The sequence below is a fragment of the Stenotrophomonas sp. 82F1 genome (assembly GCF_056861525.1).
Window position 1 is genome coordinate 1 of record NZ_JBSPUD010000005.1, and the last position, 211,576, is coordinate 211,576.

Sequence of the window (211,576 nt, forward strand, 5' to 3'; positions counted from 1 at the left end):
CGCGATAGAGGCGTGCCGACCAACGGTCGGCACCCACCCCCACAGCACCCGTGCCGGCCGCCGGCCGGCAATCGGAGCACAGTAGATCCACGCCATGCGTGGATGCCCCAGATGCTCAGGGCACCGGCTGGGCCAGGATCCTGCGCAGCGAGCGGCCGCTGTTGGTGAGAATGTCATCGACCTGCCAGCAGCCCCCGCCCTTGCGCACCATCGGCAACCGCGTCACGTAGGCCTTGTTCCATACCGCATAGCCCATCTCGACCTGGCCCACCGTGGCGGAAGCCTGCTTCCAGCTGTAGCGCACGGCGCCGTCGATGTCCCCGTCCTGCGCGTCCAGCCACGGATCGGAATCGATCGTGCAGATGCCCTCTTCGCGTACCTGGCAGGCACGCTCGGCGTGCAGCGCCTTGGCGAATACCGCGCTGACCAGCGCCTGCGGCGGCTGCAGCAGGTCGCCCTTGCCGGTGGTCGCTTCGAAGAAGGCACGTGCCACCTCGGCCGGTTCCCGGCAGGCAGGCGCAGCCTGCACGGTGGGGGCCAACAGCAGGCTGACGATCGCCAACATCCCTGTCTTTCGCATATCCAGTTCCTTGATGGTGGAGAGACGCCGGGCATGGCCCGGCATTACCGGCAACACGTATGGGTAACGCCGGGCCATGCCCGGCGAGCGCGCAGCGCGACGGAGATTACAACCCGTACCGCTCGATCGCATCCAGGTGCGGCTGGCGATCCTGGTCACAGGCCTCGGCCAGGCGCAGCCAGCAGTGCGGGTGCGCCCAATCCGCCGTCGCCTGCTGCAGGAAGCGATGCAGCGCCAGCGGCGCGTGATCCTGCGGCTGGGCGACAGTGAACAGCAGACCCGGCAGCGTGCCGTCTTCCGCGTCCGGATCGGTCACGGTGTAGTCCGCACGGCTGTGCGACCACACCTTCCAGCCCTGTGCCTCGGCGGCTTCCACGAAGGCGTTCCATGCATCTTCACCGGGGTGCGCGCCGTCGACCAGCCAGCTGCGAGCGAAACCACCCCGCTCCAGCACATGCACCTGCGCATAGGTCGGAATGAAGTGCTCGCGCTCCGCCTCGTCTTCTGGTGCCGGGTGCACCAGGCCGGCGTCGAACACCACCCAGTCACCCACCTGCTGCGCACGGTTGGCCGGTGCGTTCTCGACGATGCGCGCGGTCACCGGGCCGCTGCGGCGGGCGTAGTACTCCATCGGCTCGCCGCCTTCTTCGCTGCGGATGATCACCCAGCCCCAGGGCTCTTCGACCACGCCCTGCTGGCTGGACAGTTCCATGCCGATCGCTGCTGCCGAGCGGCGCACCGCATCCCAGTCGCGCGCCGCGCTGGCCGCACTCATGTGGTCCCAGTGCGCGGCGTTGGGCTCTTCCAGCAGTTCCACCAGCTGCGCATAGCAGGCCTGTGCCTCGCTGAAGCGGCCGGTCTCCATGTACATGCGGGCAAGCGTGCCCCGTGCACCGTTCGATCCCGGCGACAACGCCAGCAATGCCTGCGCCGCCTGCTCCAGCGCCGGCCAATCCGACGCGCGCCGTGCACGCTGCACCTCGCACCAGTGCGCGAACACCGGCACGCTGTCGCGGTAGGTCGCAGCCAGCCTGCGCAGGCCGTCATCATCGCCCTGCTCGACCAGCCAACGCATCAGCGTGTACGCCGCTGCGCCATCTTCCTGCGCGTGGCAGCGCACGAAGTCCCACAGCAGTGCCTGCGCTTCGGTCCTGGCGCCACAGGCGTGCAGCGCCGAGGCGGCCACCTCAGCCAGCGCGCCGTCGTCCGGCCGCTCGGCGTGCGCCTGCAGCAGCCACTGCGCTTCGCGCTCGGGATCACGTGACTGGTTCTGTTCGCCCTGCGCCTGCAGCCACGCCAGCAGTTCATCGGCAGGCACCGGCAGCGGTGCCGTCTCCGGCAGCGCCTCGATTCGTGCCGCCAAACCAGCCACCAGCGCGGCAGCGCCGCGGTCCTGCCGCAGTTGCCCCAGATGGGTGCGGGCCAGGCCGAGCTGGCGCTGTGCCACCCAGCGCGCACCGCGCTGCAGGGCCAGCTCCAGGCTCAATGCAGCGATCTCGATCACCAGGCGATGCGCGCCAACGGTGGCGAAGTGCTCGATGATGGTGTTGAAGCGCGTACCCAGATCCCAGGTATTGCGTTCGCCATCACGACTGCACAGGGTCGAGGCGGTATTGGCCCACAGCCGCCAGTGGTTTGGTGTCAACTCGCTCCAGGGCACAAGCTGCTGCAGCGCCTCTTCATCACGCCCAAGCTGGGCCAGCGCCCAGGCCTTGGACAGCCGGCGCGGCACCGTGCAGTTGGCCGGCTCGTATTCGCCTGCGGCGGCTACTTCGGCCTCACGCTGCTCGATCAGTGCCAGGGCCTCCGCCGCGCGGCCGCTGGCCAGCAGGATCTTGATCTGCATTTCCGGGAAGCTGTCGAACACTTCCTTGCCGCGCGCCTGGATCGCCGCCGCCTGCACCTGCAGGTAATCCAGCGCGTCCTGGCCACGGCCGTCGTCCAGCAGCGCGTCGGCCTTCTCGCAGCTCAGGCACTGGAAGCAGGCCCAGCTCGGGTCGATGCGGCCGAGCGTCTCGTCGCAGACCTCGATGCGCTCGGGCACCCAGCCCGGACCATCGATGTTGCCGTAGCAGGCGGCAAGATCCTGGGTGACGCAGATCGACTGCGGGCAGTCCAGGGCATCGGCACGGTGTGCGCGCTCGAACAGCGCTACCGACTCGCCCAGCGCGCTTTCACCTTCCACGCGGTTGCCGACGCGATTGCGCAGCGCCCAATGGCCGACATAGACGTCGACCCAGGGGTTGTCCAGCGCCTTGCCCAACGCGCGTGCTTCGGGCAGCAGTGCATCGACGCGGTCGACCTGCAGTTCACTGACTTCATCGGCAAGGCGGGTCAGCAGGTGGGCGTTCTGTGCCTGCCCGGCCTGGCGCAGGTCTTCCTGCAGTTTTTCGACCCAGTTCCAGATATCCATGGGGGTAATGCTCCTGTCTAGCGAAGGCTGGATGAGAGGGGGCGGTGCTCAGCGCAGCATCTGCTGCAGGGCACCGGCAATATCGGTAAATGCACCATTGAGATCGGGGCCCGGCGTCGCCGCAGTGCGCTGCAACGGCCGGCCCTGCGCGGACACGATGATCTTCAGCGAGCGCAGCAGGCGCGCGGCCGACGCGGCCTGCGGGTGGCCATCGCGCTGGGCCTGCAGCAAGGCCTGCACCGCCGGATTGTCCAGGTTGAGGTAGAGCCGCGACGGTGCACGCGCCTCGATGCGCGCGGTGAACTGGCGCGCCAGCCGCAATGCGGCCATCGAGACGCGCTTGTCGTTCTCGTCGTCTTCCAGGCGTTGCTTCAGTTCGGCTTCGCGGTCGGGCACCACCACCACCGGCAGCGCCTCGGGACTGAACCGCGCCGGCAGCAATTGTTCGCCGTCGCCCAGGTGTTCGCGCAGCCAGGCCAGCTGCGTATCGTCAAGGCTGTCGTCGGTGCGGAACAGTGCGCGATTGCCCTGCTCGGTACCGAGTTCGACCAGGCGCAGGCCCTTGGCCTGGGCCCAGCGGCGCAGGAAAGGCACCACGGCATAGCGATGGCCATGCGCGACCGGCACGCCCATCGCACGGAACAGCATTTCCTCGAAGCCGCCACCGTTGTCGAGGATCACATGCACCGCGCCGCGCGCTGGCAACGCGCTGGCCGGCAGGTCACCCTGCGAGGTCGGCACGCGCACGTGTTCCAGCAGCAGGTCGAACAGGCGCTCATCGCACAGCGCCGCACCCAGCAGGGCCTCGTTGTGGCGGCTGAGCACCCGCCGCCAGGCTTCGGGCTGCTGCCGCGCGACGTCGGCCAGGCCATCGATCAGCGCTTCCAGCAGGGCGTGCTGCACGGCGCGATAGTGGTCATCGCGCTGCAGGTCCTCGCGGCTGGCGGTCGGGGTCAGCTTCGACGATTCGATCACCCCGCCGATGAAACCGGCCCACGGCGGCAGCAGATCGCGCGCGTCGTCGTCCAGCAGCATGCCGCGCACGAACACCGACAGGTTGCGGTTGTCGCTGGTGCCGTAGGTGGCACCATCCTGCACCCAGAGCATGCCGACGGCATCACTGCTGCCATCGGACCGTAGCGGCATCGTCACGATGGGCTCGAAATCATGTTCGAAGCGGGCCGCGAACTGCTGCGCCTGGCGGCGTGCCTGCACCGGATGCAGCGCGACGTCACCCTGCCCGCGCCACGGCGGCGGTTCGGGATTGATCGCGGCGGTCGCCGCACCGATGAAGATCGGCTCGGACAGCAGCGCGCAGTAGCGGCCCAGCACCTCGTGCAAGCGCGCTTCGTTGGCCAGCGGCAGGAAGTCCGGATGCAGCTCCAGCTCCACCTCGGTGCCGATCGCCCGTGCCGGCACTTCGCTGACGGTGTACTGCTCGGCGTTGCTGGACACGTACAGGTGGCCCAGCTCTGGTGACTGGTAGGAGGTGGTACGCACGCTGACACGGCGCGCCAGCACGAAGGCCGACAGGAAGCCGAGGCCGAACATGCCGATCAGGCCTTCATCGTCCTCGCCGTCCTGGCGCAGGCCGCGGGTGTAACCGACCCCGACCGTGGCCAGGTAATCGTGGATTTCCTGCCGGGTCAGGCCGGCACCGGTATCGGTGATGCGCAGCACGCCGGCGGCGACATCGACCTGCACGTCGATGCGCGACACACTCTGGATGCCGGGCTGCTCGATACGGCGACGGATGATCGAATCGTGCGCGTTCTGCACCAGCTCACGCAGCGCCACCATTGGGGTGGAATACAGGTGCTTGCCCAGCACCGTCATCAGTCCATTGAGATCGACCCCGGCGCGGCGGATTTCGGCGGCGGGGGTGCTGAACATCGGGTCCTGCATGTAATCGATTACTCCTTGCCACGGAAAGGCGCCAGGGGGCGCCTTCGTCGAGCCGGGAAAACTAGCACAGGCAGGCTGACCGTTGCCGCATGTGACGTTTGTAGAGCCGAGCCCACGCTCGGCTGCTTTTCCGGCAAAGGGCAGCGGAGCGTGGGCTCGGCTCTACAGTACCGGCATCACGCCGCGTCGATGGCCTCGGACAGGCGTTCGACCGCGATCACTTCCATCCCCTTCACCGAGCCGCCCTTGGGCGCATTGGCCTTGGGCACGATGGCGCGCTTGAAGCCGTGGGTCGCCGCCTCGCGCAGGCGGTCCTCGCCGTTGGGTACCGGCCGGATCTCACCGGACAGGCCGACTTCACCGAACGCGATGGTCTTCTCGGCCAGCGGACGGTCCTGCAGCGAGGACAGCACCGCCAGCAGCACCGGCAGGTCGGCGGCGGTCTCCTGCACGCGGATGCCACCGACGACGTTCACGAATACGTCCTGGTCGCCGACCAGCACGCCGCCATGCCGATGCAGCACTGCCAGCAGCATGGCCAGGCGGTTCTGCTCCAGGCCCACCGCCACGCGGCGCGGATTGGACAGCGGCGAGGCGTCGACCAGCGCCTGCACTTCCACCAGCAACGGCCGGGTGCCCTCGCGGGTGACCATCACGCAGCTGCCCGGCTGGTGCGTGCTGGCACCGGACAGGAAGATCGCCGACGGATTGGAGACTTCCTTCAGGCCCTTGTCGCCCATCGCGAACACGCCCAGCTCGTTGACCGCGCCGAAGCGGTTCTTGAAGGCCCGCAGCAGGCGGAAGCGGCTGCCGCTCTCGCCTTCGAAATACAGCACGGCATCGACCATGTGTTCCAGCACGCGCGGGCCGGCGATGCCGCCTTCCTTGGTCACGTGGCCGACCAGGAACACCGCGGTTCCGGTTTCCTTGGCGAAGCGCACCAGCCGCGCAGCGCTCTCGCGCACCTGGCTGACCGAACCGGGCGCGGCGGTCAGCGTCTCGGTCCACAGCGTCTGCACCGAGTCGGCCACGATCAACCGCGGCCCGCTCTTGGTGGCGTGCTGCAGGATGGATTCGACACCGGTCTCGGCGAGCGCGTTGACGCCCTCCAGCGGCAGCTCCAGCCGGTGCGCCCGACCGGCCACCTGGGCCAGTGATTCTTCACCGGTGACGTAGAGCACCGGCAGCACCGCGGCCATCTTCGCCACCGCCTGCAGCAGCAGGGTGGATTTGCCGATGCCCGGATCACCACCGACCAGCACCACCGCGCCCTCGACCAGGCCGCCGCCGAGCACGCGGTCGAATTCACCGATGCCGGTGCTGACCCGGTTGTGCTCGGTCTGCGCCACGTCCTTCAGTGCGGTGATCTTTGGCGGGTCGATCTTGCCCGCCCAGCCGGCACGCCGTGAGGCGGGCGCCTTGGCCGCCGTCGCGCTCTCAAGGACGATTTCCGACAGCGCGTTCCAGGCGTTGCACTCGGTGCACTGGCCTTGCCACTTGCTGTATTCGGCGCCGCATTCATTGCAGACATACGCGGTGCGGGCTTTGGCCATCGGAGATTTCCTGCAGGGGCAACGAGCGTGGCAGGATAGCCGAGCCGGGTCGCACGTGCTGCGACCACTCAAGTCCCACCCGCCGGTGCCGATAGCGGTGGCGGGCGTGCGCCTTGCGGGCGCCCCTCCCTTCTCCTCTGGATTCAACATGACTGGTAGTTACAGTCAGGGCCTGGTCGCCATCTCGCTGCTGGTGGCCATGCTGGCATCGTATACCGCGCTCGACATGGCCGGCCGCCTGGCCACGGCCGAGGGCCGGGTCGCCCGCTGGTGGCTGGCCGGTGGTGCCGCCGCGATGGGCCTGGGCATCTGGTCGATGCACTTCATCGCGATGCTGGCGTTCAAGCTGCCGATTCCAGTCGGTTACGACCTGGCGATCACCCTGTATTCGCTGGCCGTGTCGATCGGCGCATCGGCCTATGCGCTGTGGCTGGTGTCGCGGCCCAGCCTGCCACTGCAGCGGCTGGCCGCCGGTGCGGTGCTGATGGGACTGGGTATCGCGGCCATGCACTACCTGGGCATGGCCGCGATGCGGATGCAGCCGGGCATCGATTACCACCCCGGCTGGTTTGCCGCGTCGATCGCGGTGGCCATCGGCGCCGCCGGTGCAGCGCTGTGGATCGCCTTCCGGCTGCGCGTCGAGCAACGCAACACGGTGCGCCTGCGGATACTGGCATCACTGGTGATGGGCCTGGCCATCGTCGGCATGCACTACACCGGCATGGCCGCCGCACGCTTCCCGGCAGGCAGCGTCTGCGGCGCGGTCGGCAGCGGCGGCATCGATCCCCGCTGGCTGGCCGTGCTGGTGATCGTGACCACGCTGGCCACGCTGGGCATCGCCCTGGTTGCCTCGTTGTTCGACCGCCAGATGCGCGTGCGCACCGGTCTGCTGGCCGACTCGCTGGCCCACGCCAATGACAAGCTGATCCAGGCGGCACTGCACGATCCACTGACCCAGCTGCCGAACCGCATGCTGCTGCAGGATCGCATCGAGCAGGCCATCGAGAAGGCGCAACGCCGCCAGCAGTCGGTGGCGGTGATGTTCTGCGACCTGGACGGTTTCAAGGCCGTCAACGATGCCTATGGCCACCAGCTGGGCGATCGCCTGCTGGTCGCGGTGGCCCAGCGCGTGGGGGCGCAGCTGCGGCCGCAGGACACCCTCGCCCGCCTCGGTGGCGACGAGTTCGTGATCGTGCTGGCCATTGATGCGCCTGACGATGCGGCGGTGGTCGCCGAACGGGTGATCGCGGCGGCCAGCGAACCGTTCGTGCTGGATGCGGCGGAACTGCAGGTCACCGCCAGCCTGGGCATTGCCCTGTATCCGGACGATGCCGGCGACGAACGCGAGTTGATGGCGCATGCCGATGCGGCGATGTACCACACCAAGGAAACCGGCCGGAACGGCTACACCTTCTTCATCCCTTCGATGCAGCTCAGTGCCAACCGCCAGCTGCGGCTGCTGCAGGACCTGCGCAAGGCGATCGCGCGCAACGAACTGCTGCTGCACTACCAGCCGAAATTTCCGGCGGCCGACGCGCCCGCCACCGGCGCCGAGGCGCTGCTGCGCTGGCAGCATCCGGAGCTGGGCCTGCTGGCACCGGACGTGTTCATTCCCATCGCCGAGCGCAGCGGCCTGATCCTGCCGATCGGCGACTGGGTGCTGGACCAGGCCTGCGCGCAGCTGCGCGCCTGGCATGACGGCGGGCACAGCCACTGGACGATGGCGGTGAACCTGTCGCCGCTGCAGTTCGCCTCCCCGGCCCTGCTGGACAGCGTGCGGTCGGTGCTGGAACGGCATCGCATCGACCCGGCGCGGCTGACCTTGGAGATCACCGAAACCACGGCGATGAAGGATGTCGAGGCCAGCCTGGCGATCCTCAACGATCTGACTGCGATGGGCGTGCACATCGCCATCGACGACTTCGGCACCGGCTATTCCAGCCTGCTGTACCTCAAGCGCATGCCGGCCACCGAGCTGAAGATCGACCGGGCGTTCGTGCATGACCTCGAACGCAATGACGAGGATGCGGCCATCGTGTCGTCGATCATCGCGCTGGGCCGCACCCTGCAGCTACAGGTGGTGGCCGAGGGCGTGGAGACCCAGGCGCAGCGCGAGTACCTGAGTGAGCTGGGCTGCGACCAGCTGCAGGGTTATCACCTGGGGCGGCCGATGGAGGCCGAGGAGTTCCTGCGCAAGGTGGGGTGAGAGGCAACCGCATCCACGCATGGCGTGGATCTACTGCATCCTCCGGATGCATTGAACGGCAACCGCATCCACGCATGGCGTGGATCTACTGTGCGGGGACTTCGCGGTGACGGGTAGATCCACGCCATGCGTGGATGCGTTCCCCGCGATCGCGCGGCAAACAGAAAGGCCGCCCGAAGGCGGCCTTTCTGCGTGGCAACGTCGCGAAGACGTCAGTGCATCATGTGCACGTTCATGTTGTGCATGACCCACAGGGTACCGACCACGATGATGCCGATCACCACCACGGTGAAGGCCGCAGCGTTGACGTTCCAGCGGCTCTCCGACGAGCGGTCCAGGTGCAGGAAGAACACCAGGTGGACCAGCATCTGCAGCACCGCGGTGATGGCGATCACCACACCGTTGACGGTGCGCGAGAAATCGCCCGACATCACCATGTAGAACGGGATGACGGTCAGCACCACCGCCAGCACGAAGCCGATCAGGTACGACTTCACGGTGCCGTGGCTTTCGCCGCCGGCGGCGTGGTCGTGTGCATGGTTGTCATGTGCCATTACAGCGCTCCATTGAGGTAGACGACGGAGAACACGCCGATCCAGATCAGGTCCAGGAAGTGCCAGAACAGGCTCAGGCACGCCATGCGGGTCTTGTTGGTCGGGGTCAGGCCGTACTTCTTCAGCTGCACGAACATCACCAGCAGCCACAGCAGGCCGGCGCTGACGTGCAGGCCGTGGGTGCCGACCAGGGCGAAGAACGCCGACAGGAAGGCACTGCGGTCCGGACCGTAACCCTGATGGATCAGGTGCTGGAACTCATAGACTTCCATGCACATGAAGCCAAAGCCCAGCAGCCAGGTGATGCCCAGCCACAGGAACATCTGACCGACCTGCTTGCGGTGCATGGCGATCATGCCCAGGCCGAAGGTCAGCGACGAGGTCAGCAGCAGCGCGGTTTCCCACGCCACGAACGGCAGCTCGAACAGGTCCTTCGCGCCGGGGCCACCATCGGTGCCGCCGGCCAGCACCACGTAGGTGGCAAACAGCGAGGCGAAGATGAGGCAGTCGCTCATCAGGTACACCCAGAAACCGAAGACGGTGTTGCCGCCGGTGTCGTGGTGCTCGTGGTCGTCATGGCCATGGGCCGCCGCGTGTGCGGCGTGCCCGTGGTTCACGGTGGAGGTATTGGTGCTCATGCCTTCAGCTCCGACTTCACCAGGCCCTGGGCTTCCAGGTGCTTGCGGTGTTCGTTCTCGATGCGTTCCACCTCGGCAGCCGGGACCCAGTAGTCCACGTCCTGGTCGAAGGTGCGGTAGATGAACGTGGCGATCATGCCGACGAAGCCGATGATGGCCAGCCACCAGATGTGCCAGATCATCGCAAAGCCGAACACCATGCTGAAGGCGCCGATGACAACGCCGGTGCCGGTGTTGCGCGGCATGTGGATGTCGGTGTACTTGGCCGGCTTCGGCCAGGCTTCACCACGCTGCTTGCGCTCCCAGAAATCGTCCAGCTCGGTGACTTCCGGCAAGGTGCCGAAGTTGTAGAAAGCCGGCGGCGAAGAGGTTTCCCACTCCAGCGTACGGGCATCCCACGGGTCGCCGGTGAGGTCGGCAGTCTTCTTGCGGTCGCGGATCGACACGGCCACCTGGATGATCTGGCACAGGATGCCGGCACCCACGATGAAGGCGCCCACAGCGGCCACCAGCAGGAACGGCTCGTAGGCCGGGTTGACGGTGCTCTGCAGACGACGGGTCATGCCCATGAAGCCCAGCACGTACATCGGCATGAAGGTCACATAGAAGCCGATGAACCAGCACCAGAACGCGCACTTGCCCCAGAACTCGTTGAGGCGGAAGCCGAACATCTTCGGCCACCAGTAGGTGATGCCGGCGAACATGCCGAACACCACGCCGCCGATGATGACGTTGTGGAAGTGGGCGATCAGGAACAGGCTGTTGTGCAGCACGAAGTCGATGGCCGGGATCGCCAGCATCACGCCGGTCATGCCGCCGATGGTGAAGGTGACCATGAAGCCGATGGTCCACAGCACGGGCGTGGTGAACTGCACGCGACCGCGGAACATGGTGAACAGCCAGTTGAAGATCTTCACGCCGGTGGGGATGGAGATGATCATCGTCGTGATGCCGAAGAAGGCATTGACGTTGGCACCCGAGCCCATGGTGAAGAAGTGGTGCAGCCACACGATGAACGACAGCACGCCGATGCAGGCGGTGGCGTAGACCATGCCCTTGTAACCGAACAGGGCCTTGCGCGAGAAGGTCGCGATGACCTCGGAGAACACGCCGAAGGCCGGCAGCACCAGGATATAGACTTCCGGGTGACCCCAGATCCAGATCAGGTTGATGTACAGCATGGCGTTGCCGCCACCGTCATTGGTGAAGAAGTGCGTACCCAGGTAACGGTCCAGGGTCAGCAGCACCAGGGTGATGGTCAGCACCGGGAAGGCGGCGACGATCAGCACGTTGGTCACCAGCGCGGTCCAGGTGAAGACCGGCATCTGCATGAGCTTCATGCTCGGGGTGCGCATCTTGAGGATGGTGATGAAGAAGTTGATACCACTCAACGTGGTACCCAGACCCGCCACCTGTAGTCCCCATATGTAGTAGTCCATACCTACATTGTTGCTGTACTCGATGCCCGACAATGGCGGGAAGGCCAGCCAGCCGGTGGCGGCGAATTCACCGATCCACAGCGACAGCATGATCAGCACCGCACCGGACACGAACAGCCAGAAGCTGAGCGAGTTGACGAACGGGAACGCGACGTCGCGCGCACCGATCTGCAGCGGCACGGCCAGGTTCATCAGGCCGGTGATCAGCGGCATCGCCACGAAGAAGATCATGATCACGCCGTGGGCGGTGAAGATCTGGTCGTAGTGGTGCGGCGGCAGGTAACCCTCGGACCCGCCGACGGCGATGGCCTGCTGGGTACGCATCATGATCGCGTCGGAGAAACCGCGCAGCAGCATGACGAAGGCGACGATGATGTACATCACGCCGATCTTCTTGTGGTCCACCGAGGTGAACCACTCCTTCCACAGATAGCCCCACAGCTTGAACTTGGTGATCAGGGCCATGACGCCCAGGCCACCCAGCACCGCACCGACCAGGGTGGTCAGCACGATTGGATCGTGGGGGATCGACTCAAGAGAGAGTTTTCCCAACATGTTCATTCTCCCGAACCCATGTGGCCTTCATGGCCAGCGTGTTCGTGTTCTTCGGTGGCATCCAGGTTCTTCCCGGATTCCTTGGCATCATGCGCGTCGCTCGGGGCGTGCCCCTCGTGCGCTTCATGGCTGGACGCATCGGCAGCAGCCGCACCCGCATGGGCATGCTTCATGCCGTAGTGCTTGTTGTCGCCCATGTGCTTGGCGATGACCCAGTCGAACAGGCTGTCTTCAACCTTGCCGAAGTAGGTGACCGGGTACCACTCGGAATTCTTCGCTTCGCCCAGCGCCTTGAACGAGGTCTTGTCCAGGGTCTGCTCGCCGGCACGGACCTGGTCCAGCCACTGGCGGTACTGCGCATCGGTGACCGAGTAGGCAGTGAAATGCATCTTGGCGAAGCCTGCACCGCTGTAGTGCGAGGACATGCCCGGGAATTCACCCAGTTCGTTGGCGATCAGGTGGAGCTTGGTCTCCATCGCCGCCATCGAGTAGATCATGCTGCCCAGGTGCGGGATGAAGAACGCATTCATCACCGTATCGGAGGTGATCTCGAAGTTCAGCGGGGTGTTGACCGGGAACTTGATCTCGTTGACGACCGCGACCTTCTCTTCCGGATAGATGAACAGCCACTTCCAGTCCAGCGAGATCGCCTGGATGGTGACCGGCTTGACGTCCGATTCCAGGGGCTTGTACGGATCCAGCGCGTGCGAGGACCGCCAGGTCAGCACCGCCAGGACCAGCACGATCATGCAGGGGATCGACCACACCACCACCTCGATCGCCGTCGAGTGGGACCACTTCGGCTCGTAACGGGCCTTGGTGTTGGAGGCGCGATACTTCCACGCGAAGGTCAGGGTCATGATGATGACCGGGATGACGACCAGCAGCATGAGCACGGTGGCCGTGATCAGCAGTGTCTTTTCATCCTGGCCGATCTGGCCCTTCGGACTGAGGATGGCCACGGCATCGCAGCCGGTGAGCATCACCAGCAATGCGAGCAGCAAGCCCGGGCGCAACCAGCGCCCAAGGGTTTTCAACGGAATCATCGGTCGATCCAATTGCGAGGGAATGCCGTTCCCCGTCCTGCCCGCACCGGCCAAAGCCGGGCCCACCCGTCCAGAAGACAGGCAGGTAAGGTGGGGTCGAGTCAGCCCTTCAATTTTAGGCCGTCACCCACCATTTAAGAAAGGCATTGACAATGATCAGGCGCAGGAAAGGCCCGGATCTGGCTGCGACACGTTGTCGCACCGCGCGATTGTGGCGGGCAGAACGCGCGGGGACGGCAGCGTAGCATCGGCCACGGCGACAACGAGGCGCCTCGTTCGGCACAGTCGACTGAACAGGTTCAGCAAGTCTTGAGCTCCCTTTCTTCGAGGAACCCGGCATGGACAGACCCTTCAGCGTTGAACGCATCGACCATGTGGTGCTGCGGGTGCGCGAGCTGGCCCGCAGCGAAGCCTTCTATGCCCAGGTGTTGGGGTGCGTGGCGGTACGGCGGCGCGAGCACCTGGGCCTGGTGCACCTGCGTGCGGGTGCGTCGATGATCGATCTGATCAGTCTGGACGGCACGCTCGGTCGCCACGGCGGTAGCGGGCCGGGCAGCGAAGGTCGCAACGTCGACCACCTGTGCCTGCGCGTCGAACCCTTCGACGAAACCGCGCTGGTCGCCCACCTGGCCGCCCACGGCGTGCCGGTGCTGGCGCCGGCCGAGGTCAACTTCGGCGCCGAGGGAGATGGCTTGTCGTTGTACTTCAAGGATCCGGACGGCAACACGGTGGAACTGAAGGGGCCTGCCAACGGAGCCGCGCAATGACCCGGTCTGCCGCGGCGCCGGCAAAGATCGACTTCAAGACGCAGGACAAGGCGCTGTACCGGCCATCGGTCGGCTCGTTCGTGCGGATCGAGGTGCCGCCGATGTCCTTCGTGATGGTCGATGGCCAGGGTGATCCGAACCAGGCGCCGGCCTATCGCAATGCGGTCGAGTGGCTGTACTCGGTCAGCTACGCACTGAAGTTTGCGATGAAGGCCGAAGGACGGGATTACGTGGTGCCGCCGCTGGAGGGACTGTGGTGGGCCGACGACCCGTCCAGCTTCGTGGCACGGCGCAAGCACGCGTGGCGCTGGACGATGATGATCCGCACGCCGCTGGACGTCGGCGTTCCGCGTTTCAACGAAGCGGTGGCCAAGGCATCGAACAAGCGCGGTACCGCGCCGCAAAGCCTGCGCCTGGCACTTTACGAGGAAGGCCTGTGCCTGCAGACGCTGCATGTAGGCGCCTACGATGACGAGGGCCCGACACTGGCCGAACTGCATGAACGGATCATGCCGGCACAGGGGCTGACCTTCGCCGGGCCGCATCATGAGATCTACCTGGGCGACCCACGCAAGGTAGAGCCTGCTCGCCTGAAAACGGTGCTGCGGCAACCGGTGCGGGCGCTGTGACGGCCGGGCCTCGGGCTGCTCCGTCAGCCGCCCTGGAACTGCACCGGGAGACGCAGGGTGATCTGCTTGACCGTGGTCACCGGCCGCCGGGGGGTGACGTGCCATTGGAGTGCAGCCTCACGGGCGGCGCGATCCAGCGCAGGATGTCCGCTGCTGCGGTCCACGGTCACATCGAGTACGCGCCCCTCGGCTGACAGGGTGATCAGCAGCTCGACGCTGCCTTCCAGCACCGTCTCCCCGTCACCACGCGGATAACGCGGGGGATGCCGGCGCGTCATCGCCGCCAACTGCGCGCCCAGCGCCTGCTCGGGATCCAGCTGCTGCGGCGGCGGGTCCATGGCCGTCGGCGAAGGTGCGTCCACGGTCACCGCCGGCGGTGTGCCGGCGACAGGCGCTTTGAACACGACCGTCACCTGCCTGCGCTCGCCGCCTGTGGGCACCTTCGACGCGCTGAGCCAGGTGCGTGCGCCCCGGCGCGCGGCCTCATCCAGCACGGCGTTGCCACTACTGCTTTCAATCAGCACCGAGGTAACCACGCCGCTCTGCCAGACATCCACCTGCAGGGTCACCATGCTGTCGGCCTGCACAGGCGCGCGCAGCGGGATGCCGTGGCGCAGGTCCTTGAACCCGGCAGCAGGCAGGTCGACCAGCACCTGCCCATACTCGGCCGGTGGCGACGACGGCGGCAGCGGTGGCGACGTACGCAGCGCCAGGCCCTTGCGATCGACCAGCATCCCCGCTGGCGGCATCGCGCGTTGCGCCTGCCTGACGGTGTCCGCTTTCGAGGTTGCCGGCGGTGAAGGCTCCGAGACTACCGGGCCCGCCGGGTCTGCAGCGGTGCCGGTGGTGTCCTGCGCCTCGCCTTTGCCCGCCTTCGCCTGCCGATCATCATCGCCCAGCAGCAGCGTCGCGCGCGCCTTCAGGATCTCCATGCGGTCTTCGGAGGCGCTGGCCAGCAGCGTCGAGAGCATGAACACGTCGCTGCCAAGCAACAGAGTATTCACGTCGAACCGGGCCGGATCCGCCGAGGCGGTCTTGTCGCTGCGGTCAATCAGTCCCGCAATCACCAGCGCGCCCAGCGCGAGCTCTTCGTCCGTGTCGACCATCGTCGACGCGTAGGCATTCCACAGGCGTTCCTCCAGCGGCGCATAGGCGAACAACACCTCCTGCGTGCCGTGGACGCGCCACAGGCGCTCTTCCAGTGCCGCGTCGCCTTCTCGGTCGAATGGCTTGCGTGGCGACCACCGTGAGCGGATCGCCAGTTCCTGCAGATCCGTCGCCAGCAGGCGCATTGCAACCGACGTACTCGACGGCGAGAGTTTCCACATCTGCTGCAGCAGCTCGATCTGCTTCAGTTCCACCTCACGCGCTTCCTCCGCAGTGAGCCGCTCCACCATCGCGCCCGCGTCGCTGGCCAGGCCCGCCGTCCTCTGCGTGCGGCGTCCGGAGCGGGCGGCAAGCGTCTCGATCGTCTCGTTGTACGCCGCGCGCAGGCGCTCGTACTCCGTGCGGTCTTCGCGCAGCGCCGGGCCATTGCGCGCCCACAGATCCAGCTCCTGCATCAGCGCCTGCGTGCGCGGCAGATCGCCGCGGGCAGCGGCACGCGCGGTTTCGTGCACCTTGTTGAGCATTTCCCGCTCGAAATGACCGCGCGAATACCAGCGCGGAACTGTAGTGCGATCCTCGCCGACCAGTACCGAACTCGGCCCTTGTTGACCGCTTCCTGCGCCCGTAGCGCCATCCCCGGAAATGCCGGTGACAATAAAGACGACGAATGAGAGGAAGCCGAACATCACCGACGCGATCAGATAATCCACGGCCCGGTCCTGCACCGCTACGCGCAGGAATGACAGTACCGACACCGCTCCGCCGATCAGCAGCGCAGCACGCAGTGCCGCCCTGCCATCACTCAACGCGCCGCTCGACAGCACTCGTCCCAGCCAGCCGATCGAGCTGTAGACCAGCACGCCGAGGTCGCCCCAGAACGGCGCCAACCCGATCAGCGCCAGCAGCAGCACGGCCAGTACACCCAGCAGCTTCATGGGCGCTTGCTCATGATCAGCATCGGCACGAACAGGATGAACAGCAGGATCGCGATCGCCAGCATGGCCATCTGCACGGCCAGCCCCACGCCATCCCAGATGCCCGGGTCCACCAGCGCGCTGTAGCGGCGGTAGGCCGGCATGCCCCAGCCCATCACCCAGCCCAGCAGCAGCGTGCCGATCACCGCCATCGTCACCCGCGACATCACCCCGGGAACACCGCTTGCCGCCGACGCCTGCGCACCGACCGGCTGCGCCTGGGCGACGCGCGCGGCGGTGCGTGCGCGCTGCTTGCGGGCCTTGGCCGGTTTCTGCCGCGAGCGAGTCTGCGCCGCGCGTGCGCTGCCGGCCAGCAGTTCAACGCGGGCGCAGGCGGCACAGGGCATGCCGACAAAATGCTGATGGGCGGCATCCTTGCCACACGTCACCAGTTGCCCGGCGTTGCGCCGCGCGTAGTCCAGCAGCAGCGTGGCCCATTCCTGCGCCGAAGGCCGCCGTCGCGCCTGCGTCGAGAACGCACGATCAAACATGTCGCGCACTGCCGGGGGGAACATCTCATGCCCACTGACCGGCGAGGGCAGCATCCGCGGATGCGGCTTGCCGCGCGCATACGGGTACAGGTTGGCGGCGATACGCGCCGGCAGGTCACTGGGCACCGTCGCCCCCTGCGGCCGGCCCGCATACGGATGCAGGCCGGAATTGAGCAGCTGGAACACCATCACCGCCAACGCGAAGCGATCCTGCGCCTCCTCCTGGCCCGGTTTCACCCCTGGCTGCTGGAACTCAGGCGCCAGATAATCGGTGGTGACCTGCCCGGCCGGGAAGCGCTCGCCCTTGCCCTGGATGCTGAAACCATCGCAATCGAGCATCGCGATGAACAAGGTGCTGCGATAGAACCGCACGTTCAGCGGCTTCAGGTCGACCACATAGTGCTGCCGCCGGTGCAGCGCAGCCAGCATCACCGCCAGGTTGGCAGCCAGGGTCATCTTCGCGCCCAGGCCGGTGGGCAGGCCCTCGGCGCGCGCCTGCCGCTCCTGCAGCACATGCTCCAGGTCGCTGGTGGCCGACAGATCCAGGATCGGCATGGTGAAGCCGATGAAACGCCCACCGCCGTCCCGCAGCAGGGTCAGCGGCCAGGCAATCTGTACCTGGTCGGCGCCCTGCCCCTCCATCGGCGGCAGGTCCGGCTGCAGCTCCAGCATCGCCTGCAGCTTGCGCTCGTAGACGCGCGCATCCTTGTCCGAGTGGTAGAGCTTGGCCACTTCGCGCGGCCGCTCATTGAGGGTGAACACACTGCCCGCACCGCCACTCTTGAGCAGCCGCTCCAGGGTCAGCGGCCTGCGCTGTGCGTCGTAGACCTTTTCGCCGCTGCGCCCGGGCATGTGCTCAGGCCGGCAGCGCAACCAGCAACGTTTTGTCGTCGCCGGTGATCTGATCGGTGCGCGGGTCGGCCAGCGTCGCGTGCAACGCCTGGCTGCCGTGGGTCTCATCGACGCCGGCCAGATAACGGATCACCGGTGCGATGAACGGTTGGAACAGGCTGTCGCCCGCGCGCGACATCGCAAACGGCTGCACGCCATCGGACATCAGCACCAGCGCGTCGATCGCCCCTTCGAAGCGGGTCAGCCGCAGCTGCTCGCGCCAGTTGCCACCGGTCACGAACCACGTTTCGTTGGCGTACTCGCCGTTGGCGGGCAGTGACACGGCATCGGGCGATTCATTGCTGAAGGCGCAGGCGGCGACGCCGTCGCCGACATGGAAGAACCAGCCGCCATCACGTGTAGCGACCGCCCCAACCAGCGTGCAGGCATGGTCGGAGAGCTTCAGGCCCTGGCTCAGCGCAAGCATCGCCAGCTGACCGCGCGCATCGTCGACAGCGGTTTCGATGATGGTGCGCAACGCATCCACCGGTAGTGCCAATGGATCTGCCCCGAGCTGGGCAGATCCGGTAACCGACGCCGCCACGCTGCTGGATACATGCCGGGCGCCCACATCGCTGTGCGATGCGGAGCCTGCACCATCGCAGACCACCGCGACCAATGTCTGCCCCACCTGCACCGACGCATAGGCGTCCTGGCAGGGCTGCCCGCGGTCCAGATGGGACCGTCCCGTGGCCGATGCGGCCATCACGCGCCAGGCCATGGTCAGACCGGCACTTGCGACCAGCTGTCGGTGGCCGGCAGCTGCACCTGGCCACCGGGCGTCGAATTGGAGACCACCCGCATGCTCGCGCTCAGCCACAGGAACAGTTCCTTGAACTGCAGGCCCTGCAAGCGCTTCACGCCGCGCTCGCCATTGCGGCTGAACTGGCCCAGCACGCTCATGTCGGCATTGCCGACGGCGATCGGGAACACCGCCACCTTGTTCTGCTGCTCGGCCTCGCGGCACTGCTCAGCCACCGCTTCCCAGGCGTCCGTGGGCTGGCCGTCGGACATCAGGAACAACCACGGCCGCGTGTAGGCGACGCCAGCCTGGCGGAAGCGCGCCTTCTCGTCTTCGATTTCCTGCAGCGCCAGTTCCACCGCCGCACCGGTCGGCGTGGTGCCGTTGGCCGACAGCGTGGGCGCGGTGAAATCCATCGCGTCGCACCAATCACCACTGATGGCCGCGTTGTCCATGCCACCGTATTCAACCAGCAGCACACGCACGCGCTTGGCCGCGATCACATCGGCCTTCAGCTCCTGCTCCAACAGTTTCAGGCCCGCGTTCAACTGCTCGATGGGGCCACCGCTCATGCTGCCGGAGCAGTCCAGCACCAGGATCAGCGGCGTGCGCTGTTCACTGTTGTCGACCAGGGAAACATCGGGAATTGCGGCAATGGACATGATGGGAAGCCTCCGTGCGGGTGAACCGGTGCAGGTGACCTGCGGGGACGATTATAGGGGGAGCTGGAGGCCCAGGGGACGAGGTCTCACGGGGAGCCGTGCCGGCCAGACAAAAAGCTCCGACCTGGGCCGGGGCTTGTCATGCAACTGGTGCCGGAAACAGAAGTCGAACCTGCGAGCTGCTCTTCGCAAGTCGCCAGACACCACCGATCGCCAGAATGGAATCAGGCGGTGCAACACATGGATGTCGCAATCGATTCATTCGAAGTGGGGGCAGCAGTGCAATTTGGACCAGATTGTGAATTTAATGAAGATGGCAAGCAACAACAGAAAAATACACCGAAAAATTCGAAAACCTAGCCATCACCACTTCTTTCATCATGTTGAATCGAGGATTCCTCATAGTCCAGCCCCCCTCTCTCCGCATACATATCCAGAAGATCAACGATATTCCAATAATTCACTCTCGGCGGCACGTCGATCGAAAAAAAAGTTGCAACATGACTCAACTCCGTAGAGCACCCAAGCCCTTCAACTCTACTCCGCACTTCGGATACCAACTCACTCAAGTATGATATTACGCGAATCGTTGAATGCCCACCGGGAGTTTTTACACTATCAAATACTAGATCGCCATTGATCTCAGTCGCACAAACAACATCGCCGCAACTAATAAGCCGAGCATAAAATGGCACGCTATCGATGAGGTACCCTTCAGGCTGAGGAAGAGCCCACAGACCCTCCCACTCAGCAGGGGGATATCCATCCTGCTGCAGCAATCAAAACGCAATTTTTACGTACTCGTCTTTGGTCATGGCGTTCGATCTTTAGGAGGAACCCAGTCAACTTTATTGCTCTTGTCAATATGTGACGCTGCCTACCGGACTTGGCGTTCTCCGCCTGGATCGTCAGCATCTTTGCTTCCCAGTTGATGTCAGCCCAGCTCATCGACAACAGCTCACCACGTCTCATACCGGTATTAATGGCTGTAAGAACCACCGGGGTCAGGTGATCGACGTACCCGTCCATCGGCAAATCAGGCAGGACCGCTTGCCGATACCTGCGGCGAGCCGCATTGACATTTGCCCTCCCCTCAACCCCGGCCAGGTCGCGCGCTGCCAGTGCAGTCCGGAGCATCGCTTCTTCATCTGGCGACAGGAACCGAACCACCTTGCGGCTAGCTGCTGATCGCTGACGCATGCCCATCAGGGGGTTCGTCTCGATCAGCTTCCACTCAACGGCCCGGGACAAGGCAGACCGCAGGCAAGCAAAGTCGCGCGCTGCGGTAGCCTTTGTGACGGCGTCAGGGCCAGTGACACGACCGCGCCACCATCGCTCCATTGTGGGCACGTCAATCTCTATGATCTGACGGCGCAACAACCACGGGAACACTGATCGGATGCGGTCCGGGTACTGACGACCGCCCTTGAGCTCAGCTATCGCCCACGGCTCGAAATGCTCGTTGAGCAGTGTTTCGAGCGTGCAAGTAGTGGGCTTGGACTTTGCGAGCGCAGGCAATCCCGACTGAACGTATTCAGCGACCGCTTGCCGGGCTTGGACGCGGGCTTGATCAAGTGACAGATGTTCCACCGAACCCAAGGTACGACGCTTACCGTGCGCCCAGGTCACGATCCAAGCTTTATGACCGGAGGGCTGCACTCGCAAGATCAGGCCGCGAACCTGAGCATCCCGGAGCTCGTAGGGGCGATCCTTGCGTTCAGCTGTAAGAACAATGCGTTTGGTAAGGGTGGATGACATCAGGCATCCTGTCCGTAAGTGGCGATAAGGCCAACTTAGGACAGGATGCGAGGCGGTGTTTGGATAAGGATCGTCCGCAGTGAATAGCCCCGCCACATGTAGCCGCCAATTCAGTCACCAATTGATTTGAAAATCGATTAAATTCGAACAGACCTACAGGTTTTACGGTACGTATACCAAAACCACCTCGTATCGATATCCATCACCAACTTCGTACACGTGAGCCTGAAGCACTAGATCACTTCGCCCCTCCTCTTCTGTGTAAAGATCAACCAGAACATTCCAAAAATCTCCATACCAGATGCAGACGGAAGAGTTCCAGGACTCATCTGGCAGCCTTTTCAAGTGTGCGCCATACGCGCGAATGCTCTCTAGCGCGCTTGCCCACACATCTGGGGCCTGAAGGGTCACCTGCGGTAGCGATGGTTCGCCCCCTTGAATCAGAGCATCGACGATGGCTGCGAGCGTGGGCCGCCAAGCTTGCGGCACCGCAATCTCGTTCTCACCATCTTTAGCTATGGTCGTCTCATTCATTGTTAATCTCTCCCGTGCAATTGCTTGTGGCAGTCCAAACAGACCTCGGCATGATTGGAGGATGTTGTAGGACCACCGTCGGCGTGTCGCTCGACATGATGCCCGGCGGAATTGCTCCGATCAATTGACGTCCCGCAACCCGTCGCGCACTTTCCACCTTGTTCAGCTCGCTTGGATTCTCGTGCGGAATCAGTGAACAACCGCTGTGGGTCTCGTTGTGCTACTGGAACTGCCCCCGGCCCCGTGGGTGGTTTTGGAAGATCTCCAACCATCTTGCCCGCGTCGCCAAGCTTTTCAGCTGTGCGCGCACCGTCAACAGCCTTATCAAGTCCCCTGGCGGCCTTGATTGCCGTACCCGCGCCTCCGGGAACAAAGGGCACTGCAGCTGCCGTCGCATCAATCGCCACACCGATTGAGTCGACAATACCCGCCCCCACATTACCTTGGCTAAAGTTCGAGTAGGCACTCGTCGCGCCCATCGCAATGTTCGCAACGTCCCATACGGTCTCGACAATGCGTCCATCAGGATCTTTGAACTTGTACGGATTTCCATTTGCATACCGGTACCGATTGAACTGTTCAACCGGTTTCTGATACGCAGTCACCGGATCCACAGACAGAAACACACCCAGCTGCGGATCCATGTACCGCTGCTGCATGTAACTCAGCCCGGTAGCCGAGTCGCTCACATGCCCGGTATACCCCGGCCCGTCCGTGACCTGACCTCCAACTACGGCTCCGTAGGGCTCGTAGTCATAGCGCTTGATCACGTTGCCATTGGCATCGCTCTCGGCAACAACCGAACCGAGGGCATCGGTATGGATGTATGTGACAGTCGTCTGGGCCTGAACCTGCCCAGTGAGCAGCAGGGCGGCAATCATGAGTTGCTGCCATGTCCCTCGGATCAACCCGACAACCCTTGACGCAGAATTCATGGAAATGCGCCCTGCCAACCCACCAGCGCATTGGCTTGCCCGTACCATTACAGCCATGGGTCGCCCCCCTCCGGTTGTACAGTTTTCCCTTGGCTGCAGTGGCCATCCAAGCAATTACGCACCGTGTACGCCCACGAGCACGTTGCAAAAACCATTTCGTTCCCAGCCACGCGCACGCCGAAGTCATCCTCGATCGTGGAATAGCTAGCCCCCTCAGAACCATTCCAGGTGACTCTGCAACCACCCTTTATATACTCGGCATAGGCCCAGGAAGGAGGGTCGGGAAGAGCAAATGTGTTGGCCTCCGTAGACCAGGGGCCACACGCCCCTCCGTTGCAGGCCTGAACACGGAACGTATGTGCTCCCGGATACACCGACAATTCGACCCTATTCATTGCCCCTCGGGCGACTTCCTGCCAGCCACCACCGTTGAAGCGGCGTTGCAGACGATACTCATTGGCAAGGTGAACCTGGGTCCAACTGGGATAGGCGACCCGCCAACCGCTCTCCGCCTCCACGCTCAGCACCGGTGCGGATTGCGGGGTCAACACAACCACGACGGAGATCTCAGCCGACCATCCGCCACAACCCGACGTATTGCACGCACGCGCACGATAGCGATACGTGCCGTTGGGACGTCCAGTCAGATCGACCGAAGTACTGGTGCCACTGGAAACGCTGGACCAACCACCTCCCGCAGACTGCTCCACGTCATAGCTTATGGCAGTTGCCACGGTCGACCAGGACACACGATAGGCACCGGAGTCGGACGATGGAGGCGCCTGCAACGAAGGTGAAGGCGGAGGCAACAGAACCTGGGTGCTTACAGCCGTTGAATATGTGCCACATCCACTGGCATTGCATGCAACGGCGCGATAGGACCAGGTACCAGTGCTTCGTCCTCCAACGGTAAAACTGGATCCCGAGCCTGCATACACCTCGGTCCAAGCAGCACCGCTGTACTGCTCGAGCCTATAGGTCGTTGCGGTCGGCACAGATGTCCAGGTGACAGCAAAACTACCGGTCGCGGAAGAGCCAGGGGCACTAACTGCGGGCGCCCCCGGTGGCAACAGAACCTCGGTGGCAGACACGACCGAGAACGGACCACAACCCGCTGCGTTACAGGCCTGCGTGCGATACGACCAAGTGCCGTTTCCCTTGCCACTGACTGCAAAGCTCCGAGCTTCACCAGTGTATGCGACGGCCCAGCTACCGCCGGCCGATTGCTCCTGCAACGTGTAGGTTGCCGCATCGGCAATCGCCGACCAACTCACGCTGTAGGTGCCGCTGGCTTGTGTAGAGGACAACGCAATGACCGGTGCGACAGCAGGCACGCGCACCATGGTCGTGACCGCCTCAGCAGACCAGGCACTACAGCCGGCCGCATTGCAGGTTCGCACTCGATAGCGATGGATACCGGATGCCAGTCCCTGTTCATTGAATGACAGGGCAGCGCCACTGTAGATCTGCGCCCAGCCTTCGGCAGCAGCGCGTTCAAGCTCGTACCTGGCAGTGCCGGCGATACCCGACCACTGAACTGCCACTACACCATTGATGCTTGTGGTCGGCACGCTGAGCACCGGGGATGATCCCGACGGATGCACCACAGCAACTTTGGCCGGAGCAGACCAAGGACTGCACCCCGCAACATTGCAGGCTTGAATCCTGTAGAAGTGGTCACCCGCCGGGCGCGAAGTGACAGCGAAACTCAGCAGCCCCGCATCGTATATCACCGTATAGGGGCCGGCTGCGGAGCCGGCCTCTTCCAGCGCATAGCGCGTTGCCGCAGCCACAGCACTCCATTCGATGTTGAACGTACCAGACAGGCCAATACCTGGTGCAACCAGCACCGGCGCCGTGGCCGGCTTGAAGATGACATCCGTCTTCACGACGGAACTCCAGGCAGCGCAGGTACTACCATCGCATGCGCGCACGCGATACAGATAGGACCCGGCGGCGCCTACCTGAACGTTTGCGGTGCGGGAGCCGCCACGGTAGACCTGCGCCCAAGTCGCTCCTGCATTGATGGACGCCTGCAGCTCATAGGACACAGCGCCCACGTCCGACCAACCCACACTGAAAGTGCCTGTAGAGTCCATCACAGGAGCAACCAGTACAGGAACCCCCATCATTGCAGGCTGCTCAACCTGTGCGACCAGGCGGCCGCCCACGTACAGATACTCCAGGATCTTTCCATCACGCTGGTTGTATTGCCAACGCAGGACGCCATCATTGCCATAGAGCGAGCGGATTCCACGCTCCTCGGTGTCGATGGCTTGGACACGACGTCCAAAGCCATCATAGTCATAGCGCTCCTTGCCTGCAGCAGCACGCAAGCGATTACCCGCATCGAAGACAAAGGCCTGCCCGTTTCGCGTGCTCAGATTGCCCTGGACGTCGTAGTTCAGCCCTATCACCGTGGCGCCGGCCGCGTTGCGGACATTGGTCAGGCGATTTGACGCGTCGTAAAGATAAGAGTGGTCCGTCACCCCACCACGACTGACCCGGGTCAAGTTGTCGAGCGCGTCATAGCCATACTCAAAGACCCCCGTACCCTCGAATGACGGCGATTGAACTCGTGTCAAGCGATCCAGGCCGTCATAACTCATCGTGCGATTGCGCACAGCGTCGACTGCATCATTGATTGCGTTGACGTTGCCGTTCTGATCGTACTGATACTGCAGACCCTGCACACCTGCGTCATTGATCTGCAGAGGCAGCTGCCGTGCATTCTGTGGCGACGAATGCGCGATGCCATTGGCATAGGTGAAGGACGCCACACTTCCATTGGCGTGATACCTGATCTGCGTTACCTGGTCACCCACTTGGGTGGGCCTTCCCAGCGCATCGGGCGCGTAGTGTACATAGCTGCCGCTCGGATACCGCACGCCTGCAATGTTTCCCATACTGTCGTAGGCGTAGCCAAGGGTCTGCGTCGACCCATTCAGAATTCGCGATTCTTCGCCAACGAGCAGTCGCCGGCGGTTGTACTCGAACATGCTTGTCGCATTCGTTGCTCCCAGTTGATTCTGGGTGGTTACGGACGCCGTCTTTCCGTCAGGCGTATACGTCCAGGACTGGCTGCCATTGTTGTCAGGGAATGCCAGCGTCTTCAGTCGATTACGTGCATCGTAGGTGCGTGTAGCGAGGCGCCCTGATGCCCTTGCTGCCGGCTCGTCACACGCATCGGAAAGGCTAGCCAGACCGGATGCAGACCATGCCAGATTGCCTGCAGCGTCATAACCCATAGCCGTCGCGCCGGTTTCCGGCTCGATGCTCTTGCACAGACGCTGGTCGCCGGAATAGATGAACTTCCGCAGCAGAGAGGTCGCCCCATCGATGCTGTACCGCATTATGCTCAGCGGCTTTCCAAGAACATCCCGACTGATTGCTGTGCGCGCCCCTTCGGGGTGCTCGATCAGCACAGGGTTGTCTTGGGCAGGTGCATCGAAGCTTTCGTATCGCGTGACTGTCACTTGGCCACGGGGGTTCTGGATACGGACGGAGTTGCCACCGCTGTAGCTGACGTAGCTTGTAAGCAAACCGAGCTCACTATCCTGCGACGTGGCCACCAGACGGCCTAACGCATCGAACTCCTGCCACGTACCTGTTGCTGCTGGCAGCGACGCGTGCGGATAGGAAGTGAACAGCGTTCGTCCCTCATGATCAAGGACAGAGCGGACAAATGATTGTGTGCCGGCTACATTACGAGCATCAAAAGCATGGGTCAGCACCGGCCGGAACAACGCATCCAGATAGGTCTCCGACCGGGCGTCACCGGTGGTTACGCTCCGCCGCCAGTGACCTGCAGGAATACCGTTCTCAGCCGCCTGCATGTACTCCAGCGAAATGTTCGTTGGACTCCAGGCAACACTGTCGCCGGATGGCTGGTTGATGCCACTGATGCGCCCCATGATGTCGTAGTCATAGGACGTGGTGAATCCGTTCTCATCAGTAACCGAGCGCAACCAGCCGTGGTCGTCAACTGTGGCCTGCACACTCGCACCGTCCGCGAATTGGATAAGCTGGGGAGAGCCGCGCTTCCACGAGGAGAGACGCGTAGCATTGCCATTGGCGTCGACGTAACGCGACACGGTGCCATCAACATCGTATTCAGTGGTTGAATCAAGGCGACCAAAGGACCAGCTCTGGGACGGGCGCGCAAACGCATCAAAGTCAGTGCGGGAGATCTCCAGACCGGAGTCGACGCTGGTCACCTTGGCAACCTGCCCAAGAATCCAACGGATCCGCTCATCGCGGAATTCAGTCGCGGTGGTACGCGACTCTCCCAGCGAATTGTGGCGTTTCTCGCGCAGGGGACGCGTCAGCGTGTCGAACTGCTCGACGGTGGAGGAAAACACCGTTCCGCCCTCGGTGATCCGCCGCTCACGAAGGGGGCGCCAGGTTTCACTGGCGAACGTATCCTGCCGCCCTTGCGAGCTGATCCCGACCCGGGCCGGAAATGGCTGCGACACAACCTCAGCATTGCTCACATAGATGTCATCAGTGGTTCGCAACGTGCCGCCGTTCTGGCGCACTTCGGTACGCAGCAGCTTTCCCTCGTTTTCCTGAAAATAGATGCCATAGGTCAAGACCGTGGTTGACTGGTCAGGTGCAGTCACCGTGCTGGTCTTGGTTGTCTGGCAGTTTCCGGGCCTGCAGTCAGTGATGGCTTGGGCGCTGGGCGGAGCGTAGTCATAGCGCCAGGTGAGATCCACACCGCTACCAACAATGCGTTTCGCCCTCAACGCCAAGGTATCGAAGCGAATCGGCAACGTACTTGAAATGGTGTCGCCGGGTGGATCAGGTATGAAGTCATTCAGTCCGATCATCGGGAAGAGGCAATCTGATGCAACGCCCGTACGGCCATTGCGGACGGTGCCCAAGGTGAACTCACCTGTGACGCCGGTTGGGTGCGTCATTCGAAGGACGCTCGGCGTGTCCTTCAACACTCGCATCCAAGCACATATCACTCCTTGATCCTGGACAAAGCGCCGCCGCTGCCCCAACGCGTCAGCAACGGACTCTTCTCTAGGGTCATAGATGATCCCCGCCACCTGTGAGTGGTCGTACTTCCATTGGCGACCATCTGGACGCGTAACCTGCAGGAGAATTCCCCACGGGTTGTATTCGTAGTGCCAGGTACGGGTACCCGTTCTGACCTGCGATATCCGGCCTGACGTCCAAGTGATATCGATCCGCCGACCATCGCTTGCTTCGATAAGCGTCAATTGAGAGCCGGACCAGTGATATCTGACCCAGTTTCCCTGACGATCCTCGACGAGGGATGGATACAGGCGTATGCGGTCACGCAGGAACACGTGATCGACCACGACTCCGCCCTGGATCTTCGGCTTGGCGAAGGGCTCCACAGGCGTAACGACCATCCAATCGAAGTGGTACTTGGTTCCGTCTGGGGCGTGTGCAAGAAACCCCTCGCCCGCATGGCCGCTTTTTAGTGTGGGCAAGCACGACAGCGTCCAGTTCTGGGCCGTCAGCCACGGGTACACTCGCCCGTCACTTGGGCCCGCGGGCGAACCGGCTACGCGGAACAGCAGTTCCTGCGGACCCGTAGTAGATGTAAAGAGCTGATTGCCGTGCCACATCTCCCACGAGTCCACGGTTGACATGCCCTGGACACCCACCACCAGAGGTGCGCCCTCCCACGCTTCCACTGGCGAGGAGCAGCGAGCCCAGGGTTGCGCGGTTGTCACGTTCCAGCCCGAGTCATGCTCAAACGTGCCGCCGACGAAGGGGATATCGATGTCCCAATCGCCCATGGGGTGATTGGGGATGCCCTCTCCGGGAACCACGTACTTCCTGCCCAGCGCCACGGGCAAGGCATTGTTTCCGGGGATTGAAACCTCGCTCACCGCAAAGCTGAGCTCGCCGGTATACAGATTCACTGAATCACCGAACAGTTGCGGGCCTTCAGATGTGATCTGTTCGCGAGATTTGATGAGCTTGGAGTATTCCTGCCATGGCTGCGCGGCCATCGCTGGCCCAGCAAGAAGTACGAGCAGGCACAACAACGAACGGCGCGCCGTTCCTTGGAAACGCTTCATATGGTGGATTTCCCTTCGTCCATGACGCGGCCTGCACCACCTGTCACTGCAGGTTGGAGCAGTCTTCAACGCATACCCGCTAGTGCTGATCAACTCCCCAGTTGACCCGCGCGACATGTGTAACACGATTCACAATTCATTCACAAGTGACGGCGATCACGTGCTCACCGAATGAAATTTCAGTCCGGCAAGAACGTTGCTACATGTAGCGTAGGCCAGTGGCCGAGTCACTCACATGCCCGGTATATCCCGGGCCATCCTTAACCTGACCACCTACCACTGCACCGTAGGGCTCATAGTCATATCGCCTAATCGCATTGCCATGGGCATTCGTCTGAGCCACCACCGCCCCCAAAGCGTCGGTGTAGATGTACGTGACCGTCGTCTGGGCAATTGCGGAGGGTGCCAGGCCGAATCCAATCAGCAGCACGCAGCGCGGCCAAGTGCCTAAAGCACCCAGCTTCCGAATTCGACCTTCGATTCCCCTGAAGCGGGTGGACACGCCGCCTGCAGTTCCCCCGAAACTCCCCATCCTTCCAATCCCTGAAAGAGCCTTGAAGCAAGGCCGGGTATTCAGAGCACAGGAAATGGGGATCGAGGAATTTGACGGCCCATTGGGGCCGAATGCGGCCTACAGGTCAGCTATAGCACGAAGAACTAAGTGCCTGGGAAGCCGGAGGGACGAGCGAGCCGCAGGCTCGAAATTCTGGGCTGCCAGCCATGGGCTGGCACTACTGAAGCAGCCGGCCAGCGGCCGGCACTACCAATGGCCGTGCCGGCCAAACAAAAAGCCCCGACCGAGGCCGGGGCTTTTCATTACAACTGGTGCCGGAAATAGGAATCGAACCTACGACCTACGCATTACGAATGCGCCGCTCTACCAACTGAGCTATTCCGGCTGAGCAGGCGATTTTACGGTCGCCCCACCCCTGCGGTCAATCCGGTCGTGACGATTGCCGTCAAACGCCCACCCGCCCGGGCTCTCAACCCGCCGCCACCCGGTTGCCACACTCCCGCCCTGCCGCGAAATCGGCCAGGTTGCCCAGCGTGATCGCCGAGATCTCCTGCAGCGCCTCCACGGTGAAGAAGCCCTGGTGGCCGGTCACCAGCACGTTGGGGAAGGTCATCAACCGCTGGAAGGCCTCATCGTCGATGATCTCGCCGGACAGGTCCTGGAAGAACAGCGCGCTTTCCTGCTCGTAGACGTCGATGGCCAGGTGGCCGAGCCGGCGCGACTTCAGCGCGCGGATCACCGCATGGGTATCGACCAGGCCGCCACGCGAGGTGTTGACCAGCATCGCGCCGGGCTTCATCCGCGCCAGCGAGGCGTCGTCGATCAGGTGCTGGGTATCGGGGGTCAACGGGCAATGCAGCGAGACGATATCCGAGCGCGAGAGCAGCTCCTCCAGCTCCACCATCGCGCCGATCTCGGCGAACGCCGGCGAAGGATACGGATCGTGCCCCAGCACGGTGCAGCCCATGCCGCGGAAGATGCGCGCGGTGGCCAGCCCGATCTTGCCGGTACCGACGATGCCCACGGTTTTGCCATGCAGGGTGCGGCCGAGCAGGCCATCAAGCATGAAGTTGCCCTCGCGCACGCGGTTGTAGGCGCGATGGGTCTGCCGGTTGAGGGTCATCACCAGCGCCAGTGCGTGTTCGGCCACGGCTTCCGGCGAGTAGGCCGGCACGCGGGCGACGAACAGGCCGAGCGCGTTCGCAGCGGCCAGATCCACATTGTTGAAGCCGGCGCAGCGCAGCAGTACCGCGCGCACGCCCAGTGCATGCAGGGCCTGCAGCACCGGCGCATCGAGCCGGTCATTGACGAACACGCAGACGGCAGCGCAGTCCTGTGCCAGTGCGGCGGTGTGCACGTCCAGCGCGGCGTCGAAGTACACGAACTGGAACGGCTGCTCTGCCGCTTCGCGCGCGTTGGCTTCCTCGAGAAAGCGGCGATCGTAGGGACGGGCACTGAATACGGCGATGTGCATGGCAAGGTCTGCGCGGAAATCCGCCACGACCATAGCGCACCCGCAGACCGATGGGGATGGCACCGGCGGCGCGAAGGCCGCCGGTGCCGCTACTGCCTTAGAACGTATAGCCCAGGCCCAGCATCACGCCGTTCTGCAGCTGGCCGTCGCGACGCTCGCCCACGTAGTCGACCATCACCGACAGGCGATCACTGGCGCGGCTGGTCACGCCCAGGTTCCAGGCCAGCACCTGCTCGCCCACGGTCTGGCTGCTGGCACCGAACACCAGGTCCGGCGCAGCGGCGAAGCCGGTGCTGTAACGGGCCTGGGTGTCGCCCAGTTCCTTCTGCCAGACCACGCGCGCGCGCGGGGTGATGCGCTCGCCGTTGTTGCCTTCGAAGGTCTTGAACAACTGCAGGCCCGCGCCGACCCGGATGCTCTCCAGGCTGTCACCACGCCCCACCAGCGCGCCAGCACCCTGCCCTTCATTGAAACGGGTGGCCGAGGTGCGCGCGTAATCGACCACCGGCAGCAGCGGCTGGATCACCACACCCTTGGCGGTGGTGAACGAGAAGCCGTGCTCCAGGCGGGCCGAGATCGCATCGTTGTTGTACTTGGCACGCAGCGGGCCCTGCAGGCCGTCGATGCCCTCGATGCTGCGGCGGGTGTCGTGGCGCAGGTCGGTGTAGCGCACCGAGGCCGAGAGGTAGCCACGCGAGTAGGTGGCATCCAGGTAACCGCCCACATCCAGCGCGCGCACGTCGCCGGTGAAGCCGGAACCATCGCGGCCCTTGGTCGACATGTCCGCCGCGGCAACGCTGACGCCCAGCGTCACGCGGTCATCGGCCAGCTGCGTATCGGCACCCAGCACGATGCCGCCGACGGTATGGCTCAGGCCGGCCACGCCGCCTTCACCGTCGATGCGGCCGTGGCTGCCGAAGCCGCGGCCCCAGAGGCCGTAGTTGCGAGGTGCTTCGCCGCCGAAGTCGGTGTTGCCACCGCCCGCCCCCGCTGGCTCCACCAGGTGTATCGCCAGCTGGTTGAACAGGCTGCCATTGGCCATGCCGGGCTGTGCCGACGCCGCCTGCGCGGCCTGTGCCGCGAGGCCACCGGCGTCACCACTGCCGCTGCGTCGTGCGGCCTGGTGCTGCTGCACCACGCTGCCGATGCTGCCGACCAGCGCGTTGTCGGCCAGGCGCAGGCTGGCATGGCCATCACCGCGCAGTGCACCGGCCTGCTGTGCGATCACATCACGGTCCGCGAACTGCAGTGCACCCAGCAGCGGCTTCAGGCCGGCATCCTGGCGCTGGCCGGCCGTGGCCAGCGCACGGCCGAGACCGTCGTTGCCGTTGCTGCCGGTGAGCTGCGCGAGCTGGTCGAAACCGGGGTTCGCCGTCAGCGACAGGCCCTCGGCGGTCTGCTTGATGTTGAAGCTCAGCAACGAGTTGTGGCGTGGCCGGAACACCTCGCCATTGGTGATGCTGGCGGTATAGCCGGTGTCGCCCAGGCGCACCGCATCGGTGAAACCGCCCTGGTAGATCGGGCCGCTCACCAGTTCGCGCTGGTAGTTGCCGGCGTAGAAGCCCTGCGCCACGTTCAGTTCCAGGTGCGCGCCCGGCGAAATGACCAGTGCACCCTCGTTGGTGCCGCTGTCGTAGAAGTCGCCCACACGCAGGCGGCCACTGTTGGTGCCGCCCGCCTCGGTGACGTCGAACAGTACCTTGCCGCCCGGCATGATGTTGACGTAGCCGTGAGTGACCAGGTCACCACCACGCGGCATCAGGGCGCCGTACACGCGCAGGCGGTTGAAGCCATCCTCGCGGAACGAGGGGCCGGTGCCATCGAGCAGTGCGTTCGAGTCGGTGGCAACCGAGGCGATGTCGCCGTGGCCGACCACCATGCCGGCCGCCAGCACGCGCAGCTCCGGGGTGCGCAGGGCACCGCCTTCCAGGGCGATGGTGCCGTTCTCCACCAGCATGAAATCGGCGCCGGTGGTTTCGGCAGTGCGCCAGGTGCCGCCCTTGGCGACGCGGATCACGCCGGCCGAGTTGCCCAGCGTGGAGGCATCCAGCTCATCCAGGCGCAACTGGCCCAGCAGGAGCTGCCGTGTGCCCGGGTCGTTGAGGTAATCCTGCACTGACGCCGGGCCGATGCCGTTCGGGCCGGCGCTGGAGCGGTTGTAGATGTTCACCGCATAGTTGATGTACGTGGTGGCGAAGTCGGTATCGTTCCAGCGCGCGAAGTCGTCATCGACGAACGCCTGCAGCTGGCGAGCGGTGCGCAGGTAGCCCGGGTTGATGTCGCCGCTGACATTGCCGGTGACGGTCAGGGTGTCGCCCGGGTCGCGGTAGCCGGCGGCGGTGATGATGTTGTTGCTGTAGATGTCCTGCCCGGGGAAGGTTTCCAGCTTGCGGCCACTGCCATCGGGATCGAAGCTGACCGACGGGCCGGTGGTCCGGGCCGGATCGCGGAACACCAGCAGGCCGTTGGGCTGCACCACCTCGTACATGGCCTTGTGCAGCAGGCCGGCATCCATGCCGCCGCCGTAGTTGCCGGTGTAGATCTCGGTCATCCGCGGCGACGGCGTATAGATCACCTTGCCACTGTTGCTGGCGGCGTGGATCTGCACCGAGTCGACCAGCGGCAGGTCGCCGGCCAGGTAACGTTCGACGCCACCGGACTGCATGATCGAGCAGGACGAGATGCAGTGGCCGGACACGATGGTGTTCAGGCCGTTGCTGCGGATCACCCCCTGCAGCCACTCACCCGCGATCAGCGCGCCACCATTGGAGGTGCGCAGCACGACTTCGCGGATCGGACGGCCTTCGGCCTGCGCCTTGGCCAGCAACGCCGGCAATGCGACCACGTCGGCGACGGTGACACCGCCGCTGAGTACGACGCGATCGCCCTGCACGTGATAATTCATTGCCATGACGTCATCCATCTGGCCCAGGGTCGCGATACCCACCAGGCCTGCCAGGGCGATGCTCAACTTCGAATGCTTCATTGCGTTCTCTCTCTCCGCCCGCACCACGCGGGTCGAAAGCAGAACGCAGCAGCAGGGCGGACGCCCCCAGTCGGCGACGAGGAAAAAGATGAATGCATTCACAATGGAAATGCAGAAGAAACGTGGGCTTCCCCATCCGGTCACCGTCGCGTAAAACTCGATGACGCGTCCGTCATCGTCGTTCGAGGCCCTCCCCTGTCCGTGCCCTCCCCTTTGCTCCGTCCTGCGCCGGAACTGCCCGGGGTTCCGGATGTCTTCATCGCATTCGTACGCGAGGAACGCGCGCCGCTGTGTGCTTTCCTGCGCGCCCGCGGTGTCGGCCCCGAGGATGCCGAGGACATCGCCCAGGACTGCATGGAGCGCCTGATCCGCTACCGCGCGCACGACACCGAGGAGCTGCGGCTGCTGCTGTATCGCATTGCCCGCAACCGCCTGGCAGACCGCGGGCGCTCGCCGCAATCGCGTAACCACCTGTCGCTGACCGAGCGCGACGGCAACGAAGAAGCCGCCAGTGCTTCTCCTGATCCGCTGCGTCAGGCAGAATCCGGGCAGATGCTCGCCCTGTTGCGCCAGGCACTGTTCAAGCTTCCCGAACGTGCCCGCGAGGTGTACCTGCTCAACCGCATCACCGGGATGAGCTATACACAGATCGCCCGGCATTGCGGCATCACCGCCAAGACCGTGGAAAAACACATTGCCCGTGCATTGCAGGGCCTGCGCAAGGAGCTGGGCCCCGATCCTCTCCACAATGATGGAGACACCGAATGATCCGCAACGACAACAGGGATGACACGTTGCTTTTTGAACACGCAAGCGCCTGGGTAGCCCGGCTGGACGCCCCCGACTGCAGCCCCGAAGAGCGTCAATCCTTTGAGGACTGGCTGGCCGAGGATCCCGCGCATGTCAGCGCCTGGGTGCAGGCCGAGAAGCTGCACCAGCGCAGTGCCGGCCTGGCCGGCGACCCGTGGTTGCGCACCGCGGCTGCACGCACAGCACGCAGGCCGCAGCGGCGTTGGCTGCCGAGTGTCGCCGCCGCTGCCGGCGTCTGCCTCGCCGTTGGCCTGGGCTGGATGCTGTACACCGATGGCAACCCCACACCGCTGACCTATGCCAACGCCAGCCTGCTGCCGCAGCAGCGAACGCTGGCCGATGGCAGCATCGCCACGCTCGATGCCGGCACCACGCTCACCGCGCGCTTCGGCTGGCGCAAGCGCGAACTGGCGCTGGAACACGGTCGCATCCAGCTGCAGGTCGAACCATCATCGCGCTCGCTGCGGGTGCAGGCCGGCGGCAGTTCGATCCGCGATATCGGCACCACCTTCCAGGTGGAACGGCTGACTGACGGCCGGGTCGAGGTCGCGCTACTGGAAGGCGTGGTGGAAGTCACCAGTGGCAGCGCGCAGCACACGCTCTCGCCGGGCCAGCAGCTGCAGGTCCTGGCCTCCGGCAAGATCCAACCGGGCCCGCAGCTATCCTCGACCGCTGCCGCCGAGGCCTGGCCACAGGGCAAGCTGGTGTTCGACGGCACGCCCCTGGCCACCGTGGTCGAACGCATGAACCGCTATGGCAGCACGCCACTGGTGGTCGCCGACCCGGACATCGCCGACCTCGCGGTCAGCGGCACCTTCCGTGCAGGCGACGCGCACGAACTGCTTTCCGCCCTGGAACTGGGGTGGTCCATTGCTGGCCAGCCGCGCTCGGATGGCGCGCTGGAACTGCGCCGCACCTACTGAGGCGGCGGCCGATGCCGGCGCCGGGTGTGCTTCGTTGGGACGCGCTTCGGTGGGGCCTGCTGCAGGCCCTGCTGTGCGTTGTGCTGGTGCCGGGCGTGACGGCAACGGCGGCGTCAGCAGAAGCCGTCAGGCAGGTCGACTACCGGATCGCTCCCGGCGCCCTGCCGCCGGCCCTGCAGCAATGGGCGCGCCAGAGCGGCATCGCCCTGGTATTCGACGCGCGTGAGCTGACCGACCTGCGCAGCGGCGGCGTCGCCGGCTCGCTGGCGCCGGCCGCTGCGCTGAAGCAGCTCGTCGCCGGCATGCCGGTGAACATCCTGCAGACACCCAGCGGCGGATTCGTGGTGCGCCGGCATGCTGCGCCAGCCGACGTGGTCGCGCAGCCGGTACAGCGGCCACCGCCGCCGGCGCCACCGAAGCCGGTGCAGGTGGAGCTGGCGCCGATCCATGTCACCGGCAGCCGGTTGCCGCGCACCTCCGTGCAGACCACGCTCCCAGTAACGGTGATCGACCGCGAAGACATCCTGCGCAGCGGCTACGGCACGTTGTTCGACCTGTTGCGCCACCTGCCCGGCATGAACGGCCACCCGCCCCTGAGCACCTCGCGCAGTGGCGATTCGCTGTACCTGCCGGTCGGCGCAGCGGCCACCACCAGCCTGGATGGCATGGGCCCGCGCGCGACCCTGTTCCTGGTCAATGGCCGGCGCCTGCCGCGCTATCCAATGGTCTCGCTGGAAGAAGGCGGGCTGACCGATCTGGGTGGCATTCCGCTCAGCTTCGTCGAGCGCATCGAACTGGTGCGTGGCGGCGCGTCGGCCATCTACGGCGCCGATGCGATGTCCGGCGTGGTCAACATCATCCTGCGTGACCAGGCCGAGGGGCCGGAAGCTACGCTGCAGTCGGGTGTCAGCAGCCGTGGCGACGGCGATCAGTACCGGCTGCAGGCGGCAACGGGTGGCGTGCGCGAAGGTGGCGACCGCTGGTTCGCCGGCGTCGACCTGCATCGCCTGCAGCATGTGGCCGGTGACCAGCGCGACTGGCATGCGGAAACCTCGCTGTACCCGATCGGGCTGATCCTGGGCAACGGCGATTACTACCCGGCCACGCAGTGCCATCCGCCGCTGCAGCGCGAAGACGACGGCTGCTGGTTCGACAACGCCCGCCCGCGCTCGCTGCAGCCGGCATCGGAAACGCTGTCCGGCTACCTGCGCTATCGCCACGAGCGCGGTGACGGACGCTACGCCTATGTGGAAGCACGCGCCAGCCACAACCGCCAGCGTTTTGAACTGGGCCCGACCGCCGTCGCCCTCAATTTCAGCCGTGGCGCGATCCTCAATGTGGTCCTGCAGGAAGGCGGCGAAGTGCGCCCGCGCGTGCATGCCACTGAAGGCGACGTCAGTTTCGGCATGGGCCGCGAGCGCACCGGCCGCAGCTGGGATGCCGGCCTCAGCGCGCAGCGCAGCCAGGTGGACCTGCGCACCGAAGGCACCGTGCGCAGCGAGCGCCTGCTGGAGGCCGCACGCACGCTGGATTTCCTGCCCGGTTTTTCCACCCTGCCGCCGGGGCTGGCAGACGAGCTGTTTCCGGCCATCCACAACCGCGGTCGTACCGAACAGTGGCAGGGCTGGTGGGGCATGCAGCGCACCCTGATGACACTGCCAGGCGGTGCGGCACAGCTGGCCACCGGTATCGACCTGCGCCGCGAGCGCTGGACGTCGCTGCCCGATCCGCTGCTGGGCAAGGGTGAGCTGGCCCTGGGCCTGCCGCTGGAGCAGCGCCGGCTGACCCGGCAAAGCAACGCCGCCTACGCCGAACTGGGCCTGCCGTTGGCGCCGACGCTGCGCCTGGACGTGGCTGCGCGGCTGGACCGCGATGGCAGTGACACCGCATTCTCGCCGCGTGCCGGCCTGCGCTGGAGTCCGAGCCCGCACTGGTCGTTCCTGCTGGCCAGTGGCCGCGGCTACCGCGCGCCCAGCATCTTCGAGCGGCGGCGACCGCCGGGCTACTTCGGCCTGTATCCCCTGCCCGCATCGGCTTCCCTGCCGCCGTGCGCGCGCCCGCTGCGCGGTGGCGGCTGCGCGGTGGAAGTAGAGGTGGTGGAGAACGATGCACTGAAAGCGGAGACCTCGCGCAGCCACTCGCTGGCTGCCAGCTGGACACCGAGCGATGCGTTCTCGCTGTCACTGACCCACAACATCGTCGAACTGCGCAACGAGATCCTTGCCCTGCAACCCAGCGATGCGCTGTGGAATCCCGGTACCTGGGAGCTGGATGAGCAGGGCCGCCTGCGTGATCTTCGCCTGTCATTCGACAACATCGGCCGCACCACCTCACGCAACTGGGTACTGCGTGGCGAGTACCGGGTGGATGCCGGCCGCAACGGGCAATGGCTGTTCTCGCTGGATGCGTTGAAGCAGCAGGAACTGCGTCGTGATCGCAGCCATGGCGAATCGGTGGACCTGCGCGGGCATGCCACGCCGGCGAACGCGGGCATTCTCAACGTGCAGTGGCAGAACCCTTCCTGGGACATCGCCCTGCGTGGCAACCGCGTCGGCCGCACCCGCGCATGGCTGGCCGGTGAAGCATGCACGCAGGAGCAGCATGACCAGCGCCGCTGCATGAACCCCGCGCAGCTGCGCTGGAACCTGCACCTGGCGCGCCGGCTGAGCCCACGCGTGATTGCCGCTCTGGACGTGCACAACCTGCTCGATACGCGGCCGGTGAACTACCTTGTCGGCAGCGGCGGGCAGATGGCCGGACTGGACGATCCGCTGGGGCGCTACTTCCTGCTGACCCTGCAATTCCGCTGAGCGTAGTACCCTACGCCGCCTGTTCCACGGCGTCGAAGGCGAGTCATGAAAGCCTACCTCTGGTTCCTGGGCGCGCTCATGTTGTTCTTCGCGCTGCCCTTCCCCTGCCTGCTCTATTACGGCACCAGCTGGCCGATGGACCTGGGCGACCGCAGCGCGCCATGGTTGGCGCTTGGCCTGCTGGCGACGTCGCTGGCGCTGTGGCTGGTGCTGCTGTACGCCTTCCTGCATTACCTGCTGCTGGCGCCACCGCGCGCACTGCAACGCGTACGCAGCATCCTCGCCAACGGCGAGCCACGCAGCGCGCGCATCGAGCAGGCCGAACAGACTGGCGTGCAGGTGCGCGGCTTCGCGCAGTGGCGGCTGCAACTGGCCTTCGACAACCTGTCCGGCACGCCGATCACCGAAACGCTGGTCGTGGTCGACAGCAAGCCACAGCTGCAGCGTTTTGCCGTGGACAGACAGCTGGATGTGCTGCTCAGCCGCACGCCGGGCACCCCACCCAACCTGATGCTGGAAGGAGCGCAGCCGGAACTGGACCGCGCCAGCCTGTGGCGCCGCGCGATCGGCGGCCTGGTCGGCATCGTCGTGGTCGCTGCTGCGTACGTCATGGCCTACCGCCTGCAGAGCGATGGCATGGGTTGGACGTTCCTCGGATTCGGTCACCCACTGCTGATCTGCCCACTGGTCCTGTGCAGCTACCTGATCGGCCTGCGCCTGCTGGCGCGCCTGCTGGCCGGCACGCTGCAGATCGACGCGCGCGGCGAAGCGCTCAAGTACCGCGGTATCGCTGCCGAAGCGCGGGTACTCGATGTGCGCCAGACCGGTACCTACGTCAACGAACAACCGCAGGTGGAGTTCCAGCTGGAATATCTCGACCGCGAGGGCAACGTGCAGCAGGCCAGCGTGCGCCGCTTCGTTGCGCTGCTTGACCTGGCCAACATTCCTCGCGGGCAGGTCGACATTCTGTACGACCCGGATGATCGCCGCAGCGTGCGCATGGAGGACGCGTGAAGCGGCCCGTGTCCACACCGCTGGTGTTCGCCGGCGTGGTGCTGGCCCTGGCCGGCGTCGCCACGGCGGGCGGTGCACTACAGACCGTTGATGCGACCCTGCGCGGCGCCGCATCGACCGCGCCTGCGGATGCAACTCAGCAACATCCTTGGGAACAACCGTTGCGTACGGCGGCCATCGCCACGCCACGGGCAGCTTTCGAACCGATGCGCGTGCCCGGGCGGGCACGGCCCAACCTGCTGCTCGACAGCGAGCGCCTGCAGGCTGCAAGGCAGGCGCTGGAAGCGATGCCCGGACTGGCCGGCGAACGCCTGGTCGTTTTCCACAGCATCCACTTCCATGACGACGGTCGCATCGACATCGACCTGGTCGACCCACAGCAGCCGGGCCATGTGGATGCTTACCACTACCAACGCGGGCAGTGGCGCAAGGGCGACGCGGTGAATCCGCAGCAGTTCGCACCCACCATCACCCTGCGCCGCAGCAGCACCGCACTGGCCAACATCGATTTCGATGCCGTGCCACGGGTGACGCAGGCCCTGCAGGAGCAGCGCAATGCCCTGATGCGTACGCCGGCCCAGGTCGGCCATGTGTATGTGGTCATCCGCAAGGGCGGCAAGCTGGTGTGGTTGCCGGATGAAGTGGCGGGCGACCGCCAGACCGTGCGCCTGCGCTACGACGCCAAGGGCAACCTGCAGTAGAAAAAGGGGACGGAGGGGATCAGGTCGCAAGTGGCGCGACGATGGCCAAAGCGACTTGATCCCCTCCGTCCCCTTTTCTGCTATCGCACCGAGCGGGCGATGGCGTACTGCGCGGCGTAGTACGTGGACAGCACCAGCAGGCTGGCCAACGGCAGGCCACCGCCAAAACGATCCCACGCCAGCAACGAATCGCTGGCCACGAACAGCAATGCGCCGGAGGCGGCCCAACGCGCGCTGCCTGCTTCCAACGCATCGGCGTGCGGCCGCTTCCAGTAACGCGCCAGCGCCAGCACTGCCATGGCAGCCAGTACCACGACGTAGGCCAGCACCGGAAGGCGCATCGGCAGCGGCAGATGCGGCCACAGGCCGGCGACGTTGATCGAAGCGAATGCGGCAAGCAGCACGAACGCTGCGAGCAATCCGCGACCTGCGCGCAGGCCGGCACGGAACGCAGCGATGTAGCACAGATGCGCCAGCAGGAAGGCAACCAGCCCCGGCACGAACGCGTCGATCGGCAGCATCAGCGCGATATCGCCCACGCAGGACAACAGCATGCCGGCCAGCACCGCGCGCCGGTAGAACGCATCCGCTACCGGCCGCGCCTGCCAGGCGATGGCGGCGATCAGCAGCGTGGTCGCCGGCTTGGCCAACCAGTGCAGCCAACGCCCGTCGCCGTCCAGGTAGGCGCCGACGATGGCCAGCACGGCCACCACCAGGATCAGCCCATCGCGCGTACGCAGGCTCATCGCGCCTTCCACAGCTCTGCAAGGCGATCCGGGCGGCCGCTGATGCGTTCCAGCACCGGATACTGCAGGCCGCCGTGGTAGTCGATCTTCATCGTATCGATGCGGTCGAACTGTTTGACCAGCAGTGTGATCGGCGCCTTGTCAGTGGCCGCCGCAGCCACCGCGTCCTTCAAGCGCTGGCTGCTGTATTCGCGACCACCAACGGCGATCACCTTCATGCCCGGCGCCAGGCCGGCATTGAACGCCGGGCTGTCCCAGACCACATCACCGACCACGCCGCTGTCGAGTACCGTCGCTCCCAGCGAATAGGCCAGCAGCGCCGCCTTCGCGCGCTTTTCCTGTGCCTTGTAGGCCTCGTTTGGCGCATCGCGGTAGACCAGCTTCCAGCCCGCCAGTTCCAGGCCGCCGGTCAGCGATCCGTGCCCGTCCAGGCGCTGGCGCAGAAAGCTGGCCCAGTCGTACGGCGCGATGCCGTTCAAGGTCGCCACCACGTCGTCGAAGGTGTACGGATTGACGTCCCAATCGCCGTTGCCGACGCCAAAAAACGCACGCGCGAAATCATCCAGGCTGCGACGGTTGCCGGTCAGCCCCCGCAGCTTGCCCTCTACCTCCAGCCACAGCATCTGCCCGCCGGAGTAGTAGTCCTCGCTCATCTGGTAGTTGCGGTACGGCAACGTGCGGCGCTGGGCGATGGTCGGGTCGTTGGTGGTGTCCTGCAGCGGACGCCAAGCCAGGCCCGGGCGCCCGCGGTCATAGGTTGCCGCCACGTTCGCGAGCATGTCGCGCGCCTGCTCGATGGTCCACAGCCCGGAACGCGCGGCCAGCACCTGGCCCCAGAACTGGGTCTGGCCTTCGTACACCCACAGCAGGCTGTCGCCCATCGGCGTGTTGAAGTTGGCCGTGGCCAGATCGGCACCGCGACGGTACTTGCCGTTCCACGAGTGGGTGTACTCATGCGGCAGCAGGTCGCGCATCCACGCGTTGCTGTCCCACTCCGTGAAATAGCCCGGGTCGGCGCTGTTTTCGCTGGAGCGATGGTGCTCCAGCCCGATGCCGCCGAGGCGATCAGTCAGGGCAAGCAGGAATTCGTAGTGATCGTAGTGACGCGCGCCGTACAGTTTGTCGGCCTGCTGCACCAGCGCACGATGCACCTTCAGCTGCGCATCGGTTGGCTTCAGTGATTTGGCATCGTCGGCGAACACGTTCAGGTGCACCGGTGCCTTCGCGCCGGGATCGAGGTCGATGCGCTGGTGATGCTCGCCGGCAAACAGCGGCGAGTCGACCAGGTGGTCATAGGAAATCGGCTTGAACACCACGGTGTCGCCATCGCGGCGCGCGGTCTCCAGCGCGGTGGCATAGGCCCAGCCCTTGGGCAGCGTCACGCTGGCCTGCGCCTGCAGGTTGCGCGCGTCCACGCCGGCCGGATACAGCGAATTGGCATTCCACTGCAGGTTGAGCATTTCCGGGGTCATCACCACCCGGCCCTGGCTTCCACCCTGCGAAGACAGGAAATCGAAGTGGGCGACGATCTCGCTCACACCCGCCGGCACCTCCACCTTGAACGCGTATACGTTGAACTGGTCGCGCTGCCAGGCCAACGGCTTGCCGTTGGCGGTCACCCGCAGGCCGGCGAGCTTGTCGATGGGGCCAGTGGGCGAATGGTTGCCGGGAATCCACTGCGGGTACAGCAGGGTCAGCGGACCGGGCTTGGCTGGCACGGTGGCGGTGACCTTGAAGATGCGCCGGGCCAGGTCGCGCGCGTCGACATCGATGCGCAGCAGGCCCGGGGCGGCGGCATCACCCGGTGGCGGGGTCTGCGCCAGCGCGGGCGTGGCCGCCAGCGCGAACAGCACGGACATCACCAGGGCACGGGTTTTCATCGGCAGGTTCCAGCAGCAGAGGATTCCTCGATGCTAGGCCTGTGAGGTGCCGAGCCCCATGGCCGAAGGTCATGGTTGCCAGTGCACCGACCTGATGCGGCAAAGCCTGATCGGAGCATTGGCGAAGACTGACAGCATCCACGCATGGCGTGGATCTACTGGAAAGCGGAGGAGTACCGGGTAGATCCACGCCATGCGTGGATGACCTGCATCCCGAAGCCGTGCGAACCAAGGTTCGCACCCACCAGATGCGCCATCGCAATAAACCGGGAGACCCATTGGTAGATCCACGCCATGCGTGGATGACCTGCATCCCGAAGCCGTGCGAACCAAGGTTCACACCCACCAGATGCGCCATCGCAATAAACCGGCAGGCCCATCGGTAGATCCACGCCATGCGTGGATGAAGCTCTTCCCGGTCAGTCGACCAGGCGCAGGCGCAGTTCCTTCGGCAGCGCGAACACCATCGATTCCGGCTCGCCGTCCAGCTCACCGATACCGGAAGCCCCCAGCTCGGCCAGACGCGCCAGCACGCCATCGACCAGCACCTGCGGTGCCGAGGCACCAGCGGTCACGCCAATGTGCTGCTTGCCCACCACCCAGGCCGGGTCGATCTCGTGCGCACCGTCGATCAGGTAGCTCTCCACGCCTTCACGGCGGGCCAGCTCACTCAGTCGGTTGGAATTGGAGCTGTTCGGCGAACCGACCACCAGCACCAGGTCGCAGCGCTTGGCCAGGTCGCGCACAGCGTCCTGGCGGTTCTGCGTGGCGTAGCAGATGTCGTCGTTCTTCGGCCCCTGCATCGCCGGGAAGCGCTCGCGCAGCGCATCGATGATGCCACGCGTGTCGTCCACCGACAGCGTGGTCTGGGTGGTGTACGCGAAGTTTTCCGGCTGGTTGATCTGCAGCGTGGCCACCTGCTCCACGTCCTCGACCAGGTAGATCTGGCCGGTGCCCGCTTCGCGGTTCCACTGGCCCATCGTGCCCTCCACTTCCGGGTGACCGGCATGGCCGATCAGCACCACGTCACGGCCGGCGCGGCAGTGGCGGGCGACTTCGAAATGGACCTTGGTCACCAGCGGACAGGTGGCGTCGAACACCTTGAGGCCACGACGCTCGGCTTCCTGGCGCACGGCCTGGGAAACGCCATGGGCGCTGAAGATGACGGTGTTGTTGTCCGGCACTTCGTCGAGTTCTTCGACGAAGATCGCGCCGCGCTGCTTCAGGTCGTCGACCACGAAGCGGTTGTGCACCACTTCATGGCGGACATAGATGGGCGCGCCGAGCGTTTCGATCGCGCGCTTGACGATCTCGATCGCACGATCGACACCGGCACAGAAACCACGCGGGTTGGCGAGCAGCACATCCATCAGTTCAGTCTCCCGGCAGCGGCCGGCTTACGGTTTCGGGTTGGCATTATCCGCCTTTTTGGCGGACTTGCCGTCGAACAGGCCAAACAGGGCGATGCCGATGGCACCCACCACGATGGCCGAATCGGCAATGTTGAACGACGGCCAGACATGCTCGCCGACGTACCACTGGATGAAATCCACCACGTGACCATGCACCTGGCGGTCGATCACGTTGCCGATCGCACCGCCGATGATCAGCGCGTACGGCACGGCAGCCTTCCAGTTGCCACGGGCAGTCGCACGCAGCCACCAGGCCATCAGGCCGCTGATGGCGATCGCCAGCACGGTGAAGAAGTGCTTCTGCCAGCCACCGGCATCGCTCAGGAAGCTGAACGCTGCACCGGTGTTGTAGGTGCGGTACCAGTTCCAGAAGCCGTCGATGACCACCACCGGCTGGAACTCCGGCAGGCTCGACAGCACCCAGGCCTTCGACCACTGGTCCAGGCCGATGATGACTGCCGACAGCAGCAGCCAGACCAGTGCGTTCGGATGCGGGCGCGGGGCGGCCATCAGAACCAGCTCCGCACTTCGCCGGCACCGGCGATGTTGGTCACGCAGCGGCCACACAGTTCCGGGTGGTCGGCATTGCTGCCAACGTCGGCACGGTGGTGCCAGCAGCGCACGCACTTGGACTTCTGCGTCGGCTGGGCGCTGACGAACACCTCGTCGGTGGTCGCCGGGCGCACCTGCACGTCACCGCTGATGAACAGGAAACGCAGTTCATCGGCCAGCGGCTGCCAGCGCGCGGCCTGCTCTTCGCTGGCGGCGATGGTGATTTCCGCTTCCAGCGCGGCACCGATCGCACCATTGGCGCGCATCGGCTCCAGCACCTTGGCCACCTGTTCGCGCACGGCCAGCAGCTGGTCGAAGTCAGCGGCGTTGAGCTGGGCATCATCCGGCAGCGGTGCCAGGCCCTCGTACCAGGTGGTGAACAGCACGTGGCCGGCACGGTCGCCCGGTAGGTAACCCCACAGCTCGTCGGCGGTGAAGGTCAGGATCGGCGCCACCCAGCGGGTGAACGCTTCGGCGATGTGGTACATCGCGCTCTGCGCCGAACGACGACCATCCGAATCGGTCGGCATCGTGTACAGGCGGTCCTTGGTCACGTCCAGGTACAGCGAGCCCAGGTCCACGCTGCAGAAGTTCAGCAGCAGCTGCACGATCTCGGCCATGTCGTAGTTGTCATACGCCGCCTTGATCTTCTCCTGCAGCTCCCAGGCGCGGTGCACGATCCAGCGGTCCAGCGCGACCATCTCGTTGAGCGGGCGCAGGTGCTGGGCCGGATCGAAACCATCCAGGTTGCCCAGCAGGAAGCGGGCGGTGTTGCGCAGGCGGCGGTAGGCGTCGGCGGTGCGCTTGAGGATTTCCTGCGACAGCGACATCTCGTTGCTGTAGTCGGCCGACGCAATCCACAGGCGCAGGATGTCTGCGCCCAGCTTGTTCATGATTTCCTGCGGCTCGATGCCGTTGCCCAGCGACTTGGACATCTTGCGGCCGTGCTCGTCCACGGTGAAACCGTGGGTGAGGCACTGCTTGTACGGCGCGCGCTTGTCGATGGCCACGCCGGTCAGCAGCGAGGACTGGAACCAGCCGCGATGCTGGTCGGAGCCTTCCAGGTACAGGTCGGCCGGCTTGCCGAAGCCACGCGCGGCCAACACCGCTTCATGGGTCACACCGGAATCGAACCAGACATCGAGGATGTCGGTGACCTTCTCGTAGTCGGCCGCTTCAGCGCCCAGCAGTTCAGCCGCATCCAGCGAGTACCACACGTCGATGCCTTCGGCTTCAACGCGGTCGGCCACCTGCTGCATCAGCTCCACCGAACGCGGGTGGATCTCGCCGGTCTGGCGGTGGGTGAACAGTGCGATCGGCACGCCCCAGGTGCGCTGGCGCGAGATCGTCCAGTCCGGGCGGCCGTCGACCATGCTCTGGATGCGCGCCTTGCCCCAGCTCGGGAACCAGCCGACGGTGTCGATGGCGGCCAGCGCATCGTTGCGCAGGTTGGCCTTGTCCATCGAGATGAACCACTGCGGGGTGGCGCGGAACACCACCGGCGTCTTGTGCCGCCAGCAGTGCGGGTAGCTGTGGCGGATCTCGACGAAGGCCAGCAGTGCGCCGCTGTCGCGCAGCACCTGCACGATCGCCTCCTGCGCCTTCCACAGGTGCTGGCCCGCCAGCACCACGTCGCCGGCCGGCGGGGTCGATTCCAGGTACACGCCACGGCCGTCGATCGGCGTGATCTGACCGGCGTTGTACTTGTCCAGCAGGCCGTATTTCTGGCTGACAACGTAGTCTTCCTGGCCGTGGCCGGGCGCGGTGTGCACCGCACCGGTACCGTCCTCGTCGGACACGTGTTCGCCGTTGAGCACGAGAATCTCGCGCTCCGGGTAGAACGGGTGCGCCAGCAGCTGGTTTTCCAGCGCCGAACCTTCGGCTTCACCGTGCAGCACCACCGCGTCCACGCCGTAGCGCTGCAGCGAGCGCTCGGCCAGCGCAGCAGCCAGCACCAGCCAACGGCGCTTGCCGTTGTGCGCCGGGCCTTCGGCCAGCACGTAGCGGATGTCCGCGCCCAGCGACACCGCCAGCGAAGCCGGCAGCGTCCACGGGGTGGTGGTCCAGATCGGCACCGCCACTTCGACATCGGCCGGCAGGCTGACGCCGAACGCCTGCGCCACCGCCTGCGCATCACGCGCGGTGTAGGCCACGTCGATCGCCGGCGAGGTCTTCTCGTGGTACTCGATCTCGGCCTCGGCCAGTGCCGAGCCGCAGTCGAAGCACCAGTAGACCGGCTTGGCGCCACGCAACAGATGGCCGTTGGCCACGATCTTGGACAGCGCACGGATCTCATTGGCCTCGAAATCGAAGCTCAGGGTCTTGTACGGGTTGTCCCAGTCGCCGGTGACGCCCAGGCGCTTGAAGTCGGCACGCTGGATGTCGATCTGTTCTTCGGCGAACTCGCGGCACTTCTGCCGGAACTCGACCGCATCGAGCTTCACCCCGACCTTGCCCCACTTCTTTTCCACCGCGATTTCGATCGGCAGGCCATGGCAGTCCCAGCCCGGCACGTAGGGCGCATCGAAGCCAGCCAGGTAGCGCGACTTGACGATGACGTCCTTGAGGATCTTGTTGACCGCGTGGCCCAGGTGGATGCGCGCATTGGCGTACGGCGGACCGTCATGCAGCACGAACAGCGGGCGGCCGGCGGCGTTGTCGCGCAGCTGCTGGTAGAGCCCCTGCTCTTCCCAGCGCGCCAGAATGCCCGGCTCGCGCTTGGGCAGGTCGCCGCGCATCGGGAATTCGGTGGCCGGCAGGTTGAGGGTGGTCTTGTAGTCCTGGCTCACGCAGTGGCTCGCAATCTATGTTCGGAAAGGATGGCACGCGCCTGTTCGGCGTCGCGGTGCATCTGGTCGGTCAGCGCCGCCAGATCATTGAATTTCTCTTCATCGCGCAGCTTGGCGACGAATTCCACTTCGATGTGACGCCCGTACAGGTCGCCCTGGAAATCGAACAGGTGCGCTTCCAGCAGCGGCTCCACGCCGTCCACGGTCGGCCGGGTACCGAAACTGGACACCGACGGCCACGGCTGGTCGAACACCCCGTGCACCCAGGTCGCGTAGATGCCCGACAACGCCGGGGTCTTCGGGAACCGCAGGTTGGCGGTGGGGAAGCCCAGCGTACGGCCGAGCTGACGCCCGCGCACCACCCGCCCGCTGATCGAGTAGGGACGCCCCAGCAGGTCGCCGACGCGGGCGAAGTCGCCTTCCTGCAGCAGCTGGCGGATCCGGGTGCTGGAGATGCGATCACCGTGCAGGTCGACCGCTTCGATTTCGCCGGCGCTGAAACCGAGCTCGGCACCCAGCGCCTGCAGCAGGGCCAGATCGCCACGGCGGCGGTTGCCGAAACAGAACTCCGGCCCGATCCAGACCTCGCGGGCGTTCAGGCGCTGGGCCAGCAGCTGGCGCACGAAGGTTTCGGCCGGCATCGCCGCCATCGCCGCGTCGAAGCGCAGCAGGCCGATCGCATCGACGCCCAGTTCGTGCAGGATCTCGACCTTGCTGCGGGCCAGGGTCAGCCGCGGCGGCGGCGTGCCCTGGGCAAAGAACTCACGCGGCAGGGGCTCGAAGGCCACCGCCACCGCAGCCACACCCAAGGCGCGCGCACGCGCGACCGCGTGCCGCACCAGCGCACGATGGCCCAGGTGGAGGCCGTCGAATGCACCGATGCAGACCACGCTTCCGTTGGGGAACAGCTCCCCGCCCTCGACGCTTCTGAACAGCCTGCTCATCAACTCTCGTTCCGGCCGGCCCAAGCCCGCCGTTTCAATGGTGTAACCCTGAAGTATAGCCGCCGGGAGCCACGATCAATGCCCGCGCAGGTCGCGCGGACGGAAGCCCATCGCCACCATTGCCAGCAGATAGGTCAGCCCGCCACCGCCGACCAGCAGGCCGAGGGCACCGATCCGTTCCCACACGCCCATCGACGAGAAGCCCGGCAGCCAGTACAGCAGGGCCAGCAGCACGCCGACCATCGCCGTGCACGCCACCAGCAGCCGCAGCAGGTAACCGCCCCAGCCCGGCCGGCGCTGGTAGACATCGGTCTTGCCCAGCCAGTACCAGAGCAGGCCCAGGTTCAGGTAACTGGACAGCGCGCTGGCAATGCCCAGCGCCAGGTGCAGGCCGGGTTGCTTGCCGATGGCGGCCATCACGCCCTGCGCCTTCAGCTCGTCCGGCACCATCACCTGGTACAGCACCGCCAGCAGGGCGAAGTTGAACACCATGTTGGCCACCAGCGCGGCCACACCGGCACGCACCGGGGTCTTGGTGTCCTGACGGGCGTAGAAGGCCGGCAGCACCACCTTCAGCAGGGCGAACGCCGGCAGGCCGAAACTCAGGCCGTACACCGACAGTGCGGTCATGCGGGTATCGAAGGCGCTGAACTGGCCGTGCTGGAAGATGGTCGCGATCAGCGGTTCGGCCAGCAGCAGCAGGCCCAGCATGGCCGGCACCGAAATCAGCAGGGTCATGCGCAGCCCCCAGTCCAGCGAGCGCGAGAAACCCTCGCGATCGGTGCTCACGTGGTGGCGGGCCAGTGCCGGCAGGATCACCGTGCCCAGCGCCACGCCGAACACACCCAGCGGCAGCTCCAGGAAGCGATCGGCCAGCGACAGCCAGGACTGCGAACCATCGGTCAGCTTGGCGGCGATGACGGTATCCAGCAGCAGGTTGATCTGCGCCACTGACGAGCCAAACAGGGTCGGCACCATCAGCGTCATCACCTTGCGCACGCCCGGATGGTTCCAGCCCCAGCGCGGCAGGGTCAGCAGGTCGATACCCTTCAACGAAGGCAACTGGAACAGCAGCTGCAACAGGCCGGCGGCCAGCACGGCCCAGCCGAGGGCGAGGATCTGCTTTTCCGGTGTGCCCCCCAGCCGCGGCGCCAGCCACAGCGCGCCGGCGATCATGCACAGGTTGAGGATGACCGGGGTCAGCGCCGGCATCGCGAAGCGCTGGAAACTGTTCAGCGCGCCGCCGGCCAGGGCGGTCAGCGAGACGAACAGCAGGAACGGGAAGGTCAGGCGGAACAGGTCGATCAGCAGGCCCTGCTTGGCAGGGTCGGTGTCGACGCCACTGGCGAAGACCGACGCCAGTTGCGGCGCGAAGATCAGCGCCAGTGCGGTGACCAGCATCAGCACGCCGCCCAGGGTGCCGGCGGTGCGGGCCATCAATTCACGCAGCTCGGCGTGGCTGCGGGTCTCCTTCACCTCGGTGAACACCGGCACGAATGCGGTGGCAAAGGAGCCCTCGGCGAACAGCCGGCGCAGGAAATTGGGTATCCTGAAGGCGACCCAGAAAGCATCGGTGATGGCGTTGGTGCCGAAGGTCGAGGTCACCACCTGGTCCCGGACCAGGCCGAGAACCCGCGAGACCATGGTCATGCTGCTGAACGACAGCAGGCCCCGCAACATCTTGGGTGAACTCACTCAACGTCCCTCTTGACAATCGACTTGACGTACATTTCTTACGCCATCATACTAGCTAGCTTGCTGTTCCCATAACACCGATTTTTCAGGAAACCACCACCGTGGCCAATATCAAGTCCGCCAAGAAGCGCGCCAAGCAGACCGTCGTGCGCAACGCGCGCAACGTGGCTCAGCGCTCGATGCTGCGCACCGCTGTCAAGAAAGTGATCAAGGCGCTGGACGCCAACGATGCCGCCGGCGCTCAAGCCGCCTTCGCCGTTGCCCAGCCGATCCTGGATCGTTTCAGCGCGCGTGGCCTGATCCACAAGAACAAGGCTGCTCGCCACAAGAGCCGCCTGAACGACCGCATCAAGGCCCTCCAGGCCGCCTGATCCGGTTGGTTGCTGGAGCCCCGGCTCCGGCAGCACGCAAAAGCCCGGCTTCGGCCGGGTTTTTTGTTGCCTGCAGTTTCCGCTTCTGTAGAGCCAAGCCCATGCTCGGCTGGCCGCGCGAACAGCAGCCGAGCATGGGCTCGGCTTTACAGAAGAGCGGCACCCACAAAAAACCCGGCCGAAGCCGGGTTTTTTCGCGGGAACCACAACAGGCATTACTGCGCGTTGCGGGCCGCCTCGAGCTCGTCTTCCTTCTGGCGATCGAAGAACGCCATGATCCGGCTCATGATCGGGAACGTGCCCTCACGACCCAGTGCGGACACCAGGAACCACGGCTCCTTCCAGCCCAGCTCGGCCACGATCTTCTCGGCGGCGGCCTTGGCCTCGTCCTCGAACATCAGGTCAGCCTTGTTCAGCACCAGCCAGCGCGGCTTGGCCAGCAGCTCCGGATCGTGCTTTTCCAGTTCGCGCTCGATGGCACGCACCTGCTCGACCGGGGAAACCCCTTCCACACCACCCTCCATCGGCGAGATGTCGACGAGGTGCAGCAGCAGGCGGGTGCGCTGCAGATGGCGCAGGAACTGCGCGCCCAGGCCGGCACCGTCGGCCGCACCTTCGATCAGGCCCGGAATGTCGGCGATCACGAAGCTGCGGTAGTTTTCCACCTTCACCACACCCAGGTTCGGGTACAGCGTGGTGAACGGGTAATCGGCCACCTTCGGCGTCGCCGCCGAGACGGCGCGGATCAGGGTGCTCTTGCCGGCATTGGGGAAGCCCAGCAGACCGACGTCGGCCAGCAGCTTCAACTCCAGCTTCAGCGTGCGCTCTTCACCCGGCTCGCCCGGCAGCGCCTGGCGCGGCGAGCGGTTGGTGGAGCTCTTGAAATGCATGTTGCCGAGGCCGCCGCGGCCACCCTTGGCCACCAGCAGGCGGTCGCCATGCTGGGTCAGGTCGCCGATGATTTCATCGGTGGCCACGTTGATGATCACGGTGCCGACCGGCACGGTGATGACCATGTCTTCGCCACCCTTGCCATAGGCCTGGCGGCCCATGCCGTTCTCGCCGCGCTGCGCCTTGAAGATGCGGTCATGGCGGAAGTCGACCAGGGTGTTGAGGTTTTCGTCGGCGCGGATCCACACGCTGCCGCCCGCACCGCCGTCGCCGCCGTCCGGGCCGCCGAGCGGAATGAACTTCTCGCGACGGAAGCCAATGCAGCCGTTGCCGCCGTTGCCGGCGAACACTTCGATTTCTGCTTCGTCTACCAGTTTCATTGTTTCGATGCCTGCGATGGGCGCGGCATGCACGCCGCCACCTTGATGTAGTGCCGGCCGCTGGCCGACAACCGGGCGATGCCCGTTTTACCATTGATTCCAACGAAAAGCCCCGCCGAAGCGGGGCTCTTCATGCAGCGAGCTCTTCATCCAGCACGGCCATGCCGAGGCATGGGCGCCGGACGCAGCCTTATCAGGCTTCGACCGAGACGACGCTGACGGTGCGACGCTTCTTCGGGCCCTTCACGGTGAACTCCACCTTGCCGTCCGTCAGGGCGAACAGGGTGTGGTCACGACCGAGGCCGACGCCGGAACCCGGGTGGAACTGGGTGCCGCGCTGACGCACGATGATGTTGCCGGCTTCGATGGCCTGGCCACCGAAGATCTTGACGCCGAGGTACTTCGGGTTGGAGTCGCGACCGTTGCGCGAAGAGCCTACGCCTTTTTTATGTGCCATGACCTATCTCCTTACTTGCTGCCACCGGCAATGCCGGTGATCTCGATTTCGGTGTAGTACTGACGGTGACCCTGGCGCTTCATGTGGTGCTTACGGCGACGGAACTTGATGATCCGGACCTTGTCGGCACGCCCCTGGGACAGGACGGTGGCAGTGACCGCAGCGCCGCTCAGGGCGTCGCCGATCTTGATGCCATCGCTGTCGCCGAGCAGCAGGATGTTGTCGAACTTGATCTCGCTGCCGACTTCGACTTCGAGCTTTTCAATGCGGAGCTTTTCGCCCTGCGCCACGCGGTATTGCTTACCGCCGGTGACCAGTACTGCGTACATGACCAGACTTCCTCTGTAGTTATTGTGGTCTATGGACTGCCGCCGTCGAGGGCGGACAGGAGCGGAATTGTACGTGGACCACCGCGGACGGGTCAAGTCAACCCCTGGGCGGGGCCTGCGGGGACCTGTCCCCCGCCCTCAGTAGAGCCGAGCCATGCTCGGCTGAACGGTTCGGGGTCCGGCCAGCCGAGCGTGGCTCGGCTCTACTGGCCGTCTCACGAGGTGAGACACCGGGCTGGCATTGTCGCCCATTGCCCCCATCTGGTCACCTCGGTAGGCTGACCGATTGCCGCCCTATCGCTGGCCCGGCGGCCCAGCCACGCCCCCACAACCGGATTCCCCATGGCGATGGATTTCATCCGCATCCGCGGCGCGCGGACGCACAACCTCAAGAACATCGACCTCGACCTGCCCCGCGACAAACTGATCGTGATCACCGGCCTGTCCGGCTCGGGCAAGTCGTCGCTGGCGTTCGACACCATCTATGCCGAGGGCCAGCGGCGTTACGTCGAGTCCCTGTCGGCGTATGCGCGGCAGTTCCTGAGCGTGATGGAAAAGCCGGACCTGGACCATATCGAAGGCCTGTCCCCGGCGATCTCGATCGAGCAGAAGTCGACCTCGCACAACCCGCGCTCGACGGTCGGCACGATCACCGAGATCTACGACTACCTGCGCCTGCTGTACGCACGTGTCGGCACGCCGCGCTGCCCCGACCACGGCTATCCGCTGGAAGCGCAGACGGTCAGCCAGATGGTCGACCACATGCTGACGCTGGACCCGGAACAGCGCTACATGCTGCTGGCGCCGGTGATCCGCGACCGCAAGGGCGAGCACGCACAGGTATTCGACCAGCTGCGCGCGCAGGGTTTCGTGCGTGTGCGCGTCGATGGCGAGCTGTACGAAATCGATGCGGTGCCGCCGCTGGCGCTGCGCCAGAAGCACACCATCGAGGCGGTGATCGATCGCTTCCGCCCGCGCGAAGACATCAAGCAGCGCCTGGCCGAGAGCTTCGAAACGGCCTTGAAGCTGGGTGATGGCATGGCGTCGGTGCAGTCGCTGGACGACGCCGGTGCGACCCCTACCCTGTTCTCGTCCAAGTATTCCTGCCCGGTCTGCGACTACTCGCTGCCCGAACTGGAGCCGCGCCTGTTCTCGTTCAACGCACCGATGGGCGCCTGCCCCGGTTGCGATGGGCTGGGCATGGCCGAGTTCTTCGATCCCTCGCGCGTGGTGGTGCATCCCGAGCTGTCGCTGGCTGCCGGTGCCGTGCGCGGCTGGGATCGCCGCAATGCCTATTACTTCCAGCTGATCGCCTCGCTGGCCAAGCACTACAAGTTCGACACCGACGCGGCGTGGAACTCGCTGCCGGCCAAGGTGCAGCAGGCCGTGCTGTATGGCAGCGGCGAGGAAGCGATCACCTTCACCTACTTCACCGAGGCCGGTGGCCGCACCCAGCGCAAGCATCGCTTCGAAGGCATCATTCCCAACCTCGAACGCCGCTACAAGGAAACCGAGTCGGCGGCGGTGCAGGAAGAGCTTGGCAAGTACATCAGCGAGCATGCCTGTCCCGAGTGCAACGGCGCACGCCTGAACAAGGCCGCGCGCAAAGTGTTCGTGGCCGATCGCCCGCTGCCGGAACTGGTGGTGCTGCCGATCGATGAAGCGCTGAAGTTCTTCAGCGAACTGAGCCTGCCGGGCTGGCGCGGCGAGATCGCTGCGAAGATCGTCAAGGAGATCGGTGAGCGTCTCGGCTTCCTGGTCGATGTGGGCCTGGATTACCTGACCCTGGAGCGCAAGGCCGACACCCTGTCCGGTGGCGAGGCGCAGCGCATCCGCCTGGCCAGCCAGATCGGTGCCGGCCTGGTGGGCGTGATGTACGTGCTCGATGAGCCGTCCATCGGCCTGCACCAGCGCGACAACGAGCGCCTGCTGGGCACCCTCACCCGCCTGCGCGACCTCGGCAACACGGTGATCGTGGTTGAGCATGACGAAGATGCGATCCGCCTGGCCGACTACGTGCTGGACATCGGGCCGGGCGCGGGCGTGCATGGCGGCGAGATCGTCGGCCAGGGCAGCCTGCAGGACCTCCTTGATGCACCGCGTTCGCTGACCGGCCAGTACCTGTCGGGCAAGCGCGCGATCAAGATCCCGGCGCGCCGGCACAAGCCGAACCCGAAGATGACCCTGCATCTGCGTGGTGCCACCGGCAACAACCTGAAGGGCGTGGACCTGGCCATTCCGGCGGGGCTGCTGACCTGCGTGACCGGCGTGTCCGGTTCGGGCAAGTCGACCCTGATCAACGACACCCTGTTCTCGCTGGCTGCCAACGAGATCAACGGCGCCTCGCACCCGATCGCGCCGTACAAGGAGATCGATGGCCTGGACCTGTTCGACAAGGTGGTGGACATCGACCAGTCGCCGATCGGCCGCACCCCGCGTTCGAACCCGGCCACCTATACCGGCCTGTTCACTCCCCTGCGCGAACTGTTCGCACAGGTGCCCGAATCGCGTGCGCGCGGGTATTCGCCGGGCCGCTTCAGTTTCAACGTGCGTGGTGGCCGCTGCGAGGCCTGCCAGGGCGATGGCCTGATCAAGGTCGAGATGCACTTCCTGCCGGACGTGTACGTGCCCTGCGACGTCTGCCATGGCAAGCGCTACAACCGCGAAACGCTGGAGATCCTGTACAAGGGCTTCAACATCAACGACGTGCTGGAAATGACCGTCGAAGATGCGTTGAAGCTGTTCGAGCCGGTACCGTCCATCGCCCGCAAGCTGGAAACCCTGGTCGATGTCGGCCTGAGCTACATCAAGCTGGGCCAGAGCGCGACCACGCTGTCCGGTGGTGAAGCGCAGCGCGTGAAGCTGTCCAAGGAGCTGTCGCGCCGCGATACCGGCCGCACCCTGTACATCCTCGACGAGCCGACCACCGGCCTGCACTTCCACGACATCGAGGCACTGCTCGGCGTGCTGCACAAGCTGCGCGACGAGGGCAACACGGTGGTGGTGATCGAGCACAACCTGGACGTGATCAAGACTGCCGACTGGATCGTCGATCTGGGTCCGGAAGGCGGTCATCGCGGTGGCACCATCCTGGTGACCGGCACGCCGGAAGACGTGGCCGCATGCCCGGATTCGTACACCGGCCAGTTCCTCGCCCGGATGCTGCCGTCCACTGCTGCGCGACCGGACCAGCCCGCCGCCGTGGCCAACAAGCCCGATGCGCGCCCGCCGCGCAAGGTGAAGCCCGAGAAGCCGGCCAAGAAGGCCGCCGCCGCCAAGAGCACCGGCAAGGCCAGCAAGACCGCCACGGCCGGCACCAAGAAGAAGAAGGACGCCTGATGAGCAGCGAACACAAGATCCTGGCCCGCATTCCGATCAGCGTGCGCTGGCGTGACATGGACAGCATGGGCCACGTCAACAACGCCAAGTACATCTCCTACCTGGAAGAGGCGCGCGTGCGCTGGATGCTGGGCGTGGAAGGCGTGTCGATGACCGACCGCATCGCACCGGTGGTGGCTGCCACCAACGTCAACTACCGGTTGCCGATCGTGTGGCCCAACGACATCCTGGTCGAGCTGTTCGTCGAGCGCCTGGGCAACAGCAGCGTGACCATCGGTCATCGCATCGTCGACCAGCAGGATGAGTCGAAGCTGTATTCGGACGGCAACGTGGTGGTGGTGTGGATGGACACGCAGACCGGCAAGAGCGCGCCACTGCCTGAGGCGATCCGCAACGCGTCGAGCTGACACATCTGGTAGATGCCGACCTTGGTCGGCACCGGCCCGCCGGGCATGGCTCGGCGCTACCGTTCCACATCAAAGGACTGACATGATCCACCAGACTGAACTGCGCGACCTGCTGCCCGGCATGGTCCCCTTCCCCGCCGACGTATTCCCCGATGACCAGGCCTGGCTTGGTCAGCACCTGCTGCCGCTGCTGAAGATCGACCTCGGCGTGCTGCGCCCGGAACTGGCCGGCCAGGCCGCCACCCTGCTGTGTCCGATCGAGCCCTATGAAGGCTGCATCGGCGAAGCCACCGAAGAACACCACAACGCGTTCACCGGCACCAACTGGATCGCCTTTGAATTGACCGCCGACAACCGCATGCGTTTCCTCGGTGAGGAGGGCTATTTCATCGGCGACCAGGTGCAGGACAACGACGCGCTGGAGCACATCACGGAGATGCGTGAGAGCTACAGCAAGGCACACGCGTACTTCCAGCAGCATGGACGCCTGGCCAGCTATTCGCGCTATGGCGATGGCGAGCCCGGCGAGCAGGCCTACCTTGATGTGCTGGGCGGGCAGATCTCGACCGGCAACTGGATTGAAACCGCGGAGATTCCCGCCGCCTTCGCGCTGGCGTTCACCGAGGCGGCCGACGACCGCCATGCGCCGGACGATGCCGAGTGCGCGATCATCACCCGCGATGGCAGGAAATTCTTCGCCGTGGCCGAAGTGGCCGGCTACAACTGGTGCGCCACTGGTGCCGATGCGATCGTGATGCTGTACGAGCCGGAAAGCCGCACGGTGCTGTTCTCGTACGACTGGTCGTAAGCCCACCGCGCTGCGCGCTCGCCGGGCATGGCCCGGCGGAACGAGCGCCGCGTTAAGGCGCGGCCTTGCGCGCTATCAACGCCGTGCTGACTTCGGTGCCATCTTCCAGCTGCAGCTGCAGCCACACAGGCTGCCCCTCCTCCAGGGTGCGGTAGCCGTCCATCAGCATCAGGTGCAGGCCACCGGGCTTCAGTACGGCGCGTGCGCCGGGCGCCAATGGCAGGCGCCGGACCTCACGCATGCGGCTGACCCCATCGACGATCGTGGTCTCGTGCAGCGACACATCGCCGAAGGTCGCACTGCGTGCACCGGTGATCGCCACCGCGTTGGCGCAGCCGTTGCGGATCACCGCATAACCGGCAGTCATTGCCATCTTCGGGTTGGGCAACAACCGTACCCAGCCCTGCTCGACGGTGACGCACTTCGTCTCGGCGGCGGAGGCCGATGCTGCGGCCGCACACAGAGCCAACAGTACGCCAACGAATGGTTTGGTTATCATCGTCTCAGTTCCCTCTTCGCAACGAGACCCGCAGCATGACGACGCTCATCGAGGTGATCAACCATGGCCCCATCCGCGAACTGCGGCTGGCGCGGCCGCCGGTCAATGCCCTGGACACCGAGCTGTGCCGGCAGTTGATCCATGCCATCGAACTGGCGATGGCCGAGGACGCGCACGGCATCGTGCTGTCCGGCAGCGAGCGCATCTTCACCGGCGGCATGGACGTGCCGCACCTGCTCTCGCATGGCGATGACAAGCACAAGCTGCTGGACACCTGGAACGCGTTCTTCGGCGCGGTACGCACGCTTGCCGAGAGCCGCATCCCGGTGGTTGCGGCGATCACCGGCCATGCACCGGCTGGCGGCTGCGTGCTGGCCCTGTGCTGCGACTACCGGGTGATGGCGCGCAGTGCCGATCCGGCGCGCCCGTACGCCATCGGCCTGAACGAGGTGCAGGTCGGCCTGATTGCACCGGAGGGCATCCAGCGCCTGCTGCGCCGTGCGGTGGGCGCACACCGCTCCAGCGTCCTGCTGGCCACCGGCGCACTGGTCCCCGCCGAACAGGCACTACAGATCGGCCTGGTCGATGAACTGGTTGATGGCGAGCTGGTGGTGGCCCGTGCGGTAGCCTGGCTGCAGGACCTGCTGAAGCAGCCGCGGCAGCCGATGCTGCTGACCCGGGCCATCGCCCGCGCCGAACTGCACGACGCCCTGCACCCGGACCTGATCCAGCTCGACCGCTTCGTCGAGGCCTGGTTCGCCCCGGATGCGCAGAACGCGCTGCAGGCGCTGGTCGCCCGGCTGGGGAAGTAAGGCGGCCGGGCTGCCGCCCGGCACCCGCAGAGGCAACGTCCACGTCAAATGCCGCTTTCCGTAGAGAGGCCAGGCGGGGCCGATTGCGGGGGGCGCTGCAAGTACGTCCATGTAAGCTCGGTCGCGCCATCCATGGCGCTCACGCCCCCGCAACCGGCCCCGCCCGGCCTTCGACAGTTGACCGCAAGCGTCTTGTCGAGCCGAGAGGCGCTTGGCTGGAGGGTGGGGCCATGTGGAAAACGGGAAGGAGGGGGCCGTGCGCACCGGTATAATCGAGCCCTCTTTCATCGCTGTGGCCGCCCCCTTGAACGACACGCCCGAACCCGTCGTCTCCGAGCTGATCGACCTGCTCACCTTGGAGCGGCTGGAGGACAACCTGTTCCGCGGCCAGAGCCGCGACATCGGCACCAAGTACGTGTTCGGCGGGCAGGTTCTGGGCCAGGCCCTGGCGGCCGCCCAGGCCACGGTCGACAACGGTCGCCATGTGCACTCGCTGCACGCCTATTTCCTGCGCGCCGGCAACATCGACCATCCGATCGTCTACGACGTCGACCGTACCCGCGACGGCGGCAGCTTCTCGGTACGCCGGGTGACCGCGATCCAGCACGGCAAGGTGATCTTCTTCTGCGCGGCCTCGTTCCAGCAGGCCGAATCCGGTGCCGAGCACCAGCACAAGATGCCTGAAGTGCCGCAGCCGGAAGACATCGAACCGAACCGCCCGCTGCCGGCGGAAGTGCTTGAACGCCTGCCGATCAAGGTGCAGCGCTGGTTGTCGCGCGGTGGTCCGTTCGAGTTCCGCCATGTCTATCCGCGCGATGAACTGAACCCGCCAAAGCGCCCGCCCTACCACCAGGTCTGGCTGCGCCTGAGCGAGCGTGTTGGCGATGCTCCCGAGCTGCACCAGGCGCTGCTGGCCTACGCGTCGGACTTCCACCTGCTGGGCACGGCGACCTTCCCGCACGGCATCAGCTACTACCATCCGCACGTGCAGATGGCCTCGCTGGACCACGCGATCTGGTTCCACCGCCCGTTCCGCGCCGACGACTGGCTGCTGTACTCGCTGGACAGCCCCAGCGCGCAGGACTCGCGCGGCCTGGCCCGTGGCCAGTTCTTCACCCGTGATGGCGTGCTGGTTGCCAGCACCGCCCAGGAAGGCTTGATCCGCGTGGTTCCGGACCAGGCAGCAGCGGCCGCCGTGCCGGCCAAGGATTGATCCGATGCGTCAGATTTTCAGCAGCCAGCGCGTGGAAACCGTGGAAGGCGTGGCCGAGCTCCTGCGCAGTCACGACATCCAGGTGAAGGTCACCAACGGGCGTTCGTACAAGACGCGCCGCCGCGGCCAGTTCAGCTATACCGACCTGGGCAATGCCGGTGCCTACCCGGCGGTCTGGGTCGTGCGTGCCGACGACCAGCCGCGTGCGCGCGAAATCCTGCGCGACGCCCGCCTGCTCGACACCACCCGCCGTGACCATCCGACCGCCGAATTCGCCTTCCGCGATGACGTGCAGGAAAGCACCGGTGGTCGCAGCTGGGCCTGGCGCATCCGCATCGCCCTGCTGGTGGTGATCGCCGGCGTGGCGCTGGTGATCGGCCTGCGCCATCGCGGCGCCCCTGCCCCCGCGGCCCCGGTGCCCGCCCCGCAGGCCCAGCCGCAACCGCAGCAAGCCCAACCGGCCGCGCCGGCACCGCCGGAAGAAGAGGAAGTGCGGGTCCGCATCCAGCCGGCGAAGTAGTGCCGGCCGCTGGCCGGCAACCGCAGGTAGCGCCGGGCCATGCCCGGCGAGCGCAGCGGCCTGCATCAGCGGCCACAATGCCTGACAGGACAGGCGCCGGGCGCGGCCCGGCGCTACCGGAAAAGGGCAGGTCACATTCCGCACGCGCCTCCGTCATGGGACACAATCCCTGCAGGAGCCCGCCGCCATGACGACCTTCGCCGCAAGCATCGACGACACACTGCACCGCGAACTGCCGGCCGCCAGCGGCGGCTGCCAGCATGCCTATGGGCGCATCGTGCTGGCCTGCCAGAACACGGTCACCGCCATTGCCCTGGCCATCACCGGCGACCGCCAGGCCAGCGAGGACATCGCCCAGGAAGCGTTCGTGAAGGGCTGGCAGCAGCTGCACCAGCTGCGCAGCGCGAGCAGCTTCCTGCCCTGGCTGCGGCAGATCACCCGCAACCTCGCCCGTGACTGGCTGCGCGCGCAACGTGGCCGACCGCTGAGCGGCGAGGCTGCCGAAGTGGCATTGACCATGGCAGCGGATCCGGCCCCCGGCGCGGCCGATCGCCTGCAACGGCTGGAAGAGGAAATCGCTGCCGAAGACATCATCTCCGCCCTGCCCGCCGATAGCCGCGAAGTACTGCTGCTGTATTACCGCGAGGGCCAGCATTCGCAGCAGGTCGCTGACCTGCTCGGGCTGAGCGACGCGGCGGTACGCAAGCGCCTGTCACGCGCCCGTGCGCAGGTGCGCGAGGGCCTGCTGCAGCGCTTCGGCGAATTCGCACGCAGCAGTGCACCCAGTGCAGCGTTCGCAACGGCGGTGGTGTCGATGCTGATGATCGCCGCGCCCGGCACCGCCAGCGCGGCGATCCTGCTGGGAACCGGCGTCGGCATCGGCGGCAGCAAGCTCGGACTCGGTGGCGCCAGCGCCGCCGGCGGTACCGCGATGGGCACGTTGACCGCTACGCTGGGCCAGCTGCAGATGCTGCCTGCGTCAAGCTGGGCCGCGATCATCGGCGGCGTCGTCGGTGGTGCGCTCGGCAGCTATCTCGGCGGCCGTTTCCTGCTGTCGTACGCCGAGACCGGCGCCGAGCAGGTGCAGGTTCGCCGCTTCGTCAATGTCAGCACGGGCACGAGCCTGGGCTGGTGCCTGGCCATCCTGTTTACCGTGCTGCTGCAGGCGCCGATGTGGGCGCAGCTGCTGGTGCTGGCACTGGGCCTGGTCGTGGTCAACTACCAGTGCCTGGTGACACTGCGGCGCATCATGGCGCCGCTGCTCGCGCGTGATGCAGCTCGGCGTGGGCGTCACGGGATCAACTGGAAGTACGAATCCATGTACGGCCTGACCGGCATGATGGCGGTGAACCTGATGGTCATCGGTGCCCTGGCCTACACGATGACGCACAGCGGCCGCCTGTAACGGACAACGCCGGCATTACGCCGGCGTTGTCGTCGATCACTGCAGTGAAAATCAGCGCTGCGGCTTCGGCGCGGCGCCGTCACGCAGGCCGCCATGGCGCGGGCCACCGTGCATCGGGCCCTTGGCGGCGTCGAACTCGGCCTTGCTCAGCTGCCCATCCTTGTTGGTATCGGCGGCGGCGAACCAGGCGTCACGATGCTGCTTCATGCGCAGCTCGCGGTCGGCCTTGTCCAGGTAACCGTCCTTGTTGAGATCGAGCTGGTCGAAACGCTCGGCCAGGCGCGGATCGGCCTTGGCTTCCTCACGGCTGATGCGGCCATCCTTGTTCGCGTCCAGCTTGGCCCAGCGCTCGCCGCCGCGACCACCATGACGGCCGTGCTTCCAGCGCGGCAGCTCATCACGGGAGAGCTTGCCATCCTTGTTCTTGTCCAGCTCATCGAACTTCGCGGCCAGGCGCGGGTTGGCCGCCGCTTCGCTGCGGTCGATGACGCCATCGCCATTGACATCCAGCTTGGCCGGGCGCGGTGCCGGAGCGGTCGGGGCGTCGGCGGCCAAGGCGATACCGGTCGCGGAGGTGCCGAGCAGCAGGGCCAGCAGCAGGGGGGTACGGATCATGGGGTCACTCCTGGGAATGGGATTGGCATCGGGGTGAACACCTCACCCTCGGAGGACAACAACGCCTGACCACGACCTCGGTTGACGCAGCCGCCGGTTCCATTCATCCGGCGGACAGTCGCCGCCATTGCGACAGGCTGGAGCTATGCTGTGTCCATGGCGAGACACGGCGACAGAGACGACGAACTGCGACTGTTCCAGACCGGTGAGCACCCCTGCGGGTACTGGCCAGACCGGGTCGCGCGCGATCTGGTGCTGGACCCGCAGGACCGTCGCCTTGGCGGGCTGTATCCGCTGGCCCTGAGCTGGGGCTTCCGCCGCAGCGGTGATCTGGTCTATCGCCCGCACTGTGCGAACTGCCACGCCTGCGTCGCCGTGCGCATCCCGGTGGCCCGCTTCGCCCCGGACCGCAGCCAGCGCCGCTGCGCCGCCCGCAATGCCGACCTGGAAGTGCGCATCACCGCAGCCATGCCGCGTGAGGATCTGTTCGAGCTGTACCACCGCTACCTGGTGCATCGTCATGCCAAGGGCGGCATGGACGACCACGGCCCGCACGAGTTCGAGCAGTTCCTGATCGGCAGCTGGTCGCACACGCGCTTCATGGAAATGCGCCTGCCCGGCCACGACGGCCAGCCCAGCCAGCTGCTGGGTGTGGCGGTGACCGATGTGACCGAGCACGGGCTGTCGGCGGTCTATACCTTCTTCGACCCCGCCCATGCCGCGCGCGGGCTGGGTACCTTCGCGATCCTGCAGCAACTGGAGTGGGCCCGCCGCGAGGGCCTGCCACACCTGTACCTGGGCTACTGGATTCGTGAGCACCAGAAGATGGATTACAAGCGACGCTACCGCCCGCTGGAGGCCTACGACGGCCGCCGCTGGCATGATTTCGATGACGATCTGGACGGACGCTGACAAACCACTGACACCGGGCCGGGTGCACAATACGGCCATGAACGCCAAACCCCTGATCCTCGGCCTGGCCCTGCTCTGTGGCGCCACCGCTCCCGCTTTCGCCACGTCCCCCGCGATGACCGAAAAACCGTCTGCAGCGCTGCGCCTGGCTACCTACAACACCTCGCTGTATTCGGACGAAGCCGGCGGCCTGATCGCGGAGCTGGAAGGCGACAGCGAACACGCGCGCAAGATCGCCGCGGTACTGCAGCAGGCGCGCCCTGACCTGGTGCTGCTGAACGAGTTCGACTTCGACGACGCCCATCGCGCCGCCGACCTGTTCCAGAAGCGCTACCTGGAAGTGGCCCAGCCCGGTGGCGGCAAGCCGCTGCACTTCGCCTACCGCTACCTGGCACCGGTGAACACCGGCGTGCCCAGCGGCCTGGACCTGGACAACAACGGCATTGTCGGTGGTGAAGGCCGAGGCCGTGGCAACGACGCCTGGGGCTACGGCCTGCACCCGGGCCAGTACGGCATGCTGGTGCTGTCGCGCTACCCGATCGACGAAGCCAAGGTGCGCAGCTTCCAGCTGCTGAAGTGGAGTGCGATGCCCGGCGCGATCCGCCCGATCGATCCGCGTACCGGCAAGAGCTTCTACAACGACAGCGTCTGGTCGCAGCTGCGGCTGTCGTCGAAGTCGCATTGGGACGTGCCGGTGAAGACCCCGGCCGGCGTGGTGCACGCGCTGGTCTCGCACCCGACGCCGCCGGTGTTCGACGGCCCGGAAAAGCGCAACGCCGCACGCAACCACGACGAACTGCGCCTGTGGCAGGAATACCTGTCCAAGGGTGACAAGCCGTGGCTGTGCGACGACAAGGGCCTGTGCGGTGGCCTGGCCCAGGATGCACGCTTCGTCATCCTTGGCGACCTCAACAACGATCCGGTCGATGGCGATGGCCGCCACGAGGCGATCGTCGAACTGATCGAGAACGCCCGCGTCCTGCGCTACCCCACCCCGCGCAGCGTCGGCGCCGAGCAGACCAGCCTGGCCTATGCGGCGAAGGGCATCGAACGCAAGGGCGCACCGTTCCATGCCACCGGCGATTTCGGCCCGAAGTCCGGCACCATGCGCCTGGACTACGTGCTGCCCTCGACCGGTTTCGAGTACCTCGGCAGCGGGGTGTTCTGGCCGGCCAATGAAAGTGCCGAAGCGAAGATCGCCGACGGCAGCGACCACCACCTGGTGTGGGTGGACGTGAAGCCGTAAGTCGGTGTTGATGGGGTACCGACCAACGGTCGGTACCCACCGGAAATCTGTATCGACCAACGGTCGGTACCCACCGGAAATCTGTATCGACCAACGGTCGGTACCCACTGGAATGTGGCCGCCGGCCATGGCCCGGCGCTACCGATTTACGGGCGCAGTTCGACGCCGATGGCCTCGGCCGCATCGCGGGCGATGGCACGCGCTTCGTCAATGGTTTCCGCGCGTGCCAGGGTCACGCCGACACGGCGGTGGCCATGCACGCTGGGCTTGCCGAACAGGCGCACGGCGGTGTCCGGCACCTGCAGCGCGGCGGCCACGTTGTTGAAGTACGGCACGCCCTCGCCATGCGCCAGCAGCGCGCACGAGGCCGATGCGCCACTCTGGCGGATAAGCGGGATCGGCAGGCCGAGGATGGCCCGCGCATGCAGCGCGAACTCGCTGAGTTCCTGCGATACCAGCGTCACCAGACCGGTGTCATGCGGACGTGGCGATACTTCGCTGAACCAGACCTCGTCGCCCTTCACGAACAGCTCGACACCGAACAGGCCCCAGCCACCGAGGTCGTCGGTGATCGCGCGCGAGATCTCCTCGGCACGCGCCAGTGCCTTGTCCGACATCGGCTGCGGCTGCCAGCTTTCGCGATAGTCGCCATCCTTCTGCAGGTGCCCGATCGGCGCGCAGAACGAGGTGCCACTGGCATGGCGCACGGTCAGCAGGGTGATCTCGTAATCGAAGTCGATGAAACCCTCGACGATGCAGCGGCCGGCACCGGCACGGCCGCCGGTCTGCGCGTACTCCCAGGCCGGGGCGATGTCCGCCTCGCTGCGCAGCGTGCTCTGGCCCTTGCCCGAGGACGACATCACCGGCTTGACCACGCACGGCAGGCCGATCGCAGCCACGGCGTCGCGGTACTCGGCCTCGGTATCGACAAAGCGGTACGGCGAGGTCGGCAGGCCCAGCGTCTCGGCGGCCAAGCGGCGGATGCCCTCACGGTCCATGGTCAGGCGCGCCGCACGCGCAGTCGGAATCACCCGCAGGCCCTGCTCCTGTTCCAGCTGCACCAGGGTCTCGGTATGGATCGCCTCGATCTCCGGCACCACCAGGTGCGGCTGTTCCTGCGCGATCAACTGGCGCAGGGCCATCGCATCCAGCATGTCGATCACGTGCGAGCGGTGTGCCACCTGCATGGCCGGGGCATCGGCGTAACGGTCGGCGGCAATCACTTCCACGCCCAACCGCTGCAGCTCGATGGCCACCTCCTTGCCAAGTTCGCCCGAGCCCAGCAGCAGCACGCGGGTGGCGGAGGGGGACAGCGGGGTTCCAAGCTTGGCCATGGCGGGGTTCCAGCAGCAATGTGAAGGCGGGTGGGCATTCTATCCGGTCCAGCCGCAGCGCTTGAGGAAGCCCAGCCGACGAACGGTAGCCCGCACGTGATATCACTTTGATATCTTAATTTCGAACCCTCAAGGACGTACCGCCATGAAAGAGAAGTCGCTGTCCTCCCTCAACGGCCTCGGCGCGCTTGCCGGGTCCCTGGTCGTGGCCCTCGCCGGTGGCGCCCTGTTCGTGGCCGGGGTCGCGGCGAAGGCCAGCACCGGCTCGCCCAACGTGCTGCTGCTCCTGACCGGACTGCTGATCGGCGCGCTGGCCCTGGTCGCACTGGCCGGCCTGTACACCGTGCAGCCCAACCAGGCGGCGGTGGTCAGCCTGTTCGGCAAGTACGTAGGCACCGTCAAGGACAACGGCCTGCGCTGGAACAATCCCTTCTTCAGCAAGCGCCGCGTGAGCCAGCGCGTGCGCAATTTCGAGAGCGGCAAGCTGAAGGTCAACGAGCTGGACGGCAGCCCGATCGAGATCGCCGCGGTGATCGTCTGGCAGGTGGTCGACGCCTCCGAAGCGGTCTACAACGTGGACGACTACGAGAGCTTCGTGCACATCCAGTCCGAATCGGCGCTGCGCGCGATGGCCACCAGCTATCCCTACGACCAGCACGAGGACGGCCAGCTGGCACTGCGCAGCCACGCCAGCGAGATCTCCCAGCACCTGAAGAACGAACTGGCCGAGCGCCTGGCCGATGCCGGTGTGCAGGTGATCGATGCGCGCATCAGCCACCTCGCCTACGCCGCTGAAATCGCCCAGGCGATGCTGCAGCGTCAACAGGCAAACGCAGTGATCGCCGCACGCACGCGCATCGTTGCCGGTGCGGTCGGCATGGTCGAGATGGCGCTGGCCGAACTGCAGAAGAACGGCGTGGTGCAGCTGGACGAGGAGCGCAAGGCGCACATGGTCAGCAACCTGTTGACCGTGCTGTGCTCGGACCGCGGCACGCAGCCGGTCGTCAACACCGGCTCGCTGTACTGAGCCACCCTCGCAACGGGGCGCCCCACCGCCCCGCCAGGAGTCTGCATGAGCGAGAAAAAAGCCTATCCGCTGCGCATCAACGCCGAGGTCCTGGCGGCCGCACAGCGCTGGGCGGACGATGAGCTGCGTAGCCTCAACGCGCAGATCGAATACGTGCTGCGCGACGCACTGCGCAAGGCAGGACGCCTGCCGAAACCCAAGCCATCGCCGGAGGACAAGGAATGAGCAAGCGCTGGAGCTACCTGACCGTCGAGGTCAAGACCACCATGATGGGCCTGCAGAAAGCCGACGACATCCAGGCCGAACTCAGCCGCCAAGGCCAGCTGGGCTGGGAACTGGTCAACATCATCATCCCGGCGCCGATGCGCCCGGCCCTGCTGGTCTTCAAGAAGGAGCTGTGACCATGAGCGCACGCCGTTCGTTGCTTGCTGTTGCCCTCGCCCTGTTGTCCGCCAGTGCAGCCGCGGGTGAACCGCAGCAGGTCGCAGCACGCCTGCTCGATCACCTGCAGGCCGGGCGGATCGCCGATGCCGAAGCCATGCTGACGCCGCAGATGGCCGCGGCCGTGCCTGCCGACAAGCTGCAGGGCCTGTGGCAGTCGCTGGGTGAACTGAAGCAGCGCGGGCCGGCGCACAGCAGCGAGCAGCAGGGCCTGCACCTGGTGGAAGTACCGCTGCAGTTCGCCAGTGGTGCGGTGATCGCGCAGGTGGCGGTGAGCGCGCAGGACAAAGTAGCGGGTCTGCTGCTGCGCCCGGCCCCGGCCGCCAAGGCACCGCCGCTGCCTGCCGACGCGAACTACAGCGAAGCCGATTTCAGCGTGCCGCAGGCGCGCGGTGCGCTGCCCGGCACGCTGTCCCTGCCCAAGGGCAAAGGGCCGTTCCCGGCGGTGGTGCTGGTACACGGCTCCGGCCCGCAGGATCGCGACGAAACCATTGGTGGCAACCGCCCGTTCCTGGACATTGCCCGCGGCCTGGCCGCACAGGGCATCGCAGTGCTGCGCTACGACAAGCGCACCCATGCCCGCCCGCAGGATTTCCAGAGCGGCAGCTTCAACGTGGATGACGAGACCACCGACGACGCCGTTGCGGCACTGAGCGCGTTGGCGGCGGACCCACGCATCGACGGCAAGCGGATCTTCGTGCTCGGCCACAGCCAGGGCGGCATGCTCGCCCCGCGCATCGCCAGCCGCTGGCCACAGGCGCGCGGCGCGATCCTGTGGGCCGCGCCGGCGCGCACGTTGCTTGAGCTGCTGCCGGAGCAGAACCGCTACCTGCTGTCACTGGACGGCTCGATCAGCGCGCCTGAGCAGGCGTTCCTGGACAAGCTGGCGGCGCAGATCGCCGCCGCCCGCAGCGACACGCCTGCAGCCGCCAGCGAACTGCCACTGGGCGTGCCGCAGACGTTCTGGAAAAGCATCGAAGCAGTGAACGCACGGGGCGATGCGGTGGCGCTGAAAAAACCACTGCTGATGCTGCACGGCGGCCGCGACTTCCAGGTACCGGAAACGGATTGGGCACTGTGGAAAAAAGCCTTGGCTGATCGCAAGGATGTGCAATGGAAGGCCTACCCTGCCCTCAACCATATCGGCATCGCTGGCAGCGGCTCCAGTTCATTGAAGGAGTACGCGCGGCCGGGCCACGTCGATGGGCAGCTGATCGATGACGTCGCGCATTGGGTGGAGTCGCAACGATGAGCGGCAGTGATGCACGTCCGTTCGACGTCGCCGAGAGTTCATCGCTGCGAGTGCTGTGGGTTCTGCTGCCCCTGCTGGCGGTACTCGGCGTCGGCATCTGGTCGCAGCTGCACGACAGCCGCACCGACGCTCCCTGGATGGAGGTCACGCTGTCGCCCCCGTTTTTCCTGATGGGTGGCAGCGCGGCATGGAGCCTGGCGGTGATCGTGCTGATGGGCGTCGGCCTGGGCTGGGCGTTTTTCCGCCGCCGGGTGGAGCTGGCAGATAGCGTACTGGACGTGCGTTCGACGCTGTACCGTCGCCGCACGCCGGTGGCCGACCTGCTGCTGGATCAGGCGGAGGTGGTCGACCTGGGCCGTGATCGCCGCTATGGCATCCGCTTCAAGACCAACGGCTACAGCATGCCCGGCTTCTACTCCGGACACTTCCGCCTGCAGGGCGGCGGCAAGGGCTTTGCCCTGGTCACCGACCGCGCACGCACACTGGTGATTCCGGTGCGCGGCGGCAGCACCCTGCTGCTCAGCCTGGAGCGCCCGCAGACGCTGCTGGAGGCGCTGCGCAAGGTGGCCGCCACGGCGCCACGGCAGTAAGCTGGATCGATGCACCGCACCACTCCGCTGTTGATCAATACCGAGGCCGTTGAATTGTGGCCGGCCGCACTGCTGCGCGCACGCAGCAATCTCGACGCCCGCCTGCTGGCGGGCGCGCAATGGGTACTGCGGCGCAAGCAGGATGGCCGCTACCTGGCGGCGGTACTGGCGCACGGCGTGCACTCGCTGGTGCCGCGTCTGCCGCGCGAACCGGGCGTGGAGGAAGCGCTGGCGTTGCTGGACGGCGCGCGGTCACGGCCGTTTGGCGCTGCACTGGACGAGCAGTGGCTGCCACTGGCCGGCCTGCAGCAGCGCCTGCAACAGTTGGGCCTGGATGCGCAGCGCTATGCGCAGGACAGTGGGCTGGCGCTGGAGGCCGAGCCCTGCCTGCTGCACTTCGCCGGACGTGACCGCTTCGCGCGCCCGCTGTGGCTGCGCCGCGGCGCAGCGCAGGGCTGGCGGCGGATGCGCCTGCACGCTGCGCGGGACGGCATTGCACTGGACGCGATCTCCGGCTTCCGCAGCCATGCGTATCAGCTCGGCATTTTCGAGCGCAAGCTGGCGCGCGGGCAGAGCGTGCCGCAGATCCTGCAGGTCAATGCCGCGCCCGGCTTCAGCGAACACCACAGCGGTCACGCGCTGGATATCGGCACACCGGGGGATGCGCCGGCAGAAGAGACCTTTGAGGCGACGGCCGCGTTTGCGTGGCTGCAGGCCAATGCAGGGGCACACGGGTTCCATCTGAGCTATCCGCGCGACAACCCGCATGGGATCGTCTACGAACCGTGGCACTGGTGCTGGAAACCGGCCAACGGCTGAGCCCCTCGTGGCGAACGCTTGACTGCGATCCCGGGTTGGCCGGGAGGGTGGGCGGCGCAGGGGCCGCTGCAAGTACGTCCATGTAAGCTCGGGCGCGCCATCCATGACGCTTACGCCCCTGCGCCGCCCACCCTCCCGGCCACGGACAGTTTCCGCGTGCGTTCGCCACGGAATGGAACAAGAGAGCAAAAGGCAGAAGCGGGTCGCTGCGCTTGAAGCCGGGCATGGCTCGGCGCTACCGATGTGTGGGCGCTGCGGTCACCGCCTCAATGCATTGATCGCCAGCAGCACCCATCCGGCCATCAGCGTGGTGCCGCCTACCGGCGCCAGCCGCGTCGGCCACTGCCACAGCGCACCGCCCAGCAGGCTGCCGGAGAACAGCAGCACGCCCAACAGCAACACGTACAACGCCAGATGCGCGATCGCACCCTGCGTGCGTGGGCCGAGGGCCACCAGTACCGCACCGTGGGCAAACGCATACAGCGCCGCCATGTTCAGGTGCTGCTGCGCCAGCGGATCGGACACGCCATGCGCGGCATAGGCGGACAGACCGATCGAGGCGGCCGCCAGCAGCGCCCCCAGGCAGGCCAGCACCGACGGTTTACGCGCGCGTCGTTCGGAATTGAACATGACAGCTCCTTGCGCAATGCCCGACACCGGGCTCGGGATGAAAAAAAACGCGCCGCAGGAAGCGGCGCGTTTTTGTGTCCAACACTACATGGGTCAGCCGAGGCTTACTTGACGGCCCAGTAGATGTCGTACGTCGCTTCCGGGGTGAACGACTTGTCCACGCCGTCCTTCCAGGTTTCGTACGGACGGTCGATGACTTCGTTGCCCGAGGTCACGGCCCAGGCGCGCAGGGCGCTGCGGGCAACGTCCAGACCTGCCATGTGGCCAGTGTAGGCCGCATGCGCCGAACGGTGCGGAGCAACGCGGACGTACTTGACCGGAGCGCCACCGTCGATCTTGACGGTCAGCTGTTCGGCCGGCACGCCTTCGGCACCCTTCTTCTTCACCGGCTGGGCGATGTCGAAGGCGTACTTCTCAGCACCGAAATCGGTGGTGATGATACGCAGCGGGCCAGCGGCTTCCAGGCCATTGGCCTCGATCACGCGCTTGATCCACTCCTGGTTGTCCTTGATGGACTTGGTGATGGAGTCCTGGCCACGATCGACGTTGCCGGCGGTGACGACCAGCAGGTCCTCGGCCGGGACATCGACGATACCCAGATCGGTCAGCGGCGCTTCGGAAGTGCGGTAGTCGACATTCGGCACGGTGGCCAGCATGTTCGCCATGCGCGACAGACCCATCTTGATGTCATCGCCGATCTGGCGGCTGACATACAGGCCTGCGTAGCGGCCGAACAGGTCGAAGCCGTACTTCACCGAGTAGTCCTGGGTGATCTTGACGTTGCGACCGCCCTTGCCGGTCGGCTCCAGGGTGAAGGTGGTGACCTTGTCGTGACCCTTGGAGGCATCGTCGACGGCGATCACAACACGCTTGTTCTCTTCGGCTTCGGTCACCTTCCAGGAACCGGTGCCCAGGTCCTTGGAGGTGAAGTCGAGAGTGGCACCGACGCCGGAGGCCGGGCCGGACAGCTTCAGTTCAACGGCGGGATCGCGCAGTACCAGCGGGTTCCAGTCCTTGAAGCGGCGCAGACTGCTGACCGTGTCGTACACGATCGTCATCTTGCGGTTGGTCTCGATGCTTTCGGTGATGTGACGCTCGCCCGGCAGACAGACGCCAATGATGACGAACAGGCCAGCCACGATCCCCAAGGCGATCAGGAACTCGATAATACGGGTCATTCAGAGAGTCTCCGGGGCCGATCCCACGGCCGGGTTGATTGAAGCGAAGCGCCAATCCTAGCAGGCTTCGCGGGCATTGGTTATCGGGATTGGCGCACCGGTTTCCGTGCCGGCGGCGCATTTGTATGCACAAAGAATTCGAAGGGTAACGCATCCGCGTACCCGGCAAGTAGGGGGCAAACAGGGGTCAACCCTGAATCCGGCCCCGGACTGCATGCCAAGTCGTTGTCGCTAAAGGATTTTCCTCACACCAACTGGAGTTCAAACGCTTTCAGGACCGCACGCGTCCGGTCGCGCACGCCCAGTTTGGAGAGGATGTTGGACACATGGTTCTTGATCGTGCCCTCGGCGACCCCCAGCGAATTGGCGATCTCCTTGTTGGAGAAACCGCTGGCCATCAGCCGCAGGATCTCGGTCTCACGGTCGGTCAGCGGGTCGGGACGGTCCAGGCTGACGAAGTCGTTGCGCATGTGCTCCAGCCCGGACAGCAGGCGCTGGGTCACCGCCGGCTGCACCAGCGAACCGCCATCGGCCACCGTGCGGATCGCCCCGACCAGCTGCGCCAGGGTCACATCCTTGAGCAGGTAGCCCTTGGCACCGGCCTTGAGCCCGGCCAGCACCAGCTGGTCATCGTCGAAGGTGGTCAGGATGATGGTCGGCGGCAGCTGTTCCTGCCGTGACAGCACCTGCAGCGCCTCCAGCCCGGACATCACCGGCATGCGCATGTCCATCAGGACCACGTCCGGACGGATCTGCGGGATCAGCTCGACCGCCTGGCGGCCATCGGCGGCCTCGGCCACCACTTCGATGCCGTCGTCGAGCGCCAGCAGCGAGCGGATCCCCTGCCGCACCAGGGTTTGGTCGTCGACCAGGCAGACGCGAATCATCAACGCACTCCTTCAGGAACCTGGGTAAGGGCCGCCAGCACCGTTGCCGGTACCGTCGCCCGCAGCCGGAAGCCTTCGCCGGGGCGGGTCTCCACCTGCAGCTGGCCTCCACATTGTTGCAGGCGTTCGCGCATGCCGCGCAAACCATTGCCCACATTGACCGTTTCCGCCCCGACACCGTCGTCGCGGGCCTCCACCACCACCAGGTCCGGGACCTCACGGTACACCCGCAGCCACAGGTGGCGGGCGCCGGCATGGCGCACCGTGTTGGTGATGATCTCCTGGGTGCAGCGCAGCAGCACGTGGGCCCGCTGCGGGTCTTCCACGTTCAGCGGCTCCTCGATCTCCAGCTGGATGTCCAGCGAAGGCACGTGCTCGGTCAGCGGACGCAGGGCAGCGGCCAGGTCGATGGCGCCGGTCTCGCGCAGCTGGCTGACCACCTCGCGCACGTTGCCCAGCAGCAGCTTGGCCAGGGCATGCGAGCGCTTCACGTGCTCCAGCGCCTGGCCCTCGGCCAGGTGGCCGGCCACTTCCAGGTTCAGGGTCAGCGCGGTCAGCTGATGGCCCAGCAGGTCATGCAGTTCGCGCGAAATGCGGGTGCGCTCGTTCACCCGTGCGCTTTCGGCCAGCAGCGCACGGGTGGCGCGCAGTTCGGCATTGAGCCGGCGCTGCTCCTCGCGCGCCTCGGCCTGGCGGCGGGCCACCAGCGCGATCACGAACACGAAGCTGGAGAAGCCCATGTAACCGACGGCCTGCAGCACGGCGATGACCGGCGGGAAGCCCAGAGGCTGGATGTAGACCGGCAGCACGGCCAGGTTGCTGGCCACCAGCCACACCACGCCGATGCGCGGGCCCAGCAACCAGGGCAGCAGGCCGGCCACCACCATCAGCAGGATGCTGCCCAGCGCGGTGCCGGAGAAATAGCTCACGCCGATCGCGCAGGCCGTCAGCAGGATCAGCGCGGCATGGTCGAAGAAGCCGGGCCGGCTTTCGCCCAGCGAGCGCGTCAGCACCCAGTACACGAAGCCGAAGGCCAGGTAGGCCGAGGCCCAGGGGATGATCCGGAAGCCGGCCTCGCCGTCCAGGCTTTCCAGTGTCAGCGACACCGGATCGATCAGGTAGATCGCAAGCCAAAGGCCGACGGTGCCCCAGGTGAACAACCCGGAGTAGCGCAGCATCGCATTGTGGTTGAGTCGGGCCAGCATGGCCCATCGTAGCCTGTGCGCGTCAGGGCCCAAGGGCATAAAGTCATGTTCGGCGCGGTCCCCTGTTCATGCCGCAGCCCACCCCGGGCATGCAATAATCATGCGCAGGGTCCGTACATGGGACCAACCGCGTTACCCCACGGAGTCACAATGTCGATTGTCATCCGCGACGTGCGCGAGCACGAGCTCGATTCCGTCCTGGCTTTGAACAACAATGCTGGCCTGGCTATCCTTCCCCTGGATGCCGAGCGCCTGCGCCTGTTCTATGCAACCGCTGAATATTTCCGCGTCGCCGAGCGCGACGGCAACCTGGCCGGCTTCCTGATCGGCTTCGGCAGCGGCAGCCAGCACGACAGCAGCAATTTCGCCTGGTTCAAGCAGCATCTGGACACCCCCTTCTTCTATATCGACCGCATCGTGGTCGCCAGCCGCCGCCGCGGTGGTGGTGTCGGCCGTGCGTTCTACGCCGATGCGCAGAGCTTCGCCGAGCTGCGCTACCCGCAGATGACCTGCGAGGTGTTCCTGGACCACGGCGCTGATGCCGCCCTGCTCTTCCACGGCAGCTTCGGCTTCCGCGAGCTGGGCCAGAACACCATGCCGCAGGTGGACGTGCGCGCCAGCATGCTGGCCAAGGAACTGTGCAGCTTCCCGTGGGTGAACGAAACCTACGGCGGCAAGCTGCCTGATGTGGCGTGGGCACGCGACCGGCAGCTGCCGGCGCAGGCACAGCGGTCGACGGGGACTTGAGCGTGGCGGTGAATTTCGATTACGAACAGGCCGGTGAACTGAAGATCGGCCAGGTGGGCATCGCCAACCTGCGCATCCGCACCCTCGATGTTGAACGCCTCGTGCAGGAAATGCAGGAGCGGGTCAGCCGTGCGCCGAAGCTGTTCGGCCGGGCGGCGGTGATCCTCGACTTCGGCGGCCTCAGCCAGGTGCCCGACGTGGCGACGGCACAGGCGCTGGTGGATGGCCTGCGCAGTGCCGGCGTACTGCCGGTGGCACTGGCCTATGGCACCAGCGCGGTCGACCTGCTGTCGCAGCAGCTCGGCCTGCCGCTGCTGGCCAAGTTCCGCGCCCAGTACGAGCGCGCCGAGGCAGAGCCTGCCCCGCCGCCGGCACCCGCACCGGAACCGCGGCGTGCCGCGCGGGCCGAGGCGAAGGCCGCACCGGCAGCGGCTCCGGCCACGCCGATGGGCAAGGCGGCCGATGCCGCCGCGCCACAGCCGGGGCGCATGCAGCTGGGCAACGTGCGTTCGGGCCAGCAGCTGTATGCGGAAAACTGCGACCTGACCGTGATGGCCACCGTCGGCGCCGGCGCCGAGGTCATCGCCGATGGCAGCATCCATATCTACGGAACCCTGCGCGGCCGTGCGCTGGCAGGGGCCCAGGGCAACACCGCGGCACGCATTTTCTGCCGTGATTTCCATGCGGAACTGGTCGCCATTGCAGGCCATTACAAGGTGCTGGACGATGTCCCGGAAACCCTGCGCGGCAAGGCCGTGCAGGTGTGGCTGGAACAGGACCAGATCAAGATCGCTGCGCTGGACTGACGCAGCACCTCAAACAGAATCATCAGGAGAAGTCCTTTGGCTGAAATCATCGTAGTCACCTCCGGCAAAGGCGGCGTCGGCAAGACCACTTCCAGCGCCAGCCTTGCCTGCGGCCTGGCAAAGCGTGGCAAGAAGGTGGCGGTGATCGACTTCGACGTCGGCCTGCGCAACCTCGACCTGATCATGGGCTGCGAACGCCGCGTGGTGTACGACTTCGTCAATGTCGTGCACGGCGAAGCCACCCTCAAGCAGGCCCTGATCAAGGACAAGCGCTTCGACAACCTGTTCGTGCTGGCTGCCTCGCAGACCCGCGACAAGGATGCGCTGACCCAGGAAGGCGTGGGCAAGGTCCTGAAGGACCTGGCCGCCGACGGCTTCGACTACATCATCTGCGACTCCCCGGCCGGCATCGAGAAGGGCGCCTTCCTGGCGATGTACTTCGCCGACCGCGCGGTGGTGGTGGTGAACCCGGAAGTGTCCTCGGTACGCGACTCGGACCGCATCATCGGCCTGCTCGACTCGAAGACCCACAAGGCCGAATCCGGCCAGGACGTGCCGGCCTTCCTGCTGCTGACCCGCTACACCCCGGTGCGCGTGGAAAGCGGCGAGATGCTCAGCATCGCCGACGTCGAGGAGGTCCTTGGCCTGAAGGCGATCGGCGTGATCCCCGAATCGGGCGACGTGCTCAATGCCTCCAACAAGGGCGAGCCGGTCATCCTGGACGGCGAATCCGCTGCCGGCCAGGCCTATGACGACGCCGTCGCACGCATCCTCGGCGAAGAACGCCCGATGCGCTTCACCAACGTCGAGAAGAAGGGCTTCTTCAGCAAGCTGTTCGGAGGGTAAGCATGGGCCTGTTTGATTTCCTCAAAGCGAAGAAGACCACCGCCGAAACCGCCAAGAACCGCCTGCAGATCATCATCGCGCAGGAGCGCAGCCACCGTGGCGGTCCCGACTACCTGCCACTGCTGCAGCGCGAGCTGCTGGAAGTGATCAAGAAGTACGTCAACATCGACGTCGATGCAGTGAAGGTGGACCTGGTCAAGGATGGCCAGCACGACGTGCTGGACATCTCCGTGGCGCTGCCTGAAGGCCCGGACAAACCCTGACCCCCTGCCCCGCCCGTGCCTGCATGGGCGGGGCTGCCTGATCCGCATGACTGATACCACGCCCGAACCGAACGTTACCCGCGTCGGCGACATCGCCTTCGCCGATGCACAGCGCCTGCTCGCTGCACATGAGCTGCGCCTGCACCACGTTGCGGCCGGCGAGCCGATCCCGGGCAGTTACTGGGGCGAGCCCGAGGCCGGCATCATCGCCAGCGACGTGTACGTGCGCGATGACACGCCGGTGCATTCGATGCTGCATGAGGCCTGCCACCTGATCGTGCTGCCGCCGGAGCGGCGCGCGCAGGTGCATACCGATGCCACCGATTCGGTGCCGGAAGAAGACGCCACCTGCTACCTGCAGATCGTGCTGGCAGGGCACCTGCCCGGCGTCGGCAGCGAGCGGCTGATGGCCGACATGGATGCGTGGGGGTATACGTATCGGTTGGGGTCTACGAAAGCGTGGTTCGAGCAGGATGCGGAAGACGCAAAAGCGTGGTTGATCGAACGCGGTTTGCTGCAGGCGTAAGGCATCCACGCATGGCGTGGATCTACTGTAGGGCCGAGCCCACGCTCGGCTGCTCTTCGCCGTTGCCTGCACAAATGCACAAGCAGCCGAGCATGGGCTCGGCTCTACAGGATCAACCCTGCCCTGCCAGCGCGCGCAGGGTAATGCCGACCACATACGCCAGATAGGTGCCGGTGGCATACCCCATCGTGCCCAGCAGCACGCCCACCGGCGCCAGCGCCGGATGGAACGCGGCGGCCACCACCGGCGCCGAGGCCGGACCACCGATGTTCGACTGCGAACCGATGGCGAAGTAGAAGAACGGCACCTTCAGCAGCTTGCCCAGGCACCACAGCAGCACGATGTGCACGCTGATCCAGATGATGCCGAGCAGGAACAGCCACGGGCGATCCAGCAGCGCCAGCAGATCCATCTGCATGCCGATACAGGCGATCAGGAAATACAGCAGCAGCGAGCCCAGTCGCGAGGCGCCCGCGCCTTCCAGGGTGCGTGCACGGGTGAAGCTCATGCCCAGGCCGAGCGTGGTCGACAGCACCACCACCCACACGAATGGCGCATCCAGGCTGAACTGCGATGCCCAGCTGACATTGACCTTGAACCAGGCCGCCAGCGGCGCGCCGATGGCGTGGGCAAGACCAACGCCACCGAAGGCCACGGCCACGATCAGCATCAGGTCGGTGAGGCTGGGAATGCGCTCGTGCTCGGCCTGGAAGCGCGCGATGCGCTCCTTCAGTTCGTCGATGGCCGAGGTGTCGGCGCCACTGCGTGCATCGATCTTCGCCGCGCGCCCGGCCAGGAAGATCAGCGCCGCCATCCACACGTAGCCAACCCCCACATCGACCACCGCGAACTGGCCGAAGGTGGTCGCATTGACGTCGAACACTTCGCGCATGGCCAGCATGTTGGCACCACCGCCGATCCAGCTGCCGGCCAGTGCGGCCATGCCGGCCCAGGTATCGCCGGCGACGGTATCGGGATGGATAGCACGCATCACCAGGAACGCCACGACCGCACCCAGCATGATGCTGGCCGAGGCGCCCAGGTACATCAGCACCAGCTTCGGCCCCAGCCGCAGGATGCCCTTGATGTCGACCGCCAGGGTCAACAGGATCAGCGCCGCCGGCAGCAGGATGTCACGCGCGACCGGGTTGTACAGCTTGGTGTTCTGCCCGTCGATCAGGCCGAACGTGTTGTAGATGCCCGGCAGCAGGTAACACAGCAGCAGCGCCGGCACGAAGGTATAGAAGCGCTTCCACAGGCCCTGCTCGCGCGAAGCGGTCCAGAACACGGCGCCGAGGGTGGCGGCGATCAAACCGAAGACGACGATGTCGTTCTGGATCAGGGCGGTCGAGGGCATGCAGGCGCTCTTGTTCGGGGTCGGATCCCTTTCGCCATGCGAAAGGGCTCTGACCCCAGGGACGGTCGATGGCGGGGTCAGAGCCCTTCCGCCGTGCGGAAGGGATCCGACCCCTCGGCGCTACATCAGTTGCCGATGTGCTGCTTCAGCCAGGCGTTGACGGTGTCATGCCACAGGATGCTGTTGTTCGGCTTCAGCACCCAGTGGTTTTCGTCCGGGAAGTACAGGAACTTCGATTCGATACCCTGGCGCTGGGCAGCGGTGAACGCGGCCAGGCCCTGCTCGACCGGAATGCGGAAGTCCTGCTGGCCGTGGATCACCAGGATCGGCTTCTTCCAGTCAGCCACGTGGTTGACCGGATTGAACTTCTCATAGTTCGCCGCCTTCTGGTACGGGGTACCGCCCTGCTCCCACTCGGTGAACCACAGTTCTTCGGTGGCGTAACCCATCATGCGCTGGTCGAACACGCCATCATGGTTGACCAGGCACTTGAACGGGCTGTTCCAGTTGCCGGCGATCCAGTTGACCATGAAGCCGCCGTAGCTGGCGCCCAGCGCGCAGGCCTTGTCACCGTTGAGGAAGTCGTACTTCTTCAGCGCCGCACTCCAGCCCTTCTGCAGGTCTTCCAGCGGACGGTCGCCCCAGTGCTGGCTGATCGCATCGGTGAAGGCCTGGCCGTAACCGGTGGAGCCATGGAAGTCGATCATCACCACGGCGTAGCCCTGGCCCGCATAGGTCTGCGGGTTCCAGCGGTAGCTCCAGCCATTGCCGAAGCTGCCCTGCGGGCCGCCGTGGATCAGGAACGCGACCGGGTACGACTTGCCTTCCTGGTAGTTGTGCGGCTTGACCACATAGCCATGCACGGTGTCGTTGTTCCAGCCCTTGAACTCGAACTGCTCGTAGTCACCGAAGGACACGTCCTTCAGCACCTCGCCAGCGGCGGGGGTCAGCGCGCGCAGCGCGCCAATCGGCTCACCAGCAGCAGGCAGCAGGCCGACCAGCACCTGGTCGTTGCTCTTCAGGCTGTTGCGGGTGATGGCCACGCTGTTGCCGGCCACGTCCACAGCAGTGACGCTGCCGTCGCCGATCAGCTTGGTGGCCTTGCCGCTGGCCACGTCGATCTGGAACAGCGGATGTTCGCCGAGGTCGTCGGCCGTGGTGTAGATGCTGCCGCCGTCGGCGGACAGGGTGATGCCACCGGCCGAACGGTCCCACTGCGGAGCGATCTCGCGCGTCTTGCCGCTGGCCAGGTCCATCGCCATCAGGCCGAAACGATCGGCTTCGAAGCCCGGGCGCTTCATCGCGCGGTAGAACAGGGTCTTGCCGTCGGCGCTGAACACCGGGCCGGCATCCCAGGCCGGGTTGGACGCGGTCAGGTTGACCGGCGCCTGCTTGCCGGCGGCATCGAAGCGGTACAGGTCGAAGTTGGTCGACCACGACTCCTGCTTGCCGGCCACACGGATGCTGGCGACCACGCTGCTGCCATCCGGCGACCACGCGAAATCATCATTGCCACCGAACGGCTTGGACGGAGCATCGCCATCGATGGTCGCGCTCAGCGCCGAAGCGCCCTTGACCGCACCGGACTTGGCTGCCGGCAACGGGGCGACGAACAAGGTGTTTCGGCGGCCGTCGTTCCAGGTATCCCAGTGGCGCACGAACAGCGAATCGAAGACCTTGCCGCTGGCCTTGGCGCCTTCCATGTCCTTCAGCTTCTTTTCGGTGCAGGCCAGGTCCGAGGCGCAGGCCTGGAACACGCCGGCGCTGAACAGCACGCGGTCGTCCTGCGGCGACACGTGGTAGCTGTCCACGTCCACCGGGAAATCGGTCAGCTGGCGCGGGGCGCCGCCACTGATCGGCTGTGCGTACAGCTGCTGGCTGCCGTTCTTGGCGCTGAGGAAATACACGGTCTGGCCATCGGCCGACAGCGAGGCCGAGTTGACGTTCCAGCCGGCCGGGGTGATCTGCTTCGGCGGCGCCGCATCGCGGGTGCGCAGGTTGCGCGCGAACAGTGCGGTGCTGGCCTTGAGGTTGGCATCGGTGCTGCGCTTGGCGAACACCACGGTGCCGCCGTCAGCGGTCAGTACCGGCGCGGAGACGCGGTCCATGGCCACCATGTCGCGGATCTCCAGGCCACGGGCAGCGGCGACGCTGGGCAGGGCGGCCAGCAGGCTCAGTGGCAGCAGGGCATGACGCAGTTTCATCGGGGTCTCCGCAGGACGGCAAAAAACCGATGGTAGGCCTGTGCGGCCGGGCCTGCCAAGGCCATCGGTCATGGCCGGGGCCGAGCTGCCGCCAGAAAAAGCAAACCGCGCCGAAGCGCGGTTTGTCGGAGGTCGGGGTCGGATCCGATTCCATGGAATCGGCTCTGACCCCAGACGCTGCCAGCATGGGGTCAGAGCCCTTCCCAGCGGGAAGGGATCCGCCCCCGCGGGCGTCACGCCACGGCGCGCTTGCCGGTGCGGTAGATCAGCCAGCCGACCAGGAACAGCACGGCCAGGCCGATCCACTGCGCGGCCGGCAGGTGGAACGGCACGGCCAGCACGTCGGCGCGGCTGCTGACCACGATCGGCACGGCGATGGCGATACCCATCAGCGCCTCACCGGTGATCAGGCCGGCAGCGAACAGCACGCCCGGCTTGTGCACGCGGTCGCGGCCCTCTTCGTCATCGGCACGCACCTTGTGGAAGCGCTCGACGAGGTAGGAGATCAGGCCACCGAGGAAGATCGGCACCATCAGTTCCAGCGGCAGGTAGATGCCGATCGCCGCGGCCAGTACCGGCACGCGGAAGCGCGAGTTGCGCGACTTCAGCCAGCTGTCGAACGCGATGATGGCGGCACCGACCACGGCACCGATGCCGATGAAGGTCCACGGCAGCTCGCCGCCGAACAGGCCCTTGGCCACCGACGCCATCAGGTTCGCCTGCGGTGCGGCCAGCGCATTCGGATGCAGCTCCGACTTGACGCCGATGCCGTAGGCGGTGGCCAGCAGGTTCAGCACTGGGGCCATGATCAGCGCGCACGAGAACGCGCCGATGCCCAGCATCAGCTGCTGCTTCCACGGGGTGGCACCGACGATGTAGCCGGCCTTGAGGTCCTGCAGGTTGTCGCCACCTACGGCGGCGGCACAGCACACCACCGCGCCGATCATGATCGCGGCCACCGCGCCCAGCGGCGCACCGAAGGCACCGACCGGTTGCAGGCCATCCTTGCCCAGCAGCAGCACCAGCACTGCCGAAGCGAACAGGATGGTGGAGATGGTGATGCCCGAGACCGGGTTGTTGGACGAGCCGATCAGACCGGCCAGGTAGGCCGATACCGAAACGAACAGGAAGCCGGCGACGATCATGATGAGGGTCATCGGGATCGACACGTGCCACTGGCCGACGATGGCCTGGTACAGCGCCAGCAGCGGCAGGGTGAACACCACCAGGGCCACCAGCATCCACTTCATCGGCAGGTCGCGCTCGGTGTGCGCCAGTACCGGGCCACCGCTCTTGCGCGCGGCCGCAAAGCCGCTCTTGACGCCGTTGAGCAGCGACTTGCGCAGCGAGATCAGGGTCCAGATGCCACCGATCAGCATCGCGCCGACACCCAGGTAGCGCATCTTCGCGCCCCAGATGGCGAACGCCGCTTCGGTGGACGAGGCGGTGGCGATCGAGGCGGCCAGCGCCGGATCGGTGTTCATGAAGAACGCCTGGTAGATCGGAATGGCGATGTGCCAGGTCAGGATCGAGCCGGACACCACCACGATGCCGACGTTGAGGCCGACGATGTAGCCCACGCCCAGCAGCGCCGGCGACAGGTTGGTACCGATGAACGCGGTGATCTTGGAACTGCCGACATAGGCCGAGGTGGCCCAGGCATCGGGGATCAGGCGCATGCCGCTTTCCGCGGCCAGCTTCACGAAGGCACCGATCACCGCCGACAGGCCGAGGATCTTCAGGCCCGGGCCGGGGTTTTCACCGGCCTTGAGCACTTCGGCCGCCGCCTTGCCTTCCGGGAACGGAAGCGGGTCTTCGACGATCATCGAACGCCGCAGCGGCACCGAGAACAGCACGCCCAGCAGGCCACCGAGACCGGCGATGCCCAGCACCCACCAGTACTTGAAGTCCGGCCAGTAGCCCATGATCACCAGCGCGGGGATGGTGAAGATCACACCGGCGGCGATCGACGAACCGGCCGAGGCGCCGGTCTGCACGATGTTGTTCTCAAGGATGGAACCGCCACCCAGCAGGCGCAGCACGCCCATGGAGATGACCGCGGCGGGAATCGCGGTGGCGATGGTCAGGCCTGCGAACAGACCGAGGTAGGCGTTTGCGGCCGACAGCACCACCGCCAGCACGATGGCAAGGACCACCGCGCGGAAAGTGAGCTGCTTGGGCGCAGCGTCATGGTTCATGAAAGCCCCTGCTGGCAAAAAATCCCTTGCACGCTAGCGTTCAGGGGGCGGCAAGTCCAGCGTGCCAAAGGATGGGGGCCGAGCATGGAACAGGCACAGACCCGCAGCGGCACGGCCAGCGAGCCGATACGGCAAAGCCCGAGTGGGCATGCCACAAACGCTATGTTATAACTTTCCGTCGCCCCATACGCCCCCACCGCATGCCCTCCTCTGCCTCCCCCCGGCTGGCCTCCATCGACCAGCTGCGCGGCACCGTGATGCTGCTGATGCTGCTCGACCACGTCCGCGAGACGTTCTTCCTGCAGTACCAGGTGAGCGACCCGATGGACGCGGCGACCGTGTCCCCTGCCCTGTTCGCCTGCCGCCTGCTGGCGCACCTGTGCGCACCGGTGTTCGTGCTGCTGACCGGCCTGTCGGCGTGGCTGTATGGTCAACGCCAGGGCGACCCGCGCCGCGCCATCGCCGCCTTCCTGCTCAAGCGCGGCCTGTTCCTGGTGGTGCTGGAACTGACCCTGGTCAACTTCGCCTGGACCTTCCAGTTCCCGCCGGACACGGTGTACCTGCAGGTGATCTGGGCGATCGGCCTGAGCATGATCGCACTGGCTGGCCTGCTGTGGCTGCCACGGCCGCTGCTGGCGATGCTGGCGGTGGCGCTGGTGGTTGGCCACAACCTGCTGGATGGCGTACGCGTGCAGGGCGACGGCGCCCTGGCGGTGCTGTGGAAGGTGCTGCACCAGCGTGACTGGATCGAGGCGGGGCCGTTGAGCCTACGTACCTCCTACCCGGTGCTGCCGTGGATCGGGGTGATCGCGCTGGGCTACCTGATGGCGCCGTGGTTCGCTGCCAGCAGCGATCCGGAACAGCGCCGACAGCGATTGCTGTGGGCCGGGCTGGGCGCGCTGGCCGCCTTCGCCCTGCTGCGCTTCGCCAACGACTATGGCGACGCGCCCTGGCAGTACCAGCAGACCACGCTGCGCACGTGGATGAGCGTGTTCAACATCACCAAGTACCCGCCCTCGCTGCAGTTCCTGCTGCTGACCCTTGGCGCGGGCCTGCTGCTGTTGCGGCTGTACGAGTGGCCGCCGCTGGCGCGTGCGCTGCGGCCGCTGGCCGATATCGGTGCAGCGCCGATGTTCTTCTACCTGCTGCACCTGTACGTGCTGAAGCTGCTGTACCTGGCCGCGTTGAAGACCTGGGGCCCGACCCACGGCAGCCTGTATGCACTGGACTCGGTGGCCGGCCTGCTGCTGGTGGCCTGCGCGCTGGCGGTGGTGCTGTATCCACCAACGCGGGCGTTCGCGCGGTTCAAGGCACGGCGACGCGACCTGGCCTGGTTGCGGTATCTGTAGGCCATGTACCGGGGCGGCCATCCACGCATGGCGTGGATCTACTGAAAGCGGGCGCGGGCCTATAATTCCGCGATGAATTCCACTGCTATCGCTTCCGACGACTTCCTGGGTCACCCCAAGGGCGTCTACGTCTGCTTCTTCACCGAAATGTGGGAGCGCTTCTCCTTCTACGGCATGAAGGCGCTGCTGCTGCTGTATCTCACCAAATACCACCTGTTCGGCGACAAGGCCGGGTTGGACCTGCTCGGTGCCTACGGCGGCCTGGTGTACTGCATCCCGGTGTTCGGCGGCATGCTGGCCGACCGCTGGCTGGGCATGCGCCGGGCGGTGCTGTTCGGCGGCATCCTGCTGGTGCTCGGCCACCTGGGCATGGCCTTCGAAGGCCACGCGGCGTACCGGGTCAATGGTGAAGTGGTGCGCGACACCTCGGCGCTGGCCGTGACCTACCTGTCGCTGGCGCTGATCATCATGGGCGTCGGCTTCCTCAAGCCGAACATCTCCACCATCGTCGGCAAGCTCTACCCGCAGGACGATCCACGCCGCGATTCGGGCTTCTCGCTGTTCTATGCCGGCATCAACCTGGGCGCCCTATTCTCCTCGCTGGTGTGCGGGTTCCTCGGCGAGGTCTACGGCTGGAAGTACGGTTTCGGTGCGGCCGGCGTCGGCATGATCGCCGGCCTGGCGATGTTCCTGTGGGGCCAGAAGTACCTGCAGGGCCACGCCGAACCGCCGCAGCCGGCCACGTTGAAGCAGAAGGTGCTGGGCCTGCCGCGCGAATGGCTGATCTACCTGTGCGCGGTGATCGGCGTGCTGCCGGTGGCCTGGCTGATGTGGGCAGCCGGCAACGGTGCCTTCGCGCTTGGCGGTGAAATCAGCCTGGCGCTGATGCTGATGCTGGTGGTGCTGGGCGGCGTGCTGGTCTGGTTCGCGTGGTTCACCGGCACGAAGTGCACGCCGGTGCAGCGCCAGCAGATGATCGCGCTGATGGTGCTGATCTTCATGGCGCTGGTGTTCTTCACGATGTACGAGCAGTCGTACGGCTCGTGGGTGACCTTTACTGATCGCCTGCTGACCAAGGACATCGTGCCGGCGCTGGTGATCCGCGAAGGCTCGCCGCTGCCGTGGTCGATCGTGTCGCTGCTGCTGGCGCCGCTGGGCTTCGTGGTCAGCGCGCGCTTGTCCGAACGCCGTCCTGGTTCGACCGCGCCGCGTACGTTCTTCATCGGCATCGTTGCGCTGATGCTGGTGCTGCTGGTGCGTGACTGCCTGGTGATTCCGCAGACCGCCGGTTCGCTGACCTATCTGGGCGGCCTGTTCCTGGTGTTGCTGGCGCCAGCCTTCGCTGCGCTGTGGACGTGGATGGACCGCCGCGGCTGGGAACCGGGCAAGCCGGTGAAATCAGCCTGGGGCCTGGTGATCGGCGCGCTGTCGTTCGTGCCGCTGGCACTGGCCGCGCAGCACGTCGGTGCCACCGGCGAGATGGCCAGCGTGTGGTGGCTGGTACTGGCCTACTTCCTGCTGGCCAGCGGCGAGATGTGCCTGTCGCCGGTGGGCCTGTCGGCGGTGACCCAGCTGGCGGTACCGCGGGTAATGAGCCTGATGATGGGCACCTGGTTCCTGGCGACAGCCTTCTCGGAAACGCTGGCCGCGCTGTTCGGCAAGCTGGCGGCGATCGACGTGCCCGAAGGCGAAACACTGGACATGGCCGCGGCCGCCGGCGCCTATGCGCACCTGTTCTGGCTGCTGATGTGGATCGGCCTGGGCTGCGCGTTGCTGGCCTTCATCGCTGCGCCGCTGTTGAAGCGGATGATGCATGGGGTGAAGTAACACCCATCGGCAGGTCGCAGCGGCGGTAACCATGATGGTTGCCGCCGCGTCTGTTTCAGGGTGCCTTGGCCTTGCCGGAAGCCGTCGCGGCGGCTGCCGTGCCACCGCCCAGGCTGCGCGACAGGAAGGCAAGCAGTCGGGTGTAGTAGTCGCGCTGGTTGGCCTCGGCGTACAGACCATGCCCCTCGCGCGGGTAGTACACCGCTTCCACCGGCACGCCGGCCTGCTTCAACGCGGCCTCCATCCGCTCGGTGTGCTGCACGGGCGCGCGCAGGTCTTCGCGACCGGCGGCCAGCAGCACCGGCACCTTGATGCTTGCCGCCAGGTTGACCGGCGACACCGCATCCAGCGTGGCCGGCTCGCCCAGCCACTGCTGCAGGTAGGTCACGCCCGAAGCCCGATCCTGGATGTCGCCACGCTTGAACATCAACGGCAGGTCGTACACGCCGACATGGCCTGCCGCGCACCGGTACAGCCCGGGCTCGCGCACGACGCCCATCATCGCCGAGTAGGCACCGTAGCTGGCGCCGTAGATGCAGATGCGTCCGCCGTCAGCGATGCCCTGGCTGATCGCCCAACGGGTGGCGTCGGTCACATCGTCCTGCATCGCGCGGCCCCATTGCCGGGCAGCGGCCTGGGTGTGGGCGCGACCGTAGTTGCCCGAGCCACGGAAGTTGACCTGCAGCACCGCGTAGCCGGCCTCGGCCAGCAACTGGTTCTCGCGCTCGAAACCACCGTCATCGAACACGCCGATCGGACCACCGTGCGGGACCACCACCATCGGCAGGTTGTGCCCATGACTGCCCTTGGGCAGGGTCAGGAAGCCGTGCAGCGGCAGGCCATCGCGCGCAGCCAGGGTGACCGGGCGCACGCTGGCACCGCCCTCGCGATCGAACCAGCGATGGCGACTGGTGAGAAAAGCGGCGTTGCGGGTGGCGGTGGTGTACATGAAGTAATCACCGGGATTGGTCGCCGAGCTCACCTTCACCAACAGGCGAGCGTTGTCGCGGGTGCCGGAGAGCAGGCTCACCGCCTGCCCTGGGAACGCCTTTTCCAGCTTGCGCTGGATGCTGGCGGTCGGCGACTGCTCATCGAAGAAGGCCGCGCGCGTAACAGCGCCGACGAACTGGATGCCCACCGGCACGCGCGTGCCGGGCTGGTAGACCACGCGGGTAGGGTCAACGGTATCGTCCTGCAGCAGCGTACGCCGCTCTCCGCTGATCGGGTCCCAGCTGACCACCGCATCGGGGCCGCGGGCCTGCTCCACCACCAGGTAGGCCAGGCGGTTGTCGGCGGAGAAGCCGATCGGGCGCTCGATGCGGTGACTGTTGCCTTCGTCGTTGATCAGCGTCCAGCGATCGGGCCCTTCGCGGTAGTAGAGCTTGTTGACGTTGTCGGCAGCGGCGCCGTGGGCGAAGCGCAGCTCACCTTGACTATCGGTGGTGAACGTCGCGCGCTGCACCGGTGAACGCGAAACGGGAATGCGGCGCCCGGTGATGACGTCCATCCGCTCCAGCCGCGCATTGGTGTCATTGGCAAATGGCCACAGCGAGATCAACACGTTGCGTTCGTCGGCAGGCAACGGATCGGTCAGGAAGGCGGCAACCGGCTCGACCACGCGTCCGGTCACGAAGCCGGGCTCATCCGGGCGGGCGCGATAGCCGACCAGCAGATCACCACGCTTGCCATTGGCATCGATGGCATACAGTTCGCCCGTCGGCCGCGGTTGGTCCAGCGGACCCCATTTTTCGGCCAGACCGATCAGCAGGCGGGTATCACTCACCCAGTCGACCTCGGCGGCATGGTTGTTGCGGGGCGGTCGGAAATTGCCGACCAGCTCCATCGTGTCGGTACGCAGGACCGCTACGGCGGTCGCGCCCTCCAGCGGCAAGGTCATGGCCAGGTATTCGCCGGTGGGCGAGAGCTGGATGTCATTGAACTCCGCACGACGCACATAGCCGTCCAGCGAAACCTCCGCAGCATCCACCCCACCCGCGCCGCAGATGGCCATCACTGCAGCCAGTGCCTTTGCAAGCTTCATGACTTCCTCCTTGAAGCCGGGCATCCCCTGCCCGGCATCGGGTCCGCAGGACGCGGCTGCTCTGCCTCACGGCGCCTTGTCAGCACCCGCGGTTGTGCTGGTGCTGGCGGTGCTGCCGCCCAGGCTGCGCGACAGGAAGGCCAGCAGCCTGGTGTAGTACTCGCGCTGATGCTCTGGCCGGTAGAAGCCATGGCCTTCGGTGCGGTAATACAGGCTCTCCACCGGCGAGCCGGCCGCCTTCAGCGCGGCTTCCATGCGCTCGGTGTGCTTGATCGGCGCACGACGGTCTTCGCCTCCGGCGGCCAGGAATACAGGCACCTTCAGTTGCGCGGCCAGATTCACCGGCGAACGGGTGCCCAGCGTCTTCGGATCACCCACCCAATCGCGCTGCCAAAGCAAGGCCGAATCGCTCAACTGCGCCTCCCCAGTGAACATCAGCGGCAGGTCATACACGCCGACATAGCCGGCCGCGCACTGGTACAGCCCCGGCTCCCGTACCGGCCCCATCATCGCCGCGTACGCACCGTAACTGGCGCCATAGATGCAGATGCGCTTGCTGTCGGCGATGCCCTCGGCGATGGCCCAGCGCGTGGCGTCGGTCACATCGTCCTGCATCGCCGCGCCCCACTGCTTCGCACCCGCCTGGGCGAAGGCGCGGCCATAATTGGACGAACCACGGAAGTTGACCTGCAGCACCGCATACCCTGCGGCGGCCAGCATCTGTGGCTCGCTGCTGTAGCTGCCTTCATCGAACACGCCGAAGGGGCCGCCGTGCGGCAACACGACCATTGGCAGATTGCGGCCATCACTGCCCTGCGGCAATGTCAGGAATCCATGCAGCGACACGCCGTCGCGGGCCTTCAATGCAAACGGGCGAACCGTGGCGGCCAGTTTCGGGTCGATCCATTCACTGCGGCTGAGCAGATGCTCGGCCGCCTTCGCGCGGGTATCGAACAGGTAGAAATCCCCGGGGTTGCTGCCCGACCACGTCTGCACCACCACCTTGCCGCCATCGCGGGTACTGGAGGTGATGAGCACCGGGCCGCCGAACGCCGCCTCAAGGCTGCGGTACTGACGGGCATCGGCTCCCTTCTCATCGAAGAACCGGGTGCGCGGTGCATCGCCGACATACAGCGCGCCCACCGGCACGCGGGTGCCCGGGCGGAAGATGATCGCGTAAGGATCGACCACGCCATCGCGCAGCACCTCGCGCCGTTCGCCGGTCTGCGGGTTCCAGCTGACGATGGCATCGGGCCCGGTGGGCTGCTCGACCTGCAGATAGGCCAGTGCACCATCTTCGGAGAAGCCGATGGCCCCTTCCACCCGGTGGCTCAGCGATTCGTCATTGACCAGTGACCACTGCGCATTGGTCCCAGCGCGGTAGTAGAGCTTGTTGACGTTGTCCGAGGTAGCGCCGTGAGCAAAGCGCACTTCGCCCTGATGATCGGTGGTGAAGCTGGCGCGCTGCACCGGCGAGCCGGAAACGCGCACGCGGCGCCCGCTGACCACATCCAGCCGCTCCACGCGGGTATAGGGATCATCGGCAAAGGGCCACACCGCGATCAGTACATTGCGGTCATCGCCGGGCAGCTCGTCGGTGAGGAAAGCCGCGACGTCCTCCACCTTCTTCGGCTGGATGCGCGTGCCCAGCCCACGGCCCTGCACGCGGTAGCCGACCAGCAGTTCGCCGCCCTTGCCATCGACATTGACGCCGTAGAGTTCACCGGTCGGTTGCGGGGTATCCAGCGCGCCAAGCTTCTCGGCCAGGCCGACCAGCAGGCGGTCATTGCTCACCCATTCGAAGGTGTTTGCGTGGTTCTTGTCCTGTGGCCGGAATACACCCGCGGGTTTGCGGTCGGACGTGCGCAGGATGATCAGCGCGGTGGAATCGTCCAGCGGTACGGTGCCGGCGACGTATTCGCCGCCCGGCGAGAGTTTGACGTCCGAGAACGACTCCGGCTTCAGGTACTTCTCCAGGTCCACCCCGCCGGTACCCGCCGACGTCCCGCCCACCACCGCGCACAGCAGCGCGGCAAATACAGTCCTGCGCATCCTTCCCCCTCCCTGCCGGACACCCTGTCCAGATTTGCCGATTCTAGGCAGGCCGACGATGGCGGCGCCAGTGAAGAGCGCGCCATCGCCAGACTCAGGGCGCCTTCTGCGCATCACCGCTGGCCTGCGTCTGTGCGGTGGCTCCTCCCAGGCTGCGCGACAGGAACGCCAGCAGGTGACCGTAGTACTCGCTGCGATGCGCCTGGGTGTAGAAGCCGTGGCCCTCGGTGCGGAAATACAGGGTTTCCACCGGCGTGCCGGCCCGTTCCAGCGCGGCCTGCAGGCGCTTGCTGTGCTGGATGGGCGCACGCGCATCCTCACCACCAGCGGCCAGGAATACCGGCACCCTGATGCGATCTGCCAACGCAACCGGCGACACCTCATCCAGCGAGGCCGGATCGCCCAGCCACTGCTGCAGATAGGCGACACCGGAACGGCTGTCGCCCACATCGCCCCGGGTGTACATCAACGGCAGGTCGTAAACGCCCACGTAGCCTGCCGCGCACTGGTACAGCCCCGGCTCGCGCACCGGTCCCATCATCGCCGCGTAGGCGCCGTAGCTGGCACCGTAGATGCAGATGCGTTTGCTGTCGGCGATGCCCTCGGCGATGGCCCAGCGCGTTGCATCGGTCACGTCATCCTGCATGGCGCGGCCCCATTGCCGCATGGCCGCACGCATGTGGGCACGGCCGAAGTTGCCGGATCCGCGGAAATTCACCTGCAGCACGGCATAGCCGGCCGCTGCCAGCAACTGCGTCTCGTGCGCGAAACGTCCGTCATCGTACTCGCCGATGGGACCGCCATGCGGCAGCACTACCATCGGCAGGTCGCGGCCGGTACTGCCGTGCGGCACGGTCAGGAACCCATGCAGGTCCAGTCCGTCGCGTGCCTTCACTCTTATGGACCGCACCGATGCGGTCGCAGCCGGGTCGATCCATTCGCTGCGCGCCAGCAGGAAGCGCGCCTGTCTGCGGTCGACGTCATAAAGGTAGAACTCGCCCGGATTGGCGCCGGACCAGGTTTCCAGAAGCAGCTTTCGTCCATCACGGGTGCTGGAGGTGATGAACACCGCCCGCCGGGGAAATGCCGCCTCCAGGCTGCGGTACAGCCGCGCTTCGGCCGATGCTTCATCGAAGAAGCGGGTGCGCGGGGTATCGCCCAGGAACAGCGCGCCGACCGGCACCCTGCTGCCGGGGCGGCGGATCACCCGTGCCGGATCGACCACATCGTCACGCAGGACAACCCTGCGTTCCTGCGTGGCCGGGTTCCAGCTGACGATGGCATCGGGTCCCGTGGCCTGCTCGCTCTGCAGGTAGGCCAGCTGGCCATCGGCGGAAAAGCCGAGTGCCGCCTCGATGCGGCCACTGGCCGTTTCATCATTCACCAGCGCCCATTCGCCGCCGTTGCGGTGGTAGAGACGGCTGCCGTTGTCGCTGCCGGTGCCACGCACGAAGCGCACGTCACCCTTGGGATCGATCGTGTAGGAAGACGCCGGTACCGGCGCGCGGGCCAGGATGCGCTGCTTGCCCGTAGCGAGGTCGAGCCGGGCCGCATAGCCATTGGCGTCCAGGCGCGACGCGCCCATTGCAATGACCACCTGGCCATCGTCGCCCGGCAGGGTGTCGCTGAGGAATGCTGCCGCCTCGCTGTGGTACCTGGGCCGCAGGCGCAGTCCCAGGTTGCGGTAGCCGACCAGCACGTCCGTACGCCCGGTACGCGCGTCGAGCGCCAGCAGCTCGCCGGTGGCCCAGGGTGCATCACGGGTGCCGAACTTCTGGGCCAGGCCGAACATCACCTGATCGTCGTTGACCCAGTGCATATCGAAGACATGGGAATTGCGTGGCGGCCGCAGGCTACCCACCGGCGTGTTGTCGTCCGTACGCAGGATGATCAACGCGGTGAAGCCATCACCGGGCACGGTCGCGGCCAGGTAGTCGCCGCTGGGCGACAGGATCACATCCTCGAACTTGTCCGCCCGCACGTAGGTGTCCAGATCAACCGCAGCGGCGGTCCCCCACGCCATCCCTGCCACGACCATCCCTGCCACGATGATGGCGGCCAATCCATACCTGCGCATCCTTCCCCCCCTTACGCCTGGACGCCTTGTCCCGGCTGGCCGATTCTAGGCAGGCCAGCGGCCACGCCGCCAGTACGCGCAAAAAACAACGGCACCGTTGCCGGTGCCGTTGTTACCACTACCTTGGAGAGAGAGTCAGGACGTGGATTCGGGGGGCGTGTGCCGGGTCAATGGACCCCGCGCACCGCCAGAGTGAGGGCCAGGATGCTGAGGATCACCGCGATGGTGCCGTCCAGCACGCGCCAGGTGCTGGGCTTGGTGAACAGCGGCGCCAGCAGGCGCGCGCCGAGGCCCTGCGCGGTCAGCCACAGGCAGCTCGCCGTAACCACGCCGGCAGCGAAGGCCATGCGCGCATTGCCGAAGTTCTCGGCAATGGAGCCGATGACCATCATGTCCAGCCAGAAGTGCGGGTTGATCAGCGAGAAGCCGACCGCCGCCATCAGCACCGCACGGCGGCTGCCGTCATCGCTGTCGGCTTCGCCCATGCCGCCGCCGCCGGCGATCGCACGGCGTGCGGACTTCATCGCATACCAGGCCAGGAAGGCCACGCCGGTCCAGAGGACGGCGGTGGTCAGCCACGGCAGCGCCGTGGTGAGCGTGCGCAGGCCGGCCACGCTGGCGAAGATGAAGATCGCATCGATGGCCGCACAGGTGGCCACCACCGGCACGATGTGCTTGCGCAGGATGCCCTGGCGCAGGATGAAGGCGCTCTGGGCGCCGACCACGGCAAACAGGCCGATGCCGGTAGCCGCACCACTGAACCAGGCACCGAGGCCGGTGCTGGCGGAGATGACCGAGAACATGGGATTCACTACCTTGTCTTGCTTGGGGGAGCGGTGCCTCGCGAAGGCGGACAGCACCGGAACGGGCGCCATTGTCGCGCCGCAACATAGAAAAGACGAGCTAAACTTACTAAACCAACATTAGCGGAGCTTAATTGCCATGCGCATCGACCATGCACAGCTGCGGGCCCTGGCTGCGGTGATCCGCGAAGGCAGCTTCGACCGTGCTGCGCAGTCGCTCAACGTCACCCCCTCGGCCATCTCGCAGCGGGTCAAGGCACTGGAAGACCGCATCGGCCGCCTGCTGGTCAAACGTGGCACGCCTGCGACCGCCACCGCCGAAGGCCAGCTGCTGGTGCAGCTGGCCGAGCAGACCGCCCTGCTGGAGCACGATGCCCTGCACCGCATGGGCCTGGCCGACGAGGACCTGCCGCAGGCCAGCATCCCCGTGGCGGTGAACCACGACAGCCTGGAGACCTGGTTCCCGCAGGCCGCGCAGCAGTTCGCGCAGGGCACCGGCACCACCCTGGACCTGCGGGTGGAAGACCAGGACCACACGGTCGAGCTGCTGCGCCAGGGCACCGTGCTGGGGGCAGTGACCACCCTGGACGAGCCGGTGCAGGGCTGCCAGATCCACGCGCTGGGCAGCATCCGCTACGCCGCCACCTGTACGCCGGCGTTCCGCGAGCAGCACTTCGCCAAGGGCGTGACCGCACAGGCGCTGGCGCAGGCACCGGTGCTGGTGTTCAACCGCAAGGACGACATGCAGTCACGCTTTGCCCGGCGCATGGCCGGCGCCGACCTGCCCAGCACCGCGCCGACCTGGTGGATTCCCTCCACCCGTGCCTTCGTGCAGGCCAATCTGGGCGGGCTCGGCTGGACGATGAATCCCCTGCCGCTGGTCAAGCGCCATCTGGATGCCGGGCGCCTGGTGTATGTGCGGCAGCGCGCGTGGGAAGACGTGCCGCTGTACTGGCAGCACTGGAAGGGCGACGTGCAGACGATGGCCCTGCTGACCCGGGCGGTGCTGGACGCCGCCTCGGCGCTGGTGCAGCGCAGGCGCTGAGCGGACGCGCATGGGTGGATGCCGACTTTGGTCGACTTCGAACCTTCTGCTCACGAATACGGGAACAGGGCGATCCCGACATTCAATTGCGTCATTGCCAGCCGACAGTTGCAGAGGTCCCGCGTAGGCTTGAGGGTTCATTGATTGCGAGCCAAACCGAATGGAGCTTCCTGACGACATCTACGAGCAGGTCACTGGACTCTCCGAGCAGGGAAACACCTGCATGGATGCCGATGATCACGCTGGCGCAATGCGCTGCTGGCTGCAGGCTTTGGACAAGTTGCCTGCCCCTGCCAACGATTGGGAAGCCTACACGTGGCTCTGCGCCTCGCTTGGCGACGCGAGTTTTATGTCAGGACATTTTCCCGAAGCCCTACAGTACTTCGTGGATGCGCTGAATGGTCCGGACGGTCATGCGAACGCCTTCATCCTGTATCGGGTTGGCCAATGTCATGAACTTCAAGGACAACGGGATCAGGCGCTGGAGTACCTGCTCAGGGCTTATGCATTGGATGGCGAGGACATATTCGACGCTGACGATGAAGGCGGGAAGTACCTTGCCTTGCTGCGTCAGCACGGCCTCACTTCGCCTTGATACCACCAAGGCAGCCAAGCTTTGGGAATGCAGCCCTTGGTAGTCAGGACTCGTTGAGTCTCAGCCATGGAGAGGTCGGGCTGGAAACGACTTGATCCCTACGTCCCCTTTTTGTGCAAGCATCGGCGCAACCGACGAGGGGGCTGGCTGATGGAAACCGAACCGGTATTCCTGCATATCCGCGTGGTGATGGGGATCATCCTCGGCCTGTCCATCACCACCCTGCTGAAGGGGTTGGCGCAGATCATCGAGCACCCGCAGCGGCGTGGCTGTTCGGCGCTGCACCTGTGCTGGGTGATGTGGACGCTGGTGTCGCTGGTCACCTTCTGGTGGTGGGAATTCCGCCTCGTTGAAGTGCATCGCTGGACATTTGAAACCTATCTGTTCGTGATCACCTACAGCGCGACCTGGTTCCTGCTGTGCGCGCTGCTGTTTCCCGACGACCTGCGCGACTACGGCAGTTACGGCCACTACCTGATGCAGCGGCGGCGCTGGATCTTCGGGGTGATCGCGATATTGACGCTACTGGACCTTGTGGACACCGCGATCAAGGGAGGAAGCCGATGGCGGCTGCTGGGGGATGCCTACCCGTTGCACACGGCGCTGATGCTCATCGTTGCGGCGCTGGGATGGCATCTGCGCAGCGCGCGTATGCAACTGGTGCTGGCCGCAGCGACACTGGCCTATCAACTGGCCTACTTCGCGGCGGAATACTTCACCATCGGCAGTGATTGAAGACCGCCGCCGTCTCCATCCAATCTCCATCCGGGTCGTCCACACTCATGTGGTTCCATTCGACCCCAGGTTTCCCATATGACGATCCACTACCGCGATGCCCTCCCCGATGATGCCGCTGCCTGCATCGACCTGCGCGGGCGCACCCGCGAAAACGCCTTCAGTGCCGCGCGGCTGGCCGAACTGGGCATCACCGAGGACAGCTGGGCAGCGGGCATCGCCGAGGGCGATTCCATCGGCCGCATCGCCTGCGAGGGCGAGCGGATGGCCGGCTACTGCTTTGCCGACCGCGAAAGCGGCGAGGTGCTGGTGCTGGCCCTGCTGCCGGAATTCGAGAACCGCGGCATCGGCCGGCAGCTGCTGCAGGACGTGGTCAGCCTGACCCGCGATGCCGGCCACACCCGCCTATTCCTGGCCTGCTCGGCAGACCCGCGTTCGCGCTCGTATGGCTTCTATCGGCATCTGGGCTGGAAGGCGACCGGCGAGATCGATGAGGCAGGTGACGAGATCCTTGAGTTGGCGTGATTGAGTGCATCGCCGGGCATGGCCCGGCGCTAGCGGGTGAGGGTGCCGCGAACCGTCGGATGCTGCGTTGCATCAAAATCGGACCAGAAGCGGTTAAAATTGCCCCTGGAATGCTGCAAGGCGTTGTTTCTTCACGCTCTTTCCCTGCTTCTTGCGCATCCTGACCCCTTCCCCCCGCCAACGATTCCGCCCCCATGAAGAAATTTGGCAAGGCCCTGCTCGCCCTGCTCGTGCTGCTGTTGCTGGTCGCCGCACTGTTCCTGTACTGGCCGCTGACCCAGCGCTCGGTGCCCGCCGCGAGCAACGACAAGCCCGTCGATGTCGTGCTGGTCGGCGCCGGCATCATGAGCATCACTCTGGCCACCTACCTGCAGGAACTGCAGCCGGACTGGAACATCCAGGTCTACGAGCGCCTCGACAGCGTCGCCGGTGAAAGCTCGGACGGCTGGAACAACGCCGGCACCGGCCACTCGGCATTCGCCGAACTGAACTACACACCGGAACTGCCCGATGGCAGCATCGAGACCAAGCGCGCGGTCGGCATCGCCGAATCGTTCGAGGTCTCGCGCCAGTTCTGGTCGCACCAGGTGAAGGAAGGCCGGCTGAGCCAGCCCAGCGACTTCATCAACCCGACCCCGCACATGAGCTTCGTCTGGGGTGATGACAACATCGCCTACCTGCACAAGCGCCAGCAGGCGCTGGTGAAGAACCCGCTGTTCTACGGCATGCAGTACTCCGAAGACCCGGCGCAGATCAAGCAGTGGGCACCGCTGCTGATGGAAGGCCGCGACCCGAAGCAGAAGGTCGCCGCCACCTGGATGCCGCTGGGCACCGACGTCAACTTCGGCGTCATCACCCGCCAGCTGACCGCCGGCCTGCAGCACAGCCCGAACTTCGGCCTGCACCTCAACCATGAGGTCAGCGCGCTGCGGCAGAACGCGGACAAGAGCTGGAACGTGACGGTGAAGGACCTCAAGGCCGGCACCGAGTCCACCACCCACGCCCGCTTCGTGTTCATCGGTGCCGGTGGCGCCGCGCTGAAGCTGCTGCAGATGTCGGGCATCCCGGAATCGAAGGACTACGCCGGCTTCCCGGTGGGCGGCCAGTTCCTCGCCTTCCAGGGCCAGGACGTGACCTCGCGCCATGGCGTGAAGGCCTACGGCATGGCCGAAACCGGCTCGCCGCCGATGTCGGTGCCGCACCTGGATGCGCGCAAGCTGGATGGCAAGCCGGTGGTCCTGTTCGGGCCGTTCGCGCTGTACAGCACCAAGTTCCTCAAGCACGGCTCGTGGTGGGACCTGTATTCGTCGGTCAACCACAACAACGTCGGCCCGATGCTGGAAGTGGGCAAGGACAACCTGGACCTGGTGCAGTACCTGATGGGCCAGGCACGCCTCAACGACGCCGATCGCCAGGCCGAACTGGTCAAGTACTTCCCCAACGCCAAGCCGGGCGACTGGAAGCTGGTCACCGCTGGCCAGCGCGTGCAGATCATCAAGCGTGATCCGCTGAAGGGCGCGGTGCTGCAGTTCGGTACCGAGATCGTGACCGACAAGGACCACACCCTTGCCGCGCTGCTGGGTGCCTCGCCGGGCGCCTCGACCTCGCCGCCGATCATGCTCGACCTGATGGCCAAGGCCTTCCCGGAACAGATGAAGGCCGGTTGGGAAGCCCGCCTGCGCGAGATCGTGCCGTCGTACGGCCGCAAGCTCAACGAGAGCGCCGCGCTGACCAACGAGATCCGCACGCTGACCAGCCAGACCCTGCACCTGCCCTACCTGGATGTTCCGGTGGAAGCGGGCGCGACGCCGGCCCTGGCACCGACAGCCGCCCCGACCCCGGCGCCGGCCAAGGAAAAGCGCAACGCCAACGAGGAACTGCAGGCGCTGTAAGCCTGCGCTTGCCATTGGACGGAAACGGACGGCCACCTTCGGGTGGCCGTCTGCGTTTGTGTCGCACCCACCTGTAGAGCCGAGCCTGCGCTCGGCTGCTCCTCGCGGTTGCCAACGGCCGAGCATGGGCTCGGCTCTGCAGAAATCCCTGCCGGGCGCCGACAAGCCCATGCGCAATGACGCGAATTGTAATGTTGTTAAGAATTATTTACATTTGCGTCCTGCGCAGTGACCGCGCCCATCCCAGATGGACCTGATGTGCCCGAAGCCGCCGCCCGGGTGCTGGACAACTGTTGCCGCCCCTTCCCCGCCTTCACGCTTCGAGCCCGCCATGTCTCTGACCCTCCGTACCCGCCTGCCACGCCGTGCGCTGCTGCCGGCTGCCCTGTTGTCCTCCCTCGCCGTGGCTGCACCGTCGGCGTTTGCCGATGTCGCTGCCGATGCGTCCGACGCCAAGACCCTGGACCGGGTGAGCGTGCGCGCCGAGCAGTCCGCGCCGCCGTCCAGCACCACGCGCCTGCCGATCACCCTGCAGGAAACGCCGCAGTCGTCCACGGTGATCGGCCTGCAGCGCCTGCAGGACGAATCGCTGTTCAGCCTCAACGACGTGATGCGCAATGTCACCGGCGTCAGCGTGTCCTTCTATGACACCCAGCGCCCGCTGTACTACGCGCGCGGCTTTGCCATCACCGATTTCCAGGTGGACGGCATTCCCACCTACAGCGGCTCGACCAACCAGGAATACGACACCGCCTTCTACGACCGGGTGGAAGTGATCCGCGGCGCCAACGGCCTGCTCAGCGGCGCCGGCGTGCCCTCGGCCACGGTGAACCTGCTGCGCAAGCGCCCGGGCAAGGAGTTCGACGCCTCGTTCTCGGTCAGTGCCGGCAGCTGGGACTACCGCCGCATGGAAGCGGACGTGACCGCGCCGCTGACCGCCGACGGCCGCTTCCGCAGCCGCGTGGTCGCCGCCTACACCGACCGCGATTTCTATTACGACCGCTACAAAGAGAACAAGGTGGCCGGCATGGCCGTGCTGGAAGGCGACGTGACCGACAGCACCACGGTCACCGTCGGCTACCAGACCCAGGACAACAACCCGGTGGGTTCGACCTGGGGCACCGTGCCGTTCTTCGACAGCAAGGGCAACTTCGCGCATCTGCCGCGCTCGACCAACCTGGCGCCGAAGTGGAGCTACTGGCAGCGCGAGACCAGCACGGTATTCGCCAACCTGGAACAGCGCTTCGGTGAGAACTGGCTGCTGAAGATCAACACCGCCTACACCCGTGGCAACGTGCAGAACATGCGCCTGTACGGCACCGGCAATCCCGACCCGGTGACCGGCGCGGGCATCTACCTGCGCACTGCCGCCGGCGATTCGGAAGACACCCGCCGCAACGTCGACGCCTACCTGACCGGCACCTTCAACCTGTGGGGCCGGGAGCACGACGTGACCGTGGGCGCACAGTGGGCCGACCTGGAAGGCACCACCAATACCCTGGCGCTGAACTACCCGCGCGATTGGGCGACCTGTGGCCGTGAGCGCTGCTACTACATCCCCAACGTGCACACCTGGGATGGCGACATCTCCGAAGTGACCTACACCCTCACCGGCGCACGCCGCGTGGCCAAGACCACGCAGAGCGGTTTCTACCTGGCCACCCGCCTGCGCCTGGCCGACCCGCTGGCGCTGATCGCCGGCGCACGCCTGAGCCGCTGGCAGACCCAGACCCGCGCCTACAACGCCGCCGGTGCCTACACCGCCACCAGCGGCGCGTACAAGGTGAGCGATGAAGTCACCCCGTACGTGGGCCTGGTGTACGACATCACCCCGAACGTGGCGGCCTATGCCAGCTACACCGAGATCTTCAACCCGCAGAACTACAAGGACCGCAACGAGAACCTGCTGGCGCCAGTGCAGGGCTCCAACCTGGAAGCGGGCCTGAAAACGCAGTGGTTTGATGGCCGTTTGACCGCCAACGCGGCGATCTTCGAAGCCAAGCAGGACAACTACGCGGTGCGTGACATGGGCGTGCCGGAAGGCTCGCTGAGCGATGGCAGCTCGGCCTACATCGGCGTCAACGGCACCAAGGCGCGTGGCTGGGAAGTGGACGTCAACGGCGAGATCCTGCCGGGCTGGACGGTCAATGCCGGCTATACCCACGTCAAAGTGACCCGCGCGGCCACCGACCTGCTGTACGCCAACCCGGCTGAAAACCTGCTGCAGCTCAATACCCAGTTGCAGCTGCGCGGCGCGCTGGAGCGCCTGAGCATCGGCGGTGGCGTGCAGTGGCAGAGCAAGGTGCAGGGCTACAACATCCCCTACCCGGTGGGGGTGGGCACCACGGTGACGGTGAACCAGCCCGCGTATGCGCTGGTGCAGTTCAACGCCAACTACCGCATCAGCGACAACTGGACGGCGACGCTGAGCGTGCGCAACGCGCTGGACAAGACCTACTGGGCCAACCTGGACTACAACAACTACGGCGAACCGCGCTTCGTGGCAGCCAGCCTGCGCTGGAAGTTCTGAGGCAGGCGGAAACCCGGTGGGTGCCGACCGTTGGGTGGGTGCCGACCGTTGGTCGGCACGCTCTCGCCCCGCCACGACCAACGGTCGTGGCCTACCTGGATGGGCCCGCCTACGCGCGGGCCCTTCTTTTTGGTGGGTGCCATTTGGTGGGTGCCGACCGTTGGTCGGCACGCCAGGCGGTCAGATTTGCTGCGCTGCGGGTTGCACACCCCTCCGTAATTATGGCGTAATTATTCCAACGCCATTCGGAAGTCCGTCGATGAACCCGAGCTGGGACACGCTGGAGCGGGGCCGCCAGGCGCGGCTGGAACGCGCCGCGCCATGGGCCAAAGGCCACGAGGTGGCGGCCGGCGATGTCGCCGAGCTGCTGCACGCGCTACTGGAGCCGGGCGACAAGATCTGCCTGGAAGGCAACAACCAGAAGCAGGCCGACTTCCTCGCCCAGGCGTTGGCCAACCTCGACCCGGCACGCGTGCATGACCTGCACATGGTGCAGTCGGTGCTGTCGCTGCCCTCGCACCTGGATGTGTTCGAGCGCGGCATCGCCTCCAGGCTGGATTTCTCCTTCTCCGGGCCGCAGTCGGTACGGCTGGCCAACCTGGTGGCCGAAGGGCGCATCCAGATCGGTGCCATCCACACCTACCTGGAACTGTTCGGCCGCTACTTCATCGACCTCACCCCGCGCGTGGCGCTGGTCGCGGCGCAGGCCGCCGACCGCCACGGCAATCTCTACACCGGCCCCAACACCGAAGACACGCCGGTGATTGTCGAGGCCACCGCATTCGGTGGCGGCATCGTCATCGCCCAGGTCAACGAGATCGTCGACACCCTCCCCCGCGTCGACATTCCTGCCGACTGGGTCAACTTCGTGGTGCAGGCGCCGCGCCCGAACCACATCGAACCGCTGTTCACCCGCGACCCGGCGCAGATTTCCGAGATCCAGGTGCTGATGGCGATGATGGCGATCAAGGGCATCTACGCCGAGTACGGGGTGAACCGCCTCAACCACGGCATCGGTTTCGATACTGCGGCGATCGAACTCCTGCTGCCGACCTATGCCGAATCGTTGGGGCTGAAAGGCAAGATCTGCCAGCACTGGGCGCTCAATCCGCACCCGGCGCTGATTCCGGCCATCGAATCGGGCTTCGTCAAATCGGTGCACTCGTTCGGCTCGGAACTGGGCATGGAGAAGTACATCGCCACGCGCGGGGATGTGTTCTTCACCGGCGCCGACGGTTCGATGCGCTCCAACCGTGCGTTCTCGCAGACTGCAGGACTGTATGCCTGCGACATGTTCATCGGCTCCACGTTGCAGATCGACCTGCAGGGCAACAGTTCCACCGCCACCCGCGACCGTATCGCCGGCTTCGGTGGCGCGCCCAACATGGGCTCGGATGCACGCGGCCGCCGCCATGCCAGCGACGCCTGGCTCAAGGCGGGCCAGCAGGCCGCGCGGCCGGGCGAAATGCCGCGTGGGCGCAAGCTGGTGGTGCAGATGGTGGAAACCTTCCGCGAGCACATGGCGCCGGCCTTCGTCGACCGCCTGGATGCCTGGGAACTGGCCGAACGCGCGGCCATGCCGCTGCCACCGGTGATGATCTACGGCGACGACGTCAGCCATGTGCTGACCGAGGAAGGCATCGCCAACCTGCTGCTGTGCCGCAGCCCGGAAGAGCGCGAGCAGGCGATCCGCGGCGTGGCCGGCTACACCGCCGTGGGCAGGGGCCGAGACCGCGCGATGGTGGAGAACCTGCGCGACCGCGGAGTGATCCGCCGCCCGGACGATCTCGGCATCAACGTGCGCGACGCCAGCCGCGATCTTCTTGCCGCGCGTTCGGTGAAAGACCTGGTGCGCTGGTCCGGCGGTCTGTACGACCCGCCCAAGCGCTTCCGCAACTGGTAAGGGGCACGCCATGGAAACCCTCGACTATCGATTCGACGGCACGACGCCTGTGCGCTTCCCCACCGATGCCGTGCTGGTGGGCGTACTGGCCTCGGGCAACCTGGAAATCCTGCTGGAACCGGCCGACCTGGACGGTGCGATGACGGTGCGCATCATCACCGCCGCGCGTGGCTTCGGCACGGTATGGCAGGCGGTGATCGCCGACTTCGCCCAGCGCCATCCCCTGCGCGATGTGCGCGTGTCGATCAACGATGCCGGCGCCACACCGGCGGTGGTCAGCCTGCGCCTTGACCAGGCGGTTGAGACCCTGCATGCCGGAGGCCAGCCATGACGCTCGCACAGCGCAACAGCTATTACGAAGCCGATGCCCGCGCGCGCATCGCCGGGCTGCTCGATGCAGGTTCGTTCCACGAATTTCTCGGCCCTGCCCGACGCGCCATAAGTCCGCACCTCGCGCAGCTGGACCAACCGGCCGCCTTCGACGATGGCATCGTCGTCGGCGAAGGACGCCTGCGCGGCAAGCGCGTTCTGGTGGCCGCGCAGCAGGGGGAATTCATGGGCGGCGGCGTGGGCGAGGTGCATGGCGCCAAGCTGACCGGCCTGCTGCGCCGTGCGGCAGCCACCCATCCCGATGGCGTGCTGCTGCTGCTCGATACCGGTGGTGTACGCCTGCACGAAGCCAACGCCGGCCTGATCGCCATTTCCGAAATCATGCGTGCCGCCCTGGGTGCGCGTGCAGCCGGTGTACCGGTCGTGGCGCTGATCGGCAGTGGCAACGGCGCCTTCGGCGGCATGGGCATCGTCGCCCGCTGCTGCAGCACAGTGATCATGTCCGAGGAGGGACGGCTGTCGCTGTCCGGCCCAGAGGTGATCGAGACCGTGCGCGGCGTGGAGGAATTCGATTCGCGCGACCGCGCACTGGTGTGGCGGGTGACCGGTGGCAAGCACCGCTACCTGATCGACCAGGCGCAGGTACTGGTGCCCGATGCGATCAGCGCGTTTGCGCAGGCAGCCTTTGATGCACTGCAGCCAGACACCGCCAGTGCCGACCCCGACGCGGCGCTGGCCGCGTTGCAGGCACGCCACGCCGCATTGAAAGCGCGCGTGGCGGCATGGGGCGACTGCAACGATGGACTGCAGATCTGGGCACGCCAGGGCATTGCGGAACCAGAACGCCTGGCACTGCTGGAAACCGATGCCTTCCTTGCCGCCACCGCGCACCGGAGCCTGCCATGAGCCTGCCATTGAATACGCTGCTGGACGCGCTGTTCCCGCGTGGCCACGCAATCACGGTAAACGATTCGGTACTGACCGGAACAGCGACCACCGACGACGGCGATGTGACCGTGATCGGCACCACCGACAAGATCGAAGTGGGCGTTGACCATGCGCTGGTGCTGGCCGACACCGTGCTGGCCAGCACCGCTGCACATCCGCAGCGTCCGATCGTGATGCTGGTCGATACCGCCGGCCAGCGCCTGGCGCGCCGCGATGAACTGCTGGGCATCAACGGCTACTTCGCCCATCTCGCACAGACCCTGGACCTGGCCCGCCGCCGTGGTGCGCGCCTGGTCACGCTGGTGTATGGCGAGTCGGTCAGCGGCGGCTTCCTGTCGTTCGGGCTGATGGCCGACCACATCCATGCCCTGCCCGATGCGCAGGTGCGGGTGATGGATCTGCGCGCGATGGCACGGGTGACCAAGCAGCCGCTGGAAAAACTGCAGGCGCTGAGCCTGACCTCGCCGGTGTTCGCGCCGGGCGTGGAAAACTACGTGGCGATGGGGGCAGTGCAATCGCTGTGGGAGGGCGACCTGGCCCATCACCTGCTGGACGCACTGCGCGCACCCGCCGACGGTGACCATCGCGCTGCGCTGGGTGCCGAACGCGGTGGCCGCACATTGGCTGCACAAGTGGCCGCCACCGTGAGCCAGGGCAATGCCTGAGCGGCCTGCCCGGCACACGCTGGTCTGGCTGTCGGCCGACGCCGATTGGCGCGCAGACCTGCCCACGCACGAGCCGCGCCTTTCCGCATGGCTGGCGCAGGGCTTCCCTGCCGTAGTGGCACGTCGTGCAGCGGATGATCCCGATTCGCGCCTGCGACTGGGCGTCCCGTTGCCACCGGCCGAAGGCAAGCAGCGCCTGTCGTTGCGCGTACCACTGCACGACGTCGCTCGCATGCGCGCGCCGCCGGCATTGAGTGAGCTGCTGGCGGCAGGCGATGCCGTGGTTCCGCAGGCGTGGCAGCAATCGCTTCACGACCTGCAGGCACTGGCCCCGGCCCGTGTGTTCGGCGCCTTCGCCTGGCAATGGCTGACCGCCCTGCCCTACGTGCATGAGCGTTCGGACATCGACCTGCTGTGGCAGGTGACCGACGCCGCGCAGGCCGAAGCGCTGATCGCGCAGTTGCTGGCATGGGAGAGCCGCCATCCGCATCGCCTTGATGGCGAGCTGTGCCTGCCCGATGGTGGCGCGGTGAACTGGCGCGAACTTGCCGGCCGCAGTCGCCAGGTGCTGGTGAAGCGCTTGGACGGAGCCGCATTGGAAGCGCGCGATACGCTGTTCGACAAGTGCGAGGTGACCGCATGATTGCCGCCCGCAAGCCGTTGCCTGCATGCGGCGCGGTGGTCGACAGCGCACGCCTGGGACGACTCGCCATTGCAAGCCTGCACACCGAGCTGGCCTGCGCCCCGAAACCGGGCCTGGTCACGCCGTTCAACAGTGGCAGCCATGACGACATGGATGCCAGCACGTTCCTGCGCAGCCTGTTCGCACTGCGCCACTACTTCACTGCGGTGGCCAGGGCCGGTGCCGCGGGTGCCCCCTTCACGGTGCTGCGCGATCACGGCATTGCCGCCGAAACTGCCATGCTGGCCGCCACCGCTGGCATCAACACCCATCGCGGCGCGATCTTCAGCCTTGGCCTGCTGGTGGCCGCCGCTGCTGAGCGCAGGCGCGTGCATGGCCATGCTGTATCCGGCGCACAGGTGTGTCTGGCAGTCCAGCAGTGGAACGACGCGCTCATCGTGGCGCCACTGGACCCGCACAGCCCGGGACAACGCGCGCGTGCGCGCCATGGGGTCAGCGGCGTACGCGAGCAGGCCGCCGCTGGTTACCCGGTGCTGCGCGAGCTGGCCCTGCCGACCCTGCGCCACGCGCTGCACAGCGGCCTGCCGCGCGACGCCGCGCTGTGCCACACGCTGATGCAGCTGATGGCGCAGGTGGACGATCTGAACCTGCTGCACCGTGGTGGCGCCGAGGGCCTGCGTTGGGCGCAGCAACAAGCGAGCGCATTCCTTTCCTCGGGCGGCGCCTTCGCGCCGGACTGGCGCATGCGCCTGCAGTCCATGGGCGATGCGTTCGTGATGCGTCGGCTCAGCCCGGGTGGCAGTGCCGATCTGCTGGCCTGCGCCTGGTTCCTGCTGCAGCAGGAGGGTGCATGAGCCTGGCCCTGCTCTGCCCCGGACAGGGTGCGCAGCATCCGGCGATGTTCGACCGCGTGCGTGGCCTCGCCGCTGCACGCGCGGTACTGGACGCGGCGGGCGACGTGCTGGGACGCGACGTGTTCGCTGCCGCAGCCGCCGACGACCGCTTCGACAACACACAGGCGCAACCGCTGCTGTGCGCCGCCAGCATCGCGCAATGGCATGTCCTGCGCGACGCCCTGCCGAGCCCGATCGTGCTGGCCGGGTACAGCATCGGCGAACTGGCGGCGCACGCCATTGCTGGCAGTTTCGATGCCAGCACCTGCCTTTCACTGTCGGCCCAGCGCGCGCGCCTGATGGATGCTGCCAGTCCCGCCGGTGCGGGCATGCAGGCCATCCTCGGCCTGGATCGACAGACGCTGCAGCCGCTGTGCGACACGCACGGCACGTATGTGGCCATCGCCAACGGCGCAGATCATTTCATCGTTGGCGGCACGCAGCAGGCACTGCAGGCGCTGGCCGCTGCCGCGCACGCGCAGGGCGCGGAGGTACGCTTGCTGCCGGTGCATGTGCCGGCCCACACGCCACTGCTGTCGGCAGCAGTCGAACCGTTTGCCGCCGCACTGCAGGCCACCACGTTGCGCGCGCCGCGCGTGCCGCTGCTGGCCGGCATCGACGCACGGCCGGTGCGCGACACCGCAGCGGTGGTGCACACGCTGTCTGCGCAGCTTGCACAGACCATCGAATGGGCACAGGTGATGCGCCAGGCCTTCGAGCGCGGCGCGCGGGTGTTCCTGCAGCTGGGCCCGGGCAACGCACTGGCCCGCATGATCGCGCCGGCCTATCCGTGCTGCGAGGTGCGCGCGATCGAGGAATTCCAGAGCCTGGACGGCGTGGCGGCGTGGGTCCGCAGCGCGCTGCAGCGGCTGCAGTAACGGGTTTGAGCAGTACGTAACGCGCAGTACGTAACAGGCCATACCCGGGGATGGCGGGCTTCCATCCGTGCAGTACGCGAATCAGGTGTCTGGGAGGGCGCATGACTCCACAAATTGCAACGATCATCGGTCTGGTGATCATGTTCATCGTCGCCACCGCGATGCCGATCAACATGGGTGCCGTCGCCTTCGCGCTGGCCTTCATCATCGGCGGGCTCTGGGTCGACATGGGGGGCAAGGAGGTACTCGCCGGCTTCCCGGGCGACCTGTTCCTGACCCTGGTCGGCATCACCTATCTGTTCGCCATCGCGCAGAAGAACGGCACCATCGACCTGCTGGTGCACTGGGCGGTGAAAGCGGTACGCGGCCATATCGTCGCCATCCCATGGGTGATGTTCGTGATCACCGCCGTGCTGACCGCCTTCGGTGCGCTCGGCCCGGCGGCGGTGGCGATCATCGGCCCGGTCGCACTGCGCTTTGCCAAGCAGTACAACATCAACCCGCTGATGATGGGCCTGCTGGTGATTCATGGTGCGCAGGCGGGTGGCTTCTCGCCGATCAGCGTGTACGGCAGCATCACCAATGGCGTGGTGCAGAAGGCCGGGCTGGACGTCACCGAGATGGCGGTGTTCCTGACCAGTCTCGGCTTCAACTTCATGATGGCGACGATCTGCTTCTTCGCCTTCGGCGGCATCGCGCTGCTGCGCCGCGGTTCGATCACTGCGGCGGGCAAGGTCGGCACCGCGGAACTGGCGATGGCCGGTGGTCCGCAGGCCTCGTCGCGGCAGTTCGCCATCGAAGGCCACGGTGCGCTGGTCGCGGCCGGTGGTGGCACCCTGTCCAACGATCCGGTGGCACTGGATGCGGTGGGCCTGACCCGCGAGCGGTTGTTCACCCTGATCGGCCTGCTCGGGCTCGGTGTGGCGGCACTGATCTACAACCTCAACGTCGGCCTGGTTTCGATCACGGTAGCGGTGGTGCTGGCACTGCTGTCGCCGCAGAGCCAGAAGGGTGCAGTGGATGGCATCAGTTGGTCCACTGTGCTGCTGATCTGCGGCGTGGTCACCTACATCGGTGTGCTGGAACATGCCGGTGCGGTGGACTTCATCGGCCACGGTGTTTCCAGCATCGGCATCCCCCTGCTGGGTGCACTGCTGGTCTGCTACGTGGGCGGCATCGTCTCCGCATTCGCCTCGTCGGCAGCGGTGCTGGGTGCCACCATTCCGCTGGCGGTGCCGTTCCTGATGCAGGGCCATCTCAGTGCCGCTGGCGTGATCTGCGCGCTGGCCGTGTCCTCCACCATCGTCGATGTCAGTCCGTTCTCGACCAACGGCGCACTGGTAGTGGCCTCGGCCGCGAAGGAAGAACGCGAAACGCTGTTCCGCCGCTTCCTGGTCTACAGCGGCCTGGTGGTGGCATTCGGCCCGCTGCTGGCCTGGCTGGTGTTCGTGGTGCCGGGCTGGATGTAAACGCCTCTGGTAGTGCCGGCCGCTGGCCGGCAACCCATGATCGCTGGATGGCTTCATGAGGTTGCCGGCCAGCGGCCGGCACTACCTGGCGTTACACTTTGTGCATGGCCATCGCTCCTGCTCCCCGTACAGCCAAGAAGCGCGCCCCTCTGTATGAGGAGGTGGCCGAACACGTGCGCGAGCGGATCTACGACTACCGCCTGCCACCGGGCGAGTGGATCGACGAGCCGGCACTGTGCGAGGAACTGGGCATCAGCCGCACGCCGCTGCGTGAAGCGCTGAAACTGCTCGCCGCCGAAGGCCTCGTGCAGATCGATGCCGGACGAGGCGCGCGGGTGACCCGGCTGACACTGGAAGACCTCAACCAGCTGTTCCCGGTGATGGCGATGCTGGAAGGACGCTGTGCGCATGAAGCGGTCAAGCACATCGACGACGCCGGCGTGCAGCAGCTGGAAGAACTGCACGCGGCGATGGAAACGGCCGCCGCAGACGGCAACATCGCCGAGTACTATCGCAACAACTACCTCATCCACGAGACGGTGCAGCATTACGCCGGCAATCCGTGGCTGATCCGCATCACCCACGACCTGCACCGCATCCTGAAGATGCATCGCGGGCGCCAGCTGCTGGCACCGGGGCGCACCGCGCAGTCGCTGGCCGAACACCGCGAACTGATGGAGTGCTTCCGCCAGCGCGATGCCGCGGCCGCCGAACGCACGATGGAACGGCACCTGCTCAGCCAGGGCCAGGCCTTGGCCGCGTATGTGGCGAGCGGGGGATTGTTGAACGTGCCTGCGCCGTTGCCGACCGAAGGCGGGAGCTGAGTTCATGGGGTTGCCGGCCGCTGGCCGGCAACCTGGAACCTCGCGTCAATCACCGCCGCCGCAGCTGCCTCCGTCACCGCCGCCACCGCTGTCGCCGCTGCCGCAGTCCGAGCTGCTGTAGCTGTGGTGGCTGTTGCTGTCGCCGGAATAGCCGCCGGAGAAATCGGCGGGCCCACTGCCACTGCCATCGCCCCGTGCGGGTGAGCCATCGGCAGTAGCCATTGCCATGCATACGATCGCGCCGACCAGCGGCAGCAGCCACACCACCAGCAGCTGCCCGGCGCGGCTGCTGACGGGAAGGTCGTCGCGCCCCAGCACCACGAAGCTGGCCACCAGGTTCAGCCCCAGCACCAGGGCAATCAGGACGAGGGTCACAGCCAGCATGGCGCAGCTCCTTGCGACGGGTTCGGGCCCGCAGACGATACCACCGCCGCCAGTTCGCCCTGCCTGTCATGAAGATGGGACAATGTAGGGCGCGCCGGCCTGCCCTCGGGGCCGCCGGCCCCCCTGCACCACACGGAAGAAGAAGAACAACAACATGCTGAAAGTCATTTTCGATACCGACCCGGGCGTCGACGACGCGCTGGCGCTGCTGTACCTGCACAAGCACCCGCAGATCGACCTGATCGGCGTCACCACCACCTTCGGCAATGCCTCGGTGGCGTCGACCACGCACAATGCGCTGTACCTGAAGCAGGCCTGGGGCCTGTCCGCGCCGGTCGCGCGCGGCGCTGAAGGCCCGCTGCAGCCCGAAGCCACCCCGGAAGCCTGGCCGGTGCACATCCATGGTCACAACGGCCTGGGCAACCACCCGGTGCCGGACGCTCTGGATGTGGCCGCTGATGCGCGCCCGGCCCACCAGCTGATCATCGACCTGGTGCGCGCCCATCCGGGCGAAGTGACCCTGGTGGCGGTCGGCCGCATGACCAACCTGGCGCTGGCCCTGCAGCAGGCCCCGGACATCGCCGGCCTGGTGCGTGGCGTGGTGCTGATGGGCGGTGCGTTCCACGTCAACGGCAACATCACTCCGGCGGCCGAAGCCAACATCTGGGGCGACGCCGAAGCGGCTGACATCGTCTTCACTGCCCATTGGCCGGTCACCGCCATCGGCCTGGACGTGACCACCCGGGTGGAAATGGACCGCGACGGTCTGGACAAGCTGGCCGCCATTGGTGGCGCCAATGCCGAACTGGTCCGCGCCCTGTCGCAGGACTACGTCGACTTCTATCTGCAGGCCGGCCACAAGGGCATGGTGGTGCACGACTGCTGCGCCTGCATCGCCCTGACCCGCCCGGAGCTGTTCCAGTTCGAGCGCGCCAGCGTGCGCGTGGCCACCGACGGCGTCGCCCGTGGCATGACCATTCCGAAGCCGGAAGGCATGGGTTTCGGCCCCAGCGTGTGGGACGGCCACGTGCTGCAGTCGATTGCCATCGGCGTTGATGCGGCCGCGGTGCTGGCCGACATCGAGCAGACCCTGAAGGTCTAAGCGCTCACGGCCCGCCCCGGGGCACGGGGCGGGTCTTCGGCACGGTCTCCGGCAGCGTCCACAGCACCGGCAGCACCAGCACCGCCACCAGCGCGATCATCGCCCCCGGCGCCGCCGCCCAACCGCTGCGCTCGACCCACCATTGCGCCAGCCACGGCGACGCCCCGCCGAACACTGCGGTGGCCATGGTGACCCCCAACGCCAGTCCACTGACCCGGCCCTCGCCCGGGAACTGTTCTGCCGTGGCCGGTGCCGCCACGGCACTGATGCCGCCGGCCACGCAGGCCAGCACCACCGCTGCGAGCACGATGCCCAACGGCGCGGCGGAGGCCATCCAGCCGAACATCGACAGCGGCAGCAGCGCCGCCAGCACCGTCAGCCCCAGCAGCAGCGGACGCCGCCCGAAGCGGTCGGACAACGCGCCGCACAGCGGGGTGATCGCGATCACCGCCACCGCTGCAATGGTCGACAGCCACAGCGCATCGCCTTCCTCGTGTCCCTGCGCGTGCAGGAACGCCGGCACATAGGTGATGCCCACGTAGTAGGTGATCGACCCGAGCGCGGAAATCGCAAACGTGCGCGCCACCGCACCCGGGTGGTTGCGCAGAACATGCCGCAGCGGCGTGGCCGGAATGCTGCCCTCGCGCCGCTGCCGTTCGAACTCCGGCGATTCGTGCATGCCCGAACGCGCGATCAGGATCACCAGTGCCAGCGCCGCGCCGAAGAAGAACGGGATCCGCCAGCCCCAGCTGTCCAGCTGCGGCGCAGGCAACAGCGCCACCGTGAGCGCGGAGATCGCCACTGCCAGCAACGCACCTACTTCACTGGCTGCCGAAGCCAACGACGTGACCAGGCCACGTCGTCGTACCGGTGCGCTTTCCAGCAGATAGGCGACCACGCCGGTGTATTCGCCACCCACCGAGAACGCCATCACGCAGCGCAGGACCAACAGCAGCACGCCCGCCGTCGCACCGGCGGTCGCGGCGGTCGGCAGCAACGCGGTGGCCAGCATGGCCGCCGCCATCAGCGCCATCGAGGCCAGCAGCATCCAGCGCCGGCCGAGCCGGTCGCCCAGGTGGCCGAAGCACAGCGCACCGAGCGGACGCATCAGGTAGGACACCGCGAAGCCGGCCAGAGTGACCAGCATCGCCTCCTGCCCGCCGCCAAAGAACACCCGCGACAGCACCGTGGCGAAGTACAGGTACAGGGTGAAGTCGTACCACTCCACTACCGTGGAGAGGCCGGCCACCCACATCGAGCGCTGCCGCCCCGCCGTCATCGCGTGTTTTCCTTCATGGCTGAAGGGTGTCATGCCGGCAGTGACGAAGCAGTAGATCCACGCCATGCGTGGATGGCTTGCCCCGCCAGACTTCAGGCCGGCAACTGCAACAGTGCCTGCAAACCGCCGCCCTCGCGATTGTGCAGCCGTAGAGAACCACCGAGCGATTGCGCCAGCTGCACGGCGATGGCCAGACCGAGCCCGGTACCGCCGGTATCCCGGTTGCGTGAGCTTTCCAGCCGATGGAAGGGCGCCAATACCGCCTGCAGCTGGTCTTCGGGAATACCGGGGCCACGATCGGAAATCCGAATCCACACCCTTCCCACCTCGTCGCGACCGGCATCAATCTCCGCGCTCCCGGCATAGCGCAAAGCGTTGTCGACCAGATTGCCGACCACCCGCCGCAGTGGTTGCGGCCACGTCTGCACGATCAGGCCGCTCGGGGCGCCACCACTGACTGGCTTGCCCACGTCCTGGTAATCGCCGACCACGCTGGACAGGAATGCCGCCAGATCCATTGCCACCGGCTCACCACTGGCCACATGGCTGCTGCGCGCGTACGCCACGCCTTCGCGTACCAGCTGCCCCAGATGGTCCAGGTCGGCCAGCAGCCGTTGCTGGGTGGCGTCTTCAGGCAGCGTTTCCACCCGCAGCTTCATCCGCGTGATCGGCGTCTGCAGATCGTGCGAGATCGCCGCCAGGATCTGCAGGCGTTCACTGACATGACCACGGATGCGGGCCTGCAGTGCGTTGAGTGCCGTTGCTGCGGTGCCTACCTCCGCTGGACCATCTTCAGGCAGCGCCGGCCCGTCCTGGCCGGGCTGCAGATGTTCCACCGCGTGCGACAACTGCCGCAACGGGCGTAGTGCCAATCGCACCGCAAGCCACGCACACACCAGCAGCAGCGCCAGCTGCGCCATCAGCACCAGCGGCAACCAGCGTGCCAGTGGCAGGCCGGACGGTGTGACCTCGATGGTCAGCAGCGTGCCGTCGTGCAGGCGCAGCTCCACTTCGAAGCGCTCGGGCATACGCGAGACCTGCCGCGCCTGCAGCGGATATCGATGCCGCAGACTGTCATCGATGATGCTGGTGACCTGCCGCGCACGATCAGTCTCCGGCGCAGGGCCGGCCGCGGCCGGGCGCAGCAGATAGCGGTAGGTTCGCCGTTCCAGACGCGGCACCCACGCTTCGCGCTCGCTGGCAGGCAAGCGCTCCAGCAAGGCCACGCTTACGGCCACGTCCTCGTCGAGGTTGCGCAGCATCATGCTGCGTGTGGACTGGTAGCGCTCGTAGAAAAGCAGGCCGAACGACATCGCATGGGCCAGAGTCAGCCCACCCAGCAGCAACAGCAGCAGCCGCGCCGACAGCGTGCGCGGCCAAGGCAGGCGGCGCGCCGCGGCGTTCATTCCTCCGGTCCCAGCAACTGCACCGGCACGCTGAACACATAGCCTTCGCTGCGCACGGTCTTGATGTAGGTCGGCTCACGCGCATCGTCGCCCAAGCGCTGGCGCACGCGGCTGACCAGCAGGTCGATCGAGCGGTCGAACAGCTCCGCATCGCGGCCTTGGGTGAGGCTGAGCAGCTGGTCGCGGCTGAGCACACGGTTGGCGTGGTCAAGGAACACGCGCAGCAGCCGGAACTCGGCGCCGCTGAGCGGATAGGCGGTGTCCTGCGCGTCCAGCAGGTGGCGGGCGGTGGTATCCAGGCGCCATTCGCCGAAGGCCAGCTGGCGGCCGGCTTCGCTCACCTGCAGGTTCGGCGGCAACATCTGCGTGCGGCGAATCACCGCGTTGATGCGTGCCAGCAGTTCGCGCGAGGAGAACGGTTTGGTCACGTAATCATCGGCGCCCATTTCCAGACCGATGATGCGGTCGGTCTCATCATCGCGGGCGGTCAGCAGCACCACCGGCACGGCGCGGTGCTTGCCGGCCCGCAGGTTGCGGCACAGGCTCAGGCCATCCTCGCCGGGCATCATCACATCCAGCACCACCAGGTCCACCGCATGGGTGTCCATCAGCGCGCGCATCGCGCGGCCACCATCGGCCTGGCTGACGCGCAGGCCGTTGCGCTGCAGGTAGTCGGCCAGCATCTGGCGGATGTCGCTGTCATCGTCGACGACAAGGATGTGCGGTACGTGGTTCATCGTATTCTCGATCGAGGCAGGGGCGAAGCCGCGCGGCGCGGCCATGGTAGCGCGGCTCAGGGGCTGGCCAGCAGGCGCTGGATCTCGCTTTCGGTACGCGCATAGTCGCCTTCACCGTAGTGCCGGTAGACCACCCGCCCCTGCCGGTCGATCAGGTACAGCGCGGGCCAGAAACGGTTACCCCATGCGTTCCAGATCTGGTACTGGTTGTCCTGCACCACCGGCCAGGTGATATCCAGCCGGTCGATCGCACGGCGCACGTTCCCCGGCAGCCCTTCATACGCGAATTCGGGGGTGTGCACGCCGATCACGTGCAGGCCGTATTTCTCGTATCGGCGATGCCACTGTTGAACGTACGGCGCCACGTTGAGGCAGTTGCTGCAGGTGTAGGTCCAGAACTCGACCAGCAGCACCTGCCCGCGCAGCTGCTGCAGGGTCAGCGGCGGGCTGTTGTGCCATGGCCCACCGCCGCTGAATCCCGCAGCGGGTGCGGCCTCGGCAGTCTGTGCACCGGCATCGGGGCTTGGCCAAGCAAGCAGCAGCGCAGCGGCGCTGAGCAGGGACAGCAGCAGCGGCACGGTATAGGCACGAAGCGTGGCCATCGCTCAGCCCCCCTGCTCGGCCAGCGGCAGCTCGGCCGGCTTCACTCCGGCAGCTTCCAGGATGCTGTCGGCCACCTGCGCGGGATGCGAGAGCAACGAGACATGGCTGCTGCCGATCGACTGCAGCTGCGCGCCAATGCGCTGCGCGGTGGCGACCTGCAGCTGCGGCGAGAGCATGCGGTCATCGCGGCTGACCACGTACCAGCTCGGCTTGCTGCGCCATGCCGCCGTGGTCACGGCCTCACCCAGCGCACTGGCCTTCAACGGCACCTGCGTGCTGTACAGCAGAGCGACGGCCTTCTTCATCACGTCGGGTGCGAAATCCTGGGCGATGGCATCGGCCGGCAGGGTCAGGTAACCATCTTTCTCCTGCAGGCGGGTCAGCCCGGGGCCGACCGGGAAGCCTTCGCCCTGCTGCGCGGAGGACTGGCCGACATCCGGTGCGAACGCGGCCACGTAGACCAGCGCCTGCACCTTGGGATCGTCGCCCGCTTCGGTGATGACCGTGCCGCCCCAGCTGTGGCCGACCAGCACTACCTTGCCGGGCGCGGCGGCGATCGCGCGACGGGTAGCGGCAACGTCGTCGGCCAGCGAGGTGAGCGGATTCTGTACCGCCACCGCCGGCAGCTTCCAGGCATGCAACGTACCGATGACCTTGTTCCAGCTGGAGCCATCGGCAAAAGCGCCGTGCACCAGGATCACCGTGGGCGGCGCGCCGGCATCGGCCTGCACTGCGAAGGCGGGGGTGGCGGCGCCGGCCAGGGCCAGGGCAGCGGCAAGCAGGGTGGTGCGGATCATGAGTGGCACTCCGGTGTTGGGAGTGGCCATTTCCGCATGCCGGTGTATCGCTGCTGTTTCGCTGTGATCCCGAGTTGTACCGGACTGTAGGGCGGCGGCGGGTTCCTACAGTGGGATACATTCGGCCGCTGGGCATGCCCCGGCGCCATCGGGTGGTTATCGTTCCCCGCACGCGGGCGCGCAACGCGCCGATGCGCGCCCGATGCGGCGTCTTTGTATCCAACTGTACGAAACCCCTGCCGCAGCCACAGTCGCTGACAAAACCCCGGGCATCGGCACACGTTGCCGATACCTGCTTAGCCCGAAATGGCCTCCATCGACCACCGGCCCGCAGGACACACCCATGATCAGCACCGCCTCCTCCCTCTACACCCCACGCCTGGATGCCGTCGGCCGCTGGCTTTCGCCGCTGGCCCTGCGCGCCCTGCTCGCCTGGGAATTCTTTGAATCCGGCCGCGAGAAGCTGGGCGGCCAGAACTGGTTCGCTGATCTGGAAGGCCGGTTCCCGTTCCCCTTCTCCACCCTGACCGCCTCGCTCAACTGGCAGCTGGCCACTTGGCTGGAACTGGTGGGCGCGGTGATGCTGCTGCTGGGCCTGGCCACGCGCTCGGTGGCGTACATCTTCTGGGTGCTCACCATCGTGGCCATCGCCGCCGTGCACTGGCCCGACCAGTGGAACGGCCTGGATGAACTCTGGCGGGGCTATGCGATCACCGACCAGGGCTACGGCAACTTCAAGCTGCCGCTGCTGTTCCTGGCCATGCTGCTGCCGCTGATCCTCAACGGTGGTGGATCACTCAGCCTGGACCGCCTGCTTGCCGGCCCGCAACACGCGGCCGCAGACGATGACGGCCTCGGCTGGGGCAGCAGCCTGATCGCCCTGCTGCTGCCGGTCGCCGCACTACTGCCCGGCGTCGGCTTCGGCGGTGCCCTGCTCGGCGCCGCGTTGTTGCTGGCCCATGTACTGCGCCTTCGCCGCAGCGCCTGATCCGCTTCCGCCCTTTCCCACCCTTCCTCGCATCGCATTCCGTCGCCTTCCAGCGGCGTCCATCCCGCACGCCCTGCGTGCACATCCCAAGGAGTCATCACCATGTCCGTCTCGACCAAGAACACCTCTGCTTCCCGTCTGCCGCGCATCGGCGCCATCGGCATCGCCCTGGCCGGCGGGCTGCTGCTGGCCGGCCAGGCTGCCGCGATCCAGCCGCTGGCGATCAGTGCCGTGGCCATGAGCGCCGCCGCTGAAGGCAAGTGCGGTGAAGGCAAGTGCGGCGCCAACAAGGCCAGCACCAGCAAGCCCGCCGGCAAGGCCAAGGTGGCCGAGGGCCAGTGCGGCGAAGGCAAGTGCGGCGACGCCTCGTTTGCCCGGACCGACCGTGACCACGACGGAAAGGTGTCGCGTGCCGAGTTCAATGCCGTGGCCGCCAAACGTGCCGCCGAATTCGACCGCATCGACACCGACCACGACGGTTACATCAGCGAGCAGGAAGCGCATGACTACCTGCGCAGCGTCTATACCGCCAATGGCAAGCCGATGCCGAAGGGCCTGTTCTCACGCGTTGCCGACTGATTGCCCGCACCCGGTGCCGCCCTCGTGGCGGCACCTCATCCCGGAGTACCCACCATGTCCCTGCCTTTGCCTACCGCCAGTGCGGGCCTCGGCCTGCGCCGAGGCCTGATCGATGAACTTCTGGCGATGCCGGCCGATGCCATCGACTTCCTCGAATGCTCGCCGGACAACTGGATCGGCGTCGGCGGTGCACACGGTGCCGCGCTGCGCCAGCTGAGCGAGCGCCACCGCCTGACCTGCCACGGTCTTTCGCTGTCGCTGGGTGGCCCGGACCCACTGGACCGCACGCTGCTGCAACAGACCCGCGCTTTTCTCGACCTGCACCAGGTACAGCTGTACAGCGAACACCTGAGTTACTGCGCCGCCGGGGGCCACCTCTATGACCTGCTGCCGCTGCCGTTCACCGCTGAGGCCGTACGCCACGTTGCCGGTCGCATCGCCCAGGTGCAGGACAGCCTGGGGCGTCGTATCGCGGTGGAGAACATCTCCTACTACGCAGTTCCCGCTGCCGATATGAGCGAGATCGAGTTCATCACTGCCGTGCTTGCCGAAGCCGACTGCGACCTGCTGCTGGACGTCAACAATGTCTTCGTCAACGCTTGCAACAATGGCTACGACGCCTTCGATTTCCTGCGCCGCGTGCCGGCCCACCGCGTGGCCTCCCTGCATGTGGCTGGCCACTTCGACGAGCACGACGGCTTCAAGATCGACACCCACGGCGCGCCGGTGAAAGGTGTGGTCTGGGCCCTGCTACGCCAGGCCTACGCGCATGTCGGCGTGCGCCCCACCCTGCTGGAGCGCGACTTCAATTTCCCGCCGCTGGCCGAACTGCTGGCGGAAGTGAAACAGATCCGCAGGGCCCAGACCGATGCCGAGTTGCCGGAGGTGGTCCATGCCTGAGTCCCTGGCCACGTTGCAGCGGCGCTGGGCCGACCATGTGCGCGATCCCTCGATGCCCGCACCCGATGGCATCGCGGCACGGCGGCTGGCGATCTACCGCCGCTTGTGCATCGACAGCCTGGACAACCTGCTGGCCGGCAGCCTGCCGCGGCTGCAGGAACAGCTGGGCGAATCGCGCTGGGGTGGTCTGGTCGAGCACTACTACGCTCACCACGACTGCCACACCCCGCTGTTCCCGCAGATCGCCAGCGAGTTCGCTGCCTGGCTGGCGGCGCAGGACATGTTCGCGCTGCCCGGCTGGGCGGCGGAACTGGCGCACTACGAGAGCGCGCAGCAGGCGCTGCACATCGAAGCGCGTGATGCCGGGCATTCGTTGAACTCCATGCCTGCGGGCAGCGACGTGCTGGCGCTGTCGCCGCTGGTGCGGGTACTGGGCTACCAGTGGCCGGTGCATGAGGACGCCGGGCTGGACAATGCACCCGCCAGCGAGCCGACGCTTCTGCTACTGCGCCGCCTGGCGGACTACCGCCTGCAGGTCGAGCAACTGGCACCGCTCGCATATGCGCTGTTGTCGGCATTTGGCAACGACGGTGCGCGCGTGGACGACGCCCGGCAGGCGCTGGCTGAGGCGCATGGCGTGTCCACCGATGCACTGCGCGTGGTGGCCGCGCCCTTGCTGGGCCAACTGTGCGCGGCCGGCGTGCTGGTCGCGCTGACCGGGTTCTGAGATTGCCGGCCAGCGGCCGGCACTACCCCTATCTGATTCGAGGTCTGACCATGGCTGTTTCCAACACTTCCTTGCTGCATGGCTGGCGCCTGTTCGTGGCCATCGCCGCAGTCCTGATCGCCTTTGCACTGGCAGCCTTCGCTCTGCAACCGGATCTAGCCGAGGGCAGCCGCGCAGCGATCCGGGTCACTGCCCGCACGTCGTTCCTGCTGTTCCTGGCCGCGTTTACGGCATCGTCATTTGCCACCCTGCTGCCCGGGCCGACCACCCGCTTCCTGATGCGCGAACGCCGCATCATCGGCCTGTCGTTTGCGTTCTCGCACCTGCTGCATGCCTTCGCCATCACCGCGTTCGGCATACTCAATCCGGCGTTCTGGCCAGCGCGCTCCGCCCTTGCCAATCTTCCCGGAACGATGGGTTACGTGGCCATCCTGGCGCTGGTCATCACCTCGCACCGGGGCATCGCCCGGCGCATGGGTCCAACCGCCTGGCGGCGACTGCACGTCACCGGCATGTGGGTCATCGCGGCGGTGTTCACCTATTCGTACTTCAAACGTGTACCCACGAACTTCTGGTACGCGGTGCCTTCGGCACTGCTGTTCACCGCCTTCGTAGTCCGCTGGATCGCCAAACGTGCTCAGTCGCTGCGCCGCAGCGCCCACGCCCGTCCTTCCCTGCCAGCGGCCTGATCATCCCCAACCGGAGTTTTGAACATGACAGTCTCTTCCTCTCGCCGCCGTGCACTGGTCATCGGCGGCTCACGCGGCATTGGTGCGGCCATTGCGCAACGCCTGGCCGTCGATGGCCATGACGTCGCCATCACCCACGTCTCGCGCCCCGATGGGGCGCAGGCATCGCTTGATGCCATCCGCGCGCACGGTGGCCGCGCGCTCGCCCTCCAGGCTGACAGCAGCGATGCCGATGCGTTGCGCCGGGCTGTGGCCGCCGCTGCGCAGGCCTTCGGTGGGTTGGATGTGCTGGTGGTCAATGCCGGCCTGTACCGTCACACACCGATCGACAGCGTGGATCTGCCTACGCTGGACCAGCTGCTGGCGGTGAACATACGTGGCGTGGTGCTGGCCATCCAGGCAGCCCTGCCGCATCTGTCCGGCGGTGGCCGCATCATCACCATCGGCAGCAACACGGCCGTGCGCAGTGGTTCGCCCGGCAGCAGCCTGTATGCGATGAGCAAGGCGGCGGTGGCCGCTCTGGTGCGCGAACTGGCGTTGGAGCTGGCCCCTCGCGGTATCACCATCAACAACCTGCAACCCGGCCCGACCGCGACCGACATCACTGCCGGCCTGGATGAGAAGCTTGCTGCGCGGGTACCCTTGGGCCGCATTGCCCAGCCTGACGAGATCGCGTCACTGGTCAGCTGGGTGGCGGGGCCGGAAGCGGGCTACATGACAGGCAGCAGCCTGACCATCGATGGAGGCTTCATCCTCTGAGCCCTGGCACGATCCCCCATCCCACACTCCACCGCATCAGCGCGCCCGGCGCAGGGTGATCAACGTGATCTCCGACGGCACGCCGATGCGGGCCGGGAATCCCGCCCACAGGCCGGCACCGTTGCTCACGTACAGCGTCATGCCATCCACCGTATAGCGGCCGGAAACGAAGCCGCCGTTGGCGCGCTTCACCAGCTGGTCCATGCCGATGATCTGGCCGCCATGGGTGTGTCCGGAAAGCTGCAGCTTCACCCCGCGTGCAGCCGCTTCGCGTGCGTTGCGCGGCCGATGGTCGAGCAGGATCACCGGCGCGGCAGGATCGGCACCCACCAGCGCGGCGTCCAGGTCGGGCAGTGGCAGGCCATAACGCGAGGCCACCGGATCGGTCACCCCGGCAATGGTCAGCGCGGCATCACCACGACGCACCTGGGTGTGGCTGTTTTCCAGCACCTGCATGTGCAGCGCGCGGAACGCCTGCATCCATTCGCTGTATTGCGCGTAGTACTCGTGGTTGCCGGTGATGGCGATCACCCCGTCCGGCGCTCGCAGGTCCGCCAGTGGGGTGTAATCGTTGCGGCGCGCCTGCACGCTGCCATCAATGAGGTCGCCGGTGATCACCACCAGATCCGGTTGCAGTGCATTGCTTTCCGCCACGACCTGGCGCACCCAGTCGCCGGTGAGCAGGCGGCTTGCGTGGATGTCGGTCAGCTGCAGCACGCGGTAGCCATCGAAGGCCGGCGGCAGGCCGGCGATGTCCACCTCGATCTGCCGCGACTTGGGTACGGCCATACCCTGGCTGACACCGAAGGCACTGAGCAGCAGCGCCAGCACCGCGGCAGACGGGCGCAACGCCCTGTTGCGCAGTGCAGAAAGGGCACGCGGTGCGCGCAAGAGGCGGGCAGCCAACAGGCCGGCATCCAGCACCAGCAGCGCCAGGGCCAGCAGCAGCACCGCGGTGGAGCCGGTGGCCAGCGTGGCGATGGCCATCTTCGGAATTTCCGGCGAGGCCATCGTGCCCCAGAAGCTGGCGACGATGCGCAGCTGCACGGCAATGCCGACCAGCAGCACGGACAGCACCACCTTCAACCAGACGGGCAGGCGCAGTGGCCAGAACAGGCGCCAGGCCACATACAGGCCCATCAGAAAACCAATCGTACTCAGCACTACGACAATCCAGAACGGCAAACAGGCCCGCCATGGTGACGGCAGAAGATGGCAATGGATAGAGCCGGGCTCAGGCCCGGCCCCGGCGCCATCACGCTTCGGGCAAGCGCTCCACCCGCAGCCGCGTGATGCGGCGCTTCTCCATCGCCAGCACGGTGATGCGGATACCGGCTACCTCCAACGTGTCACCGATGTCGGGCAGGCGCCCCAGCTGTTCCAGCACCAACCCGGAGATGGTCATGTAGTCCGCACTGCGCGGCAGTGACACGCCGGCCAGCCGCTGCAGGTCGTCCAGGGTCAGCGCGCCGTCGGCATCCCAGCAGTCCTCGCCCTGCGCGACCACGCCATAGCGCTCGTCCTGGGTATCAGCCAGGTCACCGGCGATGGCTGCCAGCAGGTCGTTGGCGGTCACCAGGCCTTCCACGCTGCCGTACTCGTCCACCGCCACCGCCAGCGGCACCGGATGCTGGCGGATCAGCTCCAGGGCCTGCAACGCACTGGCGCTGGACAGCACGTACTGCGGCTCGCGCAGGTTGCCTTCCAGTTGCAGTGGCTTGCCCTGCAGCAGGTCGGCCAGCAGGTCGCGGCTCTGCACCACGCCCCGCAGACTGTCCAGGTCACCTTCGCCGACCAGCATCCGCGTATGCGGCGACGCCACCAGGCGGGCGACCACATCATCGTGACCACGCGCCATGTCGATCCACTGCACGTCGGCCCGCACGGTCATCACGCTCGATACCGGGCGATCAGCCAGGCCCAGCACGCTGCGGATCATCTCGTGCTCGGCCGGCTGCAGGCGTTCTTCGGTACTGCCGCGTTCATCGGCTTCTTCTTCATTGTGGCCATTGGCCTGGCGCGCGCCCAGCAGGCGCAGCACTGCATCGGCGGTACGCTGGCGGAACGGCTGGCGCTGCTCATTGCGCTCGCGGTTGAAACGTATCCACTGGTTGAACGCTTCCACCAGGATCGAGAACGCGATGGCCGCGTACAGGTACCCCTTCGGAATCCTGTAGCCCAAGCCCTCGGCCACCAGGCTGAAACCGATCATCAGCAGGAAGCCAAGGCACAGCACCACCACGGTCGGATGCTTGTTGACGAAGCGGGTCAGCGGCTTGCTGGCCAGCAGCATCAGCGCCATCGCGATGGTCACCGCCGCGTACATCACGCCGAGGTTGTCGACCATGCCGACCGCGGTGATCACCGAATCCAGCGAGAACACCGCATCGAGCACTACGATCTGCGCCACCACCATCGCGAAGCTGGCGTAGACCTTCTTGCCATCTTCGTGATGCTCGCGGCCTTCCAGCCGCTCGTGCAGTTCCATCGTGCCCTTGAACAGCAGGAACAGGCCGCCGCCCAGCAGGATCAGGTCGCGCCCGGAGAAGCTGTGCTCGAACAGCGTGACCAGCGGTTCGGTCAGTTTCATGATCCAGGCCAGCGCGGCCAGCAGCACCAGCCGCATCAGCAGCGCCAGTGCCAGGCCGATCACCCGCGCGCGGTCACGCTGGTGCGGCGGCAGCTTGTCGGCCAGGATCGCGATGAACACCAGGTTGTCGATGCCGAGAACGATCTCCAGCACGACCAGGGTTGCAAGGCCCATCCATATCGAGGGGTCAGCCAACCATTCCATTTCAGGTCCGTTTCGTCAGTAAGGGGAAAGTGGTGCGGTGCAGGTGTGCGGCGAGGCGAAGGTCAATCCGCATCCTGCGCCTGCGTCGGGTCATGCCCGAGCAGGTCGCCGGGGCTGCATTGCAGTTCGCGGCAGATTGCATCGAGCGTGGAAAAGCGGATCGCACGCGCCTTGCCGGTCTTCAGGATCGACAGGTTGGCCAGGGTGATGTCGATGCGCCCGGCCAGCTCGGACAGGGTCATGCCACGTTGCTGCAGCATGCGGTCCAGAGTGATGACGATCGCCATCAGATCACACCGTCCAGATCGTCGCGCATCGCTGCGCCGACGGTGAACACCCGCGCCAGCACGAACAGCATCAGCACCGCGACCAGGCCGGTGATCGACATGCCGCCGCCCACCTCCATCCAGGCGAAGTCCGGCCCCATCCAGCTGGCGTAGAGCCCGATCACGATCGACAGCACCTCCATCGCCAGCATCAGCCAGGCCATGCGTTGCAGGCGTACGGCATTGGCATGGGTGAAGGGGCGTTCGTTGGCCGCAGACCGCAGCAGCCGCGCCAGGTGGCGCAGGAACACCAGGCACAGCACCAGCAGCGCGACGATGGCGGCCAGGCCTACGCAGAAATGCAGGAACAGATGCGAACCGTGCATGGCCGCCGCCTGCGCATCGTGCACGCTGTCCAGCAGCCAGCTGCGGTCGTAGGCCACCAGCGGCACTGCCAGCAGCGCGGCCAGGATGCCCAGCCAGCACATCGCGCGCACCGCCTGCACGGCGGTCTGGGCCAGGGTGAACAAGCCGCGCGCAGGAAGGGCGCGGGCGGGACGAGCGGTCAAGCAGCCTCCGAAGTGGAGCAGCCCTGCCGCCCCGGGGTGGATTTATCGATAAACGATATATCACATCCGCAGGCTGTTGGCTGAATCGCTTCCGCTCCGGCGCCGTTACCGGGCGGGTGCGGATGCCGGCGGAGCGGCCTGTTCGCGCATCGCCTCGCCTGGCGTGGCCGAGGCCATTGCCTGCACTCCCGCCTCGGCGGCCTGCCGGGTGACCAGCCGGAAGCGCACGCGCAGCTTGCTTTCGCCCGGCGTTGCCCAGCCGTACTGGATCGCCACCTGGTCGCCGGACAATGGACCGCGCGAGGGCAGCGAGCGGATCTGCAGTGGCTTCGGTGCGGCCTGCATCAGCCGTGCGAAGCCCTTCTGCACCACCGCCGGGTCGGCCTTCTCGGCATACACGGTGCAGGTGCCATCGTCGGCCCAGCTGACCGCATAGCGGCCACTGGCCAACGGCACCATCCACGCCATGCCCGGCTGGCCCTGCAGCAGCGTAGCGGCCTCGGCCGGCTGCAACGGCGTCAGGCCGTTGGCCTCCATCAGCGACTGCAGGCGCGCCGGTGCACCGATGTGCTGCATGCAGGCGGTGTCGAACAGTTCGCTGAAGGGATCCTGCGCGGGTGTTTTCGGCGCACGCGCGGGCTGGGCCATCACCACGATCGGCAGCAGCAGGCCAGCCATCAGCCAGGGCGCAGGGCGCATCGGAACTCCAGGGAACGGAAAACAGCGGGGAGGATGGCAAAGCCGGGTGGCAGAACGCAACGGGCACGCCCGCGCTTGACATCACCCAGCCCCAGGGAGAACATCAGTTAACGAATTAGTTAACTGGCCCCATGGACCGCATCTTCGAAGCCTTGGCCTCCACCGCACGCCGGCAGATCCTGGCCTACCTCAGCGCCGGCGAGCTCAGCGCGGGCGAGCTGGCCGAGCGCTTCGATTTCAGCAAGCCGGCACTGTCCAGCCACCTGCGCATCTTGGAAGACGCCGGCCTGATCGAACGCGAGAAGCGCGGCCAGTTCGTGTACTTCCGGCAGGTGCCCGACCGCTTGGCCAACACGCTGTTTTCCTGGGCCGCCGAAGTCTGTCCAGTCGGCGGGCCGCTGAAGCGCGAAGCGCGCGCACGCCGCAAGACACCCGCCCGCTGAGGAGCACTGCGATGCCCGGTTCGACCCGCACCAGCCGTTCGTTCCCGAGTATCCAGCTTCCGGCACAGGATGGCGGTGGCCCGGTGGAAGTCACCCTGATCGCGCAGCTCGGCATTGGTGCCGGCGATGCGCTGGTCAGCGATGCCAGCCAGCGCCAGCGCCACCACCCGGCCTTCATCGATGCGCTGGACGAGCCCTCGGCGCGGCTGGGCGGCATGCACCTGCAGCACGGCGATCCGTCATCGCTGTACAGCTTCGTGGTGGGTGCCGGCGGCCATCCCTTCCATCGCCATGCCGGGCCGCGCATGTTCACCGCCATTGCCGGCAGTGCAGGTGCCGAACTGCGGTTTGCCAGCGCATCCGATCGGCAGCTGGCGGACGATCCCGCGCATTTCCTGCGGTCACTGCGTCGTATCCGCATCCCGCCCGATTGCCTGTTCACCGTGCGCTTCGGCGGCGGCGCCTGGCACCAGTTCGCCTCGAATAGTCCTGCTCACCCTGCCCTGTTCGCGCTTTCGTGCCACAGCAATGAGCTGGCCGGGGCCATGAGCGAGCAGGCACGCGTACAAGCACAGGCCAACGCCGCAGACATTCCAAGCCTGACCGAGGTGCTGCCTGCTGCGCACTGGCCTACCGCAACCACACTGGCGGCCACGCCGTTGCTGCAGCTGTCACTGCAGGCAGCAGCACCCAGCCTGCGCGCGCGCCTGTGCGTGCAGATACGCACGTTGCTCGGGCCGCTACGCCGCTTCAGCCTGGAGCCACTGCGCGGATTCGTGGAACGGGCAACGCCGGCGTACCCGGTCTGCAGCAGCGCGGCGCCCACGCAGGGGATGCTCGCCAGCGCACTGCCGCACAGTCACTACAACGACACGACCGTGCTGGCGCTGCACGGCGGGCAGATCAGTCACCGCTCCGCCTCCGCCCTCCTCGCCGACGTACTGGATGGTTTCCTGCGCAACCCGCCAGCGGGCGTCGGCCGCTTGATGGCCCTGCGCAATCGTCTGGTCGCGCCGCTGCGTCTGCGCACCTCGCCGCTGGGTTGCCCGGTGTCGTCATTGCTGTCCACCGACCGCAGCCGCGTCTTCGGCGGGCGTTTCCCGGTGCTGGATGCGCAGGTGGATGCGGAAGACTGGTGTGCCGAAGTGTTGCTCGGCGCAGACGACCGCCATCTTCGCTTCCGCAGCAGCGTGCGCGTGCAGTTCAACGATGACGGCCAGGTCGAGATCAGTCTGGGCTCGCGCGTGCAGACGCTCAATGCGTTTGGCCGCTTCTACATGGCCATGATCGACAGCGCGCACCGGCATTACGTGGCCCCGGCACTGCTGCGCCGCGCAGTGGAACATGCGCTGGCGCCGGAACTGGCAGCGTGGTCCGGCGCGCCTGCACACTCCTGAGCTGGGGCAGCAATGTGCAGGGGCCCTGTGCGGCCCCCGCGATCAGACCACGATCTCGCCTTCGTCCTCGCCATCCCAGTAATGGATGCGGCTGGCGTGTACGTGGATCAGCACCAGCCCCGGCGTATCCACGCCCTGTTCGAACCACCGCTCCAGGTCCTTCACCCAGTGCTGGGCCATCGTGCCGCGATCGCGGATCAGCGTTGCCCTGCCCTGCACGTGCACGAACAGCGGCGGCTTGCCCAGCAGCGACTTGCTGCCGGTCAGACCCAATGCCACGTTCGGGTCGGCGCTGATCTCGCGCACCATGTCGGTGTCTTCCATGGTGAAGAACCAGCTGTCGCCGTCGTAGTCCACATCGCCGTTGTTGCTCATCGGGCGCCCGGCGATCTGGCCATTGGCGTGGGTCTGCAGCATGGTGAAATCGATGCCGGCCATCTTCTTGGCCAGTTCGGGCAGGGTGAGCGTGGTCATGGGTAGTTCCTTCGAAAGGTGGGCGCCCAGCGTCTGCCCAGCGCGGTGACCGAGGCGTGGATGGCTGCTGTCGGTTTCTTCACGCAGTGATCCGAGCGGTGTTTCTGCGCTCGCGCTGCAGTGACCTTCAACCGTCAACGCGGATAGCGGAACACCAGATCGTCCGGATCGCTGCGCACGGCCGCCCCATCCAGCACGCCACCAAGGCGAACCGCCACGGCCTGCGAAGCGTGGTTGTCCGCTGCCATGTAGCTGACCAGGGTCGGCAGCCCTCGTACCACGAATGCCCAATCACGCAGCGCCGCCGCCGCTTCGCTGGCGAACCCCTGCCCTTCCTGCCCGGCGTACAGCAGCCAGCCCAGTTCCTGTTCCGGGAACAGCGGGCCGTGGTTGATGCCCACCTGGCCGATGCACTCGCCCGTGTCGCGGCGCTCGATCATCAAGGCACCGTGACCGAACAGATGCCAGCTGGCGAGGTCGTGACAGAACTGTCCCCACGCAGCGACCTCCCCGAACGGCCCGCCCATGCCGCGCGCGCGCGGCGAGGCCAGGAACGCGGCATACACCGGGAAGTCGTCCAGGCATTGCGCGCGCAGGCGCAGGCGCGGTGTTTCCAGCAACGGGATGTCGATCATGCGTGCGTCGGTCAGTACACGGCCAGGAAGCCGCAGCCCCGGCGCTGCGGTTGGCCTGCAACCGTCACCTGCACGCTGGCCGATGTATCCACGCCTTCGGCGTTGCGGCAGGGCTCGCGCTTGATCTCAACAATGGTCGGCTGCTTGCCCAACTCACCGTTGAGCACCGTCAACGAACCGGGCGCACCGGCCGGTTGGCCGAGGTAGCGCAGCGTGCCTGCGCTGCTGCGGCCAGCAACGGTGAGCGTGGCATCGTGATTGCCCTTGCCGGTGGAGGCGATCTCGATGGACCAGCCTTCGCCACCACCGGTAAAGGCTGGCACCGGGCTGGCATCGGCGGCGATCGAAGGATGACGCGGCGCATCGGCGCCAGCATCGCGTTGCGGTGCGCTGCTGGCGCAGCCAGCGAACAGGCCCGCCACCAGCGTGGCAGTCACAACGGAACGCAGGGTCATGGCGTACTCCTCCGGCAGACGAGCGGCCAGTCTAGGCAGGAACGCGTGCGCTGGCGATGAACAAGGCCTTCCTCAGCGCGGCGCACGCCCACCCGTGGCCACCTGCACACGGTCGCGGCCAAGTGATTTGGCCGCGTACATGGCCGTGTCGGCGGCACGTACCAGCGCATGCCAGCCGATCGGGTCAAGCGTGCCCTGGGCAACACCGAAGCTGGCGGTGACCCGCAGGATGTCGCTGCTGCTCAGCACGATGTCCTTGCCGCGCAGTGCCACCCGCAGCGACTCGGCCAGCTGCCGTCCACTGGCCAGATCACCGTCGGCCAGCAGCACCAGGAATTCCTCACCGCCGTAGCGGGCGACGCTGTCGTTGCGGCGCAGGTGGCTGCGCAGCAGCTGCGCCACCTGCACCAGCACATCGTCACCGGCCGCATGGCCCTGCCCATCATTGATCGATTTGAAATGATCCACGTCCAGCAGAATCACCACCGCCTGCGTGCTCCCATCGGCATGCCGCCGTCGCACCCGTTCCTCCAGCGAGCGTCGGTTCAACAGGCCGGTCAGCTGATCGGTATCGGCCAGCTCGCGCAGCTCACGGGTCAATGCCGAGCGCTGGTGCGACTTCGCCCGCAGCACCTCGATGGCATCGAACAGGCGCTGCATTTCCGCCATCGGATGAGTGGCGTGCTGCTCCGCACCCGGCGTATCCGAGGCGATCTGGATCACCTGCGCCTGCGCCTGCAGCAACGGCCGCAGGATCTGTACGTGGGCAATGCGCAGCGCCAGCGCAAGCAGCAGCAACGTCCCCAATGCAGTGGCGGCCAGCACAGCCAGGCGTACTGCCTCCTTGTTGCGGGTGTGCTCGAAGCGCGCGATCGAAACGCCAAGGTAACCATCGCGCAGCGCTTCCAGCGATTGCAGGGTGGGCACGTAGCGCGCGGTGAACTCGGCCGCCGTCCAGGGGGGCGATACGCCGCGCCGACCATCGTCGATCAGCTGTTCCACCATCGGCAGCGACTGGCCGAAGAACTGGCGGCGCGCCATGTCCCAGTGCCAGGACAGCGTCGGCTCGCTGCGGAACACCGACTCGTGGCTGGCGGCCAACCGCCACAGCTCCAGCAGGCGCCCTTCGGTCTGCTGCGCGGCGCGCACCTGTGGCTCCCGCCACGCGCCGGGCACCGCCAGCGGCGCCATCACGTTCGATGCCAAGCGGCCACCGTGTTCGCGCAGATCGATCAGGATCTGCCCCTGCATGGCAGGAATCGCGGCTTCGCGATCGGCGGCGGCCAGATCGCTGATCTGCACCGACGTCAGCGCCTGCAGCCGGTCGTACACCGCGAACATGCTGTTGATCGCGTGCTCCACCTCCTCTGCCGAGCGCTCACCTCTGGGCAACGCGGCAACCCGGTCCACCGCAGCGCGCGCGGTCTGCAGCCGCCGCCGCGCTTCATGCAGGCGCGGTGTTTCGTCCACCACCCGCGGATCGGTCTGGAACACGCTCTGCAGGTGCTGCGTCGCTGCGTCCACCCGCTGCCGGGCGACCGCCAGCTGTGCGGCCAGTCGGCGCTGCTCCTGCGCATCGGCGCTGTCGGCGCCGAGCAGGCTGTTGGCCGGTCCACGCTCGGCCGACACCAGATTGGCCAGCTCGAAGGTCAGCCGCAGCTGCTGCAGGCTGACCAGGTTGGCCTCGGCTTCGGTGTGGCGCTGCGTGCCCTGCACCAGCGCAATGGCCATCAGCGGCAGCGTGCACAGCACGAACAGGCCACCGAGGATCCAGAGCCAGGTCTGCAGTCCGTTTGGCGATGCCCTGCGGCCCATCGATGTACCCCCTGGCGTGCGGATCAGTGTAGCGCCGCACCCGCGTGAAGTTGGGTCAGATCCAGCGCTGGTCCACCAGTTCGCGCTTCACGTAGGCGTAGAACACCGGCGCAGCCACCAGCCCGGGCAGGCCGAACGCCGCTTCCATCACCAGCATGGCCAGCAGCAGTTCCCAGGCGCGCGCCTGGATCTCGCCGCCGACGATGCGCGCGTTGAGGAAGTACTCCAGCTTGTGGATCACCACCAGGTACAGCAGCGCAGCCACGGCCACATAGAACGACACCGACAGCGCGACGATGGCGATGATGGTGTTGGAGATGATGTTGCCCACCACCGGCAGCAGGCCTGCCAGGAAAGTGATCAGCACCAGCGTCTTCGACAGCGGCAGGTGCACGCCGAACAGCGGCAGCACGCCCAGCAGGAAGATGGCGGTGAACACGGTGTTGAGCAGCGAGATCTTCACCTGCGCGAACACCACCTGGCGGAACGCGGTGGCCAGGCGGCTGGTGCGGCCGATCAGTTCCTGCGCCAGCGGGCCCATCTTCGGCAGCGGCAGTTCGTCGTACAGCGCGATCATCGCGCCCAGCACCATGCCGATCAGTACGCGCACCCCCACCTGCACCACTGACGTGCCGGCCACGCCCAGCTGGCGCTGGTGTTCGGCGGCCCAGTCGTTGACGGCCGCACGCAGCGCCGTCAGGTCTTCAGGGATGTAGGGCTGCAGCAGCGCCGGCACCTGGTGCCGGGAGGTGTTGAGGATGTCCATCAACCGCGCCAGCAGCACGTCAGGGCCACCAGTCTCGTTGCGGAAGAACGCCGCCACGCCGATACCGGCCAGCACCAGCACGCCGATGATCACCGCCGACAGCACGATCACTGCGATCGCCCGCGCCCGCCCGGGACGCAGCTTGCCTTCCACGGTGGAGGCCAGCACATGGGTCAGCTGGAACACCAGCAAGCCCGACAGCAGGGTCACCACCAGGCCAAGCTTCAGTGCCAGCCACATGCCCAGCAGCATCATCAGCCAAGCGGCGATGCGTGCGGCGGGAGGCTTGGGCAGGGTCGGGATGACGAGCGACATCGGGGCACATCCTGGTGGGGTGGCCCATGGTAGTGGATTGAGGTGATGCGCCCGCGCACGCGCCCGTCCCTGCGGCCGCCGCCTGCCGTCAACGTGCGACCACCGCCCCTGCCGAACGTGCCAGTGCGGCCGCCTGCTGATCACCCTTGCGCTCGCTGTAGCGATCCACCAGGTAGTCCGAACGATCACGCGTGAGCAAGGTGAACTTGACCAGTTCCTCCATCACATCCACCACCCGGTCGTAGTACGCCGAGGGTTTCATCCGCCCGTTCTCGTCGAACTCCTGCCAGGCCTTGGCCACCGACGACTGGTTGGGGATGGTCAGCATGCGCATCCACCGCCCCAGCACGCGCAGTGTGTTGACCGTGTTGAACGACTGCGAACCGCCACTGACCTGCATCACCGCCAGCGTCCTGCCCTGCGTCGGGCGCACGCTGCCATCTTCCAGCGGCAGCCAGTCGATCTGGTTCTTGAACACGCCAGTGACCGTGCCATGGCGCTCCGGGCTGATCCAGACCTGGCCTTCGGACCATTGCGACCACGCGCGCAGGCGCTGCACTTCAGGATGATCGGCGCCGACGCTGTCGAGCATGGGCAGCGCATGCGGATCGAACACCCGGGTCTCGCAGCCGAGGTGGCGCAGCAGGTGTTCGGCCTCCAGCGCCAGCTTGCGGCTGAACGACTGCGGGCGCAGCGAGCCATACAGCAGCAGGATGCGGGGCGGGTGCGTGCGGCCGGCGCCCAGCAGGGCCGGGTCGGGCTGGGGAAGCGAGGCGTCGGCCAGGTTCGGGAGGGTGGCACTTGCGATGGATTCATTCATTCGACTATTCTAGAAATATGGAAACGAAGAATGCAATCGCCGCCCTCACCGCCCTTGGCCATGCCACCCGCCTGGCCGCCTTCCGCTTGCTGGTGGAGGCCGGCCCGGCTGGCCGCATGGCCGGCGACATCGGCAGCGCCCTGCAGGTACCGCCGGCCACGCTCAGCTTCCACCTGAAGGAGCTGCTGCAGGCCGGACTGGTCGAGAGCGAGAGCCAGGGCCGCAACGTCTGCTACCGCGCCAACTTCAGCGCCATGACCGGCCTGATCGAGTACCTCACCCACAACTGCTGCGCCGGCTCGCCCGACCCGGCCTGCAGCCCGACGTCCCCTGATTGCGCCTGCTGACCGGAGATCCGCTTCGTGACCACCCAACGCGTCCTGTTCCTGTGCACGGGCAATTCCGCCCGCAGTGTTCTAGCCGAAGCCACGCTGCGGGCGTGGGCCAGCCACCGCTTCGAGGTGTTCAGCGCCGGCAGCCAGCCGGCCGGCGCGGTCAATCCATTCGCCCTTGCCCAGCTGCAGGCCGAGGGCATCCCTACCGCAGGCCTGCGCAGCAAATCGTGGGACGAGTTCGCCGATGGCGCGCCGATGGACCTGGTGATCACGGTCTGCGATGCCGCAGCGGCCGAGGCGTGCCCGGTGGTGTTCGGCGACTTCGTGCGTGCGCACTGGGGCTTGCCCGATCCGGCCGCCGTCGAGGGCAGCGCGGATGACAAGGCGGCCGCGTTCGCGCAGGCACATGCCATCGTCAAGGCACGGTTGCTGGCCCTGCTGGCATTGCCCGCAGCCACCTGGTCCGACCGCGGACAGTTGAAAGACGCGCTGGATCGCATCGGTTTCGTGCAACCCGAGGACGGCCAGGCGTGAGCGCGCCGGCACCGATGGGGTTGTTCGAGCGCTACCTGACGCTGTGGGTGGCGCTGTGCATCGTCGCCGGCACCCTGCTTGGCCACGCGCTGCCGCAGCCATTCGCTGCGCTGGCGTCGGCGGAGGTGGCCAAGGTCAACCTGCCCATCGCCGTGCTGATCTGGTTGATGATCATCCCGATGCTGCTGCGGGTCGATTTCAGTGCGATGCGCCAGCTCGGCCAGCACTGGAAAGGCATCGGCGTGACGTTGTTCATCAACTGGGCGGTCAAGCCGTTCTCGATGGCACTGCTGGGCTGGTTGTTCCTGCGCCACGTGTTTGCCGATGCGCTGCCCGCCGCACAGGTCGACAGCTACATCGCCGGGCTGATCCTGCTGGCAGCGGCGCCCTGCACCGCCATGGTGTTCGTGTGGAGCAACCTGTGCCGCGGCGATGCCAATTTTACCCTCAGCCAGGTGGCGTTGAACGACGCCATCATGGTGGTGGCCTATGCACCGGTGGTGGCACTGCTGCTGGGCCTGTCGGCGATCAGCGTGCCGTGGGACACGCTGCTGCTGTCGGTGTCGCTGTACATCATCGCGCCGGTGCTGGTGGCCGCACTGCTGCGGCGCTGGCTGCTGGCCCGCAGGGGGCAGGCCGGCCTGCAGTCCGCACTACGAACGCTGGGGCCGGTTTCGCTGCTGGCGCTGCTGCTGACGCTGGTGCTGCTGTTCGGCTTCCAGGGCGAGCAGATCGTGCGGCAGCCATTGGTCATCGCCATCCTGGCGGTACCGATCCTGATCCAGGTCTACTTCAACTCGGGGCTGGCCTACCTGCTGAACCGCCGCCTGGGGGTCGCCCATTGCGTGGCCGGACCCTCGGCGCTGATCGGCGCCAGCAACTTCTTCGAACTGGCCGTGGCCACCGCCGTGGGCCTGTTCGGCGTGCATTCCGGTGCGGCACTGGCGACGGTGGTCGGCGTGCTGATCGAAGTGCCGGTGATGCTGTCGGTGGTGCGCATCGTCAATGCGTCGCGCGGGTGGTATGAGCGACGCTGAGGCAGGGACGCACCGTACGCCTGTCCGCAGGCTTCCAGCACAGCAGGCCTCAACACCGACTTCACCCGTGATGGGCTTCGATGCCCACACAGGTTCTCGACCGCCATCCACGCTGCCCACCCTGAGGACGTTGCCGTGAACACATCGCTTCACTCCCTTGCGAAGCTGGCCGCCCGCGTGTTGCTGATGCTGCTGTTCCTGGTATCGGGCCTGGGCAAGCTGTCCGACCCGGCGGCAACACAGGGCTACATGACGGCGATGGGTCTTCCCGGCATCCTGCTGTGGCCCACCATCCTGTTTGAGATCGGCACGGCCCTGTGCATCCTGTTCGGCTTCCAGACCCGGGCAGTGGCAGCGGTGCTGGCCGCCTTCAGCCTGGTCACGGCCTTCATCTTCCACCACCAGCTGGCAGACCAGGTGCAGCAGATCATGTTCCTGAAGAATCTGGCCATCGCCGGCGGTTTCCTGCTGCTGGCGTGCAGCGGTCCAGGGCGCTACAGCGTGGACGCGAAGCGCGGCAGGCCTTGAGGCAGCGAAGGCGCGGCATCATGCCGCGCCGCCATTGCCCTCACCCCTTCTTCGGCGATGCCGTCGAGCCCCGCACCATCAGGCTGAACTCCAGGGTCTGCTGACGCGGCACGTCGACCTGTTCGATGATGGCGAGCAGCAGGTTGACCGCGCGCTCGCCGATCTCCCGCATCGGCTGCCTGATGGTCGTCAACGGAGGCGTCAGGTAACGCGATGACGCCAGGTCATCGAAGCCGACGATGGACAGGTCATCGGGCACGCGGACGCCCAGATCGCGGCAGGCTGCCAGGGTGCCCAGCGCCATCTGGTCGCTGAAGCAGAAGATCGCGGTGGGCGCCGGCGCGACGGCCAACAGTGCCATCGCGGCCGCATGGCCGGATTCCACCGAAAAGTCACCCGGCACGACGCTGAGGTGGCGCAGGCGGCCACGCGCCCTGCCGGCAGCCCGGACCCCTTCCAGTCGCTGCGTGTGCAGCGGATTGTCGGGCGGCCCGCCTACCACGGCGATCCGCTCATGCCCCAGGCCGTACAGGTGTTCCATCACCGCGCGCGCGGCGGCGGCGTTGTCGATGTGGACGCTGGGAATGCCCAGCGCGGGATCGAACTCGCAACCGTTGACCACCGGCGCGGCGACACCCCGTTGCTCGACGATATCGCGCGCCGTCGGCGGCAGGCGATGCCCCAGCACGATCAGGCCATCGGCTTCGTTGCGCCGGAGCATCTGCGCGTAGCGCTCCTCCCGCTCGGGCAGGTTCTGGGTATCGCCCAGCAGGACGGCGTAGCCGACGGCCTGCGCCGCGTCCTCCGCACCCTGCAGGATCTGCGCGAAGAATGGATTGGCGATGTCCGGCACGGTGACCAGGATCTTGCCGCTGCGCTGGGTCTTGAGCGTCCTCGCCACCGTGTTGGGAACATAGCCCAGCGCCGCAGCAGCCTGTTCGATGCGCGTGCGCGTGGCGGGCAGGACTTTGTCCGGCCGGGAAAGTGCCCGCGACACCGTCCCGGCTGAGACGCCGACGTGCTTTGCGATGTCGTAGATGGTCGCCATGGCGTTAGTTCTCCTGTCCGCTGTGCAGTGCACAACAGGTCTTGCGTGAGCCCCTGCTAGGATAATGCAATCGATTGCATCGAGGGCGAATCACGTTGAAGACGCTCAAGGGTCCAGCGCTGTTCCTGGCGCAGTTCATCGGCGACACAGCTCCTTTTGATCGGCTGGACACGCTGGCTGGTTGGGCCGCGGGGCTGGGCTATTCTGGCCTACAAGTGCCGACCAGCGCGCCCCACCTGTTCGATCTGGCCGAGGCGGCGCGCAGCCAGGCGTACTGCGACGACATTGCCGGCATGCTGGCCGGACATGGCGTGCAGATCACCGAGCTGTCCACCCACCTGCAGGGGCAGCTGGTCGCCGTCCATCCCGCCTATGACGCGCTGTTTGACGGATTCGCGCCACCGGACAAACGCGGTGATCCTGTCGCTCGCCAGGCCTGGGCGGTGCAGCAGCTGCTGCTGGCCGCCAAGGCCAGCCAGCGCCTGGGCCTGACCGCGCATGCCACGTTCTCCGGCGCGCTGGCCTGGCCCTACTTCTACCCCTGGCCGCAACGCCCGCCTGGTCTTGTGGAAGAAGCCTTCGCCGAACTTGGCCGCCGCTGGCGCCCCATCCTGGATGCGTTCGACGCGTGCGGCGTGGACCTGTGCTTCGAGATCCACCCGGGCGAGGACCTGCACGACGGGGCGACCTTCGAGCGCTTCCTCGACGTGGTGGACCACCATCCCCGCGCGAAGATCCTGTACGACCCCAGCCATCTGCTGCTGCAGCAGATGGACTACCTCGGCTTCATCGACCGCTACCACGACCGCATCGGCATCTTCCACGTCAAGGATGCGGAGTACCACGCCAGTGCCAGCAGTGGCGTGTATGGCGGCTACCAGGACTGGATCGATCGTCCCGGCCGATTCCGCTCGCTCGGCGATGGCCAGATCGACTTCAAGGCGATCTTCTCGAAGTTCGCGCAGTACGACTTTCCCGGCTGGGCAGTGCTGGAGTGGGAGTGCTGCCTGAAGCACCCGGAAGACGGCGCGCGCGAGGGTGCTCCCTTCATCCGCGACCACATCATCCGCGTGACCGAGCGCGCCTTTGATGATTTCGCCGACAGCGGCACGGACCCGCAATCACTGCACCGCATGCTGGGAATCTGAGCCATTACCGCCCCGGGAGGGCAAGCCATGACGCACGCGATGTCGCGCTTGGGCGCGATGATGTTTCTGCAGTTCTTCATCTGGGGCGCGTGGTTCGTGACCCTCGGCACCTATTTGGTGCAGGGCCCGTTGCAGGCCAGCGCAAGCCAGGTGGCGACGGCCTTCCTCAGCCAATCGATCGGCGCCATCGTGGCCCCTTTCCTGGTCGGCCTGATCGCTGATCGCTACTTCGCGGCGCAGCGCATCCTCGCGGTACTTCACCTGGCCGGCGCGGCGCTGATGTGGCTGGCGTCCACAGCGACGGACTTCAACACGTTCTTCGGCTGCGTGATGGGCTACATGCTGCTGTTCATGCCGACGCTGGCATTGGCCAACAGCGTGGCGATGCGGCACATGCAGTCGCCCGAGAAGCAATTCCCCCCGGTGCGCGTGGCCGGCAGCATCGGCTGGATCGTGGCCGGCGTGCTGATCGGCTGGCTGGGCTGGGAGCAGGCGCATCGGCTCGAACTGACCTTCCGGATGGCGGCGATGGCGTCGCTGGCCCTCGGTCTGTACGCGTTCACCCTGCCGCACACACCACCGTTGGCGCAGCAGCGCGATGCTGGGCTGGGGCAGATCCTGGGGCTGGATTCGCTGCGGCTGTTGAAATCGCGCTCGTATCTGGTGTTCTTCCTGGCCTCCATCGCCATCTGCATCCCGCTGTCGTTCTACTACAACTTCACCAACCCCTATCTCAATGATCTGGGCGTGCGCGGCGCGGCCGGCCTGCAATCCCTGGGGCAGGTCTCCGAAGTGCTGCTGATGCTGGCCATGCCGTTCCTGTTCGTGCGGCTGGGGGTGAAGACGATGCTGGCGGTCGGCATGGCCGCATGGGTGGTGCGTTACGCCATGTTCGCCTTTGGCGATGCGGGTGGCGGCTTCTCGCTGCTGGTGATCGGCATCGTGCTGCACGGCATCTGCTACGACTTCTTCTTCGTCACCGGACAGATCTATACCGATGCGCATGCCGGCCCCGCCGCGCGCAGCAGCGCGCAGGGCTTCATCACCCTGGCCACGTACGGCGTGGGCATGTTGATCGGCACGTTCCTGTCCGGCGCGGTGGTGGAGCACTACACCACCGCGGCGGGCCCGGACTGGCAACGGATCTGGCTGTTCCCCGCAGGCGTCGCGCTGGTCGTGCTGATCGCCTTCCTGTTGCTGTTCCGCGACCGGCCGGTGGTCGCGGCCGCGCCTTCCACTCGCTGAGGATCTCGACCGATGCCCACACCTGGAATCGCCATCGTCGGCACGGGCATGATCGCTGCCGTGCATCGCCGCGCGGCACTGCTGGCCGGCGCCGATATCCGTGGCGTGGCCGCCTCCTCCCCGCAACGCGCGCTTGAGGTGGCGCAGTCGTGGGGTGTTCCGCGTGCCTATCGGGACATCGAGGAGGTGGTCGCCGATCCACAGGTGCAGGTCGTGCACATCTGCACGCCCAACCATCTGCACCATCCCATGGTCCAGGCCGCACTGCAGGCCGGCAAGCACGTGGTCTGCGAGAAGCCGCTGGCGACCACGCTGGAGGATGCGCAGGCGCTGGCGGCACTGGCTGCCTCGACCGGACTGATCGCCACGGTGCCCTTCGTCTACCGCTACCACCCGGTGGTCCGCGAGGCGCGTGCACGCATCGCGCAGGGCGAACTGGGGCCGCTGCACCTGATCCATGGCAGCTACCTGCAGGACTGGCTGCTGGACCCGGCCAGCAACAACTGGCGCGTGGACCCGGCACTGGGCGGTACATCGCGCGTGTTCGCCGACATCGGCTCGCACTGGTGCGACCTGGTGGAATGGGTCAGCGGCGAGCGTTTCACCGAGGTCAGCGCGGCGTTCGACACGGTGATCGCACAACGCAGCACCGACACCGGGCAGAGCTTCACCACAGCGGTGGCCGGCGGCGCGATGCAGGCGGTGGCGAGTGAGGACGTGGCGGCGGCCATGTTCCGGACCGGTGCCGGCACGCTCGCGTCGTTGACGGTCAGCCAGGTCTCGGCGGGGCGCCACAACCGCCTCTGGTTCGAGATCGATGGCGCCAGGGCCAGCGTGGCGTTCAACCAGGAAGACGCCGAGCGCCTGTGGATCGGCCTGCCCGAGCAGCGCGAGGAAGTCTTCGTGCGTGGTCCCGGGGCCGGTAGTGCCGAACAGCGCCGGTTGTCGCTGTTGCCGGCCGGGCACGCGCAGGGCTACGGCCATTGTTTCGAAGCATTTGTTGCTGATACCTATCGCGCCATCGAAGGCGAGCGGCCTGAGGGCCTGCCCACCTTCGAAGACGGCGTTCGCTCGGCGCAGATTGTCGATCGTGTCATTGCATCGGCCAGGACGCGCGCCTGGACCGCCATCGGTTGAATCCCCGGAGGATCTGTTGATGAACATCCCTGTTCGTAGAGCTGCGACCCTCGCACTGCTGCTGCTCGCTGCCCTGCCTGCCTTGGCACTCGAAGCTCCGGGCCCGCAGAAGCCGATCGCGGTGCAGATGTACACGCTGCGCAACGCCGGCCCGCTCGACCAGCAGTTGAAGATCGTCCACGACGCCGGCGTGCACGCGGTGGAAACGGTGGGCACGCAGGGCGTCAGCGCCACCGAACTGAAGCAGTTGCTGGACCGGTATTCGATCAAGGCGATTTCGTCGCACGTGCCATTGGCCGAGCTGCGCAAGGACCTGGATGGCGTGGTGGCCTTCAACCGGTCGATCGGCAACACCACGCTGGTGGTGCCTTACCTGGATGCGAAGGATCGGCCAACAGACGCCGCGGGCTGGACCGCACTGGGCCAGGAGCTTGGCAGGATCGCGAAACAGGTACGTGCCAAAGGCATGCGCCTGGCCTACCACAACCACGATTTCGAGCTGGTCGATTTCAATGGCAGGACCGGCCTGGAACTGCTGTTCGCAGCCGCCGGGCCCGACCTGCAGACCGAGCTGGACCTGGCCTGGGTCGCCCGTGCGGGCCTCGATCCGGCGGTGATGCTGGCAACGTTCCGCGGTCGGCTGTTCGCGGTACACGCCAAGGACAACGCACCCAAGGGCCAAGCCGAAGACGAGGGTGGCTTCGCCGCCGTGGGCCAGGGCGTGCTGGACTGGAAGACCATCCTGCCTGCCGCAGCCGCTGCCGGCGTGCACTGGTACATCGTCGAGCACGACCAGCCGCGCGACCCGGCCAAGGTCATCCAGACCGGCGCGGACTACCTGCGTGAACACCTGACCGTCACCCTGCCCGCCAGCGCGCAGCGCTAGCCCGCAAAGGAGCCCCTTCTTGAAGACGATGCTGAAACTGGCTGTGATGGCATGTGGCGCAACGCTTGCGACCAGCGCGTGGTGCAAGGACGACCCTGCCGCCGGTGCCAAGCTCTACGCCGCGAACTGCACGGCCTGCCACGGCGCCGACCGCGCAGGCATGCCGGGCGCATTCCCCGCGCTCACCGACGTCAGCAAGCGCCTGCAACCGGCGCAGATCAAGGACAAGATCAGGAAGGGCGGCGGATTGATGCCGCCCTTCGCTCAGCTGTCACAACAGGAGATCGACGACATCACCAGCTTCCTGGCGAAGTAGCAGGCCGCCGTTACAACTCGCGCACCCAGATGTTGCGGTAGCTGACCTTGGAATCATGCTCCTGCAGATAGATGGGCGCACACGCATGTGGCGCGTACGAAGGCGCGCCGATGTATTCGGTCTTGCCCGCCAGCACGGTATCGTCCTGCACCAGCACGCCGTTGTGCAGCACGGTGATACGTGCGGGCGAGGTGAGCCCGCCACCCGGCGAGAAGCGCGGCGCCTTCCAGAGGATGTCGTAGGCCTGCCACTCGCCCGGTGCACGCGAGGCGTTCACCAACGGCATGGCCTGCTTGTAGATCGAGCCCGCCTGGCCGTTGGCATAGGTCGGGTTGTTGTAGCTGTCGAGCACCTGCAGCTCATACAGTTCCTGCAGGAAGATGCCGCTGTTGCCCCGGTTCTGGCCATCGAAGCCCTTCGTATCGGTGGGCGTGCGCCATTCGACATGCAGCTGGATGTCGCAGAAGCGTTGCCTGGTGCGGATGCCCTTGCTGCCCGGGACGACGGTCATGGCGCCATCGGCTACGGCCCAGGGCACACGCCCGCCCTGCTCCGACTCCCAGGCGGAAACGTCCTTGCCATCGAACAGCACGATCGCGTCGGACGGGGCCTTGCCCGCAGCCGTGGCCACGACTGCGGGCACAGGCGTCCACACCTCGGTCTTCTTCGGATCGCGCGCGGGATCGGCACCGGCCTGTGCGAACGCTGGTGCAGCAGCCAGCAGGCCGGCCGCAAGCAACAGCGGGCGGATCATCATGGCGCTTTCCATCAGCCGGTCCCCCATGCAGGTGTGCCGGGAACATAGGCGAGGTCGCCGTCATAGCGGCCCGGCACCGCGACGTAACGCAGCACTTCGGTCGCGCCGACCTTGGAGGTGAAGAAACCGAAGATGGTGAGCTGCTTGAACATCGTGAAGTAATGCGGCATCGGCTCTCCTGCCTCGGCCGTGCCGGTTTCGGTCACCTCGACCGCGTGCTTCCTGGCCTCTGCATCCAGCGCGCGCAGCAGCTCGGTTCGGGCCTGCGGCGCAAGTGAAACGAAGCGGCCACCGGCGCGTTTGTCGATATCGGCCAGGCCGGCGCGGAATGTCGCCTGCTGCCGGGCGGTGTAGCAGTCGCTGACGAAGGTCGCCATGAACGCACCGGCGCCTGCGTCCTTCGCCCCCGGCGTTTTCGTCCGCGGCAGGATGGTCTCGGCGATCTCGTCCAGCGTGCCGACATCGGCGTCGGAGAAGTGGCGCTCCGTACCGGCAGCAGGCGCCTGCCCATGGACAAGCGCAGGCAGGCCGACCATCGCCGCACCGGTGGCGGCAACGATCATCTTCAGCAGTTCGCGGCGGTCCATCAGAGGTTCCCCGCTTTCAGTTCGCGCACGGCGTGGTCGGCGGCGCGCGCGGTCAACGCCATGTAGGTCAGTGACGGATTCACGCAGGCGCTGGAGGTCATGCAGGCACCGTCGGTCACATAGACGTTGGGCGCATCCCATACCTGGTTGTGCTGGTTCAGCACGGACGTCCTGCGGTCACGGCCCATGCGCGCGGTCCCCATCTCATGGATGCCCTTGCCCGGGGCGTAGTCGTTGTCGTGCATCTCCACGTCCTTGACGCCAGCCGCCTCCAGCATCTCGGCGGCATCGGCGGCCATGTCCTTGCGCATCGCCAGTTCGTTGGCGCGCATGGCTACGTCCATCGCCAGCACCGGCAGCCCCCACTTATCCTTGCGGTCCCGATCCAGGCGGATCGTATTGTCGTGGTGCGGCAGCATTTCGCCGAAGCCGGTCATGCCGATGCGCCAGTCACCCGGCACGGTCAGCGCCTCCTTCAGGTCGGCGCCGATGTTCAGTTCGGCGATCTCGCGCGACCAGCCGGTGCGGCTGGCACCGCCCTGGTAGCCAAAGCCACGCAGGTAGCCGCGCTTGTCGGCAGCGACGTTGCGGAACCGCGGAATGTAGAAACCGCAGGGACGACGCCCGAAGTAGTACTTGTCCTCGTAGCCCTCGACCCGGCCGGAGGCGCCAGCACCGAAATGATGGTCCATCACGTTGTGCCCTAGCTCGCCGGACGAAGAGCCCAGCCCGCCTTCCCACACATCGGTGGCCGAGTTCATCAGCAGCCAGGTCGAGTTGAAGGAGGACGCGTTGAGGAAGATCACCTTGGCGGTGTACTGGTAGGTCTGCCCGGTCTCTGCGTCGATGACCTCCACGCCGCGCGCACGCTTGCGGTCCTTGTCGTAGAGCACTTCCTTGACGATCGAGAAGGGCCGCAGGGTCAGGTTGCCGGTTTTCATCGCCGCCGGCAGCGTCGCTGCCTGGGTCGAGAAGTAGGCGCCGAAGGGACAGCCCAGGATGCACTTGTTGCGGTACTGGCAGTTGACGCGGCCCTGCTCGGGCATGGGCTTGGTGATGTTGGCGGTACGCGAGTGGATCATGTGGCGCGTTCCGCCGAAGGCCTTCTTGATACGCGCGGCCACATCCTTCTCGACGACGTTCAAGGGAATCGGCGGCAGGAACTCGCCGTCCGGCAACACATCCAGTCCCTCACGCGTGCCGGCGATGCCGGCGAACTTCTCCACATGGTCGTACCAGGGGGCGATGTCGGCGTAGCGGATCGGCCAGTCGGTGGCGATGCCGTCCTTCAGATTCGCTTCGAAATCCAGGTCAGAGAAGCGATAACTCTGACGGCCCCACATCAGCGAGCGTCCACCCACGTGGTAGCCGCGGAACCAGTCGAATCGCTTGGTCTCGATGTAGGGCGACTCCTGTTCGTCGGCCCACATCCCCTGCAGGTTCTCGGCCAGCGCGTAGTCGCGCATCAATACCGGGAAGGCAGCCTTCATCGCCTGTGTAGGCCGATTGCGATGCGGGAAATCCCACGGCTCCTTCATCGCATTGACGTAGTCCTTGACGTGCTCGATGTTGCGTCCGCGTTCCAGCATCAGGACCTTCAGGCCCTTCTCGGTCAATTCCTTCGCCGCCCAACCGCCACTGATTCCCGAGCCAACAACGATGGCGTCGTAATGATTGTCTGCCATGGATCTCTCACCTGGTGGATATCGTTTCAGACGTCGCAGAGGCGGATCGCCTCGCGCAGCGAGCCGACGGGATCCGGCGCTGCAGGCATGAATTCCTGCGCCAGATAACCATCGAAACCGGTGTCGCGGATCGCGCGACAGATGGCGGGGTAATTAAGCTCCTGCTGGTCCCCGATCTCATGCCGTCCAAGCACGCCGGCGGTGTGGTAATGCTTGAAGCAGGCGTGGTGCCTGCCGATGGTGGCGATGATGTCGCCCTCCATGATCTGCATGTGGTAGATGTCGTACAGCAGGCCGAAGTTGTCCGAGCCAAGCCGCTGGCACAGCGCCACGCCCCATGCGGAGTGGTCGCACAGGTAGTCGCGATGATCGACCCTGGAGTTGAGCAGCTCCATCACCAGCACCACGCCACGTTTCTCGGCATGCCCAAGGATGCGCTTGAGGCCAGCCTCGGCGTTGGCCATGCCCTCCTGCGGGTCCATGCCGTTGCGGTTGCCGGAAAAGCAGATGAGATTGCGATAGCCGGCATCGGCGACCAGATCGATGTGCCGCGTATAGCGCTCCACCAGCTGGTCGTGGAACTCGCGGCCGGCAAAGCCCTTGGTGAGACCCAACTCGGCGCCGTTGCACATCGAGCTGTATACGCCATGGGCCTTCAGCGTGGGCCAATCCTCCGGGCCCACCAGGTCAATGGCGGCAAAACCGATGCCCTTCACCGTCTGGCAGAGCTGGGCGACCGACAGCTGCGGGAAGGTCCAGCGGGCCACGGAATGCTTCAGGTTGCCCTTGAGCGGCGCAGTGACTGCAAACGCAGGCAGAACGGCCGCAGCGCCGAGGCCGAGACTGCCGGCAACCGCGATGCGCAGCGCATCGCGCCGCGTGAGCCCCGGGCTTGGTCTGATCGAATGGATGGACATCCACCTTCCGGCCTCCCAACCGGTATCAAACACTGACGATTTCGCCGCAATGCAATCGATTGCACCATAGGGGAGGAAATTGTCTGTTTGCAAGTCGCAGTGCACGAAAGCCGATGCTGCGGGGCACAACGGCAAGGCCGATTCCGGCATTACCGCAGCCGGGCGGATGCAGGTACGCGGCGCACCGATGCGTCGCGAACGAAGGCGCGTGGCTCAAGGCGTTTCGCGTGCATCCCGCGTTCGGGCCAGCGCGCGCAGGTGTTGATGCCAGCGCGGCTCGAATTCCGCATAGCTGCCGATCAGCTGCTGGAATGCCGCAGGATCTCCACGACGGTGCAGAAGCAGCAGGGCTTGCCGACGATGGGCCTGGCCATCGCCCTCCATCAGGAAGTGGACCAGGCTCCACCACGCCAGGTAATAGCCGTTCACATGCTCGGCGACCGGCGGCCCGCTGTCCTCCACGAGTTGGCGCAGGGTGGGCAGCAGCGCATTTTCGAGGCTGGGGCGCCCGGCACTGTCGAACCGCAGTTCGCCCAGCCACCAGACCGGATAGCTGGCCGGGTCCGGCGCTCCCGCGTGCAGCGTTCCGTCTGAAAGCCGGCTGGCGCCGAAGTAACAGGCCATGCCTTCGTTCATCCAGCGCTGCGGCGCCAGGCCACTGGCCTCGGCGAGCAGCTGATGGGTCACTTCATGCAGCATCCACTGATGGGGTGCGTCGCCCTCGCCCGGGTAGGCAAAGGCAAGGGGTCGACGGTAATACGCCTCGGCCCATGGGCTGCTGCGGTTGTGTGCCTTGAAGTCGGCCTGATCGCGATACAGCACCAACTGAAAGGACCCGGCGGTGCCGTGCTGCCCCACGGTCATGGCATAGGACCGGTGCAGCGCTTCCACGGCCATGCCGACCGCAGCGGTCTGTTCCGGGGTCGCTGAGCTGTGGATGATGAAATGCGGAGTGCGCGACACCGTCGCAGGCAGACCCGGTGGCGCGACCGCAGGCGCTTCGCGCTGACCAGCGCCGCTACCGGCGTCGCCGCAGCCGCCGAGAATCAGCAGCAGGGCCACGGTGGCAATGCGGAAAGGCGTCATGTGCGCCCACGCTACAACAAAAAACCCCGGCAGGCGCTGGGCCTTGCCGGGGTTCTGCAGGCCGGAGCCTGGCGGGAATCAGAACGGAATATCGTCGTCAGCGAAGTCGTCCATCGGCGGCGCCGACTGTTGCGGCTGCTGCTGCGGACGCTGCTGGCCGTAGCCGCCGCCCTGGTTGCCGCCCTGGTTGTAACCACCGCCCTGGCCGCCACGCGCGTTGCCGCCGCCACCGCCACCGCCGCCGTACTCCTGGCGCGGGGCCTGCTGGCGCTGCGGACGCTCGCCGCCGCTGAAGTTGCCACCGCCGCCACCGCCGCCGCCTTCACCGCGGCCGCCCAGCATCTGCATTTCGTCGGCGATGATGTCGGTGGAGTACTTCTCCACGCCGTCCTGGCCGGTGTACTTGTCGTAACGCAGGCTGCCTTCGACATACACCGAGCTGCCCTTGCGCAGGTACTCGCCGGCGATCTCGCCGAGCTTGCCGAAGAACACCACGCGGTGCCACTCGGTACGCTCCTGCTGGTTGCCATCCTTGTCCTTGCGGACGCTGGTGGTGGCCAGGCTGATACGGGTGATCGCCATGCCGCCCTGGGTGTACTTCACGTCCGGGTCGTTGCCGAGGTTGCCGACCAGGATGACTTTGTTGATGCCGCGCGCCATAGATGGGTTCTTCCGTTGTCCGGGGCTGCTCCAGTGATAGCACACCCAGCGGGGTGCCGATACGCTGGACCGCCCACGGTTGAGAATGGGGATATCGGAACGGGTCATCTTACCATTCCTGCCAGCCCCACCCCGTCGGAAAATCGCTCGATCCGCGTCGGATCCAGCCGCGATCGAGGTCCGGCAGGCGCGGCTCAGGCGCCGGCAGGCCGCGCCCGATCCAGGCCGGTGATGCGGGTGACCTCCCCCACCGCGACCACCTTCGGCCCCTCATGGCAGTGGAAGCGCAGGCCAGGCCGGATCCGTGGCCGATGGACCTGTAGCCGCAGCGTGTCATTCAGCACCGACATCCTCGCCAGCAGCATCTGCTCCACCGGCAGCGACACATCGCAGGCCCAGCTGTCGCCGCTGGGCAGCACGAAGTCGGGCCAGATCATGAACAGCTCCAGCTCGCCCGATCGCTCGGCGTAGGCGAAATCCCAGCGGATGCCGTTCCTCGGCGGGCTGAGGCGACCGCCTTCATCAGCTCGCAGGATCCGGATGCGGGCCTCGAAGTCATCGGCGACCGGGTACAGGCGATACGTCACAGCGCAGCTCCAACGGTGATGCCACCCAGTGTGGCAGCCGGGGCCAAGCGCCGGCCAGCAGCACCGCCGCCCACCCATGGCATCATTCCCCGATCATCCCCCTTCCGGCCCCCATGACCATCAAAGGCAAAGCCACCTCCCTGGACATCGCCCACCTGGCCGGGGTCTCCCAGCCCACGGTGTCGCGGGCCCTGCGCGGCAGCCCGATGGTCAACGCCGAGACCCGCGAGCGCATCCTGCGCATCGCCCGCGAGCTGAACTACAAGGTCGACAAGAACGCCTCCAGCCTACGCCTGCGCAATGCCGGCACCCTGGCCCTGCTGTTCTTCGAGGACCCGACCAATGACGACTCGCTGATCAACCCGTTCTTCCACTCGATGCTGGGCTCGATCACCCGCGCCTGCGCGCTGCACGGTCAGGACCTGCTGGTGTCCTTCCAGCAGCTGTCCACCGACTGGCAGGCCGATTACGAAGACAGCAACAAGGCCGATGGCATCATCCTGCTCGGCTACGGCGACTACCACGAGTCGCGCGACCGCCTGCAGCGGCTGGTGGAGCAAGGCACCCACTTCGTGCGCTGGGGCGCGGCCCTGCCCGGCCAGCCTGGCGTGTCGATCGGCAGCGACAATTTCCAGGGCGGGCATGACATCACCGTCCACCTGCTGCAACAGGGCTGCCGCCGCATCGCGTTCCTCGGCCATGCGTCCAGCCACTACCCGGAATTCGAGGAGCGCTATCGCGGCCACGTCGAAGCGCTGCGTGCGCACGGTCTGGTCGCCGATCCGGCGCTACAACACGATGCCATCACCACCGAGGCGTCCGGACACGAGGCCTGCCTGGCGCTGCTGGCGCAGGACCGCTCCATTGATGCGGTCTGCGCGGCCAGCGACCTGATTGCCATCGGCGCGGTGCGCGCCCTGCGCGAGCAGGGCCTGCGGGTGCCGCAGGACGTGGCGGTGACCGGCTTTGATGACATCCCGCTGGCGGCCTCGGTGTCGCCGCCACTGACCACCGTGCAGCAGGACACCAAGCAGGCCGGCCAGCTGCTGGTGGAGAAGCTGCTGGCGCTGATCGGCCGGCAGCCGGTGGAAGGCCAGAGTATTCCGGTGAAGCTGGTGGTGCGCGAGTCGTCGCTGCGCGCCTAGCCTCCTGTAGTGCCGAGCCATGCTCGGCAAAATGCATGAGAAGCAAAGCCAACGGCAGCCGAGCATGGGCTCGGCTCTACAAGGCCTACAGCGCTACGCGCCGCCGGGCATCGCCGTGCGTACCGCCATGCTGAACTCGTCCAGCAGGAACGGCTTGGCGATCATCGCCATGCCTTCGTCGAGGAAGGCCGCGCGTTCCTGCGCCTTTTCCGCATAGCCGGTCATGAACAGGATCGGCAGCGCTGGCCGCGATTGCCGCGCGATCTCCGCCAGCTGGCGGCCGTTGAGCCCCGGCAGCCCGACATCGGTGACCAGCAGATCGATGGTCTGCGCCGAGGCCAGGATCGGGATCGCCGCGTCGGCATCGCCCACCACCTGGGCGTGATACCCCAGGTCTTCCAGCACCACCGTCACCAGCATCCGTACCTGTTCGTCATCCTCCACCACCAGGATGGACTGGCCGGCACCACGCCGGATCGGCTGCGAGGGTGCAGGCTCGTCCTCCGCCACGGCTTCCGACAACGGAATGAACAACAGCACCGTCGTGCCCTCGCCCAGACTGGACTCGATCGCGATGTGGCCGCCGGACTGCTGCATGAAGCCGTACACCATCGACATGCCCAGGCCCGTGCCCTTGCCGATGGGCTTGGTGGTGAAGAAGGGCTCGAAGGCGCGCTCGACCACTTCCGGCGCCATGCCGGCACCGGTATCGGCCACCGCCACCATCGCGTAGTCGCCTGCGGGCACGGCGGTGTATTGACCTTGGCGAACGCTGACCGCCGATGCGCGCAGGGTCAGATCACCGCCGTGCGGCATCGCATCGCGCGCGTTGATGGCCAGGTTCAACAGCGCGCTTTCGAACTGGTTGGCATCCAGCGTGGCGTGCAACGGCAGCGGCGAGGGCTCGGCGCGGATACGCACGGCCTCGCCCAGGGTGCTGTGCAGAAGGTGCTGCACCGAAACCAGCAGTGTGTTGATCTCCACCGGCCGCGCATCCAGCGACTGCCGCCGGGAGAACGCCAGCAGGCGCTGGGTCAGTGCCGCCGCACGCTGGGCCGAGGCGGTGGCGGTGTCCAGGAAACGTTCGAGGTCGTCGACCCGCCCCATGTCCAGGCGCAGCCGCACGATGTCCAGCGCGGACAGGATGCCGGTCAGCATGTTGTTGAAGTCGTGGGCAATACCGCCGGTCAGCTGGCCGATCGCCTCCATCTTCTGCGACTGCCGCAGTGCGGCGTCGCTGGCCTCGCGTGCCGCCATCTGCGCTTCCAGCTCACGGGTACGCTCGGCCACCATCGCCTCCAGCGCGTGCGCGTGCTGTTGGCTGCTGGCAAGGGCCAGCTTGGCGGCGGTGATATCGGTGACGAACACATGGAAGCCGTCGATGCGACCATCGGCATCCCGGCGTGGCGAGTAACGCACTTCGCAGTCCCGGCGCCCGTACACACGATGGGGCCAGACGATCTCGAACACCGCCTCACGGCCGACCAACGCCGCTTCCATCGCCGGCCGACGCTGCTGCCACACCGGCTCGCCGATGACCTCGCGCACATGCCTGCCGATCACGTCGCCGGTGGCCAGTTCGAACCAGCTTTCGTAAGCCTTGTTGGCAAAGCGGAAGCACAGCGCGCGGTCCACGAACGCGATCAGCACCGGCATCGCGTCGGCGATCAGGCGCAGCTCCGATTCGCTGCGCGCCAGTGCCGCGCGGCCATCAGCCAATGCGGTGACCTGGTCGCGCACCACGAACTGCTTCGCGCGTGCACGCAGCGCACCCTGCACAGCGCTGAGCAGCGACATGCTGCCCAGCGGCCGATCCATCTCCACCACGTTGATCGAGCCGGGCAGCAGCGGTTCGCGGGTGGAACGCCGGTAGGAACGCGCCGAGCGCAGCAGGATGAACGGAATGTCCGACCAGGCCGGCTGCTGCTGCAGCGCCTGCAGCAGCGCTTCGCTGTCGCGCGCCACTGCTTCCTGGGTCACCACCACCAGCCCGGTGCAGTCGTCGAGCTGGCGGGCCAATGCCTCCAGACCGGGGGCGATGTGCGGTGTCAGACCCGCGTTGGCCAGCACCGCCGCGATGCTGTCGGCATCGCGGCCGAACGGAGCAACGATGCGGACAACCGTGCCGCCATCATCGCTATCGGACATTGGACTGGCCCAGCAGCGCCGCACTGTCGCCGACAAATTCGGGCGTGCCGGTGAGGATGCCCTGGAAATCGGCCAGCGCGGCGCTGACCGTGATGCCGCGCCCGTCGATCTTCAGTTCACGGATGGTGTCCTCATGCGCACCACCGCGGTTCTTGATCACCGAAATTGCTTTGCGGATGCGTCCCTTGGCTTCGAAGAAGCGGAACAGCACCACCGCATCGGCGATGTAGGACACGTTGAGGCTGCCGGTGGACATGGTGCCGACCAGCCCATGCTGTGGGTTGATCATGAAGGTCGCCACGCCCTTCTGGTTCAGGTAGGACAGCATCTCGTGCAGCTGCAGCATCAGCTGTTTTTCCTGCGGCATGGCGGTGACATAGCCGTTGAGGCTGTCGATCACCAGCACGCTGCAGTTGCGTTCTTCCACGGCCTTGCGCAGGTTCCAGGAGAACTCGCCGGGCGATATTTCCGCGGGATCGATCTGCAGGATTTCCAGCAGGCCCGAACGCAGGTGCTTGTCCAGGTCGATGTCCAGCGCGGAGGCGCGTGCCAGCAGCGTGCCGACCCGCTCGTCGAATTCGAAGATGCAGCTGCGCTCACCGCGCTCGCAGGCGGCCCAGACGTATTGCAGTGCCACGTTGGTCTTGCCGCTGCCGGCCGGGCCGGTCAACAGCGTGGAGGTACCGCGCAGCGGTCCACCGCCCAACAACCGATCGATCTCGTCCACTCCGCTGCTGATGGGCGTTCCGACGAACCGGCCGTGATGCTCGGAGGCGATCAGGCGCGGGAAAATCTGCACGCCGCCACGACGGATCACCATGTCGTGGTAGCCGGCAACGAAATCGACGCCCCGCAGCTTCTGCACCTGCATCCGCCGCCGCGCAGGGCCGAAGTCCAGGGTCAGGCGTTCCAGCGACAGCACGCCGTGGCACAGGCTGTGCAGCTGGCCATCGCGCTCATCGCCGGTGGACGTCAGGTCGTCCACCAGGAACACCGTCGCGCTTTTGGGCGCGAAGAACTGCTTGAGTGCGAGGATCTGCCGGCGATAGCGCAGCGAATCCTGTGCCAGCAGGCGCAGTTCCGACAACGAATCGAACACGACGCGCGTCGGCCCGATGCTGTCCACCTTGGACATGATCAGGTTGACCGTCTCGTCCAGCTCCATTTCCCACGAGTGCAGCACCGACTGCAGGCGGCCGTTGCCCATCGCCCCTTCGGCCGTACCCAGCTCGAACAGGTGCAGGCCGTCCAGCGACCAACCGTGGGCCAACGCGACTTCGCGCAGCTCCTCGGCCGTTTCCGAGAGCGTGATGTACAGGCAGCGCTCGCCGCGTCGCAGGCCTTCCAGCAGGAACTGCAGGGACAGCGTGGTCTTGCCGGAACCCGGTGGCCCTTCAAGCAGGTACAGCCTCGCCTGCGGCAGCCCGCCGCCAATGATGCTGTCCAACCCTTCAATTCCCGTTGTGATCCGCATGCGCGCTCGCATTGACTTCGCTGTATGAGGGGCAGAGCGTATCGGCGCCCCTGTCGACGCATTGTGTGATCCAGCGCAACGATGCCAACGCATTCAGGAAGATTTCACGGCCGCCGCTTCACTGCGCCGGCGATCCGCAGCTACGCTATGCGCGCATAGTCCGCGCAGCATTCCCTACCGCCAGGAGAAGGCCTTTGTCCTCCGCCAGCAGTTCCCACACCGCACCGGTGACGGCGGCGAACGGCGAGTTGCACCTGGGCTGAGGCTCACGCTGCCCTGCCCTCGCACCGGCAATGCCCTTCCGGGCAACTCCCTGTCGAGGTTCCCATGCTCATTCCTGCGTCCGCACACGACGTGCGCGCTCTGCTGTCCTGCACCCATACCGCTGAAAACGCTGTCGCCCCACCCGAAGTGATCGCCCTGCTGGCCGACCTCACCGCATCCATCGAGCCGCAGTTTGCGCCGGCCGCATGGCGGATCGTCGTGGCGGCACGCACGGTGGGCCTGCTGTCGCTGACCTGCACGCCGCAGGCCGGTGTTCTCACCCTCGGCTATGGCATCGCCCCGGCCCACCAGGGACGCGGCCTGGCCGGCGCCGCACTGGCCGAGTTCGTGCAATGGGCGTGGACGGAGCCGCGCATACACGTGCTGAAGGCCGAAACGGCGGTGGACAACCTGCCCTCGCAGGCAGTGCTGCGCCGGAACGGTTTCCGCACGGTCGGTCGGCGCGTGGATGCCGAGGACGGTGCGCTGCTGTGCTGGCAGCTGGACCGCTGGCCAAAGGCACCATGACCAAAGGGGCATGACGCGGCCCCCGTTCAGCGCGATAAACAGCAGATCAACACACGGAAAGGTGTACGTCGCATGCTGAAGATCGATTCGCTGTCCAAGACGTACGCCAACGGCGTGCACGCGTTGAACGGGGTCACCCTGGATATTCCCCGCGGCATGTTCGGCCTGCTCGGGCCGAACGGCGCGGGGAAATCCTCGCTGATGCGCACCCTGGCCACCCTGCAGGAGGCCGACAGCGGCAGTGCCACCCTGAGCATTCCCGGTGAATCACCGATCGACGTGCTGCGCGACAAGGACGCCGTGCGCCGTCGCCTGGGCTACCTGCCGCAGGACTTCGGGGTATACCCGAAAGTCAGCGCGCTGGACCTGCTGGAACACTTTGCCGTGCTGAAGGGCCTGACCCAGCGTGGCCAGCGCCGCGAAGTGGTTGACGGCCTGCTGCAGCAGGTGAACCTGTGGGATGCACGCAAGCGCAAGCTGGGCACCTACTCCGGCGGCATGCGCCAGCGCTTCGGCATCGCCCAGGCGCTGCTGGGCGACCCGCGCCTGGTGATAGTCGACGAACCCACCGCCGGGCTCGACCCGGAAGAACGCAACCGCTTCCTCAACCTGCTGGCGGCCATCGGCGAGAACGTGGCGGTGATCCTGTCCACCCACATCGTCGAGGACGTGACCGACCTGTGCCCGACCATGGCGATCATGAACAAGGGGCAGGTGCTGCTGACCGGGCGCCCCACCGATGCGATCGAGGCGCTGCAGCAGCAGGTCTGGCGCAAGCAGGTGGACCCGTCCGAACTGGCTGACCATGAGGCGCGCTACACGGTGCTGTCCTCGCGCCTGGTGGGTGGCCGTCCGGTGATCCACGTGCACAGCGCCAGCGACCCGGGCGATGGCTTCGCGCCGGTCGCACCCGATCTCGAGGACGTGTATTTCCAGCGCCTGCGCCTGCAGGCGCGCGCCCGTGCAGCTTGATCGGAGTACACCATGACCCTCGACTTCTTCCGGTTCGAGCTGCGCGAGCAGCTGCGTTCCCCGCTGCTGTGGCTGTTTGCCGCACTGTTCGCTCTGCTCGCCTTCGGTGCCGCGTCCAGTGATGCGGTGCAGATCGGGGGCGGCAGCGGCAACGTGCACAGCAATGCCCCCACCGTCGTCGCCTCGATGCTGGGCATATTCACCCTGCTCGGCATGCTGGTGTCCACCCTGTTTGTCAGCAACGCGCTGCTGCGTGACTTCGAACTGGGCACGGCCGAACTGATCTTCGCCAGCCCGATCAAACGCCGCCACTATCTGGCCGGGCGCATCGGCGCGGCGCTGGTGTCGGGCCTGCTGGTATACGTGCTGATCGCCGTTGGCATACTGGTGGCGCAGTTCATGCCCTGGGTCGATGCCGAGCGCCTGGGGCCCACCCACTGGGCGGGCTATGCCTGGACCTTCGCGGTGGTAGTCATTCCCAACCTGCTGTTCACCACGGCACTGCTGTCGCTGCTGGCGGTGACCACCCGTTCGATCCTGTGGGTGTACATCGGCGTGGTCGGTTACTTCGTGCTGTACGGGGTCAGCGCTGCCCTGCTGCGCGACATCGACAACACCTGGATCGCGGTGCTGACCGAGCCATTGGGCATGCGTGCGCTGTCGCGCACCATCCGCTACTGGTCCACAGAAGAGCGCAACAGCGGCATTCCGGAACTGGCCGGCTACCTGCTGGCCAACCGGGTGCTGTGGCTGACCGTGGCCGCCGCGCTGTTCGCAGCCACCTTCGCCCTGTTCCGTACCGAGCGCAGCGGCAGTGGCCGCCGGCGCTGGGGCCGCGGCAAGGCGGTGGCATCAGCAGATCCCGCGCCGCTGCGACCGGCAACGACCACGCTGCCGCGGGTGACGCCGGTGTTCAGTACAGGCACCGCGTGGCGGCAGTTCCTGCGCCAGGTGCGGTTCGATACACGCGGCGTGCTGCGCAGCGTGCCCTTCATCGTGCTGCTGGTGTTGGGCCTGGCCAATTTCCTGCCGTCCGCGCTGTTCCGGCAGACGCTGTACGGCACCGCCATCTGGCCGGTCACCTCGCAGATGATCATGGCCCTGCAGGGCGCCTTCAGCTGGCTGCTGATCATCATCGTGCTGTTCTTCGCCGGTGAGCTGGTGTGGAAGGAGCGTGGCGCACGCATCAACGAGGTGAACGATGCGATGCCGGTCCCCAACTGGGTGCCGTTGCTGGCCAAGTTCGTCGCACTGCTGGCGGTGATCGCCTGCTTCCAGGCGGCCGGCGCGCTGGCCGCCATGGCCGTGCAGCTGGCCAAGGGCTACACCCATCTCGAACCGCTGCTGTACCTGCGCAGCCTTGCGCTGGATTCGGTCGTGTACGTGCTGATGGGCGGTCTGGCGCTGGTGCTGCAGGTGCTGACCAACAACAAGTTCTTCGGCTACGCGCTGCTGATCGTGGTGATGATCGGCCAAGGCGTGCTGGGCATGCTCGACTACACCCAGAACATCTACAACTTCGGCAGCTGGCCGATTGCCCCCTATTCGGATATGAACGGCTACGGCCATTTCCTGACCGGACAGTTGGCCTTCCAGGGCTATTGGGCGCTGTTCCTGCTGGCACTGATGTGCCTGGCATCGGCATTCTGGGTACGTGGTGTCAGCCAGGGCCTGCGCCAGCGGCTTGCCCTGGCTGGGCGACGCCTGCATGGCCCTACCGGCGCGATGACAGCGCTGGCCGCCGTCGCGTTCATCGCGGTAGGAGGCTGGCTGTACTGGAGCACCAACATCCGCAACGATTTCCTTTCGCCGGACCAGCAGCTGGACCTGCAGGCACGTTACGAACGCGAACTGTCGAAATACCGCAACCTGCCGCAGCCGCGCATCATCGCCGTGGACAACCGGGTGGACCTGCATCCCGAGACCCAGTCGATGGTGATCGACGCCAACTGGACGATCCGCAACACCCACGCCGCGCCCATCCAGGAGGTGCACGTGGCCACGGCCGACGACAAACAGCTGGTGGCCGTCGACTTAGGCGGACAGACGCTGTCGATGCACGACGCCGACCTTGGCTACCGCATCTATCGCCTGGCCACGCCGTTGCAGCCGGGCGAAGAGCGCCGCATCCATTTCCGTGTGGTGCAGCAGCCCCATGGCATCACCGCGGATCAGGCGCCGAGCAACATCGTCGACAACGGCAGCTTCTTCAACAGCCGCGTACTGCCGTCCTTCGGCTACAACGAACGCGTTGAGATAAGCGACCGCAACGAGCGTCGCAAGCGTGACCTCGGCGAGCCACGGCGCATGCCCAAGCTGGAAGACGAAGCCGCACGCGCGAACAACTACGTCACCAATGACGCCGACTGGCTCGACTTCCGCAGCACCATCTGCACGGCACCGGACCAGGTGTCACTGGCGCCGGGCTACCTGCAGCACGAGACCACGGTAAACGGGCGGCGCTGCTTCAGCTATGCGATGGACCGGCCGATGCTGAACTTCTACGCCTACCTGTCGGCACGCTGGGAGGTTCGCCGGGCGAAGTACAAGGACATCCCGATCGAGGTGTATTTCGATCCCGCCCATGGCTACAACGTGGACCGCATGATCGACGCGGTACAGAAGTCGCTGGCCTACTACGAAGCCAACTTCACTCCGTACCAGCATCGCCAGGTACGCATCATCGAGTTCCCGGGCTACCAGCGCTTCGCCCAGTCCTTCGCCAACACCATTCCCTATTCGGAGTCGATCGGCTTCATCGCCGACCTGCGCGACCCGGACAAGGTGGACTATGTGTTCTACGTGACCGCCCACGAAGTGGCGCACCAGTGGTGGGCGCACCAGGTGATCGGCGCCAACGTGCAGGGTGCAACCGTGCTGTCCGAGTCGCTGTCGCAGTATTCGGCACTGATGGTGATGGAGCAGGAGTACGGTCGCCAGCACATGCGCCAGTTCCTCAAGCGCGAGCTGGATGGCTACCTGTCCGGGCGCGGCGGTGAGGCCATCGAGGAGCTGCCGCTGGAGCGTGTCGAGAACCAGCAGTACATCCACTACCAGAAGGGTTCGCTGGTGTTCTACCGCCTGCGCGAGGAAATCGGCGAGGAGGCGTTGAACCGCGCCCTGAAGCGTTTCCTGCAGGACAAGGGCTACCAGCAGCCGCCGTACACGACCTCGCGGGAACTGCTGGCCTACATCCGCGCCGAAACGCCCGCCGACCGCCAGCAGCTGCTGACCGACCTGTTCGAGAAGATGAGCTTCTACGACAACCGGGTGTTGGCCACCAGCGCGCGCAAGCGTGCCGACGGTCGCTACGACGTGACCCTGGACCTGCATGCAAGCAAGCAGTACGCCGATGGCAAGGGCAAGGAAACCGCCGGCACCATGGACGACTGGGTGGAAATCGGGGTGTTCGCCAACGGTCCGTCAGGCAAGGAACATGACCAGAAGGTGCTGTACCTGCAGCGCCACCACATCACCACAGCCGAGCCGAAGATCACGGTGACGGTGGATGCCAGGCCGGATGAGGCGGGCTTCGATCCGTACAACAAGCTGATCGACCGGGTGAGCGAGGACAACCGGCGCAAGGTGACGATGTAATGTGTGTGATGGTGCCGGTCAATGGGCCGGCACCGTTTGCTGAAGCATCCACGCATGGCGTGGATCTACTGGCATGTATCCACGCGTGGCGTGGATCTGCCCGGACGATGCGATGGCGGAAGCAGATCCACGCCATGCGTGGATGCCGTACTTCCCGGTTGACGCCCTCGGCTACGCTGCGGGGCTCTGCGAACCGGCCTTCGGCCCCAACACCGCCAACAGCACGTAGATCACGATCGACGCCACGGTGCCGAGTGCAGCCAGCAACATGAAGGCAAACTCCGAACGGCCCTGCTGCCGCGCCCACTGCCCCAGATGCCAGGCCGCGCCCAGATTGATCAGCCAGGCGATGACGAACACCGGCCACTGCACGATGCCGACCGCGCGCAGCAGTGGCATGGCGACGAGCGCTGCGACGATGGCGCCGATCAGGAAGACCAGGGCCAGACGGGAATGGCGTACCGAAGCGGCGGTCATGCGCCCAGCTCCCGTACCATCACCAGTACGCGATAGCCGTGGCTGTCGGCTTCCTGCACGGGCGTCCAGCCCAACCGCGCGTAAAGGCCGCCATCCAGGGCTTCGGTCTGCAGGTACAGATGCGAGACGCCCATCCGCACCGCCTGCGCCGCAGCCTGTTCGACCAATCTGCCTGCCAACCCACGGCCTCGATGACTGTCGGCCACGAACACACTGCCCAGCCAATGCTCGTACTGCGGAAATGCCTGCATCTCCCGGCGCTTGAGCTGCACCGCGCCTGCCACCTGGCCGCCATCGAATGCTGCAATCAGGTGCGGGAAGCCTTCCGCATCCTGCGGCTGGTTGAGCCGCTGCAGTTCCTGCTCCAGCGACACGCCGGCATCCCGGCCCCATTGCGCGTTGTACCACTGTGCCAGCTGCAGCCTTTCCGGCGCGTCGGCGGAGAGCACTTTGAATTCCACGGCGAAGCCTCAGTTCCGTTGTTGACCAAGGGGATCACGTACGGCACCCGAAGGGAAGCAGCCGAGCATGGGCTCGGCTCTACACCTGCGCGAAGTCCTTCAGGATCTCGCCGATGCCGCTGGGCGAGATCTCGAAGCCCAGCGAGGTACCCGGGTTGATCACCACGCCGTAGCCGCCCGGCACGCGACGCAGCACGTCCAGCATCAGCCAGCGGACCTGGTGTTCGGCCTGCTGGCTGTAGATGCCCACCCGCGCCGGATCGGTGAACACGGCCACGTGCAGGGTGCCCTGCTTGTCGAACAGCAGCGGATCGAAGCCGCTGCCATCGGGGGTGACCAGGCTGCCAGTCAGCAGCACTACCTCGGAGGCGACGAAGGCCTCCATGAACGCGCGGATCGGCACTGTTCCGTCCATCGCGGCCTTGAGCAGGGTTTCGATCGGGGTCTGCGGGGCAAGGTCGGTCATGGCGGTGCGGTGAGGCAATCAGGGGTGCCCATTGTAGAGCCGAGCCCACGCTCGGCTGCCACCATCTGCAGTCCGGGGAAGCGCAGCCGAGCGCAGGCTCGGCTCTACAGCCGCCCGGCCCGGGTCTCCCAGCGCCCCAGACGCTGGTCGCGAGACTGCTGGTCTGCCATGGCCTTGTCCAGTTCGGCCTGCAGGGCCGGCTGCTGCACCGGTGCATCCAGCACGTACACCTTCACCCCGTGCGCCGGCACCTCCACCTTCAGCGCGCGCTTCACCTTCATCTCGCCGCCGTCCAGCGCATCACGCCAGGTACCCGCCTGCAGGTACCGGTCCACTTCGATGCTGCGCACAGCATCGCCCTTGTTCAACAGCACCAGCGCAGTCTGCGCCACGTCGGCGTGCTGCAGCACGCGGAAGAACACCGCTTCATCGCCCTGCAGACGTTCGTTCACCTGCAGGCCGCGCTGCAGCGCCGGCGTTGCCTCACGCAGTTTGGCGATGCGTTGCAGCGGCGCGAAGATCGGGCTCTGCGGGGCAGCATCCACCCGCGGCTGGCCGAAGTAGGCGCGGTTGCCGGCGTGTTCCGCACGGCCGCGCATGAAGCCGGTTTCCGAACCGTAATAGACCACCGGAATGCCACGTGCGGTGAACAGCCAGTTGTGCGCGTCGATGAAGCCGTTGTCGCTGGCCTGCAGGCGCGGCATGTCGTGGTTGTCGTAGAAGCTCATCAGCTCGTACGGATTGGCGTACGGACCACCGGTCAGGTGCAGCGGCTCGGACAGGGTCTCAAACCCCTTGCCGGCGGTGCCGAAGGTCTGCTCCAGCGCGCCGCGCAGCGGGAAGTCGAGCACGCTGACATTGGCGTTGGCCGGCCAGGTGTGTTCCGCGATGCTGGCCGCGTTGTAGTCGAACGCTTCGCCGAACATGAACATGCCCGGGTGCTGCGCGCGGATGCGGTTGACGAACGCGTGCCACCACGGATGCGGCAGCCAGCCGATGGTGTCGATGCGCAGCGCATCCACGCCCTGCGCGGTCCACTGCAGATAGGCCCCCACCAGGTAGTCCATCACTGCCGGGTTGTCCTGATTGAAGTCGCTCAGCTCTGCCAGGTTGCCGTCGAAGATCGATCCGTCCTTGCTGTCGACCGGGCCGATGGCGTTGTAGAACGCGTGCAGCGGGTTGTGCTCCGGGTCCAGCTTCTGCGGCGGCAGGTTCTGGTGGTCGGCGATCAGCGTGCCGTTTTTGTCGAAGATCTGGCCGAACTGCGGCTGCCGCTTCGGCATGGTCCAGGCCGGCGACCCGTGGTTGCCGACGATGTCCAGCACCACCTTCAGGCCTGCGCCGTGCAAGCCCTTGGTCAACCCGGCAAAGTCCAGGTCCTTGCTGGGCAGGTGTTCATCGAGTTTGTAGAAGTTGATGCCCCAGTAACCGTGGTAGCCGGTCTTGCCACGGTCGGTCAGCGTGCTCGTGCAGCTGATCGGCTTGCTGCCGGTGAAGGCCTCGTCCGGGTTGTCGACGATCGGGGTGATCCACACCGCGCCGAAACCGAGGTTGCGGATGTAATCGGCGTTGTCGAGCACCCCGCGGAAATCACCACCGAGGTAGCCGATGTTGCCGTCCACCTTGTCCGGGCATGGCACCGGGATATCGAAGGTACGGTGCTTGCCGCCCTGGTCGCGATGGTCGTTGGACGGATCACCGTTGACGAAGCGGTCGGTGACCACGAAGTACACCGCGTCGCTGGCGAACGGCTCGGTGGTGCCGACATAGGCCGGGCGTGGCGCGGCCGCAGCATGGCCAGCGAACAACACAAGGGATACAGCAACAGACAGAGCACCACGCATCACACCACCTCCGGACGGGACGGAACCCGCAACACGCACAGACCCGCAATCAACAGACTGCAGCCACCCAGCACCAGTACATGCATCGGCTGGCCCCCCAGCCATGCGCGCAGGGCGAAACCGAGTGCGCTGGCCGCGACCAGCTGCGGGATCACGATGAAGAAATTGAAGATGCCCATGTACACGCCCATCTTCGCCGCCGGCACGCTGTCCGACAGCAGCGCATAGGGCAACGACAGGATCGAGGCCCAGGCAAAGCCCACGCCGACCATCGACAGCAGCAGCCACTGCGGATCGTCGATGAACATCATCGAGATCAGCCCTGCCCCACCCAACCACAGGTTGACCAGGTGGCTCCAGCGCAGGCCGATCGCCCGCACCATCGGCGGGATCAGCAGCGCGGCCAGTGCGGCGAAGCCGTTGTAGGCACCAAACAGCACGCCCACCCAGTTGGCGCCTTCGTTGTAGGCCGCTGATTCGACGTCGGTGGAACCGAAGTGCATGCCGGCCACCGCGCGCGTGGTGAAGATCCACATCGCGAACAGGGCAAACCACGAGAAGAACTGCACCCAGGCCAGGCGGCGCATGGTGATCGGCATCGCGCGCAGGTCACCGACGATGGCGGCCAGCATGTGCGTGCCCGGCAGTACCCGCGCCGCCGCCAGCAGTGCGCCATAGCCCGCGCACAGACCGGCCAGCACGTAAAGCATCCTGTCGCCCTGGCGCCACGCGATCAGTGCCGCCAGCAGCACGCCGAGCCCCAACCACAGCGCAACCTGCGCCCATGGCGCAGGGCCGCTGACCGCAGTGCCGGCGTGGTGCGCCGGCGGTTCGGCGTCATCGAAGCTGGCCAGCTCGTCGGGCGAATACTCACGTGTGCTGACCACCGTCCAGGTGATCGCTGCCAGCAGCACCACCGCGCCGAAGTAGAACGCATAGCGCACGGTATCGGGCACCTCGCCCGCCGCCGCCGTATTGGCAACCCCGAAGTGGGCCAGGATGAAGGGCAGGAAGCTGGCAACGATCGCGCCGACGCCGATGAAGAAGCTCTGCATCGCATAGCCGGCCGGGCGCTGCCGCGGTGCCAGCTGGTCGCCGACGAAGGCGCGGAACGGCTCCATCGATACGTTGATCGAGGCGTCCAGCACCCACAGCGTGCCGGCCGCGATCCACAGCGTCGACGAGTTCGGCATCACCAGCAGGGCCAGCGTTGTGAGCACCGCGCCGATCATGAAGAACGGCCGGCGCCGTCCCCAGCGCGTCCAGGTGCGGTCGGACAGGTAGCCGATCACCGGCTGCACCAGCAGGCCGGTCAGCGGCGCGGCGATCCACAGTCCCGGCACCGCCTCCATGTCCGCACCCAGCGTTTCGAAGATGCGGCTGGCGTTGGCATTCTGCAGGGCGAAACCAAACTGGATGCCAAGGAAGCCGAAACACATGTTCCAGATCTGCCAGAACGACAACTGCGGCTTTGCAGGACGACTCATCGTGCGTCCTCTGCTGCCGTCACCGGCGCGACCTTCAGTGCGTGCACCTGGGCCTGGTTGAGCACGCCATCGCGCCCGCCCTTGCCGCCGGTGTAGTGCGCGAAGTGCTGCAGCGCGCTCATGTTGAAGCCCTCTTCAAGGGTCACCGTGCAGCGGCCCTTGGGCACCGCGAAGGTTGCAGCGGTCGAGTCCTGCGCCGCGACGCTGTGCGGCAGAGCCACCGTGTGCCGCTGCGGCGGCTGGCCCTTGCACTGCACGGCCAGCTGTTTCACCGCTGCGGTCACACCGGTGTTGATCGGACCGTTCGGGTTGCTGTACTGAAGGCGCAGGCGCGCGTGGCCCGCCCTGGCGGCGCTGAACTGCCACTGCCGGCTGCCACGCAGCATCTGCTGCGGACCGACGCAGACCATCGGGCTGTGCAGTGATTCCAGCGCACCTTCGCGACGGGTCAGGCTCAGGCAGTGCTGCAGGCCATCCTCGCCGATGCGCACCTGGCCCTTGCTGGCCGAGGCCGCGACACCGTCCTGCCACAGCACCTGGCCGGCGGCGACCGCGACGGTCCAGCCCCTGCCGCTGCGCTTTGCCTGCGGCGCCAGCGGCGTGGCCGGCGCACGTGCATTGGCATCGGCGCGCGGCATCTCGCGGCTCACCGCTGCCGGCGCGGCGACCAGCTGCACGGTCGTCGTGGCGCCGCGCGTGCGCGTCTTTCCTGCGACCAGCAAGCCAGCGCCCACCTGCTTCGGGCGCTCCAGCACATAGCGCTTGCCGCCCGACTCCAGACTGATCCGCTTCTGCTTCCCGAACAGCTCCGGCACCAGCTCGGCCGGCAGCTTGGGCTGCACGCGACCGTCGTCCTGCACGCCGAACACACCCTCGGTCACCATCGACAGATAGCCGGCCACCGACCACAACTGGCGCTCGGAATTGACCACCGGGCCGCTCAAGGCGCCTTCGTCCACGTGCACGGCCTGGGTGACCAGCTCGTAGTTCTCCATGTTGGAACCGGCCAACGCCGCCCCTTGCATCAACGAGCGGATCTCCGCGGCGATGCGTGGCGCGTCGTCCACCTTGCGCGCCGCGCGCAGCGAGTAGGCGCTGACGAACGGCCAGATCGCGCGGTTGTGGTAGATCGGCTGCTGCGCTTCCTGCGGCCACACCACCGGGCTGCCGGCAGCACCCATCGGATAGCCCGCCAGCGCCCGGCGCGCGCGCTCGGCAGGCAGCACGTCGGCAAGGATGCCCAGCGACAGGCCAAGCAGATCGATCTTGGCGTACGGCACCGGGTGCGCCGCTTCGCCGATGTAACTCATGTACTGGCCCATGTCTTCGCGCCAGAAACGCGCGTCGATCTGCACCGCCAGTGCGTCGGCCCAGGCCTTGTACTGCTCGCTGCGTTCGCCGCCCCGCTGCGCGGCCATCTGCTGCGCCAGGCGCAGCGCCTGGTAGTGCAGCACGTTGGTGGACAGCGCATAGGAATCGCCGATGAAGCGCACGTCCTCGCGCGTCCAGTCCGGATAGGTCTGCTCGCGCCAGTCGAGGAACGAGGTCTCGCCGCGATACAGGCCCATCTGCGCGTCGAACACCATCGCCCGGTCCTGCGCCAGCGTGGCCTGCAGCGCCTGCCAGACCTGATCGGCAAACGCAGGATCATCCAGCAGGTGGCGTGCGGCGAGAAACCACACCACGCGGTCGCTGCTGATAGGCCAGCTGCCACCGGAGCCGGTGTCCTGGGCCACGAACAGGCCAGGCGTATGCCCGTCGCGCGCCGCCGACAACTTGAACTGCAGCGACTGCCGGGTGCGCTTCGGGTCCAGCTTGGCCAGCGCCAGGTCGGCAGCGAAGCTGACGTCGCGCGTCCACACGTACGGCCAGCGAGCGCCGGTCTGGAAGCACCCGCACGGTACCGGGCGGCCTTCATCGAAGGCCGGATCGCGGATCGCGTCCACCCGGTCCTGGTCCATTTCCTGCTGGGCCAATGCGAACAGCGCATCGAACATCACGCTGCCGGTCTGGCTGCGCATGGGCGCGGCGGCGATGCGCACCTCGCCCTTGACGGCATGCAGGATGAAGCTGCCCTTGGCAGCGGCTTCGGCACGCGCCTGGCGGCCGTCGAATGTCAGGTCGGCCGCGTGCGCGGTCGTCCCCAGCGCTGCCCCCAGGGCAGCGGTCAGGCAAATGATCTTCAGCATCGAAGCGGCAGACCGGCTTGCGCCCGTCGACCTCCCTCCCTCTCTGCACCGTTGTGGGTCCGCACTGCCGTTGCCGGCGTGCGGGCGCGGCACCTCCCTCAAGGTGCCTTGGCCCCATGGTAGACGCGGGGCTGTGGGCTGCGTCCAGCTGCATACGTATTCATGGCGCGCAGTACCGGCGCGCCTGCCGCGCTGGCTTATGGTCCGGGTCTGTCAACGGCGCCTTGGGAGGGGAAATGCCGACGTCACCCACAACGGTACGCGCAGTGTTCGCGCACGCCTTCGGCCTGGCCCTGCTGGGATTGGCCACGCTGGCACAGGCGGCGGCACCGCAGATCGCCAGCGTCGAATCACCGGACAAGGTATTGAAGGTCAGCCTGGTGCTGGACGGCGGTACCGCACGCTACCGCGTCGAGCGCCTTGGCCAGACCGTGGTGGCCGATTCGAAGCTGGGTTTTGAACTGCGGGATGGTCGCCTCGACCGCGACTTCAGCCTGCTGGCGCAGGAACGCCGCAGTGTCGACGACCGCTGGGAACAGCCGTGGGGCGAGCGCCGCCTCACCCGCAACCGCTTCAACGAACTGACCGTGCACCTGGCCGAAACCACCGGCAGCAAGCGCCGGCTGGACGTGGTGTTCCGCGTCTACGACGACGGCCTGGGTTTCCGCTACGTGTTCCCCGAGCAACCGAACCTGCGCGAAGCGATCATCGATGACGAACTGACCGAGTTCGCCATCGCACCGGAGTCCACCGCCTGGTGGATACCCGCAGGCGAACCGATCCACTACGAATACCTGTACCAGCGCACGCCGCTGCGCGAAGTGCCACTGGTGCACACGCCGATGACCCTGCGCAGCCACGACGGCCTGCACGTGGCCATCCATGAAGCGGCCCTGGTCGACTATGCAGGCATGTGGCTGCGCCGCACCGATGGTCAGCGCCTGCGCGCGCAGCTTTCGCCTTCGGCCGAGGGCTGGAAGGTACGCCGCGCCCTGCCCTTCGCCACGCCATGGCGCACCCTGCAGATTGCCGACCGCGCCGGCGGGCTGGTCGAGTCCGATCTGATCGTCAACCTCAACGAGCCCAATGCGCTGGGCGACGTGAGCTGGGTGAAGCCGGCCAAGTACCTGGGGGTGTGGTGGTCGATGCACCTGGATGAAGAAAGCTGGGCGACCGGACCGAAGCATGCGGCCACCACCGCCAAGACGAAGAAGGTGATCGACTTCGCCGCCGCGCACGGCTTCCGTGGCGTGCTGGTGGAAGGCTGGAATCCGGGCTGGGACGGCAACTGGGTCGGCAACGGTTACGACTTCGACTTCACCCGCGCCACGCCGGATTTCGACATCGAAGCACTGTCGGCGTACGGGTTGAAGAAGGGCGTGCACCTGATCGGCCACCATGAAACCGGCTGCGCCATCGAACACTACGAAGACCAGCTGGATGCTGCGCTGGACCTGTATGCGCGGCTGGGCGTGGATCAGTTCAAGACCGGCTACGTCTGCGACGACGGCCAGGTCGATCGCCGCAACCCGGCCGGCGGCCCGCTGTGGCGCGAGTGGCACGACGGGCAGTTCATGGCCCGTCATCACCTCAAGGTCGTGCAGGAGGCCGCGCGCCGGCACCTGTCGGTGAATCCACACGAGCCGATCAAGGACACCGGCCTGCGTCGCACCTACCCGAACTGGATCTCGCGCGAAGGCGCGCGCGGCATGGAATACAACGCCTGGGGACAGCCACCGAACCCGCCCGAGCATGAGGTCAACCTGGTGTTCACCCGCATGCTGGCCGGGCCAATGGACTACACCCCCGGCATCCTCAGCCTGAAGGGCCGCCACGGCCAGGCCATCCCCAGCACGCTGGCCCGCCAGCTGGCCCTTTACGTGGTGCTGTACAGCCCGATCCAGATGGCCGCGGATCTGCCCGAGCACTACCTGCAGCACCGCGACGCGTTCCGCTTTATCGAGGACGTGGCGGTGGACTGGGAGCAGAGCCGCGTGCTCGATGGCGAGGTCGGCGACTACGTGACGATCGTGCGCCGCGACCGCAACAGCCGCGACTGGTTCCTCGGCAGCATCACCGATGAGAACGGCCGCGTGCTGCCGGTGTCGCTGGGCTTCCTGGAGCCGGGCGTGCGATACCGCGCCGAGATCTACCGCGATGGCGACGGCGCGGATTTCCGCAGCAATCCCTTCGCCTTCAAGGGCGAGACCCGCGAGGTCAGCAGCACCGATTCACTCACCCTGGTGCTGGCGCCGGGCGGCGGGCAGGCAATCCGATTTACACCGGTCCACTGAACGCTTGCCGGCCTGCGCGCCCCTGTAGCGCCCGAGCCCATGCTCGGGCGGCGGTGCGCAGCACCGGAACGCAGCCGAGCGTGGGCTCGGCTCTACGGAACGATGCACCTGAAAGCGATTACAACCCTGCAAACGCCATTGAATACGTATGCAGGGTGATTCCCACGAAGAACGCGCTGCCTACCATAGCGGCGACGACAGCGGCCACCGCGTCGCACGTCCTCGACAGCATCGGGACGACCACGAATCGCACTACAACATTGCCTGGGAGGGGAAAATGTTGAACCACAAGCGCAGTGCGCTGAGCATCGCGTTGGCCGTCGTACTGACGCCGTCGCTGGCAGCAGCACAGTCCACGCAGACCACCACCACCCCGCCGACCGGCACCGCCGCCACCAACCTGGATACCGTGCAGGTCACCGGCATCCGACGCGGCATCGAAAGCGCCATCGCGACCAAGCAGGACGCCACCTCGGTGGTCGAAGCGATTTCCGCCGAGGACATCGGCAAGCTTCCCGACGTCAGCATCGCCGAATCGATCTCGCGCCTGCCCGGCCTTGCCGCGCAGCGTGTGGCCGGTCGTGCACAGGTGATCAGCGTGCGCGGCCTGTCGCCGGATTTCGCCACCACCCTGCTCAACGGCCGTGAAGTGGTCAGCACCGGCGACAACCGTGGCGTCGAGTTCGACCAGTACCCGTCCGAGCTGGTCAACGGCGTAACCGTGTACAAGACCCCGGATGCGGCACTGGTCGGCCAGGGCCTGTCGGGCACCATCGACATGCAGACCGCACGTCCGCTCAGCTTCCCCGACCGCGTCATCGCGATCAGCGGCCGCTACCAGAAGAGTTCGTTGGGCCGCGCCGCCGACACCGATCCGTACGGCAACCGCTTCAGCGCCAGCTACATCGACCAGTTCCTGGACAAGACCCTCGGCATCGCCATCGGCTACGCGCACAGCGACATGCCGATCCAGGAAAACCAGGTGGGCCTGTACGAGCCGTGGACCACCGAGCACACCACCAACGGCAACCGCCCCGGGGTTGCTGCTGGCACCTACTTCACCGACGGCATCAAGGCGTTGCGCCGCACCGGCAATAACAAGCGCGACGGTGTGATGGCCACGATCCAGTTCCGGCCGAACAACAGCTGGACCAGCACCTTCGACGCGTTCCATACCGAGGCGGAGCAGATCGACACCGCCAACCAGTTCGAGCTCAACCTCAGCAACTACAACGGCAACTACACGCCGGGCCTGCTGGTCAGCAATCCGCAGGTCAACGCCAATGGCACCTTCACCGGTGGCACCGCCAGTGGCGTGTACCCGCTGGTGCGCGGCATGTACAACAAGCGCAAGGACAAGATCGATGCGTTCGGCTGGAACAACGAGTTCACCTTCGGCAGCGTCAAGCTGGTCGCCGACCTGAACTATTCCAAAGCCACCCGTGACGAGCTGAACCTGGAAAACAACCTGCAGCTGACCCCGATGCCGCAGCTGGATACGGTCGGTGTGCAGTTCCGCCAGGACGGCTTCTCGCAGATCAGCCCGGGCCTGAACTACTCCAACCCGGACGCGCTGTTCCTGACCAACACCATCTACGGTTCTGGTTACGGCAAGGTGCCGAAGGTGGAAGACCGCCTGAAGGGCGGCAAGCTGGCCGCGACCATCGCCCTGCCCGAAGCAATGGCGTCGTGGGCACCGGACTTGGATATCGGCGTGAACTATGCCGACCGCCGCAAGGTGAAGACGCAGTCTGAGGGCAACATCCTGCTGGGCGCACAGGGCGATGCCAACATCGCATCGGACCTGCAGTACCGCCCGGTCAACCTGGGCTTCGCCGGTCTGGGCACCATCCCGGCCTGGAACGTGCCGGGCGCGGTCGGTCGCTACATGACCTTCAATCCGGTCGACAACCTCGACTACCTGATTCCCAAGTCGTGGACGGTGCAGGAAAAGATCACCACCGCTTGGGCGCGCCTGAACATCAACACCGACATCGGCGTGGTCGGCGTGCGCGGCAACATCGGCGTGCAGATGCAGCACACCGACCAGAGCTCGAACTCACGCTACTGGGACAGCTCGCAGGCGGCCGGCAACAACATCCAGCCGTACTCCGATGGCCGCAAGTACAACGACTGGCTGCCGAGCTTGAACCTGGCCTTCATGTTCCCGCACGAACAGACCCTGCGCTTTGCTGCAGCCAAGCAGGTCGCCCGCCCGCGCGTGGACCAGATGCGGGCCGGCCTGGAGTTCGGCGTGGATACCGGTACCGGTCGCCCCGGCGGCAGTGGTGGCAATCCGCTGCTGGATCCGTGGCGCGCCACCGCGCTCGACCTGTCCTACGAGAAGTACTTCGGCGAAAAGGCCTACGTGGCCGCCGCGATCTTCTACAAGGACCTGAAGAGCTACGTCTACACCCAGTCGGTGGATAACTACGACTTCACCGGGCTGCTGGGCAACTATGTGCCGCCGCCGGGCATGGTGGTGCCGGTGCTGCCGACCGGCACCTTCTCGACCCCGGTCAACGGCAAGGGCGGTACGCTGAAGGGTCTGGAGCTGACCGCGTCGTTCCCGCTGGAGATGCTGACCGACAGCCTGCGTGGCTTCGGCGTGCAGGCCAGCGCGACCTTCAACAAGAGCGACATCCAGATCCTGGATCCGGAAAGCGCCTCCAGCGTCGGCACCGACCCGATCAGCCTGCCCGGCCTGTCCAAGCGCGTGTACAACTTCACTGCCTACTATGAGCGCAGTGGCTTTGAAGCACGTGTCAGCCAGCGTCGTCGTTCGGACTTCATCGGCGAGATCGGCAACTTCAACGGCAACCGCACCCTGCGTTACGTGGTGGGCGAGAACGTGACCGATGCGCAGATCAGCTACACCTTCAGCGACAGCAGCAGCCTGCGCGGGCTGACCCTGCTGCTGCAGGGAAGCAACCTGACCAACGAGCCGTACCGCACCTATGCCGGCACCAAGGATCGCCCGCTGGAGTACATCGAGTGGGGCCGCACCTACATGCTGGGCGTGAACTACAAGTTCTAGGATCAGGATCAGTAGTGCCAGGCCATGCCTGGCAACGACATCAATCGGCAGAACCGGAAACCCGCTGCGCAGGCAGCGGGTTTTCTTTTGCGCGCGTGCCGACAGATGACCGGCAAGGCCCATCCACGCATGGCGTGGATCTACCCGATCGCATCGCCTATCCACGCATGGCGTGGATCTACCCGATTGGCATCGCATCCATGCATGACCGGGATCCATTCGGCACAACCCCGGTAGATCCACGCCATGCGTGGATGCCGATCGCCGGAACATCGCCTCTCCGGTAGATCCACGCCATGCGTGGATGCTCTACACCGCAACCGCGCCCACAAAAAAGGGACGGGGCGCTTCGGCCCCGTCCCGGCAAGTACCGCCACCGGAGAAATCGGTCAGCTGCGTCGTGCGCAATACACCGCGCGCGGCGGCAGCTGGAGTTCGTTGCCCTGTACCGTCCCCGCATCCGGGCCCGGTACGGCCACCTGCTGCCAGGTACCCGCGGGCAGCGGATGGGTCACCGCCTCGGCCGACAGGTTGAAGGCCAGCAGGAGAGTTTCATCTGCAAGCATACGCTCGAACAGCAGCACTGGCTCGGCACTGTCCAGGAACCGGATGTCACCGTGCAGCAGGGCCGGCTGGGTGCGGCGCCAGGCCAGGAAACCGCGGAAGGCCGACAGCACCGACTGCGGATCCTGCGCCTGCACCGCCACGGCCGCCGCCTGGTGCTCGGCCGGGATCGGCAGCCACGGCTTGCCGGTGGTGAAGCCGGCCAGCGGCGCGTCGATCCACGGCAGCGGCGTGCGGCAGCCGTCGCGCCCCTTGAAGTTCGGCCAGAAGGTGATGCCATACGGGTCCTGCAGCGCCTCGAACGGCACCTCGGCCTCGGCCAGGCCTAGTTCCTCGCCCTGGTACAGGCAGACCGAACCGCGCAGTGAGCACAGCAGCGCCACCAGCATCCGCGCCAGTCGCGGGTCGGCCGGATGCCCACCCCAGCGGCTGACCGCCCGCTCCACATCGTGGTTGGACACCGCCCAGCACGGCCAGCCCTGGGTCATCGCCGCTTCCAGGCGCGACACCGTGTCGCGGATGTAGGCCGCGCTGTAGTCGTTGACCAACAGCTCGAAGCTGTAGCCCATGTGCAGGCGGCCATCCTGGGTGTATTCGGCGGTGGTCGCCAGCGAGTCCTCCGACGAGATCTCGCCCAGGCTCACCGCCCCCGGGTACTCGTCCAGCAGGGCACGCAGCTGCTCCAGGAACGGCAGGTTCTCCGGCTGGGTGCTGTTGTAATAGTGGTACTGGTAGGCGTACGGGTTGTCCGCGCTGAAGCCGCGGCCGACGCGCTTGTCGGCCGGCTTGGGCGGGTTGTCGCGCAGCTGCGCGTCATGGAAGCAGAAGTTGATCGCATCCAGGCGGAAGCCATCCACGCCCCGGTCCAGCCAGAAGCGCACGTTGTCCAGGGTCGCCTGCTGCACCTCCGGGTGGTGGAAATTCAGGTCCGGCTGGTCCACCAGGAAGTTGTGCAGGTAGTACTGCTCGCGGCGCGGCTCCCACTGCCAGGCGCCGCCGCCGAACAGCGACAGCCAGTTGTTGGGGGGCGTGCCGTCCTCGCGTGGATCCACCCACACATACCAGTCCGCCTTCGGATTGCTGCGGTCCTGCCGGCTCTCGCGGAACCAGGCATGCTCGATCGAGGTATGGCTGAGCACTTGGTCGATCATCACCTTCAGGCCAAGACCATGCGCCTTGGCCAGCAGCCGGTCGAAGTCGTCCAGGCTGCCGAACAGTGGATCGACATCGCGGTAGTCGGCGATGTCATAGCCGAAGTCGGCCATCGGCGATCGGAAGAACGGCGAGATCCAGATCGCATCCACACCCAGCGCGGCGATATGGTCCAGGCGCTGGATGATGCCCGGCAGGTCGCCTACCCCGTCGCCGTTGGCGTCGAGGAAACTGCGCGGGTAGATCTGGTAGATGACGGCTCCGCGCCACCATGGATAGTGCGACATCGACAGCCCCCCTCCGGGCATGCGGGACCCGCTGCAAGCGGGCCGAAAACCAACTCCCGCAAGCTTAGCGGCGGCCCGGGACGATGGCGCCGCCTGCATACGTATTCACGCCGGACGCCGTGCTCGGCGGTCCGCAGCGGCGGCCTGGGAACCGGTTTCCTCCCCAATTCACAGGCAACGCCTATAATCAGGGATGAGCCTGAAAGCCTGATCGCATGACCATCACTGAAGACACCCGTCCCGCCCTGGGCCTGTCCCAGATCCAGTCGCTTGCCGCAGCCGACATGGCTGCCGTCGATGCCCTGATCCGCCGCCGGCTGTCCTCGGATGTGGTGCTGATCAACCAGATCGCCGACCACATCATTTCCGCGGGCGGCAAACGCCTGCGGCCGATGCTGGTGATGCTGGCCGGCCATGCCGTCGGCGGCGCCGGCCCCGAGCACCACCAGCTGGCCGCGATCATCGAGTTCATCCACACCTCCACCCTGCTGCACGACGACGTGGTGGACGAATCCAGCCTGCGCCGCGGCCGCAGCACCGCCAATGCGCTGTGGGGCAACGCGCCGAGCGTGCTGGTGGGCGACTTCCTGTACTCGCGCAGCTTCCAGTTGATGGTCGAGCTGGACCGGATGTCGGTGATGCAGATCCTGGCCGACACCACCAACCGCATCGCCGAAGGCGAAGTGCTGCAGCTGCTGCACGTGCACAACCCGGACACCGACGAAGCGGCCTACCTGCGTGTGATCGAGCGCAAGACCGCGGTGCTGTTCGCCGCCGGCACCCGCCTGGGCGCACTGGCCAGCGGCGTCGATGAAGCCACCCAGCAGGCCCTGTACGACTACGGCATGCACCTGGGCTACGCCTTCCAGATCGCCGATGACGTGCTGGACTACTCGGCCAACGCCGACGAGCTGGGCAAGAACCTCGGTGACGACCTGGCCGAGGGCAAGGCGACGCTGCCGCTGATCCACGCGATGGCGCATTCGGATGAAGCCACTCGCCAGCGCCTGCGCGAGATCGTGCAGAACGGCGACGCCTCGGCGATGCCGGAAGTGCTGGCCGCGATCCACGCCACCGGCGGCCTGGACTACAGCCGCCGTCGTGCCGAGGAATATGCGGAAGCCGCCGAACGCGCGCTCGACGGCCTGGCCGACAACGACGCCGTCGCCGCCCTGCGCGGCCTGGCCCGTTACGCGGTACAGCGTTCGCATTGATGAAGGAGTGCCGACCCACGGTCGGCACCTACCAGGGCAGGTGGGTGCCGACCGTTGGTCGGCACGGAAACATCGGTGGGTGGCCCCCCGTGGGGGGGACCGGAACAACCGGGGGCGCCGCCCCGTGGGCGGCACGGAAACATCGGTGGGTGCCGACCGTTGGTCGGCACTACATGAAACGCTCCTCGAAGAACTCATCCAGCGCCTTCCAGGCACGCTTCGCCGCACGCTCGTTGTACTGGCAGCCCGGCGGGCTGTTGGCATCGCGCTCGGCAAAGCAGTGCACCGCACCGCTGTAGTTGGTGAACTCCCAGTCCACCTTGGCCGCGTCCATTTCCTTCTGGAAGCTGCCGATGTCCTCTGCGGTTACGCTCTTGTCGTCGGCGCCGTTCAACACCAGCACCGAAGGATGGCTGCCACCGGCCTGCGCCGGCAAGGGCGACCCGAGCCCGCCATGCAGGCTGACCACACCTGCCAGCGGCGCACCGGCACGGGCCAGTTCCAACACCGTGGTGCCACCGAAGCAGAAGCCCACCGCGCCGATCCGGCTGGCATCCAGCGGTGCCTTGCCCGCCTGCGCCTTCAACACGTTCACCGCCTCCAGTGCCCGCGCCCGCAGCAGCGGCCGGTCGTTGCGCAGCTTGGTCGCCACCGGCCCGGCCTCGGCATCGGTCTTCGGTCGCACGCCCTTGCCATACACATCGGCCACCAGCACCACGTAGTCATCGCCCGCCAGCTGCTTGGCCTTCTCGATGGCCGATTCGTTCACGCCCTTCCAGTTCGGCACCATCACCAGGCCAGGGCGCTTGTCATGGTCGCCATCGTCATAGACCAGCACACCGCTGAAGGTCGTACCCTGGTGTTTCCACTCCACCGGCTGCGTCTTCATCGCCGCCCACGCTGGCATCGCCGCCAGCCCCAGTACCATCGCCACACCGCAACGCCAACGGTTCATGCGCCTGCTCCAGAAAGAGGGGACGGAGGGGATTAAGCCGTAATCGCCCCTCCCGCGTCGCATTCTGCATTGGCTGCGTGACGCAGGTGTGGTTGGATACGACCTGATCCCCTCCGTCCCCTCTCTGCATGAACCTTGTTGATCGCTTTCTGTCTGGCCTGATCCCGCGCTTGCCCGAGGACGATGCCCCGCAATGGGCATGGACCGAAGGTGCCAGCGAGGCCGATCTGCAACGCCTGCGCTCGCAGTGGCCGCAGGTTCCCGACAGCCTGGTGGAGCTGCTGTCGCGCGTGGATGGCACGCACTATCGCGAATACCCGAAAGGCGAGGTCTGTGTGCTGATGCTGGGCTCGGACGTGGGCGACTATCCCTACTACCTGCGCTCGGTGGCACAGATCTTCGAGGACCAGCAGCAGTGGGACGACAGCATCCGCTCCATCTACGAAGAATGGCTGGATGACGAACCGGACATCCTCGGCGAAGGCATCGACGCCGACCTGCCAATGAACCGCCGGCTGTGCTTCTCGCACTGCATGAACAACGGCGGCACCTCGATGCTGTATCTGGATTTCGATCCTGCGCCGGGCGGCAGCGTTGGCCAGGTGGTGCGCTATCTGCACGACCCGGACAGCTACGTAGTCATCGCGCCCAGCTTTGATGCGTATCTGCAGCAGTTGATTGATCGCGATTACGCGTTCATCAACGAAGACGAATGAAGGCAGCCGAGCGTAGGCTCGGCTCTACAGTAGATCCACGCCATGCGTGGATGGCGGTTTCACCCGCGTTCGATCCAATGCAACGTCCCAGGCTCAAATGCCAGCAGGTCCGCCGCCTCCAGCTGATCCCGCGACCAATGACGTTCCGGCGGTTTCGGCTGCCGGGCGCCCACCGAACCGTCGTAATCGCGTACCAGCAAGCCAATGCGCGCGGCCCCGGACTGCAGCAGCGCATCAATGCGCTGCAGCCATTGCCCGGCATCGCCCAGGGCTTCATCCTGGCGCCCCTGCTGATCCTGCTCATGTCGCGCCAACTGCTCAGCCAGCGCGCGGGCGATCTTGGCCTCACTCCAGCCCTTTTTGCGCCAGCGTTCGGCATCGCCCTCCCACTCCGGTTCGGCCCGCGCCGAGGCCAGCGCCGTACCGCAATCGCAGTGGCCCGCGCTCAGCCAGGGCTGCCAGCCGGGGCCGACGGCCGCCTGCAGGCTGGGTGAATCCTGCACGAACAACCGCCGGCCGCTGCGTTCCATGATCGCGGCGGCGTCAACGTGCGGCAACGAAGCAGGCAGGAACAGGGTAATGAAGGTGCACATGCGGTCCACCAGGCCAGTCCAGGAATCAACACATGGTAGATCCACGCCATGCGTGGATGGATGCATGCGGGGTCAATCCGGGGTCAGAGCCCTTTCCTGCGGAAAGGGATCCGACCCCTCAGCCGATCCCGATACCCGGAATCGCGCTGATGGTGTCCGGGTCGAACCCGGCCAGCTCGGCGAAATGCCGCCCGCGTGCGACGTAATCGCGATAGGCGCCATAGCTCGGCGCGCCCGGCGACAGCAGCACCACCCCACCCTGCTCGCCCAGTGCGCGACGCGCCAGCGCCATCGCGTCGGGCAGATCGGCAGCAGCATGCAGGCCGAAACGGCCGGCGTCGGCCAGCGGCTGCAGCATCGCGTGGATGCGTGGGCCGTTGCTGCCCATGGTCACGATCTCCACCGGCGGCACGTCGTGCGCCATGTGCTGCATGAAGTCGGTCCAGTCCAGCCCGCGATCATGCCCGCCGACCAGCAGCGCGATGCGCTGGCCGGCGAAGCACTCCAGCGCGGCCAGGCTGGCGTGCGGCGTGGTGCTGATCGAATCGTTGACGTAGGTCAGGCCATCGGCCTCGCCAATCCGCTGCAGGCGGTTCGGCAGCGGCCGGAAATCCTGCACGGCTGGCGCCAGCGCCACCGCATCCAGGCCCAGCGCCTCCAGTGCGGCCAGCACCGCGCACAGGTTGCCGCGGTTGTGGCGCCCCGGCAGCGGCGTGTTGCGGGTATCAAACACCCCCTGCTCGCCGCGATGCACGATGTCGCCGCGCATATGCCAGCCCTGCGGCTGGTTGAACCAGACCACCTCGCTGGCGGGCAACGACAGCGCGGCCAGATGCGGGTCCGCGGCATTGAGCACGGCAACGTGCGGCGCGGCGCCGGTCACCAGCTGCAGCTTGTCTTCGATGTAGCGTTGTTCGCTGCCGTGCCAGTCCAGATGTTCCGGGAACAGGTTCAGCACCACGGCCACCTGCGGGTGCGCACCACTACGCGCGACCTCGCCGGTCTGGTAGCTGGACAGCTCCACCGCCCAGTACGCAGGCGCCGGTTGCGGGTCCAGCACTTCCAGCAGCGGCAGGCCGATGTTGCCGACCAGACCGGTGCGATGCCCGGCTGCGCGCAGCAGGTGCGCGACCAGCGCGGTGGTGGTGCTCTTGCCCTTGGTGCCGGTCACGCAGATGGTGTCGCGCACGGTGCCTTCGGCATCGGCATGTTCGGCAAACCACAACGCCGTGCCACCGATGAAGGCGGTGCCCTGCTCCGCCGCCGCCAACGCGATCGGCAGATACGGGCTGATCCCGGGCGACTTGATCACCACCTCGAAAGAAGCCAGTGCTTCGGCCGTGGGTTCGCCGCGGACATCCAGCGCGCCCTGCGTTTCCGCACGCGCGGCCTCGACCTCGGCGGCCGGGCAGAACAAGCTCAGGCCAAGCGACGGCAGGCGCGCGCGCAGCACTGCAAACGCAGCACGCCCCTCACGTCCCCAGCCCCACAGCGCTACGCGCTTGCCTTCAAGCTGCGAAATCTTCACGCACCCGTTCCCACAGCGCCGCCGGAATACGATGTTCGCCCTGCAGCTGCATCAACGGTGCCAGCTCCAGTTCGGCTGCATCCAGCTGCGGCCGGATTTCATTGCAGAAACGCTTCACCAGCGCGTCTTCCCTCCACTCCGGGCGCTGCGCCAGGGTTGCCATCGCCGCACGCGATTCGCGGCCTTCGCCCACGCATTCGAACGGCTTGTGGTCCTGGAATTCCAGCAGCGCGTCGAAGCCACCGGCCTGCTCGATGTCATCCAGCAGGTTGCGGCCGAAGATGCGCACCAGGCGGGTTTTCGGCATGAACGGGGCCAGCGCCAGGAACACGAAGTGGCACTTCGGGCAGACGCCGCACCAGCGGTTCACCGGGCGCTCGCCAAGGATGTGGAAGTTGCGGTTGCAGCTGGAGAAATGCGCGTCGTAGAAATCGCTCTTGGCGAACTGGCGGGCCACCGCCAGCTCCGACATCGGCCGCAGCAGCGAGTAGTACTGCAGATCAGCGGCTACCTGCTTCTGCACGTACTCGCCAAAGGCCTGCTCGAACGCCCAGCCCTTCGACCACTGGTGGTTGACCTCGCCGGTGCCCGGAATCTGGCTGCCGTAGCTGGCCGAACGTTCGTTGGAGAACACCACCTGGTCCACGCCCTGCAGCACTGCCGCCAGCACCATGATCGCCGAGTTCACCGCGGTGACCGGGATGTGCCCGTTCCAGGCGCCCTGACGGTTGAGCTCGAACAGCTCCGGTGCCAGCGCGCGGCCGAGGTTCAGGGTCGGCAGGCCGGTGCGTTCGGCGCAGGCGCGGATCAACTGCGAACCACCGATCCAGGTCACCGTCTCGTCCACGCCGGCGCGACGCAGTGCTTCGATGCTGACCAGCGAATCCTTGCCGCCACCGATGGCGACCAGCGCATGCGCCTGCAAGCCCAGCTCCGGTGCCTGCACCGGCTGACCCTGTACCGGCAGGCGGAAGCGACCGCGCAGGTTCAGGCCGTTGCGGTAGGCGAATTCGCCCAGGCCGTTGAGGTAGATGGTTTCCACCAGCGCCGCCGTATCGGCGTCGATGCTGTAGCTGTCGATGCTGACCGTATCGGGCACACCGGCCTTGTAGTAGCTCACGCCGGCAATCAGGTGCAGCAGCCGCAGCGCGCGCTGCACGGCGTCGGCACGGGCCGGTTCCAGTACGAACGGGGCGCCCGGCACGGTCACGGTTTCCACCATCTCCGGGCCGTCATCGAAGGCGTAGACCAGCTTGGCCACGCCGGTGTCCGCGGCGAATTCGCAGCGGACGAAGCGGAAGCGGGAAACCTGGTGTTTATCGAAAGCAGTCATGGTGAATCCAGTTCAAGCACGGTCAGGCACGTGCCCGCGCGCAGGCGCGGGACGTGTCGGTGGGCGGGTGCAGGGCGCGCAAGGCGGCAATCATTCGATCACGTCCTCGCGCGGCATCGCCCGCTGGTTGTAGGTGTTGGACATCACATAGCCGTACGCGCCGGCGTCGGCGATCAGCATCACATCGTCCGGCGCGGTCGACACCGGCAGCTTGCGGCGCTTGCCGAACACATCGCTGGATTCGCAGATGGGACCGACCACATCAAACGCGGCTTCGGCGTAACCGCCCTGGCGGCTGAGGTTCTCGATGTCGTGCCAGGCGTCGTACAGGGCCGGGCGCATCAGCGTGTTCATGCCGGCATCCAGGCCGACGCGGCGCACGCCGTCCTTCTCCACCACCTGGGTGGCGTGGGTCAGCAGCACGCCCGATTCGGCCACCAGGAAGCGACCCGGCTCGATCGCCAGGCGGAACGCCGGATGCAGCGCCTTGACCTCGGCCAGGCCCTCGGCCCAGGCCTCCAGGTCGAACGGCTCGTCTTCGTCGCTGTACGGAATCGGCAGGCCACCACCGATGTCGATGGTGTGCACGCTGCCGATACGGCGCGCGAAACCGGCCAGCTCATCGCACATCAGGCGCCAGTGCTGGGCTGTTTCCACGCCACTGCCCAGGTGCGCATGCAGGCCGACCACGCGGGTGCCCAGCTCGGTGGCCGCGCGCACGAACTCGTCCACGCGCGCGATCGGCAGGCCGAACTTGGATTCCTTGCCACCGGTGCGGACCTTGGCGTGGTGGCCTTCGCCACGGCCCAGGTCCACGCGCAGCCACAGCTCGCGGTTGCGGAACAGGTCCGGCCAGCGCTGCAGGGCTTCGACGTTGTCGACGGTGACGGTCACGCCCAGCGCGAACGCCGCTTCGTACTCGCTGCGCGGGCAGAAGCTGGGGGTGAACAGCACGCGCTTGGGCGACAGTTCCGGAATGGCCTGGAACACATGCTTCAGCTCACCGTGCGACACGCACTCCAGGCCGAAACCTTCGGCTTCCAGCAGCTGAAGGATGGCCGGATGGCTGTTGGCCTTGATCGCGTAGTAGCGCTGGTCGATCGGCTTGATCGCCGCCAGCGCGCGGGCACGCGCCCGCACCGTCGGCAGGTGGTAGACGTAGCGCGGTGTGCCGGCATCGGCCAGCTGCAGCAGGTGCGCCCGCTGGCCGCGCCACCACGGCGTACCACGCGGACGCACGGTGCCGGCGATTTCGCGCCAGCGCGGGCCGAATACTTCGGTCTCTTCCACCGGCATCGCGCCGCTGTCGATCAGTTCGGCGTGCAGGATCGGCAGCAGGCCATCGGCATCGGCTTCGTCGATGACGAAGGTCAGGTTCAGGTCGTTGGACGACTGCGAGATCATGTGCACGCGCTCACGACCGAAGGTCGCCCAGACGTCCGACAGCTTGTGCAGCAGCGAGCGCATGCCCAGGCCGACCAGGGTGATCGCCGCGCACGGCACGATCACCTTGACCTTGCAGATCTGCGACAGGTCGGCCGACAGCGCGGCCAGCACATCGGTGTTGACCAGGTTCTCGGACGGATCCAGCGACACGGTGACGTTGGTCTCGGCCGAACCGATCAGGTCCACCGACAGGCCGTGCTTCTTGAACAGGCCGAACACATCGGCGAGGAAGCCGACCTGCTGCCACATGCCGATCCCTTCCATCGACACCAGCACGATGCCGTTGCGACGGCTGATCGCCTTCACCCCCGGCACCGGCGCGGCGTTGCCGTCGATGCTGGTACCCGGCAGTTCCGGGCGCTCGGTATCGAGGATCGCCATCGGCACGCCGGCATCGCGGCACGGCTTGATCGAGCGCGGGTGCAGCACCTTGGCGCCGGTGGTGGCGATTTCCTGCGCTTCGTAATAATCCAGGCGGGTCAGCAGACGCGCGTCCGGTACGTCCTTGGGGTTGGCGCTGAACATGCCCGGTACATCGGTCCAGATCTCCACGCGACTGGCGCCGAGCAGCGCACCGAAGTACGCCGCCGAGGTATCCGAACCGCCGCGACCGAGAATGGCGGTGCCACCGTCGGCATGACGCGAGATGAAACCCTGGGTGATCAGCAGGCGCGTGGGCTGCGCACGGAAGCGCTGCGCCCACTCGGCATCGGCACGCCACTGGCAGTTCACCGACAGGCGTTGCGACCAGTCGCTCTGGTTCGGCTGCGGTGGCAGCGCGTCCAGCCACTGGCGCGCATCCATCCAGCCGAAATCCAGGCCGCTGGCGCGCAGGTAGGCCGCGCCCAGGCTGGAAGACAGCAGTTCACCCTGGCCCAGCACTTCGGCCTGCCAGTCCAGCGGACGGTTGGGCGCACGCGGGTCGTCCAGCAGGCCCTGCAGTGCGGCCAGGCGCTCGGCCAGCACCTCGGTGCCGAGGCCCAGCTCTTCCAGGAACCCCTGGTGGCGTTCGACCAGCGCCGCCACGCGATCGCGGCTGTCCGGCGCGCCATCGGCAATCGCGGTCAGTTCGTTGGTGACCCCGGACAACGCCGAAACCACCACCAGCACGCGCGATCCGGTCTCTTCCGCCCGTTTTTTCGCCAGCTTCCCGATCGTGTCCCAGCGGTGGCGACGCGACACCGAGGTGCCGCCGAACTTCAGTACGATCCAACGATCGACAAGGGGGGAAGCTGACATGGATAGGCTATGTGTAATGTGGGGAAGCCGCCCTTGGGGGCGGAACCTTCGATTCTAAGCCCAATACACCCGTCAATGACCGCCTACCGTTACCTGCAGCTCGATGTCTTCGCCCACCACCCCGGTACCGGCAACCCGCTCGGTGTCGTGTTCGACGCGGATGGGCTGTCCACCGACCGCATGCAGGCCCTGGCCGCCTGGCTGAACCTGTCCGAGACCGTGTTCTTCCTGCGCCCCACCGCTGCCGGCGCCGACTACCACGTCCGCATCTTCACCCCCGCCAGCGAGCTGCCCTTTGCCGGCCATCCCAGCGTGGGTGCCGCCTGGGCGGCGGTCACCTGCGGTCTGGTGCAGCCACGCGACGGGGCCCTGCTGCAGCAGTGCGCGGCCGGCCTGCTGCCGGTGCAGGTCACGGGCCCGGCCAACGCGCCCACCATCCGCCTGGCCAGCCCAGCGGCGCGCCTGCTGCCGACAGCACCGGGCGCCGTCCCGGAAGCGCTGCGCGCCGCCACCGCTGAAGGCCAGTGCGCCGAACTCTGGGAAAACGGCCCGCGCTGGTGGCTGCTGCCGCTGCGCGATGCCGACGCCGTACGCACGCTGGTACCGGACATGGCCGCCCTGCGCGACTGGAGCATGGCCACCGATGCGCTCGGCGCAGCGGTGTTCGCGCTCGAACCCGGTACCGGCCATGACCTGGTGGTGCGTGCGTTCTGCCCTGCCGATGCCCCCAACGTGCCCGAGGATCCGGTGACCGGCAGCGTCAACGCGCTGATCGGCGCCTGGCTGCGGCAGCGCAATGCGTTGCCCGGCGAGAACGGGAGCTATGTGGCCAGCCAGGGCCGCGAGGTCGGCCGCGACGGCCGCGTCCAGGTCACTGTCGATGCACAGGGCACGGTATGGATCGGTGGGCAGGTGCAGCCGGTGATCGACGGCAACATCCGCTGGTAGCGTCGCCCCCGGCGGCCTGCCGCGCTGCGCGCTCGCGGGGCACGGCCCCGCGCTACCCTATGCGGCCTGTTTCCTGGAGTTCCCGCCTGATGTCCGCACGCCGTTTCCTGCAGCTGGATGTGTTTTCCCCGCGCCCGGGCGCTGGCAATCCGCTGGCTGTCGTGCTCGATGCCGAAGGCCTGGACGATGCGGCAATGCAGGCCATCGCCCGCTGGACCCGCCTGCCCGAAACCACCTTCGTGTTCCCGCCACAGGGCCCCGGCGCCAGCTACCGGCTGCGCATGTTCAGCCCGCAGAAGGAAGTGCCGTTCGCCGGCCATCCCAGCGTCGGCACCGCCCATGCGGTACTGCAGGCGGGCCTCGCCCTGCCCCTCGATGGGCTGCTGGTACAGGACGGCATCGCCGGGGCGCTGCCACTGCGCGTGACCGGTGAAGGCGCGCAGCAGCGCATCGCCATCCGTACGCCGCGTGCACAGCTGGCCGAGACCGCGGCAGCCGACGATCCGCGCCTGCAGCCCGCCGTGCAGGGTTGGCCGCTGGGTGCGCTGCCACCGGCGCGCATGCAGGGCGGTCGCAGCTGGTGGGTCGTGCAGGTTGCGGACGAAGCCGCGTTGCGCGCCCTGCGCCCCGATTGGGACGCGATCGCCACGCTGGCTGAATCGACCGACAGCATGGGCGTGTTCGCCTATGCCTTTGCCGATGGCAGCGAAGGCTACGACCTGGCCGTGCGCGCCTTCGTCGGCAATGGACGCCGCTTCGAGGATGCGGCTTCAGGCGCGGCCAACGCCGTGCTGGCGGCCTGGCTGGACCTGCGTGATGCCCTGCCGCGCGGCCGCCAGCCCTTCGAAGTCAGCCAAGGCCGCGAAGTCGGCCACGATGCACGCCTGACCCTGCTGGTCGACGAAGACGGCGAGGTCTGGTCCGGCGGCCAGGTGCAGACGGTGATTTCCGGCACCATCGACTGGTGATTGCCCGCACGCGGGGTAGCGCCGGGCCATGCCCGGCGTCTTTCCGCCGCGCTCGCCGGGCATGGCCCGGCGCTACCAACTTCTCAGCCCAGCTCGGCTTCCAGACTGATCGGCACTGCGCTCAGCGCCTTGGAAACCGGGCAGTTCTGCTTGGCGTCATCGGCGATCGCGCGGAACTGCGTCGCATCGATTCCGGGCACCACCGCCTTCACTTTCAGCCGGATCTGCGACAGCTGCGGGCCGCCTTCCATCGACAGATCGACCTTGGCTTCAGTATCCAGCGAGGTCGGGGTGAACCCGGCTTCGCCGAGCTTGGCCGACAGCGCCATGGTGAAACAACCGGCGTGCGCGGCAGCGATCAGTTCCTCGGGGTTGGTGCCCTTTTCATCACCGAAACGGCTGTTGAAGCCGTAGCGGGTTTTGTCCAGCAGACCGCTCTGTGGCGTGCTCAACTGGCCCTTGCCCGACTTCAGGTCGCCTTCCCAATGCGCGGTAGCGTGTCGCGAGATTCCCATGTCCTGCTCCGTTGTGGCTGCGATGAACCAATACCCTGGCACGCACCGCGTTAGCCCTGCGTCGCTCCGCCGCATGCGCCGCGCCTGTCCCGAGCCAGCGAGTGGACACTTCTTCGCCATCACTCCGGCGATTTTTCCCTTGTTTTCAGTCATTTCGCCAACCCGACCGAAAACAACAACAGCGCAATGCAGTGCACCACCGCCCCCGCTTCCCCCACGGCCGGCCATGTACTGAATCGGCCTGGATATGAAAAAACATGCACTTTCAGCGCTCCAGGCTATTGGCGGCGCCCAAGAGTTGCCCTACATTGCGCTTGCCGACGGGGTTCGGCGCCGACCAAACAACCAACCGTTCACGGAACAGGAAACCATGGCAAAGACCGCTAAGAAGGCTGCCCCGAAGAAGGCAGTGAAGAAAGTCGCGACGAAGGCTGCCGCCGCCAAGCCGGCCGCTCCGAAGCCGATCAAGGAAGTGCTGACCAAGTCGGGCCTGGTTGCACACATCGCTGAAGTCTCCGGCGTTGTCGCCAAGGACGTCCGCGCTGTGCTGGCCTCGCTGGAAGGCGCTGTCGCCGCTTCGGTGCACAAAAAGGGCGCCGGCTCGTTCACCCTGCCGGGCCTGCTGAAGATCAGCACCGTCAATGTGGCAGCCAAGCCGAAGCGCAAGGGCATCAACCCGTTCACCAAGGAAGAGCAGTGGTTCGCCGCCAAGCCGGCCACCACCAAGCTCAAGGTTCGCCCGCTGAAGAAGCTCAAGGACGCTGCGCTCTAAGCGCGCGCCCTGCAGCGGATACCTGACGGGACGGCCTTGGCCGTCCCGTTTTTTTTTGCCCGCTCTCCAGTAGATCCACGCCACGCGTGGATGCCGCCCCTGCGACCCCGCAACACAGCGTTTCCCGCGCCCACGCAATCACCCGCACAGGCCCGCCGCCCATGGCCGCGTCGCTGTTTTTCCAGTGCAGGAACGAACCGGGTGGAACACTGCGTGCAGCCCCGGCCATCGCCGCCGACCGATGCCTTGCCTATGGTGGAGCCATTCCTCCCCACCAGCGCGAGCACCCCTCATGGCCAGCCCCTCCACCCGCTACCGGATCTCGGTGACCCCGATCGAAAAGGACGGGCACCAGTGCACCGGGCGCTGCACCATCGAACTGGAACACCGCGCCAGCCGCGACCTGATGCGCCTGCTGGAATCAGCCCCGCGCACGGCCGGGCTGAGCGGCGACGAACGTGCCACCCTGGTGGTGGCGACCCAGCTGCTGCGTGACATCGTGCAGCGCCATGCGGACACCGACGGGCATGCGCTGGCCGCTATCGCCGCCCAGGTGCTGCCGGCGCTGGATGCGCTGGAGCAGCTTCCCTCTTCGCGCTGAGGCGGCCCCGGCCGCTACACTGCCGCCTTCCAGGTCGCCTCGGGGAGGAGGCAGACATGCGCGGTTTTCTTTGCTTGTTGATCCCGTTGCTTGCGGTGGGGTGTTCCAACCCGCCGCCTCAGGCGGATTCCACGACACCAGACTCAGCCCCCGCCGCAACCACCGCTTCCGCACCAATGACGGAAGTGGCATCGGAGGCAGCTTCCCTCGACGCCATCACCATCGACCCACTGTATGGCGCCGTTGCCATCGGCAGCGAATCGCCCGCAGCGATGCTCAACCGCTACATGCTCGACCTGCTCAACCAGAACAAGGCGCGCAGCGATGCGGCCTGGGCCTATGCCCCGGCCGACCCGCATCACGCTGACGACGCCGTGCTGCGCCTGCTGCCCGACGTACGCAACCTGCGCCTGGACAGTGATGTGGCGGTGCCGCGCGACGATGGCCAGCCGCCGCGCCTGCTGCAGGTGCCGGTGAAGATCCGCGCGGTGACCGCCGAGGGCACCTTCCGCTACCACGGCTGGTACCGCGTACAGCCCAGTGCCGACGGCCGCGCCTGGCAGATCCAGTCGGCCAGCCTGCAGCCAACGCTGGACTGAACCGTTGCAGCGGTGTGTACCCGCGATTCAGCGGGCAAAGCTACTCTGTAGGCCTCTTCGATCCTTCTTCCGGTCACCACCATGCGCCTGCGTTCCCTGATGACCCGCCTTGCCGCCTCGACCGTGCTGATTGCTGCCGCGATCGGTGCGCAGGCCGCCCCTTCGATCTCCGGTCGTGAACTGGCGGTCGGCGCCAGCGACGTGCAGCAGTACCTGGACGGCAGCTTCCCGCGCACCCAGGACGCACTGGGCGGCCTGATCGCGCTGACCATGAGCCACCCGCAGCTGAGCCTGCCGGCAGGCGAACGATTGAACCTGGGCATGGACGTGGCGCTGGCCACTGCGGGCGGCAACCCGGCCAAGCTGGGTACGGTGAAGCTCAGCAGCGGCCTGCGCTATGACGCGCAGACCCAGGGCTTCCACCTGCAGCAGCCGAGCGTGGACGACTTCACCCCGGCCAGCCAAGGCGGCCACCTTGACTCGCGTACCCGCGGCCTGCTGAACGCATGGCTGAGCGACTACGCCCAGCGCGAACCGATCTACAAGCTGGACCCGGCCGTGGCCGGCCTGCTCGGTGCCCTGCAGGTGCAGTCGGCGCAGGTGAAGAACGGCAAGCTGGTGGTGACCTTCAACCAGAACCTGGGCAACCTGGTGCCGGCCGGCGTCCTGGGCAAATAAGCAGCCGCCAGATGCGGTAGCGCCGGGCCATGCCCGGCGGCTTCTGCCCTTTCCGCGCTTCGCACTCGCCGGGCACGGCCCGGCGCTACCGCATCACACCATCACGCCGCCAGCGCCTTCACCAGCGCCTCGCTGAAAGCGGGAATGTCATCCGGCTTGCGGCTGGTGATCAGGTTGCCGTCCACCACCACTTCCGCGTCGCGCCAGCGCGCGCCGGCATTGGCCAGGTCCTGCTGCAGCGACGGCCACGACGTTACCTCATGTCCCTTGGCCAGCCCGCTGTTGATCAGCAGCCAGGGGCCGTGGCAGATCGCCGCCACCGGCTTGCCGGCCTCGGCCACGCCGCGGATGAAGTCCAATGCCGCTTCGTTGGTACGCAGGGTGTCCGGATTGATCACGCCGCCGGGCAGCACCAGCGCATCGAAGCGGCCGGCATCGGCCTCGTCCAGCGGCTGATCCACGGCGACCGAATCGCCCCAGTCCTTGTCCTTCCAGCCCTTGATGCTCGCCTCCTTGGCCGGCGACACCACGCTCACGCGCGCGCCCTCCGCTTCCAGCAGGTGCTTGGGTTCGATCAGTTCGGACTGCTCGAAACCGTGCGTGGCGAGGATGGCGATCTGCTTGCCGCGTAGGCGCTGAGTCATGTCGTGCTCCAGATGAAGGGGAGCGGACAGGGTGGGCGAAGGCGCATTGAACGACGGTGACCCGGCCGTGCACGGCAGGTGGAGAAACGCACGGGTAGCGCCGGGCCATGCCCGGCGGCTTCTGATTCGGCCCGCGCCTCGCGCTCGCCGGGCATGGCCCGGCGCTAGCGGATCAACGCTTGGGCTGCAGCATCGTGCCGGTGCACTTGGGCGAACCGCAGCGGCACTCCCAGATCTTCTTCAGCTTGGCCGTATGCCGCTCGGCCAGGGTGATGCCGTAGTTGTAGGTCAGCTCTTCGCCGGCCTTGATGTCGCGCAGCGCCTCGATGAACACCTTGTCGCCGCGGCTGTCACCGTCTTCGTCTTCCTCGATCACCGCCTCGCAGTTCGGGTCGCAGCTGTGGTTGATCCAGCGCGCGTCGTTGCCCTTGTAGTTGGCATCGATCACCCAGTCGTCGTTGAGGGTGAACAGGAAGGTATGGCCGCTTTCCACATCGCCACTGTCATCGGCATCGACATCGCCGTGGCTGCGCAGCAGGCCCTTGTACTGGATCACGCGCTCGCCCTGCTTGATCGGGGCCACGGAAAACACACCGTTGCCGTGGATGGCGGACTTGCGGGCTTGGATCTTCTTGGGCATCGGCAAGAGACGTTTGCAGCGAAAGGAACGTTGATTCTCGCCCATTCCGGGTGATTGCGAAAATCACCCCCATGCCCCAGCATGTCGCCCCGTCGGCCGCCCTCGGCCGCCGACCTGCAGCCGGCCCCAAGCGCCCGCTGAATGGCCGGGTTGGATGCCGGCGAATAAAAGCGTACAATTTCAGTCCGCTTTAAGAACCACTCGCATCCCATGTTGCGCGTCACCAAGCTCACCGATTACGCCACCGTCGTACTGACCGTGCTCGCCGCCCGTCCGGGCGAGGTGCTCAGTGCCACCGAGCTGGCCGAATTCACCGGTCTGGAGCCGCCCACCGTCAGCAAGGTGCTCAAGCCACTGGCCCAGGCCGGCCTGGTCGAAGGCCTGCGCGGCGTCCGCGGCGGCTACCGGCTGACCCGTCCATCGATCGAGATCTCGCTGTTTGAAGTGGTCGAAGCCATGGAAGGGCCGTTGGCCCTGACCGAGTGCAGCCACGACCACCACCAGTGCGGCATGGCGCCCAAGTGCGGCGCACGCAGCAGCTGGCGGCTGATCAACGACGTGGTCTCCGAGGCCCTGCGCGATGTCAGCCTGGCGCAGATCCTGCCCCCTCTTCCCCTTGTCGACGAAGAACAGCGCCGCACCATCGCTGTCGACGTCGTCTCCTGATCCGTAGGCAGCCCCCCATGGCCACCGAAACCATCGAAACCGTCGCCAGCGACGACACCCCCAACCGCGAGATCCACGAGCAGCTCGGTCGCAAGTATTCGGCCGGCTTCATCACGGACATCGAGTCGGACTCCCTTCCCGCCGGCCTGGACGAGGACACCATCCGCGCCCTGTCGGCGAAGAAGGAGGAGCCGGAATGGATGACGCAGTGGCGCCTGGACGCCTACCGCCACTTCCTGACCATGCCGATGCCGAACTGGGCCAAGCTGCAGATCGCCCCGATCGACCTGCAGGCGCTCAGCTATTACTCCGCGCCGAAGGGCCCGAAGTACGCCTCGCTGGATGACGTGCCCAAGGAACTGCTGGACACCTACGACAAGCTGGGCGTGCCGCTGCACGAACGCGCCAAGCTGGCCGGCGTGGCCGTGGATGCGGTGTTCGATTCGGTCTCCGTCGGTACCACCTTCCGCAAGGAGCTGGCCGAGAAGGGAGTGATCTTCTGCTCGATGTCCGAAGCCATCAAGGAACACCCGGAACTGGTGCGCCAGTACCTGGGCACCGTGGTGCCGGTCGGCGACAACTACTTCGCCGCGCTCAATTCGGCGGTGTTCTCCGATGGCAGCTTTGTGTTCATTCCCAAGGGCGTGCGTTGCCCGATGGAACTGAGCACCTACTTCCGCATCAACGCCGGCCACACCGGCCAGTTCGAGCGCACGCTGATCATCTGCGAAGAGAAGGCGTACGTGTCCTACCTGGAAGGCTGCACCGCGCCGATGCGCGACGAGAACCAGCTGCACGCCGCGGTGGTCGAACTGGTGACGCTGGACGATGCCGAGATCAAGTATTCCACCGTGCAGAACTGGTACCCGGGCGATGAGAACGGCGTCGGCGGCATCTACAACTTCGTCACCAAGCGTGCCGAATGCCGTGGCGCGCGCAGCAAGGTCACCTGGACCCAGGTCGAGACCGGCTCGGCGATCACCTGGAAGTATCCGTCCTGCGTGCTGCTGGGCGACGATTCGGTGGGTGAGTTCCACTCGGTGGCGCTGACCCACCATCGCCAGCAGGCCGACACCGGCACCAAGATGATCCACGTCGGCAAGCGCACCAAGAGCAAGATCATCAGCAAGGGCATCAGCGCCGGCCGCGGCCAGAACACCTACCGCGGCCTGGTGAAGATCGACCGCAATGCCGACGGCGCGCGCAACTACACCCAGTGCGATTCGCTGCTGATCGGCAAGCAGTGCGGCGCCCACACCTTCCCCTACATCGAGGTGAAGAACCCGGGCGCGACCGTCGAGCACGAGGCCACCACCTCGAAGATCTCCGACGACCAGCTGTTCTACTGCCGCGCCCGTGGCATCAGCCAGGAAGACGCGGTGTCGATGATCGTCGACGGCTTCTGCAAGCAGGTGTTCCGCGAACTGCCGATGGAATTCGCGGTGGAAGCCAAGAAGCTGCTGGAAGTCTCGCTGGAAGGTTCGGTGGGCTGATCGCCCGCCCTGCCCTCGCACAACGCATTCTTTTTACCGGCGGGCCGCGGCCCGCACCACGGAAACCCCCACCATGCTGAAGATCGAAAACCTCCACGCCCGCATCGGCGACAAGGAAATCCTCAAGGGCCTGTCCCTGGAAGTGAAGCCCGGCCAGGTGCACGCCATCATGGGCCCCAACGGCGCCGGCAAGTCCACCCTGGGCAATGTTCTGGCCGGCCGTGACGGCTATGAGGTCACCGAAGGCAGCGTGCAGTTCGAAGGCGTCGACCTGCTCGACCAGGACCCGGAAGCGCGCGCCGCTGCCGGTCTGTTCCTGGCGTTCCAGTACCCGGTGGAAATCCCCGGCGTGAACAACACCTACTTCCTGCGCGCCGCGCTGAATGCACAGCGCAAGGCACGCGGCGAGGAAGAACTGGATTCCATGCAGTTCCTCAAGCTGGTTCGGCAGAAGCTGGCCGTGCTGCACCTGAAGGACGAACTGCTGCACCGTGGCGTCAACGAAGGCTTCTCCGGTGGCGAGAAGAAGCGCAACGAGATCTTCCAGCTGGCCGTGCTGGAGCCGAAGCTGGCGATCCTGGACGAAACCGATTCGGGCCTGGACATCGATGCGCTGAAGAGCGTGGCCGACGGCGTCAACGCGCTGCGCAGCGCGGACCGCTCGTTCCTGGTCATCACCCACTACCAGCGCCTGCTGGACTACATCAAGCCGGACGTGGTGCACGTGCTGGCCGATGGCCGCATCGTCAAGAGCGGTGGCCCGGAACTGGCGCTGGAACTGGAAGCGCACGGCTATGACTTCCTGAAGGACCGGGTCGTGCCCGAGGCGGCGGTCTGATGAGCGCCCTGCTCGACTCCATGGCCCAGGCCTTCTGCGGCAGCGATGCGCGCCGCGAAGTGCTCGACAGCGTGCTGCGCGACGGCCTGCCCGGCGCACGCAGCGAAAGCTGGAAGTACACCTCGCTGCGCCAGCTGGAGCGCCGCAGTTTCACGGCCGCGCCGTTGGCCCCGGCGCTGCTGGATGTCGCCGTGCTGGAGGACATCCCGGCACCGCGCCTGGTGTTCGTCAATGGCCGCCTCGACGACGCGCTGAGCGACGTGCAGGGCCTGCCGGCCGGCGTGCAGCTGGAAACGCTGTCTTCCGCACTGGCCGCTGGCGAGGACGCCGTACGCTTCCTCGGCCGCCGCTATGAGCGCAGTGACGAAGTATTCGCCCGCCTCAACGCTGCCCTCGCCGATGAAGGCGTGGTGCTGCGCGTGGACGACGGCGTGCAGGTCGAGGTGCCGCTGCAGCTGGTGTTCGCCAGCGTCGCTGGCGACACCGACCTGGCCTGGCACCACCGCCACCTGATCGAACTGCGTGCGGGCGCCAGCCTGGGCGTGGTCGAGCACCGCTTCAGCGTCGGTGACTCGGCGCACCTGGACAACACCGTGCTGCACGCCCACGTCGCCCGCGATGCGGTGCTCAAGCACGCCCGCGTGCAGGCGGGCAGCGCGCGCCAGACCAGCTTCCTGCGTACCGACGCGGTACTGGCCAAGGACGCGCAGTACCACCGCGTGGACCTGGAGCTGGGTGCCGCGCTCAGCCGCCATGAACTGAACGTGCGTCTGGAAGGCGACAACGCCCAGCTGACCGCCAATGGCGTGCTGCTCGGCACCGGCCGTCGACACGTCGATACCCGTCTGGGCATCGACCATATCGCCCGCGACACCAGCGCCGAGCTGCAGTGGCGTGGCGTGGCCGCCAACCGCAGCCGCGTGGTGTTCCATGGCGGCATCCAGATCCGTGCCGGCGCCGATGGCACCGACGCCAACCTGTCCAACAAGAACCTGCTGCTGTCGGCCGACGCCGAGATCGATACCCAGCCGACGCTGGTGATCGACGCCGACGAAGTGAAGGCCGCACACGGTGCCACCGTCGGCCAGCTCGACGCCAACGCGTTGTTCTACCTGCGCTCGCGCGGCCTGCCGCAGGCCCAGGCGCAGGCGCTGCTGAGCGCCGCGTTCTGCCACGAACCGCTGAAGGTGCTGCCCGAAGCGCTGCGCGAGCAGCTGGCACGGCGCTTGGACAAGGCGCTGGCCGAGGCGGGCGTGGCATGAACCTGTCCACCCCGCGACCGATCGAAGCACCCGCCGACGCCCCCGACTGGGCGCGCGTACGCCTGGACTTCCCGCTGCTGATGCGCGAAGTGCACGGCAAGCCGCTGGTCTATTTCGACAACGCCAACACCGGCCAGAAGCCGGTGCAGGTGATCGGCGCGGTGGACGAGTTCTACCGCCGCTACAACGCCAACGTCAGCCGTGCCGTGCATGCGCTGGGCACCGAGGCCACCGACGCCTACGAGGGCGCGCGCAACAAGCTGGCCCGTTTCCTCAACGTGCGCAGTAATGATCTGGTGCTGTGCAGCGGCACCACCTTCGCGATCAATCTCGTTGCCTACTCCTGGGCGCTGCCGCGGCTGAAGGCCGGCGACGTGATCCTGGTGTCGCGCATGGAGCACCACGCCAACATCGTGCCGTGGCAGTTGGTCGCCCAGCGCACCGGCGCGACCATCCGCGTGGCCGAGATCACCCCCGACGGCGCGCTGGACCTGGACGGGCTGCGTGCGGCGATGACCCCCGAGGTCAAGCTGCTGGCCGTGGCCCATGTCTCCAACGTGCTCGGCACCATCAACCCGGTGCGCGAGATCTGCCGCGAAGCGCGCAAGCGCGGCATCATCACGGTGGTCGACGGCTCGCAGGCCGCACCGCACCGCAAGGTCGATGTCACCGCGATCGGTTGCGACTTCTACGCCATCACCGGCCACAAGATGTGCGGCCCGACCGGTACCGGCGCGCTGTGGGCGCGTCGCGAGCACCTGGATGCGATGCCGCCGTTCCTGGGCGGCGGCGAGATGATCAAGGAAGTCAGCTTCGACGGCACCGTGTTCAACGATGCCCCGCACAAGTTCGAAGCCGGCACCCCCAACATCGCCGGCTTCATCGGCCTCGGCGTGGCGGCCGACTATCTGCAGAACGTCGGCCTGGACCACGTGGAAGCGCGCGAAGCCGAGCTGCTGGCGCACTTCACCGAAGAGCTGCGCCGGGTCGATGGCCTGCGCATCATCGGCGAGGCACCGGAAAAGGCCGCGGTGGTGTCATTCCTGATCGACGGCGCACACGCGCACGACCTGGCTACACTGCTGGATCTGGAAGGTGTAGCCGTGCGCTCGGGCCAGCACTGTGCGCATCCGCTGCTGCAGTACTACGGCGTGGCGGCGACCTGCCGTGCGTCGTTGGCGTTCTACAACACGCATGAAGAGATCGAGCGGTTCATGACCGCGTTGACGAAGGTGCGGAAGTTGTTGGGGTGAGTTTCCAGCAGCAGCTGGGAGAGACGAGAACGCCGCGGAAGACCGCGGCGTTTTTGCTTCTAGCGACTTCCCAAATTGACCCGCTATATGACGGCCGTAAAAGGCGGCTTGCGGAGAAAAAATCACATATACCAACCAATGCAATTCCACACAGAACGCCCGCGAGGCGCGAACTTCCGTTATGCATCAGACGAGCAACGACAAGCCGCACCAACAAGGCTCGCCAGGCACCTGCCACCAACCCAATCGACTCATCCGCTACAAACTCAATTGAACGCCTTCCATTACACCCATCCGATCTACATCCACTGGAGCACTTGGGGATCTGGGAGCACCATCGCGATTCCAGCGAAACGTGCCGGTCACCCGCAAGAATTTTTTCTCCCCATCCTCAACCGAAGGGATCTCTCGAAAGGCACCTGGACTTGATTCTGGATAGGCCACCAATGAACTGAATGAGTCCCTTGCGTCCAGTTCATCACGCGAGGGAAAGAACAAGATCGCACCATTGACCTGATCCATCCATGCATGGAAAGAAACCAATCGCCCGTCAAATTTTTCTGGCTGAGACAACAGCGCAGACATCGTGGTCATGCACGTTTCAGCTCCCAACTCATTTCCACGAAATTTACAGGCGCTTGGAGTTCCCGCGGAGCCCACATCTTGACTGGATGAGGAACAAGCGCCAAGGATGAAAACTAGCGTAACGACTGCAAACCACCGGCGTCTGGGATCCATCATTTCACCTTAAAGAAGTAGTCTTCGGCCGCAATGTACGCGCCAGGGCTCGTTCTAGCATTGACCGCTCCATTCATGCCTCTGAAGTCGAATCCCATGACGGAACCGCTAGGAGTGGCCACATAGCTGTTAACACCTGCAGATCTTGCTCTCTCCAGATCACCGCGGTAGAGACTCCCCTCCCATCGACCACCGCAAAAACAGGATCCCTTCCAGTAGCTGAATGCTGTATTCACGGGATGTGTATGGGCAATGGCCACCCTGACACCTGGGCCTGCGTAGTTGTTCTGCCCTTGAACTACGCTACCCGCTCCAGCGCCCGCAGTGGCATCACCCAAAGCAAAGTTGACAGCTGTGTAAGACTGATCGGAAAGCTGCGCGATATCAGCCCCTACTTCCAAATTGGTTGCACTGGTTACAGGCCGCGCAACTTCCGCAAAGTATCTGGCAGATCTAGCCTCCGAACTTTGTCGATTAGGAATACTGTTCGCCCTGTCGATGTACGCTTGCGGATCCCTCTTGATTGCCGCCAACTGCCCGCGAGATAGACTTTTTCCGCCTGCATTCTCGGTCATTCTGCAGTCCCAGTCCTTCCCGCACGCTCGCCGTCCATCAGGGTCGATTAGGCTATATGGGTTTGCATTTGCATATCGATACCGGCCAAAAGCATTCACCGAGCTCTGGAAAGCCGAAACCGGATCAACGCTCAGGAACGATGAAGTTGTCGGATCATAGTACCGCTGCTGCATGTAGCTCAGACCTGTGCCCGAGTCCGTCACATGCCCGGTGTACCCAGGACCATCTTTCAACGGCCGATTGACCACGGCCCCATACGGTTCATACACCCTCCGCTCGATTACATTTCCGGTGGCATCGGTTATCGCCACCGGTGAGCCCAAGGCGTCGGTGTGGATGTATTCCACCACTTCCTGGGCCGCAGCCGGTGCAGCACCGGCCATAGTCGCCACCACAAGAAGCGCTGCGCGAATCAGTAGAGAAGTGATTCCATTCATGGCTCAATCCCAGCTCAGTACGCCGCGGGTGACGGTCCGGTCCGCCGACCACGGCGAGCAACCGCCTGCATTGCAGGCACGCACGCGATAGCTACCTGCGCAGTAAGTGCCGCCACTTTCCGCAACATAGGTGTTCGGACCGGTGTACAGCCGCTGCCCACCACCACCACCACTCTCCAGGTGGTACTCCGTCGCGTCGGCAGTCGGCCCCCAGCCCACTTCGCACCAGACCTGATACGGCGCTTTGCGTGTGGTCAGCCATTTGGCAACGTTAAAATTCGGCGTCCCTGGCGGAAGCGCGACGACGACCGTCACGATGCCCGAGTAAGGGCTGCACCCCACGAAGTTGCAGGCACGCACGCGATAGGCATAGCTGCCCTTGCCACGGTCCGCGCCGAAGCTGTTCGCACCACTGTTATGCACCACGGTCCAACCACCGCCGTTGGCGCTCTCCTCCAGGATGAAGCTTTCGCTGTTGGCCGGCACTGACCAGCTGAAGCTGTACTGCGGCACATTCACCAGGCCCGGCGCGCTGATCACCGGCTCGATCGTCGGCGCACCGATCACGGCAACCGCTGCAGATCCCGACCACGGCCCGCATCCAGCGCCGTTGCAGGCGGCCACGCGGTAGGCATAGTTCCCCACACCACGTGCGGGCGTTGCAAAGGACACCACATGTGCATCCACCAGCGTCACCCACCCACCGCCATTGGTGCTTTCCTGCAGCGTGTAGCGGTCAGCACCGCCAATTCCGTTCCAGCCGATGCCAATGCTGCCCGGTGCCGAACGGGCCGGCGCTGATACTCCCGGAGCACTCGCAGGTGGGTAGACCACTGCCACCGCAGCGCTGCTGCTGTAGCTGGTGCAGCCCACCGGATTACACGCACGGACGCGATAGTCGAAGCTGCCTGCGGGTTTTCCGCTGAACCCCTTGGATTGACCCGCCGCATTGTGGACCTGGCTCCAGGCACTACCATTGGCACTCTCGTCGAGCTCAAAGCGCTCTGCGCCGGCAGAGGCCGACCAGCTGATGCTGTAGCTGCCGTTGAATGCAGTTGCCGGTACGCTCAGCGCAGGCACTGCAGCCGGCGGCAGCTCGACGGCGACCGAAGCGGTGTTGCTCCAGTCGCCACAGATCAAGCGACAACCACGCACACGGAACTGATAGGTGCCCGTAACCAGATCGGCACTGGTGAACGCCTGTGCCGCACCATCGAAGATCGTGCTCCAGGCTCCCGCCTGGGCACGCTGCAACTCGTAGCGGTTGGCGCCACCGGCCGGACTCCACGTCAGGTTGACGCTGCCCTGGGTGATGTAGCCCGGGGCGCTCAGTGCCGGAACACTGGGTGCAGCCTCGCCGTGCACCTGCGCCACCAGGCTGCCGGACAGGTACAGATAGTCCGTCTGCTTTCCCGTACGCTCATTGCGCTGGAAGCGCAGCACGCCGCCATTGTCATAGAACGAGTAGATCGTGCCCGCTTCGCTGTTCCAAGCTTTTACTCGGCGCCCATGCGCGTCATACAGATAGGCTTCCGTCGTCCCCACGGTACGCAGGCGGTTGCCGTAGTCGAAACCAAACGCCTGACCATTGCGGATCGAAAGATTGCCCTGCACGTCATAGCCGAGACCGACAACGGTCGCGCTGTTGCCGGTATCGACAACGTTGACCAGGCGATTGGTGGGATCGAAGTAATGCGTACGATCCCGGCTGCCGACCTTGGCCCGGCGCAGGTTGTCCAGTGCGTCGTACTCATACAGCGCATTGCCAAAGCCGGGCGCAGTAACCGAGCGCAACCGGTCCAGCCCGTCGTAGGCCATGTCACGATTACCTGGCGCACCCGGCAAGCCATCAGAGATGGCCATCACGTTGCCACCTGCATCGTAGTCGTAGCTGTCGTCCAGCACCGCGGCCGCAGCGGTGGCATCGCGACTTCGGTCAGGAAGACCGCGTGCATTCTGGGTCATCGTATGGACAACGCCGTTGCCATAGACGAAGCGTGCCAGCGCACCGTTGGCAAAATAGCTGGCCTCCCTCGCATAGCCGCCTACCGATGTAGCGCGGCCGAGCGCATCCGGGACATAGCTGACGATGCGCCCGCCCGGGTACGTGTTGCTGGCCAGCGTGCCATTGCCCTCGTAACCATAGGCGAAGTTCAGCGTACCCAAGTCCAGATGCTGCAGCGTCTCGCTGCTGAGCAGGCGGCGACGGTTGTACTGATAGCGATTGATGACCGGCGGACGCCCGGCATCGTTCTGCGTACTGATTTCTGCGGGCAGGCCATCCGGTGTATACGACCAGGCCTGGTTGCCGCGGCCATCGGGGAAGGTCAGCGCCTGCAGGCGGTTGGCGGCGTCATAGCTGCGCTGTACCGCACGCCCACTGGCAAGTGCCTCGGCGCGATTGCAGTCGCTGGCGTTGGTCAAACCCGTACCGGCAGCCGACCATAGGACATTGCCGGCAGCATCGTAGTCCTGCACCGTCGCCCCGGTTTCCGGCTCGATGGTCTTGCACAGCTGCTGGTAACCGTCATAGACATAACGGCGGGTCAGCGCCTGGCTGCCGTCGGCGCTGCGACGGGTGATCGCCAGCGGCTTGCCGAGAACGTCGCGCTGGATCTCGGTCACTACCCCTTCTGGATGCTGCAGTGTCAACGGCATCTCATAGGTCGGCTGGTCATAGGCCAGGTGCCGTGTTGTGGTCGACTGCCCGCGTGGATTGGTTACTTTCACCGACAGGTTGCCCACGAACTCGGTGCGAGTCACCAAGGCACCCAGTTCGGACGACTGACTGACCACGACCGGTCGACCCAGCGCATCGTACTGCGTGCTGGCGCCACCAAGTGACGCGTTGATGTCGGAAAGCGAGCGAACAGGATAGGACGCGAACACCGTTTTACCACTGGTGTCGTAGCGGGTCACCACTGCGCTATCGAGAACGTTGTCTGCATTTTCAGTGAGCAGCACCGGGCGGAACATGGCGTCCAGATAGGTGTCGGTCCGTCGTCCGCCCTGGGTTCGGGAATGTTTCCAGGCACCGGCCGGCACGCCGAACTGCGCGCTGCCCAACCGCTGCAGGTCCATGGTGACCGCATTCCAGCTCACGGTGTCGCCACCGGGGAACTGCTGGCTGCGCAGGCGCCCCATGCTGTCGTAGCTGAAACTGGTGGTCGCACCGATTTCATCGGTCAACGAGGTGATCCAACCGTTGTCGTCCACCACAACGTTGCGCGTCGCTCCATTGGGAGATTCAGTCGTGGCTGGCATCCGCAACTGCTGCGGCACACCGCGTTTCCAACCGGAAAGATGGCTGGTGTTGCCACGGCCGTCGGCGACCGACGCAACCGTACCGTCGGCTGCGTAGGTCACCTGCTGTGCCAGACGCCCGAAGGCATACGCACGTATCGGCAACGCATTGGTCGTGTCGAACTCGGTGCGTGATTGCTCAACACCATTGACTACGCTACGCGCTGACTGACCGTTCACCCATAGTGCGAGGTTGTCATAGTAGGTGGTTGCGCTGGTGCGACTCTGCCCGGAGGAGTTGCCCTCGACGACAGTCACTTCGCGTGCAAAAGCGTCGAATGCCTGCACGGTGCGGGTGAACTGCACGCCATCCTGTTCCACGACAGTGGACTGGACAGGACGGTTGTAGTGCGCCTTGAGATCGTTCGCACCGTACTTGAAGTCCTTGCCGGCTTCCTTCGGGAATGGCGCCGAGTCCAGCTGGGCGTCGGGATAGTAGTTGTTGCGATCAACGCGCACGACAGTGCCGCCCGAACGCGTCGTGGTCGACAACAGCAGACCATCATTGTAGGCAACCTCCTTGCCGAACTCGTACACACGCACGACGCCGTCGGGCAGCGTTTCGGTGGTGATCTTCGGTTCTGCCTGGCCCGGAGGAATGGCCGGTCCACCGAGATCCTGCGCGTAGGCGCCATCAAGATTGGTGTACTGATAGGTCCACTGCGCAGTGGGCATACCTGGACCACTGATTGTTTTCGCTACCAGCGACTGTGCGTCGCGATAGATCGGCGTGTAGTTCCAACCATCAGCAAACAGGTGATTGTCGCCGGAAGTCTGGCAGTCCAACTTGACGTTCTTCCGGCCGTGACGGAATGGCCGGAACAGGAACGACCCCACGGCGCCCGAAGGATGCTGGACAGTCGCGGTGATTTCAGTTGGCACAATCTTGTTCATCCGTGAACAGGTAGCCGGATAACTCATGTACTCCCAAATGTTCTGTCCCGTGTACTCGGGGTACTTGTGTGTGACCCACAGGGGCGGCAGGTTGTAGATCCACTGCGTACCATCGGGCAGTGTCACCGTTCGCATAATGTCCGCTTCGGTATAACCGTAGGTCCACGTCCGACCTGCTGCGGTAGCCGAAGCGATCAACCCGTTTGCGGTGTACGCCAGGCTGATCTCGCGTCCGTCGCTGGCGACCATGCGCTGCAGCCGGTCGCCGCTCCACTCATAGCGCACCCAGTTGCCAAAGCGATCGACGATCTGCGATGGGTACAGGAACACGCGTTTGCGTTTCAGCATTGCGTTGCTTTCCGGGCCATACGGCTGCAGGGTTGCCTCGGTGTTGTAACGGGCCACCATCCAGTCGAAGTAGTACTTTGTGCCATCCGGTGCATGGCCGAGGAATCCCTCACCCGGCTGACCGCTCTTCAATGCGGTCAAACAGCTGAAGGTCCATCCGCCTTTCGTGTTCCAAGGTGCCGGCTGACCAAACTGCGGCTGCGGCTGGCGCGGGTCACCGTTGCCGCCGAGCACCGGCTCTCCGCCGCCCCCCGGCAGGGAGAGGCGCACGCCGTCCCAGAACGTATGGGTACTGAATGTAACGATCTGGGTATTGCGGCGATTCCAGACATCGAGCGCCGGCGGCGCGCCCACCGTCGAACAGCGCGCTGCTGGCGCCCAATAGCCGGCAGCAGCAGTTTCTGGCAGGTCGCCGTAGACACCAGACAACGACGGAATATCCAGGCCCCAATCGGAGAACGGGCTCTCGCTGCTGCCGTCACCATCGCTGTAGCTGCGGCTCAGCGTCATCGGCAAGCTGCCATTGCCCGGGATCGAAATATCCGTCGCCTTGAAGCTGATCGAACCGTCATACAGGTTGACCTGCTCACCAAAGATCTCGCCCTTCAAGGGCTCGACCAGGTCGCCGTACTTCAAGCGCTTGTCGTACTCCTCGCGCCAGGTCGGCACGATCTGGGCAGAGGCGGCGACCGGTGCGAGTACGCACAAGGCCAGTGCTGTCAGAAGCAGGCGCTTGGCGGCGCTGGCGGCGCGCGGATTGGAGGTGGCACGTGACTGCATGAAGATCCTCCCTGGATCGACCTTCCTCGAGAGCCCCGCCCACATCGCGCCACTGTCGATGCTCAGATCGGACGGTGCCCACTCCGGCAGACAACCACACGCTTGAACGCGGTGGGCGGGTATTGCTTCATTTATGAATGAAAAATGAAGGCTGCGTCAACAAGGCGTATCCGACACACTTGGCAAAGCCAGCAGGATCAGCCACCTCCCCGCTTGCCCCCACGCCACCTAAAATGGCCCCATGAGCACCCTGACCTTCCGCGCCGCCACGTCGGCCGACATCCCCGCCCTGATCACCCTGGTCACCTCGGCCTACCGCGGCGACGCCAGCCGCGTTGGCTGGACCACCGAAGCCGACCTGCTGGACGGCGCCCGCATCGACGCCGAAGGCATCCAGGGCGACCTGGATCGCCCGCGCTCGACCATCCTGCTGGCCGAACGCGACGGCCAGCTGGTGGCCTGTGCCCATGTCGCCGACGTCGACGGCAAGGGCTACTTCGGCATGTTCTCGGTCGACCCGGCCCAGCAGGGCGGCGGCGTTGGCAAGCAGCTGATGGACGCGGCCGAGGCCCACGCCGCGCGCGAATGGAACGTGCCGGTGATGCAGATGACGGTGATCGACGTGCGCGATGAACTGATCGCCTTCTATGAGCGCCGCGGTTACCAGCGCACCGGCATCAAGAAGCCGTTCCCGTATGGCGACGAACGCTTCGGCATTCCCAAGCGCGACGACCTGCGCTTCGAGATCCTGGAAAAGCCGCTGGCCGGAGCCACCGCGTGAGCGAGGCCTGGACCTTTGTCTGCGCTGGCGTCGAACTGCTGCCGGGCGAAATGAAGAGCGTGTTCGACGAAGTCACCGGTACGCCGATCGTAGTGTTCAACCTCGACGGCGAACTGTACGCGCTGGAAGACCAGTGCACGCATGAGGAATTCGAGCTGTCCTCCGGCGAGTTCAATATCACCGAGGGCAGCGTGGAGTGCGTGCTGCACGGGGCGCGCTTCGACGTGCGCGATGGCCGCGCCCTGTGTGCCCCGGCCTATACCGCAGTGCCGAAGTTTCCGGTGAAGCGCGAGCACGACGCGGTGTGGACCCGCGACGACCGCGATTGAAGTCCAGGGCATCCACCCATGGGGTGGATCTACTGGAACAGTCTGAGGGGCCTTTCAGGGGCCCTGCGGGCCACCCGGAACCGGATGCTGGGCCCGTACATGCGAATCATTATCGTTGATGTTATCCTACGTAACATCTTCGTAATGCCCCCGCCTGCGCCATGGCTTCGTCCGCGCCCACCGCCACGCTGTGCCAGCTCGCCCGTCAGGGGTGGCCGCTACTCGTGGCCGCGCTGCTGACGCTGCTACTGGGCTGGTCGGCGCTGCACGAAGGACGCGGCGGTGGCCACGCCCCCAACGCTGGCTGGCAGGCGCATCTGCACGATGTCGAGCAGGTCGCTCCGCTGCCGGCGCCTTCCGGCGACGAATGCCCACACCACGCCGCCCCCGCCCCGGAACCTCCGGTGGATGGTGAAGGTGGCACGCCCTGCGCCGGCACTGCCCTGCCGCGTGCCGCGCTGGTGGCGCATATCCCGCTGTGGCACTCCGATGCCCTGCGCTGGCAGCTGCACGACCCCTCGCTGCGCCTGAATCCCGGCCACGCACCTCCGGCACCGCGCGCCATCTGAGGCGCCCTGCGGCCGTTGCCGTGCGCCTGATTGCGTTTCCGGCCAGCCGAGCATGGCCCGGCTCCATAGAACCCACCTCCTGCCTGTCGCCACGCGCCCAGCCGTGCTGGCCGGCCCTCGCTCATTCCCTATCCAAGCCACCGCCAACCTGCCCATGACCCACATCAAGACCCGCAAGTACGCACCTCGCGTTTCGGTACTGGCCACCGCCACCCTCGCCGCCGGCTTCGCGCCGCTGGCGGCACAGGCGGCCGACGACGCCGGCGCCAGCCAGGCCACCGAACTGGACAAGGTCCAGGTGCGCGGCAGCTGGTTCAACCCGTCCTCGCCGAAGTTCACCGCTGCGCTGCTGGACACCCCGAAGTCGGTCTCGATCGTCTCGGAAAAGCTGATCGCCGAAACCGGTGCGACCAACCTGCAGGATGCGCTGCGCATGGTTCCGGGCATCACCTTCGGTGCCGGCGAAGGCGGCAACCCGACCGGTGACCGCCCCTTCATCCGCGGCTTCGACTCGCAGAGCAACATGTTCGTCGATGGCCTGCGCGACGTCGGTTCGCAGACCCGCGAAGTGTTCGACCTGGAGCAGGTGGAAGTGGTCAAGGGCCCGAGCTCGGCCTACGGCGGCCGTGACTCCGGTGGTGGCAGCCTCAACCTGGTCAGCAAGACGCCGAAGCTGAAGAACGAGACCACTGCCAGCATGGGCATCGGTACCGACAGCTACGCACGCGGCACCGTGGATGCCAACTACGTGCTGGGCGATGGCATCGCCGCACGCCTGAACCTGATGAAGCACGAGTCGGACATCGCCGGTCGTGACGCGGCCAACGTCAGCCGCTGGGGCATCGCGCCGTCGATCGCGTTCGGCCTGAACGGCCCGGCGCAGCTGATCGCCAGCCACTACCACATGCAGAGCGACGACCTGCCCGACGCGGGCGGCTTCCCGTACGGCAACCCGAACGGCGCACCGGTGTCGAAGTGGGTCGACGGCCGCCCGATGGTGCCCGACCGCAACAACTACTACGGCCTGGTGGATCGCGATTTCCAGCGCACCCGCGCCGACATCAGCACCCTGGACGGCAGCTACGACTTCGGTGGCCACAAGCTGCGCAACATCGCGCGCCTGGGCAACACCAGCAACGATTACCTGTGGACCCAGCCGGACGACAGCCAGGGCAACCCGAACAACTACGGCACCTTGTGGCGCCGTACCAACAGCCGCGCCGTCGACGTCAAGAGCTTTGCCGACCAGCTGAGCCTGACCGGTGCGTTCCAGACCGGTGCGCTGAAGCACAGCTACAGCGCCGGCCTGGAATACAGCGACGAAAAGATGACGCGCGGCAGCTACCTGATGACCCCGGGCACCAACAACCCGCTGACCAACAGCAGCAAGTGCCCGACCACCGGTGCCGCCACCGGCTACAACTGCACCAGCTTCGACAACCCGAACCCGAACGATCCGTGGGCGGCCACCCATGCGGTGTACCGCAGCGACAAGGCGCTGGACGTCGAGCAGCGCACCAAGACCACGTCCGCCTACCTGTTCGACACCATCGAACTGAACGCGCAGTGGATGATCAACGTCGGCCTGCGTTACGACGACTTCTCCACCACCCTGACCACCCCGGTGGCCGGCAAGGCGCCGACCCGCGTGCGCAACGACAATGACTTCCTGAACTACCAGGCCGGCATCGTCTTCAAGCCGGCTGCCAACGGCAGCATCTACCTGTCCTACGGCACCTCCTCCACCCCGCCGGGCATGGACGGTGGCGACGGTTCCGATGGCCTCAGCGCCACCGTGGCCGACCTCAAGCCGCAGGACACCAAGAACCTCGAACTGGGCACCAAGTGGGACCTGTTCGACAACCGCCTGAACCTGACCGCGGCGATCTTCCACACCGTGATGGACAACGCGCGCGTGACCGTGGAGAACGGCACCAGCCAGAACGCCGGCAAGAAGGAAATCAACGGCGTGGAACTGGGCTTCACCGGCCAGCTGACCGATGCCTGGAGCCTGTACGGTGGCTACACCTACCTGGATTCGGAACTGAAGGACAACGGCTTCGTCTGCGCCGTGTCCGGCCGTACCTGCCCGTCCAACGTCTACGTGCCCTCGCCTTACAACGGCAACGTGTTCCCCAACACCGCCAAGCACAGCGCCACGCTGTGGACCACCTACCGCTTCCCGTTCGGCCTGACCGTCGGCGCCGGTGCCAACTACTCCGACAAGCAGTACGGTGATGTGGCCAACACCAAGTGGATCCCCAGCTACACCCGCTTCGATGCGATGGCCAGCTACGCGATCCAGGACAACATCAGCCTGCAGTTGAACGTGCAGAACCTGACCGACAAGACCTACTTCACCAAGGCCTATGCGTCGCACTACGCGAGCATCGCTCCGGGCCGTTCGGCCACCCTGGCACTGAACGTGAAGTTCTGATGTAACCCGCAGCACCCACACGGCGGCAGGATCTCCTGCCGCCGTTTTTGTTTCCGGCGATACTCCGCGCATGGCTTCCAACACCCCGTTTGATTCCGACGCACTGGCAGACCTGCTGCTGCACGACCCGCAGGCCGCCTTTGCGCGCGTGCGCGATGCGGCACAGGCCGGGCAGGTCGAGGCGCAGCTGCTGCTGGCGCAGATGCACATGGAAGGCAAAGGCACGCCGGAAGACGCTGCTGCGGCACTGCTCTGGTACGAGACCGCAGCCAACAACGGCGCGCCGATGGCGATGAACATGCTCGGCCGCTGCCATGAACTGGGCAAGGGCACCCCCGCCAATCCTTCGCTTGCCGCGGTCTGGTACCGGCGCGCGGCCGACACCGGTCTGGACTGGGGCCTGTACAACCTGGCCAACCTGCTGGCCACCGGCCGTGGCGTGCCGCAGGACCGTGCACAGGCACTGGCGCTGTATACCCGCGCGGCGCATCTGGGCCACGCCAAGTCGATGAACCTGCTGGCCCGGCATCTGGAGGACGGACTGGACACCGGACGCGATCCGCAGGCGGCGCTGGCCTGGTATCGGCGCGCGGCCGAGGCCGGCGATTTCCGCGGCCAGGCCAACTACGCCTCGATCCTGCTGCAGGCCGGTGAAATCGAACAGGCCGTGCACTGGCTGCGGTTGGCACTGCAGCACGGCAGTCCCGCCTTCATGGCGCATATCGTGCCCGAGCTGGCCGCCTCACCCCACCCGCAGGTGCGCGCCCTGGTCGCACCATCCGCTTGCTGAGGACTTCCGCATGCTGCTGCACATCCCCGACATCCTTCCTGCCGAACAGGTCGCTGATATCCGCCGCAGGCTCGATGCGGCCGACTGGACCGATGGCCGCGAGACTGTCGGCCACCTCGGCGCGCAGGCCAAGCACAACCAGCAGCTGCCGGAAGCTTCGCCGCTGCGCCGCGAACTGGGCGAAACCATTCTCGTGGCGCTGGCCCGGCAGCCGCTGTTCTTCAGCGCGGCGTTGCCGCTGAAGTACCTGCCGCCGCGCTTCAACCGCTACAGCGGCGGCGGCACCTATGGCTTCCATGTCGATGGCGCGGTGATGAACCTGGCCAACGGCGAGCAGCTGCGCTCGGACATCTCCTGCACGCTGTTCCTGTCCGATCCGGACGAGTACGACGGCGGCGAGCTGATCATCAGCGACACCTACGGCGAACATGAAGTGAAACTGCCGGCCGGTGATCTGATCGTGTACCCCTCCAGCAGCCTGCACAAGGTCAACCCGGTCACCCGAGGCGCGCGCGTGGCCTCGTTCTTCTGGGTGCAGAGCATGATCCGCGACGACGTGCAGCGGCGCCTGCTGTGGGAGATGGACACCTCCATCGAACGCCTGCGACAGACCGATGGCGATGCTGACGCGGTGCTGCAGCTGACCGGCGTGTACCACAACCTGCTGCGACGCTGGAGCGAGGTCTGAGCCGATCAGGCCACCCCTTGCGACAATTTGGCAATCATTCTCATTTGCAACGGCTAACGGGTCTCATTACAATCACGCCCCGTTGACGCCGGATGTTCCGGCCAGCCAGGGATTTCCGCTTGCGTCGCCCGTTCCGCCCCCGCCCGCTTCGGCTTGTACAGCTCGGCACCGCCATGCGCGGCCGTCGGCCTGCGCTGGCCAGCCTGCTGGCGTGGGTGGCGATGTTGACGCTGTTGCTGGGCACCCTGCCGCTGCTGCCCGTGGCCCATGCGGCTGCAACCCAGGCGCTGCAGCAGCCGCTGGAAGAGCGCGGCGGCGAAGGCCCCCTGCAGGAAGAAGCACCGGCCAAGCTGCGGCGCTGCGCTTCTGCACCGGCCAAGTCCACTGACAAACCGGCGCCGCCACTGCTGCTGGCCAGCCACTGGCTGCGTACCGAACTTGATCTGGTTCCCTCCGCGTCGGCTCCGTCCGGCGCGCGTTCGCACTGGCCGTTGGCCGCACCAGACATGCCCTGGACCGATGCGCCCGGGCGTCGCCAGCAACGCGGCCAGGCGCCGCCGCTCGCCTGATCCACGGCACGCTGTGACCGCCTGCGCGGTTGCATCGGCTCGCCGCTGCCTGCTTCACCTCTGCCGCCCCTGATCGGGCCATCCCTGCCCTGCCGCGCGCGCTCCGCGCCCGGCATCGCGCTGCCTTACATCCTTCGAGGTATCTGCCATGGCCCAGCGCCATCGTGTCCGTTCGTCCCTGTCCCGCCACCTGTTGACCAGCGCCGTGCTGGCCGCCGTCGCGGCTCCCGCCTACGCCAGTGGTGCCGCCAGCGGCGCACCGCAGACCCTGGACAAGGTGGTGGTGACCGCCTCCGGTTTCGAGCAGAAAGTGGTCGATGCACCGGCCAGCATCAGCGTGGTCAGCCGCGAAGAGCTGAGCAAGCGCCCCTACACCAGCCTGGTCGACGCCCTGCGCGACGTCGAGGGCATCGACGTCGGCCTGGAAGCGACCGACAAGAACGGCCGCGCCACCATCTCCATGCGCGGCCTGCCGTCCGAGTACACCCTGGTGCTGATCGACGGCCGCCGCCAGAGCAATGCCGGCCAGCTGTATCCGAACAACTTCGGCGGTGGCCAGTTCGCCTACCTGCCGCCGCTGGATGCGATCGAGCGCATCGAAGTGGTGCGTGGCCCGATGTCCACGCTGTACGGCTCGGATGCAATGGGCGGCGTCATCAACATCATCACCCGCCGCAACCAGGACAGCTGGCACGGCGCGGTCACCCAGGGCTTCACCGTGCAGCAGGACGATCAGTTCGGCAATGCGCGCAGCACCGACCTGTACCTGAGCGGCCCGCTGGTCAAGGATCGCCTCGGCCTGGCCGTGCGCGGCAGCTACTACGACGCCAAGGCATCCAATCCCGAATGGGACGCACTGACCCTGCCCGACGGCACCTTGTGGGAACGCAGCATCGGTTTCGGTGGCGGCGGCAAGTCGGTGGCCAACACCAACTGGAACACCGGCGTGCGTCTGAACTTCCATGTCAACGACGACCACGAGCTGTGGCTGGACTACGACGTCTCTCGCCAGAAGTACGACAACAGCGAGGGCCAGACCGGCACGCTCGACAGCCTGGCCAGCCTGTGGCGCGTGGGCAATGCGGTGGTCCCCAATCCGAATGGCAACGGCACCGTCACCCGCCGCGTGGTGCAGCCGCGCGTGGGCTACACCGCCTACCAGCGCTACGAGCGCGACCAGCTGTCGCTGACCCACCAGGGCCGCTACAGCTTCGGTACCTGGCAGACCTCACTGACCCACAGCAAGAGCAACAACCTCGGCCGCTCGCTGCCGCTGACGCTGGACGAGCGCGCCGGCCTGCAGACCCTGTGGAACGACGTCTGCCGCCGCACCGGTGCCGCCAGCAACTGTGCCGCCGGCCGCAACAACGCGCTGGGTGCACTCAACGCCAGCGAACAGGCACGCCTGCAGGCATTCCTGCCGCGTCCGCTGCGCACCATGGAGCTGGAAGGCTACGTGCTGGACACCATGCTCGACCTGGACTTCGCCGCACACAAGCTGACCGTGGGCGGCCAGTACAACGACACCGACATGGTGGACGGCGTGTTCGGCATGGACGGTGCCGGCTACCGCAGCAACACCAGGCAGAAGCACCGCATGTGGGCGTTGTTCGCCGAGGACAACTGGTCGCTGACCGACACCCTGACCGCCACCTTCGGCCTGCGCTACGACGACCACAACATCTTCGGCAGCCACCTCAGCCCGCGCGGCTACCTGGTCTGGAACGCCACCGATGCCTGGACCTTCAAGGGCGGCGTCAGCACCGGCTACAAGACCCCGCGTCCGGACCAGCTGTTCCCCGGCATCACCGGCTTCGGTGGCCAGGGTGTGCTGCCGCTGGTGGGTTCGCCCAACCTGAAGCCGGAAACCAGCACCAACTACGAGCTGGCCGCGTACTACGAGGGCCAGCGCTGGGGCTTCAACGTCACCGGTTTCATCAACAAGTTCGAAGACAAGATCGCCAGCGGCGGCACGTTCCCCAACTGCGAGGTGGCACCTGCCGGCAGTGGCTACTGCGTGGACATCGGCCCGGGCTGGGCCTCGCTGGGCTACAGCACCTTCACCCAGAGCGTGAACATCGACAAGGCCGAAACACGTGGCGCGGAACTGGCCGGCCACGTCGACCTGCTGGACAACCTGCAGCTGCGCGGCAACTACACCTGGACCAAGAGCGAGCAGACTGCCGGTTCCGGCAAGGGCCTGCCGATCACCGGCACCATGCCGGCCAAGCACATGGCCAACGCCAGCCTGAACTGGCAGCTCAACGATGCCATCAGCCTGTCGTTGATCGGCGAAGGCCGCTACGACCGCTACCGCGACACGATCCTCGATGCCGGCGGTGCCAGCCACACCCGCTACTACGAGGACTACACGATCTTCCACCTCGGTGGCAGCTGGAAGGCCACGCAGTGGCTGACGTTCAACGCGCGGGTCAACAACCTGTTCGACAAGAACTTCGTCTCGCAGTCGTGCCTGCTGACCAGCCCCAGCGAATACAACTGCGTGGACGACTACGCCACCAAGGACCAGCGCCGCAGCTACTGGATCTCGCTCAACGCGAAGTTCTGAGGCCGCGACCGGTAGTGCCGGCCGCTGGCCGGCATCGCCCGGCCCTGGTAGATGCCGACCTTGGTCGGCACCGCCCGGCCTTGGTGGGTGCCGGCCTTGGTGGGTGCCTACCTTGGTCGGCACCGCTCCATCCACGCATGGCGTGGATCTACTGCCCATACCCAACTTGGTCGGCGTTTCATCCGCGCATGGCGTGGATCTACCGGTCCGCACTACCCCTTCAGAGATACACAACGACATCTAATTGCGAGCAATTCTCATCAATGATGTAATGGCCAGTATTCATCCGTCCCGAACCGTGCCGTGAGCCGTCCCGCATCTTCCACCGTGCAGCAGCAGAGCCGCGGCTTCTGGCTGCGTACCCTGCACCAGTGGCACTGGATCAGCTCGGCGGTCTGCCTGATCGGCATGCTGCTGTTCGCGGTGACCGGGCTCACGCTGAACCATGCGGCGAAGATCGAAGCCAAGCCAGAAGTGCAGAACCAGCATCTGGAACTGCCGGCCGACGTGCGCGGCCAGCTCGGCACACGCGAGGACGGCAACGCGCCGATCCCGCGCCCGGCCCGGCAATGGCTGGACGAGCAGCTGGGCATTTCCATCGGCGGCCGCCCCGCCGAATGGTCAGCCGAGGAAATCTATCTATCGCTGCCACGCCCCGGCGGCGACGCCTGGCTGAGCATCGACCGCGAAACCGGCGCAGTGGAGTACGAATCGACCTCGCGCGGCGCGGTGTCCTACCTCAATGACCTGCACAAGGGTCGCAATGCCGGCCCCGCGTGGGGCTGGTTCCTGGACGTGTTCGCCGTGGCCTGCCTGGTGTTCTGCATCACCGGTCTGTTCCTGCTGCACCTGCATGCGCGGCAGCGACGCATGACCTGGCCGCTGGTCGGCCTGGGCCTGATGATTCCGCTGCTGATCGCCCTGCTGCTGATCCATTGAACTTCCACCGTGATTTCCATCCGTTTCTCCGGAGCCGCCCCATGCGCGTCACCCTGACCATCGCCCTCAGCGGCCTGCTGGCCACCTCGCCGGCCTACGCCACCACCCTCGACATCAACGTCGAAGTGCCCAAGCTCAACGTGGCCGAATACCACCGCCCGTATGTGGCGGTGTGGCTGGAGGGCGCCGACCAGAAGGTCGCCGCCAACCTGTCGGTCTGGTACCAGCAGACCAGCAACAGCGAAGGCCATGGCACCAAGTGGCTGCCCGACCTGCGCCAGTGGTGGCGCAAGAGCGGCCGCACCCTGCAGGTGCCGGTGGATGGCGTGACCGGCCCGACCCGCCCCGCCGGCAAGCACGCGCTGTCGTTCAACGACAAGCAGCCGGCGCTGAAACAGCTGGCCCCGGGCAACTACACCCTGGTGGTGGAAGCGGTGCGCGAAGTCGGCGGCCGTGAACTGCTGAAGATCCCCTTCACCTGGCCGGCCACCGCCGCACAGAACGGCCGCGCGCAGGGCGCCACCGAACTGGGCCAGGTCACCCTCGCCGTCAAGCCTTGATCAAGCAGGGTCGGATCCCTTCCGCAGGAAGGGCTCTGACCCCATCGCCATATCCTCGGGGTCAGAGCCCTTTCCTTTGGAAAGGGATCCGACCCCTTCCAACTGGAGTCTTCCGCATGAAGCGCACGCTCGTCCTCGCCGCCGCTCTGGCCGCTGCCCTTCCCTTCTCTGCCCTGGCCCACAAGGCCTGGCTGCTGCCCTCGCAGACCGTGATCGCCGGCAACGCGCCGTGGATCACCGTCGACGGTGCGGTCTCCAATGACCTGTTCTATTTCAACCACGTGCCGCTGCGCCTGGAATCGGTGGTGATCACCGCCCCGGACGGCAGTACCGTGCAGGCGCAGAACGCGGCCACCGGCAAGTACCGCAGCGTGTTCGACGTCGAGTTGAAGCAGCAGGGCACCTACCGCATCGCCTCGGTCAACGACGGCCTGTCGGCCACCTATGAACTGAATGGTGAGCGCAAGCGCTGGCGCGGCAATGCCGCCACCTTCGGCGAACTGCCCAAGGATGCGAAGAAGCTGGAAGTGAGCCAGTCGGTCGGCCGCGTGGAGACCTTTGTCACCAACGGCGCGCCGAATGACACCGCGCTGAAGCCGACCAACCGCGGCATCGAGCTGGTGGCCGTCGGCCATCCGAACGACCTGTTCGCCGGTGAGGAAGCCACTTTCCGCGTACTGGTCGACGGCAAGCCGACCGCAGGCCTGGAGTTCGAGATCGTGCGCGGTGGCACCCGCTACCGCAATGCGCAGGACGAGCAGAAACTGACCAGTGACGCCAAGGGCGAGATCAAGGTGACCTGGCCGGAAGCCGGCATGTACTGGCTGGAAACCGGCACCGAGGACAAGAAGACCTCGGTCAAGCAGGCTGCCAAGCGCCGCCTCAGCTACGTTGCCACGCTGGAAGTGCTGCCGCAGTAATGGGGGATCGCGATGCCGGGCAGGCCCCGGCATCGCGTCCGCACCGCCCGACCATGACCGATTCCCTGCTCGACATCGCCCGCCTCGGCGGCACAACCATGGGCACCACCTGGAGCGTGTCGCTGGTCGCGCCGCGCCAGCGCGACCTGCATCCGCTGCACGCCGGCATCCAGGCGCGGCTGGACGACGTGGTCGCGCAGATGAGCACCTGGGAAGCGGGTTCCGACCTGAGCCGCTACAACCGCGCCGACGCGGGTCACTACTGCGTGCTGCCGGCCGAAACCCGCCATGTGCTGGCCTGCGCGCAGGCCATCGCCGCCGCCAGCGGTGGTGCCTTCGATCCCACCCTCGGCCCACTGGTGGCGCTGTGGGGCTTCGGTGCGCATGCCGGTGAACGACGTGCACCCAATGCCGTCACGCTGCAGGCAACCCGCGCACGCTGCGGCTGGCAGCGCCTGCACTGGCAGGACGATGCGCTGCTGCAACCGGGCGGACTGGAGCTGGACCTCTCGGCGATCGCCAAGGGCTTCGGCGTCGACCACGTCGCCGCGTGGCTGCGCGGCCAGGGTGTGAACGCCGCACTGATTGAAGTTGGCGGAGAACTGGCAGGCTATGGGCGCAAGCCTGACGGCCAGCCGTGGCGCGTGCTGGTGGAGTCGGCGCCGGAAGAAGATGCCCACACCGATACGCCACCGCGTGTACTGGCGCTGGATGGAAAGGCAGTGGCCACCTCCGGCGATCGCTGGCACCAGTATCAGGACGATGGCGTTGCCTACAGTCACAGCCTCGACCCACGCAGCGGCACGCCGGTGCGACAGGTCGCAGCCGCGGTCACCGTGGTCGCCGACGACGCGATGCACGCTGACGCCTGGGCCACCGCACTAACCGTGCTCGGTCGCGACGCGGGCATCGCGCTGGCAGAGCGCGAAGGGCTGGCCGCACGCTTCCTGGAGCGCACCGCCGATGGCCCGCGCGAAACCCTCAGCAGTGCCTTCCAGCGACTGCTGGATGAGCAGGCCGCATGAGCACTCGTTTCCCGCGCGCAACCCTTGGCAACGTCGTAGTGCTGGTCCTGCTGGCAGTGATCGGCTTCGCCCTGCTGCGCCTGCACCTCGGCGAAGCGTGGTGGCAGGGTGCGCCGCCGTCGCGGCAGTGGGGTATCGCACTGGCCGCCACCGCGCTGTATTCACTGGCGTGCACCGTGGTGTGGTGGCGCAGCCGTGCGCGCGATGACACGACCGAAGGCGGCGACCAACCGATGCTGCTGGTCTGGTCCAGCCAGACCGGCTTTGCCCGCGAACTGGCCGAGCGCAGTGCGCAGGCCCTGCGCTCGGCCGGCGTGCCGGTGCGCCTGCGCGGTCTGCACGAAGTGGATGCGCCCCTGCTTGCGGGCAGTGCGCGTGCACTGTTCATCGTCAGCACCACCGGCGAAGGCGATGCACCCGACCACGCCCTGCCCTTCCTGCGCCAGGTGATGACCACGCCGCCGCCTCTGGGCCACCTGCAGTACGGTGTGCTCGCGCTGGGTGATCGCAGCTACGGGCATTTCTGCGCGTTCGGCCACCAGCTGCACGACTGGCTGCGTCAGCATGGCGCGCATCCGCTGTTCGATGCCATTGAAGTCGACAACGCCGACCCGGCCGCCCTGCGCCACTGGCAACAGCTGCTCGGCCAGCTCGGCGGCGACGCCAGCGAACTGCCCGATTGGACACCGGCCCAGTACCAGCCGTGGACGCTGCTGCAGCGCAGCCACCTCAACCCCGGCAGCGTCGGTGGCCCCGTCTACCGGCTGCGCCTGCAGCCACCGACCGACAGCAGCGCGCACTGGCAGGCGGGCGACATCGCCGAGGTCGGACCCCAGCACGCCGAACAGAGCACGCGCGACTGGCTGCAGGCGCAGGGCTTCGATGCCAACACTGTGTTGGACGACGGGAATACGCTGCTCGCCCGCGTTGCACGCTCGCATCTGCCCTCCTTGGTTGCTGCGGGCGATCTGCCTGGCTTGTTGGCGGCACTGCAGCCACTGCCGCATCGCGAATATTCCATCGCCTCGGTGATGGACGACGGCGCCGTGGAGCTTCTGCTGCGCCGTCAGCTGCGTGCCGATGGCACACCGGGCGTTGGCAGTGGCTGGCTGTGCGACCACGCCGTCGTCGGCGAGCCGGTGCAGATGCGCCTGCGCCGCAACGAGAATTTCCACGGCGTCGCCATCGATGTTCCGCTGCTGCTGATCGGCAACGGCACCGGTATCGCCGGTCTGCGTGCACACCTGCACGAGCGCGCACGTGTTGGCGGCGGTCGCACCTGGTTGTTGTTCGGCGAACGCTCGGCCGCGCATGATTTCCACTTCGGCGATGAGCTGCAGGCGATGCTCGCCAACGGCACGCTGACCCGCCTGGATACGGTATTCAGCCGTGATGGCGGCGCGCATCGGTATGTGCAGGATCGCCTGCTGGCCGAAGCGGCCACGCTGCGGCAGTGGGTCGGTGAAGGCGCAACGATTCTGGTCTGCGGCAGCCTGCAGGGCATGGCCCCGGCAGTGGATGCGGTGATCGAGCAGGTGCTCGGTGCCGACGGCAAGGAAGCGCTGCTTTTGGCCGGTCGTTACCGGCGCGATGTGTATTGAGCGAACCATCGGGGTCGGATCCCTTTCCGCAGGAAAGGGCTCTGACCCCAACCGCAGCCGAGCATGGGCTTGTATGTTCCTCCCGGCTCCTACGAGGTATGTAGGAGCCAGGGTGGAGGGACCGTCAACATGATATCTGCGGGTAGCAGCCGACAGACGAGCCGAGCGATCCCCATCCCGCACCTTAACGTCGGCACCTTAACGTCGATAAAGGATCTAGCGGCCTTTGAGGACCGCCGATGTAGGCAAGCCAACGTGGTGCGGTACCACCCCAGCCCCTCAACAATAGCTGGGAGTTGCGCAGATGTCAGAT

Annotated in this window: 186 protein-coding genes and 1 tRNA gene; 97 read left to right on the top strand and 90 right to left on the bottom strand. The window is 66.2% G+C overall.

Translation table 11 applies throughout. The annotated features are described in order from the left end of the window. Positions 1-115: 115 nt before the first annotated feature. The 4 genes from AC13GI_RS07680 to radA all read right to left on the bottom strand — a co-directional run bounded on the left by AC13GI_RS07680 (position 116) and on the right by radA (position 6,451). On the bottom strand, positions 116-580 hold the full coding sequence (locus tag AC13GI_RS07680; protein ID WP_482995198.1) for a YqhG/Tai3 family protein: 465 nt from the start codon (positions 578-580) through the stop codon (positions 116-118). A gap of 106 nt (positions 581-686) precedes the next feature. Further along, on the bottom strand, positions 687-2,993 hold the full coding sequence (locus AC13GI_RS07685) for a hypothetical protein (RefSeq protein WP_482995197.1): 2,307 nt from the start codon (positions 2,991-2,993) through the stop codon (positions 687-689). 48 nt (positions 2,994-3,041) lie between these two features. Beyond that, positions 3,042-4,898, bottom strand: a complete 1,857-nt coding sequence (locus AC13GI_RS07690; RefSeq protein ID WP_482995196.1) for an ATP-binding protein — start codon at positions 4,896-4,898, stop codon at positions 3,042-3,044. Positions 4,899-5,074: 176 nt separating this feature from the next. After that, positions 5,075-6,451, bottom strand: coding sequence for a DNA repair protein RadA (gene radA, locus AC13GI_RS07695; protein WP_100551874.1), 1,377 nt, complete (start codon positions 6,449-6,451; stop codon positions 5,075-5,077). Between the two features lie 148 nt (positions 6,452-6,599). Here radA and AC13GI_RS07700 point away from each other — a divergent pair, with 148 nt between their 5' ends. Beyond that, a complete protein-coding gene (locus tag AC13GI_RS07700) occupies positions 6,600-8,657 on the top strand; it encodes a putative bifunctional diguanylate cyclase/phosphodiesterase (RefSeq protein WP_482995195.1) in 2,058 nt (685 codons plus the stop codon). Between the two features lie 212 nt (positions 8,658-8,869). On the opposite strand, the gene cyoD is transcribed toward AC13GI_RS07700, so the two are convergent. Genes cyoD through cyoA form a run of 4 tightly spaced genes read right to left on the bottom strand, consistent with a single transcriptional unit; the run spans position 8,870 to position 12,889 of the window. Further along, positions 8,870-9,211 (bottom strand): cytochrome o ubiquinol oxidase subunit IV, encoded by a 342-nt coding sequence (gene cyoD, locus AC13GI_RS07705; RefSeq protein ID WP_025873831.1) that lies wholly within the window; start codon positions 9,209-9,211, stop codon positions 8,870-8,872. Next, entirely contained in the window at positions 9,211-9,849 is a 639-nt protein-coding gene (gene cyoC, locus AC13GI_RS07710) for a cytochrome o ubiquinol oxidase subunit III (RefSeq protein WP_099821051.1), read from the bottom strand. Before cyoC ends, cyoD begins: the two co-directional genes overlap by 1 nt. Next, on the bottom strand, positions 9,846-11,843 hold the full coding sequence (gene cyoB / locus AC13GI_RS07715) for a cytochrome o ubiquinol oxidase subunit I (protein WP_336025919.1): 1,998 nt from the start codon (positions 11,841-11,843) through the stop codon (positions 9,846-9,848). Before cyoB ends, cyoC begins: the two co-directional genes overlap by 4 nt. A 2-nt stretch (positions 11,844-11,845) precedes the next feature. Next, on the bottom strand, positions 11,846-12,889 hold the full coding sequence (gene cyoA / locus AC13GI_RS07720; RefSeq protein WP_099821050.1) for a ubiquinol oxidase subunit II: 1,044 nt from the start codon (positions 12,887-12,889) through the stop codon (positions 11,846-11,848). 338 nt (positions 12,890-13,227) lie between these two features. Between cyoA and AC13GI_RS07725 the strand changes: the two genes are divergently transcribed. Then, complete coding sequence (locus AC13GI_RS07725) at positions 13,228-13,656, top strand: VOC family protein (RefSeq protein WP_482995194.1); 429 nt, start codon at positions 13,228-13,230, stop codon at positions 13,654-13,656. Continuing rightward, positions 13,653-14,285 carry a GyrI-like domain-containing protein gene (locus tag AC13GI_RS07730; protein WP_482995193.1) on the top strand — a complete coding sequence of 211 codons (633 nt, stop codon included), beginning with the start codon at positions 13,653-13,655 and terminating at the stop codon, positions 14,283-14,285. Before AC13GI_RS07725 ends, AC13GI_RS07730 begins: the two co-directional genes overlap by 4 nt. A 23-nt stretch (positions 14,286-14,308) precedes the next feature. Here the strand turns inward: AC13GI_RS07730 and AC13GI_RS07735 are convergent, their stop codons facing one another. From AC13GI_RS07735 to AC13GI_RS07750, 4 genes are read right to left on the bottom strand one after another with little or no spacing between them, the layout of a single operon-like run. After that, positions 14,309-16,327 carry an energy transducer TonB family protein gene (locus AC13GI_RS07735; protein WP_482995192.1) on the bottom strand — a complete coding sequence of 673 codons (2,019 nt, stop codon included), beginning with the start codon at positions 16,325-16,327 and terminating at the stop codon, positions 14,309-14,311. After that, complete coding sequence (locus AC13GI_RS07740) at positions 16,324-17,709, bottom strand: hypothetical protein (protein ID WP_482995191.1); 1,386 nt, start codon at positions 17,707-17,709, stop codon at positions 16,324-16,326. The genes AC13GI_RS07735 and AC13GI_RS07740 overlap by 4 nt, the downstream gene beginning before the upstream one ends. A gap of 4 nt (positions 17,710-17,713) precedes the next feature. Beyond that, positions 17,714-18,469, bottom strand: a complete 756-nt coding sequence (locus tag AC13GI_RS07745) for a PP2C family serine/threonine-protein phosphatase (protein ID WP_165376574.1) — start codon at positions 18,467-18,469, stop codon at positions 17,714-17,716. A 2-nt stretch (positions 18,470-18,471) separates the two neighbouring features. Beyond that, positions 18,472-19,152 carry a vWA domain-containing protein gene (locus AC13GI_RS07750; protein WP_312704449.1) on the bottom strand — a complete coding sequence of 227 codons (681 nt, stop codon included), beginning with the start codon at positions 19,150-19,152 and terminating at the stop codon, positions 18,472-18,474. A 141-nt stretch (positions 19,153-19,293) separates the two neighbouring features. On the opposite strand from AC13GI_RS07750, the gene AC13GI_RS07755 reads away from it, so the two are divergent. Beyond that, positions 19,294-19,512 carry a hypothetical protein gene (locus AC13GI_RS07755; protein ID WP_380655088.1) on the top strand — a complete coding sequence of 73 codons (219 nt, stop codon included), beginning with the start codon at positions 19,294-19,296 and terminating at the stop codon, positions 19,510-19,512. On the opposite strand, the gene AC13GI_RS07760 is transcribed toward AC13GI_RS07755, so the two are convergent. The 8 genes from AC13GI_RS07760 to AC13GI_RS07795 all read right to left on the bottom strand — a co-directional run bounded on the left by AC13GI_RS07760 (position 19,509) and on the right by AC13GI_RS07795 (position 33,418). Then, the gene (locus AC13GI_RS07760; RefSeq protein ID WP_482995190.1) at positions 19,509-19,931 is read right to left on the bottom strand and encodes a DUF4265 domain-containing protein; all 423 of its coding nucleotides are present in this window, start codon (positions 19,929-19,931) and stop codon (positions 19,509-19,511) included. The genes AC13GI_RS07755 and AC13GI_RS07760 overlap by 4 nt on opposite strands. Then, complete coding sequence (locus tag AC13GI_RS07765) at positions 19,900-20,910, bottom strand: integrase arm-type DNA-binding domain-containing protein (protein WP_482995189.1); 1,011 nt, start codon at positions 20,908-20,910, stop codon at positions 19,900-19,902. Before AC13GI_RS07765 ends, AC13GI_RS07760 begins: the two co-directional genes overlap by 32 nt. A gap of 162 nt (positions 20,911-21,072) precedes the next feature. Next, complete coding sequence (locus AC13GI_RS07770) at positions 21,073-21,444, bottom strand: DUF7668 domain-containing protein (RefSeq protein ID WP_353098632.1); 372 nt, start codon at positions 21,442-21,444, stop codon at positions 21,073-21,075. 2 nt (positions 21,445-21,446) lie between these two features. Then, the gene (locus AC13GI_RS07775; protein ID WP_482995188.1) at positions 21,447-22,325 is read right to left on the bottom strand and encodes an RHS repeat-associated core domain-containing protein; all 879 of its coding nucleotides are present in this window, start codon (positions 22,323-22,325) and stop codon (positions 21,447-21,449) included. A 101-nt stretch (positions 22,326-22,426) separates the two neighbouring features. Continuing rightward, entirely contained in the window at positions 22,427-28,513 is a 6,087-nt protein-coding gene (locus AC13GI_RS07780; protein WP_482995187.1) for an RHS repeat protein, read from the bottom strand. Between the two features lie 754 nt (positions 28,514-29,267). Beyond that, positions 29,268-29,343 (bottom strand) — tRNA-Thr (locus AC13GI_RS07785). Positions 29,344-29,427: 84 nt separating this feature from the next. After that, positions 29,428-30,432, bottom strand: coding sequence for a 2-hydroxyacid dehydrogenase (locus tag AC13GI_RS07790; protein WP_380655058.1), 1,005 nt, complete (start codon positions 30,430-30,432; stop codon positions 29,428-29,430). A 97-nt stretch (positions 30,433-30,529) separates the two neighbouring features. Further along, positions 30,530-33,418: an autotransporter domain-containing protein gene (locus AC13GI_RS07795; RefSeq protein ID WP_482995186.1), complete on the bottom strand. Its 2,889-nt coding sequence runs from the start codon at positions 33,416-33,418 to the stop codon at positions 30,530-30,532. A gap of 213 nt (positions 33,419-33,631) precedes the next feature. Between AC13GI_RS07795 and AC13GI_RS07800 the strand changes: the two genes are divergently transcribed. From AC13GI_RS07800 to AC13GI_RS07820, 5 genes are all read left to right on the top strand, one after another. Next, positions 33,632-34,186 carry an RNA polymerase sigma factor gene (locus AC13GI_RS07800; RefSeq protein ID WP_236512618.1) on the top strand — a complete coding sequence of 185 codons (555 nt, stop codon included), beginning with the start codon at positions 33,632-33,634 and terminating at the stop codon, positions 34,184-34,186. Beyond that, on the top strand, positions 34,183-35,151 hold the full coding sequence (locus AC13GI_RS07805) for a FecR family protein (protein ID WP_380655051.1): 969 nt from the start codon (positions 34,183-34,185) through the stop codon (positions 35,149-35,151). Before AC13GI_RS07800 ends, AC13GI_RS07805 begins: the two co-directional genes overlap by 4 nt. Before the next feature lie 95 nt (positions 35,152-35,246). Next, complete coding sequence (locus tag AC13GI_RS07810; RefSeq protein ID WP_380655161.1) at positions 35,247-37,961, top strand: TonB-dependent receptor domain-containing protein; 2,715 nt, start codon at positions 35,247-35,249, stop codon at positions 37,959-37,961. Between the two features lie 45 nt (positions 37,962-38,006). Then, a complete protein-coding gene (locus AC13GI_RS07815) occupies positions 38,007-38,975 on the top strand; it encodes a hypothetical protein (RefSeq protein ID WP_482995185.1) in 969 nt (322 codons plus the stop codon). Beyond that, positions 38,972-39,676: a hypothetical protein gene (locus AC13GI_RS07820; RefSeq protein WP_482995184.1), complete on the top strand. Its 705-nt coding sequence runs from the start codon at positions 38,972-38,974 to the stop codon at positions 39,674-39,676. Before AC13GI_RS07815 ends, AC13GI_RS07820 begins: the two co-directional genes overlap by 4 nt. Before the next feature lie 80 nt (positions 39,677-39,756). Here the strand turns inward: AC13GI_RS07820 and AC13GI_RS07825 are convergent, their stop codons facing one another. From AC13GI_RS07825 to murJ, 7 genes are all read right to left on the bottom strand, one after another. Continuing rightward, positions 39,757-40,422, bottom strand: coding sequence for a lysoplasmalogenase (locus AC13GI_RS07825; RefSeq protein ID WP_380655042.1), 666 nt, complete (start codon positions 40,420-40,422; stop codon positions 39,757-39,759). After that, the gene (locus AC13GI_RS07830) at positions 40,419-42,302 is read right to left on the bottom strand and encodes a M61 family metallopeptidase (protein WP_482995183.1); all 1,884 of its coding nucleotides are present in this window, start codon (positions 42,300-42,302) and stop codon (positions 40,419-40,421) included. The genes AC13GI_RS07825 and AC13GI_RS07830 overlap by 4 nt, the downstream gene beginning before the upstream one ends. Positions 42,303-42,721: 419 nt before the next feature. Beyond that, positions 42,722-43,672 carry a 4-hydroxy-3-methylbut-2-enyl diphosphate reductase gene (gene ispH, locus AC13GI_RS07835; RefSeq protein WP_099821031.1) on the bottom strand — a complete coding sequence of 317 codons (951 nt, stop codon included), beginning with the start codon at positions 43,670-43,672 and terminating at the stop codon, positions 42,722-42,724. Between the two features lie 27 nt (positions 43,673-43,699). Then, a complete protein-coding gene (gene lspA, locus AC13GI_RS07840) occupies positions 43,700-44,224 on the bottom strand; it encodes a signal peptidase II (protein ID WP_099821030.1) in 525 nt (174 codons plus the stop codon). Then, a complete protein-coding gene (gene ileS, locus AC13GI_RS07845; protein WP_482995182.1) occupies positions 44,224-47,055 on the bottom strand; it encodes an isoleucine--tRNA ligase in 2,832 nt (943 codons plus the stop codon). The genes lspA and ileS overlap by 1 nt, the downstream gene beginning before the upstream one ends. After that, positions 47,052-47,999 (bottom strand): bifunctional riboflavin kinase/FAD synthetase, encoded by a 948-nt coding sequence (locus AC13GI_RS07850; RefSeq protein WP_025873849.1) that lies wholly within the window; start codon positions 47,997-47,999, stop codon positions 47,052-47,054. Before AC13GI_RS07850 ends, ileS begins: the two co-directional genes overlap by 4 nt. A gap of 75 nt (positions 48,000-48,074) precedes the next feature. After that, positions 48,075-49,679, bottom strand: a complete 1,605-nt coding sequence (gene murJ / locus AC13GI_RS07855; RefSeq protein WP_482995379.1) for a murein biosynthesis integral membrane protein MurJ — start codon at positions 49,677-49,679, stop codon at positions 48,075-48,077. 116 nt (positions 49,680-49,795) lie between these two features. Here murJ and rpsT point away from each other — a divergent pair, with 116 nt between their 5' ends. Further along, positions 49,796-50,065 carry a 30S ribosomal protein S20 gene (rpsT, locus tag AC13GI_RS07860; RefSeq protein ID WP_025873851.1) on the top strand — a complete coding sequence of 90 codons (270 nt, stop codon included), beginning with the start codon at positions 49,796-49,798 and terminating at the stop codon, positions 50,063-50,065. 215 nt (positions 50,066-50,280) lie between these two features. On the opposite strand, the gene obgE is transcribed toward rpsT, so the two are convergent. Genes obgE through rplU form a run of 4 tightly spaced genes read right to left on the bottom strand, consistent with a single transcriptional unit; the run spans position 50,281 to position 52,122 of the window. Next, positions 50,281-51,336 (bottom strand): GTPase ObgE, encoded by a 1,056-nt coding sequence (gene obgE, locus AC13GI_RS07865; RefSeq protein ID WP_025873852.1) that lies wholly within the window; start codon positions 51,334-51,336, stop codon positions 50,281-50,283. Next, positions 51,333-51,470, bottom strand: coding sequence for a hypothetical protein (locus tag AC13GI_RS07870; RefSeq protein WP_157804331.1), 138 nt, complete (start codon positions 51,468-51,470; stop codon positions 51,333-51,335). The genes obgE and AC13GI_RS07870 overlap by 4 nt, the downstream gene beginning before the upstream one ends. 59 nt (positions 51,471-51,529) lie before the next feature. After that, positions 51,530-51,793, bottom strand: coding sequence for a 50S ribosomal protein L27 (gene rpmA / locus AC13GI_RS07875; protein WP_089239574.1), 264 nt, complete (start codon positions 51,791-51,793; stop codon positions 51,530-51,532). 11 nt (positions 51,794-51,804) lie between these two features. After that, positions 51,805-52,122, bottom strand: a complete 318-nt coding sequence (rplU, locus tag AC13GI_RS07880; protein ID WP_004148331.1) for a 50S ribosomal protein L21 — start codon at positions 52,120-52,122, stop codon at positions 51,805-51,807. 342 nt (positions 52,123-52,464) lie between these two features. On the opposite strand from rplU, the gene uvrA reads away from it, so the two are divergent. The 3 genes from uvrA (at position 52,465) to AC13GI_RS07895 (ending at position 56,676) form a co-directional block, all read left to right on the top strand. Next, the gene (gene uvrA / locus AC13GI_RS07885) at positions 52,465-55,461 is read left to right on the top strand and encodes an excinuclease ABC subunit UvrA (RefSeq protein ID WP_482995181.1); all 2,997 of its coding nucleotides are present in this window, start codon (positions 52,465-52,467) and stop codon (positions 55,459-55,461) included. Beyond that, positions 55,461-55,868, top strand: coding sequence for an acyl-CoA thioesterase (locus AC13GI_RS07890; protein ID WP_380655020.1), 408 nt, complete (start codon positions 55,461-55,463; stop codon positions 55,866-55,868). The genes uvrA and AC13GI_RS07890 overlap by 1 nt, the downstream gene beginning before the upstream one ends. A gap of 82 nt (positions 55,869-55,950) precedes the next feature. Next, positions 55,951-56,676 (top strand): enolase, encoded by a 726-nt coding sequence (locus tag AC13GI_RS07895; RefSeq protein ID WP_099821024.1) that lies wholly within the window; start codon positions 55,951-55,953, stop codon positions 56,674-56,676. 52 nt (positions 56,677-56,728) lie between these two features. Here the strand turns inward: AC13GI_RS07895 and AC13GI_RS07900 are convergent, their stop codons facing one another. After that, positions 56,729-57,175 (bottom strand): copper chaperone PCu(A)C, encoded by a 447-nt coding sequence (locus AC13GI_RS07900; protein WP_482995180.1) that lies wholly within the window; start codon positions 57,173-57,175, stop codon positions 56,729-56,731. A gap of 35 nt (positions 57,176-57,210) precedes the next feature. Here AC13GI_RS07900 and AC13GI_RS07905 point away from each other — a divergent pair, with 35 nt between their 5' ends. The 4 genes from AC13GI_RS07905 (at position 57,211) to AC13GI_RS07920 (ending at position 61,125) form a co-directional block, all read left to right on the top strand. After that, positions 57,211-57,987, top strand: coding sequence for an enoyl-CoA hydratase/isomerase family protein (locus AC13GI_RS07905; protein ID WP_099821022.1), 777 nt, complete (start codon positions 57,211-57,213; stop codon positions 57,985-57,987). Between the two features lie 292 nt (positions 57,988-58,279). Further along, on the top strand, positions 58,280-59,200 hold the full coding sequence (tesB, locus tag AC13GI_RS07910; protein ID WP_406779147.1) for an acyl-CoA thioesterase II: 921 nt from the start codon (positions 58,280-58,282) through the stop codon (positions 59,198-59,200). 4 nt (positions 59,201-59,204) lie between these two features. Next, a complete protein-coding gene (locus AC13GI_RS07915; protein ID WP_099819379.1) occupies positions 59,205-59,720 on the top strand; it encodes a pathogenicity-like protein in 516 nt (171 codons plus the stop codon). A 187-nt stretch (positions 59,721-59,907) separates the two neighbouring features. Beyond that, positions 59,908-61,125 carry an RNA polymerase sigma factor gene (locus AC13GI_RS07920; RefSeq protein WP_482995179.1) on the top strand — a complete coding sequence of 406 codons (1,218 nt, stop codon included), beginning with the start codon at positions 59,908-59,910 and terminating at the stop codon, positions 61,123-61,125. Positions 61,126-61,176: 51 nt separating this feature from the next. Here AC13GI_RS07920 and AC13GI_RS07925 read toward each other — a convergent pair whose 3' ends face one another. Next, complete coding sequence (locus AC13GI_RS07925; RefSeq protein ID WP_482995178.1) at positions 61,177-61,740, bottom strand: EF-hand domain-containing protein; 564 nt, start codon at positions 61,738-61,740, stop codon at positions 61,177-61,179. A 156-nt stretch (positions 61,741-61,896) separates the two neighbouring features. Here AC13GI_RS07925 and AC13GI_RS07930 point away from each other — a divergent pair, with 156 nt between their 5' ends. Then, positions 61,897-62,652: an arginyltransferase gene (locus tag AC13GI_RS07930; RefSeq protein ID WP_049467687.1), complete on the top strand. Its 756-nt coding sequence runs from the start codon at positions 61,897-61,899 to the stop codon at positions 62,650-62,652. A gap of 37 nt (positions 62,653-62,689) precedes the next feature. After that, the gene (locus AC13GI_RS07935) at positions 62,690-63,898 is read left to right on the top strand and encodes an endonuclease/exonuclease/phosphatase family protein (RefSeq protein WP_482995177.1); all 1,209 of its coding nucleotides are present in this window, start codon (positions 62,690-62,692) and stop codon (positions 63,896-63,898) included. A 146-nt stretch (positions 63,899-64,044) separates the two neighbouring features. On the opposite strand, the gene purT is transcribed toward AC13GI_RS07935, so the two are convergent. Then, positions 64,045-65,232, bottom strand: a complete 1,188-nt coding sequence (gene purT / locus AC13GI_RS07940; protein ID WP_482995176.1) for a formate-dependent phosphoribosylglycinamide formyltransferase — start codon at positions 65,230-65,232, stop codon at positions 64,045-64,047. Between the two features lie 145 nt (positions 65,233-65,377). Between purT and AC13GI_RS07945 the strand changes: the two genes are divergently transcribed. From AC13GI_RS07945 to AC13GI_RS07970, 6 genes are read left to right on the top strand one after another with little or no spacing between them, the layout of a single operon-like run. Further along, complete coding sequence (locus AC13GI_RS07945) at positions 65,378-66,259, top strand: SPFH domain-containing protein (protein ID WP_380658016.1); 882 nt, start codon at positions 65,378-65,380, stop codon at positions 66,257-66,259. A 45-nt stretch (positions 66,260-66,304) separates the two neighbouring features. Then, positions 66,305-66,484 (top strand): type II toxin-antitoxin system antitoxin, encoded by a 180-nt coding sequence (locus AC13GI_RS07950; RefSeq protein ID WP_005412615.1) that lies wholly within the window; start codon positions 66,305-66,307, stop codon positions 66,482-66,484. Then, positions 66,481-66,660, top strand: coding sequence for a DUF4177 domain-containing protein (locus AC13GI_RS07955; protein WP_089239544.1), 180 nt, complete (start codon positions 66,481-66,483; stop codon positions 66,658-66,660). The genes AC13GI_RS07950 and AC13GI_RS07955 overlap by 4 nt, the downstream gene beginning before the upstream one ends. A 2-nt stretch (positions 66,661-66,662) precedes the next feature. Beyond that, a complete protein-coding gene (locus AC13GI_RS07960; protein ID WP_482995175.1) occupies positions 66,663-67,952 on the top strand; it encodes an alpha/beta hydrolase in 1,290 nt (429 codons plus the stop codon). Further along, positions 67,949-68,542 (top strand): PH domain-containing protein, encoded by a 594-nt coding sequence (locus tag AC13GI_RS07965; protein ID WP_482995174.1) that lies wholly within the window; start codon positions 67,949-67,951, stop codon positions 68,540-68,542. Before AC13GI_RS07960 ends, AC13GI_RS07965 begins: the two co-directional genes overlap by 4 nt. 9 nt (positions 68,543-68,551) lie before the next feature. Further along, a complete protein-coding gene (locus AC13GI_RS07970; protein ID WP_482995173.1) occupies positions 68,552-69,361 on the top strand; it encodes a M15 family metallopeptidase in 810 nt (269 codons plus the stop codon). Between the two features lie 258 nt (positions 69,362-69,619). Here AC13GI_RS07970 and AC13GI_RS07975 read toward each other — a convergent pair whose 3' ends face one another. The 4 genes from AC13GI_RS07975 to AC13GI_RS07990 form a co-directional block, all read right to left on the bottom strand. Continuing rightward, positions 69,620-69,991, bottom strand: a complete 372-nt coding sequence (locus AC13GI_RS07975; RefSeq protein ID WP_482995172.1) for a DUF423 domain-containing protein — start codon at positions 69,989-69,991, stop codon at positions 69,620-69,622. Between the two features lie 104 nt (positions 69,992-70,095). Further along, positions 70,096-71,169: a polyketide cyclase gene (locus AC13GI_RS07980; RefSeq protein ID WP_099819371.1), complete on the bottom strand. Its 1,074-nt coding sequence runs from the start codon at positions 71,167-71,169 to the stop codon at positions 70,096-70,098. 245 nt (positions 71,170-71,414) lie between these two features. Then, positions 71,415-72,056: a response regulator gene (locus AC13GI_RS07985; RefSeq protein ID WP_025873873.1), complete on the bottom strand. Its 642-nt coding sequence runs from the start codon at positions 72,054-72,056 to the stop codon at positions 71,415-71,417. Further along, positions 72,056-73,261, bottom strand: a complete 1,206-nt coding sequence (locus AC13GI_RS07990) for a sensor histidine kinase (protein WP_099819370.1) — start codon at positions 73,259-73,261, stop codon at positions 72,056-72,058. The genes AC13GI_RS07985 and AC13GI_RS07990 overlap by 1 nt, the downstream gene beginning before the upstream one ends. A 150-nt stretch (positions 73,262-73,411) precedes the next feature. Between AC13GI_RS07990 and AC13GI_RS07995 the strand changes: the two genes are divergently transcribed. From AC13GI_RS07995 to AC13GI_RS08015, 5 genes are read left to right on the top strand one after another with little or no spacing between them, the layout of a single operon-like run. Beyond that, positions 73,412-74,008: a GNAT family N-acetyltransferase gene (locus AC13GI_RS07995; RefSeq protein WP_482995171.1), complete on the top strand. Its 597-nt coding sequence runs from the start codon at positions 73,412-73,414 to the stop codon at positions 74,006-74,008. Between the two features lie 2 nt (positions 74,009-74,010). Then, entirely contained in the window at positions 74,011-74,814 is an 804-nt protein-coding gene (gene minC, locus AC13GI_RS08000; protein WP_099819369.1) for a septum site-determining protein MinC, read from the top strand. Positions 74,815-74,850: 36 nt separating this feature from the next. Next, positions 74,851-75,660 carry a septum site-determining protein MinD gene (minD, locus tag AC13GI_RS08005; protein ID WP_099819368.1) on the top strand — a complete coding sequence of 270 codons (810 nt, stop codon included), beginning with the start codon at positions 74,851-74,853 and terminating at the stop codon, positions 75,658-75,660. Positions 75,661-75,662: 2 nt separating this feature from the next. After that, a complete protein-coding gene (gene minE, locus AC13GI_RS08010) occupies positions 75,663-75,923 on the top strand; it encodes a cell division topological specificity factor MinE (RefSeq protein WP_005408532.1) in 261 nt (86 codons plus the stop codon). Positions 75,924-75,969: 46 nt separating this feature from the next. Next, positions 75,970-76,449 carry a hypothetical protein gene (locus AC13GI_RS08015; protein ID WP_100463868.1) on the top strand — a complete coding sequence of 160 codons (480 nt, stop codon included), beginning with the start codon at positions 75,970-75,972 and terminating at the stop codon, positions 76,447-76,449. Positions 76,450-76,561: 112 nt separating this feature from the next. On the opposite strand, the gene AC13GI_RS08020 is transcribed toward AC13GI_RS08015, so the two are convergent. The 3 genes from AC13GI_RS08020 to AC13GI_RS08030 form a co-directional block, all read right to left on the bottom strand. After that, positions 76,562-77,806, bottom strand: a complete 1,245-nt coding sequence (locus AC13GI_RS08020) for a DUF819 family protein (protein WP_482995170.1) — start codon at positions 77,804-77,806, stop codon at positions 76,562-76,564. A 125-nt stretch (positions 77,807-77,931) separates the two neighbouring features. Continuing rightward, positions 77,932-80,010 (bottom strand): alpha/beta hydrolase family protein, encoded by a 2,079-nt coding sequence (locus tag AC13GI_RS08025; RefSeq protein ID WP_099819365.1) that lies wholly within the window; start codon positions 80,008-80,010, stop codon positions 77,932-77,934. Positions 80,011-80,243: 233 nt separating this feature from the next. Then, positions 80,244-82,208 (bottom strand): OPT family oligopeptide transporter, encoded by a 1,965-nt coding sequence (locus AC13GI_RS08030; protein ID WP_089239520.1) that lies wholly within the window; start codon positions 82,206-82,208, stop codon positions 80,244-80,246. Positions 82,209-82,408: 200 nt separating this feature from the next. Here AC13GI_RS08030 and AC13GI_RS08035 point away from each other — a divergent pair, with 200 nt between their 5' ends. Together AC13GI_RS08035 and AC13GI_RS08040 are read left to right on the top strand one after the other, a co-directional pair. Beyond that, positions 82,409-83,557 (top strand): acetyltransferase domain-containing protein, encoded by a 1,149-nt coding sequence (locus AC13GI_RS08035; RefSeq protein WP_482995169.1) that lies wholly within the window; start codon positions 82,409-82,411, stop codon positions 83,555-83,557. A 72-nt stretch (positions 83,558-83,629) separates the two neighbouring features. Then, a complete protein-coding gene (locus tag AC13GI_RS08040) occupies positions 83,630-85,384 on the top strand; it encodes a peptide MFS transporter (RefSeq protein ID WP_482995168.1) in 1,755 nt (584 codons plus the stop codon). Positions 85,385-85,439: 55 nt separating this feature from the next. Here the strand turns inward: AC13GI_RS08040 and AC13GI_RS08045 are convergent, their stop codons facing one another. The 4 genes from AC13GI_RS08045 to AC13GI_RS08060 form a co-directional block, all read right to left on the bottom strand. Further along, on the bottom strand, positions 85,440-87,425 hold the full coding sequence (locus AC13GI_RS08045; protein ID WP_482995167.1) for an alpha/beta hydrolase family protein: 1,986 nt from the start codon (positions 87,423-87,425) through the stop codon (positions 85,440-85,442). A 66-nt stretch (positions 87,426-87,491) separates the two neighbouring features. Beyond that, entirely contained in the window at positions 87,492-89,477 is a 1,986-nt protein-coding gene (locus tag AC13GI_RS08050) for an alpha/beta hydrolase family protein (RefSeq protein ID WP_482995166.1), read from the bottom strand. A 94-nt stretch (positions 89,478-89,571) separates the two neighbouring features. Continuing rightward, the gene (locus tag AC13GI_RS08055; protein WP_482995165.1) at positions 89,572-91,554 is read right to left on the bottom strand and encodes an alpha/beta hydrolase family protein; all 1,983 of its coding nucleotides are present in this window, start codon (positions 91,552-91,554) and stop codon (positions 89,572-89,574) included. 167 nt (positions 91,555-91,721) lie between these two features. Continuing rightward, positions 91,722-92,357, bottom strand: a complete 636-nt coding sequence (locus AC13GI_RS08060; protein WP_025873889.1) for a LysE/ArgO family amino acid transporter — start codon at positions 92,355-92,357, stop codon at positions 91,722-91,724. Between the two features lie 139 nt (positions 92,358-92,496). Between AC13GI_RS08060 and AC13GI_RS08065 the strand changes: the two genes are divergently transcribed. From AC13GI_RS08065 to AC13GI_RS08135, 15 genes are all read left to right on the top strand, one after another. Next, positions 92,497-93,402 (top strand): LysR family transcriptional regulator ArgP, encoded by a 906-nt coding sequence (locus AC13GI_RS08065; protein ID WP_049464713.1) that lies wholly within the window; start codon positions 92,497-92,499, stop codon positions 93,400-93,402. Between the two features lie 160 nt (positions 93,403-93,562). After that, entirely contained in the window at positions 93,563-93,997 is a 435-nt protein-coding gene (locus AC13GI_RS08070) for a tetratricopeptide repeat protein (protein ID WP_482995164.1), read from the top strand. 150 nt (positions 93,998-94,147) lie between these two features. Beyond that, positions 94,148-94,732 carry a hypothetical protein gene (locus AC13GI_RS08075; protein ID WP_099819359.1) on the top strand — a complete coding sequence of 195 codons (585 nt, stop codon included), beginning with the start codon at positions 94,148-94,150 and terminating at the stop codon, positions 94,730-94,732. Positions 94,733-94,810: 78 nt separating this feature from the next. Continuing rightward, positions 94,811-95,257 carry a GNAT family N-acetyltransferase gene (locus AC13GI_RS08080; RefSeq protein WP_482995163.1) on the top strand — a complete coding sequence of 149 codons (447 nt, stop codon included), beginning with the start codon at positions 94,811-94,813 and terminating at the stop codon, positions 95,255-95,257. A gap of 194 nt (positions 95,258-95,451) precedes the next feature. Beyond that, positions 95,452-97,149, top strand: a complete 1,698-nt coding sequence (gene mqo, locus AC13GI_RS08085; protein ID WP_482995162.1) for a malate dehydrogenase (quinone) — start codon at positions 95,452-95,454, stop codon at positions 97,147-97,149. 331 nt (positions 97,150-97,480) lie between these two features. Continuing rightward, positions 97,481-99,679 carry a TonB-dependent siderophore receptor gene (locus tag AC13GI_RS08090; RefSeq protein ID WP_482995161.1) on the top strand — a complete coding sequence of 733 codons (2,199 nt, stop codon included), beginning with the start codon at positions 97,481-97,483 and terminating at the stop codon, positions 99,677-99,679. A gap of 259 nt (positions 99,680-99,938) precedes the next feature. Further along, positions 99,939-101,582 carry a malonate decarboxylase subunit alpha gene (gene mdcA / locus AC13GI_RS08095; protein ID WP_482995160.1) on the top strand — a complete coding sequence of 548 codons (1,644 nt, stop codon included), beginning with the start codon at positions 99,939-99,941 and terminating at the stop codon, positions 101,580-101,582. Positions 101,583-101,592: 10 nt separating this feature from the next. Further along, positions 101,593-101,913: a malonate decarboxylase acyl carrier protein gene (gene mdcC, locus AC13GI_RS08100; protein WP_099819354.1), complete on the top strand. Its 321-nt coding sequence runs from the start codon at positions 101,593-101,595 to the stop codon at positions 101,911-101,913. Beyond that, a complete protein-coding gene (locus AC13GI_RS08105; protein ID WP_482995159.1) occupies positions 101,910-102,818 on the top strand; it encodes a biotin-independent malonate decarboxylase subunit beta in 909 nt (302 codons plus the stop codon). Before mdcC ends, AC13GI_RS08105 begins: the two co-directional genes overlap by 4 nt. 2 nt (positions 102,819-102,820) lie before the next feature. Beyond that, positions 102,821-103,525 carry a biotin-independent malonate decarboxylase subunit gamma gene (mdcE, locus tag AC13GI_RS08110; RefSeq protein ID WP_482995378.1) on the top strand — a complete coding sequence of 235 codons (705 nt, stop codon included), beginning with the start codon at positions 102,821-102,823 and terminating at the stop codon, positions 103,523-103,525. Beyond that, on the top strand, positions 103,518-104,168 hold the full coding sequence (gene mdcG, locus AC13GI_RS08115; protein ID WP_482995158.1) for a malonate decarboxylase holo-[acyl-carrier-protein] synthase: 651 nt from the start codon (positions 103,518-103,520) through the stop codon (positions 104,166-104,168). The genes mdcE and mdcG overlap by 8 nt, the downstream gene beginning before the upstream one ends. Beyond that, the gene (mdcB, locus tag AC13GI_RS08120) at positions 104,165-105,022 is read left to right on the top strand and encodes a triphosphoribosyl-dephospho-CoA synthase MdcB (RefSeq protein WP_482995157.1); all 858 of its coding nucleotides are present in this window, start codon (positions 104,165-104,167) and stop codon (positions 105,020-105,022) included. Before mdcG ends, mdcB begins: the two co-directional genes overlap by 4 nt. Next, entirely contained in the window at positions 105,019-105,939 is a 921-nt protein-coding gene (gene mdcH, locus AC13GI_RS08125) for a malonate decarboxylase subunit epsilon (protein ID WP_482995156.1), read from the top strand. Before mdcB ends, mdcH begins: the two co-directional genes overlap by 4 nt. 101 nt (positions 105,940-106,040) lie before the next feature. Further along, positions 106,041-107,408 carry an SLC13 family permease gene (locus AC13GI_RS08130; protein ID WP_482995155.1) on the top strand — a complete coding sequence of 456 codons (1,368 nt, stop codon included), beginning with the start codon at positions 106,041-106,043 and terminating at the stop codon, positions 107,406-107,408. Positions 107,409-107,512: 104 nt separating this feature from the next. Further along, a complete protein-coding gene (locus AC13GI_RS08135) occupies positions 107,513-108,232 on the top strand; it encodes a GntR family transcriptional regulator (RefSeq protein ID WP_482995975.1) in 720 nt (239 codons plus the stop codon). A 45-nt stretch (positions 108,233-108,277) separates the two neighbouring features. Here AC13GI_RS08135 and AC13GI_RS08140 read toward each other — a convergent pair whose 3' ends face one another. Further along, entirely contained in the window at positions 108,278-108,616 is a 339-nt protein-coding gene (locus AC13GI_RS08140; protein WP_099819347.1) for a hypothetical protein, read from the bottom strand. 154 nt (positions 108,617-108,770) lie between these two features. On the opposite strand from AC13GI_RS08140, the gene AC13GI_RS08145 reads away from it, so the two are divergent. Further along, a complete protein-coding gene (locus tag AC13GI_RS08145) occupies positions 108,771-109,718 on the top strand; it encodes a nucleoside hydrolase (RefSeq protein ID WP_482995976.1) in 948 nt (315 codons plus the stop codon). Between the two features lie 4 nt (positions 109,719-109,722). Here the strand turns inward: AC13GI_RS08145 and AC13GI_RS08150 are convergent, their stop codons facing one another. From AC13GI_RS08150 to AC13GI_RS08170, 5 genes are all read right to left on the bottom strand, one after another. Further along, the gene (locus AC13GI_RS08150; protein ID WP_482996032.1) at positions 109,723-110,997 is read right to left on the bottom strand and encodes an MFS transporter; all 1,275 of its coding nucleotides are present in this window, start codon (positions 110,995-110,997) and stop codon (positions 109,723-109,725) included. 92 nt (positions 110,998-111,089) lie between these two features. Further along, on the bottom strand, positions 111,090-112,403 hold the full coding sequence (locus tag AC13GI_RS08155; protein ID WP_482995977.1) for an ATP-binding protein: 1,314 nt from the start codon (positions 112,401-112,403) through the stop codon (positions 111,090-111,092). Further along, entirely contained in the window at positions 112,400-113,140 is a 741-nt protein-coding gene (locus AC13GI_RS08160; RefSeq protein WP_025873908.1) for a response regulator, read from the bottom strand. The genes AC13GI_RS08155 and AC13GI_RS08160 overlap by 4 nt, the downstream gene beginning before the upstream one ends. A 56-nt stretch (positions 113,141-113,196) precedes the next feature. Continuing rightward, positions 113,197-113,742 (bottom strand): redoxin family protein, encoded by a 546-nt coding sequence (locus AC13GI_RS08165; RefSeq protein ID WP_482995978.1) that lies wholly within the window; start codon positions 113,740-113,742, stop codon positions 113,197-113,199. A 3-nt stretch (positions 113,743-113,745) separates the two neighbouring features. Then, positions 113,746-114,540, bottom strand: coding sequence for an alpha/beta fold hydrolase (locus tag AC13GI_RS08170; RefSeq protein ID WP_482995979.1), 795 nt, complete (start codon positions 114,538-114,540; stop codon positions 113,746-113,748). Between the two features lie 343 nt (positions 114,541-114,883). Here AC13GI_RS08170 and AC13GI_RS08175 point away from each other — a divergent pair, with 343 nt between their 5' ends. The 6 genes from AC13GI_RS08175 (at position 114,884) to AC13GI_RS08200 (ending at position 119,182) form a co-directional block, all read left to right on the top strand. Next, a complete protein-coding gene (locus AC13GI_RS08175; protein WP_482995980.1) occupies positions 114,884-115,528 on the top strand; it encodes an HvfX family Cu-binding RiPP maturation protein in 645 nt (214 codons plus the stop codon). 102 nt (positions 115,529-115,630) lie between these two features. After that, complete coding sequence (locus AC13GI_RS08180; RefSeq protein WP_482995981.1) at positions 115,631-116,107, top strand: HvfA family oxazolone/thioamide-modified RiPP metallophore; 477 nt, start codon at positions 115,631-115,633, stop codon at positions 116,105-116,107. Positions 116,108-116,161: 54 nt separating this feature from the next. Beyond that, on the top strand, positions 116,162-117,007 hold the full coding sequence (locus AC13GI_RS08185; protein WP_482995982.1) for an HvfB family MNIO-type RiPP peptide maturase: 846 nt from the start codon (positions 116,162-116,164) through the stop codon (positions 117,005-117,007). After that, positions 117,000-117,734: an HvfC family RiPP maturation protein gene (locus tag AC13GI_RS08190; protein WP_482995983.1), complete on the top strand. Its 735-nt coding sequence runs from the start codon at positions 117,000-117,002 to the stop codon at positions 117,732-117,734. The genes AC13GI_RS08185 and AC13GI_RS08190 overlap by 8 nt, the downstream gene beginning before the upstream one ends. 50 nt (positions 117,735-117,784) lie before the next feature. Next, a complete protein-coding gene (locus AC13GI_RS08195) occupies positions 117,785-118,423 on the top strand; it encodes a ferric reductase-like transmembrane domain-containing protein (protein WP_482996033.1) in 639 nt (212 codons plus the stop codon). Positions 118,424-118,447: 24 nt separating this feature from the next. Beyond that, positions 118,448-119,182 (top strand): SDR family NAD(P)-dependent oxidoreductase, encoded by a 735-nt coding sequence (locus AC13GI_RS08200; RefSeq protein ID WP_482995984.1) that lies wholly within the window; start codon positions 118,448-118,450, stop codon positions 119,180-119,182. A 36-nt stretch (positions 119,183-119,218) separates the two neighbouring features. On the opposite strand, the gene AC13GI_RS08205 is transcribed toward AC13GI_RS08200, so the two are convergent. From AC13GI_RS08205 to AC13GI_RS08225, 5 genes are all read right to left on the bottom strand, one after another. Further along, positions 119,219-120,355, bottom strand: a complete 1,137-nt coding sequence (locus AC13GI_RS08205; RefSeq protein WP_482996034.1) for a metallophosphoesterase — start codon at positions 120,353-120,355, stop codon at positions 119,219-119,221. Positions 120,356-120,437: 82 nt separating this feature from the next. Continuing rightward, positions 120,438-121,976, bottom strand: a complete 1,539-nt coding sequence (locus tag AC13GI_RS08210; protein ID WP_482995985.1) for a TerC family protein — start codon at positions 121,974-121,976, stop codon at positions 120,438-120,440. Between the two features lie 62 nt (positions 121,977-122,038). After that, the gene (locus tag AC13GI_RS08215) at positions 122,039-122,263 is read right to left on the bottom strand and encodes a helix-turn-helix domain-containing protein (RefSeq protein WP_099819343.1); all 225 of its coding nucleotides are present in this window, start codon (positions 122,261-122,263) and stop codon (positions 122,039-122,041) included. Continuing rightward, a complete protein-coding gene (locus AC13GI_RS08220) occupies positions 122,263-122,730 on the bottom strand; it encodes a DUF2975 domain-containing protein (RefSeq protein WP_059063423.1) in 468 nt (155 codons plus the stop codon). Before AC13GI_RS08220 ends, AC13GI_RS08215 begins: the two co-directional genes overlap by 1 nt. A gap of 186 nt (positions 122,731-122,916) precedes the next feature. Further along, on the bottom strand, positions 122,917-123,510 hold the full coding sequence (locus tag AC13GI_RS08225) for an NMCC_0638 family (lipo)protein (RefSeq protein ID WP_099819342.1): 594 nt from the start codon (positions 123,508-123,510) through the stop codon (positions 122,917-122,919). Between the two features lie 131 nt (positions 123,511-123,641). On the opposite strand from AC13GI_RS08225, the gene AC13GI_RS08230 reads away from it, so the two are divergent. Beyond that, on the top strand, positions 123,642-123,953 hold the full coding sequence (locus AC13GI_RS08230) for a metalloregulator ArsR/SmtB family transcription factor (RefSeq protein WP_025873922.1): 312 nt from the start codon (positions 123,642-123,644) through the stop codon (positions 123,951-123,953). Between the two features lie 11 nt (positions 123,954-123,964). Then, positions 123,965-125,350, top strand: a complete 1,386-nt coding sequence (locus AC13GI_RS08235; RefSeq protein ID WP_482995986.1) for a DUF2867 domain-containing protein — start codon at positions 123,965-123,967, stop codon at positions 125,348-125,350. 42 nt (positions 125,351-125,392) lie between these two features. Here AC13GI_RS08235 and AC13GI_RS08240 read toward each other — a convergent pair whose 3' ends face one another. The 6 genes from AC13GI_RS08240 to arsH all read right to left on the bottom strand — a co-directional run bounded on the left by AC13GI_RS08240 (position 125,393) and on the right by arsH (position 130,630). Then, positions 125,393-125,824: a pyridoxamine 5'-phosphate oxidase family protein gene (locus AC13GI_RS08240; RefSeq protein ID WP_482995987.1), complete on the bottom strand. Its 432-nt coding sequence runs from the start codon at positions 125,822-125,824 to the stop codon at positions 125,393-125,395. Between the two features lie 134 nt (positions 125,825-125,958). Beyond that, a complete protein-coding gene (locus tag AC13GI_RS08245; protein ID WP_380656674.1) occupies positions 125,959-126,459 on the bottom strand; it encodes a GNAT family N-acetyltransferase in 501 nt (166 codons plus the stop codon). 11 nt (positions 126,460-126,470) lie between these two features. After that, positions 126,471-126,914, bottom strand: a complete 444-nt coding sequence (locus tag AC13GI_RS08250) for a hypothetical protein (protein WP_482995988.1) — start codon at positions 126,912-126,914, stop codon at positions 126,471-126,473. A gap of 72 nt (positions 126,915-126,986) precedes the next feature. Further along, positions 126,987-128,729, bottom strand: coding sequence for a GGDEF domain-containing protein (locus tag AC13GI_RS08255; protein WP_482995989.1), 1,743 nt, complete (start codon positions 128,727-128,729; stop codon positions 126,987-126,989). A gap of 55 nt (positions 128,730-128,784) precedes the next feature. Further along, a complete protein-coding gene (locus AC13GI_RS08260) occupies positions 128,785-129,810 on the bottom strand; it encodes an AI-2E family transporter (RefSeq protein WP_099819337.1) in 1,026 nt (341 codons plus the stop codon). Between the two features lie 88 nt (positions 129,811-129,898). Next, positions 129,899-130,630 (bottom strand): arsenical resistance protein ArsH, encoded by a 732-nt coding sequence (gene arsH, locus AC13GI_RS08265; protein ID WP_482995990.1) that lies wholly within the window; start codon positions 130,628-130,630, stop codon positions 129,899-129,901. 17 nt (positions 130,631-130,647) lie between these two features. Here arsH and AC13GI_RS08270 point away from each other — a divergent pair, with 17 nt between their 5' ends. The 4 genes from AC13GI_RS08270 (at position 130,648) to AC13GI_RS08285 (ending at position 133,064) form a co-directional block, all read left to right on the top strand. Next, positions 130,648-130,977 (top strand): ArsR/SmtB family transcription factor, encoded by a 330-nt coding sequence (locus AC13GI_RS08270; RefSeq protein ID WP_380656688.1) that lies wholly within the window; start codon positions 130,648-130,650, stop codon positions 130,975-130,977. A 15-nt stretch (positions 130,978-130,992) separates the two neighbouring features. Then, entirely contained in the window at positions 130,993-131,499 is a 507-nt protein-coding gene (locus AC13GI_RS08275; protein WP_482995991.1) for an arsenate reductase ArsC, read from the top strand. A gap of 14 nt (positions 131,500-131,513) precedes the next feature. Next, a complete protein-coding gene (gene arsB / locus AC13GI_RS08280; RefSeq protein WP_482996035.1) occupies positions 131,514-132,536 on the top strand; it encodes an ACR3 family arsenite efflux transporter in 1,023 nt (340 codons plus the stop codon). A 135-nt stretch (positions 132,537-132,671) separates the two neighbouring features. Next, positions 132,672-133,064: a DoxX family membrane protein gene (locus AC13GI_RS08285; protein WP_180163872.1), complete on the top strand. Its 393-nt coding sequence runs from the start codon at positions 132,672-132,674 to the stop codon at positions 133,062-133,064. 40 nt (positions 133,065-133,104) lie between these two features. On the opposite strand, the gene AC13GI_RS08290 is transcribed toward AC13GI_RS08285, so the two are convergent. Then, positions 133,105-134,112, bottom strand: coding sequence for a LacI family DNA-binding transcriptional regulator (locus AC13GI_RS08290; RefSeq protein ID WP_482995992.1), 1,008 nt, complete (start codon positions 134,110-134,112; stop codon positions 133,105-133,107). 95 nt (positions 134,113-134,207) lie between these two features. Here AC13GI_RS08290 and AC13GI_RS08295 point away from each other — a divergent pair, with 95 nt between their 5' ends. From AC13GI_RS08295 to AC13GI_RS08315, 5 genes are read left to right on the top strand one after another with little or no spacing between them, the layout of a single operon-like run. Then, positions 134,208-135,260: a sugar phosphate isomerase/epimerase family protein gene (locus AC13GI_RS08295; protein WP_482995993.1), complete on the top strand. Its 1,053-nt coding sequence runs from the start codon at positions 134,208-134,210 to the stop codon at positions 135,258-135,260. A gap of 27 nt (positions 135,261-135,287) precedes the next feature. Next, a complete protein-coding gene (locus AC13GI_RS08300) occupies positions 135,288-136,505 on the top strand; it encodes a nucleoside permease (RefSeq protein ID WP_180163866.1) in 1,218 nt (405 codons plus the stop codon). Between the two features lie 12 nt (positions 136,506-136,517). Next, positions 136,518-137,642, top strand: coding sequence for a Gfo/Idh/MocA family protein (locus AC13GI_RS08305; RefSeq protein WP_482995994.1), 1,125 nt, complete (start codon positions 136,518-136,520; stop codon positions 137,640-137,642). Between the two features lie 19 nt (positions 137,643-137,661). Further along, positions 137,662-138,528, top strand: a complete 867-nt coding sequence (locus tag AC13GI_RS08310; RefSeq protein ID WP_482995995.1) for a sugar phosphate isomerase/epimerase family protein — start codon at positions 137,662-137,664, stop codon at positions 138,526-138,528. 28 nt (positions 138,529-138,556) lie between these two features. Then, positions 138,557-138,844, top strand: coding sequence for a c-type cytochrome (locus tag AC13GI_RS08315; RefSeq protein WP_380656748.1), 288 nt, complete (start codon positions 138,557-138,559; stop codon positions 138,842-138,844). Between the two features lie 10 nt (positions 138,845-138,854). On the opposite strand, the gene AC13GI_RS08320 is transcribed toward AC13GI_RS08315, so the two are convergent. The 7 genes from AC13GI_RS08320 to AC13GI_RS08350 all read right to left on the bottom strand — a co-directional run bounded on the left by AC13GI_RS08320 (position 138,855) and on the right by AC13GI_RS08350 (position 145,123). Then, a complete protein-coding gene (locus tag AC13GI_RS08320; protein WP_482995996.1) occupies positions 138,855-139,628 on the bottom strand; it encodes a 3-keto-disaccharide hydrolase in 774 nt (257 codons plus the stop codon). Continuing rightward, positions 139,613-140,188, bottom strand: a complete 576-nt coding sequence (locus AC13GI_RS08325; protein ID WP_482995997.1) for a gluconate 2-dehydrogenase subunit 3 family protein — start codon at positions 140,186-140,188, stop codon at positions 139,613-139,615. Before AC13GI_RS08325 ends, AC13GI_RS08320 begins: the two co-directional genes overlap by 16 nt. Then, on the bottom strand, positions 140,188-141,873 hold the full coding sequence (locus AC13GI_RS08330) for a GMC oxidoreductase (protein ID WP_482995998.1): 1,686 nt from the start codon (positions 141,871-141,873) through the stop codon (positions 140,188-140,190). The genes AC13GI_RS08325 and AC13GI_RS08330 overlap by 1 nt, the downstream gene beginning before the upstream one ends. Positions 141,874-141,899: 26 nt before the next feature. Further along, on the bottom strand, positions 141,900-142,790 hold the full coding sequence (locus AC13GI_RS08335) for a hydroxypyruvate isomerase family protein (protein ID WP_482996036.1): 891 nt from the start codon (positions 142,788-142,790) through the stop codon (positions 141,900-141,902). Between the two features lie 213 nt (positions 142,791-143,003). Next, positions 143,004-143,876, bottom strand: a complete 873-nt coding sequence (locus AC13GI_RS08340; RefSeq protein ID WP_482995999.1) for a hypothetical protein — start codon at positions 143,874-143,876, stop codon at positions 143,004-143,006. A 78-nt stretch (positions 143,877-143,954) separates the two neighbouring features. Beyond that, entirely contained in the window at positions 143,955-144,536 is a 582-nt protein-coding gene (locus AC13GI_RS08345; protein WP_482996037.1) for a single-stranded DNA-binding protein, read from the bottom strand. Positions 144,537-144,730: 194 nt separating this feature from the next. Then, entirely contained in the window at positions 144,731-145,123 is a 393-nt protein-coding gene (locus AC13GI_RS08350; protein ID WP_482996000.1) for a hypothetical protein, read from the bottom strand. Positions 145,124-145,236: 113 nt separating this feature from the next. Here AC13GI_RS08350 and AC13GI_RS08355 point away from each other — a divergent pair, with 113 nt between their 5' ends. Further along, positions 145,237-146,268, top strand: a complete 1,032-nt coding sequence (locus AC13GI_RS08355) for a LacI family DNA-binding transcriptional regulator (protein ID WP_482996001.1) — start codon at positions 145,237-145,239, stop codon at positions 146,266-146,268. A 93-nt stretch (positions 146,269-146,361) separates the two neighbouring features. On the opposite strand, the gene AC13GI_RS08360 is transcribed toward AC13GI_RS08355, so the two are convergent. Both AC13GI_RS08360 and AC13GI_RS08365 read right to left on the bottom strand, forming a co-directional pair. Then, positions 146,362-148,416 carry an ATP-binding protein gene (locus tag AC13GI_RS08360; RefSeq protein WP_482996002.1) on the bottom strand — a complete coding sequence of 685 codons (2,055 nt, stop codon included), beginning with the start codon at positions 148,414-148,416 and terminating at the stop codon, positions 146,362-146,364. Continuing rightward, positions 148,406-149,902 carry an ATPase domain-containing protein gene (locus AC13GI_RS08365; RefSeq protein ID WP_180163844.1) on the bottom strand — a complete coding sequence of 499 codons (1,497 nt, stop codon included), beginning with the start codon at positions 149,900-149,902 and terminating at the stop codon, positions 148,406-148,408. The genes AC13GI_RS08360 and AC13GI_RS08365 overlap by 11 nt, the downstream gene beginning before the upstream one ends. A gap of 315 nt (positions 149,903-150,217) precedes the next feature. On the opposite strand from AC13GI_RS08365, the gene AC13GI_RS08370 reads away from it, so the two are divergent. The 3 genes from AC13GI_RS08370 to AC13GI_RS08380 all read left to right on the top strand — a co-directional run bounded on the left by AC13GI_RS08370 (position 150,218) and on the right by AC13GI_RS08380 (position 155,251). Next, positions 150,218-150,682, top strand: a complete 465-nt coding sequence (locus tag AC13GI_RS08370) for a GNAT family N-acetyltransferase (RefSeq protein WP_100551785.1) — start codon at positions 150,218-150,220, stop codon at positions 150,680-150,682. A gap of 72 nt (positions 150,683-150,754) precedes the next feature. Then, positions 150,755-151,654: an ABC transporter ATP-binding protein gene (locus tag AC13GI_RS08375; protein ID WP_099819316.1), complete on the top strand. Its 900-nt coding sequence runs from the start codon at positions 150,755-150,757 to the stop codon at positions 151,652-151,654. A gap of 12 nt (positions 151,655-151,666) precedes the next feature. After that, positions 151,667-155,251 carry an ABC transporter permease/M1 family aminopeptidase gene (locus AC13GI_RS08380; RefSeq protein WP_482996003.1) on the top strand — a complete coding sequence of 1,195 codons (3,585 nt, stop codon included), beginning with the start codon at positions 151,667-151,669 and terminating at the stop codon, positions 155,249-155,251. A gap of 171 nt (positions 155,252-155,422) precedes the next feature. Here AC13GI_RS08380 and AC13GI_RS08385 read toward each other — a convergent pair whose 3' ends face one another. From AC13GI_RS08385 to AC13GI_RS08410, 6 genes are all read right to left on the bottom strand, one after another. Next, positions 155,423-155,728, bottom strand: a complete 306-nt coding sequence (locus tag AC13GI_RS08385) for a hypothetical protein (protein ID WP_099819314.1) — start codon at positions 155,726-155,728, stop codon at positions 155,423-155,425. Next, complete coding sequence (locus AC13GI_RS08390; protein ID WP_099819313.1) at positions 155,725-156,189, bottom strand: GNAT family N-acetyltransferase; 465 nt, start codon at positions 156,187-156,189, stop codon at positions 155,725-155,727. Before AC13GI_RS08390 ends, AC13GI_RS08385 begins: the two co-directional genes overlap by 4 nt. Positions 156,190-156,268: 79 nt before the next feature. Next, positions 156,269-156,655 (bottom strand): SseB family protein, encoded by a 387-nt coding sequence (locus tag AC13GI_RS08395; RefSeq protein WP_099819312.1) that lies wholly within the window; start codon positions 156,653-156,655, stop codon positions 156,269-156,271. A 104-nt stretch (positions 156,656-156,759) separates the two neighbouring features. Next, the gene (locus AC13GI_RS08400) at positions 156,760-158,499 is read right to left on the bottom strand and encodes an alpha-amylase family glycosyl hydrolase (RefSeq protein ID WP_380658137.1); all 1,740 of its coding nucleotides are present in this window, start codon (positions 158,497-158,499) and stop codon (positions 156,760-156,762) included. Then, entirely contained in the window at positions 158,499-159,986 is a 1,488-nt protein-coding gene (locus AC13GI_RS08405) for an MFS transporter (protein WP_482996004.1), read from the bottom strand. Before AC13GI_RS08405 ends, AC13GI_RS08400 begins: the two co-directional genes overlap by 1 nt. Continuing rightward, positions 159,983-162,175, bottom strand: coding sequence for a glucosidase family protein (locus AC13GI_RS08410; RefSeq protein ID WP_482996005.1), 2,193 nt, complete (start codon positions 162,173-162,175; stop codon positions 159,983-159,985). The genes AC13GI_RS08405 and AC13GI_RS08410 overlap by 4 nt, the downstream gene beginning before the upstream one ends. A 236-nt stretch (positions 162,176-162,411) precedes the next feature. Here AC13GI_RS08410 and AC13GI_RS08415 point away from each other — a divergent pair, with 236 nt between their 5' ends. Together AC13GI_RS08415 and AC13GI_RS08420 are read left to right on the top strand one after the other, a co-directional pair. Continuing rightward, positions 162,412-164,469, top strand: coding sequence for a glycoside hydrolase family 97 protein (locus AC13GI_RS08415; protein ID WP_482996006.1), 2,058 nt, complete (start codon positions 162,412-162,414; stop codon positions 164,467-164,469). A gap of 277 nt (positions 164,470-164,746) precedes the next feature. Continuing rightward, positions 164,747-167,506, top strand: a complete 2,760-nt coding sequence (locus AC13GI_RS08420; protein ID WP_482996007.1) for a TonB-dependent receptor — start codon at positions 164,747-164,749, stop codon at positions 167,504-167,506. Positions 167,507-167,895: 389 nt separating this feature from the next. Here AC13GI_RS08420 and AC13GI_RS08425 read toward each other — a convergent pair whose 3' ends face one another. Further along, on the bottom strand, positions 167,896-169,509 hold the full coding sequence (locus AC13GI_RS08425; RefSeq protein ID WP_482996008.1) for an alpha-glucosidase family protein: 1,614 nt from the start codon (positions 169,507-169,509) through the stop codon (positions 167,896-167,898). Between the two features lie 215 nt (positions 169,510-169,724). Here AC13GI_RS08425 and AC13GI_RS08430 point away from each other — a divergent pair, with 215 nt between their 5' ends. Continuing rightward, entirely contained in the window at positions 169,725-170,723 is a 999-nt protein-coding gene (locus AC13GI_RS08430; RefSeq protein ID WP_099819306.1) for a polyprenyl synthetase family protein, read from the top strand. A gap of 169 nt (positions 170,724-170,892) precedes the next feature. Here the strand turns inward: AC13GI_RS08430 and AC13GI_RS08435 are convergent, their stop codons facing one another. After that, on the bottom strand, positions 170,893-171,678 hold the full coding sequence (locus tag AC13GI_RS08435; RefSeq protein WP_099819305.1) for a dienelactone hydrolase family protein: 786 nt from the start codon (positions 171,676-171,678) through the stop codon (positions 170,893-170,895). Between the two features lie 128 nt (positions 171,679-171,806). Between AC13GI_RS08435 and AC13GI_RS08440 the strand changes: the two genes are divergently transcribed. Beyond that, positions 171,807-172,394, top strand: coding sequence for an SMI1/KNR4 family protein (locus AC13GI_RS08440; protein WP_482996009.1), 588 nt, complete (start codon positions 171,807-171,809; stop codon positions 172,392-172,394). Positions 172,395-172,453: 59 nt separating this feature from the next. Here AC13GI_RS08440 and AC13GI_RS08445 read toward each other — a convergent pair whose 3' ends face one another. The 4 genes from AC13GI_RS08445 to AC13GI_RS08460 form a co-directional block, all read right to left on the bottom strand. Continuing rightward, positions 172,454-172,987, bottom strand: coding sequence for a hypothetical protein (locus AC13GI_RS08445; RefSeq protein WP_482996010.1), 534 nt, complete (start codon positions 172,985-172,987; stop codon positions 172,454-172,456). Positions 172,988-173,105: 118 nt separating this feature from the next. Next, positions 173,106-174,515, bottom strand: a complete 1,410-nt coding sequence (gene murD / locus AC13GI_RS08450) for a UDP-N-acetylmuramoyl-L-alanine--D-glutamate ligase (RefSeq protein WP_482996011.1) — start codon at positions 174,513-174,515, stop codon at positions 173,106-173,108. After that, positions 174,496-175,848 carry a UDP-N-acetyl-alpha-D-muramoyl-L-alanyl-L-glutamate epimerase gene (murL, locus tag AC13GI_RS08455; RefSeq protein ID WP_482996012.1) on the bottom strand — a complete coding sequence of 451 codons (1,353 nt, stop codon included), beginning with the start codon at positions 175,846-175,848 and terminating at the stop codon, positions 174,496-174,498. Before murL ends, murD begins: the two co-directional genes overlap by 20 nt. Before the next feature lie 90 nt (positions 175,849-175,938). Then, complete coding sequence (locus AC13GI_RS08460) at positions 175,939-178,533, bottom strand: bifunctional aspartate kinase/diaminopimelate decarboxylase (RefSeq protein ID WP_099819301.1); 2,595 nt, start codon at positions 178,531-178,533, stop codon at positions 175,939-175,941. Between the two features lie 75 nt (positions 178,534-178,608). Here AC13GI_RS08460 and AC13GI_RS08465 point away from each other — a divergent pair, with 75 nt between their 5' ends. Together AC13GI_RS08465 and AC13GI_RS08470 are read left to right on the top strand one after the other, a co-directional pair. Further along, complete coding sequence (locus tag AC13GI_RS08465; RefSeq protein ID WP_482996013.1) at positions 178,609-179,481, top strand: PhzF family phenazine biosynthesis protein; 873 nt, start codon at positions 178,609-178,611, stop codon at positions 179,479-179,481. Positions 179,482-179,570: 89 nt separating this feature from the next. Further along, the gene (locus AC13GI_RS08470) at positions 179,571-180,449 is read left to right on the top strand and encodes a PhzF family phenazine biosynthesis protein (protein WP_482996014.1); all 879 of its coding nucleotides are present in this window, start codon (positions 179,571-179,573) and stop codon (positions 180,447-180,449) included. Between the two features lie 83 nt (positions 180,450-180,532). Here AC13GI_RS08470 and AC13GI_RS08475 read toward each other — a convergent pair whose 3' ends face one another. Further along, the gene (locus AC13GI_RS08475) at positions 180,533-180,964 is read right to left on the bottom strand and encodes an OsmC family protein (RefSeq protein WP_019659396.1); all 432 of its coding nucleotides are present in this window, start codon (positions 180,962-180,964) and stop codon (positions 180,533-180,535) included. 370 nt (positions 180,965-181,334) lie between these two features. On the opposite strand from AC13GI_RS08475, the gene AC13GI_RS08480 reads away from it, so the two are divergent. The 4 genes from AC13GI_RS08480 to AC13GI_RS08495 all read left to right on the top strand — a co-directional run bounded on the left by AC13GI_RS08480 (position 181,335) and on the right by AC13GI_RS08495 (position 183,614). Beyond that, the gene (locus AC13GI_RS08480) at positions 181,335-181,736 is read left to right on the top strand and encodes an HU family DNA-binding protein (RefSeq protein ID WP_089239384.1); all 402 of its coding nucleotides are present in this window, start codon (positions 181,335-181,337) and stop codon (positions 181,734-181,736) included. A gap of 292 nt (positions 181,737-182,028) precedes the next feature. Further along, complete coding sequence (locus AC13GI_RS08485) at positions 182,029-182,337, top strand: DUF3861 family protein (RefSeq protein WP_099819298.1); 309 nt, start codon at positions 182,029-182,031, stop codon at positions 182,335-182,337. A 185-nt stretch (positions 182,338-182,522) separates the two neighbouring features. Then, positions 182,523-182,936 (top strand): hypothetical protein, encoded by a 414-nt coding sequence (locus AC13GI_RS08490; protein WP_482996015.1) that lies wholly within the window; start codon positions 182,523-182,525, stop codon positions 182,934-182,936. An 81-nt stretch (positions 182,937-183,017) separates the two neighbouring features. Continuing rightward, a complete protein-coding gene (locus AC13GI_RS08495; protein ID WP_482996016.1) occupies positions 183,018-183,614 on the top strand; it encodes a YceB family lipoprotein in 597 nt (198 codons plus the stop codon). A gap of 101 nt (positions 183,615-183,715) precedes the next feature. On the opposite strand, the gene AC13GI_RS08500 is transcribed toward AC13GI_RS08495, so the two are convergent. Beyond that, positions 183,716-184,258: a type 1 glutamine amidotransferase domain-containing protein gene (locus AC13GI_RS08500; RefSeq protein WP_482996017.1), complete on the bottom strand. Its 543-nt coding sequence runs from the start codon at positions 184,256-184,258 to the stop codon at positions 183,716-183,718. A 172-nt stretch (positions 184,259-184,430) separates the two neighbouring features. Further along, complete coding sequence (locus tag AC13GI_RS08505) at positions 184,431-184,898, bottom strand: SET domain-containing protein (RefSeq protein ID WP_010483549.1); 468 nt, start codon at positions 184,896-184,898, stop codon at positions 184,431-184,433. Positions 184,899-185,108: 210 nt separating this feature from the next. Here AC13GI_RS08505 and AC13GI_RS08510 point away from each other — a divergent pair, with 210 nt between their 5' ends. The 5 genes from AC13GI_RS08510 to AC13GI_RS08530 all read left to right on the top strand — a co-directional run bounded on the left by AC13GI_RS08510 (position 185,109) and on the right by AC13GI_RS08530 (position 190,410). Further along, positions 185,109-185,564 carry an SUF system Fe-S cluster assembly regulator gene (locus tag AC13GI_RS08510; RefSeq protein WP_025873978.1) on the top strand — a complete coding sequence of 152 codons (456 nt, stop codon included), beginning with the start codon at positions 185,109-185,111 and terminating at the stop codon, positions 185,562-185,564. Positions 185,565-185,581: 17 nt separating this feature from the next. After that, positions 185,582-187,057 (top strand): Fe-S cluster assembly protein SufB, encoded by a 1,476-nt coding sequence (gene sufB, locus AC13GI_RS08515; RefSeq protein ID WP_099819294.1) that lies wholly within the window; start codon positions 185,582-185,584, stop codon positions 187,055-187,057. A gap of 73 nt (positions 187,058-187,130) precedes the next feature. Further along, the gene (sufC, locus tag AC13GI_RS08520; RefSeq protein WP_089239372.1) at positions 187,131-187,895 is read left to right on the top strand and encodes a Fe-S cluster assembly ATPase SufC; all 765 of its coding nucleotides are present in this window, start codon (positions 187,131-187,133) and stop codon (positions 187,893-187,895) included. Then, positions 187,895-189,157, top strand: coding sequence for a Fe-S cluster assembly protein SufD (gene sufD, locus AC13GI_RS08525; RefSeq protein WP_482996018.1), 1,263 nt, complete (start codon positions 187,895-187,897; stop codon positions 189,155-189,157). Before sufC ends, sufD begins: the two co-directional genes overlap by 1 nt. Then, positions 189,154-190,410 carry a cysteine desulfurase gene (locus AC13GI_RS08530; protein ID WP_482996019.1) on the top strand — a complete coding sequence of 419 codons (1,257 nt, stop codon included), beginning with the start codon at positions 189,154-189,156 and terminating at the stop codon, positions 190,408-190,410. The genes sufD and AC13GI_RS08530 overlap by 4 nt, the downstream gene beginning before the upstream one ends. Positions 190,411-190,668: 258 nt before the next feature. On the opposite strand, the gene AC13GI_RS08535 is transcribed toward AC13GI_RS08530, so the two are convergent. The 3 genes from AC13GI_RS08535 to AC13GI_RS08545 form a co-directional block, all read right to left on the bottom strand. Continuing rightward, entirely contained in the window at positions 190,669-191,004 is a 336-nt protein-coding gene (locus AC13GI_RS08535; RefSeq protein WP_133119594.1) for a hypothetical protein, read from the bottom strand. Positions 191,005-191,147: 143 nt separating this feature from the next. Continuing rightward, entirely contained in the window at positions 191,148-192,161 is a 1,014-nt protein-coding gene (locus AC13GI_RS08540; RefSeq protein WP_482996020.1) for an RHS repeat-associated core domain-containing protein, read from the bottom strand. A gap of 3 nt (positions 192,162-192,164) precedes the next feature. After that, positions 192,165-197,486, bottom strand: a complete 5,322-nt coding sequence (locus AC13GI_RS08545; RefSeq protein ID WP_482996021.1) for a wall-associated protein — start codon at positions 197,484-197,486, stop codon at positions 192,165-192,167. Positions 197,487-197,727: 241 nt separating this feature from the next. Here AC13GI_RS08545 and AC13GI_RS08550 point away from each other — a divergent pair, with 241 nt between their 5' ends. The 13 genes from AC13GI_RS08550 to AC13GI_RS08610 all read left to right on the top strand — a co-directional run bounded on the left by AC13GI_RS08550 (position 197,728) and on the right by AC13GI_RS08610 (position 211,263). Then, complete coding sequence (locus tag AC13GI_RS08550; protein ID WP_482996022.1) at positions 197,728-198,267, top strand: GNAT family N-acetyltransferase; 540 nt, start codon at positions 197,728-197,730, stop codon at positions 198,265-198,267. Continuing rightward, complete coding sequence (locus AC13GI_RS08555; protein WP_482996023.1) at positions 198,264-198,596, top strand: non-heme iron oxygenase ferredoxin subunit; 333 nt, start codon at positions 198,264-198,266, stop codon at positions 198,594-198,596. Before AC13GI_RS08550 ends, AC13GI_RS08555 begins: the two co-directional genes overlap by 4 nt. A 161-nt stretch (positions 198,597-198,757) precedes the next feature. Beyond that, positions 198,758-199,165 (top strand): hypothetical protein, encoded by a 408-nt coding sequence (locus AC13GI_RS08560; protein WP_482996024.1) that lies wholly within the window; start codon positions 198,758-198,760, stop codon positions 199,163-199,165. A gap of 154 nt (positions 199,166-199,319) precedes the next feature. Next, positions 199,320-201,602, top strand: a complete 2,283-nt coding sequence (locus AC13GI_RS08565) for a TonB-dependent receptor (protein WP_482996025.1) — start codon at positions 199,320-199,322, stop codon at positions 201,600-201,602. A gap of 70 nt (positions 201,603-201,672) precedes the next feature. After that, positions 201,673-202,392 carry a tetratricopeptide repeat protein gene (locus AC13GI_RS08570; protein ID WP_482996026.1) on the top strand — a complete coding sequence of 240 codons (720 nt, stop codon included), beginning with the start codon at positions 201,673-201,675 and terminating at the stop codon, positions 202,390-202,392. A 10-nt stretch (positions 202,393-202,402) separates the two neighbouring features. Next, positions 202,403-203,080, top strand: coding sequence for a Fe2+-dependent dioxygenase (locus tag AC13GI_RS08575; protein ID WP_482996027.1), 678 nt, complete (start codon positions 202,403-202,405; stop codon positions 203,078-203,080). A 173-nt stretch (positions 203,081-203,253) separates the two neighbouring features. Beyond that, positions 203,254-203,649 carry a hypothetical protein gene (locus AC13GI_RS08580; protein ID WP_180163800.1) on the top strand — a complete coding sequence of 132 codons (396 nt, stop codon included), beginning with the start codon at positions 203,254-203,256 and terminating at the stop codon, positions 203,647-203,649. Between the two features lie 148 nt (positions 203,650-203,797). After that, positions 203,798-206,218, top strand: a complete 2,421-nt coding sequence (locus AC13GI_RS08585; RefSeq protein WP_482996028.1) for a TonB-dependent receptor domain-containing protein — start codon at positions 203,798-203,800, stop codon at positions 206,216-206,218. A gap of 303 nt (positions 206,219-206,521) precedes the next feature. Continuing rightward, on the top strand, positions 206,522-207,157 hold the full coding sequence (locus AC13GI_RS08590) for a PepSY-associated TM helix domain-containing protein (protein ID WP_099819282.1): 636 nt from the start codon (positions 206,522-206,524) through the stop codon (positions 207,155-207,157). 41 nt (positions 207,158-207,198) lie between these two features. After that, entirely contained in the window at positions 207,199-207,717 is a 519-nt protein-coding gene (locus AC13GI_RS08595) for a DUF2271 domain-containing protein (protein ID WP_032975835.1), read from the top strand. Between the two features lie 116 nt (positions 207,718-207,833). Next, positions 207,834-208,637, top strand: coding sequence for a DUF4198 domain-containing protein (locus AC13GI_RS08600; RefSeq protein WP_482996029.1), 804 nt, complete (start codon positions 207,834-207,836; stop codon positions 208,635-208,637). 53 nt (positions 208,638-208,690) lie between these two features. Beyond that, positions 208,691-209,662, top strand: coding sequence for an FAD:protein FMN transferase (locus AC13GI_RS08605; RefSeq protein WP_482996030.1), 972 nt, complete (start codon positions 208,691-208,693; stop codon positions 209,660-209,662). Continuing rightward, the gene (locus tag AC13GI_RS08610) at positions 209,659-211,263 is read left to right on the top strand and encodes a sulfite reductase subunit alpha (RefSeq protein WP_482996031.1); all 1,605 of its coding nucleotides are present in this window, start codon (positions 209,659-209,661) and stop codon (positions 211,261-211,263) included. The genes AC13GI_RS08605 and AC13GI_RS08610 overlap by 4 nt, the downstream gene beginning before the upstream one ends. Positions 211,264-211,576 lie beyond the last annotated feature (313 nt).

Bases quoted from the DNA above. Each gene is read 5' to 3' on its own strand.
- AC13GI_RS07895 (WP_099821024.1), top strand. From the start codon at position 55,951: ATGATCCACCAGACTGAACTGCGCGACCTGCTGCCCGGCATGGTCCCC.
- AC13GI_RS08025 (WP_099819365.1), bottom strand. From the start codon at position 80,010: ATGAAACTGCGTCATGCCCTGCTGCCACTGAGCCTGCTGGCCGCCCTG.
- AC13GI_RS08070 (WP_482995164.1), top strand. From the start codon at position 93,563: ATGGAGCTTCCTGACGACATCTACGAGCAGGTCACTGGACTCTCCGAG.
- AC13GI_RS08065 (WP_049464713.1), top strand. From the start codon at position 92,497: ATGCGCATCGACCATGCACAGCTGCGGGCCCTGGCTGCGGTGATCCGC.
- AC13GI_RS08560 (WP_482996024.1), top strand. From the start codon at position 198,758: ATGGCTTCGTCCGCGCCCACCGCCACGCTGTGCCAGCTCGCCCGTCAG.
- AC13GI_RS08440 (WP_482996009.1), top strand. From the start codon at position 171,807: ATGAACCTTGTTGATCGCTTTCTGTCTGGCCTGATCCCGCGCTTGCCC.
- AC13GI_RS07925 (WP_482995178.1), bottom strand. From the start codon at position 61,740: ATGATCCGTACCCCCCTGCTGCTGGCCCTGCTGCTCGGCACCTCCGCG.
- AC13GI_RS07725 (WP_482995194.1), top strand. From the start codon at position 13,228: ATGGACAGACCCTTCAGCGTTGAACGCATCGACCATGTGGTGCTGCGG.
- sufC (WP_089239372.1), top strand. From the start codon at position 187,131: ATGCTGAAGATCGAAAACCTCCACGCCCGCATCGGCGACAAGGAAATC.
- AC13GI_RS07955 (WP_089239544.1), top strand. From the start codon at position 66,481: ATGAGCAAGCGCTGGAGCTACCTGACCGTCGAGGTCAAGACCACCATG.
- murL (WP_482996012.1), bottom strand. From the start codon at position 175,848: ATGACTGCTTTCGATAAACACCAGGTTTCCCGCTTCCGCTTCGTCCGC.
- AC13GI_RS08505 (WP_010483549.1), bottom strand. From the start codon at position 184,898: ATGCCCAAGAAGATCCAAGCCCGCAAGTCCGCCATCCACGGCAACGGT.
- murJ (WP_482995379.1), bottom strand. From the start codon at position 49,679: ATGTTGCGGGGCCTGCTGTCGTTCAGCAGCATGACCATGGTCTCGCGG.
- AC13GI_RS08310 (WP_482995995.1), top strand. From the start codon at position 137,662: ATGAACATCCCTGTTCGTAGAGCTGCGACCCTCGCACTGCTGCTGCTC.
- mqo (WP_482995162.1), top strand. From the start codon at position 95,452: ATGAAGAAATTTGGCAAGGCCCTGCTCGCCCTGCTCGTGCTGCTGTTG.
- sufB (WP_099819294.1), top strand. From the start codon at position 185,582: ATGGCCACCGAAACCATCGAAACCGTCGCCAGCGACGACACCCCCAAC.
- AC13GI_RS08150 (WP_482996032.1), bottom strand. From the start codon at position 110,997: ATGACGGCGGGGCGGCAGCGCTCGATGTGGGTGGCCGGCCTCTCCACG.
- AC13GI_RS07765 (WP_482995189.1), bottom strand. From the start codon at position 20,910: ATGTCATCCACCCTTACCAAACGCATTGTTCTTACAGCTGAACGCAAG.
- rplU (WP_004148331.1), bottom strand. From the start codon at position 52,122: ATGTACGCAGTACTGGTCACCGGCGGTAAGCAATACCGCGTGGCGCAG.
- AC13GI_RS08500 (WP_482996017.1), bottom strand. From the start codon at position 184,258: ATGACTCAGCGCCTACGCGGCAAGCAGATCGCCATCCTCGCCACGCAC.
- cyoB (WP_336025919.1), bottom strand. From the start codon at position 11,843: ATGTTGGGAAAACTCTCTCTTGAGTCGATCCCCCACGATCCAATCGTG.
- AC13GI_RS08220 (WP_059063423.1), bottom strand. From the start codon at position 122,730: ATGTGCTGGCTGGGCATCCTGGCCGCGCTGCTGGCAGTGCCGCTGGTG.
- AC13GI_RS08575 (WP_482996027.1), top strand. From the start codon at position 202,403: ATGCTGCTGCACATCCCCGACATCCTTCCTGCCGAACAGGTCGCTGAT.
- mdcA (WP_482995160.1), top strand. From the start codon at position 99,939: ATGAACCCGAGCTGGGACACGCTGGAGCGGGGCCGCCAGGCGCGGCTG.
- AC13GI_RS07685 (WP_482995197.1), bottom strand. From the start codon at position 2,993: ATGGATATCTGGAACTGGGTCGAAAAACTGCAGGAAGACCTGCGCCAG.
- AC13GI_RS07690 (WP_482995196.1), bottom strand. From the start codon at position 4,898: ATGCAGGACCCGATGTTCAGCACCCCCGCCGCCGAAATCCGCCGCGCC.
- AC13GI_RS08370 (WP_100551785.1), top strand. From the start codon at position 150,218: ATGCTCATTCCTGCGTCCGCACACGACGTGCGCGCTCTGCTGTCCTGC.
- AC13GI_RS08330 (WP_482995998.1), bottom strand. From the start codon at position 141,873: ATGGCAGACAATCATTACGACGCCATCGTTGTTGGCTCGGGAATCAGT.
- AC13GI_RS08050 (WP_482995166.1), bottom strand. From the start codon at position 89,477: ATGCGCAGGACTGTATTTGCCGCGCTGCTGTGCGCGGTGGTGGGCGGG.
- AC13GI_RS07945 (WP_380658016.1), top strand. From the start codon at position 65,378: ATGAAAGAGAAGTCGCTGTCCTCCCTCAACGGCCTCGGCGCGCTTGCC.
- AC13GI_RS07920 (WP_482995179.1), top strand. From the start codon at position 59,908: ATGACGACCTTCGCCGCAAGCATCGACGACACACTGCACCGCGAACTG.
- AC13GI_RS08015 (WP_100463868.1), top strand. From the start codon at position 75,970: ATGACTGATACCACGCCCGAACCGAACGTTACCCGCGTCGGCGACATC.
- AC13GI_RS08230 (WP_025873922.1), top strand. From the start codon at position 123,642: ATGGACCGCATCTTCGAAGCCTTGGCCTCCACCGCACGCCGGCAGATC.
- AC13GI_RS08410 (WP_482996005.1), bottom strand. From the start codon at position 162,175: ATGCTGAAGATCATTTGCCTGACCGCTGCCCTGGGGGCAGCGCTGGGG.
- AC13GI_RS08325 (WP_482995997.1), bottom strand. From the start codon at position 140,188: ATGGACCGCCGCGAACTGCTGAAGATGATCGTTGCCGCCACCGGTGCG.
- AC13GI_RS08495 (WP_482996016.1), top strand. From the start codon at position 183,018: ATGCGCCTGCGTTCCCTGATGACCCGCCTTGCCGCCTCGACCGTGCTG.
- AC13GI_RS08045 (WP_482995167.1), bottom strand. From the start codon at position 87,425: ATGAAGCTTGCAAAGGCACTGGCTGCAGTGATGGCCATCTGCGGCGCG.
- AC13GI_RS08405 (WP_482996004.1), bottom strand. From the start codon at position 159,986: ATGAGTCGTCCTGCAAAGCCGCAGTTGTCGTTCTGGCAGATCTGGAAC.
- AC13GI_RS07740 (WP_482995191.1), bottom strand. From the start codon at position 17,709: ATGCCCGGGCGCAGCGGCGAAAAGGTCTACGACGCACAGCGCAGGCCG.
- AC13GI_RS08210 (WP_482995985.1), bottom strand. From the start codon at position 121,976: ATGGAATGGTTGGCTGACCCCTCGATATGGATGGGCCTTGCAACCCTG.
- cyoD (WP_025873831.1), bottom strand. From the start codon at position 9,211: ATGGCACATGACAACCATGCACACGACCACGCCGCCGGCGGCGAAAGC.
- AC13GI_RS07965 (WP_482995174.1), top strand. From the start codon at position 67,949: ATGAGCGGCAGTGATGCACGTCCGTTCGACGTCGCCGAGAGTTCATCG.
- AC13GI_RS07795 (WP_482995186.1), bottom strand. From the start codon at position 33,418: ATGAAGCATTCGAAGTTGAGCATCGCCCTGGCAGGCCTGGTGGGTATC.
- AC13GI_RS08340 (WP_482995999.1), bottom strand. From the start codon at position 143,876: ATGACGCCTTTCCGCATTGCCACCGTGGCCCTGCTGCTGATTCTCGGC.
- AC13GI_RS08585 (WP_482996028.1), top strand. From the start codon at position 203,798: ATGGCCCAGCGCCATCGTGTCCGTTCGTCCCTGTCCCGCCACCTGTTG.
- AC13GI_RS07990 (WP_099819370.1), bottom strand. From the start codon at position 73,261: ATGCTGGCCCGACTCAACCACAATGCGATGCTGCGCTACTCCGGGTTG.
- minE (WP_005408532.1), top strand. From the start codon at position 75,663: ATGGGCCTGTTTGATTTCCTCAAAGCGAAGAAGACCACCGCCGAAACC.
- AC13GI_RS07700 (WP_482995195.1), top strand. From the start codon at position 6,600: ATGACTGGTAGTTACAGTCAGGGCCTGGTCGCCATCTCGCTGCTGGTG.
- mdcH (WP_482995156.1), top strand. From the start codon at position 105,019: ATGAGCCTGGCCCTGCTCTGCCCCGGACAGGGTGCGCAGCATCCGGCG.
- AC13GI_RS08550 (WP_482996022.1), top strand. From the start codon at position 197,728: ATGAGCACCCTGACCTTCCGCGCCGCCACGTCGGCCGACATCCCCGCC.
- AC13GI_RS08255 (WP_482995989.1), bottom strand. From the start codon at position 128,729: ATGGGCCGCAGGGCATCGCCAAACGGACTGCAGACCTGGCTCTGGATC.
- AC13GI_RS08485 (WP_099819298.1), top strand. From the start codon at position 182,029: ATGGCCAGCCCCTCCACCCGCTACCGGATCTCGGTGACCCCGATCGAA.
- AC13GI_RS07735 (WP_482995192.1), bottom strand. From the start codon at position 16,327: ATGAAGCTGCTGGGTGTACTGGCCGTGCTGCTGCTGGCGCTGATCGGG.
- AC13GI_RS08075 (WP_099819359.1), top strand. From the start codon at position 94,148: ATGGAAACCGAACCGGTATTCCTGCATATCCGCGTGGTGATGGGGATC.
- AC13GI_RS08170 (WP_482995979.1), bottom strand. From the start codon at position 114,540: ATGATCCGCACCACCCTGCTTGCCGCTGCCCTGGCCCTGGCCGGCGCC.
- AC13GI_RS07790 (WP_380655058.1), bottom strand. From the start codon at position 30,432: ATGCACATCGCCGTATTCAGTGCCCGTCCCTACGATCGCCGCTTTCTC.
- AC13GI_RS07830 (WP_482995183.1), bottom strand. From the start codon at position 42,302: ATGAAAACCCGTGCCCTGGTGATGTCCGTGCTGTTCGCGCTGGCGGCC.
- AC13GI_RS08175 (WP_482995980.1), top strand. From the start codon at position 114,884: ATGATCAGCACCGCCTCCTCCCTCTACACCCCACGCCTGGATGCCGTC.
- AC13GI_RS08465 (WP_482996013.1), top strand. From the start codon at position 178,609: ATGACCGCCTACCGTTACCTGCAGCTCGATGTCTTCGCCCACCACCCC.
- AC13GI_RS08300 (WP_180163866.1), top strand. From the start codon at position 135,288: ATGACGCACGCGATGTCGCGCTTGGGCGCGATGATGTTTCTGCAGTTC.
- AC13GI_RS08020 (WP_482995170.1), bottom strand. From the start codon at position 77,806: ATGCCCTCGACCGCCCTGATCCAGAACGACATCGTCGTCTTCGGTTTG.
- AC13GI_RS07775 (WP_482995188.1), bottom strand. From the start codon at position 22,325: ATGATTGCCGCCCTGCTGCTCACTGGGCAGGTTCAGGCCCAGACGACT.
- radA (WP_100551874.1), bottom strand. From the start codon at position 6,451: ATGGCCAAAGCCCGCACCGCGTATGTCTGCAATGAATGCGGCGCCGAA.
- AC13GI_RS08535 (WP_133119594.1), bottom strand. From the start codon at position 191,004: ATGACCACGATGTCTGCGCTGTTGTCTCAGCCAGAAAAATTTGACGGG.
- AC13GI_RS08180 (WP_482995981.1), top strand. From the start codon at position 115,631: ATGTCCGTCTCGACCAAGAACACCTCTGCTTCCCGTCTGCCGCGCATC.
- AC13GI_RS07730 (WP_482995193.1), top strand. From the start codon at position 13,653: ATGACCCGGTCTGCCGCGGCGCCGGCAAAGATCGACTTCAAGACGCAG.
- AC13GI_RS08155 (WP_482995977.1), bottom strand. From the start codon at position 112,403: ATGAACGCCGCGGCGCGCCGCCTGCCTTGGCCGCGCACGCTGTCGGCG.
- AC13GI_RS08225 (WP_099819342.1), bottom strand. From the start codon at position 123,510: ATGCGCCCTGCGCCCTGGCTGATGGCTGGCCTGCTGCTGCCGATCGTG.
- AC13GI_RS08400 (WP_380658137.1), bottom strand. From the start codon at position 158,499: ATGCGTGGTGCTCTGTCTGTTGCTGTATCCCTTGTGTTGTTCGCTGGC.
- lspA (WP_099821030.1), bottom strand. From the start codon at position 44,224: ATGGCCGCCCCGCGCCCGCATCCGAACGCACTGGTCTGGCTGCTGCTG.
- AC13GI_RS08430 (WP_099819306.1), top strand. From the start codon at position 169,725: ATGACCATCACTGAAGACACCCGTCCCGCCCTGGGCCTGTCCCAGATC.
- AC13GI_RS08580 (WP_180163800.1), top strand. From the start codon at position 203,254: ATGCGCGGCCGTCGGCCTGCGCTGGCCAGCCTGCTGGCGTGGGTGGCG.
- AC13GI_RS07900 (WP_482995180.1), bottom strand. From the start codon at position 57,175: ATGATAACCAAACCATTCGTTGGCGTACTGTTGGCTCTGTGTGCGGCC.
- AC13GI_RS08235 (WP_482995986.1), top strand. From the start codon at position 123,965: ATGCCCGGTTCGACCCGCACCAGCCGTTCGTTCCCGAGTATCCAGCTT.
- AC13GI_RS08030 (WP_089239520.1), bottom strand. From the start codon at position 82,208: ATGAACCATGACGCTGCGCCCAAGCAGCTCACTTTCCGCGCGGTGGTC.
- AC13GI_RS08290 (WP_482995992.1), bottom strand. From the start codon at position 134,112: ATGGCGACCATCTACGACATCGCAAAGCACGTCGGCGTCTCAGCCGGG.
- AC13GI_RS08565 (WP_482996025.1), top strand. From the start codon at position 199,320: ATGACCCACATCAAGACCCGCAAGTACGCACCTCGCGTTTCGGTACTG.
- AC13GI_RS07745 (WP_165376574.1), bottom strand. From the start codon at position 18,469: ATGGCCTGGCGCGTGATGGCCGCATCGGCCACGGGACGGTCCCATCTG.
- AC13GI_RS08610 (WP_482996031.1), top strand. From the start codon at position 209,659: ATGAGCACTCGTTTCCCGCGCGCAACCCTTGGCAACGTCGTAGTGCTG.
- AC13GI_RS08130 (WP_482995155.1), top strand. From the start codon at position 106,041: ATGACTCCACAAATTGCAACGATCATCGGTCTGGTGATCATGTTCATC.
- AC13GI_RS07960 (WP_482995175.1), top strand. From the start codon at position 66,663: ATGAGCGCACGCCGTTCGTTGCTTGCTGTTGCCCTCGCCCTGTTGTCC.
- AC13GI_RS07815 (WP_482995185.1), top strand. From the start codon at position 38,007: ATGAAAGCCTACCTCTGGTTCCTGGGCGCGCTCATGTTGTTCTTCGCG.
- AC13GI_RS08570 (WP_482996026.1), top strand. From the start codon at position 201,673: ATGGCTTCCAACACCCCGTTTGATTCCGACGCACTGGCAGACCTGCTG.
- AC13GI_RS07870 (WP_157804331.1), bottom strand. From the start codon at position 51,470: ATGAAGAGCCCCGCTTCGGCGGGGCTTTTCGTTGGAATCAATGGTAAA.
- AC13GI_RS07850 (WP_025873849.1), bottom strand. From the start codon at position 47,999: ATGAGCAGGCTGTTCAGAAGCGTCGAGGGCGGGGAGCTGTTCCCCAAC.
- obgE (WP_025873852.1), bottom strand. From the start codon at position 51,336: ATGAAACTGGTAGACGAAGCAGAAATCGAAGTGTTCGCCGGCAACGGC.
- purT (WP_482995176.1), bottom strand. From the start codon at position 65,232: ATGGCCAAGCTTGGAACCCCGCTGTCCCCCTCCGCCACCCGCGTGCTG.
- AC13GI_RS08240 (WP_482995987.1), bottom strand. From the start codon at position 125,824: ATGACCACGCTCACCCTGCCCGAACTGGCCAAGAAGATGGCCGGCATC.
- AC13GI_RS07975 (WP_482995172.1), bottom strand. From the start codon at position 69,991: ATGTTCAATTCCGAACGACGCGCGCGTAAACCGTCGGTGCTGGCCTGC.
- mdcB (WP_482995157.1), top strand. From the start codon at position 104,165: ATGATTGCCGCCCGCAAGCCGTTGCCTGCATGCGGCGCGGTGGTCGAC.
- AC13GI_RS08315 (WP_380656748.1), top strand. From the start codon at position 138,557: ATGCTGAAACTGGCTGTGATGGCATGTGGCGCAACGCTTGCGACCAGC.
- AC13GI_RS07935 (WP_482995177.1), top strand. From the start codon at position 62,690: ATGAACGCCAAACCCCTGATCCTCGGCCTGGCCCTGCTCTGTGGCGCC.
- AC13GI_RS08360 (WP_482996002.1), bottom strand. From the start codon at position 148,416: ATGTCCGATAGCGATGATGGCGGCACGGTTGTCCGCATCGTTGCTCCG.
- AC13GI_RS08475 (WP_019659396.1), bottom strand. From the start codon at position 180,964: ATGGGAATCTCGCGACACGCTACCGCGCATTGGGAAGGCGACCTGAAG.
- rpmA (WP_089239574.1), bottom strand. From the start codon at position 51,793: ATGGCACATAAAAAAGGCGTAGGCTCTTCGCGCAACGGTCGCGACTCC.
- AC13GI_RS08140 (WP_099819347.1), bottom strand. From the start codon at position 108,616: ATGCTGGCTGTGACCCTCGTCCTGATTGCCCTGGTGCTGGGGCTGAAC.
- AC13GI_RS08445 (WP_482996010.1), bottom strand. From the start codon at position 172,987: ATGTGCACCTTCATTACCCTGTTCCTGCCTGCTTCGTTGCCGCACGTT.
- AC13GI_RS08540 (WP_482996020.1), bottom strand. From the start codon at position 192,161: ATGAATGGAATCACTTCTCTACTGATTCGCGCAGCGCTTCTTGTGGTG.
- AC13GI_RS07995 (WP_482995171.1), top strand. From the start codon at position 73,412: ATGTCGATTGTCATCCGCGACGTGCGCGAGCACGAGCTCGATTCCGTC.
- AC13GI_RS07985 (WP_025873873.1), bottom strand. From the start codon at position 72,056: ATGATTCGCGTCTGCCTGGTCGACGACCAAACCCTGGTGCGGCAGGGG.
- AC13GI_RS08605 (WP_482996030.1), top strand. From the start codon at position 208,691: ATGACCGATTCCCTGCTCGACATCGCCCGCCTCGGCGGCACAACCATG.
- AC13GI_RS08270 (WP_380656688.1), top strand. From the start codon at position 130,648: ATGGAAACGAAGAATGCAATCGCCGCCCTCACCGCCCTTGGCCATGCC.
- AC13GI_RS08245 (WP_380656674.1), bottom strand. From the start codon at position 126,459: ATGATCGACATCCCGTTGCTGGAAACACCGCGCCTGCGCCTGCGCGCG.
- AC13GI_RS08250 (WP_482995988.1), bottom strand. From the start codon at position 126,914: ATGACCCTGCGTTCCGTTGTGACTGCCACGCTGGTGGCGGGCCTGTTC.
- AC13GI_RS08420 (WP_482996007.1), top strand. From the start codon at position 164,747: ATGTTGAACCACAAGCGCAGTGCGCTGAGCATCGCGTTGGCCGTCGTA.
- AC13GI_RS08345 (WP_482996037.1), bottom strand. From the start codon at position 144,536: ATGGCGCGCGGCATCAACAAAGTCATCCTGGTCGGCAACCTCGGCAAC.
- AC13GI_RS07825 (WP_380655042.1), bottom strand. From the start codon at position 40,422: ATGAGCCTGCGTACGCGCGATGGGCTGATCCTGGTGGTGGCCGTGCTG.
- cyoA (WP_099821050.1), bottom strand. From the start codon at position 12,889: ATGATTCCGTTGAAAACCCTTGGGCGCTGGTTGCGCCCGGGCTTGCTG.
- AC13GI_RS08185 (WP_482995982.1), top strand. From the start codon at position 116,162: ATGTCCCTGCCTTTGCCTACCGCCAGTGCGGGCCTCGGCCTGCGCCGA.
- AC13GI_RS08335 (WP_482996036.1), bottom strand. From the start codon at position 142,790: ATGTCCATCCATTCGATCAGACCAAGCCCGGGGCTCACGCGGCGCGAT.
- uvrA (WP_482995181.1), top strand. From the start codon at position 52,465: ATGGCGATGGATTTCATCCGCATCCGCGGCGCGCGGACGCACAACCTC.
- AC13GI_RS07915 (WP_099819379.1), top strand. From the start codon at position 59,205: ATGCGTCAGATTTTCAGCAGCCAGCGCGTGGAAACCGTGGAAGGCGTG.
- AC13GI_RS08385 (WP_099819314.1), bottom strand. From the start codon at position 155,728: ATGACCGCCGCTTCGGTACGCCATTCCCGTCTGGCCCTGGTCTTCCTG.
- AC13GI_RS07750 (WP_312704449.1), bottom strand. From the start codon at position 19,152: ATGTCCATTGCCGCAATTCCCGATGTTTCCCTGGTCGACAACAGTGAA.
- AC13GI_RS08415 (WP_482996006.1), top strand. From the start codon at position 162,412: ATGCCGACGTCACCCACAACGGTACGCGCAGTGTTCGCGCACGCCTTC.
- AC13GI_RS08105 (WP_482995159.1), top strand. From the start codon at position 101,910: ATGACGCTCGCACAGCGCAACAGCTATTACGAAGCCGATGCCCGCGCG.
- AC13GI_RS08595 (WP_032975835.1), top strand. From the start codon at position 207,199: ATGCGCGTCACCCTGACCATCGCCCTCAGCGGCCTGCTGGCCACCTCG.
- AC13GI_RS08395 (WP_099819312.1), bottom strand. From the start codon at position 156,655: ATGACCGACCTTGCCCCGCAGACCCCGATCGAAACCCTGCTCAAGGCC.
- AC13GI_RS08040 (WP_482995168.1), top strand. From the start codon at position 83,630: ATGAATTCCACTGCTATCGCTTCCGACGACTTCCTGGGTCACCCCAAG.
- AC13GI_RS08320 (WP_482995996.1), bottom strand. From the start codon at position 139,628: ATGGGGGACCGGCTGATGGAAAGCGCCATGATGATCCGCCCGCTGTTG.
- AC13GI_RS07755 (WP_380655088.1), top strand. From the start codon at position 19,294: ATGCAACTGGTGCCGGAAACAGAAGTCGAACCTGCGAGCTGCTCTTCG.
- AC13GI_RS08035 (WP_482995169.1), top strand. From the start codon at position 82,409: ATGCCCTCCTCTGCCTCCCCCCGGCTGGCCTCCATCGACCAGCTGCGC.
- AC13GI_RS08530 (WP_482996019.1), top strand. From the start codon at position 189,154: ATGAACCTGTCCACCCCGCGACCGATCGAAGCACCCGCCGACGCCCCC.
- arsB (WP_482996035.1), top strand. From the start codon at position 131,514: ATGGGGTTGTTCGAGCGCTACCTGACGCTGTGGGTGGCGCTGTGCATC.
- AC13GI_RS07680 (WP_482995198.1), bottom strand. From the start codon at position 580: ATGCGAAAGACAGGGATGTTGGCGATCGTCAGCCTGCTGTTGGCCCCC.
- AC13GI_RS08510 (WP_025873978.1), top strand. From the start codon at position 185,109: ATGTTGCGCGTCACCAAGCTCACCGATTACGCCACCGTCGTACTGACC.
- AC13GI_RS08165 (WP_482995978.1), bottom strand. From the start codon at position 113,742: ATGGCCACGCTTCGTGCCTATACCGTGCCGCTGCTGCTGTCCCTGCTC.
- AC13GI_RS08470 (WP_482996014.1), top strand. From the start codon at position 179,571: ATGTCCGCACGCCGTTTCCTGCAGCTGGATGTGTTTTCCCCGCGCCCG.
- AC13GI_RS08260 (WP_099819337.1), bottom strand. From the start codon at position 129,810: ATGTCGCTCGTCATCCCGACCCTGCCCAAGCCTCCCGCCGCACGCATC.
- AC13GI_RS08480 (WP_089239384.1), top strand. From the start codon at position 181,335: ATGGCAAAGACCGCTAAGAAGGCTGCCCCGAAGAAGGCAGTGAAGAAA.
- sufD (WP_482996018.1), top strand. From the start codon at position 187,895: ATGAGCGCCCTGCTCGACTCCATGGCCCAGGCCTTCTGCGGCAGCGAT.
- AC13GI_RS08460 (WP_099819301.1), bottom strand. From the start codon at position 178,533: ATGTCAGCTTCCCCCCTTGTCGATCGTTGGATCGTACTGAAGTTCGGC.
- AC13GI_RS08600 (WP_482996029.1), top strand. From the start codon at position 207,834: ATGAAGCGCACGCTCGTCCTCGCCGCCGCTCTGGCCGCTGCCCTTCCC.
- ispH (WP_099821031.1), bottom strand. From the start codon at position 43,672: ATGGATGTGCTGCTCGCCAACCCGCGTGGTTTCTGTGCCGGTGTCGAT.
- AC13GI_RS08380 (WP_482996003.1), top strand. From the start codon at position 151,667: ATGACCCTCGACTTCTTCCGGTTCGAGCTGCGCGAGCAGCTGCGTTCC.
- AC13GI_RS08080 (WP_482995163.1), top strand. From the start codon at position 94,811: ATGACGATCCACTACCGCGATGCCCTCCCCGATGATGCCGCTGCCTGC.
- AC13GI_RS07770 (WP_353098632.1), bottom strand. From the start codon at position 21,444: ATGAATGAGACGACCATAGCTAAAGATGGTGAGAACGAGATTGCGGTG.
- AC13GI_RS07930 (WP_049467687.1), top strand. From the start codon at position 61,897: ATGGCGAGACACGGCGACAGAGACGACGAACTGCGACTGTTCCAGACC.
- AC13GI_RS08435 (WP_099819305.1), bottom strand. From the start codon at position 171,678: ATGAACCGTTGGCGTTGCGGTGTGGCGATGGTACTGGGGCTGGCGGCG.
- AC13GI_RS07950 (WP_005412615.1), top strand. From the start codon at position 66,305: ATGAGCGAGAAAAAAGCCTATCCGCTGCGCATCAACGCCGAGGTCCTG.
- AC13GI_RS07980 (WP_099819371.1), bottom strand. From the start codon at position 71,169: ATGACCCGTATTATCGAGTTCCTGATCGCCTTGGGGATCGTGGCTGGC.
- AC13GI_RS08060 (WP_025873889.1), bottom strand. From the start codon at position 92,357: ATGTTCTCGGTCATCTCCGCCAGCACCGGCCTCGGTGCCTGGTTCAGT.
- mdcG (WP_482995158.1), top strand. From the start codon at position 103,518: ATGCCTGAGCGGCCTGCCCGGCACACGCTGGTCTGGCTGTCGGCCGAC.
- AC13GI_RS08375 (WP_099819316.1), top strand. From the start codon at position 150,755: ATGCTGAAGATCGATTCGCTGTCCAAGACGTACGCCAACGGCGTGCAC.
- AC13GI_RS08190 (WP_482995983.1), top strand. From the start codon at position 117,000: ATGCCTGAGTCCCTGGCCACGTTGCAGCGGCGCTGGGCCGACCATGTG.
- AC13GI_RS08425 (WP_482996008.1), bottom strand. From the start codon at position 169,509: ATGTCGCACTATCCATGGTGGCGCGGAGCCGTCATCTACCAGATCTAC.
- AC13GI_RS07890 (WP_380655020.1), top strand. From the start codon at position 55,461: ATGAGCAGCGAACACAAGATCCTGGCCCGCATTCCGATCAGCGTGCGC.
- AC13GI_RS08355 (WP_482996001.1), top strand. From the start codon at position 145,237: ATGACCATCAAAGGCAAAGCCACCTCCCTGGACATCGCCCACCTGGCC.
- cyoC (WP_099821051.1), bottom strand. From the start codon at position 9,849: ATGAGCACCAATACCTCCACCGTGAACCACGGGCACGCCGCACACGCG.
- AC13GI_RS08090 (WP_482995161.1), top strand. From the start codon at position 97,481: ATGTCTCTGACCCTCCGTACCCGCCTGCCACGCCGTGCGCTGCTGCCG.
- AC13GI_RS08215 (WP_099819343.1), bottom strand. From the start codon at position 122,263: ATGGCGATCGTCATCACTCTGGACCGCATGCTGCAGCAACGTGGCATG.
- mdcC (WP_099819354.1), top strand. From the start codon at position 101,593: ATGGAAACCCTCGACTATCGATTCGACGGCACGACGCCTGTGCGCTTC.
- arsH (WP_482995990.1), bottom strand. From the start codon at position 130,630: ATGAATGAATCCATCGCAAGTGCCACCCTCCCGAACCTGGCCGACGCC.
- AC13GI_RS08145 (WP_482995976.1), top strand. From the start codon at position 108,771: ATGCTGAAAGTCATTTTCGATACCGACCCGGGCGTCGACGACGCGCTG.
- AC13GI_RS08200 (WP_482995984.1), top strand. From the start codon at position 118,448: ATGACAGTCTCTTCCTCTCGCCGCCGTGCACTGGTCATCGGCGGCTCA.
- AC13GI_RS08195 (WP_482996033.1), top strand. From the start codon at position 117,785: ATGGCTGTTTCCAACACTTCCTTGCTGCATGGCTGGCGCCTGTTCGTG.
- AC13GI_RS07970 (WP_482995173.1), top strand. From the start codon at position 68,552: ATGCACCGCACCACTCCGCTGTTGATCAATACCGAGGCCGTTGAATTG.
- AC13GI_RS08305 (WP_482995994.1), top strand. From the start codon at position 136,518: ATGCCCACACCTGGAATCGCCATCGTCGGCACGGGCATGATCGCTGCC.
- AC13GI_RS07805 (WP_380655051.1), top strand. From the start codon at position 34,183: ATGATCCGCAACGACAACAGGGATGACACGTTGCTTTTTGAACACGCA.
- AC13GI_RS08545 (WP_482996021.1), bottom strand. From the start codon at position 197,486: ATGCAGTCACGTGCCACCTCCAATCCGCGCGCCGCCAGCGCCGCCAAG.
- AC13GI_RS07905 (WP_099821022.1), top strand. From the start codon at position 57,211: ATGACGACGCTCATCGAGGTGATCAACCATGGCCCCATCCGCGAACTG.
- AC13GI_RS08160 (WP_025873908.1), bottom strand. From the start codon at position 113,140: ATGAACCACGTACCGCACATCCTTGTCGTCGACGATGACAGCGACATC.
- AC13GI_RS08365 (WP_180163844.1), bottom strand. From the start codon at position 149,902: ATGCGAGCGCGCATGCGGATCACAACGGGAATTGAAGGGTTGGACAGC.
- AC13GI_RS08055 (WP_482995165.1), bottom strand. From the start codon at position 91,554: ATGCGCAGGTATGGATTGGCCGCCATCATCGTGGCAGGGATGGTCGTG.
- AC13GI_RS08135 (WP_482995975.1), top strand. From the start codon at position 107,513: ATGGCCATCGCTCCTGCTCCCCGTACAGCCAAGAAGCGCGCCCCTCTG.